This window comes from Hoylesella loescheii DSM 19665 = JCM 12249 = ATCC 15930, from assembly GCF_000378085.1.
GTDB classification, from domain to species: domain Bacteria; phylum Bacteroidota; class Bacteroidia; order Bacteroidales; family Bacteroidaceae; genus Prevotella; species Prevotella loescheii.
Genome location: NZ_KB899213.1, coordinates 115,344 through 327,544, shown reverse-complemented (window position 1 = coordinate 327,544; position 212,201 = coordinate 115,344). Strand labels below are relative to the sequence as shown.

The 212,201-nt window shown below is 48.4% G+C and carries 133 protein-coding genes, 1 tRNA gene and 3 pseudogenes (1 of these 137 only partly in view); 62 read left to right on the top strand and 75 right to left on the bottom strand.

Features of this window, described 5'->3' with window-relative positions; all coding sequences use genetic code 11:
* Positions 1-417: 417 nt before the first annotated feature.
* From F453_RS0106195 to F453_RS0106155, 9 genes are all read right to left on the bottom strand, one after another.
* Positions 418-2,082: a RagB/SusD family nutrient uptake outer membrane protein gene (locus F453_RS0106195; RefSeq protein ID WP_018967245.1), complete on the bottom strand. Its 1,665-nt coding sequence runs from the start codon at positions 2,080-2,082 to the stop codon at positions 418-420.
* A 12-nt stretch (positions 2,083-2,094) separates the two neighbouring features.
* Positions 2,095-5,208: a SusC/RagA family TonB-linked outer membrane protein gene (locus tag F453_RS0106190; protein ID WP_018967244.1), complete on the bottom strand. Its 3,114-nt coding sequence runs from the start codon at positions 5,206-5,208 to the stop codon at positions 2,095-2,097.
* Between the two features lie 20 nt (positions 5,209-5,228).
* A complete protein-coding gene (locus F453_RS0106185) occupies positions 5,229-8,585 on the bottom strand; it encodes a hypothetical protein (protein ID WP_018967243.1) in 3,357 nt (1,118 codons plus the stop codon).
* A gap of 295 nt (positions 8,586-8,880) precedes the next feature.
* Complete coding sequence (locus F453_RS0106180) at positions 8,881-11,334, bottom strand: ATP synthase F0 sector subunit C (RefSeq protein ID WP_018967242.1); 2,454 nt, start codon at positions 11,332-11,334, stop codon at positions 8,881-8,883.
* Positions 11,331-13,640 carry an FAD-dependent oxidoreductase gene (locus tag F453_RS0106175; protein WP_018967241.1) on the bottom strand — a complete coding sequence of 770 codons (2,310 nt, stop codon included), beginning with the start codon at positions 13,638-13,640 and terminating at the stop codon, positions 11,331-11,333. Before F453_RS0106175 ends, F453_RS0106180 begins: the two co-directional genes overlap by 4 nt.
* A gap of 2 nt (positions 13,641-13,642) precedes the next feature.
* A complete protein-coding gene (locus F453_RS0106170) occupies positions 13,643-15,328 on the bottom strand; it encodes a sodium:solute symporter family protein (RefSeq protein ID WP_009236683.1) in 1,686 nt (561 codons plus the stop codon).
* A 356-nt stretch (positions 15,329-15,684) separates the two neighbouring features.
* Complete coding sequence (locus tag F453_RS0106165) at positions 15,685-16,707, bottom strand: LacI family DNA-binding transcriptional regulator (RefSeq protein ID WP_009236684.1); 1,023 nt, start codon at positions 16,705-16,707, stop codon at positions 15,685-15,687.
* Positions 16,708-17,307: 600 nt separating this feature from the next.
* Positions 17,308-17,436 carry a hypothetical protein gene (locus F453_RS16445; RefSeq protein WP_018967240.1) on the bottom strand — a complete coding sequence of 43 codons (129 nt, stop codon included), beginning with the start codon at positions 17,434-17,436 and terminating at the stop codon, positions 17,308-17,310.
* A 209-nt stretch (positions 17,437-17,645) separates the two neighbouring features.
* On the bottom strand, positions 17,646-17,918 hold the full coding sequence (locus tag F453_RS0106155; RefSeq protein ID WP_009236686.1) for an HU family DNA-binding protein: 273 nt from the start codon (positions 17,916-17,918) through the stop codon (positions 17,646-17,648).
* A 213-nt stretch (positions 17,919-18,131) separates the two neighbouring features.
* Between F453_RS0106155 and F453_RS0106150 the strand changes: the two genes are divergently transcribed.
* From F453_RS0106150 to F453_RS0106135, 4 genes are all read left to right on the top strand, one after another.
* On the top strand, positions 18,132-19,052 hold the full coding sequence (locus F453_RS0106150) for a rhomboid family intramembrane serine protease (RefSeq protein ID WP_018967239.1): 921 nt from the start codon (positions 18,132-18,134) through the stop codon (positions 19,050-19,052).
* 11 nt (positions 19,053-19,063) lie between these two features.
* Positions 19,064-20,152, top strand: a complete 1,089-nt coding sequence (locus tag F453_RS0106145; protein WP_018967238.1) for an endonuclease/exonuclease/phosphatase family protein — start codon at positions 19,064-19,066, stop codon at positions 20,150-20,152.
* A gap of 108 nt (positions 20,153-20,260) precedes the next feature.
* On the top strand, positions 20,261-23,272 hold the full coding sequence (gene secDF, locus F453_RS0106140; protein WP_018967237.1) for a protein translocase subunit SecDF: 3,012 nt from the start codon (positions 20,261-20,263) through the stop codon (positions 23,270-23,272).
* Between the two features lie 1,661 nt (positions 23,273-24,933).
* Positions 24,934-25,782, top strand: coding sequence for a CPBP family intramembrane glutamic endopeptidase (locus F453_RS0106135; protein WP_018967236.1), 849 nt, complete (start codon positions 24,934-24,936; stop codon positions 25,780-25,782).
* Positions 25,783-26,188: 406 nt separating this feature from the next.
* Here F453_RS0106135 and F453_RS0106130 read toward each other — a convergent pair whose 3' ends face one another.
* On the bottom strand, positions 26,189-27,079 hold the full coding sequence (locus tag F453_RS0106130; protein ID WP_018967235.1) for a helix-turn-helix domain-containing protein: 891 nt from the start codon (positions 27,077-27,079) through the stop codon (positions 26,189-26,191).
* Positions 27,080-27,313: 234 nt separating this feature from the next.
* Between F453_RS0106130 and F453_RS0106125 the strand changes: the two genes are divergently transcribed.
* The 3 genes from F453_RS0106125 (at position 27,314) to F453_RS0106115 (ending at position 33,213) form a co-directional block, all read left to right on the top strand.
* On the top strand, positions 27,314-28,327 hold the full coding sequence (locus tag F453_RS0106125) for an efflux RND transporter periplasmic adaptor subunit (protein WP_025789881.1): 1,014 nt from the start codon (positions 27,314-27,316) through the stop codon (positions 28,325-28,327).
* A gap of 200 nt (positions 28,328-28,527) precedes the next feature.
* A complete protein-coding gene (locus tag F453_RS0106120; protein ID WP_018967233.1) occupies positions 28,528-31,641 on the top strand; it encodes an efflux RND transporter permease subunit in 3,114 nt (1,037 codons plus the stop codon).
* Positions 31,642-31,863: 222 nt separating this feature from the next.
* On the top strand, positions 31,864-33,213 hold the full coding sequence (locus tag F453_RS0106115) for a TolC family protein (protein ID WP_234398319.1): 1,350 nt from the start codon (positions 31,864-31,866) through the stop codon (positions 33,211-33,213).
* 325 nt (positions 33,214-33,538) lie between these two features.
* On the opposite strand, the gene F453_RS0106110 is transcribed toward F453_RS0106115, so the two are convergent.
* From F453_RS0106110 to F453_RS16145, 3 genes and pseudogenes are all read right to left on the bottom strand, one after another.
* Entirely contained in the window at positions 33,539-35,722 is a 2,184-nt protein-coding gene (locus F453_RS0106110) for an alpha-galactosidase (protein ID WP_026292484.1), read from the bottom strand.
* A gap of 389 nt (positions 35,723-36,111) precedes the next feature.
* A tRNA-Gln gene (locus F453_RS0106105) sits at positions 36,112-36,182 on the bottom strand.
* Between the two features lie 376 nt (positions 36,183-36,558).
* Positions 36,559-36,786 (bottom strand): annotated as a pseudogene (locus F453_RS16145) (hypothetical protein).
* Between the two features lie 714 nt (positions 36,787-37,500).
* Here F453_RS16145 and F453_RS0106100 point away from each other — a divergent pair.
* Positions 37,501-38,082 carry an RNA polymerase sigma factor gene (locus F453_RS0106100; RefSeq protein WP_009236699.1) on the top strand — a complete coding sequence of 194 codons (582 nt, stop codon included), beginning with the start codon at positions 37,501-37,503 and terminating at the stop codon, positions 38,080-38,082.
* Positions 38,066-39,022, top strand: a complete 957-nt coding sequence (locus tag F453_RS0106095) for a FecR family protein (RefSeq protein WP_018967230.1) — start codon at positions 38,066-38,068, stop codon at positions 39,020-39,022. The genes F453_RS0106100 and F453_RS0106095 overlap by 17 nt, the downstream gene beginning before the upstream one ends.
* 353 nt (positions 39,023-39,375) lie before the next feature.
* Here the strand turns inward: F453_RS0106095 and F453_RS0106090 are convergent, their stop codons facing one another.
* Together F453_RS0106090 and F453_RS0106085 are read right to left on the bottom strand one after the other, a co-directional pair.
* Positions 39,376-39,684, bottom strand: coding sequence for a helix-turn-helix domain-containing protein (locus F453_RS0106090; RefSeq protein ID WP_009236701.1), 309 nt, complete (start codon positions 39,682-39,684; stop codon positions 39,376-39,378).
* Positions 39,685-39,686: 2 nt separating this feature from the next.
* On the bottom strand, positions 39,687-40,046 hold the full coding sequence (locus F453_RS0106085) for a type II toxin-antitoxin system RelE/ParE family toxin (RefSeq protein ID WP_018967229.1): 360 nt from the start codon (positions 40,044-40,046) through the stop codon (positions 39,687-39,689).
* Between the two features lie 242 nt (positions 40,047-40,288).
* Here F453_RS0106085 and F453_RS0106080 point away from each other — a divergent pair, with 242 nt between their 5' ends.
* The 9 genes and pseudogenes from F453_RS0106080 to F453_RS0106045 all read left to right on the top strand — a co-directional run bounded on the left by F453_RS0106080 (position 40,289) and on the right by F453_RS0106045 (position 61,091).
* Positions 40,289-43,843 (top strand): SusC/RagA family TonB-linked outer membrane protein, encoded by a 3,555-nt coding sequence (locus tag F453_RS0106080; protein ID WP_018967228.1) that lies wholly within the window; start codon positions 40,289-40,291, stop codon positions 43,841-43,843.
* A gap of 12 nt (positions 43,844-43,855) precedes the next feature.
* Positions 43,856-45,634: a RagB/SusD family nutrient uptake outer membrane protein gene (locus tag F453_RS0106075; RefSeq protein ID WP_018967227.1), complete on the top strand. Its 1,779-nt coding sequence runs from the start codon at positions 43,856-43,858 to the stop codon at positions 45,632-45,634.
* 198 nt (positions 45,635-45,832) lie between these two features.
* The gene (locus F453_RS0106070) at positions 45,833-46,729 is read left to right on the top strand and encodes an endonuclease/exonuclease/phosphatase family protein (protein ID WP_018967226.1); all 897 of its coding nucleotides are present in this window, start codon (positions 45,833-45,835) and stop codon (positions 46,727-46,729) included.
* 569 nt (positions 46,730-47,298) lie between these two features.
* On the top strand, positions 47,299-51,999 hold the full coding sequence (locus F453_RS0106065; protein WP_018967225.1) for an alpha-N-acetylglucosaminidase TIM-barrel domain-containing protein: 4,701 nt from the start codon (positions 47,299-47,301) through the stop codon (positions 51,997-51,999).
* A gap of 1,073 nt (positions 52,000-53,072) precedes the next feature.
* Complete coding sequence (locus F453_RS0106060) at positions 53,073-53,489, top strand: hypothetical protein (protein ID WP_018967223.1); 417 nt, start codon at positions 53,073-53,075, stop codon at positions 53,487-53,489.
* A 122-nt stretch (positions 53,490-53,611) separates the two neighbouring features.
* Complete coding sequence (locus F453_RS0106055) at positions 53,612-58,543, top strand: DUF4132 domain-containing protein (protein ID WP_018967222.1); 4,932 nt, start codon at positions 53,612-53,614, stop codon at positions 58,541-58,543.
* Positions 58,544-59,101: 558 nt separating this feature from the next.
* Positions 59,102-59,329 (top strand): annotated as a pseudogene (locus F453_RS16140) (hypothetical protein).
* Positions 59,330-59,643: 314 nt separating this feature from the next.
* Entirely contained in the window at positions 59,644-60,270 is a 627-nt protein-coding gene (locus F453_RS0106050) for a type IV toxin-antitoxin system AbiEi family antitoxin domain-containing protein (RefSeq protein ID WP_018967221.1), read from the top strand.
* Positions 60,267-61,091, top strand: coding sequence for a nucleotidyl transferase AbiEii/AbiGii toxin family protein (locus F453_RS0106045; protein WP_018967220.1), 825 nt, complete (start codon positions 60,267-60,269; stop codon positions 61,089-61,091). The genes F453_RS0106050 and F453_RS0106045 overlap by 4 nt, the downstream gene beginning before the upstream one ends.
* A 72-nt stretch (positions 61,092-61,163) precedes the next feature.
* On the opposite strand, the gene F453_RS0106040 is transcribed toward F453_RS0106045, so the two are convergent.
* Both F453_RS0106040 and F453_RS0106035 read right to left on the bottom strand, forming a co-directional pair.
* Complete coding sequence (locus F453_RS0106040; protein ID WP_018967219.1) at positions 61,164-61,595, bottom strand: lipocalin family protein; 432 nt, start codon at positions 61,593-61,595, stop codon at positions 61,164-61,166.
* A gap of 345 nt (positions 61,596-61,940) precedes the next feature.
* A complete protein-coding gene (locus tag F453_RS0106035; RefSeq protein ID WP_018967218.1) occupies positions 61,941-62,645 on the bottom strand; it encodes an SIR2 family NAD-dependent protein deacylase in 705 nt (234 codons plus the stop codon).
* A gap of 265 nt (positions 62,646-62,910) precedes the next feature.
* Between F453_RS0106035 and bamJ (F453_RS0106030) the strand changes: the two genes are divergently transcribed.
* The 6 genes from bamJ (F453_RS0106030) to F453_RS0106005 all read left to right on the top strand — a co-directional run bounded on the left by bamJ (F453_RS0106030) (position 62,911) and on the right by F453_RS0106005 (position 69,869).
* On the top strand, positions 62,911-63,516 hold the full coding sequence (gene bamJ / locus F453_RS0106030) for a BamJ family beta-barrel-assembly machinery protein (protein WP_018967217.1): 606 nt from the start codon (positions 62,911-62,913) through the stop codon (positions 63,514-63,516).
* 261 nt (positions 63,517-63,777) lie between these two features.
* On the top strand, positions 63,778-64,653 hold the full coding sequence (gene bamJ / locus F453_RS0106025; RefSeq protein ID WP_018967216.1) for a BamJ family beta-barrel-assembly machinery protein: 876 nt from the start codon (positions 63,778-63,780) through the stop codon (positions 64,651-64,653).
* Complete coding sequence (bamJ, locus tag F453_RS0106020) at positions 64,653-65,630, top strand: BamJ family beta-barrel-assembly machinery protein (protein ID WP_018967215.1); 978 nt, start codon at positions 64,653-64,655, stop codon at positions 65,628-65,630. The genes bamJ (F453_RS0106025) and bamJ (F453_RS0106020) overlap by 1 nt, the downstream gene beginning before the upstream one ends.
* 347 nt (positions 65,631-65,977) lie before the next feature.
* On the top strand, positions 65,978-66,445 hold the full coding sequence (locus tag F453_RS0106015) for an Lrp/AsnC family transcriptional regulator (protein WP_018967214.1): 468 nt from the start codon (positions 65,978-65,980) through the stop codon (positions 66,443-66,445).
* A 338-nt stretch (positions 66,446-66,783) separates the two neighbouring features.
* A complete protein-coding gene (locus tag F453_RS0106010) occupies positions 66,784-68,604 on the top strand; it encodes a fused gamma-glutamyl-gamma-aminobutyrate hydrolase/peptidase (protein ID WP_018967213.1) in 1,821 nt (606 codons plus the stop codon).
* Between the two features lie 236 nt (positions 68,605-68,840).
* Positions 68,841-69,869 (top strand): M28 family peptidase, encoded by a 1,029-nt coding sequence (locus F453_RS0106005; RefSeq protein WP_018967212.1) that lies wholly within the window; start codon positions 68,841-68,843, stop codon positions 69,867-69,869.
* A 232-nt stretch (positions 69,870-70,101) separates the two neighbouring features.
* Here F453_RS0106005 and xerA read toward each other — a convergent pair whose 3' ends face one another.
* Positions 70,102-71,016: a site-specific tyrosine recombinase/integron integrase gene (xerA, locus tag F453_RS0106000; RefSeq protein ID WP_018967211.1), complete on the bottom strand. Its 915-nt coding sequence runs from the start codon at positions 71,014-71,016 to the stop codon at positions 70,102-70,104.
* A gap of 45 nt (positions 71,017-71,061) precedes the next feature.
* Between xerA and aroQ the strand changes: the two genes are divergently transcribed.
* The 3 genes from aroQ to F453_RS0105985 all read left to right on the top strand — a co-directional run bounded on the left by aroQ (position 71,062) and on the right by F453_RS0105985 (position 73,204).
* Complete coding sequence (gene aroQ / locus F453_RS0105995; protein WP_018967210.1) at positions 71,062-71,478, top strand: type II 3-dehydroquinate dehydratase; 417 nt, start codon at positions 71,062-71,064, stop codon at positions 71,476-71,478.
* Between the two features lie 3 nt (positions 71,479-71,481).
* Positions 71,482-72,141 (top strand): O-methyltransferase, encoded by a 660-nt coding sequence (locus F453_RS0105990; protein ID WP_018967209.1) that lies wholly within the window; start codon positions 71,482-71,484, stop codon positions 72,139-72,141.
* A gap of 142 nt (positions 72,142-72,283) precedes the next feature.
* Positions 72,284-73,204 (top strand): ABC transporter ATP-binding protein, encoded by a 921-nt coding sequence (locus tag F453_RS0105985; RefSeq protein WP_018967208.1) that lies wholly within the window; start codon positions 72,284-72,286, stop codon positions 73,202-73,204.
* Between the two features lie 560 nt (positions 73,205-73,764).
* On the opposite strand, the gene F453_RS0105980 is transcribed toward F453_RS0105985, so the two are convergent.
* The 7 genes from F453_RS0105980 to F453_RS0105950 all read right to left on the bottom strand — a co-directional run bounded on the left by F453_RS0105980 (position 73,765) and on the right by F453_RS0105950 (position 80,999).
* Complete coding sequence (locus F453_RS0105980) at positions 73,765-74,490, bottom strand: nitroreductase family protein (RefSeq protein WP_018967207.1); 726 nt, start codon at positions 74,488-74,490, stop codon at positions 73,765-73,767.
* Positions 74,491-75,005: 515 nt separating this feature from the next.
* On the bottom strand, positions 75,006-75,998 hold the full coding sequence (tsf, locus tag F453_RS0105975; RefSeq protein ID WP_018967206.1) for a translation elongation factor Ts: 993 nt from the start codon (positions 75,996-75,998) through the stop codon (positions 75,006-75,008).
* Between the two features lie 88 nt (positions 75,999-76,086).
* The gene (gene rpsB / locus F453_RS0105970) at positions 76,087-76,902 is read right to left on the bottom strand and encodes a 30S ribosomal protein S2 (RefSeq protein WP_026292483.1); all 816 of its coding nucleotides are present in this window, start codon (positions 76,900-76,902) and stop codon (positions 76,087-76,089) included.
* Between the two features lie 299 nt (positions 76,903-77,201).
* Positions 77,202-77,588: a 30S ribosomal protein S9 gene (gene rpsI / locus F453_RS0105965; RefSeq protein ID WP_009236730.1), complete on the bottom strand. Its 387-nt coding sequence runs from the start codon at positions 77,586-77,588 to the stop codon at positions 77,202-77,204.
* A gap of 9 nt (positions 77,589-77,597) precedes the next feature.
* The gene (rplM, locus tag F453_RS0105960) at positions 77,598-78,059 is read right to left on the bottom strand and encodes a 50S ribosomal protein L13 (RefSeq protein WP_009236731.1); all 462 of its coding nucleotides are present in this window, start codon (positions 78,057-78,059) and stop codon (positions 77,598-77,600) included.
* A gap of 482 nt (positions 78,060-78,541) precedes the next feature.
* Positions 78,542-80,554: an outer membrane beta-barrel protein gene (locus F453_RS0105955; RefSeq protein WP_033404176.1), complete on the bottom strand. Its 2,013-nt coding sequence runs from the start codon at positions 80,552-80,554 to the stop codon at positions 78,542-78,544.
* Between the two features lie 244 nt (positions 80,555-80,798).
* Entirely contained in the window at positions 80,799-80,999 is a 201-nt protein-coding gene (locus F453_RS0105950; RefSeq protein ID WP_018967203.1) for a hypothetical protein, read from the bottom strand.
* Positions 81,000-81,065: 66 nt separating this feature from the next.
* Here F453_RS0105950 and F453_RS0105945 point away from each other — a divergent pair, with 66 nt between their 5' ends.
* The 4 genes from F453_RS0105945 to F453_RS0105925 all read left to right on the top strand — a co-directional run bounded on the left by F453_RS0105945 (position 81,066) and on the right by F453_RS0105925 (position 85,664).
* Positions 81,066-82,778, top strand: coding sequence for a sigma-70 family RNA polymerase sigma factor (locus F453_RS0105945; protein ID WP_018967202.1), 1,713 nt, complete (start codon positions 81,066-81,068; stop codon positions 82,776-82,778).
* Between the two features lie 143 nt (positions 82,779-82,921).
* Positions 82,922-83,449: a hypothetical protein gene (locus F453_RS0105940; protein ID WP_018967201.1), complete on the top strand. Its 528-nt coding sequence runs from the start codon at positions 82,922-82,924 to the stop codon at positions 83,447-83,449.
* A gap of 35 nt (positions 83,450-83,484) precedes the next feature.
* On the top strand, positions 83,485-84,018 hold the full coding sequence (locus F453_RS0105935; RefSeq protein ID WP_025789877.1) for a hypothetical protein: 534 nt from the start codon (positions 83,485-83,487) through the stop codon (positions 84,016-84,018).
* Between the two features lie 896 nt (positions 84,019-84,914).
* Positions 84,915-85,664: a class I SAM-dependent methyltransferase gene (locus F453_RS0105925; protein ID WP_018967198.1), complete on the top strand. Its 750-nt coding sequence runs from the start codon at positions 84,915-84,917 to the stop codon at positions 85,662-85,664.
* A gap of 1,201 nt (positions 85,665-86,865) precedes the next feature.
* On the opposite strand, the gene F453_RS0105920 is transcribed toward F453_RS0105925, so the two are convergent.
* The 9 genes from F453_RS0105920 to F453_RS0105870 form a co-directional block, all read right to left on the bottom strand.
* The gene (locus F453_RS0105920) at positions 86,866-89,700 is read right to left on the bottom strand and encodes a M16 family metallopeptidase (protein ID WP_018967197.1); all 2,835 of its coding nucleotides are present in this window, start codon (positions 89,698-89,700) and stop codon (positions 86,866-86,868) included.
* Between the two features lie 7 nt (positions 89,701-89,707).
* Positions 89,708-91,012 carry a thioredoxin fold domain-containing protein gene (locus F453_RS0105915; RefSeq protein WP_026292482.1) on the bottom strand — a complete coding sequence of 435 codons (1,305 nt, stop codon included), beginning with the start codon at positions 91,010-91,012 and terminating at the stop codon, positions 89,708-89,710.
* Between the two features lie 4 nt (positions 91,013-91,016).
* Positions 91,017-91,505 (bottom strand): hypothetical protein, encoded by a 489-nt coding sequence (locus F453_RS0105910; protein ID WP_018967195.1) that lies wholly within the window; start codon positions 91,503-91,505, stop codon positions 91,017-91,019.
* Between the two features lie 3 nt (positions 91,506-91,508).
* Entirely contained in the window at positions 91,509-92,138 is a 630-nt protein-coding gene (locus F453_RS0105905) for a hypothetical protein (RefSeq protein WP_018967194.1), read from the bottom strand.
* Positions 92,139-92,217: 79 nt separating this feature from the next.
* Positions 92,218-93,768 carry a RagB/SusD family nutrient uptake outer membrane protein gene (locus F453_RS0105900; RefSeq protein ID WP_025789876.1) on the bottom strand — a complete coding sequence of 517 codons (1,551 nt, stop codon included), beginning with the start codon at positions 93,766-93,768 and terminating at the stop codon, positions 92,218-92,220.
* A 4-nt stretch (positions 93,769-93,772) separates the two neighbouring features.
* Positions 93,773-97,237, bottom strand: coding sequence for a SusC/RagA family TonB-linked outer membrane protein (locus F453_RS0105895; RefSeq protein WP_018967192.1), 3,465 nt, complete (start codon positions 97,235-97,237; stop codon positions 93,773-93,775).
* Between the two features lie 579 nt (positions 97,238-97,816).
* Positions 97,817-99,187: a hypothetical protein gene (locus F453_RS0105885; RefSeq protein ID WP_025789875.1), complete on the bottom strand. Its 1,371-nt coding sequence runs from the start codon at positions 99,185-99,187 to the stop codon at positions 97,817-97,819.
* 201 nt (positions 99,188-99,388) lie between these two features.
* Complete coding sequence (locus tag F453_RS0105875; protein ID WP_018967189.1) at positions 99,389-99,892, bottom strand: hypothetical protein; 504 nt, start codon at positions 99,890-99,892, stop codon at positions 99,389-99,391.
* The gene (locus F453_RS0105870; protein WP_018967188.1) at positions 99,889-101,109 is read right to left on the bottom strand and encodes an AAA family ATPase; all 1,221 of its coding nucleotides are present in this window, start codon (positions 101,107-101,109) and stop codon (positions 99,889-99,891) included. The genes F453_RS0105875 and F453_RS0105870 overlap by 4 nt, the downstream gene beginning before the upstream one ends.
* 370 nt (positions 101,110-101,479) lie before the next feature.
* Here F453_RS0105870 and F453_RS0105865 point away from each other — a divergent pair, with 370 nt between their 5' ends.
* The gene (locus F453_RS0105865; protein ID WP_018967187.1) at positions 101,480-101,968 is read left to right on the top strand and encodes a Dps family protein; all 489 of its coding nucleotides are present in this window, start codon (positions 101,480-101,482) and stop codon (positions 101,966-101,968) included.
* A gap of 590 nt (positions 101,969-102,558) precedes the next feature.
* On the opposite strand, the gene F453_RS0105860 is transcribed toward F453_RS0105865, so the two are convergent.
* Positions 102,559-104,220 carry a nucleoside kinase gene (locus tag F453_RS0105860; RefSeq protein ID WP_018967186.1) on the bottom strand — a complete coding sequence of 554 codons (1,662 nt, stop codon included), beginning with the start codon at positions 104,218-104,220 and terminating at the stop codon, positions 102,559-102,561.
* An 88-nt stretch (positions 104,221-104,308) separates the two neighbouring features.
* Between F453_RS0105860 and F453_RS0105855 the strand changes: the two genes are divergently transcribed.
* A complete protein-coding gene (locus F453_RS0105855) occupies positions 104,309-106,024 on the top strand; it encodes a Na/Pi cotransporter family protein (RefSeq protein WP_018967185.1) in 1,716 nt (571 codons plus the stop codon).
* A gap of 286 nt (positions 106,025-106,310) precedes the next feature.
* Here F453_RS0105855 and tyrS read toward each other — a convergent pair whose 3' ends face one another.
* The 11 genes from tyrS to F453_RS0105800 all read right to left on the bottom strand — a co-directional run bounded on the left by tyrS (position 106,311) and on the right by F453_RS0105800 (position 116,058).
* Positions 106,311-107,612: a tyrosine--tRNA ligase gene (gene tyrS, locus F453_RS0105850; protein ID WP_018967184.1), complete on the bottom strand. Its 1,302-nt coding sequence runs from the start codon at positions 107,610-107,612 to the stop codon at positions 106,311-106,313.
* A 223-nt stretch (positions 107,613-107,835) separates the two neighbouring features.
* Complete coding sequence (gene yidD, locus F453_RS0105845; RefSeq protein WP_018967183.1) at positions 107,836-108,087, bottom strand: membrane protein insertion efficiency factor YidD; 252 nt, start codon at positions 108,085-108,087, stop codon at positions 107,836-107,838.
* Positions 108,084-108,491 (bottom strand): ribonuclease P protein component, encoded by a 408-nt coding sequence (locus F453_RS0105840; RefSeq protein ID WP_009236753.1) that lies wholly within the window; start codon positions 108,489-108,491, stop codon positions 108,084-108,086. The genes yidD and F453_RS0105840 overlap by 4 nt, the downstream gene beginning before the upstream one ends.
* A gap of 132 nt (positions 108,492-108,623) precedes the next feature.
* Positions 108,624-109,370: a uroporphyrinogen-III synthase gene (locus tag F453_RS0105835; RefSeq protein ID WP_009236754.1), complete on the bottom strand. Its 747-nt coding sequence runs from the start codon at positions 109,368-109,370 to the stop codon at positions 108,624-108,626.
* A gap of 8 nt (positions 109,371-109,378) precedes the next feature.
* Complete coding sequence (locus F453_RS0105830; protein WP_018967182.1) at positions 109,379-110,419, bottom strand: DUF4271 domain-containing protein; 1,041 nt, start codon at positions 110,417-110,419, stop codon at positions 109,379-109,381.
* A 191-nt stretch (positions 110,420-110,610) separates the two neighbouring features.
* The gene (gene metK / locus F453_RS0105825) at positions 110,611-111,870 is read right to left on the bottom strand and encodes a methionine adenosyltransferase (RefSeq protein WP_018967181.1); all 1,260 of its coding nucleotides are present in this window, start codon (positions 111,868-111,870) and stop codon (positions 110,611-110,613) included.
* 170 nt (positions 111,871-112,040) lie between these two features.
* A complete protein-coding gene (locus F453_RS0105820) occupies positions 112,041-112,493 on the bottom strand; it encodes a hypothetical protein (protein ID WP_018967180.1) in 453 nt (150 codons plus the stop codon).
* A gap of 40 nt (positions 112,494-112,533) precedes the next feature.
* Positions 112,534-114,126, bottom strand: a complete 1,593-nt coding sequence (locus F453_RS0105815; protein ID WP_026292481.1) for a Na+/H+ antiporter — start codon at positions 114,124-114,126, stop codon at positions 112,534-112,536.
* A 112-nt stretch (positions 114,127-114,238) separates the two neighbouring features.
* Positions 114,239-114,676, bottom strand: a complete 438-nt coding sequence (locus F453_RS0105810) for a DoxX family protein (protein ID WP_018967178.1) — start codon at positions 114,674-114,676, stop codon at positions 114,239-114,241.
* A 144-nt stretch (positions 114,677-114,820) separates the two neighbouring features.
* Positions 114,821-115,546 (bottom strand): DKNYY domain-containing protein, encoded by a 726-nt coding sequence (locus tag F453_RS0105805; RefSeq protein WP_044121746.1) that lies wholly within the window; start codon positions 115,544-115,546, stop codon positions 114,821-114,823.
* Between the two features lie 11 nt (positions 115,547-115,557).
* The gene (locus F453_RS0105800) at positions 115,558-116,058 is read right to left on the bottom strand and encodes a GNAT family N-acetyltransferase (RefSeq protein WP_018967176.1); all 501 of its coding nucleotides are present in this window, start codon (positions 116,056-116,058) and stop codon (positions 115,558-115,560) included.
* Positions 116,059-116,240: 182 nt separating this feature from the next.
* Between F453_RS0105800 and msrB the strand changes: the two genes are divergently transcribed.
* Entirely contained in the window at positions 116,241-117,314 is a 1,074-nt protein-coding gene (gene msrB, locus F453_RS0105795) for a peptide-methionine (R)-S-oxide reductase MsrB (RefSeq protein ID WP_025789874.1), read from the top strand.
* Between the two features lie 160 nt (positions 117,315-117,474).
* On the opposite strand, the gene F453_RS0105790 is transcribed toward msrB, so the two are convergent.
* The 15 genes from F453_RS0105790 to F453_RS0105715 form a co-directional block, all read right to left on the bottom strand.
* Positions 117,475-118,041 (bottom strand): hypothetical protein, encoded by a 567-nt coding sequence (locus tag F453_RS0105790; RefSeq protein WP_234398309.1) that lies wholly within the window; start codon positions 118,039-118,041, stop codon positions 117,475-117,477.
* Positions 118,042-118,121: 80 nt separating this feature from the next.
* The gene (locus F453_RS0105785; protein WP_018967173.1) at positions 118,122-118,934 is read right to left on the bottom strand and encodes a glycosyltransferase family 2 protein; all 813 of its coding nucleotides are present in this window, start codon (positions 118,932-118,934) and stop codon (positions 118,122-118,124) included.
* Positions 118,931-119,956, bottom strand: a complete 1,026-nt coding sequence (locus F453_RS0105780; RefSeq protein ID WP_018967172.1) for a WaaS/CpsH family glycosyltransferase — start codon at positions 119,954-119,956, stop codon at positions 118,931-118,933. The genes F453_RS0105785 and F453_RS0105780 overlap by 4 nt, the downstream gene beginning before the upstream one ends.
* Before the next feature lie 402 nt (positions 119,957-120,358).
* Complete coding sequence (locus F453_RS0105775; RefSeq protein WP_009236767.1) at positions 120,359-120,751, bottom strand: hypothetical protein; 393 nt, start codon at positions 120,749-120,751, stop codon at positions 120,359-120,361.
* 1,117 nt (positions 120,752-121,868) lie between these two features.
* Positions 121,869-122,411: a lipoprotein gene (locus tag F453_RS0105765; RefSeq protein ID WP_018967170.1), complete on the bottom strand. Its 543-nt coding sequence runs from the start codon at positions 122,409-122,411 to the stop codon at positions 121,869-121,871.
* Between the two features lie 83 nt (positions 122,412-122,494).
* Positions 122,495-123,028, bottom strand: a complete 534-nt coding sequence (locus F453_RS0105760; protein ID WP_033404173.1) for a hypothetical protein — start codon at positions 123,026-123,028, stop codon at positions 122,495-122,497.
* 357 nt (positions 123,029-123,385) lie between these two features.
* Positions 123,386-123,613: a hypothetical protein gene (locus tag F453_RS16135; RefSeq protein WP_018967168.1), complete on the bottom strand. Its 228-nt coding sequence runs from the start codon at positions 123,611-123,613 to the stop codon at positions 123,386-123,388.
* Positions 123,614-124,724: 1,111 nt separating this feature from the next.
* A complete protein-coding gene (locus F453_RS0105750; RefSeq protein WP_018967167.1) occupies positions 124,725-128,474 on the bottom strand; it encodes an endo-beta-N-acetylglucosaminidase in 3,750 nt (1,249 codons plus the stop codon).
* 343 nt (positions 128,475-128,817) lie between these two features.
* On the bottom strand, positions 128,818-130,656 hold the full coding sequence (locus F453_RS0105745; protein ID WP_018967166.1) for a SusD/RagB family nutrient-binding outer membrane lipoprotein: 1,839 nt from the start codon (positions 130,654-130,656) through the stop codon (positions 128,818-128,820).
* Between the two features lie 6 nt (positions 130,657-130,662).
* Positions 130,663-134,034: a SusC/RagA family TonB-linked outer membrane protein gene (locus tag F453_RS0105740; protein ID WP_018967165.1), complete on the bottom strand. Its 3,372-nt coding sequence runs from the start codon at positions 134,032-134,034 to the stop codon at positions 130,663-130,665.
* A gap of 527 nt (positions 134,035-134,561) precedes the next feature.
* Positions 134,562-135,983 (bottom strand): ribonuclease III, encoded by a 1,422-nt coding sequence (gene rnc, locus F453_RS16460; RefSeq protein ID WP_018967164.1) that lies wholly within the window; start codon positions 135,981-135,983, stop codon positions 134,562-134,564.
* A complete protein-coding gene (gene fabF, locus F453_RS0105730) occupies positions 135,973-137,235 on the bottom strand; it encodes a beta-ketoacyl-ACP synthase II (protein ID WP_026292479.1) in 1,263 nt (420 codons plus the stop codon). Before fabF ends, rnc begins: the two co-directional genes overlap by 11 nt.
* A 229-nt stretch (positions 137,236-137,464) precedes the next feature.
* Positions 137,465-137,701 (bottom strand): acyl carrier protein, encoded by a 237-nt coding sequence (locus F453_RS0105725; protein WP_018967162.1) that lies wholly within the window; start codon positions 137,699-137,701, stop codon positions 137,465-137,467.
* 1,094 nt (positions 137,702-138,795) lie between these two features.
* Entirely contained in the window at positions 138,796-139,278 is a 483-nt protein-coding gene (locus tag F453_RS0105720; protein WP_018967161.1) for a DUF4411 family protein, read from the bottom strand.
* Between the two features lie 11 nt (positions 139,279-139,289).
* Entirely contained in the window at positions 139,290-140,417 is a 1,128-nt protein-coding gene (locus tag F453_RS0105715) for an ImmA/IrrE family metallo-endopeptidase (RefSeq protein WP_018967160.1), read from the bottom strand.
* Positions 140,418-141,238: 821 nt separating this feature from the next.
* On the opposite strand from F453_RS0105715, the gene F453_RS0105710 reads away from it, so the two are divergent.
* From F453_RS0105710 to F453_RS0105675, 8 genes are all read left to right on the top strand, one after another.
* Complete coding sequence (locus F453_RS0105710) at positions 141,239-144,343, top strand: SusC/RagA family TonB-linked outer membrane protein (protein WP_018967159.1); 3,105 nt, start codon at positions 141,239-141,241, stop codon at positions 144,341-144,343.
* 13 nt (positions 144,344-144,356) lie between these two features.
* Entirely contained in the window at positions 144,357-146,087 is a 1,731-nt protein-coding gene (locus F453_RS0105705; RefSeq protein ID WP_018967158.1) for a RagB/SusD family nutrient uptake outer membrane protein, read from the top strand.
* Positions 146,081-147,472: a DUF4960 domain-containing protein gene (locus F453_RS0105700; RefSeq protein WP_025789870.1), complete on the top strand. Its 1,392-nt coding sequence runs from the start codon at positions 146,081-146,083 to the stop codon at positions 147,470-147,472. Before F453_RS0105705 ends, F453_RS0105700 begins: the two co-directional genes overlap by 7 nt.
* Before the next feature lie 11 nt (positions 147,473-147,483).
* Positions 147,484-149,088, top strand: a complete 1,605-nt coding sequence (locus F453_RS0105695; RefSeq protein WP_018967156.1) for a glycoside hydrolase family 32 protein — start codon at positions 147,484-147,486, stop codon at positions 149,086-149,088.
* Between the two features lie 216 nt (positions 149,089-149,304).
* Positions 149,305-151,104, top strand: coding sequence for a glycoside hydrolase family 32 protein (locus tag F453_RS0105690; protein WP_026292478.1), 1,800 nt, complete (start codon positions 149,305-149,307; stop codon positions 151,102-151,104).
* Positions 151,105-151,272: 168 nt separating this feature from the next.
* The gene (locus F453_RS0105685) at positions 151,273-152,433 is read left to right on the top strand and encodes an MFS transporter (protein ID WP_018967154.1); all 1,161 of its coding nucleotides are present in this window, start codon (positions 151,273-151,275) and stop codon (positions 152,431-152,433) included.
* A gap of 29 nt (positions 152,434-152,462) precedes the next feature.
* Complete coding sequence (locus F453_RS0105680; protein WP_018967153.1) at positions 152,463-153,344, top strand: carbohydrate kinase family protein; 882 nt, start codon at positions 152,463-152,465, stop codon at positions 153,342-153,344.
* A gap of 640 nt (positions 153,345-153,984) precedes the next feature.
* Positions 153,985-154,386, top strand: coding sequence for a lipocalin family protein (locus F453_RS0105675; RefSeq protein WP_018967152.1), 402 nt, complete (start codon positions 153,985-153,987; stop codon positions 154,384-154,386).
* Positions 154,387-154,962: 576 nt separating this feature from the next.
* On the opposite strand, the gene F453_RS0105670 is transcribed toward F453_RS0105675, so the two are convergent.
* The 6 genes from F453_RS0105670 to gpmA form a co-directional block, all read right to left on the bottom strand.
* Positions 154,963-157,377, bottom strand: coding sequence for an MMPL family transporter (locus F453_RS0105670; protein ID WP_026292477.1), 2,415 nt, complete (start codon positions 157,375-157,377; stop codon positions 154,963-154,965).
* A 2-nt stretch (positions 157,378-157,379) separates the two neighbouring features.
* A complete protein-coding gene (locus F453_RS0105665) occupies positions 157,380-158,513 on the bottom strand; it encodes a 1-acyl-sn-glycerol-3-phosphate acyltransferase (protein WP_026292476.1) in 1,134 nt (377 codons plus the stop codon).
* Positions 158,514-159,736: 1,223 nt separating this feature from the next.
* The gene (locus F453_RS0105660; protein WP_018967149.1) at positions 159,737-162,562 is read right to left on the bottom strand and encodes a M16 family metallopeptidase; all 2,826 of its coding nucleotides are present in this window, start codon (positions 162,560-162,562) and stop codon (positions 159,737-159,739) included.
* Between the two features lie 1,117 nt (positions 162,563-163,679).
* Complete coding sequence (locus F453_RS16125; protein ID WP_234398331.1) at positions 163,680-163,874, bottom strand: thioesterase; 195 nt, start codon at positions 163,872-163,874, stop codon at positions 163,680-163,682.
* A gap of 204 nt (positions 163,875-164,078) precedes the next feature.
* Entirely contained in the window at positions 164,079-167,318 is a 3,240-nt protein-coding gene (locus F453_RS0105655; RefSeq protein ID WP_018967148.1) for a glycoside hydrolase family 2 TIM barrel-domain containing protein, read from the bottom strand.
* A gap of 1,182 nt (positions 167,319-168,500) precedes the next feature.
* Positions 168,501-169,190: a 2,3-diphosphoglycerate-dependent phosphoglycerate mutase gene (gpmA, locus tag F453_RS0105650; RefSeq protein ID WP_018967147.1), complete on the bottom strand. Its 690-nt coding sequence runs from the start codon at positions 169,188-169,190 to the stop codon at positions 168,501-168,503.
* 417 nt (positions 169,191-169,607) lie between these two features.
* Here gpmA and F453_RS0105645 point away from each other — a divergent pair, with 417 nt between their 5' ends.
* Both F453_RS0105645 and F453_RS0105635 read left to right on the top strand, forming a co-directional pair.
* Positions 169,608-170,138 (top strand): RNA polymerase sigma-70 factor, encoded by a 531-nt coding sequence (locus tag F453_RS0105645; RefSeq protein WP_018967146.1) that lies wholly within the window; start codon positions 169,608-169,610, stop codon positions 170,136-170,138.
* Between the two features lie 463 nt (positions 170,139-170,601).
* Complete coding sequence (locus F453_RS0105635) at positions 170,602-174,378, top strand: endo-beta-N-acetylglucosaminidase (RefSeq protein WP_026292475.1); 3,777 nt, start codon at positions 170,602-170,604, stop codon at positions 174,376-174,378.
* 649 nt (positions 174,379-175,027) lie between these two features.
* Here F453_RS0105635 and F453_RS15835 read toward each other — a convergent pair.
* Entirely contained in the window at positions 175,028-175,192 is a 165-nt protein-coding gene (locus F453_RS15835) for a hypothetical protein (RefSeq protein WP_169333981.1), read from the bottom strand.
* 860 nt (positions 175,193-176,052) lie between these two features.
* Here F453_RS15835 and F453_RS0105625 point away from each other — a divergent pair.
* From F453_RS0105625 to F453_RS0105610, 4 genes are all read left to right on the top strand, one after another.
* Complete coding sequence (locus F453_RS0105625) at positions 176,053-179,148, top strand: SusC/RagA family TonB-linked outer membrane protein (RefSeq protein ID WP_018967143.1); 3,096 nt, start codon at positions 176,053-176,055, stop codon at positions 179,146-179,148.
* A gap of 25 nt (positions 179,149-179,173) precedes the next feature.
* Positions 179,174-180,733, top strand: a complete 1,560-nt coding sequence (locus tag F453_RS0105620) for a RagB/SusD family nutrient uptake outer membrane protein (protein WP_018967142.1) — start codon at positions 179,174-179,176, stop codon at positions 180,731-180,733.
* A gap of 138 nt (positions 180,734-180,871) precedes the next feature.
* Positions 180,872-181,918: a glycoside hydrolase family 18 gene (locus F453_RS0105615; protein ID WP_018967141.1), complete on the top strand. Its 1,047-nt coding sequence runs from the start codon at positions 180,872-180,874 to the stop codon at positions 181,916-181,918.
* Between the two features lie 16 nt (positions 181,919-181,934).
* On the top strand, positions 181,935-183,131 hold the full coding sequence (locus tag F453_RS0105610; RefSeq protein WP_018967140.1) for a BT_3987 domain-containing protein: 1,197 nt from the start codon (positions 181,935-181,937) through the stop codon (positions 183,129-183,131).
* A gap of 257 nt (positions 183,132-183,388) precedes the next feature.
* On the opposite strand, the gene F453_RS0105605 is transcribed toward F453_RS0105610, so the two are convergent.
* The 4 genes from F453_RS0105605 to F453_RS0105590 all read right to left on the bottom strand — a co-directional run bounded on the left by F453_RS0105605 (position 183,389) and on the right by F453_RS0105590 (position 187,046).
* The gene (locus F453_RS0105605) at positions 183,389-184,405 is read right to left on the bottom strand and encodes an alpha/beta hydrolase (protein ID WP_018967139.1); all 1,017 of its coding nucleotides are present in this window, start codon (positions 184,403-184,405) and stop codon (positions 183,389-183,391) included.
* Positions 184,405-185,244, bottom strand: coding sequence for a CPBP family glutamic-type intramembrane protease (locus tag F453_RS0105600; RefSeq protein ID WP_025789868.1), 840 nt, complete (start codon positions 185,242-185,244; stop codon positions 184,405-184,407). The genes F453_RS0105605 and F453_RS0105600 overlap by 1 nt, the downstream gene beginning before the upstream one ends.
* Before the next feature lie 141 nt (positions 185,245-185,385).
* On the bottom strand, positions 185,386-186,225 hold the full coding sequence (locus F453_RS0105595; protein WP_018967137.1) for a CPBP family glutamic-type intramembrane protease: 840 nt from the start codon (positions 186,223-186,225) through the stop codon (positions 185,386-185,388).
* Positions 186,226-186,521: 296 nt separating this feature from the next.
* Entirely contained in the window at positions 186,522-187,046 is a 525-nt protein-coding gene (locus F453_RS0105590) for a TetR/AcrR family transcriptional regulator (protein WP_018967136.1), read from the bottom strand.
* 1,527 nt (positions 187,047-188,573) lie between these two features.
* Between F453_RS0105590 and F453_RS0105580 the strand changes: the two genes are divergently transcribed.
* The 7 genes and pseudogenes from F453_RS0105580 to F453_RS16120 all read left to right on the top strand — a co-directional run bounded on the left by F453_RS0105580 (position 188,574) and on the right by F453_RS16120 (position 200,727).
* A complete protein-coding gene (locus F453_RS0105580) occupies positions 188,574-188,810 on the top strand; it encodes a hypothetical protein (RefSeq protein ID WP_018967134.1) in 237 nt (78 codons plus the stop codon).
* Positions 188,811-188,998: 188 nt separating this feature from the next.
* Positions 188,999-190,435 carry a lipopolysaccharide biosynthesis protein gene (locus F453_RS0105575; protein ID WP_018967133.1) on the top strand — a complete coding sequence of 479 codons (1,437 nt, stop codon included), beginning with the start codon at positions 188,999-189,001 and terminating at the stop codon, positions 190,433-190,435.
* A gap of 182 nt (positions 190,436-190,617) precedes the next feature.
* Positions 190,618-193,590, top strand: a complete 2,973-nt coding sequence (locus tag F453_RS0105570) for a TonB-dependent receptor (RefSeq protein ID WP_018967132.1) — start codon at positions 190,618-190,620, stop codon at positions 193,588-193,590.
* A 228-nt stretch (positions 193,591-193,818) separates the two neighbouring features.
* The gene (locus F453_RS0105565; protein WP_018967131.1) at positions 193,819-195,165 is read left to right on the top strand and encodes a DUF4876 domain-containing protein; all 1,347 of its coding nucleotides are present in this window, start codon (positions 193,819-193,821) and stop codon (positions 195,163-195,165) included.
* 196 nt (positions 195,166-195,361) lie between these two features.
* On the top strand, positions 195,362-196,963 hold the full coding sequence (locus F453_RS0105560) for a DUF6850 family outer membrane beta-barrel protein (RefSeq protein ID WP_025789866.1): 1,602 nt from the start codon (positions 195,362-195,364) through the stop codon (positions 196,961-196,963).
* A gap of 21 nt (positions 196,964-196,984) precedes the next feature.
* Entirely contained in the window at positions 196,985-199,804 is a 2,820-nt protein-coding gene (locus tag F453_RS0105555) for a M16 family metallopeptidase (RefSeq protein WP_018967129.1), read from the top strand.
* Between the two features lie 731 nt (positions 199,805-200,535).
* A pseudogene (locus F453_RS16120) lies at positions 200,536-200,727 on the top strand (hypothetical protein).
* Between the two features lie 256 nt (positions 200,728-200,983).
* Here F453_RS16120 and crcB read toward each other — a convergent pair.
* The 3 genes from crcB to greA form a co-directional block, all read right to left on the bottom strand.
* A complete protein-coding gene (crcB, locus tag F453_RS0105550; RefSeq protein WP_018967128.1) occupies positions 200,984-201,361 on the bottom strand; it encodes a fluoride efflux transporter CrcB in 378 nt (125 codons plus the stop codon).
* A 153-nt stretch (positions 201,362-201,514) separates the two neighbouring features.
* The gene (locus F453_RS0105545) at positions 201,515-201,916 is read right to left on the bottom strand and encodes an HIT family protein (RefSeq protein WP_009236829.1); all 402 of its coding nucleotides are present in this window, start codon (positions 201,914-201,916) and stop codon (positions 201,515-201,517) included.
* 56 nt (positions 201,917-201,972) lie between these two features.
* A complete protein-coding gene (gene greA / locus F453_RS0105540; RefSeq protein ID WP_009236830.1) occupies positions 201,973-202,437 on the bottom strand; it encodes a transcription elongation factor GreA in 465 nt (154 codons plus the stop codon).
* Between the two features lie 619 nt (positions 202,438-203,056).
* Here greA and F453_RS0105535 point away from each other — a divergent pair.
* From F453_RS0105535 to F453_RS0105505, 7 genes are all read left to right on the top strand, one after another.
* Positions 203,057-203,542, top strand: coding sequence for a TlpA family protein disulfide reductase (locus tag F453_RS0105535; protein WP_009236831.1), 486 nt, complete (start codon positions 203,057-203,059; stop codon positions 203,540-203,542).
* A 121-nt stretch (positions 203,543-203,663) separates the two neighbouring features.
* A complete protein-coding gene (locus tag F453_RS0105530) occupies positions 203,664-205,463 on the top strand; it encodes a DUF6029 family protein (RefSeq protein ID WP_262502542.1) in 1,800 nt (599 codons plus the stop codon).
* 316 nt (positions 205,464-205,779) lie between these two features.
* On the top strand, positions 205,780-206,568 hold the full coding sequence (locus F453_RS0105525; protein ID WP_018967126.1) for an Omp28 family outer membrane lipoprotein: 789 nt from the start codon (positions 205,780-205,782) through the stop codon (positions 206,566-206,568).
* A 283-nt stretch (positions 206,569-206,851) separates the two neighbouring features.
* Positions 206,852-207,523 carry a hypothetical protein gene (locus F453_RS0105520; protein ID WP_081619121.1) on the top strand — a complete coding sequence of 224 codons (672 nt, stop codon included), beginning with the start codon at positions 206,852-206,854 and terminating at the stop codon, positions 207,521-207,523.
* A gap of 245 nt (positions 207,524-207,768) precedes the next feature.
* Complete coding sequence (locus F453_RS0105515) at positions 207,769-209,085, top strand: Omp28-related outer membrane protein (protein ID WP_018967123.1); 1,317 nt, start codon at positions 207,769-207,771, stop codon at positions 209,083-209,085.
* 546 nt (positions 209,086-209,631) lie between these two features.
* Positions 209,632-210,945, top strand: coding sequence for an Omp28-related outer membrane protein (locus F453_RS0105510; RefSeq protein WP_018967122.1), 1,314 nt, complete (start codon positions 209,632-209,634; stop codon positions 210,943-210,945).
* A 493-nt stretch (positions 210,946-211,438) separates the two neighbouring features.
* Positions 211,439-212,201, top strand: partial view of a DNA alkylation repair protein gene (locus tag F453_RS0105505; protein ID WP_018967121.1) — the 5' portion only. 59 nt of this gene lie beyond the right edge of the window; only the first 763 of its 822 coding nucleotides appear in the window; the start codon lies at positions 211,439-211,441; its stop codon lies off the right edge, out of view.

The window sequence follows — 212,201 nt, the reverse complement described above, 5'->3', positions numbered from 1 at the left end:
GTGTTTTTCATGGCCTTGTTTTCATTCACGCAAAAAAGGCCAGCCCAAACTTGGACAGACAACAAACAATGCTTAACTTTGCAAACGGATGGCTGTTGTAAACCAAATTTGGACTTTGGAAAAGGACATGACAACCTAAATACAACATAAGGATTTTTCTTGTCAACCAAAGGAGTATTTAACAACGAAAAGTGTCAACTAATCTCAGTACACTACACAATGTCGTTTGTAGCGGGGCTACAAAGTATTTGTAGCTGCGCTACAAGTACCTTGTAGTGTCAGTACAAGCATTTTGTAGTGGGACTACAAGCCGCTTGTACTGACGCTTGAAGGCGCGTGGTAAAGTAGATTTCTTACACTTGCCTAATGTTTTCTAACGACAACTCTTTAGCAAGTGCATTTATCTACATACTTATCTTATTCCCATCCGGGGTTTTGCACAAGGTTGGGGTTGGCCTCCCTATCGCGTTTGGGTATGGGATACCATATCTTGTAGCTTTGGAAATTGTCTTTAACTGCTTGTGCATGCTTGGTGTTGTAGTGGAAGATATTGGGCTTTACACCGCTCTCGTTGCTGGTTTTGAGGTTTTGCACCACGTTTTGTAAGCGTCCCCAACGAATAAGGTCCATTCTTCGCCAGCCTTCGGCACACAGTTCACGCGAGCGTTCGTCCTTCAACTCGTCCATGAAGTTTTCCTTGTGATAAGCCTTTGCCAAGTCTTGGGCTACGTCAGCGTTGTTTCCTGCCGCGCGTAGACGAATGGGTTCGAGCAGTTTACGGGCTTCGGCTTCATCACCCGTTTTGTAAGTAGCCTCTGCATACATCAGTATAACGTCGGCATATCGAAGGATGGGGAAGTTTAGTACGCTGGATGCAGCGGGTATGCCCACGGCCAATCGCGCTGCTGGCGAACTCTGACGGAACTTCGTGAGGAAGGTGTTTACACCGCTTTGATAGAGCCCCGAAGGTACATAGTATTCCACGCCCATGATGTTTACCTTGTTTTTGGTGTTTGCTCCGCCTATGTTTTGCTTGTAACGCACATCCGTTTTGTCGTAAAGGCTTATTAGTTCGCCCATAGCAGGGAACCAACCTGCACCTCCTCCGTCTTGCGTTACGTTGCCCACAGTTCCCGTGAGGTGAGCGAAGACAAAATACTTTGGCGCTTCTTTTCCAAAGGTAGCCACCATTACGGCTTCTTTGGCTTGCTCGGCTTTCAGTACGGGGCGGTCGGCAATGAAGTTATAGGCATATTCGGGGTTCAAGATATAGCCACCATGCTCGTAAATATCTGTACAGAGTGTCTTAGCTTCTGCATAAAGTGCATTGCTGTCTACCCAGTCGAAGGAGTTGAGCGCGAAGTTAAGGTCGGCCCCAACATTGTTTTCTTTACAGGCAGCTAAGTAGAGATACACTTTGGCCAGCATGGCAGCGGCTGTGTATTTGTTGGCGCGCGAGTCGTATGTGTTGCGATTGGGCAATCCTTCGTAAGCACTCTTTAAGTCGTCAATGATAAGTTCATACACGTCTTTTAAACTGGAACGGGGTGTCAATTCGCTGTCGTTTACCGACTTTTGCAAGGGAACACCGCCCCAGAACAATGCCAAGTAAGTGTAGTAGAAGCCACGAAGGAAGCGCGCTTCGAGCACAACCTCTTTGCGGCGAGCCTCGGTCATGTCTGCCACTTTGGGTGCATTCTCTATTACGCCGTTGGCTCTGTATATGCCGGCGTAAAGTGCAAACCACGCATCGCCGAGAAAACGCGACTCGGAATTGTAGGTGTAGTTGCAAAAGGGCTTAATGTCTGCAATGCCTATATAGTCGGTTCGGCCAATCATTTCGTCGCACCCAAGTTGTGTAAGCAAGTGGATGTTGCGCGAGAACAAGGCATGTGGTGCTTGACTTTGTATGGCATTGGCGTTTAGGGCATCGTAAGCGCCCGTCAAAGCTTTCTCTGTGTTGCTGGCGTTGGCAAAGAGCGTGTTGCCCTCGGCAAAGGAATAAACCTTCTCGTCAAGGAAATCGCCACAGCTGCAAAAGAGTGTGAGCGATAGGCAGGCTGCCATTATCTTAGTGTTCATAATGCTATGTGTTTAGAAGTTAATGTTAATGCCGAACGAGAACGAACGACTGCGGGGGTAGGTTACGTTATCTAGGCCTGTGATGAGCTTGTTGTGGTAAGACACTTCGGGGTCGAAACCTGTGTACTTGGTAAGCACAAATAGGTTGTCAGCTGAGAGCGAGAATTGGCAAGCTGTTATTTTCAGGGGTTTAAGCACGCTTTGGGGCAAGCTGTAAGTAAAGGTAAGGTTTTGTAAGCGCAGGAAGGAGGCATCCTCCACATAGTAAGACGACACGTCATTCTTTCTGGGCGATTTGATGTCGGGGTAACGATTGGAGGGGTTTGTCTCGGTCCAGCGGTTGTGGTAGTATTCGGCAGCTACGTTGTAGTGGGCCGAATAGCCTTCAAATTTCCAGCGAGAAATGTTGAGAACCTCGTTGCCATAGCTGTAATTGAAGAAGAATGAGAGCGAGAAGTCTTTGTATTCGAAGCTGTTTAGCAAGCCGCCGAAGAACTTTGGCTCGCCTCGTGATATGAAAGTTTTATCGTTTACAGGGTCTACCTCATTGTCGCCGTTAAGACTTCTGTATTTCAAGTCGCCGGGTTTTACCTTAGTGCCCTTGATGCTAACCACACCGGGCTTGAGGTTTCCGTGCTCGTCGAAGTCTGTTTTTTGGTAAATGCCATCCCATACGTAGCCCCACGCGCCACCAATGGGCGAGCCCACCTTCAATCGTGACACTTCGTTGATGGTGCCGTCGTTGATGCTCACGGGTATGGTGGTTACTTTGCCAAGCGAAAGAATCTTGTTGCTGTTGCTGCTAATGTTGAATGTTGTACGCCATTTAAAATTGCGCGCGTTGATGTTGAGCGAATTAATGGATACCTCCACGCCTTTGTTCTCAACCTCGCCAATGTTCTGCCATTGCTTGTACGAACCGCTTTGGCCAGGCACATCGCCTTGCAACAACATGTCGGAGGTGCGCTTGTAATAGACGTCAAACGTCAAACCGAGACGATGTTTCAGCAGACTAACGTCTAGTCCAAGGTCGTATTGGGCGGTAGATTCCCATTTCAGGTTGGGGTTCGACTTTTCTGATGGAGCCAAACCCAAGACGGCTGCATCGTTAAGGTTGAGGTAATAAGTGTTGTCTAATCGTTGAAGCGAGCGATAAGGCGTGATGCGGTCGTTACCAGAAACACCTGCGCTGAGGCGAAGTTTCAGCTCATCAATGGCCTTTATGCCTTTAATGAACTGCTCGTTGTGGGCTTTCCAAGCCAAGGCTACCGATGGAAAGGTGGCGTACTTGTTGTCGGCACCGAACTTTGACGAGCCGTCGCGACGTAAAGTGAGCGTAGTGAGGTAGCGATCCTTAAACGAATAGAATAGTCGGCCAAACTCTGACATGCGCGTTTTGCGGTACTTGTTGGTGGAGGGCTTGCGCATAGCGGCTCCACCCTGCTGCAAGTCGAACACGGGATTGTAGGTTTGCACGGGGAAATTCTCGGCCGTTACGTTCAGGTTGGCCCAAACGTAGCTGCTGGTTTCAAAACCCAGCATGGCCGTTAGGCTGTGGCCGCCAGCAAAACTCTTAACATAGGTGGCCGTGGTGGTGCTTTGCCATTGCTCGGTTGTTGTTTCCAGCACGTTGGCTAGCCCGTTTCGGGCATATCCCCACGATGTACTTGAAGGGTACCACTCTTCTGATTTGGAGAAGGTTAGGCCTGTATTGAGGCTTGTGCGTAGGGTTAGTCCGGGCAACGGCTTGTATTGCAGGAAACCATTAGCAATAATACGCGTGAGTGGCGTTTTCTTGTACGAGTCGAATAGTGATTGGGCAGGGTTCGATACATTGCCGTTATCGGGGTCACCTGGATCTACTTTAAAGTTGAACGGCTTGTAAACGAACATCGCTTCTAGCCAACCATTGTATTGAAGTCCGCCTCCCATGCTCACTGGCCCATAGAGTTCGGTGCGTGCGATGGTGGCGTTACCGCCTATGCGCAGCTTGTCGTTGGGTGCGTATTCCACCTTAAAGCGTCCCGTATAGCGCGTAAAGCTGTTGTTCTTGGCTATGGCGTTCTGCTTAAGATATTCTCCGCTAAGCGAATATAGCAACGAATTAGATTTGCTACTGCCGTTAATGCTGAGGTTGTAGTTCTGTGAAAAGCCTGTACGAAGTAGCTCGCGTTGCCAATCGTGCGAGGTGTTGTCTTCAAATTCTTGGCCAAAGATGCGTGCGCGGTCGGGTTTGCCGTCGCCATCTGTGTCTATTCCCCATTCAAGACTGTTGGGGAAACGCGAGAAACGATAGTCGGCAAACTCTTGTCCTTGCAGCATCTCAACGTGCTTTGTGGCCTTGCTGATGCCGAAACGTGCATCGAAGCTCACCTCGGTCTTGTTGTATTGACCTTTCTTCGTGGTGATAACGATAACTCCGTTTGCTCCTGCCGAGCCATAAATGGCCGTGGCCGAGGCGTCTTTAAGCACCTGTACAGACTCAATGTCGGCTGGGTTGATGCCCGCGAGCGGGTTAAATGTGGCGCGGCCCGATATGGTAGAGGTTGCCACTTCGCCGTTGTTCACGTCAATAAGCGTGCCGTCTATCACATAAAGCGGTTGCGTTCCGGCATTGATGGAGTTGTTTCCGCGGATAACCACGTTGACATCTCCACCCAATTCGCCAGACGAGGCCGTTACGTTTACGCCTGCAACCTTACCCGCCATCGAGTTAAGCAGTGAAGCCGAATTAGATTTGCGCAGGTCTTGCATGTCTATCGACCCCACAGAGCCTGTTAGGTCTTTCTTCAACATTGAGCCATAGCCGATAACCACCACCTGTCCTAGGTCTTTGGCGTCGGGTTCTAGCACGATGTACATGCTTTTGGCCTTGCCCACCTGTTGGTGAACGGCCTTCATTCCAATACTCGAAAACACCAGTACGGACTTCTGTCCTGATACCGAAAGGCTGAAATGGCCATCTTGGTTGGTGACAGTTCCGTTGGATGTGTTCTCTTCCATCACGGTTACACCTAACAAAGGCGTTCGCGTGTCGTCTACCACTGTACCCTCAATCGTGTGTTGGGCCAGTGCATTTAAACTAGTAGTAACGAATACTACCCATGCTAAAAGAAACTTTTTCATATAGATTGCTACTTAGGTAATTACATTGTTATCTGCTTGGTGATGATTGTTTTGCGCTCGTTGCTAACCTTCATCGTGATGTTAAGAGGCATGGCTGCGGGCAAGTGGGCTATGCTCCATTCGTAGGGAAAGGCTATACGCTCGTCCATCTGTGGCTTCGCGCTACCAACTTGGCAGGTTAAACTTGCCGAGTAATCCTTTGCTAACGGCGTGTCTATGTATCCATAGAGCGAATCCCAGCCAAAAGGCGACCGTACACGAAAGAGATATAGCCTGTGGTTTGGATCTAGTTGCACCATCTTAAACCCATTGCTAATGGGCGAAAAGGTGTAAGTTGGCAGAGATTTAACCAAGGGAAACGACACGAATGTTATGCCCTTGGGCGCGATAGTGGTTGTAAGTGCGTTTTGTTTCAGGCCACGTTCTTCGCTCACAACCGAGTTGGTTTGTGCAAAGTAGTGCTCGGTAGCCATCCCGTTAGGCGATACCAGCGGTGTGTTTAACTGCAAGCTTACGTTCAGCTCGCTATCTTTCTCGTTCATCAGAATGAGCCAAAGGTTGTTGGCAGATACTGCGGAAAGCCAGTTTACGTCGGTGGAAGATAGCCTTAACATGTCTTGTGGCATATAAAGTTGCGCGTCGTGGTCGTTCAGGATGTAACCTTTCTCGCCGCCATAGACCCTGTTGTTGAACCACACGAAACCTTCTTGCTTACCATAAGGAAAGCCAATGGCCCCCTTGGAACGTTGTGTAGCCTCGGTAAGTAGGTAATCCAGCACGAAGCTAAGATGTGAGGGGATGTGGTGATAATAGAGAGAAGTGACGTCGGGACCTTTGTAAGGATAAATCGAATCCTGCGGGAGGTCGGTGTAGCCAGCGGCATAATAACCAGGATAAGAAGCGAAACGCCCAATAACGGCGTTGCGCGCATAGGTCTCGAACAAGCTGTTGCCACACAAACCGCTAAGCCGCAAGAGCGAAGGTGCCCATGTTGACATGAAAACATGGTTGATATTGCCCTCGCGGTTGAAGAAGGTCATGGGCTGTTCAAAGCCTAGACCTACGGGCGAAAGCGTGTGTTGTGCCACCTTTTTCTCGCTTACGTCGCCCATTTTGCGCGGGTAGCCCAGCTTATAAGGCTTGTCTTTCTTCCAAAACACATTGGCATTGCCCACATATTTGCCTCCTTGATGGATAAGGATGGTGTCTTTGCAGATAGGCGGATAAGTGCGAATGCCGGCGAGAGTGAAGTGCGCGGCGTAGGCAGAGGCCGCAACTAGGGCCTTGTCTTTGGACACATCATAGAGATCGAGCAGGTCGAACCACTGTGGATAAGCCTGCGCGTGGTAGAACATCCACGGCAAAACGGACTTCGATGGATTGTTGTATAATGCCGTATGCAGCTCGTGGTTGGCCCCGATAGTGGCTTTCACCAACCATTTGTCTGCTTTTGTGAGCCGGAAGGCGGCTAAGTCGTCTGCCCAAGTCTGGTCTACACCATAGCCTTTGCTGTATCTGGGTTTGCCTTCGGGCATGGCAATGTTGGCGAGCCACGGGTTGTTTTGACCCAAAAGTCGGTGTAGTGCCTCGAAGTGAGCCGTGTTGTATTGCGACCCAAACGGCGAGAATGTGTTCGTTGAGGTTTGTGTTTGCGGGTCGCTTGCTTGGGGATAGCCCCATCTGAACCCCTTTCGCGAGAGCATATACTCGATGGCGGGTAGGGCACGTGTTGTGTATAGCTGCTCGTCGTGGGTAATGACAGCAGCCGAAACCAGTGCCAAAGGTGCGGCCTGAACCACTTCCGTGCGTACGTTTGGATTGCTTTCGATATCTAGAAAACCCCTCATGGCGGCATCCCAACCTGCTGCCTCATCGTTCTTTATTAAGTTGATGGTGTGGAAAACGGCATCGGTGAGTGGTGTTGATTGTACTCTGTAATCGCGAACAGCAAACACACTGTCAGACAAATATTGCAGGGTGTTGTGCCATTGCAGAGGCAATAGCCCCAGTTTGAAGTAGGCTGTAAGTTTTTCGTCTTTCTTCTTGTACGAGTCTTTTTCGCCCAATATGGGCGAAAAGGCCACGGGCTGCACCTGGTTGGCTGCATTTTTAAGAGATAACCCCATGTCGTATATGCCCCAATTGCGTTTTAGATGGTGGGGGTTGGGCGCCAAAAAACAGCTTAGGCTGCCAGTTTCTATGATGCTCACGGGCTGTGGCGTGAGGGTTATAGGCAAGAGATTGGGTGTGGCTGGCAGACGTTTGAACTGGTAAAGGGGCGAAAGCAGAACATTCGTTACCGCACTTTCTGTCTGTGGCTGAAACGCTTCGAAAGCTAAACTGTAATATTGAGGCGTGCGTACAACATATTCGAAGTGCACGTCCACCACGTGGCTGTTGGCATGTAAAGTCCAAGTAGAGGCTATTGTGTCGTTATCGTTCGACACATACCATATGCGTAGCGTGTTTTGGTCTGCCTTTTCGTACCGGTATATGTGCATTGGGCAAACCTTGCCTGCTAGAAATGGGTTTTGCAAGTGGGCTTGCTCAAATACGGGATAGGTGTTGTTGCCCATGCGAAGCAATGGTGCTTGTCCGCCAGACCATAGTGGAAAGATGGAGTTGTAGCCCAATTGGGGCTGTGTCGACTTAATAATGTATAAGCGGTTGTGAGGTTGGGGGCTGTCCCAGCTGCGCCATTGCCCCTTTGTGTGTACCGATATGTGTTGCACCAATTGGTTGTTTGCCGTATGAATACGGAGCCTTAACAGGCCGTTTGAGATTTCATCAACCACAGGCGAACTTGTGTTGAGCAACGCAAGACCGTTTTGGATCATTGTTGTTGAGGGCTTTTCCAAGGGCGTGGGGATGGGTTGTATCTCGTATTTCGTAAGTTGTTTGTAGGTCATCTGGTTGGGGTCGAGACGTTCGTCGCGTGTAAACAGCACGGCATCAACACGCGCATAGTTGGCTGCCACATCGCAAGCCCGCAACACATGCAGCCCTTTGCGAAGTTCAATAGTACCTATCTGTTCCCAGTGATAACCCTCCTTGCCGTGTCTGCCTTGCAGGGCTAGCTGTGTGGTGTCTAGCATTAGGCGCGAAATGCGGGTTCGTGGAGCCTTAGTTTGGAAGTCTTTCGTGCGACTCCAAAACACATAACGCCCGCTTTGAGGCACATCCAATACCGTTGTGGCATGCGCAGCACCACTCCCGCCAGCCGTAACCATAAGCACAGCCTTATTGAAAGCTTCGACATCTTTCGCTACTTTCCAGCCGCCCACATACTGAAAGCGTTCTGCTTCCAGCATATAGGTTTGCCCTTTTAGCGACAAGGTCAACCACAAAGTCAACAATAAAGCTACTATTTTTGCCATAACACAACTTATTTCATTTTAAAAGAAATGGTTTTAGGTATTCATCTGCCAACAAGTTATAAGCAACCTGTCTGTACAATGCCCTTTGTAGTGGAGCTACAAGCTGTTTGTAGTCGTGCTACAATTTTTTTGTAGTGCCAGTACAAGCCTTTTGTAGTGTCAGTACAAGCCTTTTGTAGTGGGGCTACAAGCACCTTGTATTGGGGCATGTGCGTGCAGCCGTACGCTGCTTAAAGGAAATTACGATGGATACCTAATACTTTTTTTACTAAACTTCAAAGTCATTTCGTTTGCGCTATATGTTTTTTAGTTTCACAATCTCGATACCAAAGGGGGCCACTAGGCCCGCTTTCAAACACTGCCCACTGACGTTTGTTAGGCGCATTTGTGTGGGGCGGTTGGTGCTGTTCATAACGATGGCATAGCCATGACTGCCTTTTGCGGAACGTGCAACAAGCAATTCGAGGTTGGGATTATGGCACGAAAGGCTCTCGTTGCCAATGGTTAGCTCTACATTTTCGCCGTCGATAGTGCCCGAAGAGAAGCCCAGAACCTTGTGTGGCCCAACTTTTGGCGTTACGAAACCTCGCGGAAATGATATGCGCCCCTTGCTGCGCAGCTCGGCTTCGGCCACAAGGTAATCGGTTAGCCAGCCCAATTGCCACCATGCGTGTTGTGGATAGGGTAAGGCAACCTTGTTGAAATGTGCCCAATAATAGGCTGCAATGCCCGATTCGGGTTCAACAAAGCGGTCGCGGCCATTGGCCGAGGCGCGTGCCATGTCGAGATAAAGCACATCGCCCGTTTGTTGATAAAGCCTTACGAACATGCCCGCAAAGCTTGAAAGGAGGATTGGTCCTTGCGGATTGGCCGACCCAATAACGCCGATATGTTCGCAAGCCAATCCTGCTTGGGTGTATTGTAGGGGGTTGAGGCTGCGTCCTTCCTTATCTTTAAGGGGAGTTACGTCGGCAGGATGGGTGTATATATAGGTGGTGAAATAGCGTGCCGTGACCAATGCTGCGTCTTTATAGCGCACATCGCCCGTTAGTTGGTGCATGTCGAGCAAAGCCTGAACCGACATGGCTGTGGCAAAATCGGGTGCAAAGCGCGTGTCGCCGCATACTCCAACTAAGGCGGTTGGGCGCACGGCATGCTGTACAAACCAGTTGGCACCACGTACGGCGGCTTGCAAGTACTTGTCGTCGCCCAGCATTTTATAGGCCACATACATGCCGTAGAACGTGGGACGAAGGTCTTTTAGGTCGGGCAAGATGTCGGTTTCGTCTTTTAAGCTTACGCCCAAAGGCCAGCTGCCGTCTTGCCTTTGCATAGCCAGCAATAGGTTGGCCGATGTACGCAGACTTGCTTGCAGAGCAGTGTCGTGGGGCTCGAACAGCAGCATGTTTGCCACATCAATGAGCGAATAATAGGTAATGGCGATGGGTTCGATGTGTTCGCCCCATTCTTCCACCCAACGCTTACTCTTCCACAAGAAGTATTGCCCTTGCGGTGCACCTGCGTATTTGCCTGTGGCAAACTGTTGTTTTAGTTTGAAGTTACGCACGTAGGGTAGCAGGTTGTTAGCCAATACCGTGTCGTTGGCCATGCGCACCGTCATCCACATGGCCCCGTAGTCGGCGTTTTTCATGGCATCGTTGTTTGCGCCATGCACGCCTCCACGATAATCTTGTGCGCTGATTGACACGCCTTCGCACTCTGCCTTTCGGAAAAGCTTTGCCGATTGGGTACGCATATAGTGGTAAATCTTGTTTATGCGGGCTGTGAGTGGTTGCTCGTTGGTGGCCTTACGCATAGCATCGAAGCTATACATGCTATAAATCACTTGCTTATAAACGTCGTACCAATTGTTTTTAGAGAGGATGATACGATAGGCAAAATGCAACTTTTGACCTTTCTTTAATGCTGCTTTGGGCGTTCCTAGCACAGGATAATATAACAGGGGACTAAGTTTTCCCTCGACATCCATAGCACCATAGCCCACGTTCCATTGGGCATGCGTATTCTCTCCGTTGAGGTAAGGCTTGCGTGGGAACTGCCTTTCGGGTGCTATGCCGATGGTTAAGCCCTGCGTTTGCATGATAGACACGGGCGTTGTGGCGCACTTGTCTTGGTATACAACGGGCTTGTTGGGCATTCCGTGTTCGTAAACGTAGGCCGAAACGAAATCGGGATTTACCCATTCGGCATGCACGTAGCCAGGAATTACTGCCTTAAACCCCGTTTGGGGTTTGGCGATGGGTAGGCTAGGGGTGGATAACGAGTAGCAGCCATCTTGTTTTGGCACGAGGGTTTGGCTTACGAAGAGGGAGTTACCTTTGCCCGAGATGCGCAGATACACATCGGCCCACTGGCTTTCGGCCTTTAATGTGAGCGGTTGGAGCGATACAACATGATATGTTTGCAGCTTAACGTGCGTGCCAGCCGTAAGCAACGATACGTTGGTGATGTTGTTTAGCCATGCCCGCCGTGGGTAAATAAAGTTGTCTTCAATAAAATGTATGTTGTGCGTAGTTTTGAAAGTGTCGATTACTTGTGGTTTAAAATCCGTGTCGGCAACGAAGAGGTGCTGCCCGCTAAGGGGCAAGCGCACCTGACCGTGCGTGGTAGGCACAACCAATGTGTTGTCGGCAGGGCGATAAACAATTTGCTTAGGCGTGCGTGCATGGAGCAAAGCACATGCAGAAAGCAACAGGCCTAGGGCGAGGGTAATGCTTCTTTGCGTCATAATGATATGAATTGAATGCCCAGCAAGGCCACAGCCGCATTGGGCGAAGCGTTAGAGAGGCGTATTTCCAAATGGTTGGTGGTGATGCCTTGACCATCGAACTGCACCTCTATCATGGCCTGATAGTTATTAGTAATGGTGATATGCGTGTTGGGCGAGGCAATAATCTCGATGCCGTCTACACATTGAGGCATGCGGTTGTCGGCGTGTCCCCATTGAACGGTTTCCATCGGATGGTCGTAATCCACGTCAGTGAATAGTTTTATGCCCTTTATCTGCTGTTCTTTTTCCCACGTAAAGCTTAGTGTGGGTTGCTTATCGTGCAAGGCCGCAACCCATGCGTTGGGTTTGTTTACGGGTCGATAGGGCGGTGCGAGCAGGTTTTCGGGTGCGAAGCAACGCAAACCGGGCGTTATTTTCATGGCGATGTTGTAAGCCTTTTCGCGCCTTTCGGGACACCAGAACTCAAAACTTTCTACGCCGATGTGGGCAGGCGGTTCTTGTTTACCCCAGTTGGATACGGCCGGAAGGCACTTGTTGAAGGTTGCCATTACGCCGCTAACAATGCTGTTGCATGCTTGCAGTGCCACATGTTCGTTCTTTATGAAGCACACAAAGGCGTAGCAGTCTGATGGGATGCGGCATTTAAAGGCTAATATAACCTCTTGTTCGCCCGCATGCAATGGCAGCTCAAAGCTTTCTAACGTTAGGACGGGGGTGTGATTAAAGGGCTTGCTACTGATGCGTAGCTCCACTTGCAGGCTTGTTTCTTCGCCGGCTCGAAGCCAAAGGCTGATGTGGGGCATTGCACCTTTGCTTATCGGGAGCATCTGTGCTGCCGAATGCACCAGCATTTTCCACTCGCCACTGGGTGGTAATTGATCTAAAACCAATGTCGACGATGCCATGATGGTGGCTGTTTGCAGCGCGTGATTGGCTATCTGCACATCGGTTTGAGGCAGGTAAACGCCATTGCGCGTGAGCAAGGTTTGCAATTTGGCCATGTGTTGCTCGTCCATCAGTTCGTCTGGGATGCAATTGTGATGTATGCAATATGCCGCGGCTGTTCCCACTGCTTCGCCACCAGCGGCGCAAGTGGCCATCACTCGCGTTGAGGCGAAGGCCACATGGGTGGCGCTAATGATGCGCCCGGCCAGGAAAAGGTTGTCTAAATGCGGCGTGATGTAGCAGCGGTAGGGAATGGGGTAGATGCCTTTGGCATGCCATTGTGTACAGGCTTTCTTCTCTTTGCTAAACACGCCGTCGGCTGGATGCAGGTCGAGCGACCATCCGCCAAAGGCAACAGCATCGGGCTGCATGCGCTGTTCGATGATGTCTTGTTGGGTAAGCATGTAATAACCCACGAACCTTCTGCTCTCGCGTTTACCCGGAATGGTGCCTGCCCACTCTAATGTAAGGTTGCGCGACTCGGGAAAACGGCCTGAGTTTTTAATGTAATTCCAAATGCCGTACACCACACTGAGCAGCCGATATTTTACTTCTTCTGTGTCTTTGATGGTGTCTAGTCGGCCTCCGTATTCAATCCACCAGTATTTGCAGCCTGCTTCTTTGGTAGAGAAATACTCTTGGTTGTGTATCTTGTTAATGCTACTTTCCACCTCGTTGATGCTAAGTGCAAAATGTGGAGGCACGTATTGCACGGGCTTTCCTGCATCTTTGATGTAGAAGAAGATGGTGTGGCCCAGCTTTTCGCCGTATGTTTTTTTGTTGGGTGCGAACTTTTCGCCAAACTCTTCGGCGTCTTCCGCCCCTTGTCGATAATGTGCTCCTGCCATGTAGGCCAACAGTCCATCGCCCGTTGCGTCACAAAACAGCTTTGCGTTAAAGAGGTAGCGGGTTTCGTTCTGGGAATTGTAGGCCGTTACGCTGGCAATATTGCGCGAACCATTTTTCTCGATGTCGTATACCACAGTGTTGAGAAACAACGATATGTTGTTTTCGGCCAGCACCTTGTCTAGCAATACGGTGTCGAAGATAACGGGGTTTCCTTCCTTGTTGCGGTAGGTGTTCTCAACCAGTAACTCGTTTAGCAGGCCGCCTTCTCTTGCCCAGCGGTTGTTGTTGCCCATGTGTGATGTTGCACCCAGCACCCATAGCCGCACTTCGCTTGATGCGTTTCCGCCCAGCACAGGCCGGTCTTGCACCAGCGCAACCCGAAGTCCTTGTCGGGCGGCAGCTATGGCGGCGCATACGCCAGCCATGCCTCCACCAGCTACAAGCAGGTCGGCGGCCACGTGTTGAGTGCGTTGTGTGCGCTTATTGTTTTCAAATAGTTCTTCAATCATTGCTAGTTCTTGTTTTCATTGTTTTTTTTAATGCTCCATGTTAAGGCCACTCCAATGAGCATAAAGCAAGCCCCAGTGCCTGTAACCAGCATGGTATGCCCCTCGGAGAGTAGTCCTAGCAGGGCGATGGCAAGGCCGATGAAGAATATTCCCAGGCCTATGATGCGCTTGCTGTATGTGTTTTCGCTTTTGGCTTCGGCTTGTGCTTGTGTCGTTAGGGCGTTGCGCTTGGCATTGTTGGCTTGTTCCCATGCGGCATATTCGGCATAGCGGTTACTGGTTTTACCTGTCAGCACAAAATAAATCTCGAAGGCTGCGAGCATGATAATGGGCAAAGCGCAACCGAAAACCATTTCGCCCGTGCGACTAAATGTAAAGCCCGTTAGTACTGGCACCGCGAACTTGAACAACACATTAACCACCAATGTGGTGATGGTGGTGGCCAATATTGTTGTGCCTGTTTGCCGACGTGAGAATAATGTCCATATAACGGGTAGGTAAAGTGGAACGCCCGTGAGGGCTGCAAGGCTGATTACCACATTGACAACGCCGCCCATGTGCTGTATGAGCAGGGCTATGAGTATGCTTATAACGCCAAAGGCCACGGTGGAAAGGCGTGCCACAAGCATAAGCCGCCGCTGCGAGCTGTGCGGATAGAGGCGTTTGTAAAGGTCGTTGGTTACTACGCCCGATGCAATGTTGAGCTTCGAGTTCATCGCACTGGTGGTGGCGAATATCATTCCGCCTATCATCAGCCCTAATATACCCTTTGGCAACACTTCTTTGCACATCATTAGATAAGCGCCCTCGCTCTCCATGATACCCAAAGAGGGATTAAGTAGATAGTAGACCATTGGTGGAAGCATCCACAATATGGGGCTCACGAAGTATAAGGCAGCGAAGAACCACCCCACACGCTTGGCGTCTGTGCTAGTGCGAACGCAAGTGAAGCGTTGCACGTAGGCCCAGTTTCCGCCAAGGAAGATGGCGTTGTAAAGTCCGAATGCGAGGATAAAAAGTAGTGGGTATTCGTTGGCTGTGAGGTGGAAGTATCTCTCGGGCAGTTGCGAGAGGAGTGCGTGTAGCCCGTCAACGCGTTCGAGTGATAGTGGTACAACTATAATAATGGCCGCCATGAGAATGATAAACTGCAAGACATCGGTGGAAACAACGGCCCAAAGTCCGCCTGCCGATACGTAGAGTATGCAGAATGCACCCAAGAGAATGATGCAGAGGTTGAGGTCGAGTGCAGTAGATACCTCCACAATCTTGGCTACTGGATAGAGAAAAGACGCCGTAAGGAAGAGTGAGATGAAGAGAAACAGGAAGGTATAGGTTTTCTGAACATGTACGCCTAGACGCTTGTCAATGTATTCGGCCACGGTGAGCGAGCCTGTTCGGTGCCAACGGGGGGCAACACACGTGCCCACGAGCAGTCCTGCCAAGGCCATTGTCCATTGTATGCTTATCGCAACCCAGCCGTGTAGGTAGGCAACAGAACCCCAAACGACAAAAGTGCCGGCCGAGAAAAAGCTCATGAAGAGCGAAAGACCGCTGGTTTGCCAAGGAACGGCACCGCCTGCGGCAAAGAAAGAGGTCATGTTCTTACCTTGTTTGGCAAAGGCCATGCCTGCCGAAAGTACGCCGATGGTGAGCAAAGTCACCATGATGAAGTCGAGTAGGCTCATGATTGTTAGGATTTATTGTTGCTACTATACCTAATAGGAGATGTTTAACAGGACAAAGATACGGCGAAAAAACAGCAGGTAAAACGGAAAAACTGAATATCTACGTAAACGTTTGCAGTGGTAAAAAGGTGAAAAGGACTTTAAAGGGTGAAAGGGTGAAAAGATGGCTGCGCCTACTAATGAATGCGTGTGGCTAGTATGCCTAGCAAGCCTAAGCATATCTAGCAAGCCTTGCCCAATTAGCCAATTAGCGGTTAGGCGTTTTGTGTGTTATTGTCGTTTGCTTTTGTAAATTGCGCGCTGTGCAGGAAAGCTAGTTCTGCGAGTGGGGATAAGGCAGCGATGTCCGAACCCCTTTATTCCATCTTTCTAGCAGGTAAAGTAGAGCCCCTAACATTTAGTTTCCCATCTAGAACAATGGTTTCGATGGGTGTTGTGGCGTCTGCCATCTGCCTGAGCAGACGTTGTGCTGCCACTCTACCCATCTCGAAGGTGGGTTGCGATACGCTGGTAAGCTCCATAATACGGCCAATGGGCGACTCGGAAAAACCTGCTACAGCCACATCTTGCGGAACGCGTAGGCCTCGTTTGCGCAATTCGAGCATACATCCCACGGCAATAGGGTCGTTAACGGTGAAGATGGCATCTGGGCGTTCTTTAAGGCTAAGCAGATAGTCTATGCCCACTTTGGCGCGATCTTGCTGCACGCCAACGTGCATGATGTATTTGTCTTTGATGGGAATGCCGTGCAGTGAGAGAGCATCGAGATAACCTTGCAAACGCTCTTTGGTTATGGAAAGATGTTCGTTGCCCGCTAGGTGAGCGATGTTGCGGTAACCACAACGCACCAAATGATCCACAACTTTAAATGCCCATTTGCGGTCGTCAATAACCACTTGTGTGGCGTGAAGCTCGGGAAGCACGCGGTTGACAAACACAACAGGGGTCCCTTCGCCAATGATACGATGATAGAGAGCGGTGTTTTGAGCATCTTTGGTTACTGAAACGATGAGCCCTTCCACCATACTGGATTCTAGCATCTCAATGTTACGTCGTTCGAGTGTAGCCGATTCGCTTGACTGGCAAATCAACACCTGATAGCCTTCGGCATTCAATACTTCCTGAATACCAATGATAATCTCGGGAAAAAAGAATGTGGTGAACTCTGGAACCACCACGCCAACCATGTTGTTTCGGCGTTTCAACAAGTTCCGCGCATGGATGTTTGGCTTGTAACTCAATTCGCGAGCCTTGCTCAATACACGCATGCGCGTTTCTTCGCTTACCTCATGACTGCTGTTAAGCGAACGCGAAACGGTGGCAACAGATAGCCCTAAGGCCTTGGCAATGTCTTTAATAGTGGTTTTGGGCGACGTCATTCCTGATATTTCTATGTGGTAGTGTTATTACGTAGCTGGTTATAATGGACAGGGCGAACGCTCTCGCCTGCTTATGCAAAGGTAATGGATATTTTTGAAGCGCAGTTAGTTTAGTGCTAAAAAGTGAGATAGAGCTAATGGCTCGCTAGGCACTCGTCAGGTAGTTGATTTGCCAACTCTTCAACTAGCTAATCCGCCCACTTGTTTACTCATTAGGCAGTTTGTTTGCCTGTCTGCTTGTTTACTTATTCACGCATTCACATGTCCGCTCTTTCGCTTATCAACAGGCAAAATGCGCTTGTAATCTCTTCACTAGTAGACCTCTTTCACTGTTCATAATGCCGCATTTATTGTTCTTAAACTATCTAAATTCTTCTATATTAGATATTTTTGCATCAAAATGTTTGGAACGAAAGAATTAAATTCGTATATTAGCATCGTAAAAAGAAATCGGTTTTGGGTGATAAAAAGGGCGATGTCAAGTTTGCTTACGCGATGCCCACAAACCAGAAACGATATTGTGAAAACGAGCGCTGCTAACCCCAGCATTAACTGACAGTGAGGAATTGCAGGCATGGCGTACTACTTAGGCATGGTGGCCTAGTTGTGGTTGTTGATGTGCGTCAATGCGGCATCCACGTTGGAATAAGGCCTGATGGCTCTCTGCATGGGCTTGCGCTCGTTAATCGCACTTTTTACGATGAACGCCCCACGTGCTGGCTTGTTCATCAGCTATCTCTCTCTATTGTTTAATTAGCCCCGAAAGTTAGAACATTACTTTCGGGGCACTCTTTTGTTAGGCGGTAAGGCGCCAACCTTGCGACAACAAACTGCCCGACAAAACGGTAAGGGATGCATCCCGATAAAACACAAAAAACGCCACCCTCACGTATCGCGGGGGTAGCGTTCTTTATTTTTCTCTTCTTTGGTAGAAGTGATTACTGAATAGATTCCGTCAGTTCAGCGCCTGCCTTGAACTTGGCAACCTTCTTGGCGGCGATAGTGATTTTTTGTTTCGTTGCGGGGTTAACACCTACGTGAGCAGGACGTTCGTTAACGCTGAATGTGCCGAAGCCCACCAACTGAACTTTATCGCCCTTTACAAGAGCACCCTTAATTGCTGCAACTGTTGCGTCTAACGCCTTCTTTGAGTCAGCCTTGCTCAAGCCTGAGCCTGCTGCGATTTTGTCAATCAAATCTGTTTTGTTCATATAACTTTGAATTATAAATAAGTGATAAATGTGTATGTGCTATGCTGAATTGAGGGCAAATATAGACGTTTCGTTTCGAAAATCAAACAAAAAAGAAAAAAAAGTGAAGTTTTTTTTGAAAAATTGTCGTTCCATAGGGCTTTTTATGCGCATTGACAGATATTTTTAGTACTTTTGCCCATGTTATAACATTTCAAACAAACCACATAGTTAATGGGCAACATACCAACAATTACGAAAAATCTGCTAATCATCAATGTACTCGTGTTCTTGGCTACATTGGTGCTGCAAAGCGGTTCTGGCATAGATCTCAACAACATATTTGGACTCCACTTTTTTAGGGCGTCCGACTTCCGCGTTTACCAACTTGTAACCTACATGTTCATGCATGGTGGGTTTACGCACTTATTCTTCAACATGTTTGCTTTGTGGATGTTCGGCGTTGTGGTAGAAGGCGTGTGGGGTCCACGTAAATTTCTCTTTTATTATATAGCTTGTGGCATCGGTGCAGGCATCATGCAAGAGTTGGCGCAGTTTGTGGAGATTTACCTGCAACTTAACGAGCAAGCCCCGTTAGGTGTGGGCGAGGCCTTCGTGGTGATGGGTAAAATAGCCGACCAGCTTAACGCGCTCACCACCGTGGGTGCTTCTGGCGCCATCTACGCCATCCTCTTGGCCTTCGGAATGATATTCCCCGAAAACAAGATCTTTATTTTCCCCATCCCAATACCCATCAAGGCCAAGTGGTTTGTTATGGGCTATGCCGCATTAGAGCTGTTCCAGGCCATGGCGGGCACAGGTGGCAACGTGGCGCACTTAGCTCACTTGGGCGGAATGATATTCGGTTTCTTCATGATACGCTATTGGCAGCGCCATCCTTCGCACGATTTCTCGCAACGAAGAGGTCCTAATGCCTTCGAGAAGATGAAAGATTTCTACGAACGACATAGCCAGTCCACACCCGAAAGTCCGCGTGAAGAAACACGAACGGAAAGCGATTGGGACTATAACACACGCAAGAAGGCCGAACAAGACGAAGTAGACCGCATACTGGACAAGATACGCAAGAGTGGCTACGACAGTCTTACGCGCGAAGAGAAACAACGCCTTTTCGACCAAAGCAAAAGACAATAGGCGAAGAGACGATGCAGGCTAACGTGAAAAAATGGATTGTGCAGCTCGCCAGTGGTGCCAATGTGGCCACCATTCTGGTGATGCTTGCCGTGGGATATAGCGACAGGGTGAACCCCGAGGGTCATCCCCTGCTGGCTACTTTGGGCCTAACCTTCCCCGTCTTCCTTGCCATCAACGCCGCCTTCATGGTGTTTTGGGTATTCTTCAGGCTACGTAGGGTGCTCATTCCAGTGATAGGCTTCGTGGCCTGTTATGGTCCAGTGCGGGCATATATACCATTTAACATGAACCCAACCGTGCCCGACAGCTGCTTCAAAGTTTTATCCTACAACACCTTAATGTGGGGTGGCGGCGAGGCAACAGAGGCTCAACGCTGGGAAATGCTGAACTACGTAAAGGCGAAAGATGCCGACATACTGTGTCTACAAGAAGCAAATCTGGGCGGAAAGTTCCAAACCACCATCGATTCGTTGCTTAACAGCATCTACCCTTATCATGACATAAAGGAGAAAACCACCATCTACGATCGCCTTGCGATATATAGCAAGTACCCCATCTTGCGTTCGCAGCGCGTGATGTATCCGCAAAGCGCAGACTTCAGTCAGGCTTGTTGGATAGCCACGCCCGACGATACGGTGTTGGTTATCAACAACCACTTCGCCACGACCGGACTAACCGAAGCCCAACGGCAGAATTTTAAGAACATGCTTAAAGGCGACCTGCGCACCAAACAAATGCCAGGCTTGGGCAAAAGTCTGATACATAAGCTGGGCGAATATGCCCGAGTGCGTGCTCCGCAGGTAGATGCCGTGGCCCGTTTCGTGCGAAAGCACAAGGGACACAGCGTGATACTTTGCGGCGATTTCAACGACAGCCCCATCTCTTACGCCCGACATCGCATGGCAAAAGAACTCACCGACTGCTACGTAGCCAGCGGAAACGGACCGGGAATAAGCTACCACCGCAACGCCTTTTACGTGCGCATAGACAATATTATGTGTAGCGACGATTGGCAACCGCTTAAATGTGTGGTAGAGAATAAAGTGAAAACATCAGACCACTATCCCATCTTTTGCCAGCTGCAAAAAGTTCGCAAATAGGCAAAAAATGATAATATACAGAGCGAACTGTTTACTAATCTGAGAAAAATAAGTAACTTTGCAGGGTTGTATGGTCACAGAAAAACAATAAAACAAAAATAAAGTAAAATGCAAAACAAAGGTATCGTAATTGTAACTGCCGTCTTGCTGACGCTTGCAAGTATCTTCTACCTCTCTTTTTCAGTAGCAACCCGTTACTATGACGGGAAAGCTGCCGAGCTGAAAGACCCCATTGCCCAACAAGATTACAAGGACTCTGTGAAGTATCTTGGCATCTATAGCTACCAAAGGTGTTTGGAAACACAGATTGGTTTGGGCTTGGACCTCAAGGGAGGTATGAACGTTATTCTTGAAATTAGCGTTCCCGACGTTATCGAGACATTAGCAGACCACAAGACCGACGTGGCTTTCACCAAGTCGCTAGAACAGGCTAAGAAAGAAGAAGAAACAAGCCAGAGCGACTTTATCTCGCTATTCATCAAGTATTATAAGCAGAACGCACCCGGCCATAAGCTCGCCGAGCTCTTCGCCACGCAACAATTGCAAGGCAAGGTGTCGCCCCAGAGCAGCGACTCGGACGTTGAAAAGGCACTGAGAGCTGAAGTGCAAGCCGCCATCGACAACTCGTTCAACGTGGTGCGCACACGTATCGACAAGTTCGGCGTGGTGCAACCCAACATCCAAAAGCTAGAAGGACAAGAAGGCCGCATTATGGTTGAAATGCCTGGCGTACGCGAACCCGAACGTGTTCGTAAGCTACTGCAGGGCTCGGCCAACCTAGAATTCTGGGAAACGTTCAACGCTGCCGAGGTTGTTCCTTATCTCACGCAATTGGATGCACGATTGGCCAACGACCAAAACGGCACAGATACAGCAGCCGTTGACACCACCAACGCCAAGGCGAAAGCCGAACAAGAGGTGGCAAAGGCTAAGAACGAGCAACCCAAATTTAAGCTGAATGCAGGCGAAGATAATAAACCCGAAATGGCAGAACGTGCCAACGATGCCCAAATGGCTGCTGCCATCAAGGCCCATCCGCTGCTGGCACGCCTGCAAACCGTGGGCGGAAACTCCCTAAGCACTGTAGGTTATGCCAGCGTTCGCGATACGGCTGCCATCAACAAGCTTATCTATGGCGCCCTGGCCAAGCAGATTTTGCCCTCCGACCTTAAACTATTGTGGAGTGCTAAGCCATCTAACCAGGTTAGCGTAAAGAACATTTACGAACTGCATGCATTGAAAGTGACCAGCACTAACGGTCGTGCACCGCTCGAAGGAGATGTTGTGACCGACGCTAACGACGAGTTCGACCATAACAATGGTGCTCCCGTGGTGAACATGCGCATGAATTCCGACGGTGCCCGCCGATGGGCAGCACTCACAAAGGCCAACGTTGGCAAGGCGATTGCTATTGTTTTGGACAACGTAGTGTACAGCGCACCTCGCGTGACCAATGAGATTGATGGCGGTTCTTCTGTGATTAGCGGTAACTTCACCATCGAAGAGACCAAAGACCTTGCCAATACGCTGAAGAGTGGACGTATGCCCGCACCCGCACGCATCGTTCAAGAAGAAGTAGTTGGTCCTACACTGGGTGCACAATCCATCCAACAAGGTATCCAATCGTTTGCCATCGCCTTCGTGGTGCTCATGGCTTACATGATATTGATGTATGGCTTTACGCCAGGTATGATGGCTAACATGGCCCTCATCGTCAACCTATTCTTCACGTTAGGTATCCTTACGTCGTTCCAAGCCGCACTAACGTTATCGGGTATCGCAGGTATGGTGCTCTCGCTAGGTACTGCTGTCGATGCCAACGTGCTTATCTACGAACGCACTAAGGAAGAGCTTGCAGCGGGAAAAGGCCTTAAACAGGCTCTGAAAGAGGGTTATGGCAACGCATTCTCTGCCATCTTCGACTCGAACCTTACCTCTATCATCACGGGTATCATCCTCTATTCGTTCGGTACAGGTCCTATCCGCGGCTTCGCCACAACGCTTATCATCGGTATTGTTTGTTCGTTCTTCACCGCCGTGTTCCTCACACGTTTGGTTTACGAATATCAGCTGAACAAAGATCGTTGGATGAAACTCACCTTTACTACGGCCTTCTCGAAGAACTTCATGCAGAACGTGCGCTTCCCCTTCATGAGCGTTTATAAGAACACGTTCGTGCTTGTGGCCGTACTTTTGGCCGTATTCATCGGCAGTTTCGTAACTCGCGGACTGAGTCAAAGCATCGATTTCACTGGTGGACGCAACTACGTGGTTACGTTCGAGAAGCAAGTGCAACCCGAACAGGTGCGCACCATCTTGGCCAATGCCTTCCCTGGCTGCACCACTGGTGCCTTGGCCCTTGGTACCGACCACAAAACCATCCGTATTTCCACCAACTATAAGATAGAAAGCAACAGCCCCACGGTAGACGATGAGGCAGAAACCATACTGTATAACGCCTTGAAGAAGGCGGGACTTGTTTCGCAAAAGAACGTCGAGGCCTTTAAAAACCCCGACATTCGTCAAGGTGGATCCATCATCAGCAGTACCAAGGTTGGTCCTTCGGTGGCAAAAGACATCACCTACGGCGCCATCATCAGCGTGCTGTTGGCCATCTTCGCCATCTTCGTTTACATCCTTATACGTTTCCGCAACGTGGCCTTCTCTGTGGGTTCTACAGTGGCCTTGGCCATCGATACCACGTTCGTTATCGGTCTTTACTCCTTGTTGTGGGGCTTCATGCCTTTCTCTTTGGAAATCGACCAGACGTTTATCGGTGCCATCCTTACGGTTATCGGTTACTCCATTAACGACAAGGTGGTGGTGTTCGACCGTATCCGCGAGAACATGAAGTTGCATCCCAAACAAGATTTCCGTAGCCTATTCAACGACAGTATCAACCAAACGTTGGCTCGAACCATCAACACGTCGTTCTCAACGCTTATTGTGTTGCTCTGTATCTTGTTCTTGGGTGGCGAAAGCATCCAGAGTTTCGCCTTCGCCATGAGCCTTGGTGTTATCTTCGGAACACTCTCGTCTATCTTCATCGCTGCCCCCATCGCCTTCCTTACCTTGGGTAAAACCCACAAGGGACGCGCTTTGGAAGCTGCGACTGCATAACGACAACGCGACAACGCGTACAGAAACAAAGTGCCTCGCTCCTTTATATAATAAGGAGTGAGGCATTTTTTATAAACGATAATGTATGTCCGTTCGGGATAAAAGGTGTTTCGCAATAGCTCGCCTCTTGTTTTATGGCCTTACACCGACATACTTTCTACTGCCATGAACTTAACGTTCAAATAGTCCCCAAATAACTCCTACACTCTATCTTTTTATTCCTTGCCTTGCTATCACAATCTTGTACGCTTGTTACAGCTAAGATAGAACGTTGTTACATATCATCTGGAACATCGTTCCATGTCACATGGAACAGCATTCCACATCATCTAGAACAAACCCATAAGCGGTAAATGCCAACACTAGCGCATAACGTCCTGACGACCAAAGTTCTTCTTTCTGTCCTCATCCAACATTCATTTCTGCTCTAAAAGCAGGTGTTTATGGTCGTTCAAGACAAGCAACGCTGGTGTAAACATGAATAGTTAGTTGGGGATAATGCGCCAACTACCGCGTAGCGGTTGGGCTTTTGGTAAGGCAGGGAAACAAAAGTGAAGGGGTGAAAAGGTGAAAAGATGAGAAGAGCGGGGTGTAAAGCATCGGGCAGCAACTTGTAAGTGTCGTGCCATTCTAAATGGATGCGTGAGTTCGGGATAAACATGATAGGCCTGCCAGGGAAAACATATAACTCGCAACAACCCATATACGCTCAAGTGGCATTGAGTCATCTACCGCGTAGCGGTTGGTCCGTTGGTAGGGCAGCGTTGGGAGCGAGAGCGACCTACCCTGCCTAAGTGGTGCACCTAACCCCACAAGGCCGTAGGTCTTGGTCTTTTTCCAACAGCGAATTTGCATGAAGAAAAGGGATTGTTCATGAGCGAAACTTACCACATTTGACGGGCCAATAGTATCAAAAGGCAGACAAAATAATAGAGTGGTGCGAAAAACATTGCGCCCATTCTTCACCTAGAAACGCATTCAACGAAAACAGACCAAGACCTACGGCCTTGTTTTCGCCCTCCGTAGCTTAGGCAGGGTAGCTCGCTTTGGCTCCCAACCCTACCCTACCAACAGACTAACCGCTACGCGGTAGATAGTGAAACAGAGGTTTCTACGTCTAATCTTGCTTGGATTATACGATGCCTTATTCCTAGCTCGCACTTAAATTATGCGAGGGCAATTATATTTTATATCCGCCAAAAGAGAAAGCTTTTAGAAATTATTTACCATACAGAATAATTTTGTAACTTTGCCTTTGTAACGATGGCAATTGATGTTTTGTAAGCTGTGACACTTTAATACCATACGATTGCAGTAAATTTCATTAGCCACCATTTATGAGAACTTATAATAAGTTAAGCCACTGGCCACACCAGCTTACACGGCCAACACACCCTCATAAGCATGCTATGCACGCACCGTCTTCTCGTACACGCGCGCATATTATATAATAGGTATACGCCTACCCCACCACAAACAGCCATCTGTACCATTGGGGTATCGGTATCATAACCATTTGTAAACAATACGAGTTCAAAGTAAGAAGCAGTCGTTACGCCAACTACCGTGTAGCGGTTGATGGTATAAAGGTTGCTTCTTATCCCAAACTCGTAAGTTGTGGCACCATAAAACAAAAATGTATAACATCATATCAATATGCTATGGCTATCATATCAAAAGACGACAACCTTGCGTGGGGTGCTTATTTACTTATAGGATTTGTGGCCTTCTTTATCCTACCTGGCATCCTTATAATCATTCTGATGTATGACATTTCTGCCTACATAAAGTTACCCTTGTCGTTATTAACGACGGGCGTTACTTTATACGCCTTTAAAAGGTATCTGGGCCTGTATGTAGAGGATAGCGCGCGCCTATCGGTTCTTAGTAAAATGCACAAGATGTGTATTGGTTGGATCGTGTCTGTCCTGTATTTTTCGGCAATTGTGGCTTACTTGTATTTAACAGGCCACTATACGATTGTGGGCGTTAAGTTTAACTTAGACAGTCAATTGGGGTGGTTGGCTGTTTTCTTGTTGGTTGGCGTTGTCGAAGAAATTGTATGCCGAGGTCTTATTTTTCGCCTAATAAGCGACAAGTGGAACATTGTTGTTGGCCTGATAGTTTCCTCTCTACTCTTTGGATTTATGCACATCGTTAACCCAGGAGGAACGGTATGGTCTTCCTTGGCACTAGCCCTTAACTCGGGATGGCTAATGGCCATTGCCTACGCTTACCATCAAACGATATGGGTTCCAATAGGGATGCATTGGGCATGGAACTATATACAAGGTAACATATTTGGTTGCAGCGTGTCTGGGCAAGCAACAGGCCTCACCCCACTTATCACACCGTCAATATCTGGCCCCGACATATTAACAGGCGGAGAGTTTGGGCCAGAGGCATCGATAATAACCATTGTGATAGGAATAGCCATCTCAATCGTTTACACCATGCTGTATATTAAGAAAAAGAAGAGGATTGGCACAAGACCTGAAATCCTGTTTTGATCTCAGCCTTTATGCTAACCTGCGGTGGAACAAGCAAGAAACCGATATGCGCTTTGGCATTGGCTACCCCCCCCGATTTGATTACGTCTGGCAAACTGTTTGTTACCTTGATATAGGCTTTAATAATGCCTATGAGCAGCGTTTTCTCATTAACGGAGCAGTACAAAGGCGTTTGTACGGCGACTACAAGTTGCTTGTAGTGACACTACAAACAAGCGGTAGTGGCACTACAATTTGTTTGTAGCCACACTACAAAAGGCTTGTAGCGTGGCTACAAGGAATGTTGTAGGGTTCGAGAGGCTAGTTATAAAGATGTGTCTAGCCTGATAGGGGCTGGGCAATTACACATGTCGCCTGCCTATCTGATTAGTTCCACGCACCGCATTACCGCCCGTTTGCCCAACCCTTAAGCCTTAGCTCCCCCTCTACCTTCAAACCTGAACCGCTTGGGCGACTTGCCCGTGTGCTGCTTAAAATACTTGCCGAAGAACGATTGGTTGGGGAAACCCAGTGTCGCCACAATCTCCTTGATGCTTTGGTCGCTATAAAGCAACAGTTGGCGAGCATCGCTCATCACGATGTCGTTAATCCATTGCAGGGCCGTTTTACCCGTTTTCTCTTTCACAACCACCGATAGATAGCTGGGCGTAACGCAAAGCAGGTCGGCATAGAAAGCCACATCGCGATGCTTGCGGTAGTTGTTGTACACCTCTACGATGAAGTTTTGCGCCAGCTTATCGGTCACATTCCACGTGCCCACTTGCAAATGGTGGCTCACCATGTAGCAGTTTACAATTTCGTAGGTAAGCGTTCGGCACATCGACGACAACAATTCGGTTATCACCTGCGGGTTGGGCGAGTTGGCATAACTCTCGTTTTCGTGCGCCTCGCGCGCCATCAAGGTTTGCATTTGCGTAAGAATACGGTCGTATTGGCTCACGGAAAGCGACAGAAACGGGTGCTCACTGAAATACAATCCCGTGGTGATGTCCATCGTCTTGTTCACTATCGACATGATGAAATCGTAGTCCACGTAGAATATGATGCCGTGAAGGTCGTTGCTGAAATTATTGATATTGGCGTAGATGGCAGGGGGAATAAAAAGCGTGTCGCCCTTATTAATATGGTATGCGTTATTGTCGATGCTCACGCTGATGCTGCCTTGGGTACACAACACCAAAGCAAAAATGCGATGAATGGATATCAGTCGGCGCTCCATTTCGGTGTCAATGTCGGCCGCGTTAAAGCTTTGAAGCGTGAACGGAAGTTGCAATCGTTGTTCCATGTCTTTGTACATATTTATTGCAAATGTACTAACTTTTTGGCGTTAACTTGGCAAATACACCCCAAAATCTTTGTTAATATATAAAATAGAACATTTTTGAGCGTTTTTCAACCTTGTACGGGGTTAATTATATCCTTAATTTTGCATTGTCAAACATAATCAAGTCGTTTTTAGGGACATAATGGTCGTTTTCGACCAAAAAGTGTTTGGTAATCACCAAGTAAGTATATGGTAAAAGAAAGAAATATGACAAAAATCAATTTTTTGGTTGCATCGGCGCTCGTCGTGATGTTGAGCGGTTGCAACAGTAAGAAAGAAGAGCAAGCCGTTGCACCTATTAAGGTGAAAACGATGACCGTGCAGACTGGCAGCGTTGACGGAAGCCGCACCTACGTGGGCGTTATTCAAGAGAGCTATGGCTCTACTTTGAGTTTCGCCACACTGGGAACAGTGTCGCAGGTGTTGGCCGACGAAGGTCAGGCAGTGCGTAAAGGCCAGCTATTAGCAGTAATTGACAAAACCTCGGCACAAAGTGCGCACGACATGGCGATGAGTACCCTATCGCAAGCACGCGATGCCTTTAAGCGTCTGGAACAACTATATAAGAAAGGTAGTTTGCCCGAAATACGCTTTGTTGACGTGCAAACGAAGTTGGCCGAGGCCGAAGCAGCCGAGCGTATTGCCCGCAAGACGCTGCAAAACTGTGAACTGCGTGCTCCCTTCGACGGGTTTATCTCGCAGCGAATGGTAGACACAGGCAACAATATGGCACCTGGATTGGGATGCTTTAAGTTGGTAAAGCTTGACCGAGTGGAGATGAAAATCGCCGTACCCGAAAACGAAATTTCGGGCATTAGCAAAGGCCAGTCGGTGCCCTTCACGGTGTCGGCCCTAGGCGGAAAGGCTTTTGTGGGCAAGGTTACCGAGAAAGGCATACAAGCCAACTTGCTAAGTCATACGTATGATGTTATCGTTAGTCTTCCCAACGCAGGCCATCAGCTGCTTCCGGGCATGGTTTGCAGCGCACAATTGGCCAGTAAGGGTGGCGTGCAAGGTATCGTTGTGCCACAAGAAGCCGTGCTGATAGACGGGGCCAAACCATACGTTTGGGTGGTGGAAGACGGTACGGCACATCGCCGAGACATCACGCAGGGAGGCGTATGCCAAAGTGGCGTGGTGGTTAACGCCGGACTATCGCAAGGCGATAAGGTTATCATAAACGGACAAAACAAAGTGAGCGAAGGAGTGAAAGTGATTTAAATAGTAGTAAGGAGTAAGGGAATAAGGAGTAAGTTCGAAGTGTAAAGAGCGGGTTAAGCCATGTTCTTGGCCTTAGTAAGCTAGTTGTAGACTAGCCAAACTAGATTAACTATTACCGCTAGACTAACAAGTTTGAAAGACAACCATCCTTATTTTCCCGCTTTTCACCTTTAATAGGCCTCACATAACATTGGCACATTATGTCTAAACGCAAAAGAAATATCATAGAAAGTGTGATGCACTACAACAGCATCATGCTCTTGTTGATGGTGGTGCTCATCGGTTTCGGTGTGTTCGCACTCATCAACATGCCCAAAAACGAATTTCCTTCTTTCACCATCCGCCAAGGCGTGGTGGCCGCCGTTTATCCTGGCGCCACCTCTGCCGAGGTGGAAGAGCAGGTGACGAAGCCCTTAGAGACATTCCTTTGGAGCTTTAAGGAGATAAAGAAGGATAAGACGCGCTCACAAACAAAAGACGGAATAGCCTACATCTTCGTTGAACTGAACGACGACGTAACTAACAAAGACGAGTTTTGGAGCAAGTTCAAGATTAAGCTGCAACAGTTTAAGGTGTCGTTGCCGCAAGGCGTTCTGGCCCTAATAGCCAACGACGACTTTGGCGACACATCGGCCATGCTCATCACATTGGAGAGTAAAACCAAGACTTATCGCGAGTTGCACGAGTATATGAACACGCTGAAAGACCGCCTGCGTACTATTCCCGAACTGGCTAACCTACGTGTTAGCGGCGAGCAGGGCGAAGAAATTGGCGTGTATGTAGACCGTGACAAGCTGTCGGATTACGGCATCAACTCGGCCACACTCTTGGCTAACCTCTCCGCACAAGGCATGACGCTGGTGAGCGGAAAGGTTGATGACGGACAAACGACACGTCCCATACACCTTCGTTCACAAATGAACACCGAGAACGATGTGGCCAACCGCATCGTGTACAGCGACCCGCGCGGCAACGTTATCCGTCTGCGCGACATCGCCACCATCAAGCGCGAGTACCCCCAAGCCAACAAATACGTTAAAAACAACGGGCAAAAGTGCCTCGTGCTCTCGGTAGAGATGAACGAGGGAAGCAACATCGTGCAATTTGGAGATAAGGTAAAGGACATCTTGGGTCAGTTCCAAGAAGCGTTGCCACAAGACGTGAGCATCTATACCATCACCGATCAGAGCGAGGTTGTTAACTCCTCGGTTGTCGATTTCCTCAAAGAATTGCTCATTGCCATTGCCTCGGTGGTGGTGGTTATCATGCTTTTGCTGCCCATGCGCGTGGCAAGCGTGGCCGCTAGCACCATCCCTATCACCATATTTATAACCCTCGGACTGTTCTACGCTTTCGGAATAGAGCTTAACACCGTAACTCTTGCCGCGCTCATAGTGGCCTTGGGTATGATTGTAGACAACTCCATCGTTATCATCGACTCGTATGTGGAGAAGATAGACGAAGGTATGAGCCGCTGGCATGCCGCCACCTACTCAGCCAAAGAGTTCTTCTCGTCTATCTTCAGCGCCACATTGGCCATCTCCATCACCTTCTTCCCCTTGTTGCTCACAATGAAAGGCATCATGAAAGACTTCGTGAAGTGGTTCCCCTTAGGCATCAGTGTGGTGCTGGGCGCATCGCTTTTGGTGGCCGTGCTGGTGGTGCCTTGGATGCAATTCACCTTTATACGTAAGGGTTTGAAGAAAGAAAACAAGGGCGAGGGCAAACAGCGGCGCACCTTTCTCGACATCATGCAGGGTTATTACGATCGTCTAATCGAGCGTTGTTTCGCCCATCCGTTCATCACTTTGGGTGTTGGTGCGCTCTCGGTGGTGCTTGGTGCCACGCTCTTTGCGAAGATGCCGCAGAAGCTTTTGCCACGTGCCGAACGCAACCAGTTTGCCGTAGAGATTTACCTGCCACAGGGAACGAGCATCGAACGCACGGCTGCCGTGGCCGACAGTCTGCGCAACATGATGCAAGCCGACAAGCGCATACGCAACATTTCCACCTTCTACGGCATGTCGTCGCCCCGCTTCCAAAATACATACGCACCCCAACTGGGTGGCACCAACTATGCTCAGTTTATCGTAAACACCGACAACGACGCTGCCACCGTGGCACTCGTAGACAGCTTCACCACGCGATATACCGACCATTTTGCCGAAGCACAGGTGCGCATCAAGCAGCTTGATTATAGCGATGCCAGTTCGCCCGTAGAGATAAGGTTCAGTGGCGACGACCTCAACACCATCCGTCAGGCAGTAGACAGCGCCACGCGTCGCATGCGTGCCATGCCCGAATTGCTGTTGGTTCGCAACAATTTCGACGGCACTACCTCGGGTCTCGACGTGCAGATTGACGATTATGAGGCATCGCGATTGGGTATGAGCAAGAGTCTTTTGGCCTTAAACTTGGCCACGCGCTTTGGCGATGGCGTTCCACTCACCACGGTTTGGGAGGGCGACTACCCTGTAAAGGTTACGCTAAAAGACAGTCATGCGGGTCATCAAACACCTGAAGACCTCGAAAACGCTACTGTTAGCGGACTTCTCCCCGGTGTAAACGTGCCGCTAAGACAGGTGGCCAAGGTGACGCCCGACTGGACATACACTTCCATTCACCATCGCAACGGTGTTCGTTCGATGTCGGTTATGGCCGATACCAAACGCGGACTGAACCTCAACGACGTAACGGATAAGGTGATAGAAGAGGTGAATAAGATTGAACTTCCACAAGGAGTGACCATGACTATTGGAGGTCAAAGGGAGAAAGACCTAGAAACCGAGCCACAGATATATAGCGGTTTGGCCATCTCTGTGATGATTATCTTCGCCATCTTGCTATTCCATTTCAAAGACATTCGTATGTCGTTGGTCATCATGGTATCGTTATTGTTCTCGCTGTTGGGTGCTGCCACGGGCGTGCTCATCATGGGACAAGAGGTGGGTATTACTGGCATACTGGGCATTATCTCGCTGATGGGTATCATCGTGCGTAACGGTATCATCATGATAGACTATGCCGAAGAGCTCCGCGTGCATCATCGCCTATCGGCAAAGCGTGCTGCCCTGCAAGCTGCCCAACGTCGTATGCGCCCTATCTTCCTTACAAGTGCGGCCGCATCAATGGGCGTTATCCCCATGGTTATTGCCAATACGCCGCTGTGGGGTCCTATGGGCGTGGTGGTTTGTTTCGGTACAATCATCTCGCTACTCTTCATCGTCACCATGATACCTATCGGTTATTGGATGATTTTCAGGTGGGAAGACAGAAAGAGAACGCTAAAGATGGAAGCCACTTCTAGGAGTTAGGGAGTTATGGAGTTAAGGAGTTAAGTCATTAGCTTAGTCGTTATGCTTACGGATTAACTCCTTAACACCATCATTTCCTAAACTCCACTGCATACGGTTTAGCTTCTTAGCCCCATAACTTCTTAAACTCCACAGCATACGGCTTAACTCCTTAACTCCATAACTTCTTAACTCCTCATAAACTCATGAACTCAAAAACTCATGAACTTAAATAAAAAACTCATGAACTTAAAAAGATTTTTCCTGCTCTTAATTCCCTGTTTGACAATGGGATTACACGCGCAGACAACATATTCCCTAGACCAATGCAAGGCGTTGGCTAAGGAAAACAACGTGAAACTGAAACGGGCACGACTGGAAATAACCGCTGCCAAGGAACAACAAAAAGAGGCGCGAGCCAAATATTTGCCAATGGTTACGGCCAACGCAACCTATTTTCACTCGCCCGATTACCTCGTGCAAGAAGAGTTTTCACTCTCCGCTGCCGACCAACAAAAGCTAGCTGCCATCGTAAAGGGTGCTGGATTGAACCCCGCCATACTGGCTGCGCTGCCCACCAGCTACACTTTGCAGGCCATTAAGCATGGTACGTTGGCGTCGCTCGTGGCTATGCAACCCGTATTTGTTGGTGGGCGCATCATCAATGCCAATAAGCTAGCCACCGTGCAAACGCAGGTGAAGGAGCTGATGCTTGAACAAAGCGCTGACGAAGTGGCACAAACCACCGAGGTTTATTACAACCAATTGTTGGCGCTCTACGAACAAGAAAAGACACTGGACGCAGCCGACAAGCAGCTGGAAAACATCCTTAACGATGCCAACAACGCCTACGAAGCGGGCGTGGCTAACAAAAACGATGTGCTGAGCGTAAAGTTGAAGCAAAACGAGATGGCCGTTAACCGCCTGAAACTTAACAACGGAATCTCGCTGTGCAAAATGGTACTGGCGCAATATATCGGCAAACAGGGTGAAGACATCGACATCGACCGAACCCTTACCACCGAGTTGCCTGACCCACGACAGCTCTCCGTAAACCACACAACGGCTTTGGAACAGCGCACCGAAATGCGTTTGCTCGACAAGAAGGTAGAGGCCAACCACCTGCTAACGCGTGTAAAGCGGGGCGAACTGATGCCCACACTGGCCGTTGGCGTTGCTGGCATGTATCACGACCTCACCAACAAAGGGCGCACCAACGTGGTGGGATTGGCTACTCTCAGTGTGCCCATCAGCAACTGGTGGGGTAATCGCGGACTGAAACGTCAGAAAATAGCCGAGCAGATAGCCGTAGAAGAGAAGGAAGACAGCAGGCAACTGCTGCTCATACAAATGCAAAGCGCATACGACAATTTGGAAACGGCCTACAAACAGATACAACTGGCCAAGCTAAGCATTGAGCAAGCTTCCGAGAATCTACGCCTGAACCAAGACTTTTACGAGGCTGGCACGGGTACGATGAGTAATCTACTCGATGCCCAAACGCAAGACCAAAAGGCACGCAACCAATACAGCGAAGCCGTTGTGGCCTATCTCAACGCCCGCACCGCCTATCTTAAAGCCACGGCTAGATAGGCATGGCGCAAGCCATTAAATGGTTATGCGCCATCGTGTTGGCCATTTCACGCCCTGCATAAACCTCCTTTCGTATATTTGACCTTACATGCAAAAGTCCCGAACAGGTTCTTCCTGTTCGGGACTTGTTGTGTATCAACCCCCATCTGGTTCGTTGTCTCCATTTCCCTTCATGTCTTTTTCATATTCAGCTAATTCGGGATTAAGCACCATATACTTTGAACCAGGCCAGATACAACAGACATCTATGATGCCAACTAACGCGTACATGGGCTATTATGATTTGTTTCTTATCCCAAACTAACCCAAAAATAGCGATGTCTCCCTACTCTTTCACCAATTCGATAATTCGACTGTCGAGTTGATTTCCACCTAAAACCTTGAGGCCAACCTTATGCAGATAGTCGCCTGTAAAGGTTTGGTTGTGGAAGGGTAGCCTGCTTTCATGCCCTGGCATCAGGCAAATCTCGCGCACACGATAAGTGGCGGTGGGGTCTAACCCTTGCAAATGGGTGTTGATGATGGTTTCGCCGTACCGCGGATGCAGGTCGTAGGCGAAGAGCAAGGCATGCGTTTGGTGGTCGTTAACACGCATCAGGGCGCAATGATTGGTTTCGTAGGGCGACACCAAACGATAGAGATTGGGAGAGAAAATAACGGGTTTAAGTCGGTTATACTCTTTGATGGCGGCTTGGCAATAGGTCAAATCGTCGGCCGAAAGGTGCTTGAGGTCGAGGTCGAAACCCAACTTGCAAGAGAAGTCGACATCTAAACGGAACTTCACCGATGCCTTCTTGTTCCAGTCGGTTACGTGCGAGCACAAGGCCTTTGCAGGCATAAAGTGCGAGAAAGCCCACTGGATGTAGATGCGTTCAACAGGGTCGGTATTGTCTGAACACCAAAACTCGGTGAAATACTTTAACGCTTCGAAATCACAACGGCCACCTCCGCCCGAACACAACATCATGTATAGCTTGGGATACTTGGCCTGCACGCGGTTGAGAACGGCATAAAGTCCGCGCACATAGTCAACGTATAGGTTGCCTTGTCGCGCTTTTAGATGGGGCGAAAAGATGTTGGTTATCGGACTGTTGCAATCCCATTTCATGAACTTAATGTTGGGATTTTCCTTCATTAGCCCGTCTATCACACCGAAAACAAAGTCTTGCACCTCAGGGTTTGTTAGGTCTAGCACCAGCTGATGGCGAAAAAGGTAGGGCTCGCGGTCGGGCAAACGCAATATCCAATGTGGCTTTTTGCGTGCCAGTTCGCTTTCGGGGTTCACCATTTCGGGCTCAATCCAGATGCCAAAGTCCACTCCTTGTTCGTTGGCCCCTTTCACCAAGGCGGGTATTCCACCAGGAAGTTTGGCACGATTAGCCTGCCAGTCGCCCAGCCCAGCCTTATCATTGTTGCGCGGATAGCGGTTGCCAAACCAGCCATCGTCTAGCAAAAAGAGGTCTACACCTAGGTTTTTGGCCTGTCCAAAGAGGTTGTTCAGCTTCTGTTCGTCGAAGTCGAAGTAAGTGTTTTCCCAGTTATTGAGCAGTGTCATGCGGTCTTCTTGCGCCATGTATAGCCTGTGATTTAAGGCCCAACGCTGAAAATTTCGGCTGCCCTGCCCTGTTCCTTGGGTGCTTAGGGTGAAGATAAATTCGGGCGTTTTAAAGGTTTTGCCGCGCTCGAGCATGTAGGTCGAGGCGTCGGGATTGATGCCAGCCAACACCCGCAGTTGGTTGTCGTGGTCTACTTCGAAGGTAAAACGGAAGTTGCCCGTCCATCCGATGGTGCCCATGAGCACCTTGCCATGGTTTTCGGAAACAGGCGAACCGAGCCCAACTTCGAAGAAAGGAAAGGCCAACATGGCGGCTCGCGTGCCCAAACGGGTGTCTATCGTCTTGCGCCCGAAGTTGAGTTGGGTTTGGCTCATCTGCATTTCGCGCGCCCAATCGCCACTAAACTCGGTTAGATAATACGTGGGTTCTTCGAAATAGAGCATGCCTGATGCATATCGCCCGAGGCTTATTGGCTTGGCCTCGCCATGACTAATCTCCGCCCATTGGCAAATAACGTCTTCCTTGGTGTATGCCAAATAGTGCAGGTTTACACTTATCGGATACTTCTCATCGCGCAGTTTCACAATGGTTTCGGTTATCCCATTGCGCGCAGTTTGCGTGTGCGACACGTATTTAAGCACCGAAGTGGGGTTGCCGTTGTTGTGGGTTAGTTGCAGCGCGGGTTCGAAATAGTCTTCCGTTCCCATAACAGGATATACCTCGTTGCCTGCTGGCATGGGCCAAGTTTGGTTGGCCTGTGGCATAAAAAGCAGGGAGAGGGGTGTGCCCTCGCTGAGTCTTTCGCCCAGATAAGCTTGGTAAATCCGCCCGTTAGACTTCACTCCCAGCACCAGTTGCACGTTATCGGTGTGTATCGAAATCATGTTCTTGGCATTGGCAGCCATGCCTACGAGCATCGATATGCCCACTACGAGGAGTTTAGATATTTTCATTCGTTGATACATTAAGTTTATTTGTTCTTGAGTTTTTGAGCTTCTAAGTTTCTTGTTTGAGCGACATGGCTTATAAACTGATAATCTCATGAACCCAAAGGTTCATTGTTAGTTATGGCGATATGCGGTAAGTCTTTGCTTCGGTATTTTGCCAACTGCCCACCTTAGCCCAAACACGGGTCTGCCTGTCTTTACTTTTTTCAAGGCAGAACCTTTCTACAAAGGTAGGTTTTGTTTGTGATAGGGCATGTCATGTTTTGTACATTTTATCACCAACGGTAAAAAACAAAACGTTTCTGACGAACATTTCTGACTATTCAAACAAACGACCTAAGACGTGTTAGAATAAAAAAAGAGGCTCTTTCACGAAGAAAGAGCCTCCTTTAATGTTGTCCCAGATGGACTCGAACCACCGCTGACAGAACCAAAAACTGTAGTGCTACCATTACACCATAGGACATTAACGGGTGCAAAGGTACTTGTTTTCGGGGATGCGACCAAATTTTAGCCCAACTTTTTTATGTTTTCTAGGCAAAAAGATATAAGTACGCGGGTTGTGAACGCAGTATAATCACTTGATTATATTGTTAGTTAAGCAGGCCAAAAGGCATATTGACAATTCTCAAACAGCAAGGCCTTGTGACTTGGAAGATAGCTGATAAACTTGCGAAAAGGTGAAAATGTCAACTCAAGAACTTATCCATAACACAAAAACACACACATCCAAAGGTGGCCACTGCTACATGATAGTTAGCACATCTAGTTTCTCTTATCCCAAATTCTCGTAACGTTTAATACCTGCTTGGCATTATCTAGGCGGTTCATTATACAGTCTATCATCGCCAACAACTCACCTTTCCGCCCTCCAAACACCACCTTTCACGCCTCACCCGATAAGCCCTTGTAGTGAGCTTTTTCAACTCTCGCTTTGTTACAGCTAAGTTGGACTCCTGTTCCAGCTAAGTTGGAACAGGGTTCCAGTTCAACTGGAACAGCATTCCAGATAAGCTGGAACAGCCGTCCAAAACATGTTTAACACGACGGTTAATGTAATCATGCATCATCAGGGCTTAACAAGCGCATTTTCGGAACTATGAAAATGCGAACGAGGGAGAGGTTAATTGGCGCGTTCGGAATAAGATAACATGCCCCTTGAACAAGACAGGGCAAGTAAACGAATGACTATCTCGCCAACTAGTGCTACGCGCCAGTTGGCATAACGATTGTGTTTTATCCCGAACTCGCGCATGGATTTTTATTTCATGACAAACACTTTTCACGCTTATTTTTATTGTGCGACGAATTGTTTTAACATCTTAAAGGCAAATGTAAATCAAATTTATGTTCCAAATCGCTAATTTATTGTTACCTTTGCGTTGTAAATAAAGGTCTTACTCAGCCCCCTTCTGCCTAAAAGAGAGGGAACGAGAGAGGCCTCAACACAACCCTTTTCGAAGGGAAGAGAGGAGCAATATGCCTTGTGCGACTATGTGTTTTTAGGCATATAGAATCTTGATAATAGGGTGCAGAGCGGCAAAAGCATTGTCAGCTTTTCAACTCGTCATCATGCTAACTTGACAACCAACCCTGCAAACTCGTCAAATTGTCTTCGCATTAACTTGCCGACCAACCTTGTTAATTCGTCGACTTACCCAATCGCCAACCAACATTCCTTCGTTAAAATACGTTTATTTAGAAATGTCGACCTATAATATTATCGTCGTTTTACGTCTTATTCATTAAACGGGCAAGCGCAGCATGCGCCCCACACGCCACCTATGAACGAACTCTATCATGAACTGGTGCTTATCTCGCAAGGAAGCCAAGTGGCCTTCAACGGGTTCATCAGCCGTTTCTCTAACACCCTCTATTGCCATGCCTACGGCATTCTAGGATGTAGGGAGATGGCCGAAGAGGTGGTGAGCGATGCATTTTTAGAGGCGTGGCGCATGCGCAAGAAGCTTACGCAGCTGCAAAACGTGCGCGCATGGCTAACACGCATTGTGTATAACAAGAGCGTTGACTACCTGCGACGTGAGCGCAACCGCGTGAAACAGATTAGCGTTGAGCACTTCGGCATGGGCGATTTCGCCTTCCCCGACATGCAAACGCCCGCCGACACGCTTATCTCGGCCGAAGAACTGGCTAGCATCAATGCTGCCATCGACACCTTACCACCCAAGTGCAAGTATGTTTTCTTCTTGGCTAAGGTAGAAAAGATGCCCTATCAAGACATCGCCAACATGCTGGGCATTGCCCTCGCCACGGTGAACTATCATGTGGGGCTGGCCGTACAGACGCTTAGGCAGATGCTCAGGGGCTGTGCCAAGCGGTCTGTAAGCAATGCAAAAAACGAATAAGACACAAACGCCCATGAACAGGGATATATACGACATGCGGTTCGATGGTTCGGAAGAAGACTTGATATTGCAAGACTTCATCACACGAGCAGAACCCGCCAACGCCGTAAATGAACGCCTTATGGCGCGCATCTACGAGAAGATACAGGCCGACAAGGCGCAAAAGCGTCGCAGATGGTGGCGTGTGGCGGCTGCCGTTGCTGTGCCTTTGGTGGCGTGTAGCTTGTGGTTGGGACTGAATATGCAACATGGTCAACAAGCGACCAAACAGCAAGCGGAACGCCCCAAGCAAGTCGTTGCCAGCGTGATGCAAGAATTGGCGGTGCCCACGGGTCATACATTGACATTCACCTTGCCCGACGGCACCCGCATGACGGCCAACTCGCGCACCCGCATTCGCTATCCGAAACCCTTCCGCGCACGTACGCGCGATATATATATAATAGGTGAAGCCTACTTTGAAGTGGCGCACGAGGCTCGACGTCCCTTTGTGGTGCATGCCCAAGGGTTTGACGTGAAGGTGCTAGGAACCCACTTCTGCGTTAACAGTTATGCTGCGGATAAGGCCAACGTGGTGTTGGCCGAGGGACGTGTAGAGGTAAACACCGCCACAAACGATAAGGTGAACATGTTGCCCAACGAACGGTTGAACATCGCCCAAGGGCAGTTTGCATCGAAAACAAAGGTAGACGCAACGGCATACGTAGACCGCTTGAAAGGCGTTTTGCCCATGCGTGGCATGCGCTTGGCCGATGTGGCCGAATATTTAGAGAACTATTACGGTGTACGTTTTAAGGTGCAAGACAGCCTGCGCAACGAGCAGCTATACGGCAAGTTGGTTACGGCCGCACCCTTAGCCGATGTTTTAACAAGCCTCTGCAACATATCGAGGGCAGAAGCTACGGTGAAAAACGGCGTGGTAACGATCGTACGCAGATAAATTTGTTTTAGGAATTCAAGGAGTTATGTAGTTAAGGAGTTAGGCCAATAGCTTTAAATGTCAAAAGGAAACTATTCATGTGACTAAGATGTTAAGTTAAAGGCCTTTGAACAGAACTGTAAGTTATACTGAGAAAGCCGTAAACTGGCAAGCCTGTAATCTTCTTAATGGCCTGCAAAGCCATTAGCTTAACTCCTTAACAACATAACTCCTTAACTCCTAGAACAACAACTCACAAGAAATGGAGCATTATGCTCCACAGACCCGCACTTGGCTGGCAATGGCGTGAACGCTGGCCTCTGTGCGGGTCGCTTTTTTATTTATGGGGTGATGAAAGTGGCAAAGAAACGCCCTTAAAATACGGATAGGGACACCCGTTTACCTAGTCCTGCAAAGATACGGAACAGCGTAGACAGTTGCACATCTGCATGGCCATTCTCAATTCGTGAGATATAGCTCTTTTTCGTACCAATCTTTGCTGCCAACTGTGCCTGTGTAAGCCCTGATTTTTTACGTTCTTCTTTCAGGCGCTCACCAAGAATGAAAGCATCTACACCTGTTTCAAAAGCAGTTCGTTCTACTGTTCCTTCTGCTCCAAAATCTTCTGCAATAAACTCTTCAATGGGCGTAAGTTGCACCTTTTCTTTCTTTTCCTTGTTCATTTTTATAATCCTCCCCTTGTTTTATAATAATCATTCATTATCCGTTTAGCGCGTTCTATCTCTTGTTGCGGTGTCTTTTGCGTTTTCTTTTGAAAGGCATTGAAAAGAATAACAAGGTTTCCCTTATCCATACAACAAAATATTCGATATATATTCCCATTCTCTTCTACGCGAATTTCAAACAATCCAGGCACTCCTTCAATACTTTTCAAGAAGGTTTTAGGTATAACCTGCAATGTCATGATGTACAAAAACACCTGATATATCTTATTCAAAGCTGTTTTAGGCAGCTTTTTCTTAAAGTCTTTGAAATAATCTCCAAAGGCGACAATCTGTCTGACATACTTTCTTTTAGACATCATTATAACTTTACGACAAAGGTAACGAATAAGTGAACCATAACCAAATAAATTGTCTTTAAAATTACAACAATGCAATAATGAGCCAAAGAACACCCCCTTTCTTTCACTTTTTTCCCATTATTACCTATACATTTTCCCTTTCCTTACGACATAATTATAGGAGCACACCTTATATATAAGGTGGTGTTCGCCTAAACTTTCTATTTAAAGGACTTATAAAAACGACATTAATACAACACCCCATGAGAGAAAACGTTTACTTACAGACCTGGCGTTGGCGCAGCGTCCGACGCTACGTTTCGGCCCTCTTACTGCTCGTTCCCACAGTATGTATGGGTTCAACCACGCCTGCACTGGCGACAACACTGCATGAACAACACACCGCCAACACTGCTAGCAACAGCATGTCTACGGTTAAAAACGTGCTCAACTACATCGAAAGAAACAGCAACTACGTGTTCGTTTACAATGCAGAGGTGCAAAAGATGATGCCCAACAAGGTGAGAGTGAACCTTGACGGACGATCAGCACTGCAAATTCTAGACGACTTGTGCACCGCCACAGGACTGGCCTATAAGGCGCAAGGCAACCAAATTAGCTTGGCGCAAGCAAAAAACGGACTGTCCGGCCAACCCGACAAGGGACAGAAACGCCGGATAAAAGGAAACGTGAGCGATGCAAAGGGCGAGCCTATCGTGGGTGCAACCATTAGTGAAAAAGGTGGAACAGGAGGGACTATTACCGACATCAACGGCGACTTTTCCCTCGATCTTTCTTCTGGAAGCCTCATCACCGTATCGTATGTGGGGTTTAAACCACAGACGGTAAAGGCTACCGACGGCCTGCACGTAACGTTAGACGAGCAAACCAGAGGACTTGACGAAGTTGTGGTGATAGGGTATGGCACAAAAAAGAAGGCTAACCTCATCGGCGCAGTAAGTACCGTGGGGGCAGAAGAACTGAAAGACCGCCCCGTTAGCAACCTGGGGCAGATGCTACAAGGGCAAGTGCCCAACCTAAACATCAGCTTCGGCACAGGCACGCCTGGTGAAGCGGCCACATTAAACATACGCGGAAAGACCTCAATCACCAACTCTGGTTCGCCATTAGTGCTTATCGACGGTGTAGAAGGCAGCATCGACCGCATCAATCCCAACGATATCGAGAGCGTTTCGGTGCTTAAAGATGCCGCCTCGGCAGCCATCTACGGTGCGCGTGCAGGCTTCGGCGTGGTGCTTATCACCACCAAAAGCAACAAAGACGGGCAAGCGCACATCAGCTATAACGGTCGTTTCAGCGTCTCGGCACCAACAACAAAGACCAAATTCATGACCACAGGTTACGACGTAGCACGATTGGTAGACGAGTTTAACACAGCTACAGCGGGCAGTGGATACTCTGGATTGGACGCCGATGACTACAAAATGTTGGAAGAACGCCGATACGACGTGACAGAAAATCCTGCAAGACCATGGGTTGTTGTCGACCCACAGGATGGCCGCTACCATTATTATGGCAACTTCGATTGGTTCAATTACATCTTCGACTTTTCGCAACCCACGTGGAATCACAACCTCAACGTAAGTGGCGGAACAGATAAGATGAACTATATGATTAGCGGTGGCATGAACGATCACGACGGATTGTATGCCCTTAACACAGACAAATACTCCACGCGTACGCTTATGGCCAAGTTCAATGCCGAAGTTACGCCATGGCTGAGGGTGTTCAGCACCGCCTCGCTTTTCAAATCCAAGTACAAACAACCAGGCTACGACTATGAAGATGGCGGCAATGTGGGCAACCTAACCTTCCATGCCATGCCATGGGTAGTACCTGTTAACCCCGACGGAACAAATGTCTACCTCCTTCCTAAGAGCAAAGACAAACCCGCAGACGGCTTTGCTGCGATGCTACGAACAGGCAATGGCTTTACGCAAGTTGGCAAAACCGAACAAACTTACGCCATTGGCGCTGTGCTCAAAGTAATGGAAGGCCTAGAGATAACGGGTAAGTTTACCTATCGTAACTATGCGAAAGAAAAGCTAGCACGTTCTGCCAGCTTCCAATATGCCATACGCCCTAACGAGGTGTTGACCGCCAATGGATGGCCATTTAACAACAGGTTGAAAGACGGACGCGACACTTACGAGAACTACGTGTACGACCTTTACGCCAACTTTCACCGTACATTTGCCGACGTTCACAACGTGAGTGCAGTGGTGGGAACAAACTACGAAACAGGACATTATAAGTTTGTGGAACCCTCGGGGCGCGATCTCACATCCGAAGTTCTGAACGACCTATCGCTCTCAACTGGCGAAAAGTCGGTTAAGTCTTCGCAAAACGAGTTTGCATTGATGGGCTACTTCGCCCGTCTTAGCTACGATTATAACGGACGTTATCTTGTTGAAGCCAACATGCGTTACGACGGAACATCGCGTTTTCCACGTAACCATCGCTGGGGTTTCTTCCCTTCTTTGGCCTTGGGATGGCGTATTAGCGAAGAAGCTTTCTTTGCTCCTGTTCGCCCTGTGGTTAGCAACTTGAAGCTACGCGCATCGCTTGGCTCGCTCGGAAACCAAATAACCGACAACGCCAAAAAGTTCAACAAGAACACGTTCTATCCTTACATGCGCCTGATAACATTGGCCAACACCACAACGCTCAACTATATCTTCGACAATGCACAGGCTACTTACGCTTCGTTAGGCGATCCAACATCGGGCTCGTTAACGTGGGAGACCATCGTTACGCAAAACGTTGGACTCGACGTTGGGCTTTTTAACAACCGCCTTTCACTTGCACTCGACGTTTATAGCCGTACAACCAAAGACATGTTGGCCGCTTCGAGAGCCCTACCTGCCGTATATGGCTACGCCGCACCATTAGAAAACAATGGCGAACTACGTACCAATGGCTTCGAACTAGTGGTAGGATGGAACGATAAGTTTAACCTTGCAGGCAAGCCTTTCTATTATGGCGTGAACCTGACATTGGCCGACAGCAAGACGAAAATAACCAAATTCAAGGGCAACGAGTCGAAAGTGCTTGGCCAAGACTACGAAGGAATGGAATGGGGAGAGATATGGGGATATCGCATTAAGGGCATTTACCAAAGCGATCAAGAAGCTATCGACCGTGGCGTAGACCAATCTTTCCTTGGCACGAGGTTCACAGACAAAGCCGGCGACTTAATTTTCGACGACGTTGACGATAGCAAGAAGATAGACCAAGGTAAGGGAACGCTTGACGATCACGGAGACTTGGTACGCATAGGCAATTCAACTCCGCGCTATCACTATGGCTTCACGGTTAACCTAGCATGGATGGGCTTCGACTTTTCGATGTTCTGGCAAGGTATTGGCAAGCAAAACGTCTACCCTGGTGGCAACAACATGATGTTCTGGGGACCGTATGCACGCGCTTATAGTTCATTTATTCCCGAGGATTTTCCTGCTAAGGCATGGTCGGAAAACAATCGCGACGCATATTTCCCACGTCCCGTTGCCGATCTTGCACGCAACTTCGCCATGAGCAAACCTAACGACAGGTACTTGCAAGACCTTGCTTACTGTCGGTTGAAGAACCTAACCTTTGGCTATACGTTGCCAAAATCGCTCACCAAGAAAGCCTACTTGGAGAAGGTTCGCCTATATTTCAGCGGCGAAAACATCTTCATCGCCAGCAAATTAAAGAGCGATTATCTGGACCCCGAACAAATGATGCACGACTCAAACGGGCGTGTTTACCCCTTCTCGAAGACTTTCTCCTTCGGACTTGACGTTTCATTCTAAGCGCAAACAATCATGAAAAAGATATTATTAGCACAGTGCCTGGCCACAGCCGCATTGCTTACAAGCTGCAACTTAGACCTAGAACCACTAGACAAGCTCGCAGATCAGAATTATTACAACAACCGCAAGGAGCTCGAAGTGTTTACCAACGGCTTCTATGCCGACTTCCCTACGGCCGAAAACCTATACTCGGAAACGGCCGACATCATCGTACCAACTACCCTGATACCCGAAGTATTGGGCACAAGAGCCGTGCCGCAGAGCGGTGGCGGATGGAGTTGGGGACAATTGGCCAACATCAACAGCTTCCTGAAAGACTGCTCGCGGTGCAGCGACGAGGCTGCTCGCAAAGAGTACGAGGGCGTTGCAAGGTTCTTCAGAGCTTACTTCTATTATAATAAGGTAAAGCGATTTGGCGAAGTGCCATGGTTTAACGAAGCGCTATCGTCTACCGACGACCGCCTATATTCACCCCGCACGCCACGCGACGAACTGATGAACCATATCATCTCCGACCTAGATTACGCCATCGACAACCTGCCGACGGCAAAAAATCTCTATCGCGTTACAAAGTGGGCAGCATTGGCGTTGAAGTCTAGAGTTTGTCTTTACGAAGGCACTTGGCGCAAATATCATGGCATATCTGGCCACGAAAGCTATCTCACCGCTGCTGCAACGGCCGCCGAAAACTTCATCGACAACAGCCAATACACCATCTATTCGGCTGGAGATCAGCCCTATCGCGACCTCTTTGCCGCTGATAAAGCCAAGGCTGAAGAGGTTGTTCTTGCCCGCAACTACTTCGCCGGACTAAGCATTGTGCATTCAGCCAACCTGTATTTCCTCGGTGGCGGCTCTGCTCCTGGCCTCAATAAGAAAGTGGTTGATAGCTATCTGCTGAAAGACGGGTCGCGTTTTACCGACCAAACAGACTACGATAAGATGCAATATTACGAAGAAATGCAGAACCGCGACCCGCGATTGGCACAAACGATCGTAGCTCCTGGCTACAAACGAATAGGCGCAACCGACGTCACACCCGTTAGCTTTGCTGCCGCAACAACAGGTTATCAAATCATTAAGTGGGTTTCCACCCCCGCATCTGATGGCTATAACAAGTCGCAAAACGATATTCCGCTGTTTCGTGCGGCCGAAGTGATGCTTAATTTTGCCGAAGCCAAGGCCGAATTGGGTACGCTTACGCAAGCCGATCTAGATAAATCGGTGAAGAAAATCAGAGAAAGGGTGGGCATGCCCAATATCGATTTGGCCACGGCCAACGCTAACCCCGACCCTTATCTCGAAGCAGCCGAAACGGGTTATCCCAACGTTTCGGGTGCAAACAAGGGCATAATACTTGAGATTAGGCGCGAACGCACCATCGAATTGTTGGCAGAGGGATTCCGCTACGACGACCTTATGCGATGGAAAGAAGGCAAAACCTTCGAACGGCAGTTTAAAGGCATGGTCATTCCGAAGCTTGATGACACCAAACATTTCGTTGTTTGCGACCTCAATGGCAATGGTAAAGCCGATGCGGAAGACGTGTGTATATACGAAGGAAACATCGAAGACATCAAGGCAAATACCGAAGTGGCCGACATCAAACAGTTCTTAAAGCTTGGTGTGAACCTGCATCTGGCCAACGGAGCCAATGGCGGTAACATCATTGTACACGACCTTGCCAACACCCAACGCAAGTGGAACGAAGACCGCGACTACCTCTATCCCATTCCACAAGACCAAATAACGCTATACGGAGGCGTAATAAAACAAAATCCAGGATGGTAATTCGGTTAACAAATTGACGAACTGATAAATTGATAAGTTGACGAGCTGACAAGTTAACGGGTTGATAAGTTGGTGGGCGTTAGCCATCTTTTCACCTTTCCGCCCTTTCATCTTTTCACCCTTTTCACCCTCTTCACCCTTCCACCTCTCCTCTTGGAGAGGGGTTTGGGGTGAGGTTCTTAAATACATTCATTGCTTATGAAACCCCTATTCAGCACCCTCATCGCCGCCGCTTCACTCTTTATCGCCTCGCTTCCCATCATGGGTTGTGGCGGAAAAGACACGCCGGGGCATATCCCCGACTACAAACCGAAGCCCGGAAAAGAAGATTATAAGTATGTCAAGGCAGAAGGCAACGTGCGCATAATGACCTACAACTGCTTCTATTGCAAGAGCAACACCGCCAGCAAGACATTCTCTGCAGAACACACTGCGGCCTTTGCCCAAGTGATTAAGGCACTGAATCCCGACGTGGTGGTGATTCAAGAGTTGGACAGCGGCACAACCGAACGCGCCAAACGATACCTCCTCGACGACATTCGCCGTGCCACAGGCCTAGACTACGACCTTTTCTTCGCCTCGGCTGCCCCTTATTCGGAGGGCAAAATAGGACCGGGCGTGCTGTTCAAACGCACCATGCAACCCACATCCATTAAGAAGATAGGGCTGCCTGGCAAAGAGACCCGTGCGCTAGCGGTGCTCACCTTCCCGCAATTTACGCTGCTAGGCACACATCTCGACCTAGACGTCACGGCCCGAAAAACCAGTGCCGAAATCGTAAACCACGAGCTAACCACACTCGCCACACAGCCCGTGTTCTTCGCTGGCGACCTTAACGACTCGCCTTCGTGGAATCCCGAGAAGTCGGCTTTTCCCATCATAAACAAGGCTTTCGACATCATCACCCCACAATCTGGCACTTCTGTCGACCAGCCCAACGAAACCATCGACCACGTTCTCATTGACAAGGCGCACAAGAACGCGGTGAAAGTGGTTCAAACGGCCGTGGTAAAGCAACTCGAAATAAACGGGAAAGTAACCGAAACGCAAACGATAAGCGACCATTATCCCGTGTTTGTAGATGTTCGTTTTTAGTTTGTGAGGGGCACGCTTATCAGCCATTAAGGCATGTTCTAAAAGTTCTCCGCAAAGGTTCAATTGTTGTTCCTTGTATTGCTCTTCACTGTCTTTTCGGCTACCAGTTGCTTGTAGTCACACTACAAAAGGCTTGTAGCCCCACTACAAAAGGTTTGTAGTCACACTACAGATGGTTTGTAGCCACACTACAAAAGGCTTGTAGTCGCAGTACAAAAGCCCTTGTACGGTATCATCTAAGGGAAAAAGGAAATTATTGGCAGACAAAATCAGAACCAATCCCTTTCGACCGCTACCCCAACTCAATAACTTATAAGTTCAAAAACTCAAAGACTTACAACCGCAAGGCATGTTCTAAAAATTCCCCGCAAATGTTCAATTGTTGTTCTATGTATTGCTCTTCGCTGTCTTTCTGCTTTTATTTGGCATCTTTCGCTTACGCTTTCAGTCGCATAGTTCACTATGCTCCTTCAAGCCGTAAACAAGACCTGCTCAGCTAAAAGCTAGAAATACAGCAAAGGTAATTTTTAGAACCTGCCTCAAAAACCTGCAACCCCAAAGCCCAACTCATGAACGTACAACCTCATAAACTTCTCACCTCCCTCCTTCTTATACTGGTTGCCTACTCATTCAGCATACATATAGAGGCAGCCACGTACGACGGCGTGCACCAACTGGTGGCTCGCCGCTTTCCGTTTATGGTTGGCAAGGTGGCGTTTCAGCCCCTCGTTGGCACTAACGAAGAAACGTTCGAACTGCAAACGCAGGGCAAACGCCTCGTGATAAAGGCCACTTCGCCCTCGGCTGCAGCTGTGGGCCTCAACCATTACCTCAACCACTACTGCCACATCAGCATCTCCCGATGTGGCAACAACCTACCCACCCACTTTCGCCTAGTGCCCATTCAAGGCACCGTTAGGCGCACCACACCTTTTAAATACCGATACGCCCTTAACTACTGCACCTATAATTACAGCTACGCCTTCTATCGTTGGTCCGACTTCGAGTGGGAATTGGATTGGATGGCACTTAACGGCGTGAACCTCATGTTAGCCCCTTTGGGCATGGAAGCCGTATGGGCCGAGACGCTTAAGACACTGGGGTTCGGGCAGAAAGACGTTCAATGCTTCATCCCCGGACCAGCCTACACGGCGTGGTGGCTAATGGGAAACCTCGAAGGATGGGGTGGACCAATGAGCGAAAGCCTTATTACCCTGCGACTACAACAGCAACGACAAATGCTGCAACGTATGCGCCAACTGGGCATACAACCCGTGGTGCAGGGTTTTCCAGGCATCGTCCCCACCTTCTTTAAAGAGCGTTTCCCACAAGCGCGCATCATCGAGCAAGGCAAATGGGGTAGCTTTCAGCGGCCCGCCGTTCTGTTGCCCAACAACGATGGTGTGTTCGAAAAGGTGGCCGAGGCCTATTATCAAAGTCTAACGAAGCTTTTCGGGACCGACTTCGAGTTTCTTGGTGGCGACCTTTTTCACGAAGGGGGCATAACCACTGGCGTAGATGTGGGCAGCGTTGCCGCACAAGTTCAACGCCAGATGCTACGTTTCTTTCCTCGTGCCAAATGGGTGTTACAGGGCTGGAACAAAAATCCCTCGCCCCAATTGCTACGCGCCCTCGACAAGCGACACACCCTCTTGGTTAACCTCAGCGGTGAAATTGCCGCCTCGTGGGAAAGTTCCGATGAGTTTGGAGGCACGCCTTGGCTTTGGGGAAGCGTCAATCACTTCGGCGGAAAGACAGATATGGGCGGACAATTGCCCGTTGTCGTAACCGAACCACATCGTGCCTTGGCCCTCACAGTTGACAGTGTGATGCAAGGAATAGGTATTTTGCCCGAGGGAATAGGTACAAATCCCGTGGTGTACGACTTGGCTTTAAAAACCGCTTGGCATACTACGACACCCGATGTAGACAGTATGCTGGTGCAATACCTTAGCTATCGCTACGGAGAAGTTCATCCCGACCTACTCGCGGCATGGCGTATCATGCTCAAATCTGTGTATGGCGAGTTTGCCATTAAAGGTGAAGGCACGTTCGAGTCGGTGTTCTGCGCACGCCCATCGCTACGCGTCACCAGCGTATCTACATGGGGACCCAAGCAAATGCAATATCAACCGGCCGACCTCTACCGTGCTCTGGGACTCTTCTTAAAGGCTGCCCCAAAGCTACGAGATAGCGAAACATACCAATACGACCTTGTAGACTTGGCCCGACAGTCGTTAGCCAATTACGCCCGCACAGCATACGCCGACGTGGTGAAGGCCTACGAGGCCAAAAACGCCGAACAACTGCAACAGGCCACACAGCGTTTCGAACGCCTCATCGTGCTTCAAGACAGTCTGTTGCTAACCAATCGCCACTTCTTGCTAGGCAACTGGCTGCAACAAGCCACGCAATATGCCCCCAACGAGGCCGATAGGCAATTGTGCCTGCATAACGCACAAACCCTGATTAGCTACTGGGGGCCCGACGAACCCACAACAAAGGTGCACGATTATGCCAACAAAGAGTGGGCGGGCATGCTCTCCACCTATTATCTTCCGCGTTGGCAAGCCTTCTTCCGAACGCTGCAAGCCTCCATCAACACGGGCAATCCACCCGCCATCGACTTTTTCGAGATGGAGAAACGTTGGGCCAACACGCCCCAACCCATCAACACCAAGCCCCAAGGTGATGCCGTACAGATGGCCAAACGCGTGTTGCAAACCATCGTTCCGCCATATCTTAACGCAAGCCTAGACGTCGAGACGCGACTAAACGACCTGCTTTCGCGAATGACACTTGATGAGAAGCTGGCCCAAACACGGCATATACACGCCAAGCACTATAACGACAACGGTGCGGTTAACCTGCAAAAGCTGCGCTCCAACTACACCGGCGGACTTAGTTTCGGCTGTTTCGAGGCCTTCCCATACTCGTCGGCGCAATATCTAGCGGCCGTTTCCACCATCCAACGCCATGTCATGGACAGCACCCGATTAGGTATTCCGCTCATTCCCGTGCTCGAAGGCATACACGGAGCTGTGCAAGACGGCTGCACTATCTTCCCCCAAGCCATCGCGCAAGGGGCTACCTTCAACCCTGCACTTATCCAACGCATGGCCCAACATGTGGGCAGAGAGATGCGCGCCATAGGTGCAAGGCAGGTTTTAGCACCCGACCTCGATCTCGCACGCGAACTTCGGTGGGGTCGTGTTGAAGAAACCTTCGGCGAAGACCGCGTACTTGTGGCGCAAATGGGCTTGGCCTACGCCACGGGCATTCAGCAAGAGGGATGCATTCCTACGCTGAAACACTTCGTGGCACATGGCACACCGCAAGGCGGACTAAACCTCGCGTCGGTGAAAGGCGGACGTCGCGAGTTGTTCGATGTCTTCGTTCGTCCCTTCGCACACGTCATCTCGCGCACCCGTCCTGGCTCGGTGATGAACTGTTACAGCGCTTACGACAACGAGGCTATCACCTCCTCGCCCTTCTTCATGCGCCAGTTGCTGCGCGATAGCCTGCATTTTCGCGGTTATGTGTACAGCGATTGGGGTTCCATTCCTATGCTGCGCTACTTCCATCACACGGCCGAAACCGAACGCGAAGCCGCTAAGCAGGCCATCGAGGCAGGCATAGACCTCGAAGCTGGTAGTGATTACTATCGCACGGTCAAACAGTTGGTGGCCGAAGGGGAACTCAACGCCGCACTGATAGATAGTGCTGCGGCTAACGTTTTGCGCACAAAGCTAGCCGCAGGACTATTTGAAGACGCTCGCCCCGACACCCTTAACTGGCGCAAGAGCATACACACCGCAGCTGCCGTGACCACCGCTAGGCAATTGGCCGACGAGAGTTTGGTGTTGCTCGAAAACCCCAATGCCCTGCTGCCACTTAACGCCCAGTCGCTGAAACGTATCGCCGTGGTGGGTCCGAACGCCAATCAAGTGCAGTTTGGCGACTACTCTTGGACGGCCGACAATCGTCACGGCATCACGCCTTTGGCAGGTATTCGTCAGTATTTGCAGGGCAAAGGCGTGCAAGTAGACTATGTTCGCGGTTGCGACTACTACTCGCCCAATGCCGATTCCATCCCTCACGCCCTTCGTTTGGCAGCCAAAGCCGACCTCGCCATCGTGGTTGTGGGCACGCAAAGCATGCTGTTGGCGCGTGCCTCGCAACCATCTACCAGTGGCGAAGGCTACGACTTGTCCGAGCTAACCCTGCCCGGTGCGCAACAACAACTTGTTGATAGCCTCGTGGCTTTGGGCAAACCGCTGGTGGTTGTATTGGTAACGGGTCGGCCTTTGATAACGGAGAGTTTCCGACATCGCGTTGGCGCATTGGTGGTGCAATGGTATGGCGGCGAACAAGCAGGCCTTTCGTTGGCCAGAATGCTTTTCGGCGAGTTCTCGCCATCAGGTCGTTTGCCCGTGTCGTTCCCAAAAAGCGTGGGGCAACTGCCCGTATATTACAACGCGCTACCTACCGATAAGGGCTATTACAACAAGAAAGGCACGCCCGAAAAGCCTGGTCGCGACTACGTTTTTTCCGACCCTTACCCCGCCTACACCTTCGGTCATGGCCTTAGCTACACCTCTTTCGACTATCGCACGTTGCAACTTTCCAGTCGCACGGCCGTGGAAACCGACACCGTGGAGGTGCGTTTCGTGGTGCGCAACACTGGTAAGCGCGCTGCTATGGAGGTGGCACAGCTCTACGTTCGCGACCTTAAGAGTTCGGTTGCCACACCCGTAAAGCAACTTTATGCTTTCCACAAGGCCGCCATCGATCCCGCTAAAGAACAACGTTTCATCCTTCGTCTGCCCATCGCCGAATTGTATTTGCACGATAGGGACATGCGTCGTGTGGTAGAACCAGGCAAATTCGAGTTGCTCATTGGTGCCTCATCAACCGACATTCGCCTTCGCGACACGCTCACCGTGGTGTCCATCGCCCAACAGAAGTCTGGCAACAACGCGCCCACGAGGCTTAAAACAAACGCCCAACGCACATCGCAAACCACGCCCGCCACAAATAAAACCATTCGTATCGCAGGCATTGTGCGCAACGTTCAGGCTTTTCCGTTGGCAGGCGTAAAGGTAATGGCCGATGGAAAAACGATTCAAACCAACGCCCGCGGCGAGTACTCACTCTCCGTTCGCATTGGCTCCACCCTCCGTTTCGCCCTCGCTGGCTACCGCACCGAAATGCTCGTGGTGCAAGAAAACGGATTGTTTGATGTGGAGTTGACGCCCGAGACGCCGTGACGAATTGAGAAATTAGGAGATGAAAGAGTGAAGGAGCTAAGCCAAATGCCTTTTTATAAGGCGCTGTTCCTTTTCTCTTCTTCTCGCTTCGACAGAAGTACAGAATCTTTTTAGCATACTATCCTAAACAGCCGTAAGTATGTTATGGAGGTCGTTTTACATGAAAACGAAACGCGAACACAAAGCCTTGATAATCAATAAACAAAACTCGTGGGGTGTTACATGCATTTGGGACTGCTGTTACATATAGCATGGAACAAGGTTACAGATAAGATGGAACGATGTTACAGATGATATGGAACATGGTTACAGCTTACATATAACACGGCGGGAGTTATAAAGGCTTTGTTGAAAAACTTATCTGTCACTTCGCATTGGTTATATCGTGGCGCGACATGCAGCGTGATAGGGCTTGGAGAAAATATAGCCAATGCATCGTTTGTTATTGTCACACCCCACTTCAAAGCCATAAAAACCCATGCAAAAACTTGACATAACCGCACGAAAAGCACTGCGACGACACCCTAAACGCCCCCTACTTACATGACAACAAAACTAATAACAATACCGAAATAAGGAAAAGAGGGATTATTCAGGTTGTCTTAAATATTGCTAACAACCATAAAATTGTAAAATAAAAATGTATCTTTGTGCTACAAAAGCGAGAGAAGAGCCTCATCCTCTACTCCTCTCGGCCTCATCCCCAACCCCCATCCAAGGGGAGAGGAGAGTAATATGTCTTGTGAATTCAGTTTGAGAGAAATAAGGAAAACAAAAATAGTTTGAGGATTTAAGAAGTAAAGAAGTAAGGAGATAAAAAGTAAGGAAAGAATAAAAAGTAGGTAATAAGGAGAGTAAGAAGTAAGGAGTAAGGGAGTAAGGAATAAGTAGCTTAGGCGCATGTCCTGACGACTTTAGCCATCTTTTCACTTTTCCACCCTTTCACCTTTACAGGGCGTTAGCCATCTTTTCACCTTTTCAACCTTTCACCTTTTCACTTTTCCCCTTTCACCCTTTTCACTTTTTCACCCTTCTACCTTTTCACTCTTTCACCTTTTACAAACACCATAACAATGCGAATAACCGTAATTGCCAAAAACGCAGGCAGAAGAAAGGAGCTGGGAAAACGCCCAATAGAGTTGACGAAGTCACCCCAGACGCTGCAACAACTGCTAGAAGAACTTACATTGATGGGCTTGGCCGATGCACAAGCCGAACGTACAAACCTCCCCCTATCGCAAAGCGACATCGATGCGCAGGCCGAAGAGGGGCGTGTACGATTTGCCGAGAGCTACGCCACCAACAACGACACACCCGAAAAATCGCTCGAACGTATGCGACAAGCATTCGATGATGGCTTGTTTCGCGTGTTTGCCGACGGTGAAGAACTTACCCAATGGCAGGCACCATTGGCCTTGCCCGAAGACAGCGAGCTGGTTTTCATTCGCTTCACCATGCTTACGGGCCTCTGCTGGCGAATGATTTTCTAGAAGATTTTTTGTGCACCAGCATACAAACGCCCAAAACAAACGCCTACGGAAGAAACTAAAAAGGCCATCGGCCACACATGACGGCAATTTAACAAACGCCTAAACCACACCTTATATATAATATGCAAACCTTCAAAGAACTGGTGGCGCAATGCCACGACTATCTGAAAGCCCTCGACAAGGGTAAGCTCAACAAGTATGAAAAGCAATTTGTTGAACGACTGCTTAACGACAAAGACGACATCTGCGAGTATTCTTTCAATCGCGAAATCATTTCCACGATGCCCCTACAAAGTGCCGATGCGCTGGTAAAGGCTGGTGGCGCGCTACCCAACCTCTTACCCGCCGAACTGTCGGAGATGTTGGCAAGCTACCTACACGCTCTCGGCGACTTCTCGCCTACACGTGGCATCTACCGCATTAGCTTACGCCAAAGAAAAGACGGACTTGAAAACCGACTAGAAGACATCAAGGAAGCTTACTTCGCCTTCTTCATGTTCGCACGACTGGGTGGCGACATCTCACTTCTTACCCGCGACCAATACCAGGTGAAAGACTGGGATTATGGTCGTCCGCGTTACGAACATGTGATAACGGCCTACCTGCTGGCACACGACAAACGCACCATTGAAGCGGCACGCGAGGTGCTTACCAGCGAAAACAACGTGGGCGTTTTGACGGGTGGTTTGATACGAAGCATCGAACGAACGGATAACGAAGAGCTGCACACGCTGCTGTTACAAACGCTAAAAGCTGCACAACTGCAAGAGGGTTTAAGGCAAAGCATCGTTGAAACGGGCGACGAATATAACCTAAACTTTTACCAACGACTGCTGCAAACCATAGACGAAGAGAACATGTTACGCTTCGCTTCGGTGAGGCGAGCTGTGCAAACGTGGGCTGGCGTGGGATATGAAGACATCGACGACAAGGACATCAAGACCATCTTTAACGCCATCCGCACCTTCCTTTGCAACCCCGATATGCGCGAAGAGGCCTATCGTGGCGACAACCCTTTACTCACTTACGTGGCCCTTTACTCGGCTGGGCTCGACGATTACGCACAAAGCGAAACGGCCGCCCTTAACCTCATCGACAGTCAATGCCCGCAACAAGTACGCGTGGCAGCCATATATTACCTGCACCGCGCCGACAGTTTCGAGGGCGAAAAGTATATCGAACTGCTGTGCCGACATCTCGACGACAAGTATGTGCTTGGCCTTATAACATGCGAACTCAATGATACGAAACTATTTAAAAAGGTAGATATGGGCGAGTTGGGGCGCTATACGGGCAACGAACACACGCTGCACATGCAACTGTTCGAGACCGTTTACCAATGGCACAAACAACTGAAATCCAACGAAACTTTGCGTTATGGTGGCTTCGAATGGTTTTCCATGAACATCGGAACATCTACCACCATCGACGTTTTGTGGTATTTGGCAGCCCGACTAGGCGACCAAAGCTGCATCGACCGTTTCCTCATGTTGAAGCAACCGTCGTCTTACGTGCACTGTATGCGCGACTATATCTGGGGCGAAGAAAAGAAAAAGCGCGTGCCGGTAGATGCTTTCATCGAAGATTTCTTCTCGAAAGGCAGTGCCGAATGTCGTGCCCAGTTTGTGGTTAACAACCTCGTGGGCATGGAAAGCGGTAAGTTCGAACGCTTTGCAAAGGTTGCCGCCAAGCAAACTTACAACGAAGAGCAGGTGAAGACGCTAGAAAACAAGTTGAAGTCGAAGGTTTCTACCACTCGCCAACGTGTCGTAGCGATGCTCTTGTGGTTGCCCGACGAACAGCTTATTGAAAGCTATACACGCCTACAAAAACTAAAAGCACCCGACATCGAGGGAACGCTGAGCGAGCTGCGTGAGGGTTCGACCGCCCTGACTAAGGCTTTCGGTGCCCCCACAACACAAGGCAAAGGGCAGCCCATGAAGGTTTATCCTGGCGAAGAAGGTGGCTACGGCCTGTACAAACCCGCAGAGATTGCCGAACCCGAAGTGGCTTATCCCTTTACCGAGGCACCACAAAGCGCGCTGAAAAACGCCCTTTCGAAAATCACGGGCAAAAATGGCGCACCCGACTTGAGCAGTGTTTTCGCCTATACCTACGAGCAACTGCACGGCATCTACCAGAAACTGGAAGACATTGTAAATGCCAATGCCGACAAGCAATATAAGGACAGGTGGAACGATGACCAGCTATTGGGTGACACTTACCTGCGCCGAACCAACCACGACAACAACTTCAATAGTCTGCCTTTCCCCGAACTGTGGCGACAATTCTTACAAGAAAGCGGCATAAAGGATGAAGAGTTGTATGGCATTTATCTGATGCTCGATTGGCGAGGCAACAATAACGACGACAAGCTGTTTATCGACTTGCCCAACTATCCTTTGACAAAAGAACGTCCGCAGCTGGAAATGAAGTATCTTTCGCACTTCCGACAGGTGATTGAAGCACATTATGAGGAGGTAAAGGAGCAACGTCCCGAACTGTTTTTCGAACCCGCTTACCAGATCGCCGCCCTCTTCTACTTCTTCTTTAACGAGAAAAAAATCGTAAGGAAAACAACATACAGCACCTACGTTTATCCCATACCAACCTGCAAACCGCTGTGCGAGGCGGTGCATACCATTGCAAGGACGTGGCAAACCGATGAGCAATTTACCCGTGCGGCTAAGCTTTTGCTGGCCATTAGTCGTAAATTCTACCTCGAAGGGGGTGGCACTTACAGGAGCAACTACCAACTGCCGTCGCTCATGGCTGCACGAATGAACCTAGAAGGCATGCTAACCGACGACCAGCTGATGCAGATGTTAATGTCTGAAAAAGGCAGTATGCTCGAGAATGCCACGTTCAACCTATACTACGATGGCGATTATCGCCGCAAGCCCATTTGGGATATTGCGCCCAAGAAGCCACGTTACGATAAGGCCGTGTACGAACATCTGCGCTCGGTGGTTAACCGCATAGCCAACCACCTGCTAGAAATAGAACTGACACGGCGCAACGCACCCACGCCGGCAACCAACCTTTTGGCTGGCAGCTATCGCAGCAATGTGGTGCTATGGGGCACTGCCACGCTGAAAAAGGCCATGTCGGCACTGGGCAAAGAACACTTGGTGCGCGATTGTAGCGGCAAAGAAAAGCGCGCTGTGCTTACCGCATGCATCGTGCATTGTTATCCGCTAGACACCGATACACCCAACATGCTGAAGGGTATAGACCCCGAACGACTGGTGGAACTGGCCTTCTTCGCCCCACAATGGATGCCATTGGTGCGCCAACACTTAGATTGGAAGGGTTTCGACGAGGCTTATTATTACTTCGTGGCACACACCAAAGAGAGCGACAGCGAAGAGAAGCGCGCACAAATAGCCCTCTACACCGACCTTGCTCCCGAAGACCTGGCCGATGGTGCCTTTGATGCACGCCTCTTTAACGAGGCATTTAAGAAGGTGGGGAAAAAGCGTTTCGCCCTTTTCTACGATGCAGCCAAGTACATGGGTAGCAGCAACTACCATGGTCGTGCACGCCGATTCGCCGACGTTACGCAAGGCCTGATAAAAGAAAAGCAACTGATGGAGCAGATAGACAAGACGCGCAACAAAGACGCATTGTGCGCCTTGGGCCTTGTGCCACTGCCAAAGAAAAACATAGACACGGCCTTACTGAAACGCTACAAACGCATTCAAGCCTTCTTGAAAGAAAGCAAGGAGTTTGGCGCACAGCGTCAGGCGTCGGAAAAACGCACCGTGGAAATTGCCTTGATTAACCTTGCGCGCTCGGCAGGATACGACGACGTGATACAGTTGGTGTGGCGTATGGAAGGCCATTTGGTGGCCGACAACAAGGCCATGCTCGATGGCATGAAGGCCGAAGGCTACCTTATCCGCGTTGAGATTGCACCCGATGGCACAAACAAGGTGGTGATAGAGAAAGACGACAAACCGCTGAAGACGGTGCCAACGAAACTGAAGAAGAACGCCACTTACCTGCAAGTGACCCAAACGCACAAGGAGTGGACACTGCAACATCGTCGTGCACGCGAGATATTCGAAGACATGATGCGCCAGCAAACAACCATCATGCCTGCCGATGCAGCCGTTATCGAGAGCAATCCCATTGTGGCCCCGCTCTTCGCGAAACTGTTGGTGCAACAGCACGAACACATCGGACTATATGCCGAAGGTAAGCTGCAGACGCTGGATGGCGCACAAAACATTGACCCCGAAACGCCTCTAACCATCGCACATCCTTATCACCTGCACGCCTCGGGCAAGTGGGCGGTATGGCAGAGTAGGCTGTTCGAGATGCAACTGGTACAACCTTTCAAACAAGTTTTCCGCGAATTGTACGTGCCCATTCAAGAAGAAGCCGACAAAGACGAGAGCCGTCGTTACAGCGGTTACCAAATACAGGTGCGCCAAACGTTGGCAACACTGCGCTCGCGAGGTTGGGTGGCCGACTACGAAGCGGGTCTGCGGAAGGTGTTTCATAAGCAAGGGGTGGTGGTTACGCTATATGCGCGAGCCGATTGGTTCAGTCCGTCGGACGCTGAAGCGCCCGCCATCGAATACGTTCGCTTCGATCGCACGCGCGGTATAGAGCCTTTACACATTGCCGATGTAGACCCCGTGCTTTACAGCGAGGTGATGCGCGACGTTGATTTGGCCGTAAGCATCGCCTTCGTAGGTGGCGTTGATCCCGAGACGGGTCAGTCTACGCGCGAGCTTCGTGCAGCAATCGTTCGCTGTACGGCCGAAATGCTCAAGCTTAACAACGTGCGCGTGGATGGCAACTTCGCCTTTATCGAGGGCAGCTTGGCCGCTTACACCGTGCATTTAGGTTCTGCCAACGTGCGCCAACAGGGTGGAAAGGAAATCCCCATCGTGCCCGTGCATGGCGCACAACGTGGTAAGCTCTACCTGCCCTTTGTCGACGAAGATCCCAAGACGGTGGAAATCGTGTCGAAAGTGGTGCTGTTGGCCGAAGACCATAAGCTGAAAGACCCCACCATTTTGCAGTGGATTGAAAGGAGATAAGGGGTAAGAGAACAAGGAGTAAGGAGGTTAAGAAGTAAGCAGTAAGAGAAGAAGGCGTAAGAAGTTAAGCCGTATGCCTTGCTACTGAGAAGCAAAGTCCCTTTGTAAACTCGTCAACTGAGTAAGCTCCTCTACTTACATTCTCGGCAACCCATCAACTTATCAACCCAATAACTTATAAACTCGCCATATAATCACTTCGTTAGCTTAACAAGGAGTTAAGCCGAAAGACGTTACTAGGTAAACTCAAACCGCCGCACTTCACGCCTTTATAGGATGTAGTGCGGCGGTTTTTAATGGGAGATTTTCACCCAAATCGTTGGCAAGGAGGCAATGGAACAAGTAGATTGGCAAGCTAGAGCCTTATCAAATACTTGCACGAGTTCGGGATAAAACTCAATCGTTATCCAACTGCCGCGTAGCACTAGTTGGCGAGATAGCCATTCGTTTACCTCTTCTGTCTTGTTCAAAAGGCATGTTATCTTATCCCGAACGCGCCAATCAACCCCTCCCTCGTTTGCATTTTCATAGTTCCGAAAATGCGCTTGATAAGCCCTGATGATGCATGATTACATTAATCGTCGTGTTAAAGATGTTTTGGACGCCTGTTCCAGTTGAATTGGAATGTTGTTCCAGTTGAATTGGAACACTGTTCCAACTTATCTGGAACAGTAGTCCAACTTAGCTGTAACAAGGCGGAAGCTGAAAAAGCTCACTACAAGGGCTTATAGGGTGAGGCGTGAAAGATGGCGTTTGGAGGGTGGAAAGGTGAGTTGTTGGCGATGATAGACTGTAGAATGAACCGCCTAGATGGTGCCAAGCTAACATCAAACGTTACGAAACTTCGGGATAAGGGCAACTCGTTATGCCAACTACCGCATAATACTAGTTGGAGAGATAGCCATTTGTTTTTTATCTAATCTTGCTCTAAAAGCATCGTATGCTTATCCCAAAATCACGTAAATGCTTAATTCTTGCTGTCTTTAAATGCATTGTATGCGGCTTAATCGCCCTGTTTTTCACTCCCTAAACAGTAAGATTTGGTACAGAAAAACAAGAAAAAGTTAGTTTGGTGTTCAAAATTTGACTATCTTTGCATTATGACTAACGAATTGGCCAGTATAGGGAATCTTCCCATTAGCACAACAACTATCGCCTCGCTTTTCCCCGAAATAAAGGCTGGCAACCAAAAGGTGCGCAATCTTGAGTTGAGCGGAAAGCTCGTTCGACTTAAGAAAGGGCTTTATGTGGTATCCCCATACGTGTTGCGTTCGCCCTTATCTACCGAACTCATCGCCAACCATCTTTACGCCCCCTCGTATGTGTCGATGTCTTCGGCTCTACGATATTATGGGCTGATACCCGAGGCGGTGTACACCATGCAATCAATGACCGTAAAGCATAGTCGTAGCTTCGACACGCCCCTTGGTCATTTCCAGTTTACACGTATCAGTCGCGAGGCGTTTCCCATAGGCATTACCAGCATCAACAAGCAAAGCTACAGCTTCCTGATGGCAACGCCCGAGAAAGCCCTTTGCGACCTTATCGCCAATTCGCCAAAGCTAAACCTACGCTATCGCAGAGATGTTGATGTGTATCTCGAAGAAGACATACGTATGGATATCGACGACTTTCGGAATATGGATGTGGGCATATTTGAACAGTATGTAGCGGTTGGCAAAAAGGCGAACTCTATACAAACGCTTGTTAATTACTTACGCAGATGAATGAACTATACAACAAAATGCTTGCAGCTTACCCGCTAGATACAGAGCAGCAACGGCAAAATGCAACACTTGAAGTAAACCAGCAAATCATTCTTGCTGGGTTGTATCATGGCGGGTTCTTCGATATTGCTGCGTTTTACGGAGGAACTTGCCTTCGAATTTTCCATGGATTGCAGCGCTTTTCCGAAGATATGGACTTTTCGTTGCTTATCCCCGACCCCGACTTTGACTTCACCCAATACTTCCAACCCATCGTAGATGAATTTGCATTGGTGGGTAGAACAGTTGAGATAAGGAAGAAAGAGAAACGATTAATGAGCAAAGTTGAGTCGGCGTTTCTTAAAGATAATACCGACGTTTACAACGTAATGTTTCAGTCGGAGAAGTCTATCAAAATCAAGATAGAGGTAGACACGCAACCACCCTTGAAGTTCGCCACAGAACAACGCATACTATTACTCCCCAAATCTTTTATGGTTCGTTGTTTTACATTACCCTCTCTGTTCGCCGGTAAGATGCATGCCTTGGTTTATCGTGAATGGAAAAACCGCGTAAAGGGCAGAGATTGGTATGACTTTGAATGGTATGTGCGTCACAAAACACCATTAGATTTCGTCCATTTTCGGGAACGTGCCCTCCAATTTAATCAGGAAGAAATCGCCAAAGACAACTTCATCGCAAGACTTAAAGAGCGGCTTGCCACCACAGACATTAAGATGGTGAAAGCCGATGTGTTGCCATTTATACAAAACGAAAAGGATTTGGATATCTGGACCAACGACTATTTCGTGCGGTTAGCCGAAATGATTAGGTTTGAATAAGTGTGCTTTTCACAAAAAACAAATCGCCATACCATGTCCATAAAGACGGTATGGCGATTACGTAATGGTGTTTTAGGGCTGAACGTGCGTTACGCGCTTGGCTGCTGAAGACGGGGTGTAGCGTATGAATTCCTTTACACCCTCATTGCCAGAGGAGGGAGTCAGCCTCATGCGGGAGCCCGTAATAACGCAGTTGTACACCTTTTGCGACTTTCCCTTAGGGTTGCATGTCAGCTTATTGTTTGCGAAACTATAGCTTCCGATTTCGCTGTTCTTGTTTGGGTCCTTAAGATCGGTGGTAACGAAGTACTGCTTATACTCGGTAAAAACCATGTAGTAAATGCCAGTGCTACTACCTTGCGACATCCAAGTATCTACTATTGGGCTTGCCTCTTGATCTTCGCCACTTTCGCTAGCACAAGAAACAAACGACAAACCAGCAATCAATACCACGAACATTGCAGCAAAATGCAAGATGTGGTTCTTTAAAATGGTACTTTTCATGAGCTTATTCCTTTCTTTTTGATGAATTAATATGGCGCAAAGGTACTACAATTGGCTTTAACAAGAAAAGTAAAAAGGACTTTTTTTGTTTTTTTAGCCTCAACAACATGATGTAGTTAAGGATATAAAATCCTCATTCACAGCCCCTCTCCAAAGGGAGAAGTGAGCTGCATGTCTTATGAATTTTTTGCCAACTAAGCTTGGTTTTGACGTATAACACCATCCCTTTTTCTGTTTCAAAACAGCCAAACAAGTAGCAAACGATGTCATTATGCTTTGTAACAGCAAAGCAAATCACTCCCCCTCTCGGCTTGGAGAGGGGTTGGGGGATGAAGCTATTTGGTCTTATAAAATAGCCATCAGCTCCTCCATCCCTTGCGAAGCACCCATGCGCAGCTGCTTAACCCGCGGATAAGACTGAGTTTCTACAGGCTCGGGGTCGATCAGATAGATGGGCGTTGCAGGTGGAGCGTAGGCCAAAAGACCTGCTGCGGGATAGACGTTAAGCGACGTTCCGATGACGACCAACACGTCGGCCTGTCGCACGGTGCGTGCTGCCACCTCGATAAGTGGCACCGCCTCGCCGAAGAAAACGATGAAAGGACGGAGCCGCGAACCATCGGTGGCTTTCTCGTCGGGCGCAACGGTGGCATCGTTGGGTGTTAGCGTGCGGATGTAACGCGGATTATTGGGGTCGGCCGAAGAGCAAACCTTCAACAATTCGCCATGCAAATGAATAACATACGACGAACCTGCACGTTCGTGCAAATCGTCTACGTTTTGCGTGATAACGGTTACTTGGCATCGCTTTTCCAATTCGGCTATTAGCTGATGCCCCTTGTTGGGCTGCGCGGCGAACAGCTGCTGACGCCTTTCGTTATAAAATTGGTTTACCAAATTGGGGTCGGCTAGCCATCCCTCGTGCGATGCCACCTGCATCACAGGATAGTTCTCCCACAGTCCATCGTTACCTCTGAAAGTCTTAATGCCGCTTTCTGCCGACATCCCTGCGCCTGTAAGAAAGACGACGTGCTTGTTTTTTGTGTTCATGACGTTTTTGGTTTAAATGGTAATATGCCCCTTTTTCGCATCGCCGGTGCATGTTCCGTTGTTGCGCGGGATAGGTCTGCCTGCGGCAAAAACCATCGCTCCGAGGCTGATGTACTTTCAGAACGAGTCTGAAAAACAAGCGGGCAGGTTAGCTTGCAAACCCCAAATTTAGTGTTTTTTTTGCAAATAAGCGTATCGGATAAGATAATTAATTGTAACTTTGTGCCATTGTACGAAAAATAAAGAGATAAAAGACAATATTGTTATGGATAAACTTAGTTATGCTTTGGGCCTAGGCATTGGCCGCCAATTGTCGCAAATGGGTGCAGCCGACTTGAACATCGACGACTTTGCACAAGCTGTTAAGGACATGATTGACGGCAAAGAACCCCAAGTAGCCACAGCCGAAGCACAGCAAATTGTGGAAGATTTCTTCCGCAAACAAGAAGAGAAACAACGCGCCGAGGCAGCCGAGAAGTACAAAGGAGCCAAGAGCGAGGGTGAGAAATACCTCAGCGAGAACGCCAAAAAAGAAGGCGTGGTGACGCTGCCCAGCGGTTTGCAATATCAGGTACTTAAAGAAGGCAACGGCAAAAGCCCTAAAGCTACCGACAAGGTGGTGTGCCATTACGAGGGTATGCTGATAGATGGAACGATGTTCGACAGCTCTGTTCAGCGTGGCGAACCAGCAACGTTCCCCCTAAATGGCGTTATCGCCGGATGGACCGAAGGTTTGCAGCTCATGAAAGAAGGTGCAAAATATCGCTTCTTCATCCCCTATCAACTGGGTTATGGCGAGCGTGGAGCTGGTGCTTCAATTCCTCCTTTCGCCACATTGGTGTTCGATGTGGAACTGATTGAGGTGAAATAAGCCCTCAAAGAAGTTCAAGGCGTAATGGAGTTAAGAAGTTAAGCCAATAGCGATGTTGCAGATGGCAGTTGAACTTGTTGAACCTGTCCGACTTACAAGATTAGTCTGATTGGTCTTACTAGTTTGATTAGCCAAACGCCCATTCAACTTGCCCGACTTCTCATCTTAACAAATTAACAACAAGGCACATCACTTCTCCCTGCTCTTGGAGAAGGATTGGAGGTGAAGCTTTTAGAAACTTAAAATACAACTTATATATCAATGAAGAAATTAACTATTCTCGCAGCAACTGCTATTGCTGCCGTTACATTCACGGCTTGCGGCAACTCTACGCCCAAAGCCGACCTAAAGAACGACATCGACACGTTGAGCTATGCCTTGGGTTATAGCCAAACGCAGGGTCTAAGGGATTATCTAACCCGTGGTCTTAATGTAGACACGGCCTATATTGATGATTTCATCAAGGGACTTAACGACGGAGCCAACGCTGGCGACGACAAAAAGAAGGCCGCCTACTATGCAGGCGTACAGATTGGACAGCAAATCTCTAACCAAATGGTGAAGGGTATCAACCACGAACTGTTTGGAGAAGACTCGACCAAGACCATCTCGATGAAGAATTTCCTATCTGGATTTATCACCGGAGCTAAGAACAAGAAGGGCCTGATGACACAAGAAGAGGCCGTTAAGTATGTTCAAGAAAAGGCAGAAGTGATAAAATCGAAGTCGGCCGAAGCCACCTATGGCGCCAATAAGGAAGCCGGCAAAAAGTTCTTGGCAGAAAACGCAAAGCAACCAGGTGTAAAACAACTACCCAGCGGTGTTCAATACAAGGTGATTAAAGAAGGAAACGGAGAAATTCCGAAAGATACCTCTGCCGTAAAGGTAAACTATGAGGGTAAGACTATTGATGGTAAGGTGTTCGATAGCACTTATCAGCGTGGCGAACCCGTAACGATGCGTGCCAACCAAGTGATTAAAGGCTGGACGGAAGTTCTTACCCGCATGCCTGCTGGTAGTGTTTGGGAAGTGTATATTCCCGAAGATCAAGCATACGGCGCTCGTGAACAACCAAACATTAAGCCCTTCTCTACACTAGTGTTTAAAATCGAATTGATTTCTGTAGGCGAAAAATAATGAAGAATACAACCTATATGGCACTCGCGCTTTTAGCGAGTGCCACATTTAATACCGCCCTTGCGGGCAAAAAGAAAGACGTAGTTCAGGTGGCCACCGTTGCCCCTGTAGAGTTAAAAACATCTTCCGACTCGGTTAGTTATGCTGCCGGAATGGCCGCAACGAAAGGCTTAATACCCTTCGTGCAACAGCAATATAAGGTGGATACCACCTATATGGCCGACTTTGTACGCGGTTTTCGCAAGGCGCTAGAGAGCAAAGGCGATGGCGCTTTCTCGGCTTATGCTGCCGGAATGCAGATTGCACAGATGGCCCAACAGCGCATTTTGCCCTCGGTTCAGCAAGAACTGGTAGGCACGAAAGACTCGGTTGCTGCCCAAAACTTCTACAACGGCTTTATTGATGCCCTGCAAAAGAACTTCACGAAATATACCGAAGAAGAGGCACAACAGTTTTACGAGCAACGTGTGGAAGCTGCAAAGAAGGCTAAAACCGAAGCCGCTATCAGCGTAGGAAAGAACTGGTTGGCCGACAATGCTAAGAAAGCAGGCGTGGTTACACTGCCTAGCGGACTGCAATATAAGGTTATTTCCAATGGCTCGGGCGAGAAACCAACCGCTACCGATGAAGTGGTTGTGAAGTACGAAGGCAAACTTATCGACGGAACAGTGTTCGATAGCAGCTACAAACGCACACCCGACACATCCTCTTTCCGCTGCGATCAGGTTATTGCAGGTTGGACAGAAGCCCTTCAATTGATGACTCCTGGCAGCAAGTGGGAGCTTTATATCCCCCAAGATTTGGCCTACGGAGCAAGAGAAATGGGCTCTATTCCCGCCTATTCTACACTGATCTTTACCGTAGAATTGCTGAAGGTGAACAAGTCTAAGCCCGAAGTGAGCAATGTTAAGACCGAAACACCTGCGGTAAAACCTGCCAAGAAAGGCGCAAAACCTGCTGCAAAGAAAAGAAGATAAAGCTTTAACAGCTAGCACATAAAAAAGAGGTTAGAAGCTAAGCGTAATGGCTAGGCAAAACAGATGACTGCCTCGTGGCAGCGTTGGGCTAGTTCCTAATGAGGTTAACTTCTTGTTCGTTGGATATCCATACCCACAAGAACACCTAAAACCACTAGCTAATTGCCCCATCACCCTTATCTTCTGACCCCTTAATTTATCTTTAATGACGTTAACCAATTGTCAAAAGTAGCCATTAAAACCTTTTTGTCTAACTTTTTGTTGTTTGTTTCATTTAATTTGTTTACATTTGCTGCGGTTTCCGAACGCATTAAAACGACTAAATACATAAAACACGATAACAACACATGGAGAAAATAGACAGCCTAGACAAGAAAATTCTGAACATCTTGTCGCAAAACGCCCGTATTCCATTTAAGGACGTGGCAGCAGAGTGCGGTGTATCGCGTGCAGCCATACACCAACGCGTTCAGCACCTAATTGAAAATGGTGTGATAACCGGTAGCGGGTTTGATGTAAATCCAAAGAGTCTCGGATACTCTACATGCACCTATATCGGGCTCAATCTCGAACGTGGAAGCATGTACAAAAACGTGGTTGCCAGACTAGCCAGCATTCCCGAAATCGTTGAATGCCACTTTACTACGGGCTCGTACACCATGCTCATCAAGCTTTACGCAAAAGACAATGAACAGCTGATGGACTTGCTGAACAACAAGCTGCAAACCATACCAGGCGTTGTGTCTACTGAAACGCTCATATCTTTAGAACAAAGTATTAAACGCGAGATATTAGTAGATCCCGAGGAAAAGTAATTCTTTCAGGAGTTAAGAAGTAAGGGAGTAAAATAGTAAAGGCAGTAAGTTGACAATCTTGCTGCTTTGTTTGGCCTGCCGTGTGGGCTTATCTGCTCCTGCAACAAATTAATAGCTCTGCCTATAACCTCGCTGTTTGATATGTGGCTATTCACTTCGCCTTGTCAGCTTATTAGCTCCCAATTCCATTAACTCGCACTCGCGTAAAACCGTCAATATAATTAAGGAGTAAAGGTTGACAGCAAACAGTGATTTAGCCAAATATTTTGTCACATGGTGTAGACCTGCTTTGTTTACTCATTTATTCGTTAGCCAGTTAACTCCAACAAACCTCGCTCATGAACAACTTTGATTTTCAAGCGCATCTAAAAAATATATACGACAGCTTTCCACAGGCAAAACGCCAGCCCGTAATTGGACTAACAGCCAACTTTAAGGATGGTTGTGCCATGCTTATGGACCAATATTACCGCCAAGTGGTTAATGCTGGTGGAACGCCTGTGCTTATCCCGCCCGTCGATAGCATAGACGTTATCGTCAATACGCTCGACCATATCGACGCACTTATACTCACGGGTGGAGCCGATTTCAATCCCCTTTGGGCCGGCGAAGAGCCTTCGCCCCTGCTCCACTCTGTTAATCCCGAGCGCGATTTGCCCGAACTTCTCATCACCCAACTGGCCTACAACCGCCAAATACCCATCCTTGGTATCTGTCGCGGCATGCAAACCATGGCCATGGCCCTAGGCGGAAAGGTGGCGCAAGACATCGAAGAGCATTTCACCCACGATGTACGCCGAGCCTTGGCAGAGGGTGAATTTAAGCATTTCCTTCCCCTTTTCGCCGACAAACTGATACAGCATTCGCAAGATGCGCCACGCAATCTGGCCACGCAAACGGTGTTTTTCGATCCCGATTCGATACCCGCGCAAATCTTCCACGCCACCAGCCTGCACGTCAATTCGTTCCATCATCAGGCCGTTTGCAGTGCAGGCAGTAAGTTTCGCTTCGTTGCGGCCACCGTCGATGGCATCCCAGAGGCCATGGAGAGCATCGAACACAAGCCCTTACTTGGTGTGCAATGGCATCCCGAATGGATGGAAGAGCAGGGCTTACCACTATTTCAGTGGATCGTTCAGCAGGCCGAAACCTTCGCCGAAGCCAAGCGCGTGCACGCCAAAGTGCTTACGCTCGACACCCATTGCGATACGCCGATGTTCTTCCCGCTTAACGTTCGGTTCGACCAACGTGACCCACGCATACTCGTAGACTTGCATAAGATGACCGAAGGGCGCCAAGATGCCACCACCATGGTGGCTTATCTGCCACAGCCTAAACCAGGTGAAACCTTCCGCGAGAAGGTCGCTTTCGATGTGAAAGGGCCGCGAGACTATGCCGACCTCATCTTTAACAAGATTGAAAACATCGTTGCCGAAAACAACCAATATGTGGCTTTGGCCCGCACGCCCCAACAACTTTATGCCAACAAGGCTGCTGGAAAGAAGAGCATCGTTTTGGGAATAGAAAACGGTTTGGCGATAGAGAACGACCTTGCAAACGTTGCACACTTCGCCAAACGTGGCGTAACCTACATCACGCTCTGCCACAACGGAGACAACGACATCTGCGACAGCGCGCGCGGAACGGCTACTCATGGCGGTGTGAGCGACTTTGGACGACGCGTTATCGAAGAGATGAACCGCACGGGCATCATGGTAGACCTAAGTCATGGTGCTGAATCGAGCTTTTACGATGCCTTGGAGATTAGTAAATATCCCATTGTATGCAGTCACAGCAACTGCAAAGCCCTCTGCGATGTACCGCGAAACCTCACCGACGATCAGATGCGTGCGCTCGCCGCAAAGGGTGGAGTGGCGCACATCACCTTATATCACGGTTTCCTTCGTGCACAAGGCGAGGCCAGCATCCTTGATGCCATGGCACATTTGGAACATGCCATCAAGGTGATGGGTATAGACCATGTGGGACTTGGAACCGACTTCGACGGCGACGGCGGTGTATGTGGCATCGCCAATTCGTCCGAAATCATCAACTTCACCATCCAACTATTGCGCCGCCGCTTCTCAGAGCAAGACATCGAAAAGATATGGGGCGGCAATTGGTTGAGAGTGATGGAGGAAGCGCAAATGAAAAGGTGAAGAGGTGAGAAAGTGAAAAGATAGGCTAACGCCTTTTAGCAATGAAAAGGCGAAAAGGTGAAAGGATGAAGATATCGCTAAGGCCATCAAGGCTTAGGGCTTAACCCTTTAACTCCACGTTTCCTTAGCTTCTCGAACAGCCTCCTCTACTCCTTAAACTCCTTAAGTTCTCTGCATTTGGCTTAACTCCTTAACTCCACAACTCTCTAACTCCCATTTTCAATATTCACCATCCAATGAAGAAAATCATCATAGCAGTTATCATGATTGCCATCATAGCCATAATAGCCTATTCTTTGGGCTTATTCTCACCATCGCATAGTGCGGCGGAAGATGCGGAAGCCGCTGAAATGGCAGCTGCCGAAAGGCTTAATCCCGTCGGACCGGTCTTTAATGCCGACTCGGCCTATGCCTTCATAGCCGCCCAATGCGCATTCGGACCACGCGCGATGAACACTAAGAGCCACGACGATTGCGGCGAATGGATCGCTAAGAAATTTGAAAGCTACGGCTGTAAAATAACCAATCAGCGTGCCGACCTTCGCGGATACGATGGCACCATACTACGAAGTCGCAACATTATAGCTAGCTATAAGCCCGAAGCCACTACCCGAATATTGCTCTGTGCACACTGGGACACGCGCCCATGGGCCGATAACGATCCCGATAGTGCCAACTGGCGTAAGCCCATCGATGGTGCAAACGATGGCGCTAGCGGTGTAGCCGTGATGCTGGAGATAGCCCGACTGCTGAATCAAAACAAAGATTTAGCTATCGGTGTAGACTTCGTGTGTTTCGATGCCGAAGATTGGGGCACGCCAAAGTGGAGCGGTCAGGCCGACAGTGAAGAAACTTGGGCACTTGGCGCACAATATTTCGCCACCAACCTACCCGCTGGTTACGAGGCACGCTACGGCATTTTGCTCGACTTGGTGGGTGGTATTGGGGCCAAGTTTTATCGCGAAGGCATGTCGATGGCCTTTGCCCCCAACATCGTAAAGAAGGTTTGGCGAGCCGCACGAGCTGCAGGTTTTGGCAGTTTCTTCCCCAAAACCGATGGCGGAACGATTACCGACGACCACGTGCCGCTTAACCAAAAGGCCAACATTCCCACGATAGACATCATCGGTTTATACCCCGATTGCGTGCAAAGCTCATTTGGTCCAACATGGCATACGTTAAACGATAACCTGCAAAACATCGACCGCAATACGCTTAAAGCTGCGGGACAAACGGTTATACAAACGCTATATACAGAGAAATAGAAGCGTCCCTGCTTCCCTGTACTTTATAAAGGCTTCGAGGCCTCTTGGCATTCTAGGGTTTCTAGATATACCAAGAGGCCTAGTCGTTTTATAGTGGACGAGTGAACAAGTTAACAGCCAAAGCCATCTTTTCAACCTTTCGCCCCTCCATTTTTTCATCTTTTCCCCTTTACTGGGCGTCAGCCATCTTTTCACTTTTTCACCCTTTCACTTTTTCACCCTTCCATCCTTCTCACCTTTTCTTATTTCTCGGGTGGTGTTTCGTTATCTCCTCCCTTAGCGACGACGTGTCGATGTGCGTATAAATCTCTGTGGTGGCGGTGTCTTCGTGACCCATCATGGCCTGAATGGCGATAAGGTCGGCGCCACCTTCCAGCAAAGCCGTGGCAAACGAATGGCGTAACGTGTGCGGACTGATGGTCTTAGTGATACCCGCAGCCACCGCTTGGCGCTTTATCATGATCAAAATCATGGTGCGAGTAAGATGTGCCCCGCGCCTATTAAGGAAAACATAATCCTCCTCGCCAGGCTTAATGCGCATCGCATTACGGTCGGCAAACCATGCATTTAGTTCGTCTAGCGCTCGGCTCGATATAGGCACTAGCCGCTCTTTGTCGCCCTTTCCCGTTACGCGCACAAACTTCTCTTCCACGTAAAGGTTAGAAAGCTTCAGGTTAACAAGCTCCGACACGCGCAAGCCACAACTGAACAGCACCTCGATAATGGCCCTATTGCGTTGCCCTTCCCATTTAGAAAGGTCGATGGAAGCCTCCAAACGGTCCACCTCCGCCGTGCTCAACACGTCGGGTAAGGCGTTACGAACATGTGGCGACACCAACAACTCCGTTGGGTCGGCATCGATAAAGCCATCAAGAAGCAAAAACTTGAAGAACGAACGCACACCACTCAGTATCCGCGCTTGCGACCGTGGCGTGATGCGTTGGTCGTGAAGCGAGGCCGAAAAGTTATCCAAGTCTTCCAGTTTCACCGTCTCCACCTTTAGCCCATGATAGTTAACGTAGGCCAAAAGCCAACGCAAGTCGTTGCGGTAAGCCTCAATGGTGTTCTGACTAAGGTTGCGTTCCAATTTCAAGTAACGCATATAAGCCTTCACCATATTGTCGACGGTTTTATTTTCTCTTTCCATCGTTTATTCGTAATTTTGTGAACAAAAGTACAAAATAAAGCTGACATGACGATACAAATTATCAACGGGCCCAACCTCAACCTACTTGGCGTGCGCGAACCAAGCGTTTATGGTTCCACGTCGTTCGACGATTTCCTGCCCTGTCTGCGTGCTTGCTTCCCCGATGTACAGATAGATTACTTTCAAAGCAACATCGAGGGCGAACTCATCGACAAGTTGCAAGACGTAGGATTTCAGTGCGGTGGCATCGTGCTTAACGCCGGAGCCTACACACATACCAGCATTGCGCTCGCCGATTGCATACGTGCCATCAGCGCGCCTGTGGTTGAAGTGCACATTTCCAACGTTCACCAACGCGAAGCTTTCAGGCACCAGAGCATGATCGCAGCTGCCTGCCGTGGCGTGATATGCGGCTTCGGACTTGACAGTTACCGCTTGGCGATAGAGAGTTTCAAACCCTAAGGCATGGACCTAACCACTTACATCGCCAACCACATCGACCCCGAAGGCGACTATCTATACCGCCTTTACCGTGCCACAAACCTGCATACGCTGCACGGACGCATGGCCAGCGGACACCTACAAGGGCGTTTGCTGAAGATGCTTGTGCAGATGACGCAGGCCAAACGCGTGCTCGAAGTGGGCACTTTCAGCGGATATAGCGCCATCTGCTTGGCCGAAGGACTGCCAGATGACGGCCTTTTGTACACCTTCGAGATTAACGACGAGCAAGAAGACTTCACCCGCCCGTGGATAGAAGGCAGTGCCGTGGCCAACAAAATACGCTTCACCATCGGCGACGCCATCACCGAGGCCCCACGCTTGGGCATCACTTTCGACCTCGTTTTCATTGATGGCGACAAGCGAACGTATGTCGAAACCTACGAAATGGCCCTCTCGGTGCTTCGGCAAGGTGGTTTTATCGTGGCCGACAACACGCTATGGGACGGCCATGTGTTCGACTCTGCCTACGATAAAGACCAACAAACCCTTGGCATACGTCGCTTTAACGACCTCGTGGCCACCGACTCACGCGTTGAGAAAGTTATCCTGCCCTTGCGCGATGGATTAACGCTGATACGGAAGTTAGAAGGAAGCTGTAAGGGTGAAAAGGTGAAAGAGTGATAAGGTGAAAAAGTGAAAGGGTGAAAAGGTGAAAGAATGAAAATGGCTAATACCCTTTTAACAGCTTTCCTAAAAAGCCTAGTGCCTCCTAGAAAACCTAGAAAACCAAAATCCCCTAGCAACCCAACCCCCTCAGAAAAATATGCCCTCGATAACCCTCCGCAACCTCTCCGTAGGCTACCAGCAAGCCCGCCGCACACCAACCACTGTGCTCGCAGGTCTCAACGCCACCCTTCGTTCGGGGCGGTTAACCTGTCTTGTGGGTGCCAACGGCATTGGTAAGAGCACGCTGCTGCGCACCTTGGCCGCCTTCCAGCCACCACTCGCGGGCCAAATGCTCTATTTGGCCGATGCTAAACCTACGCCTCTCGACATCGCCACCTTATCGCAAGCACAACTGGCACAACTGGTGAGCGTGGTACTAACGGCCAAACCCAGTGTTGAAAACCTCTCCGTAGAGCAAATTGTGGGCCTAGGTCGCTCGCCCTATACCAACATCTGGGGCACGCTTAGGGCCGAAGACCACCGCATGGTTGAGTGGGCGATGGATGTTGTGGGCATAACCAACCTGCGCCAACGTATGGTACAGACGCTAAGCGATGGCGAACGGCAGAAAATGATGATTGCCAAAGCCTTGGCACAAGATACGCCCGTGATGTTGCTCGACGAGCCTACGGCCTTTCTCGACTACAAAAGTAAGGTGGAAATGCTGGCGTTGTTAAGTCGTCTGGCTCACGAAACCAACAAGATGGTGTTGCTTTCCACCCACGACTTAGAACAAGCCGTGCACACGGCCGATGCCCTTTGGGTGGTAACCAAAGCCCAACAAGCCACCAACACGCCACAAGAGAACACTTCCTGCACAGCCCCTCAGCACCTCGCCACACTACTGCGCGTACTTGAAAAACACATCCGTACCGACGAGCAGGGCCTCCAACAGATTGTTTTCGAACCCAAAGATAAAGCCGAAAACACCGCATCGCAAGGCCTGACGCTTACCGCCACCGCTGATTTCGACCAGCGCACACACGCCTTGTTACGCCTATTGGGCGAAGGTAAATAGGGCGGAACAAGTGGGGAAAAGGCTCTAAAAACCAGCTTATACACATTCGCCTTGGTACGCCTACCCCGCCCCTGCGTCGCATCTTTCACCCTTCTATCGTCTTATATTCACAATCAGGCAACACGTTTTCATAGCATTGGCAATGCGCCCAACAAGTTTTTCCGGAGCGCGTTTTAAGCACTAGAAAGGCTTAAAATAAACGATGCCCGTGTTACATGTGAAGTGTACCCCCATTCCATCTTATCCGGAACACGGTTCCATATCAATTGGAACACTGTTCCATGTCAACTGGAACAGTAGTCCAGCATAGTGGGAACAAAACGACTAGCAAACTTACGTATGAAATGGGCTGTGCTAATGCACCGCAAGAGCATTAAAAGCTTAAAACGTTCACTTACAACTGCGCTTCGAACTAACGCGCGAGAAAGCCACAAAATGCCTCTATAACAGATGAGTTTACGCCTCAATTGTGGCGTAAACTCATATATCTATAACCTGAAAAGCCCAGAAACCACAGGCTTAGCTTCTTAACTTCACAACCCCATCACTGCTCTAATGGGCTATACTTGATGGTAAACCTCATCGAACGGAAGGCGGAAACGGTCGCCCCAAACTCCATCGGGGAGGCGAATGCCACATGCTACCACCATATTAATGCCAACCGTATAGGGAAGATGGAGCAAGCGTTTAACGCGCCAACTGTCGAACCCTTCGAACGGACAAGTGTCGTATCCCGCCTCGCTCATGGCCAACATGAACGTCTGCACAGCCAAACCGCAACTCTTATGCACAACAACGCGCATGTCGGCTTCGGTTACCTGACGCGGTACAGGACGGAAAAGGCCTATCAATTGCACCAAAGCCTTGCGGAAAAGTCCTAACAAACCAAAGCAACGGCCGTACCAAAGGGGCATAGCTTTTCGATAATAGAGTTCCCACTGACGTATGCGCTTCTCCTGTTTCTCGGCAGGACTATTGCGACGTACGTTGCCTTGCTCGAACGCCAGAGCTGCTTGGGCACGGCGCTTAACCATGTCAGGGCGTGTTACGAACACCACCAGCTGTTGCGCCGAACTAACGGCAAGCTGTCCAAGGCAGGCAGGTACCATCTTCTCTATCATGCTTTTGTCGGTGATGTGGTAACATTCCCACAGCTGCATGTTAGAACTTGTAGGGGCAAGTGTGGCCTGCTTGAGGCACGCTTTCACCTGCTCGGGGTCGATTGGCTTTTCTGAATCGAAGTGGCGCACAGAGCGTCGGCGGTTCAAAATCTCTTCTAAACTCATGTGGTTACTTATTTTGGGGCACACAGTCAACAAATACCAGAATAGCGTTCGGTTGCGAAATGCGTGCAATTATTTAACTACAAAGATACGATGTTTTGGCTATCTTGCAAACTACAAGAACGTAGAAAAGGTTAAAAAGGTGAAAGGATGGGAAAGGGGAAAAGGGGAAAGGGTGAAAGGGTGAAAAGATGAAGGGATGAGAAAGGTGAAAAGGTGAAAGAGTGAAAAGGTGAAAAGATGAAGGATGAGAGAATGGGAAAGGATGGGAAAGGTAAAAAGGTGAAAAAGTGAAAGGGTGAAAAGATGGCTAACGCCGTCAAAGCATTTGGCTTAACTACTTAACTCCATAACTCCTTTACTCCTAGAACTTACTCCTTTACTCCTTACCTCCTCTTAACTCCTTAAAAATAAAATCCCCACAGCACAAGGCTGTGGGGACAAACCATAAATTATGAAAAATACCACACGAACAAGTCTGAAACCTAGCGGTAACAGACTAGTCGTAGATTTTGATCTTATTCAGCACGAAGCGTAAAGCGCTTGAAGGCCACAACGGTGAGGTCTTTATCAGCAGCTTTAAGGTATTGGCTTACGCTGAGTTTAGAGTCTTGGATGAACTCTTGTTCAAGCAAGCAGTTCTCTTTAAAGAACTTAGCCATACGACCCTTAGCGATATTGTTCACCATTTCAGCAGGAAGTGCAGCAGCCTTTTCCTCTGCCACCTCTTTCTTAATACGGCGAATTTCGTCGGCTTGAGCTTCGGTGATATTACCTTTGGCAATACCTTCAGCGATGTGCTCTTCGTTTTCGCAGATGTAGAGGTTGAAACCAGCCTTCTTCAAAGCAGCTTGCACAGCCTTCTCTACCTGCTCTTCCTTGGTCTTTTCGATGGCAACCTTCAACTCTTCGTCCTTAACCGATTGGGGAACGCTAGCCTCATCAAGTGCGATAGGCTTCATCGCGGCAATCTGCATGGTAACGGCGTGACCCTCTTCGGCAGCAGGCTTATTGGTTTGAACCATGGTGCAGAGCAGGTTTTTGCTCATGTGGTTGTAGGTGTAGATGTTCTCGCCTTCGATAAAGCTATATCCGTCAAGTTCCATCTTTTCGCCAGTGATACCCGAACGAGCAATAACGGCGTCTTCAACCTTCGTGCCATCGCCCAGCGTCAGGGCCTTCACCTCGTCGAGGTTCTTAGCCTTAGCGGCTACGGCAGCGTCGAGAATGTCTTGCGTAAGTTGAACATAATCCTTGCCATTGGCCACGAAGTCGGTCTCACACTTCAAGGCGATGATAGCCCCGAAGCCGTTTTCAACCTTCACGAGCACACATCCGTTAGAGGTTTCGCGGTCTGAACGCTTGGCAGCAATTGCTTGACCCTTAGCACGGATAATCTCTATTGCCTTCTCGATGTCACCACCGGTTTCGTCGAGAGCTTTCTTGCAGTCTGCCAAACCAGCACCGGTGAGTTTGCGCAGTTTCTGTACGTCTGCTATTGAAACAGCCATAATCTTTTCCTTTTCTTTTTTGTTGGGTTGAGAAAAGAAGCGGCTCGGGCGGCCATATTAGTGCCCCTTTGCCGCTTCATATTGTTTGTTAGGCCTCTTCTTTGGCTTCTTCTGCTACTTCGGTTTCAGCCTTAGCCTCTTCCTTACGAGCCTTCTTGGGGGCGCGTGGAGCTTCTTCGGCTTGTTCGGCAGCGGCCTTTTCGTCGGCCTTCTCTACCTTACGCTCTTCCAAACCTTCGGCGATGGCAGCGCAGCAAGCGGTGAGAACCACCTCGATGCTGTCTTTTGCGTCGTCGTTAGCAGGGATGATGAAGTCGATGTCGCGAGGATCCGAGTTGGTATCAACCATGGCAAACACGGGGATACCAAGGCGCTTAGCCTCTTTAACGGCAATAGCCTCTTTCATAACATCAACCACGAAGAGTGCGCTGGGCAAGCGGGTGAGGTCGGCGATAGAGCCAAGGTTCTTCTCCAGTTTAGCGCGTTGGCGCGTTACTTGTAGCAACTCGCGCTTAGAGAGGTTGGCAAAGGTACCGTCGTTCATCAGCTTATCGATGTTCGCCATTTTCTTAACAGCCTTACGGATGGTAGGAAAGTTGGTGAGCATACCGCCCGGCCAACGTTCGATAACGTAGGGCATGTTTACGCTTGAAGCCTTTTCGGCTACAACGTCCTTAGCTTGTTTTTTAGTAGCGACGAACAAAATGCGCTTTCCCGACTTAGCAATTTGCTTGAGCGCTTCGGCAGCTTCGTCTACCTTAGCCACAGTTTTGTGGAGGTCGATGATATGGATGCCGTTGCGTTCCATGAAGATATAGGGAGCCATTGCAGGGTTCCACTTGCGGCGGAGGTGTCCGAAATGGCAACCTGCCTGTAACAGTTGGTCAAAATTTGTTCTTGACATGTCTTTGTTTTGTTTGGATGTTTACTTTCTTTTTAATTCTTGCGGCGAGTCATGAAAGGGCTTTGCGATGGAACAGTTCCACCAAAGAATACTTTCAGAGCTTACCTTTTGATTTAGAACCAGCGGGCAGGTAATCGCGACTGAAGCCGTTATCGAGTCGTGCCCGTTTAGATACTAAACGTTGCTCAGCTTGTGTTTGCCCTCCGTTAAGCCACATTGCGAGGCGCGGTTTGGCTTAGGCTGCCCATCGGGCGAGCTTCAAGCGCAGGCCTGCAAACGGCAGGTGGGCCAGAGACACATTAACGCTTGCTGAACTGGAAGCGACGACGGGCTTTGGGTTGACCCGGTTTCTTACGCTCAACAGCGCGCGAATCGCGGGTAAGGAAGCCTTGGTCTTTCAGTGCTTTCTTGTCTTCCTCGTTTACTTTAACCAGTGCGCGTGCGATGGCTAGACGCAGAGCTTGGCTTTGTCCGGTGTAACCACCACCGTCGAGGTTAGCCTTGATGTCGTATTTCTCGGCTGCTTCGAGCAGCTGCAGCGGTTGTCTAACCACGTACTGCAAGATGGCAGAGGGGAAATATTGGTTAATGTCTTTCTTGTTGATCGTTATCTTGCCAGTACCTTCAGAGAGGTAAACACGAGCTACAGCGCTCTTGCGGCGACCAATTGCATTTACTACTTCCATTTCTTTTCCTTATTTATACTGGTTAATGTCTATGGTCTTGGGCTTTTGTGCAGCCTTATCGTGCTCGGTTCCTTCGAAAACGTAGAGGTTGCCTAGCAAATGACGACCCAAAATACCTTTGGGCAGCATGCCCTTAACGGCGTGACGGATGATGCGATCTACGCCACCTTTGCGCTTGCGCAATTCGGCGGGCGTGTTAAAGCGCTGTCCACCGGGGTAGCCAGTATAGCGTGTATAAACCTTATCAGTTTCTTTCTTGCCAGTGAAAACCACTTTGGCGGCGTTGATGATGATTACATTGTCGCCACAATCAACGTGAGGCGTGAAGTTGGGTTTGTATTTGCCGCGGATAAGCTTAGCTACCTTCGAGCAAAGACGGCCCACTACCTGGTCGGTAGCATCGATAACCACCCACTCTTTCTTAGCCGTTTCCTTGTTGGCGGAAATAGTCTTGTAACTTAAAGTGTCCATTCTAATTTTTAATTGTAATACTACTAAAAAACGTTTGTTTGGTTTTCGCAACCGATTCACTAACCGCCAAGCTCGGCCAAAAGCGTGACTATTAACACGATTGCGGTGGAGGCTCTAAGGTTTACCCCCGTAATAATCGGACTGCAAAGGTACGCATTAATATGCTTTAACTAATAAACGCATCGCATATTTAACCTTAGCGTTATATATTATTAACAATGTTTAGCAACTCGAACTGCCTTATCGCCTACCGACATGCATGCAAACGCCATACCAGCACTTGGAATTGCCCCCCAATTAACAACCCAACAACACACCATATAACTACCCAACAACACACCATTATATATCGCGCGCGCGTACGCGTGAAAGTAAAGGATTGAGATATTCAACCTTATTGCCATCTACATGCTAATCGGGCCAGACAAACTAGCTGAACTAGCCTGCCTGGCCCGACTGTTGGAAGTCACGCAGAAACCAACTTATCGCGTGCCACCTAACCTCATTGTGAGCGATACGCCCACATGTCTACGAGGCACATTCCTTAAGTCAAACCCTTTGTCATAGACCATATAGCGATACTTGGGGGTGCCATTTGCCAAAACATCATTGCAAAACAGGCGCAAAGTGGCCATGTCTTTGCAGAGCATCCAGCGCAAACTCATGTCTAATTGGGCATGAGCCGGCAATTCCCAAACCCCTTGTTGCGTTTTGGTTTGCCCGAAAGCGTCTACCGACAAAGTGATATTGGGCTTGCTGCAGAGTGTGGCAACACCCGTGAATTTAGCCTCGCCATGAATGATACGACTGTTCACCGGCACTTCCCACAGCGTAGGTTCGTACTTATCTCGCGTCCACGCGCCGCCCAAAGTGAGGCAAGTGTAGAGCCACGAGCCAAACTGATGTGGCATAACGGCTTGCAACCCCACTTGCTGATGGCGGTCGATATTCTTGTTGCTCAAGATAACACACCTTAGAAAAACATCGGGATAAAGCTGTTGCATGACATGTCCCGAGGCACGATTGTACCATGCCCTAAACTGGAAACCACCCTTCGTGACATACGAAAGCTGCGCCTGATAATGCAGCGAAGGCATTAACGACATAGTGCGAAGCGTGTACAAGTATCCACCATTGTCGGGTTGCGAGATGCCGTTCATGTCTGAATAGTGAGGATAAGCGCGACTTCCACTCACGGCCAACGACAAAACGTTGCCTTCGCAGGGTGTGTAGCTGATGCTGAAAGTGGGTAGCACGCGCCATTGCGTAATGATTATGCGGTGATAGTAATCGGCAGACACAGACATTTCTGCCGATAGTTTCTCGCCAAATCGTTTGCTCACGCCTACATAAGCCGTAGTGAAATGCTCCTCAGGATAATTCCATTCCACGTTGTATCCCAGCACATGACGTCGCTGATGGTGCACCGAGTTATGTTTCACCTTCTTAAACCATGCACCATAGTTGATGGTCCAGCCATTGTTCAATTCGTGTTCACCTGCTATATAGGCACGCCATAGGTCTGTTCGAAGGCTATCTGTCACCAAGAAATCTTCACGCGATAGCGTGGGAAGCCAAGGATTGTAATCAGGATATCGTGAAAAGGGATTAACATAATCCATCAATACGTGCCTTTCGGGTGCACGATAGAAGGCTGCCTCTACACCAAGTCTGACGCCAAAAGGCATCGAATAGTCTATCCTCGCGTTGTGCAGCCACGCCTTTACTTTACCATCGGCAGACCCAAAGTGCGAATCCGTGTTGCTAACGCTTAGGTCGTTGTTGGTGTTAAAGCCCTGATAAGTGGCCGTCAACGTATGGCGCTCGCCAAGGGTATAGGTGCCGACAAGTCGGTAGCTATGCTTGCTGGTTGCGGCTAGGCGCTCTTGCGTGTTGGTAATCGGTCCGCCACTAGGCGAAAGCACTTCAGGTATATCCGTTCGTAAGGCATCGAGAACCCTGCCGTGCGTGTGCAGATAGCTCAGGTCGAGCGAAAAAGGCCCTTTGCGATAAGTGCCCGAAACCCTTTCGCCAAACAATGTGCGATGCCTTAACGACATGTCGCCACCCACTTCGGCCGTAAAGGGTGCGCTTTCGGCATCTCCGCGCTTAAAGGTTAGGGCGATTAGCGGTGCATTGGCTTGCATGCGCGCAGCAGGGTTGTACACAATTTCCACCCGTTCGATGCCACTTGCGGGCATGGCACGTAGCAATTCTTGCAGCTGATCGTAGGCCACGTTCTGCGTTTTGCCGTTTATGGCCACGGCAATGGTTCGTCCGCCGAGCATGTAAACGCCATTTTGCACGGTTATTCCTGGCAATGCACCAATGGCATCGTAAACGTTTTCCACGCCTTTTTGTGCCACGAGTCGTGGTAAGTCGTAGCTAACAGCGTTGCCCAAGCGCTGTTCTTCAGGTTGCTCTTGCGACATTGGCGCAGCCAAAGCGGTGCTTAGCACAAGGGCGAAAAGTGCTGTAAATGTTTTTCTTCTCATATCTGTCTATATCAGGTGTTGGTTTGTTGGGACGTATCTGCGTAAGCATAAGGCGCCTCGACATTTTTTTCGTTTCGTGTTTAACTCCTGCAAATTTATCAAAAAATCGGTTTCGAACCAAGGTTTTATAAGAGAAAGTTGGCGACTAACTACCTAGTTTTTCCACACATACGCGTTACGCCGATCCTTTCAAGCATATTTTCTGCCTTTAAGTTTATTGACATTCAACCGTGTTTTCGTCCTATCATTGTCGGAAATTAGCCTGAAACAGAAACTCTCCGTTGCAAAATCGCATCAAGAATAAAATAACATCAAAAACATTTGGCTTTCTCTTTTTAATATCGTAGTTTTGTGTTATTCTCACCATTTCACGTTCATCTTCGCTCAAAAGTTCAGTCTGCGGAGCTTTTGAAATGCCAAATAATGGAAAAATAGCATTTGTCATGCAGTCTTTTGACCTTGGTTCACTCCTCTTTTAATAAGGAATAGACATTTTCTTGTTAAGAAATATATGATAGATATAGACGCTTGCAAAAAGGGAGACAAAGAAGCCCTTGGTGAACTATATTCGGCGTATGCTCCCAAACTACAGAGCGTATGCCGCAGCTATGTTAAGGACCAAAGCGTGGCAGAAGACATTCTACACGACGCATTCATCATCATCTTCACATCCATTGGCGAACTGAAAGAGAACCGTAAATTGGAAGGATGGATGGTAACCATTGTGAAAAACCTCTCGTTAAAGCACCTCCGGCACATGCAGAAACACAACTCTTCGCTGTCGAACCTAAACAGAGAAGTGGCGGACGAAACGTTGGAAAACATACAAGGTGTGGAATTAGACGTGCTATTAGCCACTATCGACGCCCTCCCAAAAGGCAACCGAGAGGTGTTTAAGCTGTCGGTCTTGGATGGGCTTTCTCATAAGGAGATAGGCCAGATGCTTGGAATTAACCCGCACAGCTCGTCTTCACAACTCTTCAGGGCAAAGAAGATGCTACGGGCAATGCTGGCTAATTATTGGGGTTTGCTGCTGTTACCACTTCTCATTCCTATATATATATATATGGTGACAAGGCAAAAGGCAGGCCGATTGACCACATTAAAGCCAAGAGCAACGAAACAACGGCAAGCCACCCCACAAAAAACAAAAGCCGAAAACATGAAGCTCAAGGCCAACCAACCTGCATATTCCACCCCATCGACAACTGCGCACAACGTTGGTGAGGCCCAATTGACACAAGCGGCTGCTCACAACGGCAGGTATCACCTTCAAAACAGAACTAATAGCACAAAGCCTGCAAAAATCACCTTACCGCTCGACGCAGATACGATACAAAGCCAACTGGCCGTAACAGGCAACCCAAAAGACACGCTACCACCTTCACTTCCAACAACTGTAATAAACAAGGAAATTGCCTTGAACGAGCAAATAGCCCACGCCACCAAGCCCAAGAAGAAATACCCTTGGACTTTCAGCCTTGGGTACTCGTCTAATGCAGGTGCAAATGGCGCATTATCAAGCCAGAACTACCTCTCTATGATCGACTATGCCAATGGTGGAGCCACTGCAAAACTCTACACTTGGGAAGACTATGAGAATTATCTCACAAGGAACAAGGCACTTATGGACTCTGTTGAAAGTGCAAAACTTGCTTGGATTGTAAACAATAATATCGACGCACCCACGGGAAAAGACGGTACAGGCTTAGGCGAAAAGGCCAATCACCATCGCCCCATTACATTGGGCATCTCACTCAACAAGCAACTAAGTCCACGCTGGGCGTTTGGCACAGGGCTAACCTACACACGCCTAAAATCGGAGTTTGAAAGCAAATATCTTGGTGCCACACTGAATAAGACGCAAAAGGTAGACTACCTTGGCATACCCTTACGCCTTACCTACCGCCTTTGGGCTAATGGCCGTTTCAATGCCTACACAACCGGTGGCGTAACGTTCGAGTTGCCCGTTTATAGCTCGCTCGCTAAGAAATACACCGTAACAGCGGACTCATCGTACACCCTACACGAGAGCATTAAGGTGCATAGCCAATGGTCGGTTAATCTTGGCGTAGGCGTGCAGTATCGCCTGTTCAAGCCATTCAGTATCTATTTAGAGCCCAACATGTTCTATTACTTCGGCAATGGAAGCGGTATCGAGACCTATCGCACCGAACATCCGTTCATCATAACCGTACCATTCGGTTTGCGCCTAACGTGGTAGACCATAGAAAAAGCAGATAACAAAAATCTCCATCAAGCGTGCAGTATTTTCAAGTATCCTCACTCTTTATGGTAGATGCGGCCTAAAAACCGCCTCTTTACATCGTGTATATCTTATCAATATAATTCTAAACCGCATTCATTATGAAAAAATTATTATCTATCTTATCTATTCTCGCTCTTTCGTTTGCGAGCATAAGTTGCAGTAGTGACGAGAAAACACAGTCTGAAGAAACAGACATCAAGCCCGAACTGTATGCAATTGGTACAACTCCCGTCAACCGTTCTGTCATTTCCAAACAGTATCTGTTCACACTCGACAACATCAAAAACTTCAATTCGAAAACAAGAGAGATGGTGTTCGTTAACTTTGAGCCGAACAGCTCCTTGTTCCCCATTTACCAAAGAATAGAAATATGTACGCCCAACAAAGTATTGCTTCATATCACTACGTTTGTATCCGAAGTCAACAGCCAACTGTTTACCGACCTGTCTTTGGTCTCTGAGAACGGCAAATTTTATCTGAGCGACTGTTATCCGCGACATATAGAAAACAATAGCGACTATGCGAGAGAAAACGAAGCGATAAAAGAGGCTAAACAAAAGCGTGCCGCCGAATGGGAAGAGTTTCTCTCTGTACTTAAAAAGCATGGTAAACTAATTGAAGAGTAAACATTAGGACCAGTTAATGGAAAGGAAAAGTATATATGAAAAAAGTGTTTTTTAGCCTGATATGCCTTGTAGGGCTATCGGCATGTTCCACAGAAAACGCGGTAGTTGGCTCGTTAAAGACTTACGATGTTACAAATTCGTCATGCAAAAGAGAGGTTACTATGACCGATTTGCAAAGCAATCCGCGCGAGGATGATAGGAATAAGCTAACGAAACTCAGTATTGAGCTAGGTAAAGACGGCGTTGCCCAATGCAAAGTAGAAGACGTAAGAGACAATTGCGCAATACGAGAACGAGTGGTGAATGTTAGTAACGAAGGCAATCAAATTACTCTAGTTGTTCATCACAAGCAACCTTTTGAGCTGTTGGCCGACTGCGAATGCTGGTATGATGTTGACTTCAAGATGGGCAAAATTTCCCAAGGAAATTATCACCTGAAAGTGTATTATGCAGGAAGCGTTGTTAAATGCGATAACAAACTCCTCGTATACGATGGGGAAATAAATCTTGCACAGGGTAAGGTAACACAAGTTACACTAAAGAGGGGCATTCTGTTGCCTGTAGATTAAGTATCTTATTCAAGACTCCCCCTATGTCTTTTGCAAAGACTATTATCTTAGGCGGGTTCTATCATTTACTTTTAATGGATCATTAATTCTATACCCATTGACTCTTTTTGAAAACGTATAGTGAACTATGCGATTAAGAAACCAATCAACGAAACAACATAGAACAAAGCCATAAAAGGACCTGATAGGACTCACCTACTTACATTCGTCTGTCTTCTTCACATCCTTCAATTCATGTTTATTGTCCGTACCTGTGCTGGCAATAAACAAAATCTACGATAATGGCTTGTCCAACGTGTTGAACACATATTTGCATTAACTGCCTTTATCACAAAGAACGATTAGCACCAAAACAACTATTGAAAGACGACAGATAAGGTTTAGAGTTACGTTCTTTCATCTCCTAACTTGTTTCCACTAAGCTGGAACCCTGTTCCATCTTATCTGGAACAATGTTCCATATCAACTGGAACAGGAGTCCAACTTACATGGAACACGAGTCCCGATGATGCGAACCACGCCAAGAAGAATTATATATCATTACAAGGGCTAAAGCCTTGCTTGTTGTTATTTTTATTTTTACCTTTGTATTGTTGTGATGATGTTTCCCTAAACCACATCATATCACGCTTATACGTCCGGCATTGCCTACGGGAAAACAGCTTACTGAACCCTATGACTGGCCTTTTTCACAAGGGCCAACGAAAAGAATGCGTGTGCCATAAAATGGCAACCGAAGTTCCTGAGGCTGTGGGTTTCCTTGTTTGCGAACCGTTTAGCCTTCGCGTTCTCTCGCAAGCTATAAGTTCGTTGGCCTTTAACGTGCGACGACGTAGATAAAATTCATAAAATCTAGAACTTAACATCTCATAGATTTAATATAACAAATTATCATTATGGCAACAGATATTTCAACATGGCTGATGCCCGAAATAAAGGCAGAAGGTTTGCAGCAAGAGAATGGTATTTTCTTGTATATGAATAATGACTTTGTGGGTGGAGATAACCATAAGTACATGAAGATGTACGATTGGATGTCGTATGTGTACGATTTTGGAGAGAAATGGATAGGACGGCTTAAATTTGGCAGGGGACTTGAGCAGATGCGCACCGAACTAATGAGTCGTTTGGAGTGGCGAAACAATATCTCCGTGCTATACGTATCTATTGGTACAGGGGCCGACTTGCGTTGTCTGCCACAGGGTATCGACCTTAAAACGTTAGAGATGGTTGGTGCAGACATCTCGATGGGCATGCTCAAGAGGTGCAAAAAGAAATGGGAGAAGAAAACAAACTTAACGCTTGTGCAATGTCCTGCCGAAGAACTGCCGTTTGCGGATAACTCTTTCGACATCGTTTTTCATAATGGGGCCATCAACTTCTTTAACGATAAGGCTCGCGCAATGAACGAGATGCTGAGGGTTGCGAAACCTGGAAGCAAGATTCTTGTTGCCGACGAGACTGCCGACTTTGTGGAATCGCAGTATAAGAAAAGCGTCTTTTCAAAGTCGTATTTCAAGGGTAAGACGGTAGACCTTCACGAGATTGAGCAGTGTATTCCGCCTGCGGCCGAAGAAAAGCAAACAGAGCTATTTTGGAATAATCAGTTTTATGGCATCACGTTTAGGAAGGCTCATGCGGGTTAACACATAAACAGCTTCGTAATGATTACGGGTTAGGGATAACAAACAACTCATAAGGGCCTGTGTACATGTTAGTGGCGTTGAGCCAATCACCGCGTAGCGGTTGATCATTTGGGGACGAAAAACCATTCAACAACTTTATTTAAACATAACTATTAGCGGCTAGCATCGCATTATCTACCGCGTAGCTGTTGGCCATTTGGGGACGAATGCCATGCCACAGCTTGATTTAAACATGTCTATTAGCAACTAGTATCGCATTATCTACCGCGTAGCGGTTGGTCATTTATGGAAGAACGCCATGCCACAGCTTGTTTTAAACATGGCTATTAGCGGCTAGTTTTGCGCTAACTACCGCGTAGCGGTTGACCTTTTAGTGTCTTCTTGCATCTTGATTTTACGTAAAACATATCGTGTTCCATCCCAATCTCACTTTATTATATATGGGTTTGGGAGAACAATAAACTTACAACAATCCATGCACATGTTAGCGGCGTTGCGCTAACTACCGCGTAGCGGTTGGTCTTTTGGTAGGGCAGGGTTGGGAGAGAAGCGACCTACCCTGTCTAAATGGCGCATATAACCACACAAGGCCGTAGGTCTTGGTCTTTTTTCTCATTGGTTAGTTTGTATGGGAGTGCTGGCTATTGTGGGTGTAATCAGGCATATTTTAAGAGGGAATGGCATCAATAAAGAGGCATAATAATAGGGCGACGAGGAGAGCGTTGTGTGCATTCTTCACCAAAACAAGCGTGATAAACGGAAACAGACCAATACCTACGGCATTGTTTACTCTCGCCGCAGCCTAGGCAGGGTAGGTCGCTTTGGCTCCCAACCCTGCCCTACCAAAAGGCCAACCGCTACGCGGTAGATGGTATAACAGTATCTCCTTGCTTCTTTCTCTTGCGTAAAATGAATGGTATCTCGTTTAAATTTTGCTTATTATATAGGAGTTTGGGAGCACAAAAAACTTACAACAATCCATGCACATGTTAGTGATGGTGCGCCATCCTACCGCATAGCGATTGGTGAAATAGCCATTCGCTTTTGATCTAATCTTACTCAAAAAGCATCGCATGCTTATCCCGGATGCACGTAAAACTTGTAAAAAATCGGCATCCACACCTCTTATTACGAGATGCGAACGCCGATTTTAGGATGTTTTCTATTAAAATTCTACTGTCTTGAAGATGTTTTTTGCACCTTAGCTTAGCTTACCCTCGTGTACAATGGCTTGTACAACGATTTCGCGTTTAACAGCGTTGTTGAGCACCTTAGTGGCAACGGCCGAAACATCGGCAGGTGTTAGGGTGCTGAAAACGGGGTCGACAGCTGCACTTTCTTCGGGCGTTATGGTCTCGCCCGTTTGTGCATATACGCCCAATGTGGCCATCCACAGCATGGGATTGGTACCCATGTCGGGCGAGGCAGGTGTCTGTTCGTCTACGGCCAGAGGCACAATGGCTGCCTTAAACTCGTCGGCCGAGAACTTGCCAAGGCGTACATCGTCGAGCAAAGCATTGACTTTGTCTAACGCCGTGGCAACAGATGCGCGCGCGGTAGAAAGGTGTATGCTGAGCGTCTCGGTGGTTTCGGGTTCAGAAACATAGTCGGCCTTCACACCAACGGTGTAAGTAAGGTGTTGTTTCTCGCGTAACTCGTCGAAATACTTGGCCTCCAAGATGGCTCGCATTACCTGAAACGCAGCCCGTTCTTTGTCGGTTAGGCGCAAGTTGTTGGCAAACGACAGTTCTATCTCGGCCAAATCGCCCTGCATTTCGACGTTGAACGTGCGCTTGATGAGCGGTTCTTTCGATGCAAAGTTCATGGCCGTAGGTGCTGGCAACGTTTGTTTGGGATCGCCTTTAATCGATGCCAGATAAGTTGTTACCAACTTTTTAGCCTGCGGTTCGGCCAAATCGCCAACGATGAAGTAGGTGTAGCGCGCTGCATTGCCAAAGTGGGCGAAGAACTGTTTGGGAAGTTCTTCAAACTGCATACGGTCGAAGAAGGCCTCATCTTGTTCGGGGTTGGCCTCCGATGGCGGGAAGAGCAGTCGGCGAATAGAGTCTTGCGCGGCTTCCATTCCTTCGAGCGAGCGGTTGGCGTAGAGATACTTGCTGCGCTGAACGTACTTAGAGAAGACGTTGGGCGAGAAGTCGTGGCGCGACAAGATGAGATTGAGGTAACCGAAGAAGTTATCGGCTTGCGCAACGGGCATACTGCCCGAGAGGTCGTCGGAGTAGTCGCCTGGCGACATGCTAAGGTCTATATCCTTGCCTTGCAGCCACGAAGCCAACTGGTTGCGGTTATATCCACCCACACCCGTTTGCATCAGCTGATTGCGCATGGCCGTGTAGTTAGCCAGCTGTTGGGGCGTAACGGCAGCGCGTCCACCAGGAGCCGTAGCCGAGAAGAATAGCATACCCTTGGCTTGCGGCAGGTACTTGTAGATTACGCGTGCGCCATTAGATAGTTTCCATTCTTTAGCGGCAAGCTTAGATATGGGCTTCTCGCTTACAATCTTTCCTGCAACGATGTGCTTGAGGTCAAGACTGGTCAGCGTATTGTCTGGTCTAGCCTCCAAGACTGGGTTCTCATTACGTTTTAACGATGCGAGGAAGGCGTCTTGCGATAGGCCTAACTCGTTGGGTTTACGTTCGTAGGTGATGAAAGCCAAGTTGTTTTGGTCGAGCAATTTGGCTACCCAGCTGTTAAAATCTTCCACGTCTTGCTCTACCAGCACTTCAATATTGCGCTGAATTTGCTCACGGAAGTCGTTGATAGGTGTTCCATAAAGGAAGTTTTGCTTCATCAAATTGAACACGTTATCGGGTGTTCCCAGCCCCTTAGCTTCCAATGCGTCTTTCATTCCTTGGTACATCTCGCTCTTCTGGGCTTCGAATTCTTCTTTCGAAAAGCCGCTATGAGCGATTGCCCCTCTTATGGCAAGCAGCTGTTCCATGGCCTGTTGGGCATTATTGGCATAGGGAACAACGTCCCATGCCATTTGCGCAAAGCCGCGCACAAGAGGCGAAAGGCTTACCGAAGCAGCAATGAAGGTTTCTGCATCGGCGTTTTTCAGACGAGCAAAACTGCGCGGTGCCAAGGTGTTGAATATGCGCGTGAAAAGGAAATTACGCGTTGCCTCGTCAGAATTGGGATTGTTAGGCAGGCGCACACGTTGGTAAAGACCAAACGAGAGGCTCTTGTTCTCCTTGTCTACAAACTGCATGAACAGCGGTTGAGCATTGTCGCCGATTTTACGGAGTTCGATATCGCTGGGCGTTGCTTTTTTGGGGAGCGACGAGAGGGTGGCTTTGAGGGTGCGTTCAGCTTGATCTAGGTTTACATCACCTATGACGGCCACGAACTGCAAGTGCGGTCTGTACCACGTATCATAGAACGCGCGCACATCTTTGGGCGTGAAGGAGCGTAGGCGAGCTTCGTTGCCAATGACGTTGCGTTGTGCGTATCGCGAGTTGGGATACATCACACGCGCCGTGCTATCGGTGATACGGCGGTCTATACCTTCACGTCTGCGCCACTCTTCGAGGATAATTCCACGTTCTTTCTCAACGTCGGCGGGCTGTATCTTGATGCCATGACACCAGTCTTTGAGCAACAAGTACATCTTCGCCATCAGTTGCGTGTTGGCCGTGGGCACATTGTGCACGGCATAGCGCGTTTCATCCACACCCGTAAAAGCCTCGAAATCGGTAAGGCCATTGGCTTTAAGAAAAGCCATAACGCCACCAGGGAAGTTATCGGTGGCATTAAACGCCAAGTGCTCTAAGGCGTGGGCCAAACCCGTTTGGTTGTCGGCTTCGTTCACTGCCCCCACGTTTTGGAAGAGGTAGAACTGTGCTTCACCTGGCGTTGAGCCATCGTTATATATATAATAGGTAAGACCGTTGGGCAGCTTACCCGTTCTTAGCACCTCGTTTTGTGCATAAGCCTGCTGCGCAAAAACGAAGGCGACGAGGCACAACATGGCCGTACGCATACGTTGCGCTAGGTTGAAGAGCGTTGTGTTCATACGGGATTTACTTTTCTAGCAGTTCCAATGTGGCCAGCTTATGCTTGATGGCGTTCTGCACCATAGCCTGCGGCATCTCCATGTTTTGCATTCTGAGCGACTCGGCATAGCCTTGGTTGTAGCATTCGCGTGCCTTAGCGTAGTTCTTCAGCTCACGATACGAGTCGCCAATCATCACGAGATAGTTTACGCGTTCCATCACAGCCTCTTCGGCTTTCAATGCTTGTTCCACCCATTCGATGGCTTGCTTGTGGTCGTCGGCCGTTAGCTTTTTGCCCGCAGCATTGTAAAGGTCTTGTGCGGCCTTACCGTAATCGGCAGGCGCAACCTTATCGCCCATCTTTTGCAAGAGGGTTTTCATGTCGCGAATGTAGCCTTTCACGTCCTTATTCTTATAAAGATTGTAGAGCGCATCGTAGTAAAGCTTTGCCCTTTCGTAGGCGGGCAGCGTGGGCAGAGCAGCAACTTCGTATGCCTTAGCATACTCGTTCTTTATCTTCTCTACGTATTGCTTGTACTTGTCACTACCTTCTTTCACCAGTTCTTCAGCCCAAGCGTCGTTAGACATCACCACATAGTAGGCTGCGGGAGCACCAATGGCCGCCTTCCACGCATCTAGGTTCTGGTTGATAAAGTCTACCATCTCTTGCTTATGTGCCTTGTCGTCGTTGCCTTCAAGGTTGTAGATGATGGCATAGTCGTCTTTGTTGATGAGTTTCGGACCTTTCTTGGCGGCGATATAGCCCTTATAGAGCTTTTGTATGCGCACAACCCACTTGTCGGCTTCCATTCCTTCTTGCGCAGCAAGGAAGTTCGGGGCCTTCATCAGCATCTGTTGTTGCACCTCAAGGTCGTTGGGGTTCTTCTTATAAGCCTCGTATAGCTGTTCGAAACTTACGCCTTCGCCTGCCACAATCTTGGCAGCTTCAAGCAAATCTTCTTTTCCGAGGGCGCCAACGTTCACTCCGATGGTTTTCCCATCAGGTGCAATAAAAGCCACTGTGGGGTAAGCCTCCACCTTATATTGCTTAGCAATCTCCTTGTTTTCGGGTTTCTCGGCATCAATTTGCAAGCTGATGAAGCGCGAGTTGAAGTATTCGCCCACCTCGGGGAGCGTGAAAACCTCCTTCGCCATACGCTTACATGGCACGCACCATGTGGCATAGAAGTCCACAAAGAGCGGTTTATTTTGCTTTTTGGCCTCAGCCAAGGCTTCGTTAAACGAACCCTTGAAGAACGTTATTCCTTGTTCGCCCTGTGCCTTGCATAGCAGGGCAAACAGCAGGAGCGGCAATAATATCAATCGTTTCATATCTTTATGGGTTTTGTTGTTCTGGTTCGGGTTCATCTTGTCCTACAATGATGGTGTATGCATCATTAATAATTTGCGAATGTCCCTCGTTATATACTCTTAGCGAAAGTGTGTAGCGCCCACTGGTTGGCAGTTCGGCCACACCTTCTTGCATCAATACAATCATGCCTCCATCTACTTTCAGCAATCCCTTTTGGGCTAAAGCCTTGAACTTTTCGGCATCTCCGCCTTCGGTGGCTTTAACATCCGATAGTTCGAAGTTAATGGGATTGGTACCTGCTACGCCCTGAATGCGATACGACACCCATGGCAGATGGTCTGCATAGCGCGGGGTGCTAGCATGTGGATTGTGGTACACGTTGAGCGTGTCGGGGCTGAACGATGCACCCTCAGTTCGTAGAAATCCAACGGGCATGGTGTTGCACGCAGCCACTGCCATTGTGATAAGCGCAACAACAAAGAGCGTGCTGCCCAAGTTATATATCTTCTTCATGTGTTAAAAGTCTCTTAATCTGAAATCATAATCCATTGAATGCACCACGCCAGTGAGCGTTTGTATGTTGCTCGATGCCACGGCACTCTCTTTACTTGTGTCTAACGAGGTGACGTAAATCCGCTTAGGACCTGCACCTGGCACACCGCTGTATGTGTCGCGGAAGGTGTACACCCAGAATTGCTTACCAGATGCCATCTCGAAAGTTTCTCCACCTGTGCCAATCGTTACATTGGGGTCGCTGCTTTTTCGTCCTTCCTTAAAGTCGTCGAGCAGTTTTCGCTTGGTAAGTAGGCCGTTAAGCACGAATGCCTTACAGTCGTCAACAGGTATCTCGTCAACGGTTTTCATACCGTTTTCGAAGAGATAGGCGCGTATGGAGTTGCTGGTAGCGCCAAAATAGGTAATGTCTTTACCGTAAGAGCTGGTTCCTTTGAACACATCTTCTAGTCCGGCGCGCGTTATCATCTCTTGTAACAGCTTCCAATTGTAGGGGGCTTTGCTGAAATACTCCCACATCGTGCAGTTGTGGTTGCCGTTTGCTTCGCCCGAATCTTCGAAGTTATATTGCGTGCAACTCACCGATATAAGTGTCAGCAAGCATGCCGCAGCGAAAAATTTAATGCGTTTCATTTTCTTTCTTTCTGTTTGGACCGCCCTTTAACTTGTTGTCATGGCGGTCGCGGTTAGGAAATGTTGCTTGTTACATCGCTTATTCGTATCGTTGCCAATACGTTTTTTGCCTGATAAGCTTGTTAATGGGGTTTCCGTTCTTATCCGTCTTGGCGTCGGTAGGCAGTGGTAGCCCCAAAGCTCCTCCACGTATGTCGCTCAAAGTAAGGGTGGTGAACTTGCCTGTTAGCTCTTCCTTAATATAGTTGTTGCGAATGATGTCGGCGTAACGCGCATCGTTCTCGGCGATAAACTCGCGTTCGCGTTCGCGGAAGATAGCTTTACGCAATCCCTTGGTATCGTTAGCCGAGGGGTAAGTGGCGGCTGCTGCACGATTACGGATAACGTTAAGGTCGGCAATAGCTTGCGCATCATTACCCAACTTGGCCGCACATTCAGCGCGAAGTAGGTAGAAGTCAGCCAATCGCCAGTACACATAGTCGGCATTTATCGAACGATATAGCTTACCCGTTGACGTATTCTTATCGGGGTCCAGAACCGCCGTGCGGAACTTATAAGGTATTGCGTAGTTTCGGCCAGCAACTGTGTGATTCGTATCAAACTTGTAGAAGAAAGCCTTGCGGCGCAAGTCGCCTGCGTCAGGGTACAACTTGCTGATGGTTTCCTTGTAGAGTTTGAACTTCGGACGGTCAGCGATGTCGGGCAGTGTTTGGGTCTCGTCTACCGGCCAACTTACAAACGCCTCTGCCACTCTGTTTGGTGAGAAAGTCTGAGCCGAGCGTGCTTTGTCGTAGAACAAACTGAATATCGTCTCGGGATTTGTCTTTTCGGGCGCGGAGAGATATTGGCAAAGCTCCTCAGGCGTGCTACAAAGGCTGTAATCGCCCACCTTCTTGTCTATCAACATAGTGGAATACTCCATCGACTTGGTGTAAGCGGCTTGTGCGTCGCCCTCCAATTTCATCAGTTCGATGATACTCCCTTTCCATGCATAGAGATGTGCCAGCAATGCAGCGCATGTTCCTTTCGATGCCGTTTGCCTGTTGGTAATGGGCGTTCCATCCATCTTACGCAATTTGTCGTAGGTGGGCAGCATGTTGAAAGCCTTCGTTGCGTGATCGATGGCCGTTTCTATCACGTCCATTCGCGACGAAGTGGCGTATTCCTTAATCACTTGAGAGTTCTCGGTGATAACCGCGTCGTCGAAACGTTGCGCCAAAAGGAAGTAAGCAAAGCCCAATCCAAACTCCGCTTGCCCCACATAGTGGTTGCGACGGTCGTCTGCAAGGTTCTTTGTTCGGTGAATATTATCCAGTATGACGTTAGACGCAAACACAATGTCGTAGAGTTCTTTCCACGATTCGTTTTGCGCAATAACCTGTCTGGGGTTCCATCGGCGTATCTCCATCCCATATTGTAGCGTGTCGGCAAACATACCAACGGTGGTAAACGTGGTATTGTTGGGTACGTAGATATTGATAAAGTATTCTATAGAGGTAGTGGCAGCGTTCACTCCGGCCTCGTTATCAAACGAACTGCCATAAGTTTGCGCATTCTCTGGCATAATGTCTAGGTTGCAAGACGTTAGAGTGCATGCCAAGAGCAGTGTTGCTATGCTTATTTTTCTCATCTTTCTAGAATTTCACGTTGATACCAAGTGTCAGTTTACGATTTAGCGGATATTGCGATCCGTCGTCCTTACCCGTATATGGGTCGATAACTTCGGGATCCAATCCAGAGTAGTTGGTGAGCATGAAGAGGTTCTCACCAGAGAGATAAACATTAACGCTCTTGATGAACTTGCTCTTAAACCACGTTGCGGGAAGTGTGTAGCCCAACACCAGCTGCTTCAATCTAAGGAAGCTAATGTTCTCGATGTTCGAGTCTACATTGCCGTCAAAGTGTCCCAGATAGCCAGGATCAGCAAACTCTAAGGCTGGTTTAGTGGCGTTGGGGTTATCTTTACTCCAATACTCGTTGGCTCTGAAATGACCCATCAGGGGGTTAACGGTCTTATTAAAGGAGAATGCACTGTTTTGAACCATGTTCATTACCTTGCGTCCAAGCACGTAGCTGAAAAGAACGTCTACGTTAAAGCCTTTCCAATCCAAGTGTCCATTGATACCGCCGTAGGCAGTTGGTAAGGTGCTTCCTGCATAGTACAGGTCGCTGTTGTCTATCTTACCATCCATATTTTGGTCCTTAATCTTTCTTCCGCCAACGCGCAAGGGATAGTTAGGATTGCCAAAGTAGAGCGGCAAGCGTGCGCCAGTCTGACTGTAATGGTAAGGTATTTCGCTTTCGTCTTTCACTATTCCCTCGTCTTGGAAGGTGTAGATACCGTATACGGGTCTGCCCAACACTTTGTCGTTGAGGTCTTCGCCGTTGTGTGTCTTGCGGAAAAGGTTGCGGTTGTGCGACACATTGAGGCCAACGCTCAGGTTAAGGTCCTTGCTACGGATAAGATCGGCTTGCATCTCGAACTCAATACCTTCATTTGATATAGCCGAAATGTTGTCCCAAACCTTGTCTGTATAGAAGAAGTTACCCGGCAAGTATTTTTGCATAAGCAAGTTGCTTGAATACTTATAATAGTAGTCGAGCTTGAATTTCAGTCTATAATCCAACACTTGCAGGTCCAGACCCAAATCGTATTGGTCGCTCTTTTCCCACGTCAGGTGCGGGTTACTCATTTGCGCGGGAATCAATCCTGCATTACCATCAAACACGTCGGTTTCTGACAATACGCCCAACGCCAAGTAAGGCTCTTGGAACTTCTGACCAGAACGTCCCCACGAAGCACGCAGCTTGGCAAAGCTAAGCCACCAAAGCTTCTTCATGAAACGTTCTTCGCTGAACGCCCAACCCAAACCCACTGAGGGGAAAGTACCCCAACGAACGTTGCTACCGAATACGGAAGAACCGTCGCGGCGAACAGAAAACTCGCCCAAATACTTCTTTTTGTAGCCATAAGCGGTACGTCCAAGGAAACTGAGCATGGCCTGATCTTCCTTATTCGAGTCGAAACTTCTCGCAGGTTTAGCCTCTCCGCTAATGTCTTTGAGCAGTGAAGGCCATCCCTCACCAACGTATTTCACTTGGTTGGTGGGTCCACCCTTAGCCCATCCGCCGATGGTTTGCATCAAATCGTAGTTATAAGTAACACCTGCCATCAACTCCAACTTATGCTCTTGAGGCAACGGCACATTGTATGTGGCAATGTTTTCGGTTTGGAGATTGGTCATCGCTGCGTTCGAACCACGCGCCTCAGACAGGTTGTCGTACATCAGGTAGCTGGGGCGGAAGATATAAATGCGTGTAAAGTAGTGGTCAATCGACGCAGTAGAGGTTATTCTCAAACCCTTTATGGGCGAATAGTTAAAGCCTCCGTTCAGTCGTAAGTTATAATTCGAATTTGTTTGGTCAACATCGCGCAGTTGTTTCACCGCCTCGCGCTCAGCCGTACTACCCTTACCAGGTAGAACACTGGGCGTTTGCTTGGGATCAAACGTAAGACCCTGCACACGGCCACCCGAACCTGCACTTTGGTTGGTATATGCCATGTTCAAACGAACAAAGACATCGAGTTTGGTAGAAAGCTTGAAGTCGAGATTTGTGAGCAAGCTGTATCGACGGAAGTTCGAGTTAATCATAATACCCGTTTCGTCGTACACGCCTGCATTGGCCATATAGCGCATGTTTTCAGTTCCACCAGCCAGTTGAACGTCGGCTTTGGTTACGCGTCCTAGTCTAAATCCGTACTTCCACCAGTTGGTTCGGTTGTTGTAGAAGGTGTTCAGCGAGTCTTGCATGATGGGACTAATCTTCCTGTCGCCAGTCATCACGTTTCCGTTTCGCCACAAGTAGTCCATACCACCATCAAGGTCGTCGCCCCATCCCCAAGTGTCGCCATAATCATTAGGCAGCACAATGCGGTCGGTTGCTGCGTCGTAGTGTGCCGTGCGGTATTTTTTCGCCAGCATCAGGGCGATATCTCGTTCGGCCTTACCAATGGTTTGTTTGGGCGTTGCGGGTAACCACGACATCGATTGCGATACGTTCACCTGTATTTCGTTGCGTCCAGCCTTACCTTTCTTTGTTGTAATAAGGATAACGCCATTACCTGCACGCGAGCCATAAAGCGATGCCGAGGCTGCGTCTTTCAGTACTTGCACACTCTCGATACTAGATGGGTCAAGACCAGCAAGGGCATTAATACCACCCATGTTTTGGGGATCGTTGGCCACGGGCACACCGTCTACCACGTAAAGTGGTGTTCCGTCGTTTACGCCCTGTTGGTTCAACGAGTTAAATCCACGTATGGTCACTTTCGAACCGCCACCACCTGGCGAACCAGATAGGTTGGTTACGTCTACACCGGCAATGCGTCCTTGCAGCAAGTTTTCAAGACTAGGCGAGGGAACCTTTTGCAAATCCTCTGCATTTACAGAGCCGATGGCTCCCACCTGTTCGCGAGTGTTACGCTTACCATAGGCAATAACAGATACTTCGCCCAGCATCTTTTCAGCCGAAGGCAGCAGTACGCTCAACTCACGACGTGCATCATACTTCACGGTCTTCGTGTCGAAGCCCACGCTCGATATGGTTACGTTGCCCTCTTGGTTGTCTACCTTCATGGTAAAGCGACCATCAAGGTCGGTGGTAGTCCCTTGGGTAGTACCCTTAATCTGAACGGTGGCAAACGAAACACCCTGTCCGTCCTTGTCTTTCACAAGTCCTTTAAGTGTAAATGCCGTTTCTTTGTGTTGTTCCATGCGGTAGACGTTGATCTTCTTCCCGTCTACATTGTAGGCGAAAGCAGTTTTAGCCAGCAAGCTTTGCACGGCTTGCAGGGCGTCTACGTTTTCAAAAGAGATAGTTACCGTCAAGGTGTCGTTACGCACATCGTCGGTGTAAGTTACTTCGTAGTCGCCTTGCCGCCCCACGAAATCGAGGATGCTGGCCAGCGGCTTGTCTTTAAACGATACCGAGATACGCTTACCCGTGGTCTGGGCAACGGCCTCGGCGGGCTGGAACACGGCCAAAGCCATTGTTCCTAAAAGCACTGCGAGTAGATAGCGTTTCAGATATACTGCCATACTATAAGTTTAAAAGAGTATTGATATTATGTGATACAGGTAAGATTTTACTTCAGATTACCGTTTTTGTGAATTGCAATGGCCATACAAACGGCCACATTGCACTGTTTCGTTTTTAACGGGGCAAATATAGTAAAAAAACTGCATAAAAATTATTTCAAGCTGATTTTCTTTTCGATTTTACTTTTTTTTCACTTCAAAAAGTGGGTCCTAGGTGAAGGATTAGGGGGTAAAGGCTGTCTGTTTAACACTAAGAACGATGGAAACATGCCGTAAAACAGGGTCGTGAAATGACATTATGACATTTCCCCATTCAACCGACATCACCTCAGAGAAATGTGTACGCCACGCCATAGACAAACCCTTCCAATAAGTTTTGGGGTTAAACGCCTGCAGCCACAATGTAGCAGTGCACAGAAAGCCAAAGCGTCGTATAACACCTTTTTTATAAACGCATCGCAATAGGCGAACAACACCTCCTAGACAGTAGGCTAAACGCCCCCTCGTACGTGCTGTGCAAGGGGGCGTTTGATATAGTGCTTAGACCGCTTTGGGTCTTTACTATTACTCCTTTACAGGTTATGGCAAAATCAGGTGAATCTGCACCTCTTTCTCTTTACCGTCTACGGCTGTTTCGTTAACTTGCGTGAGCCTGTACTTTATGTAAAGGAAGTTATCTTCTTTCCTAGCCGATATCACCTCAATCTGAGGTTCTTCCAGGTAAATGTCACGATACTCAGTCTTGCCGTTCGATGGAACCCAAGCCGTTACGGTGTAGTTCCCGTTCTCGCTTTTCACTTTTTCGGGGGACAAGTCTACATAATTGCCACCTCGTTTAACAGACATTTGCACAAGATTTATCCACGACTTCGTAGATATTGCCTTCACTTCTGCCGTTTTATCGCCATCGGGCTTACCCCTAAACTTCTTTCCAAAGAATTGGTTTACCTCTGTTTTACCAGCTATGGCCCACTCTTCATTCAGGTCGGATAGTGGTTTGAAGCCAGTAAGCGTCATCGTAAACTGGGCCAATTCGGTATCAGAACCATCTTTGGGCGTAAGTTTAATCGTCAGGTCGATGGTGTTATTGCCATCGCTCTTCTGCTTACCTGCGAAAAGCGGAGCAAACTTATCATCGTCATAATCAATCAAAGAACCATAGAATACGTCAAGATGCCTGTACACGCCACGCATATATAGCTTGCTCACATCATCGGCATCTACGGTAAATTGCTTGGCATAATAGGCATTCTTATCAATGGCAAGGCTCGGTGCGCCATTGTTGCCGTTACCCGTTTTGCCCTTAATGCCGTTGTAGGTGATGGTAAATGAGATGCGACCCGAATGGCTATTGTCGGCGATATACTTTACGTCACTAACGGTGGTCTTGGCCCAATCGTCGGCCGTAAAGGTGTAGCGACTGTTGCCATCGGGTGCTGACGACGTGAGATCGACATACTTGGCGAGATAAGCTGCGGTAAACTTGTCGGTCTTTTTCAAGCGATAGAGCGTGTCGAAGTCGAACTCCGCCAGGTAGTCTACGCCCTCTTTCCATTTTGCAACGGCACGCATAGCCATATCTTGGTCGCTTGGCTTCTGTGCGAATCCAGCGAAATCAACCTCCATTCCGAAAGGTTTCTTACCTACGTAGCCCGCAACTTTAAGCGTGAACGTACCCTTTGCCTCGTCGCGTTTCACCTCGGTCACACTCGTAACGTTTATCTCCTTGCCGTCGATGGTTTTCTTTCCAAGGTCGGCCTTTGCCTTTTCCAAGGCTTGCGATACGTTAAGCTGATTATTGAGGGCAAAATATTTCACGATGTCCGCGGCCTTCACCTCGGGCGTTTCTTCTTGTGTTGGCGGCTTTTGTGGTGTGGGGGTTAGTCCATCATCGCCTCCACAGGCAGCGAAAAACATGATTATGACTGCCGAAAAAAGAATTCTCTTCATTTGTTAATCCTGTATCTAATCCAAAACTGGTGTGCCTTTCTCCCTTCGTTTGACCCTTTGCGACAATGGCGCAGAGGTATCAAGCAAGCTTGGCACACAATAACTATGGCGCAAAGATAGTGAAAATAATCGAAATAAAGGCGCTTAGATAGTAGCTTTAACATAATGGGTGATGAATTTGAGTAGCATCACACCTACCATTTATAAGTCCTTAATATGGCTCTCAATACGTAAAACATAACCTGTCTCGTTGGAGAACCGTTCCATTCTTCCTGCTTGTGCACTCCTGAATAATGGGCGCATACTATTGGCGATGTAGGCTTTCTTATTTCGAAACGCCTTTGCCTCGTTTTCTTTCTCAAAGTGTTTGATAGTAGCGCGCAGCTGTTCTACGCCTTCTATAATCCATCTGGTGTCTCTTCCACTCCGTTTTTTCAGCTCAACAAAGGCAATAGTGTCATGATGAAAGAGACAACAATCGCATCGATTATCCATCTTCCCATCGGGCTTTCTTAGATCGATGCAATGGTCAATAGGTACAAAGCTAACCGCTTCTTGGCTTTCATTATGCACCACTGCAACCCATTTCTCACCATTGTCTTCGTCTAAGTACGCCTTACCTCCTGGTGGCGTAGGCGCGTCACACAGTCCAAATATCTTTCGTTTCGTGGTACAGATCTCCTCGGAAGGGAAAAAGTTGGTCATATTCTTTGTTCAATTTCAAGTAGAGAGGCGAATTTTTCATTACTTTCATCTAGATGCACGTTCAACAGGTTATCATCAGAGGGGATGCCTTTATATTGTTCTAGTGCATAGAAATAGTTGTCGTTTGCATCGTGTTGGTATATGGCAAGGTCGTTGGGGGCAACAGCTGCGTCCAAAGGATAGATTTCCTCTATTCGTTCAGCTATGTCCTCGTGAGCATTGTTCAACGTATGTGCCTTTACAGCCACGGCCAAATGATTAACCAAATAGGGGCTATGCGTGGTTATAATGAGTTTGTTTGCATCAAGCGCGTTATTAAACTGCAACAAGCTTTGTAGCAACAATACTTGCGAAGAAGGGTATAGGTTTTGTTCGGGCTCTTCAACAATGTTTACGAATGCCGCCTTATTAAACTTTGCCGCTAAAGTAGAGAGGGCTATTCGGCGTTGTTCGTCGGTGAGATCAACACCGTTCCAAATGCTAGCCACACTTTCTTGGAAACGCCTCACCTCCTCACCGCTCATACTATTGGACTGTTTCGCTTGCTTCGAAACAATGTCGGAAAGATGTTTCGACACAAGAAACAACGGCACAACAGATTGAAAACCGCTTGCCGACTCTTGTAGGCGCAGTTTATAGTCATCGCCTTTTATAGACAAAATATCACTCTGTTGGTCATAATCTAGCAAAGCACCATTTATGGGGAGTTCCAGTTCGTTGACCAAAATCCCCTTAGCCCTTTCGTATTCAGTTAAGAATTCAGATAACGAACCTGGCAAACCTTTTATCAAGCTGGGTTTGTTAATGGTGGATATAAGGCTTCTTTCAGCAGGGATATAGGCTATTTGAGGTAAAGGGTATTGCGTGGCATCAGCCATCTTTTCTATCACCAAATCACCTTCCTTCGTGTACTTCAAGCTATAAGCATCGCCTTCGTATTCTATTTCGGTTCTACCCGGCTTGAAATAGTTGGTCATTCGATGATAGCCACAATAGTCGTCCCTAAACTTCGAAGCCGTGAACACCTCTTTATTGAAGTCTCCACGGGCAAGCACTTTTTCCATCCAACAGCATAAGCTGATAAGTTTTGCGATAGTGCTTTTGCCACATCCCTGGTCACCGATAAACACCGTGACTTTCTTAACGTCGATCCACGCTTCGTTTTCGTTAGCTGGTGTGTGGATAGGGCCAAAGTTAGAGATTTTTATTCTGCTCATGCGCTTATATCGTTTTCTTTGTGTAGCAAGTCTGCGGCATTGTTGCTGGGCATAGCAGACCACTACATAATCATTTTGCAAAGATAGTTTTTTTATTTCAGTTACAACACATACCCACCCCATTTTATATCCTCGCCCACTCCTTATTATATATAGGGGCGTAGCAATGGGCCATTACGTGGGTGTGGCATACATGGATGATGTAGGGCATGGGGTTGGTTTCCTGCTAGCCCTTACTCGTGGGTTATAGAAATATTCTATATTAATATAGGCAAAAAAGTTTGTGCGTGATATGCAATATACCTATCTTTGCAATCGTAAGGATATAAGGATTTATACTCATTATTTAAATATAGAAAGGATTAAAGAAATGAACACATTGATGTATTTAGGACTAGACGAGAACAAAGTTCAACCCGTTGTTAAAGGATTGGCCCAACTGCTGGCCGACTTCCAAGTGTTTTATGCCAACCTGCGCGGTTTGCATTGGAACGTGAAAGGTAAGCGTTTCTTCTCTTTGCACGCCAAGTACGAAGAGCTTTACAACGACGCAGCCGAGAAGGTTGATGAGATTGCCGAACGCCTTTTGCAACTGGGCGCAACACCCGAGAATCGTTTTAGCGAGTATCTTAAAGTGGCAACGATAAAAGAAAGTGGCAACGAGCCCGAGGGAAAAGAGGGTCTTGAGACGGTGCTCGACAACCTTAGCAACCTCATCAAGCAAGAACGCGCCATCGCTAAGCTTGCAGCCGAGGCCGACGACGATGCTACGGTAGGACTGATGGACGGTTTCCTCGAAGGACAAGAGAAAAACGTATGGATGATTGTGGCCTTCTTAGACAAGAGCTACAAGAAGTAAGAACACGGCTAGAAATAGCCAGCCGCATACGCTTAGGCGTGGTTTTCCACCCTTACGTATAATCAGGTTAAAAACGACTGGCGGCGATTTCATCATGGGGTCGCCGCCTTTTTTTGGCCGATTGCCATGCGCTTGCATCCAGGGGCAAGGGCAAATATAAAACGGCAAACACCTTGGGAGACTATAGAGAGTTTACAACAAGACCCGCATATATGGGTTTCATTTAGCGAAAAGATTAAGTGTTGGCGTGGTGGTGTAGTGTTACACCGCCACGTTTTTGTTTATATGTTCTCGTTTAAGGGGGAAAAATAGCAAGTGTAATATTGTTGCCTACATGCTTACTCGTATCTGGATACAATGCATAAGCTAGCCTGTTGCCAACCAACGAACATGCCCTAAACATGGTAAAGTTGTGCAAGCGGAACGTCACAGCTATGCTGGAACCCGATTCCAGATAAGCTGGAACCTTGTTCCAGTTGATATGGAATCCTGTTCCAACTTATCTGGAACAGGGTTACATCTAAACGATAACGAAGCAGGAGTTAAAAGATGATGCTACCAGCGCTTAACAAACCGCCAGCAACCAGCCTTTAATAGCTGAACGAACTGCCACCAAGAAATTCGCGAAGCAATGATGTTGGGGGCAGCTGATGAAAGGGCATGGGGGCGAAATAGCGAAGGAACTTGCGCAAGCGATAAGCTTCGGAATACTCGGCGCTATTTTCGGGCACTTGTTCGAGCAAGGGCTCGGCCTGCGTCTTGATAATGGCCAACTCGAAAAGCATGGCCGTATTGAACATGGCATCTGCATGTTCCTGATAGGGGAATATCCATTTGGTTTCGCCCGCACGAACACTGGGCCAACGCTTGATGGTTTCGGCGGCCGAAACACCACGATACTTATGGTCGCGAACAATGCGCCGAAGCAGTCGGTTATCGGTGGTGGGTATGTAATTATGGTCGTCTAGCAAGATAGTTGTTAGGGCCGAGGCATACACCTTGTACTTCTGCGTATCGGGTATAAGGGCTGTGAGTTCGGGATTAAGGGCATGTATGCCTTCAACCACTAAGATGCTGTCTTCGGGTAGATGCAAACGCTTGCCGTTGGGCTCGCTTCTCCCCTCCACAAAGTTATATTTTGGCATCTGTACCTCTTCACCACGAAACAGCGCGGCAAGGTGTTTGTTAAGTAAGGGGATGTCTAGTGAATAGAGGCTTTCATAGTCGTATTCTCCACTTTCGTCTTTGGGCGTTTGTTCGCGGTTCACGAAATAGTCGTCTAACGATATTTGCACGGGCTTTATTCCGTTGGCTAGGAGCTGCACCGAGAGGCGTTTGCAGGTGGTGGTTTTACCCGACGACGAAGGGCCTGCTAAGAGAACCATGCGCACTTCGGGGCGTGCGGCAATCTCGTCGGCAATGCGCGCAATCTTCTTCTCTTGCAAAGCCTCGGACACATGCACAAGGTCGGCACTGAACCCATTGGTCACAGCCTTATTGAAATCGCCCACGGTGCGTATGCCCAATATGTGTTGCCAGCGGTGGTGCTCCTTAAATATGTCGAACATTTTATCTTGAGGCACCAGTTCGCCTAGCTTTGAGGGGTCGCTAGCTGAAGGAACACGTAGCAATAAGCCGTCGTAATAGGGTTCAAGACCAAAAAGGCGCAGTTCGCGCGTGTTGGTGAGCAACGACCCGTAGTAATAATCTACGTAACGATCGAGTTGATAATAAGTAGTGTAGAGCGTTCCCACGGTTTCGAGCAGACGCACTTTCGACTCGTCGCCCACCTTCTTAAACATGGCGATAGCAGCCTCGGTGGTTGTTTCGTGGCGCGAGATGGGCATGCGGGCAGCGATAATCTGTTGCATACGCTGGCGAATGTCGTCGGCGTCTTGTGGCGTTACGGGTCGCTGAATATCAAGATCCACGTAATAGCCATTGCTCACGGGAATGTCTATCACTACGCGGCTGTGGGGGTAAAGGTCGTGAACGGCCTTGCACAGCACGAAGAAAAGCGTGCGCGTATAGGCTCGGTGGGCCGAGGGCGAATGTAAGTCGAGAAACTCCACGTCTTTGTTGTGATACAGGCGATAGTGCATTCCCTCAATCTTATTGTTCACTTTGGCATTCACTGGCCCGTAAGGCATATCGAGTTTTAATTCGTGAAAAACATCATAAAGTGTGCTTCCGATTGCTACCTTTGCGGTTTTTTTATTATTTTTGCATCGGATTTGTATGAATTGTTTCATGCGTAGCGACGTTAAGAATTTAGTGAGCGTAAAGTTAAAGAATATATTTCAAAGTCACAACAAAAAGAGACCACATTATAGTTAATTTATGGATACAAGCAATTATCTAGTTTTTATTTTTAAGATTGCAGGATCGTTGGCATTGCTCATCTATGGTATGAAGATTATGAGCGAGGCATTGCAGAAGATGGCTGGTCCGCAATTGCGACATGTGCTTGCAGCGATGACCACCAACCGCTTCACGGGCATGCTTACGGGAACACTGATTACCAGTGCCGTCCAGTCGTCTACCGCCACCACGGTGATGACCGTCTCGTTTGTCAACGCTGGTCTTCTAACCTTAGCTCAGGCCATATCGGTGATTATGGGTGCCAACATCGGCACCACGCTCACAGCCTGGATCATGTCGCTGGGTTTCTCGGTAGACCTCACAAGCTTTGTGTTCCCCGCGTTCATGGTGGGCATTATCCTTATTTACTCACGTCGACACCGCTATAAGGGCGACTTTCTCTTCGGTATCGCATTCCTCTTTTATAGTCTTGTTTTACTTAGCGATACAGGTAAGTCACTTGACTTACAGCATAACAAGGCCGTTATCGACTTCTTTGGCTCATTCGATGTAAATAGCTATTTCTCTATTCTTATTTTCTTGTGCATAGGCACAGTAATCACATTGATTGTGCAATCGTCGGCCGCGGTGATGGCTATCACCATCCTATTGTGTACCACCGGCGTGCTGCCTATCTACTTGGGCATTGCCCTAGTGATGGGCGAGAACATCGGAACAACGGGTACGGCTAACCTCGTTGCATTGGGTTCGAACGTTCAGGCACGTAGAACGGCTATGGCCCACTTGGTTTTCAACGTCTTTGGCGTGATTTGGGTGCTCATCGTTTTCTACCCCTTCGTTAACATGATTTGCCATCTAGTGGGCTACGACCCCAATGGCCCAACGCTGAGTGCAACGCAATTGGCCAAGACATTGCCCATTATATTAGCTACCTTCCACTCTTTTTTCAACCTCTTTAATACCGGAATACTTATCTGGTTCATACCGCAGATAGAGAAGATTGTATGTTGGATTATCAAGTCGGGTAAGAAAGACGAGGAAGAAGACTTCCGTTTGCGCTTCATTCAAGCTGGCATCATGAAGACACCCGAACTCTCGGTGCTCGAAGCACACAAAGAGATTGCGAGTTTTGCAGAACGCATTCAGCGTATGTTTGGTATGGTACGCGAGCTGATTGGCATACGCGACGACTCGAAGTTTGTGAAGCTTTACACGCGGATAGAGAAATATGAGACCATATCCGACAACATGGAGCAAGAGATTGCCAAGTATCTGAGCGCCGTGAGCGATGCTCACTTGAGCGACGAAACTAAGGCGAAGATACGCGACATGATGCGCGAGATAACCGAACTGGAAAGTATCGGCGACAGCTGTTATAACCTGGCACGAACCATTAGCCGACTGGTGAACTCGAAGGAAGACTTTACCGAGCAGCAATATGAACGCATTCACCAGATGTTTGAACTTACCGACGATAGTCTTTCGCAGATGAACGTTATCATACGTGGCCGTAAGGAGTATCTGGACGTTAACCGTTCGTTTAACATCGAAACAGAGATAAACAACTATCGCACACAGCTTCGCACCCAAAACATTTACGACATCAACAACCACGAGTACACCTACAACGTGGGTACGATGTATATGGACATCATCAACGAATGCGAAAAGCTGGCCGACTATGTGGTGAACGTGGTTGAGGCACGTATGGGCACACGCCGAGTTGAGGCATAAAGAAAAGGTGCTAAGGCTAGTTTAAGAGCAAAGATAGGGTTACTTGGAAGCCTTAAAAAGCTTAGGACAACCTAAGATGCTTAAGGCAACGCCCATGCTTAGGATAACAAGAGACCCTAAAACACCTGCCTCAATCAATTAGCCCAATCGTTATCCCCAAACCCTTAAACAAAGTTTCGCCCCTTTATCCCTTTGGGAACTCGCAAAGCTAAAAAGCCAATTGCGATACCCGAAACAGATAAAGGGGCGAATTTTTATAGTATGGTATGTGCTAAAGCGCTGTGAGTTACTTCACGATAAGCAAGTAATAGTTTTTCTTTCCACGCTGAACGAGCAGGTATTTGCCGTCGATAAGGTCGTCGGCAGTAACGGGGCGGTCGGCAGCGGCAAGCTTTTCCTTGTTGAGCGACACTCCCCCACCTTGCACCAGCTTACGCATTTCGCCCTTGCTGGGGAACACTGGCACGTCTTCGCGAGTGAAAAGGTCGATGGCGGGCTGGCCAAGCAAAGCCTTATCCAATTCGTAATGGGGCACGCCTTCAAACACGTCGAGCAGCGTTTGTTCGTCTAGCTTAAGCAGACTTTCCTTTGTGGCCTTGCCGAAAAGGATGTTGCTGGCCTCCATAGCTTGGTCGAGCGCAGCCTGCGAGTGTACCATGACCGTAACCTCTTCTGCCAATCGTTTTTGCAAAGGACGACGTCCGGGGTCTTCGTTTTGCTCGGCCACCAGTGCATCTATCGTTTCTTTATCTAGCGAAGTGAATATCTTGATATAGCGTTCAGCATCTGCATCGCTCACGTTCAGCCAGAATTGGTAGAACATGTAGGGCGAAGTGCGCTTGGCATCGAGCCAAATATTGCCGCTCTCGGTTTTGCCAAACTTGGTTCCGTCGGCCTTGGTGATAAGCGGACAGGTAAGTGCGTAGGCTTCGGTTTCTACGCCCAAGGTACGACGAATTAGCTCGGCGCCCGTCGTCATGTTACCCCACTGGTCGTTACCACCCAGTTGCAGCTTACAACCTTTGGTTTCATAGAGGTGCAAGAAATCGTAGCCCTGCAACAATTGGTAAGTAAACTCGGTGAAAGAAAGTCCGTCGCGAGCATCGCCATTTAGGCGCTTCTTCACGCTATCCTTAGCCATCATATAGTTAACGGTGATGTGTTTGCCCACCGTTCGTGCGAAATCGAGGAAGGTGAAGTCCTTCATCCAATCGTAATTGTTCACCATCTCGGCAGCGTTATCGCCCTTGGCTTCGAAGTCGAGGAACTTAGCCACCTGCGCCTTGATGCACTCTTGGTTGTGGTATAGCGTTTGTGCGTCGAGCAGATTGCGCTCCATGCTCTTGCCCGAGGGGTCGCCAATCATGCCCGTTGCGCCTCCTACGAGGATGATGGGCTTGTGACCGCACATCTGCAAGTGACGTAACATCATGATGCCGGCAAGGTGCCCGATGTGCAAAGAGTCGGCCGTGGGGTCGGTTCCCAGGTAAGCCGTCACCGTTTCTTTTTGCAACAGCTCTTCAGTTCCTGGCATTATTTGCGCCAACATGCCGCGCCATCTTAGTTCTTCTACAAAATTTTTCTTCATCGGGATATATATGGGATGTTTATTAGTTTATGAGTGGACGAGTTAACGAGTGCACAAGTTAACGAGCTGAAAAGCTTGTTAGTTGATAAGTTGACGAGTTTACAAGTTGATGAATTGACAAGCTAACCAATTGACAAGCAGAGTGATTGACCACTAGTAAGTGGTAAATTCGCAAGTCATATCACTCCCCTCTCCCCTTGGAGAGGGGCTGGGGGTGAGGCTTTCACGGCACGGGGTCGTACCCACTACCACCCCAGGGGTTGCATCTCAACAGACGCCACACGGCCAAGGCCAAGCCTTTGAACGGACCATGCTTTATGATGGCCTGACGAGCATACTCGGAACAGCTAGGCGTAAAACGGCACGAGGGGGGAGTATAGGGAGAGATGGCCAGCTGATAGAAGCGGATGGGCAGTAGCAAAAGCCACACCGCGATGCGCCGAAGCAAAGCTAAAAGGGAGCGAAGAACTTTCATAGGCTTTCTCCTATACGACGTAGCAGGTTTTGCATCTTGGCCTCTACCTCTGCCGAAGCATGGTGTTTGGGGTCGAGCCAAAGGAAACCCAGCGTTATTTGCATATCGTTTGGCAGCTTGGCGTAGAGCAATTGCTTGTTTTTGCGATAGGCTTCGCGCACCTGCCGCTTAACCCTATTACGGTCGATGGCGTGCTTAAACTTGCGTTTTGGTACGCTCACCATCATCTGCACAGGTGCTTTGGCCTGCTGTTCGGTGGCCGAAAAAGACTGCGTTAGATAAACCACCCGTAGCGGGAAAGCTGCTAGCGAACGACTTTGGGTGCCGCAAAAAAGCGCTTCGGTGAGCTTCTTCCCACAGGCGCGCTCTTGTTTTCTTAGCTTTTGTGAAACCGTTGCTGGCATTGTTGCAGGGATTTGAGGGTGGTTTGGCCGTAAGCCTGTACCTTAAAGGCGGGTTTTGGGTTTGCCAATAAGGTGGCGGAAACGGCCTGCTGGCATACGCCCCGTAAAGCGACCAGGCCTATACAGCAAGCCTTACTTTTGCTTGTCGAGGTAGGCTTTTAGCGCACCCGACATCGAAGGATATTCTTTCGAGGGGGCTTGGAAGTCTAATCGCAAGCCTTCATCGGTGATAGCCTTCGACGTTGCGGGGCCAAACGTACCGATACGAACGTCGCCTTGCTTGAAATCGGGGAAGTCTTTAACGAACGATTTCACACCCGTGGGACTCACGAAGATGAGCATATCGTAGTCGAAGTTCTTTATCTCGTCGGCTGTGAAGTCGTTGGTGATGGTGCGATACATCACGCATTCGGTATGGTTCAGTTTCTTCGAGTCGAGCAATTTGGCGATGTCATCGTTGTGGTTGTCGCTCATCGGCACGAGATATTTCTCTTGTTTGTGCTTGGCCATTGTGGGCAATAGGTCTTCCATCTTGCCCGTTGTACCAAAGAACACCTTGCGTTTGCGATATTGCACGTATTTTTGGATGTAGAGCGCAATGGTCTCGGTTACGCAAAAATACTTCAACGTCTCGGGAATGGTTACGCGCAGCTCTTTGGCCAGCTTGAAAAAGTGGTCGATGGCGTGGCGCGATGTAAACACGATAGCCGTGTAATTGGGAATACTTACCTTTTGTTGGCGAAACTCTTTGGACGTGATGCCTTCCACCTGAACAAAGGGGCGGAACACCAAATCAACGCCATACTCTCTCTCTATATCGAAGTAGGGCGACTTATCACTCGTCGGTTTGGGTTGAGATATTAAAATCTTTTTTACCATCTACTTACTTAAAAATTGATTTTCAAATAATTGGCAACTATTGTCAATACGCCCCAAAGGGCAAACAAAGGCACAATTTCGAGAGCGCAAAAGTACAAAAAAATCTGCAGAAACGGGCTTTTTTTGCGGAAAAAGATAAGGTAGGTCTTGTAAAACGATAGTATTTTGCTTGCCCCTAACACACTGATCACATATATTACGCTACTCTTTACACTTAGCTCGAAGTAGGTTTGCAACATCACTAATGGTAAAAGGAATACGCCTTGCGAAGATAAAAGGAAGAGAAAAGACTTAAGCCACTGTTTATTTTTTCGTTTGCCGAAGAACACCCAACCCACAAACCAGTGGGAAAAGGCCTTGAGTAGGAAGTAGGCGGCTACAAGACCGGTGAGGATTCCGATAACCACAAACTGCTCGGCGATGAATGTTTCGACACGCAGATGACGCAGGTAAAGGAAGAAAAGAATGGCGTAGAGCAGACTGGTTTGCAACGCGAGGAATAGCTGGAAGCGTATTTCGCCCGTTGTTTCGGCTATTTCGGATGTGCCCTCGTTGCGCACACGGAAGAAGTGCTTTACCTGCCTGAAGATAAAATCGCGCGATTGGGCAAAAGCAACACAACCCAAGATGAAGCAAGCCAACAACAGTGAGGTGAGCAAATTGTCGCTGGCAATGGTATAAGGCACGGGGTCGCCAGCCACGCCTGGTCTGCCTGCGGGTAGCTCGGGGTGGTAAAAATGACTCTTCGAGAAAAACGATTCGCGATAATACAGTGGCAAATTAACGATGCGCACATCCTTTCCCACGGTATGCCCAGGTAGGTGTAGCGTGTCGGGGCGATTGCTCCATTTGATGGGAGCAGGCTTAAAATGCGCCTGAATAGCCGAGTCTTGTTGCTCGGGTGTAGCGTCATAGGGCAGCCAACTAAGCACCTCCTTGGGCGTTAGCACCTTGGGTTTAGCCGCTTTTGCACTGTCGGCGAAGGCGGTATGGGCTGCCGTGGTGTCGGCAGGGGTTTTGTAATGATGTACTTTAACGGGATCTAGCACGCTTTGGAATGGGCTTGGTGGAGGGTGTTAGGGCTATGCCGAAAGCGGTTTTACCTTGCAACGGCCCTAGTGAGAGCCGGCTTTCGATGCACAACACAAAATGAAGAGAGGAACGAAAAGGGAGTGGCATGCCCCGAGAAGTGCTGCTACGATTGCACAGACACTGAATTCAGAGCATGCCGCTTATGGATTTAAAGGCCGAAAGCCTTCTTGATATCGTCTACGCGGTCGAGCTTTTCCCAAGTAAATAGCTCTACCTCCATCACCTTCTTTTCGTGATAACGACTGGTAAAGGTTTTCTTCACCACCTCGTTTTTACGACCCATGTGCCCGTAGGCAGCGGTTTCGGTGTAGATGGGTTGGCGCAGTTTGAGTGTGCGCTCGATGGCTTTGGGGCGCAGGTCGAACATCTGAGCCACCTTTTGGGCTATCTCGCCATCGGTCAGTTGCACCTTGCTACGTCCGTAAGTGTTCACGTAAATGTTAACAGGTTCGGCCACACCGATGGCGTAACTCACCTGAACCAGCATCTCGTCGGCCACACCAGCCGCCACCATATTTTTGGCAATGTGGCGTGCTGCGTATGCTGCAGAGCGGTCTACCTTGCTTGGGTCCTTTCCCGAGAATGCTCCACCGCCATGCGCGCCTTTACCTCCGTAGGTGTCTACGATGATTTTACGGCCTGTAAGACCTGTATCGCCGTGGGGTCCGCCAATAACGAACTTACCCGTGGGGTTAACGAAATACTTAATGTCGTCGTTGAAAAGGGCTAGCACCTTAGGGCTCTTTATCTGCGCTTTAACGCGTGGCATCAGCACGTTGAGCACGTCGGCCTTAATTCGAGCTAACATCTGGTCGTCGTCGGGACCAAAATCGTCGTGCTGGGTACTAACAACGATGGTGTCGATGCGCTGTGGCTGTCCGTCGTCGGCATACTCCACCGTCACCTGACTTTTGGAGTCGGGGCGCAAATAGGTCATTTCCTTACCCTCTTTGCGTATCTCGGCCAACGTGCTCATTAGCAAATGGGCCAAGTCTAGCGAGAGCGGCATGTAGTTTTCGGTTTCGTTTGTCGCGTAACCGAACATCATTCCCTGGTCGCCCGCACCTTGTTCGTCGGCCTCTTCGCGACTAACGCCACGGTTGATGTCCTCGCTTTGCTCGTGAATGGCAGTAAGCACGCCACACGAGTCGCCGTCGAACTGATACTCCGACTTGGTGTAGCCAATGCGCTTGATGGTGTTTCGGGCAATGGTTTGCAGGTCGATGTACGAGTTAGAACGCACCTCACCCATGATAACTACCTGTCCTGTGGTAACGAAAGTTTCGATTGCACAGTGTGCGTCGTCGTCGTAGGCCAAGAATTGGTCTACCAATGCGTCGGATATTTGGTCTGACACCTTGTCGGGATGACCTTCTGATACCGACTCGGAAGAAAAAAGATATGCCATAATGCTACTATTTTGTGTATCTATAAATATTGTGTATGCCCATACGCCATGCACCGCCCATATTTATTGTTATGGGCGAAACATAGCTTTTAGCGACTGCAAAGTTACGCAAAAATGTGCAACTGGCTCTAAACCATGCTGCAAAATAACGTGAAATGGGTATGCTGGCGTCAGACGGTATCGTTGTCGCGCATCACCTGAGAGTGAAAACGGTATGACTGAAAGCCCATGTAAAGCGCAAAAAACGTTATGGCAATGGGTGTGAAGGGAAACAAACCCGCAAAGCCGATCGTAATGTAAAGCATAAGCCCCGTTAAAGCGAGCAACATACTATCCTTGTAATGGCTTATCAATTCCATGTTACGCTCTGTTTGAGGTATGGCATGTTTGCGATGGTTCACCCTGTAAGACGTGAAGGAAACCTTGGTGAAGACCAAATAGGCGATAACCGCCGCCACAGGCACAACAAGGAGGAAGTAGGGCGGGGCATGCATTTCTAAGTCGAGAGGCAATACCCAATGCACGGTTACTGCATCCTTAGTTAGCACGGTGATGACGACAATGCCCACAGTGGCAGCCACAAAAAGCTGCGACAATTGTTTCTTAAAACTAGTCTTTTCCATGTTATTATGTCTTTATTATTCTCTTTCACGCACCCCCTACTCATTCCTTCAGCAGCCGTTCTTCTTCCAAATCGATGCGGTGAATGAAGTGTCGGATGGTCTCTTCGTCCACCCGCTCGTTCTCGTTATTCAATTTGTTGAGCCACAATCGCTGTTCGATAAGTATTTTGCGATAGGTTTTTCGCAACTCGGCATCATAGAGTGTAGCCGATCCTTCGGTCTCCAATTGCTCGTCCCAATGGTTCACAAGGTTGGCCAGCGTGGCCGAACGGGTAACGTCTTCACACTTATTGTTCTGCCGAAGAAAGTCGAGACTGGTCTGCGCCATGCCTATACGGATAATGCGTTCGGTTTCTTCATGGGGTAGATGGTCGTCGTAGTTAGGTAGCTTAACCAACTTCAACAACACGGGGAGCGTTAATCCTTGCAAGATAAGGGTAAGCGTTATCACCACGAAGGTGATATACAACACCAAACTTCTTTCTGGGAAGGGTGTCTGCGTACCTGGTATGTACAGCGGAATAGACAATGCCGCGGCCAGAGAAACAACTCCGCGCATGCCTGTCCATCCCAAAATAAAGGGTCCGGAAATACCTTGAGAGCGTGCATCGGCCACGGTTATGAACTTGCTCATAAAGCGCGTGATGAACACGGCACTAAAAGCAGCACCCATACGTATAACCACCAGCGCGGCAGTGATAAGCAAACCGTAGCCCGTTGCCACCCAAAGGTTAACGCCATCGTCATTCAGACCGGTCATTATCTCGGGCAAGTCGAGCCCGATAAGGAAAAAGGCCATGCCATTGAGCAAGAAAATAAGGAAGTCCCATACGTTTTCTGCACGCAACCTAGACGACGAACCGATGATAAGTATGCGTCGATAGCTGAAATAAAGTCCACCACTAACCACTGCCAACACGCCCGAAGCCTCAACGGTTTCAGCGCAAACGTACATCAGGTAAGGACTGATAACGGTGAATATGGTGTCGATATTCTCGTCCATAGGCAACCATTTGTGCAGTTTGATAAGCACATAAGATAGCAACACGCCCACACCTGCACCGCCAATGACCATCCAAACAAACGACGCTGCGGCTTGATGCACCACAAATTGGCCTGTACCGATGGCGATAAGTGCAAACTTAACGATGATAAGCGAGCTGGCATCGTTGAACAGACTCTCGCCTTCGAGAATGGCCGAAATACGTCGTGGCACCTTTACAAACTTCATAATGGCTGCCGCCGACACGGCATCGGGTGGCGATACGATACCACCCAACAAGAAGCCCAACGCCACAGAGAAGCCTGGAATGAAGGTGTTGGCGATGTAACCCACCACTAAGGCCGTGATAAAAACCACAATAAAGGCGAACGAACCAATGACTCGACGCCATCTCCACAACTCTTTCCACGAGTTGGATACAGCTGCATCGTAGAGAATTGGAGGCAAGAATACGAGAAATATCACATCGGGATTGATGCGCAAGCTGGGTATGCCGGGTATGAAACTCAACATAATGCCGCCCAATACGAGCATGATGGGGTAGGCCACCTTGATGCGCTGGCTAACCATGACCAGCAAACAAATGGCTACGATAAGTAGAATGGATACGATGAGTTGGTGTTCAATCATCTATTTAATGTGGTTGACGGGTTGACGAGTTGACAAGCTAACGAGTTGACGAGTAAACAAGTTAACGGGAAACAGGATAAAGGCGAAGCCATATCTTCGCCTTTTCGCCTTTTTATATTTTCACTCTCTCTATCTTTTTGGCTATCCATCCGTCTACCGAGAAGCGTCCCGGGCCTGTTAGGAACAGCAAAACGAACACCACGAGATAGACAAAAGCCAACTCGCCTTCGGCAATCGATCCACCATGAGCCATGAAAAAGGCCACGCACATGGTAAATATCATGGGCAACAAGACCAGTCTACTAGCTAGACCTATCACCAAAGCCAACGAGCAAGCCAACTCGCCAAAGATGGCTAAGGTGAGCGAAAGGCTGCTGCCCAGCCCTAGTGGGTCGGGGAAATGAGCCGACATCTGCTCGAATCCTTGCAGCTTTTGCCAGCCATGCATGGCCAACAAGAGGCCGAATACCACACGTGCCACTAGCAAATATAGGGCCGTTCTGCAACTTTGCTGCGCATTGGGCAGCAGTATTCTCAATACTTTTTCCATCTTTTTCCTAACTTTCCTGATTGGTAAACTGACTATTTCACAAGGCACTTTGCCAAATTGAAGCAGCCGGCAAAGCTGTCAATCAATCTACAAAGCATACCTCTCCCCTCTTTCTTTTGGAGAGGAAGTTGGAGGTGAGGCCGTTCACCACACCACCTTTTGCCCCAAATAATACTTATTCTCATCGTCGCGTGCCACGCCTCTGCCCATACATTCAAAGTTTCGAACATTGCAGTTGGGTATCTCTCGCCCACGATAGTAGGCGTTAAAGGCGTCTTTGGCATAACCATCGATAAGTACGCGGAACGAACCGTTTGACGCTCCCTTCACCTCCACGCCTTCAAAATAGATGCTAAACGCGTCTTTGGCATAACCAAAACTCAGCACTTGGAAACTGCTAGACGATGCGCCAATCTTCTTACCGAGGTAATACACGTCGAAATTGGTCTTCGAATAGCCGAAACCCAAACTGTTACCAGGCAACAACTCTTCGGGGAAACGCTCCCAGTCGGCACTCCCTCGCCTGTCGTAGTCGGGTGTGCGTTCGTCGGGGAACACGATTGTGGGCTGTTCTTCAACATCGCCCACCACACGAAACGTACGTGGATTGGCGCCGCGTATCACCTCGCCACGATAATAAACCACGTTGCGATCGCGGGCATAACCATGCCCCAAATACTCGAAAGTACGTGCATCGGCACCTGCCATCATGCGTCCTTCATAATAAACGGCGTTTCTATCCACCCCATAACCATAGCTCTTGCGCTTTGCGCCGAACTCATGTTGTGCCCGAATGGGCTGTGCAACCATCACCAATGCTAACAGCATGAGGGTTGCAACCATATTGGCTTGATTTAAAACTCTCTTCATATAGTCTTTATTTAGTATGTTTCTGTTCGTAACCATTGAAACGCCAGGCGTTCGCTTCCATTGTCGGTGTGTATCACGCCACAATATTCGAAGCCGTGCTTCCTAGTATTATGCAACATGGGGGCGTTGTCTCTGTGCGTGTCGATACGCAGGTTTGTTGCCCGCTCCTTGCAAAAGGCCATCACTTCGGCAAACACGCCGTGCTGGGTTTCGTCGGCCGCCATGCGATGTATCACGCAATAAGGCCTTTCGTTATCCAGCCATTCGCCTTGCCAGATGTGTGCGTATGTGCGGTCGGGACCTTGTGCCAGCACAAAGGTAGCCACCACTCGGCCTTCTTGCTCACCCACATAGCATTGCGCACGCCGCAGATCTTCTTCCACGGTGGTGTACGATGGATAGCCCCTTTCCCACTGTTGGGTGTTCCCTGTGGCTTCCATCCGCTGGCGACCGATGTCTAAAAGCCGCATCACGGCATCAAGGTCGGCCGGGGTTGCCAGTCGTATATGCATGCTGTTTACAAGTAAATGAATTTCCAAAACATGGGCGACAAAACCAACCTAAGCGTCTGCCGCACAACATAGACTTAGTGCAAAAGTAATGTTTTTTCTTTAAATAACCTTCAAAATGCCATTCTTCTTTGGCTATTTGCGTAAAAATGTATAGCTTTGTTCTAACTCAAAACAAAACAAAAATGAACAGACTGACATTAAAGATGGCCATAACCGCATTATGTGCGGTCGTGGCATGCTGCACTGGAAACAGCAAAAATCAAGAAAAGAAAGGACGTACAATGAACACGAAAGCAGAAATATATCTGGCAGGCGGATGCTTCTGGGGAACGGAACATTACCTGAAACAAATAGAAGGCGTAACAGAGACACAAACTGGATATGCCAACGGGCATGGGAAAAAACCCTCATACCAGGAGGTTTGCACCGATAAGACGGGCTTTGCCGAGGCTGTACGCGTGGCCTACGACCCCGAACGGCTACCGTTATCGATGCTGTTGCAACTTTATTTCAAGTCGATTAACCCCACGTCGCTAAACCGTCAGGGCAACGACATTGGTACGCAGTATCGCACGGGCATCTATTACACCAACGCCGACGACCTTCCCATCATCCAAGCAGAGATGGCTAAGGTGGCCAAACGCTATAACCGACCGCTGCAAGTGGAGGTGCTACCCTTGAGAAACTTCTACGATGCGGAGGATTATCACCAAGATTACCTGGACAAAAACCCTACGGGCTACTGCCATTTACCACAAGCCTTGTTCGACATGGCCAGCAAAGCCAACAAGAAAACAGGTGAAAAGAAAGTCTATGCTAAGCCTTCTGATGAAGAATTGAAAAGCAAACTAACGCCCTTGCAATACGAGGTGACGCAGAATGCAGCCACCGAGCGACCTTTCGAAAACGAATACGACCACGAGTTTCGTGAGGGAATATATGTGGATGTCACCACGGGTGAACCGCTTTTCCTTTCTACCGACAAGTTCGACTCGGGTTGCGGATGGCCCGCTTTTTCTAAACCCATCGACAACCGACTGCTGAACAACCTCGAAGATCGCTCGCATGGCATGACACGAATTGAGGTGCGCTCGGCCAAAGGCAATGCACATCTAGGTCACGTGTTTAACGATGGGCCAAAAGAAACGGGTGGATTGCGCTATTGCATCAACAGCGCATCCCTGCGTTTCGTGCCCAAAGACCAGATGGAAAAGCAGGGATATGGCAAGTATCTGCCGATGCTGGAAGAGAAATAAAGCCTCTTTTGGGCACCGTACAACTATCATCAACTTTGGTTAGCTGGGTTAGTTTTACTCGTTAAGTTGTTACTGCTTGAAGCTCTAGTAAACCTAGGATTTCTAAAATGCTTGAGACAGCGAGTAAAACTAGGCCAGCTAACTGTTTTATTATGCCACTTTAAAAGGCATAACCCACACTCACGTATGGATAGAAAAACGAGCGACGTAGCCCATATTCGTCGCCAAATACAAACGACGGACAAATACCCACACGGGCTATAACACCTTTGACCGGTTGAAAACGATAGCCTACGTCCACATAACAATAATAGCCATATTCCCAATCTTCAGACGTACCCCACGAGCTAGACGAACTCCAGAGGTTACCGTCATAGAACATTTCGTCCTTATCAAAAAGCGGTTTGAAGAAACCATGCATCATCCCTAAACCCAGTTCAAGAAAATGTCGCCCCTTACCAATCAGATAATTGCCTTCGACTAGAAGCGATGGGCCTTGATAGTCCTTGTCAGAAGAGATAAATGTTTCGCTTTCTCCACCCGCGTTAAACGACAACCCAAAGCGGTATCCCCAATGTTCGCTTGTTTTAAAACGCGAGTCGTAGCTCACGCCAATTATGCCCGATGCACCCAGGAACTCTGCAAACACGGCTTGGCGAGGCCTCTCTTGTGCCATTAACGTTGAAGAAAACAACGCTAAAATCATGATAAACAATGTACGCTTCATAATGATTAAGATTTTATTATGTACCATCCCTTGCCGCTTGACAAAGAGGAGTGACGGGGGAATGAAGCCACCTTACCGCCCTACTCCTTACCCGTGATGTCGTAAAACACCTTCTTATACCACGGCCGCGACAATATTCTATTAAGCTTATTCTTGTATGGCTTCACCATCTTTTGGTAAAACTCCTCAAAATAAGTGTCTTCGTTCTTTAATATATAAATTGAGGCTGCCTCTGTATATTGTTCCATCAAGGGTGTGTTGCGGGTAACGCTACCACCATGTATTCTGTACATCACCAACGGTTGATTTATGAAACACACCTTGGGATTTCGTTTAAATACCTCCAGCCACATCACCCAGTCTTCTTGCGCACGAAGAAACTCCTTGAAGGTGAGACCTGCCAATATCTCTCTTGTAAAACAAAAGCAATGGGCTGGCACGTTAAAGTCGATATCCCATTGCAACAACAGATTCTTATAGGTAAAATCGTACTTCGTAAGATCGCAAAAAGGCGGACGCGGTTCGCCATGGTGTTCTTCCGAAAAATTGGTGACAACGACATCACATTTCTCTCGCGAAAAGGCCTTTACACTCTCTTCCAATTTTGTGGGAAGCAAGATGTCGTCGCCGTCTAAGAACTGAATCAGGTCGCCTTCAACCTTACTCAGCCCTGCATTTCGTGCTCCACTAACCTTCTTGTTCTCTTGATAAAAGTATCTAAAGCGTGCATCTTTCTCCTGCCAACTTTTGGCAATCTGTGCCGAAGTGTCGGTAGAGCCATCGTCTATGATGATGCATTCCCAATCGCGATAAGTCTGTCTGGCCACGCTTCCTAAACTTTCGTTCAAAAAGGCCTCTTGATTGTAGCAGGTCACGATAACTGAAACTTTCATATTTTACTGTCTGTTGCCTGATATGGAGGTATGTCTAAGGCATACCTCAACCAGTTGGTGAAACTATACTTTTGTATTATCTCTTCGCGAAGTGGCGTGTTTGGCGTGGTGAGAAACTCGCTAAGGCCGTCGAAACACCCATTCTCAACCACAAAGATGTTCTCTGGGCGATAGAAGTCGTAACGCTTAACACTGGCATTATCGGTAATGAGTTTCTTACTATATTTAATCGCCTCGAACACCCTAAACGACAAACCGTCGTGTTCGCATGCCTTAATATCAATCAAAAGACCAGCTTTTTGCACGCTTTCCAAGTACTTCAGAAAGCTTGTTCCTCTTGTAGAGAAGGTGATGTGGGGTAGTTCGGGTGGCGTATTTCGTCTTCCCCAAAAGAGCCGGACATTAAAATCGAAGCCATATTTCTCCAATTCGTTTATCAGGTTCATGAGCGAATCTACGCGATTATCGAAATATACGCCAGCATACATCACTTCTTTGGCATTCACTTCTATCCCAGGAATGGGGAAATCAAAGTAAAAATTGGTACAAGAAAGCAAGTTGGGGAACTGCGCCTTATACTTTGGAACGTCGTTGGGGTCGAAAACAAAGAAACGCTCAAACAAGGGAATCACCTCAAAAACTTTGGGAAAACGGTCCAGGCCATCCCATTGATAGCCCACAACCTTACATGCAACCTCGTTTAGTCGCCTTATTGTGTCTATCCTTATTTTGTCAGGACGTATCACGATGGCATAATCCACGCTCTTTTCAGGCATATTCCTCACGGCCTTATCAATTGCTGCAGCGTAAAATGCAGCAACAAGTCGTTTCTTATACTTTTTATTTCCAAGTATCCGTTTCTGAACAAAGTTCAGCAACTTGACCTTAAACGTGCACTTGAATCTCGGCGCCAAGACCACAACTTGCCTAAAACCTACGTATTGAAGGTTTCTCTCTACAGCCATGTAGACATCAAAGTCGGGTGGCATAATGAGCATTATTTTCTTGTCGCGGTTCGTCATTAAAATCAAAACTTTAAATAGATTACGTCTTGGCTACCTAAAACGGAGGTTCTTCTGGCATGTTCGCGATAAATCGCCGGACAACCTCGAGCCTACGCTTTATGTGGTTAAGCGATTAACTTTTCCACACATCAACCTCCCAACATAGGCACAGACCTGTTGGGTAGTCAACTTGCCGTAAGCTGAAGGCATACCCTGCGCTCGTTCTCATAGACAAGAAAACCCGAAAAGAGAACAGAAATGCACACTGCAAAAGTAGTCATAAACTCCGAAAAATCCATAACATTTACACTAAATTAATTACTGACAAGCACGCACACCACACTTTACATAGCGAAAAGGGCACGTCCAAGGTCACCGCAGACCATGCACAAACCCAACCGCTTATAATTATCCGTGGTGTTATTTGCTGAGTTTCTTTACCAATTCTGCCATTTTTTCTCGCCTTTCCAACGAATACACGCTGGTGTTTCGCTCAATATAGTCGAAAAGGTTAAATGCTTTTTGCAGCATCGTTTCCCTATCTTCCACCGATGCTTCGGTATCTGCCTCGGCATAATACAGTTCTGCCAGCATCGCCAATCGGTCCAAACGCTCCTCTTCGGGATAAGATTGCATGCCCATCATCACCTCGTCGATGGTGGCAAAATGGTAGAGATTATATGGCCCAAGATACTGCTCGTATAGCCGTCGGATGGTTTCGCGCCTTACGGTTATCTCATCTTTTTCGAGCGTTCGGCGCAAAGCTTCCATAAATTCACGGATAAGCCGCTGAATGTAATCGCGTTGAAGCATCTGTCAATATTGGTTTATGGTCTGTAATTTAAGTTTTCGTTGGCTTGCTAGAATACAGCCTTATTCAGCCTGCCCTATGCAAAGGTAGTACATTATTTTGTAAGAAGAACAGAAACGGAGCAAATTTTATCCACAACCGAACAATATCGCCTGTCACATACGATTGGAGACACGCCCAGAAACTTCACCCTTATCATCGTCCCAACTCGCCAATATATGCAGGGTATTTGCGTAAATCGTGCACCTTAACACAAGTCTGTTTTTACCTTTCTTTATTTGGCCGCGATATCCTTTGACTTCTCCCAAACTTCCGTTTATTGTATTGCGCATTGACCCTATAATTCTTTCCTTGACGTCCATGATATGTCTTAAAAGACAAAAAGTGTTGACAAAAATCAATTTCGTGGAATATTTGCAGAAAATTTCGGTGCAAATATTGCAGGAAATAAAAAAACATCGTACCTTTGCATCGTATTCGAGAGAATGCTTTTCATAATAAGTTTTCATTAGGTTAGTAGTTTGATAGATTTTAAGGTTAAAGATTATGTTATTAGATTTTGAAACAATCGCGATGTTGGTTGGCGTTACAATCGTAACTGCTCTTAGCATTATCGCTTTGCAACACACCAACGTCCGTTAACATTATTCTTTGGGATGACGGGATGAGTGATCATGCCGTCATCTTTTTCTTTATATACAACCCACCATTTTCAAACACCCACCCCCATCAACTTATTATTATTATTTATCCACTCCACATTTTTAAATTCCCACACAACACTTGTTATCCCAAGCCAATGTAACATGGTTTCGGAATAAAACTCTATACGTTTTGAGCAAGGCTGAATAGGTAAAGAAATGTCAGCTTCGCCAACTACCGCATTGTGCTTAGTTTATTTCTTGCCAACAACTTCTTCATTTCAGGCCTGGGAGAATAAGTAACGATCCAAGGCATTCGTTCCAAATCGTCGTGTGTAAACGCATAGCGATCTAGAACAGGCACGTACTTGCGAATGGTATCGAGAGGTGCTGGCCAGTATTTTAATCGTTTATGTTAGTCGGCACATGCTTCCTGAATGCTCTACACACGACTCTACCATGCCGTACAAGCCTCATCTCATTTGATGAAACTTGTGGTACTATCGGGTTTGTGGGTAAAGGGCACGAAGTGGAAGATGTCGTAAGCGAACTGTGGCGTGTTGGAATCAAACTCGGTTATGGTGTTGACACGCAGCGTTGTATCGTTGATTACCTCGCCAATGTAGTCTACAACAATGGTAGAATGTTTGTTTTTGTATTTCCATGCCTGCAAGGCAATGGTACGTTTTGTTATCATGAATGTGCCAATACCCGTGGGTTTTTCGAACAGGCTACGCATATAAGGCTTGTTTTGCAGCACATCGTTTTCAATGTATTGCTTGGTATCGCTCCCCCCTTTCATGATGTAGGTGCATAGGCACACGCCATTTCGGTAGAGAACAATCAAGCCCAGTCGATTTTCGCGGGTAGATTTTGCCAGGTAATATCCGTCTGTTCGGAGTTCCTTACCTGTGTATTGACGTCGCTGGAGGCCCAAATCCTCCCTTGGTTCGTCTAAGCGAAAGAGGTTGCAGCTGGCGAGCAAGGCCGCGACAACGAGTGCTATAATAATCTTTTTCATGATGATGCGATGGATAAATGTTATATATGGCGTGTGGCGCAGTGTTGGGATGCAAAGCCCCGACACATGTCTTACACACGCTGTTACTTAATGAAGCTCGACGTACTGTCGGGTTTATGACTGAATGGCTTAAAATAATACAGCTCGTCTATATCTTCAACAGTCCCGTCTAGATTGTAACACCACCGTTTAAGTCGTAGTGTTGTGTCGTTCAGAATTTCACCCATACAGCTTCTGGTTGCTGTTCCTCCACCCTGCCAGAACACTTGAAATTCAAGCACATGTCCTGAAACGGAGAACACGCCAATATTGTCTGGAGTATTTCGCATCTTGTCCACATAAGCGCTGCTTCCCCAAATATGGTTCTCTACATAAAGGTTTAGCTCATCATACCTGTTGCTGAAATAAGTAAACATGCAAACGCCATTTCGAAAAAGCATAAGTGTGCCTATCTTGTTTCTGTGAACATAGCCCGAATAATAATAGCCGTCGGTGCGCAATTCCTTACCCGTATATGGTTGGCGAGACATATCTAGGTTTTGATACACCTCATCTTGGTTACAGCAGCTCATAAGGGCGAGCAGGGCGATTGTCAATATAAATAGCTTCTTTACCATAAATATATTAGTCTTTGGTATTGTTCTTAGGTTCTTATCCAATAATAGATTGTCTATGCTTTGCAAAGATAGAAAATTTATTTTTATTGCCTATCCATTTGTGAAAAAAATGTTTGGCGCGCCACTTTTGGCTGGATGCAGGGCAAATGGTTGTGTAAAACGTGTGAATGGTTGATGTGACGAACCTGCTTGAACTACGAGTTCGGAATCGGAAGTGGCCTTAAATGGCCAGCGTACAGGTGAAGCACATCGACCAACTACCGCCTAGCGGTTGGTCTAACAAGTTTCTCTTATCCCGAACTCACGTAACGTTTGATACTAGCTTGGCACTATCTAGGCGACTCATTCCACAGCCTATCACCACAGCCATCTCACCCTCGCTACCTCCAAACGCCATCTTTCGTTGCCCACTCGATAAGCGCTTGTAGTGAGCTTTTTCAGCTCCCGCCTTGTTCCAGCTAAGATGGAGCCCTGTTCCAACTTAGCTGGAACAGGCTTCCAAATCAACTGGAACAGCATTCCGGATAACATGGAACAGGCGTCCAAAACATATTTAACACCGTGGTTAATGTAATAATGCATCATCAGGGCTTAGAAAGCGCCCATTCGGAACTATGGAAATGCGAACAGGGGAATGGATAAGAGCAATTCTTCATGTCAACTACCGCGTAACGGTTGGTCTTTTGGTAGGGCAGGGTTGTTGGTGAGATGGACATTGGTTTTTCAGCTAATCGCGCTCAATAGGCATCTTATCCCATGCCGAATTCGTATAGAAATAGGGACGAGTTCGGGATAAGAGAAATTCATTATGTTAACTACCGCGTAGCGGTTGGTCCGTTGGTAGGGCAGGGTTGCGAACGAAGTGAGCTACCCTGCCTAAGCGGTGCATATTATCCTTCAAGGCCGTAGGTCTTGGTCTTTTTACGTTCGAGCTATCTGTTTGGGGAAACCAATGGCCAAAGACAATATCATTCGCCAATGGCATTTGCCCGCATATCTGCCTATCGAGTAGACAACAGGTGTGATACATGTAAAAAGACCAAGACCTACGGCCTTGTTTTGTTATTCCATTCGCTAGGCAGGGTAGCTCACTTCGTTCGCAACCCTGCCCTACCAAAAGGCCAACCGCTACGCGGTAGTTAATGAGATGGACATTGGTTTGTCAGCTAACCGTGTTCAACAGGCATCTTATCTTATGCCGAGCTCTTATAAAAGAAGCGGTGAGTTCGGAATAAGAGAAATTCGTCATGTCAATTACCGCTACGCGGTAGTAGGTGATATTATTATTCGTTTTTTATCTAATCTTGCTCAAAAAGCATCGTCTTGTATCCCGAACTCGCGTAGGTTATGATGCATTATGGGCTATCCCGAACGTGTGCGTTATTATTTGTGTGTACCATGCTCCTATATATAAGTACGCGAGTTCGAGTTAAGAGCAATTCGTTATGTCAGTTACCGCGTAGCGGTAGTTGGTGAGATGGACATTGGTTTTTCATATAATCGTGTTCAAAGGGCATCGTATCTTATGCCGCATTCGCATAAAAGTAGGGGCATTAGGTTGTTGGCAAGCAATGGCTAGTTGTCCCCTTGCTTCGCAATGTACACAAAAAAACGCCGACAAGAACATACACTCTTGTCGGCGTAATGGATATATCATTATTTGCTAACGTGCCTAACGCTTAGGCGCGTTGTAGCCTTATTGACGCAGCAGCTTAACGCTGGGCAGCGACTTGCCATCCTTGCGTATCTTCAAGATAAAGATACCCTTATTGGCAATGTGCAAACGTACGTTGTTGCCAGCGGCAATCTTCACGGCTTGAGCCAAGAGGCGGGTTCCGTCGATGGTATATACCTCGAACTGATAGTTACCAGCCTGCGGACAATCTACGATGATGTCTTCGCCAACGGTGTAAGCCTTGGGTTGAGCATCATTGTTTTCAACGCCATCGATACCCGTAGAGTTGCCCACCTTGATCACGCTGAACGTGCGCTCGGCCTTACCATACGAGTTCTGCAAGGTAAGCGTTACCTTGTAGTTTCCGGGTTGTGCGTAGCTAACTTTTGCCGTTCCAGCCTCACCGTTGCCATTGGCATCGGTGATGTTACCCTTTGCAGCGGTCCATTGAGCAGTGGTTTTCACGTCAAAACCAGTACCCTTGCAGAAGGGGCTACCAGCAGTAAACTCGGGTTCGATGGCCTGAATTCTAGCCTGACCTTCATTTTGACCCTTCACGGCATCAACAGCGCCGATGGTGGCAGCGGTTGTTTTGGTGTTAGCAAATTCGTGATTAGCAGCAGGTGCAGCTTCAAAGTTCCAGAAAGCAACGGGATTATCGGTGCCTTCAACATTGTTCATGCTTGTAGCTACATCGCTAGCACTGAGTGCGCGATCGAAGAACTTCACATCGTCAACGGCTCCATCGATAGCGGCACATTGGTGACGACCCTTACCGATGAGGAACCAGCTGTCGTTGTAGTCACTTCCCCAGTGGTATCCAGGAGATTGATAAACGGTGGGCAAGCCAGTACCTGTGCTACCACCAAACTCCCAATTAGCCACTTCGGCTTGCTTGCCGTTAACGTAAATGATTTCGCGTACACCTTTTCCTTGTACATGTTCCATCACGAAGGTTAGGTGCGTCCAAGTGTTGGGCACAAAGTTTACGTTCCAGTGAGTCTTATGTTCGTCGCCACCGCTTTGGTCTTTACGGATAACAAACGATAGCCTTTGCGTCTTAGGATTATAGGTAGACCAGAACGAACCCCAGTTGTTTTGAGGCCATGTAGTGGTTTGGTCGCGAAGGTCTAGAACCTGCATCTCACCTTGGGGTATGGTGTTGAACTTCACCCAGAAGGATAGCGTCCATGCCTTTTGCATGGTTGTGCTGTTGAAACCGAGAGGAACAGAGCGCATACCTACACCCTTCTCGTTAACCATAACACCGCGTGAAAGCTGTCCGTCGCTCTTGCGTCCGGTATATGCTAGGTTAATTTGGCTGTTGGCTTCAACCGAAATGTTTTCGGTTTTACCATTGGCCGTTAGTGAGTTGATGCGAGGAAGTGCTCCGACACGCTCGTCAGTAACTTGCACAAATCCATCGAAAGTGCGGGTAGTGCTTTGACCTTCAACTTCGCCAGTAAGTTCCAGCTTATATGTTCCAACGCTATTGATACCCGATACTTCAACCGAATTACCACTGCCAGTGAACACGGGATTGCCGCTAATGTCGAGAAGACGCCATTGGCCAGCCGTGTGACGAGGGTCAACATAGCTCATCTTGAATGGCTCGTTGGGCTTAATCATGGTTTGCGAAAGCGTAACGCCATCGTTGTAAACATACTGGGGCATAGTAAGATTGCTGGTCCATGTGATGGGCGACTCGTGTTTCATATCGAGCGATACAGCCGATACACCCAACTTAACTTGCGGATTGGCGTTCGAAGGATCAACAGGAATGCGATACATTAGTGCACCCCACGATGTGGTTACACCCATACAAACGGCAGGTTTGCCTTCTTCTTGTGCGTAAAGTTTGAAGAGCGAGGTCTTAACATCTTGGTTATAGCAGGGTTCGCCCTTAGCCTTTTGGTTAGTCATTTCAAAGGTTAGCTTAGCGTCCAGTCCGCTTGCGTTGAACGAAAGCAGTCTACCTTTTAGGTTGACGGGTTGTGCGGGCGTTGCATAGTTACCACGCGTGATGGCCATCTCACCCATATAGAGGTTCATGTTGGTAGCGTCTTCAAACTTCAAGGCAACAAGAGCCAGCTTCTTACCATCGAAATCGTTATCAACCGTAAAGGTCTTGGTTACCCATTCCTCAGCATCGGCCAGTTCGGTCTTAGCACGCAGCGCGTAAGTGTGTTCGGTTGTTTCGCTACCTTCGGCAGTTAGCACGAGGTTAAGGTTGGCTGCGCCTTCCTTCATCTTATACTTCAAGGTGATTACATCACCCTTCTTCAAGTCGAAACGGGTTTTGAACAATTGCAGATAGCCTTTGTTTGTTGAGCCATATACGCGCATCGTAGAACCACCCATATAGGCATCGTCCCATACAAACTCGGCATCCATGCCCGCAACGGGCACTTGAGACCTTTCACGGCCCATCAACTCGGTTGAGAACCACCAGCGCCATGTGGGCAGATAGTCTTGTACACCCACGTTAGCCCATTCTCCGTTGTGCTGACGAGCACCGTTCCAGTTGAAGAACTTACCGTTACCCAAGTTAAAACGGGTTACGAATGGTTCTTCGGCTAGATCCCAAGAGAGCGTACTGCGTGCCGACATGAAGGGCGACATGCCTTGGAACTCTACGTTGTCGGCATGATATTGCAAGCTATTACCTACTGCTGGGCAGTTGGCGGGGTTACGTGTTCCACCGGTAAACCAGCGTTCGGTGCGCAGCATATACGTGCGTTGCATGGTTTCGGGGTCGCTACCCTTCTCGTTGCGGCTCTCCCAGAACATGTTGCGCGAGTGTGCGCCCCACAATCCGATTGAGATATTGTAGTCTTTGAGCACAGTCCATACACGGCCGTTTCTAGGTTCACCACCCTGCATGTTTATACCTGCATAGAGATAAAGCGGGTTGCGCTTCAGGCTGTTAGCATACGAAACCGATTGTGAAAGCCTCGAAGGAACGCTCCAGTTATAGTTGAAGAACAACGAAGCAGCCTCTTCGCCTTCCTTACCAAAGTTCTTTTGGTTATGGCTAGCCAATCCATGGTCGAAAAGACGACCACCGTAGTCGGTAGTACCATCATACCATATATTCTCGAAGACGGGATTCTTCGTTTTCATTTCCTTGTTCAAGGCAATGTGGAAATTACGCACATTGGCAATGTCGTTAGGTCCAGAGGTGAACTCGGAGTTGTAACCAAGTCCGTCGATACCATAATAAGACAGGTAGCTAGCTGCTTTCTTATGCATATCTTGACCAGCCAATGCCGTAAACATTCTGCGATATGCGTTTGACAGACTACCTTCGGGGATACCTGCTACAGACGAAACGCCTACGCCATTCTTGTGTGCCACGTCGAGCAAAGAAGCTGGAACACGGCCAAGTGGCATCGACCAGTCTCCCCAATGGTCTACATAGCTCCAAAGTGAGAATACTTCTGAGTTGAAATTACCATCGGGCAAAGCGTTCTTGTGTGGGTCGTCGTAAGGCAACCAAGCAATTAGACGCTTGTCGTTGGTCTCATCCAAGCTTTTGTTTACCTGAGTGGCCTTGTTGCGGAAGCGAACTTTGGGCTTCACGCGAGAAATGAAGAAGGGGTCGTCATCACTCAACTTGTGATTCCTTTCCCAATTTTGCACCATGGTATGGAACCTTGATGACTCTGCGTCTTTGGTGTTTACATATCCTTCTTTAAACGCTTGTGCGTGTGCGCCAAGCGAAAAAAGGGTAAGACCAGCAAAGAGCATGTTCTTGTTAAAATTGTTCATAATGGGTTTAGTTGTTATTAGTTATACCTTCTTGGACACAAGTTCACAACAAAATTTGTATCCATCCTTACAATAATCTACAAAAAAAGCATCCTGCTAAGGCCATAATCCACGATGCACAAGCCCTGCAACGGCTATTTTGAAGCCGTCGAAACGATGGGCGATATGTGGATTTTACGCTGGCGCATATTGCAGAATGCGGATTTACACCTATGAAATACTGTTGTGGTGCGTTAGCTTTTGAGTTATTAAGTTGTTGAGTTTGTGAGCTGATGAATTAACGAATGCCATAAGCCAATTCCCTAACTCATCAGCCCATAAACTCAAAAACACATTACTTGAATTAGAAATTTGATTCGGTATTCACGTCCCACCACAGGCGAGTGCCTTGTTGGTCGGGTCCTCCAAGCGCATCAAGACCTGTCGCTTGAATATCGTTTATCGAAGCCTGGTCGTCGTTGGGGAATATCATTCGCCTAACAAGGTCGCCTGGTTTCAAGCTTCCGTCGTTGTATCGCGTAAGAACGGGGAAGAGTTTGGGATAACCCGTACGGCGCATTTCGCCCCAAGCCTCAAAGCCGTTGGGGAAGAGTGCGATGTACTTTTGCGTGATGATCTTCTCGAGTTTCAGTTCATTTGAGTCACCTTCGTTCCACTTCACACCTATCTTAGTGCGGGTCGTCTCTTTAGGAGTTTTACCAGTGGGGTCTACATATACAACTTCCACGGGTGCTTCAAGCTCTAGATACTCCGCAAGTTTGGTTTTCAAGGTCTCCGCAAGAGGATCCGTCGATTCGAGCAATGCAGATTCTTCAACGCCTTTGTTGTAGAACGACTCTGCAGTTCCTTGCCCCATGTTCCATCCGCGCAAAGCGCCTTCAGCGCGAAGGAAGTAAACCTCGGACAACTTAAAGAGATAGATCGGCGCATTGTTCAACATCTTGTCGTTATAGCGACTAAATGAGATGTAAGGATTATCCGTTCCCTTGAATGCACCTACTTTCGAACCCGAACGTATGCCCACAATGGCCTTGCCCATTTCGGTTACAGTACCATCTGTTGAACGTATATCACCGCTGTTGGGACTAAAGAGAATAATCTCATTACCATTAGGTGCATCCACGTAAGGATGCTTCAAGCTCTTAAGCAAGGTAACAAAGCTGGCACTAGGAGCAAAGTCTTTCCAAGCGTCGCCACCAATTACGGCGAGGGGATGCTTTCCTGTATGCATACTAGTAGCAGGGAGGTAGAATTCATGAGCATGTTCTTCAATCACCCCATCTTTAACTGCTTCTTCAGCCCATTGCTTGGCCAAATCCTTATCGCGCTTCACGATATGCATGGCCATACGTAGCTTCAACGAGTTAGCCAAACGTATCAACTTGTCTACTTCTGTTGTTAAGTTAGACGTAAACTGCGTATTAAGCGTACGCGTGTAGCTACCGAGTAAATCTGAGATACGATCTTTATAGGCGTCGGATTTGTTGTTGAGATGCTTGAAACAAGCAACGAACGTGTTGATGTTCTCAACTACACGCTTATAGATAAACTCTTGCGAATCGTACTTAAAGGGTGCGTGTTGCTTGTTAACCTTAAATTCTTGATAAGGCATAGGACCGTAAAGGTCGGTGTTGCGCACAGCAGCGAAGTTGTAGAAAAGCAACGCAAGGGCCTTCAACTCGGGAATCGTGTCGATAGACGGGTGGTTCATCACTGGCGTGAGATTGTTCTTGGTCATCACGAAAGTGCCGTTAGCACCAGCGTTCCATCCACGAGCCACATGATAAGAGGCGCGTATTTCATCGCCGAAATCAAACTTAGAGTGGGGAATTACCGAGTATTGCGCATAGACATCAGCCATCGTTGCGTGGGCCTGATATGAGTGTTCGCTGGGCGATTCTATGCCACCTTGACCATTAACCTTTCCGCCTAAAATCAGTTGTTGTGCGCCAATGAAAGCGCCTAACTCATGCTCCATGCGGTCGTGAGCAGCGTTGATCTGCTCCACAGTGTACTCCTTTTTGTAGTCGATGGAGTCTACATTGCCGTGAAACACGTTGTCATCGAGCTTCACTTCATTGGATTGGAAAGTGTCTTCGGGGTCGTCATAGTCAAGACACGACGAGAAAGTCACCACTCCGGCCATAGCCATAGCCATGGCAAAATATCTTGTTAGCTTCATTGTTCGTTACAGATTAAGTTTAAGTGAGAAACCGTATGAACGCGACGAGGGCATATTAAAGGCCTCGAAAGCACCCATGCCGTTGCCAGTAGATAGCGAAACGTCGGGATCTACGGGTGCATCCTTATATATAAAGAAGAGGTTACGCCCGATGAACGACAAGTTCAGGTTGCGTCCTTGTCCGAGAAGATTGCGGAAAGTGTAACCCAAAGACAACTCGCGCATGCGGAAGTTGGTGGCGTTGTAAATGTACTCAGAAGGGTTCTTGTTGTCGCCAATACTGCGATAATACTCTTCTACGCCGATAAGACGGTTGCTACCATCTGGCAAATACATAGCCAAACGGCCATCAGAGGTGCGCAAGTTGTTGCGTTCGGCATTTAGTCGAGCCTGTTCGGTACGCTTTGACAAGCCAAGGTTATCAAGATAAGCCTCGGTTAGCGAAATAACCTTACCACCGACACGGCCATTGATGAGGAAGAACAATTGGAAATCTTTATAGTTAATGGTGTTGCTCCATCCCAGCTGTATCTTGCTGTTCATGTTGCCCACGTATTTCTTATAAAGCTTGTTCACCTGCGTTTCGCGCAACAGTCCGTCACCATCATCCTCCATTTCGAAGGTTCCATCGGCCTTACGACGGAAGTCTGTAACGTACATGTCACCAATGCGACCACCTTTAAGATAGTTCACGCGCACGCCAGCGATGTCGTTATACACCAGCGCATCTGAGCCATCGGGATTGGTTGCCACGTTCAAGATGGTGTTATCGTTGAACGAGAAGTTGGCCTGAGTACGCCAAGTGAAGTCTTTGGCAAACTTAAAGTTGTAGGCCAATGTGGTTTCAAATCCTCTATTACGAACCTTACCAGAGTTTACGGGTACACGTTTGCCAGCAGCATTAGAGGCAATCATGTAAAGGTTATCCGATATCGTGTTGTAGAAAGTGAAGTCGAAATCGAGCTTGCTTCCGAAGAACGACGACTCGATACCCATTTCAAACGACTTGGTTTTCTCAGGTACGGGGTTCTCGAATTTACCAAAGGGGCTTACCGACGTTGAACCTTTCTCCAAGTCGCGCACACCTGTTGCGAATACAATATTGGGAATAGAGTTACCCACTTCCGAATAAGAAGCGCGGTATTTTAGGTACGATACCCACTCGGGCATCTTAACCAGCTGGCTAACGATGGCGTTAGCACCCAGCGAGAAATAACCATAATGGTCGGCAGTACCACGGTTTCTGAATTGGCGGAAAGCGCGATACCAGTCCACACGATAAGAACCATCTACGTAAACCATGTCTTTCCAGCCCACTTGAGCGGTAACAAGGGCAGCGCGGTCCCAGTTAGACGAGAGTGTACGGTTGAGCGAACCCGAGCCACCAGCACGCGAATCGAAGAAGTTAACCTCTGTAGAGGGTTTCTCTTGCATGCCATGCACGTAAGTGGCAGCTGTGTATTTGCTTTGGTTTTCACCACGAACCGTATGACCAACATAACCTGCCGTAGCCGACAAACTCCAATCGGGTGTCAGCTCCTTATTATAAGAAAGGAGGTAGTCGGTATAGAATTCTTGTGTTTTTTCCCAACCCAACGAATATATACCAAAGGGATCTACGCCTTGAGGAGTAAAGTTGGTGGCGTAGCGTTTACCTTCGCTGTTAAAGTTGGTAAGTATGTAGTTGAAACGTGCTTGGAAGTCCAAGCCCTTTATTATTTCATACTTGGCGGTCATCATTCCCGTGAACCTATTTTCACGTTGCACGCTCGAGTGCATGTTGATAAGCCAATAGGGGTTGTTCTGGCTGTGCTCCATGTAAGCCCAACTTTGCATCGGACCTTCGAGGCGCACATCGTGCGTTTCGCGTTTGTACACGCCACCCGAGTTCTTATCAGCCTCGTAATAAGCCTGCTTCGAAATCCAGCTACCACGTTCGTGCACATAATTGTTGCGATACCAGTCCATATCAACGTTGCGCGGGGTAACGTAAGTGTGGTAAATGGGATTAAACACCGTTCCACCACCAGGTCTGTTGGTGGTCTTGGTGCTAACGAAGTTGGCCGAAACCTCCACGTTTAGCTTGTCGAAAAGTTTATAATTCTGACGGAAAGCCATCGTGTTACGGTTGTAGGCGTTGTTGCGAATCATACCATTGGCATGCGAATTACCTATTGAGAAGTAAGTTTGTATCTTCTCCGTACCACCCGATACCGACACCGAATTATTGGTTGTCACACCCGTGCGGAAGAATTCTGCCACATCGTCCTTGGCATAATTGCGCAAGTGAGCCACGTTTTCGTAGCCGGGGAATATCTTGCTGTCGGGCTTATACTTCAACAGGCGGTCGGCTTCGGGTATGTCGGCAATCTTTCCGCCCCATCCATCGGCAGCCAATCCACTACCTTGCGTGTAGTTTGCACCGTATGTATTTTGTATTTCGGGCGTAAGCAATGGGGTGTCGAAGGTAATGTTCGACGATACGCTTACGGCCATTTTGCCTTCTTTACCTTTCTTCGTGGTAATCATCACCACACCATTGGCGGCCACCGAGCCATAAAGTGCCGAGGCGTTAGCACCCTTAAGCACGTTGATACTCTCGATGTCGTCGGGGTTAATCAGCGAAAGTGGGTCGGCACCTTCACCTACACCCGAGTAGGTAACGTTGCTTCCGCTGCCAATTTGGCCACGGGTGTTGTTCAACATGGGCACACCGTCTACCACGATTAGTATCGCGCTGTTACCAAGAATCGACTTGTTACCGCGCAAAATAATCTTAGACGAACCGCCCGCACCACCTGCACTGGGGGTGATGGTTACGCCCGAAACCTTACCTTCGAGGGTATTGGCCACGTTAGGGTCTTGTACCTTCACAAGATCTTCGGCCTTTACCTTCTGTGTAGAATAAGTAAGCGACTTTTCTTTACGCATGATACCCATGGCCGTAACCACCACTTCGCCCAGCACCTTGCTGTCGTCTTGCATCGTTACGTCCACCACGCGCCTGTTGCCAACAGCCACTTCTTGCGACTGGTAGCCTACGTAGCTGAACACTAGCGTAGGATTAGCACCATCGGCTGCTACGGTATATTCGCCGTCGATATTGGTAACGGAACCTTTTCCCGTACCTTTCACCAACACACTAACACCGATAAGCGGTTCTCCATGCGCATCTTTCACCACACCCTTAATGGTGTTTGTCGTGGCTTGAGCTCTCTGAGCCGTTGTAGCCACGGCGTTAACCTTCGGCGTTGCCGCTGTAAGAGATGCCTCAGCAGGCTTTGAACCTGCCCATGTAAGCATTGGCGTTGCCGAAATAGACAAAGCCAACAGCCCCTTCAACAGCAATCCGTCTGTCTTAAACTTGGGTTCTTTCATAAGTTTAGCAATATTATGTATAAAGCAGTTGTAAATCTATAGATATAGGGCCTTTATTTTAACCCTTTACAATACATATACAACTAACCTACTAATATTACTTAGACGGATATAGAAAATAAATAAATTTATTTTGGATGCATTACATAAAAACAACCAATGACACAATTATCGCACCTCATCCTAACAACCCTTCCTGTCCCATCATCCCAACTTATATCCCTCAAAATCCTCGCGCGCGCGTACGCGCGTGTATATATTATGGTGTGTGCATGAGTACTAACGCATTACGCCATACGATAGGACGCAAACGACAAGATATGCCAACGAACAATTTCTCGGAGTTCCTGCAATGCAAATATAGCATTGCTGCAGCTGGGAAGGTAAGCTAGCGAGAGAATACGATATGGCTCACTCGCACTCCCGCCCTAGCTTCCCGCCTACAAAAAAAACTGCACCCCAACTTTGTCTGTGCAAAATTGGGGTGCAGTTTTAATAAGGCTTACTCACGCCTATCAACGCGTTCGTCATTGGTTTTGATTATCGGTGTGCTCTTCGCTGAAAGCGGCAGCTTCGGCCGCAGCGATAATCTCTTCACGCGACTGTTGGCGAGCCGTGATATGGCTAAGGTCGAATTCAGGATCGTCGTCGAAGTCCAACGTCTCGGTTGCGGCTTCTTCAATCTCCCGCTGCGGATAAAGGTGCTGTTGTTTTTCCGTTGGTTCGTCTTTGGGAGCATCGTCCCTATACACCACCACTTCGGTTTCTTCCGCCTTCTCGTTAACTCGTCTTTCTTGTTTCTTGGGTTTTTCCTTGGCCTGACCGTTTGTTTCGGCGTTGTCTGCCGCTTTTGTGCGGTGCGCTTCGTTACGCGCTTTACGTTCGTTGGCACGCTCCGACTTTCTTTCGGCGGCGCGTTCCGAAGAACGTTCGTCTGTGCATTCAGTGGCAGGTTTCTCCGTGTGCGCGTTGGCAGACTTGTTTGTGCGTTCGACTATTTGCTCGTCGGCTTTGGCCTTGTCCGTTTCGCTCGTTGCGCCAGTTGGTGGCGTCTGAGGTTCGGTCTTTCGTTGGGCATTGCCATCGACAACAGGCTGTGCACCATTGGCCAAGACTTCGGGCTGTTGCTGTTCGTTAGCAGCATTTTCTTCGGCATCTGCCGTGCCCTCCTTCTTCGTCCTACTGGCCTTAGCTGCAAACACCTGGTCGATGAATTGCGGCTCTTTCTTCAGCCTTTCGAGCGTTAGCTTAGAGGCCAACTGCTGACTTTCCTTCTTGCTATACCCACGGCCTTTGCATCCTTCGATGCCTTCCAGCTCTACGCAGAATAGAAAGAAGGGACTGCCATTTTTGTCTTTGCCCTGCTCTTTGACGATAAAGTCGAGCTTCACGCGGTTTTTCTGGCTCCATTCGATAAGCTTACTCTTAAAGTTCACCTCCTTATAAGCCACCTTGTCGATGTTAATCATCTTGGCCAAGATGCGCTTTTCCATAAATCGCATACAGCTGGCATAACCGCGGTCAAGGTAGATGGCCCCCACAAGGGCCTCGAAAGCGTTGCCGCCCATGTAGCTATTATGCGAAGAAGAGTGTCCCGACGAGAGTATCAGCCTGCTTATACCCATCTCTTGTGCCAGTCGGTTAAGTGTTTCGCGCTGCACAAGCTTGCTTCGGGTATTAGTAAGGAATCCCTCCCTTTTTCCGGGGAAGTGTCGGTAAACAATGTCGCCCACGATGGCGTCGAGTATGGCGTCGCCCAGGAATTCAAGTCTTTCGTTATTCACAGGTTTGCCATTTGCACCTCGTCGCATCACACTCTTGTGCATCAGGGCAAGCTTATAGTAGCCAATGTTTCGCGGATAGAACCCAAGAATCTCAAATAAAGACGAGTAAAGCTCCTTTTCTTTACGGAAAGGAAGCCTTACTCTGTCGATAAGATTACTCAGCATACTTCTTGAAAATAACACAAGCGTTATGTCCTCCAAAGCCAAATGTGTTGCTTAGTGCAGCTCGCACCACGCGCTTTTGTGCCTTGTTGAACGTGAAGTTGAGGTTATAATCGATGTTCTCGTCCACGTCGTCTTCGTCGTGGTTTATTGTTGGGGGGATGATGTCGTTATGAACGGCGAGCACCGAGGCCATTGCCTCAACGGCGCCAGCTGCTCCGAGCAAGTGTCCCGTCATCGATTTGGTTGAACTGATGTTGAGTTTATAGGCTGCTTCACCAAAAAGCTCCTTAATGGCTTTTGCCTCCGAAACGTCGCCCACAGGTGTCGACGTGCCGTGCACGTTAATGTAGTCGATGTCTTCGGGTTTCAATCCGGCATCTTCCAATGCGTTTTGCATCACCAGTCGTGCGCCCAAGCCTTCGGGATGACTAGCCGTGATGTGGTGTGCGTCGGCACTTGCGCCCTCGCCTACCATCTCGGCATAGATCTTAGCACCGCGAGCCTTAGCGTGTTCCAGTTCTTCCAGAATCAGACAGCCAGCTCCCTCGCCCATAACGAATCCGTCGCGGCTCTTGCTAAATGGACGCGAAGCGCGCTCGGGGTCGTCGTTTCGGGTAGAAAGGGCGTGCATAGCGTTAAATCCACCTACGCCACAGCCACAGATGGCAGCCTCGGCACCACCGCTAACAATAACGTTGGCCTTACCCAAACGAATGAGGTTGAAGGCATCGGCCAAAGCATTGGTCGACGATGCGCAAGCCGAAGTGGTGGCATAGTTGGGCCCGTGCAGGCCATACATAATCGAGATGTGTCCGGCAGCGATGTCGGCAATCATCTTAGGGATGAAGAAGGGGTTGAACTTAGGCTCTTCACCAAGGTGCTGGCCATAGTAAGTAACTTCCTCTTCAAAGGTTTTGATACCGCCGATACCCACACCGTAAACCACGCCAATGCGGTTGCGGTCTTCCTTTTCCATGTCCAGACCACTATCTTTAATACCCTGCATAGCCGAGATAATGGCCAATTGGGTATAGCGGTCCATCTTGCGAGCCTCCTTACGGTCGATATAGTCGGTCACGTTGAGGTTTTTCACCTCGCAGGCGAACTTGCTTTTGAAATTGGTGGTGTCGAAATGTGTGATGGGTGCTGCGCCACTCTTACCGGCCAACAGGTTAGCCCACGTCTCTTCGGGCGTGTTGCCAACGGGGGTAACGGCTCCAAGACCCGTCACTACTACTCTTTTTAACTCCATTGAAATGAAAAATATTGCTTTAAGGGGCGTTTCAAACAAACGCGCGGGTGGAATAGAAAAGGTCGTAAATAAGCAAATACACGTGTGTATCTTTCGCTCTTCCACCGCCTGATGCGAAAGTCGAAATCGGCCTTGTTGTTAATTTCCCTAGGGGTAAAATAAGGGTGATCAAGAGTTTTTGGTTATGGCTCCGGCAGATGCAGGAGGCCATAACCAAAAGCTTGTCACTTTACTTTGCGTTTTCAGCGATATAGGCGATAGCGTCGCCAACAGTGCCAATCTTCTCAGCTTTGTCGTCGGGGATGGAGATGCCAAATTCCTTTTCGAACTCCATAATCAGTTCTACAGTGTCGAGCGAGTCTGCACCAAGGTCGTTGGTGAAGCTTGCTTCGGGTTTTACCTCTGCTTCGTCTACACCGAGTTTGTCAACGATGATAGCTTTTACTTTCGATTCAATTTCTGACATAATTGTAAAATTTAATAGTGTTTGTAAATAAATTTCATCCGAAAATTCGGGTGCAAAGGAAATCATTTTTATTCATATCCACAAACATTTCGCCCAAAAAAGCACTCTTCATTGCACACATACCCCCTCATTGTGCATTGATTTTAGGTATTTTAACTACTTTTTAGAAATAAATAAGGCACCTTGGCGCATTAACGAGAAAGGCAAACCGAGACTCATTTTTTACGACTTTTCACGCTTGACTGCATCCAATTCGCTGATTTTCATTAACAGACGGTTTTGCGAACCATGGTTTTTGGGTGCTGCCTAGACGATTATTCATCTTATATATACACGCGTACGCGCGCGAAAAGGCCAAACCTAATGAGTGGACAAGTACCATAAGCCAGCAACACGAATACCATTAACAACGAACCAACTCGAAAAATTAGAATTGCTTTTGGTCAACCAAGATACCACCACTACGCTCCCCTTGGGCTCTCTCTTTTAAGTCCCTTATAAGCCATTTACGGCCCTATGATTGCACATAAATTACCTTTCGCCCTGTTGGAGCTAAGATGGAACAGGATTCCAGATAAGTTGGAACGATGTTCCAGATAAGTTGGAATGACGTTCCAGATGACATGGAACAGGGTTCCAGCTTAGCGATACCAAGGCGAAAAATGATCCACTGGTTACCAGCCACACATTTTCTAGTCTGCAAAAGCAATCTACCTCAACCCTTTTCTATCTGCTCACGCCTGATTGGCAGCCCGTTTCTACCCCTCCCTTTCGGCATCATAACAAGGCCACATTTATAGAAATGCTTGGGGATAAATACATGCCTGCTTCGGAACAAAGCCACATACGCATGAGTAACAATAAAGCGTAAGAAGCGTTTATTACGCGTTAGAATTAAGACGCCACGCGTTTTGAGGAAGACTGAGGCGTAAGAAATAGCTACCAGGTAAAACAACCGCTTAATGGGAATTAGCTCAACGCACCACAACCTGTACACAAGTTGCGACAAGTTATTCGTTTTCCCATACTGGCGTAAGGATATTAAAGGGTGAACTTAAAATTAATGGAGCGTAGTTTGGGCGTCTATTCCATCATTATATCACAACGTTCATTTCTCGCAAGGCCGTGTTCAAGTCGCAATATCTAACCCCGATAGCGCTGCAAGCATCGGGTATCATCACACGTCTTTTGCTTAGCGGGTTTGATTTCTCGAAGGTAACAAGCGTCATCCCTTTAGCTGCGGCTGTGGCAACGAGGTAAGAATCGGCTACATTAGCGTACTCGTCAAGGGCCGTAGAAGAGAAAACGGCATTGCCCTTAGCCCAGTTTAGGGTTTCAGCATATTGGGCTAAGATTTCACGATCTAGTTCAATATAAAAGCCTGGAACGTGGTTTTGTGTCATCCAAAGCGTCAGTTCGTCGTTTCCGCGCTCAATTTCTTCCCGCACTTTCGTACTGGTGAAAACTTTTCCATCCAATATAAGCTCGCTCATACGTAGCCAAAATGTCGGCCAAACATCGGCAGGCAGTTGGTTTTTCGCGGTAATAAATATATTGGTATCAAATAAATAGCCCATACATGCACCTTTTAGACATTGTTGTTCATAAAGTTATCATAGGTTTTGCCGTAAAGTCCCGTTAGCCGATAAGCCTCTGTATACGAGAGTTGTCTAGTGTCCACAGCATTTCTTACATGTATGGCGAAAAGTCGGCCCACACGTTTAAGGCTTGTTCGATAGAAACTTCCACCGCCTCCTTGCTTCTTTTCGGTTTTAGGGCGCTGGGTATATTCGTGCCAAAAACGGCGATAAGCTTCATTACTTAGTAAGCCTATATCGTGTGCCCTACGGGCAATAACAAGTTCGCTCACTTTAAATTTCTTAGCTATGCGTTTGATATCACCATCCCAAGTACCAGTTAAAACCTGGTGCGGAACTAAAAACTCTGCAGCAACACGGTCACAATAATGCTCCAAGGCATCATTACTCAAAGTGTCGGTGGCAGCATGGCCAGCACTAACGCCTAACATCAGGTGGGCCGCTTCGTGTATGAGCGTAAACAATTGTGCGACTGGTGCATCGGCGCTGTTTATGAAGATATAGGGCGCAACCTCATTGACAAGGGCGAAACCTCTGCATTCCGACACATCTAATGGGCGATGGGTATTATTTCCCACTACGCCATTGAAGGCCACAAATACGCCTGCGCCCTCTAAACACTCAGTGACAATCTTCACAGCCACTTCGGTAGAGGGTTGTTCGAAAGCCCATTTGGGTTCAAGTCCCAATTCCTTTCGCAAGCTATCCACTGCATTAGCAATTGGCGTCTGCAGGCTTACCGCACCTACCAATCGGCAAGTATCCAGTTCGTTATCCCTAAGGTAATCTTCCAACCACTCTTGCCGCCTTTTCACTGCATTAACTGTGTCGTACACGTTCAGGTCGAAACCGTTGTGCTGTCCAGCTTCACCGCGAAACACAGGAAATGGGACCGCCTCTGTTGGAACAGTCTCTAACAAAAGGAAACCAAAGGGAACGTTTACACGTTTGGCAAAATCTTCAAGTTGCTTTATCGTAGGCTGTTTCGTTCCATCCATCCATTGGGGCAATGCAGTTTTGGGATGACTTTTTATGTAGCCATCCACCGTTAGCCCTGCCCTTTGTATGGCCCAGCCATATCGACTTGCGGGGATACTTATTCTGTCTTGCGTTGCCATCTGATTTTGGTTTCTACTGCAAAAATACACATTATTCTTCTAATTCAAAATTTTTGTCGTTATATTGTGCAACTACACTTCCTACATCTTGCTTTCTACCCACCCAAAATCTAATCTATATCAAGGAATGACGCCATAAAATATATTTTTTGGAACATTTATTGTGCGTTTTGAAGCAAATTATTACTTTTGCATCGCATTTCAGAGATTGGAAGTCGTATGATTTAAACCAAAACGCGGCTCGAGTGATTGTTAATTGCTTGCCCGCATTCCGACCATTTACACCCGCACAACATCAATTAGACAATCGATCTCTTAGAAAACACCCCGACTATCCCCCGAGGACAATGACTGAACGCTTCGTTCAACGTTGACTTTTGGGGGATAGTCATTTTTTAGTAGATAAGTTCACGAGTTAATAAGTTAACCAGATGGCAAGATGGGGAGGTAACAAATTAACGAGTAGACAAGTGAACCTGTTGACGAGTAAAGCAGTCAATCAGTAGACAAGAGGACAAGTCAACTTGTTCACTTTCCCCTTGCCTACTCGCCTACTTGTTAGCTCGTCAACTGCCCAAATTATTCTTTCTTTCTCTTACAAAAATGTTTCATGAACGATTTTTGCATGCATACGAACGATTATTGCAAGCCCCTTACGCGCGTTCGTACTAAATTTGCCTCCGCAGAAGATGGGGAGAAAGCGCACCCGAATTGACATAAATCAATTTTAGGAATTACGCGACCCGATGAGAAAGGCTACTTTCCCCTCTCTACAAAGCTACAATCTTACATATTTATAAAACCTAATTACGCAACAAGAAATGAAGCAGCTACGAACTCTTCTTATCATCGCGATGGCCATTTTCGTATGCGCCCTTACCCATGCGCAAGGCGTAAACGTGAGCGGTAAGGTTACTTCGGCCACCGACGGCGAACCCATCACGGGCGCATCCGTCGTGGAAAAAGGAACCACACGCGGAACCGTCACCGACATTGACGGCAATTTTAAACTCGAAGTGAACAGCGGGGCAACGCTGGTTATATCTTACTTGGGGTTTAAAACCATTGAAGTGAAGGCCACGCCAACCATGAACATCGCATTGGAAGAAAATGCCAAGAGCCTGAACGAAGTGGTGGTGACAGGCTATACCACCCAACGCAAGGCCGATTTAACGGGCGCCGTGTCGGTGGTTAACGTCGACGACCTGGCCAAACAAAACGAAAACAACCCCATCAAAGCCTTGCAAGGACGTGTGCCGGGCATGAACATCGCCGCAGATGGTGCACCTTCGGGACAAGCCACGGTGCGTATTCGCGGTGTGGGAACGCTCAACGACAACGACCCGCTATATATTATAGATGGTGTTCCCACGAAGGCGGGCATGCACGAACTGAACGGAAACGACATCGAAAGCATACAAGTGCTTAAAGATGCCGCATCGGCCAGCATCTACGGAAGCCGTGCAGCTAATGGCGTAATCATCATTACCACCAAGCGAGGCAAGAGTGGGCGCATCCGCGTAGACCTAGACGCATCCATATCGGCCGCCACTTACGTGCACAAGCTTGATGTGCTTAACGCCAAGGAGTATGGTCAGGTGATGTGGCAAGCCTACGTTAACGATGGCATGGACCCCAACACCAATGGCTTGGGCTATCATTTCGATTGGGGATACGATGCGCAAGGCCTGCCCACATTGCAGGGAATGAGCATGAAGAAGTATCTAGACGTAGCCGGAAAAACACCTGCGGCAGACACCGACTGGTTTAACGAAACCACGCGCACGGGTCTTGTGCAGCAATATAACGTAGCAGTTAGCAGCGGTTCGGAGAAAGGCAGTTCGTATTTCTCACTGGGTTATTACAACAATCAGGGCATTATCAGGCAGAGCGACTTCAATCGCTTCTCGGCCCGAATGAACACCGAATATAAGCTTATTGGTAATTTGCTCACCGTTGGCGAACATTTCACACTCAACCGTACATCCGAAGTGCAGGCCCCTGGCGGTTTCCTATCTAACGTTTTGCAGTTCAACCCCTCGCTGCCTGTGCATACAACGGATGGCAATTGGGGTGGACCTGTGGGCGGTTATCCCGATCGTTACAACCCCGTAGCCGTGTTAGAGCGCAACAAAGACAACCGTTACACCTACTGGCGCATGTTCGGCGACGCTTACATCAACCTAAACCCCCTCAAAAACTTCAACCTGCGCTCCACGTTCGGCTTGGATTATAGTCAGAAAATGCAGCGTTTCTTCACCTATCCCGTTACCGAAGGCAACGTGGCTAAGAGCACCAACGCCGTTGAACCTAAGCAAGAGCATTGGACGAAATGGATGTGGAACGCCGTGGCTACCTACAACCTGGAGATGGGTAAGCACCGCACCGACGCCATGGCAGGTATGGAGCTTAACCGCCAAGACGATGTTTACTTCTCGGCTTATAAGGAAGGCTTCCTCATTCTCTCGCCCGATTACATGTGGCCAAGCGCTGGCGTGGGCACGGCACAAAGCCATGGCGGCGGTTCGGGTTACTCGCTGGTGTCGTTCTTTGGTAAACTCAACTATAATTACGATGATCGCTATATGGCATCGCTCACTCTTCGCCACGACGGTTCATCGCGTTTCGGCAAGAACAACCGCTATGCCACCTTCCCCGCACTATCGCTTGGCTGGCGTATCAATCGCGAACGCTTTCTCAATCGTGTATCGTGGATAGACGATCTCAAGCTGCGTGCATCTTGGGGACAAACGGGTAACCAAGAAATATCGAACATCGCACGCTACACAGTGTATGTTAGCAACTACGGCGTAAACGAAAACGGCGGTCAAAGCTATGGAACGTCATACGACATAGCAGGCACCAACGGCGGTCGCACACTTGATTCGGGCTTTAAACGCGACCAAATTGGCAACGACAACATTAAGTGGGAAACCACCACACAAACCAACTTGGGTGCCGATTTCTCGTTCTTTAACGCCACACTCTATGGAAGCGTAGACTGGTATTATAAAAAGACGCGCGACATACTTGTGCAAATGGCTGGCATTGCAGCCATGGGCGAAGGCAGCACACAATGGATTAACGCCGGAGAGATGGAAAATCGGGGCGTGGAACTGAACTTAGGCTATCGCAACACCACTGTTTTCGGCCTTAAATACGACCTAGCCGCCAACCTATCGACCTATCGCAACAAGATAACTAAGCTTCCCGAGACCGTGGCAGCTAACGGAACGTTCGGTGGAAACGGTGTGAAGAGCGTCATTGGGCATCCTATGGGCGCGCAAGTAGGCTATGTGGCCGACGGCATCTTTAAGAGTCAGGCCGAGGTAGACAACCATGCGCAACAGCAAGGAGCGGCTCCTGGTCGCATTAGATATCGCGACTTAGACGGCGACAACAAAATTACCGAGGCCGACCAAACGTGGATTTACTCGCCTGTGCCCAAGTTCAGCTATGGTCTTAACGTCTACTTAGAGTACAAGGGCCTAGACCTTACCATGTTTTGGCAGGGCGTTCAGGGTGTAGACATCATCTCCGACTTGAAGAAAGAAACCGACCTTTGGGCTGGCCTTAACATTGGTTTCCTAAACAAAGGTCGTCGTTTGCTGGGCGCATGGAGCGCATCCAACCCCTCAAGCGACATCCCCGCCCTGTCGTTATCCGACAACGCCAACGAGAAACGTGTGTCGAGCTATTGGGTTGAGAATGGTTCGTACCTCAAATTGCGCACCATACAACTAGGCTATAACCTACCTCAGGCCATGGTTAAGAAACTCATGATGGAACGTCTGCGCCTCTACGTGAGCGCACAAAACCTGCTCACCATCAAGAGTAGCAGCTTTACGGGCGTTGATCCGGAGAACCCCAACTTTGGTTATCCCATCCCCTTGAACCTTACTTTCGGCCTAAACGTCACTTTCTAAACGTTCAATCACAATGAAAAAAGCAACCATCATATTAGCCCTTTGCGCCATACTGGCATCCAGTTGCAGCGACTTTTTGGGCGAACAGAAACCACAGGGCACACTAAACAACGACCAAGTGAAAGACGCCCGCTATGTGGACAAGCTGGTTATATCGGCCTATGCCATCTGGATTTCGGCCGAAGACATCAACTCTTCGTTCTCAATGTGGAACTTCGACGTACGTTCCGACGACGCTTATAAGGGCGGAAACGGCACGAGCGATGGCGATGTGTTCCACCAACTGGAAGTGTCGCAAGGCATACTTACCACTAACTGGAACATCAGCGACATGTGGCAGCGTCTGTACAACGGCATTTCGCGCGTGAATACCGCAATCGAGCTGCTGCAACAAACCGATGCAGCCAACTATCCGCTGAAAGAACAGCGCCTGGCCGAAATGAAATTCTTACGCGCCTACGGTCATTTCTTACTCAAAAGACTGTACAAATACATCCCCTTTGTAGTAGACCCCAGCCTGACGAGCGAACAATACAACAACCTTTCGAACCGCCAATACAGCAACGACGAAGGTTGGGCGCTCATAGCCAAAGACCTTGAAGAGGCCTACAACGTGCTACCTGCACGCCAATCAGAAGTGGGACGACCCTCGAAAGCCGCTGCCGCCGCTTTCTTGGCTAAGGTTTACCTGTACAAGGCTTATCGTCAAGACAACGAAAACAGCAACGAAGTGACCTCTATCTCGACAGAAGACCTGCAAAAGGTGGTGCAATACACCGCGCCCGACATCTATGCAGCTGGCGGATTTGCATTAGAAACCGACTTCCATAATAACTTCCGACCCGAACCGCAGTACGAAAACGGGGCCGAAAGCATTTGGGCTATGCAGTACTCGATGAACGACGGGACAACATACGGCAACCTCAATTGGAGCTACGGACTGATTGTGCCCAACATTCCAGGCGTTACCGATGGCGGATGTGACTTCTACAAGCCCAGCCAAAACCTCGTGAACGCCTATCGTACAGACAACGCCGGGCTGCCCCGAATAGACGACTTTAACAAGGCCGACTACGACAAGAGCCGCGATTATGCCGACCCGCGCCTTTTCCTCACCGTAGGAATGCCCGGCCTGCCCTACGAGTTTAACCGCGATTTCATGATGGACCGCTCTGCAACATGGAGTCGTTCAAACGGTCTTTACGGCTATTACGTAACCTTAAAGCAAAACGTCGACCCCAAAAGCGGATACCTTATTAAAGGTTCGTGGTGGGGAACGCCTATGAATCGCATCGTGTTCCGCTACGCCGACGTGCTGCTCGAACGTGCAGAGGCTTTGGCCCAACTAGGCGGAAGTCATCTGCAAGAGGCACTGGCACTGGTTAATCAGCTACGCAGAAGAGCCAAACAAAGCACCGCAGCCATATCCAACTACGAGTCGCAATATGGCGTTAGGCTCAATGTAGGTCAATACACAGGCACCTACGACCAAGCCCAAACACTCAAAATCGTGAAGATGGAACGCCGATTGGAAATGGGAATGGAGAGCGAACGCTTCTTCGACCTCGTGCGTTGGGGCGAAGCTGCCAGCGTGATAAACAAGTATTACGCCGAAGAAGCTAACGATTGCGCCATATATAACGGTGCTCACTTCACCGCCAACAAGAACGAATACCTGCCTATCCCACATGCACAGGTGGCCGCTTCGAAAGGTAATTACAAACAAAACATAGGAGACTGGTAACGATGAAAACCCTGATAACCCAAATCATGATGGCCTTTGCCACGCTCGTTGCCATCACGGCGTGCAGCGAAAGCAACGTTAGCGACCTGCAACTAGGTGGCGACTGCAACGTGCAAGCCATTGCATTAGACAAATACGAAGGCACAACCGACCTGCCAACACGAAGCATTACCGTGCGTGTTCCACAAGGTTATGACGTTAGGAACATGGAACTTACCACCCTGCAACTTAGTGCAGGCGCAACGGCCAACATCAAGCAGGGCGACCATCTGGACTTTACCACGCCCCGAACGATGCGTGTTCGTAACGCCGACGTGTACGAAGACTGGACCATCAGCGTGCGTCGCGACGAGGCAAAGATAACTAGCTTTAAGATTAACGACCTGTATACGGGCATCATAGACGAAGGGGCGAAAACCATTTCGGTTTATGTTCCCGAGGCACTCAACCTCTCTTCGCTCGTGCCCACATTCACTTTGAGCGACAACGCCACAGCATCTATCGTCAGCGGAGTGGCTACCAGCTTTGCCAAACCTGTGCAAATAACCGTTACCAACAACACCGCTACCGCCACCTACACCGTAACCGTTACGAAGATAGGTAAGCCCGAAGTGGTGTTCGTGGGCTTAGCGTCGAGCATGGACCAACTAAACATCGAAGAGCTAACGGCTTGTCGCTGGATGTTGGCCAACGTGCCCAACTCGCTCTACGCCTCGTTCGCCGACATTAAGAACGGAAGCATCGACCTAAGTGCTTGTAAGGTGATATGGTGGCACTACCATAAGGATGGCGGAGTGGATGGAAAAGAGGCCTTCGAGAAGGCTGCACCTGCCGCAGTAGAGGCTTCGGTAGCCCTGCGCGACTACTACAACGCAGGCGGTTCGTTCCTCTTTACGCGCTATGCCACCAACATGCCAGCCTTCATCGGTGCGATGAAGAACGACGGCGTGCCAAATAACTGCTGGGGACAGAATGAAGCCGAGGCCGAAACAGTGGGTTCGCCGTGGAGCTTCTCTATGCGCGGACATGCCGATAACGCACTTTATCGCAACCTCGTGATGAAGAGCGACGCCCCCAACGACGTGTTTACCTGCGACGCTGGCTATCGCATCACCAACTCAACAGCCCAATGGCACATCGGTGCAGACTGGGGTGGGTATGCCGATTACGACACTTGGCGCAACGAAACTGGTGCGCGCGACCTTGGATATGGTGGCGATGGCGCCATCGTGGCATGGGAAATACCGGCCAATGGCACCAAAGGCGGCATCGTCTGCATTGGTTCGGGCTGCTACGACTGGTTCAGCATCGACCCCGTAACGCCGCATTATCACCAGAATGTAGCCACATTAACGCGCAACGCCATCAACCTTCTTAAACGATAAACTCTGTAACAATGAATAAAACAGCATATCTCATCGCTTCGCTTGCCTTGCTAGCCACACCGCTAGCAAGCTGCGAAAGCGACGCGCCCGCAGTTGAAGAGCGCGACTGGCAGGGAACAACCACCTTCTTCCAAACAGCCGACGACAAGAAACAAGACACCTATTACAAGCCATTTGCTGGTTTCGTGGGCGACCCCATGCCCTTCTTCGACCCCGTGGCAAAAGATTTTAAGGTACTTTACCTACAAGATTATCGTCCCAACCCTGCTGCTACCTATCATCCCATTTGGGCTGTCAGCACCAAAGACGCAGCTCACTACACCTCATTAGGCGAGCTAATACCATGCGGAGGGGCTGCCGAACAAGATGCGGCATTGGGCACTGGCTCTACCATCTACGACGAAACGCAGCACACTTACTACACCTTCTACACCGGCAACAAGCATCAGCCACGCCAAGGCGATAATGCACAGGTGGTGATGGTGGCCACTTCGCCCGACTTTAAGACATGGACCAAGAGCCAAACGTTCGTCATTCGTGGCAACGACTATGGTTATAGCGCCAACGATTTCCGCGACCCTTACGTCTATAAGGCCGAAGATGGCAGCGGTTATCGCATGCTCGTGGCCACCTATAAGGATGGTAAGGGCGTGCTGGCAGAGTTCTCTTCTACCGATTTAAAGACGTGGAAGCACGTCGGAGTGTTTATGACCATGATGTGGGACCGCTTTTACGAGTGCCCCGACCTCTTCAAAATGGGCGATTGGTGGTACTTGGTGTACAGTGAAAAGCATGCTGCCGTGCGTCGCGTGCAATACTTCAAGGGTCGTACCATCAACGAATTGAAGGCCACTACAGCCAACGATGCAGGCAAATGGCCCGACGACCACGAGGGATTTCTCGACAGTCGCGGTTTCTATGCAGGCAAAACGGCTAGCGACGGCACTAACCGCTACATCTGGGGATGGTGTCCTACGCGTCCTGGAAACAACAATACGGATGTTGGGGCCTATCCCCACGAACCCGAATGGGCAGGCAATTTGGTGGCGCATCGCCTGATACAGCATGCCGACGGCACACTAACGCTCGGCGAAGTGCCTGCCATCAACACGCAGTTTGGCCAAAACGCCGCCCCCAAAGTGATGGCGCAAAGCGCACAAGGGGTAACGCAAGACGGCGCCAACCTTAAACTGCAAGGTGAGGCTTGGGCGCTATTCCCCCGACTAGGACAGGTAAACCGCATCAGCTTCACCGTGAAAACGACCGCCAACACCGATAAATTCGGCATCTCGTTTGTACGTGGCAGCGACTCAGAAAAGTGGTACACCCTAGTGATTAACCCCGAAGGAGGCGACAAGCGCAAGGTGAACTTCGAAGAAGAAGGACCGAAGGGCAAGGGTTTTGTTGAGGGAATAGACGGCTACGTCTTTGCTCGGCCATCCGACAACACCTATAACGTAACCATCTACACCGACAACAGCGTGCTGGTAATGTACGTCAACGACGTGTGTTGCTACACCAACCGCATCTATAACATGGCCAAAAACTGTTGGAGTATCAACAGCTATGGTGGCGAAGTGAGCGTAAGTAACCTCAGCGTGAGCACAACCAAATAGCTCACAGGTGAGTCAACGGGTTGTCTTCGACCAAGTGTCGCGGGCAACCCGTTGTTCGCACACAAAGCCAGCCTCGGTTAATAAACATTAATCCAGCCAACATCCGATGCGCGAAAGCTTGTCGTTTAGCCCACTTAGTTTTATCTTTGGAACAGAGAATTACAGTTATTCAGGACCTAACGCGCATCACCTAAACCGCAACAACCATTCAAGATTATGGCACAGAGACTAACCAGACCCATATTTCGGCTTGCAACAACCCTCTTGTTGCTATTTGTGGCGCATGCCATTGCCTATGCCGACAACCCCCAAAAGATGAATATGCTCAGCAAAAACCATTGTATGCTGGCTTTCGATACACCCACAACGCGCTACTTGCTGTTGCCCGTTGAAGAGAAAGCAGAACTTTGCAACCTGCGACTTATCGTAGACAACAACGCCATCCAAACGCTTAACGTGCGCTTGGCAGCCGACCACGTAGACTATTTCGTGCCACTTGCACTCGATGCCGTTAAGGGGAAGCCCTTTGTTCTCGATGTGCACGCGCAGGGCGACGTTCGTAAGAACGGCAACCTAAACGACTATGTGTGCTGGAAAAACATGACAATGACCGACAACTTCGACACGGCCAACCGCGAAAAGTGGCGTCCGTTGTACCATCACACGCCACCTTATGGATGGATGAACGACCCCAACGGTCTCTTCTACAAAGACGGATTGTACCACCTTTACTATCAATGGAACCCATACGGTTCGCAATGGGAGAACATGACATGGGGTCACAGCGTTAGTAAAGACCTTGTGCATTGGGAAGATCGAGGCACTGCCATAGCTCCCGACGCTCTGGGAACGATATTCAGCGGCTGCTGTGTTGTAGACCATAACAACACGGCTGGCTTTGGCGCTGGTGCGGTGGTGGCCTTCTATACCTCGGCTGGCGAGAACCAAACGCAAAGCATGGCGTACAGCACTGACAACGGACAGACCTTCACGAAATATGATCGTAACCCCGTAATAACGGCTCCGATACCCGATTTTCGCGACCCGCACGTGTTTTGGCATCAACCCACCGAACGCTGGATAATGGTGCTTGCCGCCGGACAAGAAATGCAATTCTACTCCTCGAAGAACCTCAAAGAGTGGACGTTCGAGAACCGTTTTGGCGAAGGATACGGCAACCACGATGGCGTTTGGGAATGTCCCGACCTCATGCAACTGCCCGTTCGCGGCATCGACAAGCAGAAGTGGATGCTTATTTGCAACATTAATCCAGGCGGACCCTTTGGTGGAAACGCCACGCAATACTTCATCGGCGAGTTCGACGGCCATCAGTTTACCTGCGAGGACAAGCCCGAAACAACCAAGTGGATGGACTACGGCAAAGACCATTACGCTGCCATCACCTTTGATAACGCACCGCAAGGTCGCCGCATACTGATGACTTGGATGAGCAACTGGCAGTATGGCAACCAAGTTCCCACACAGCAATTCCGCTCGGCAAACACCATTGCATGCGACCTCGACCTGTTTGAACACGACGGTCAGACATTCGTTGGGCGCACGCCATCCAAAGAACTATTGGCCGCTCGTGGCAAACCGCTATTTAAAAACAGCACTTCGGCACGCCGAACCTTCAACCCTGCGCAAGGCGCTTACGAATTGGTGATGGTTATCAAGCCCCAAACCAAGGGCAAAACGAGCCTTACCTTGCAAAATGCAGCAGGCGAAAAGGTTGTTGTTAGCTATGATGTGGCCGCACAAACGCTATCGGTAGACCGCACCCAAAGTGGCAAATCCGATTTCAGCGACGGCTTCAAGGCTGTTACCGTTGCCCCAACACGCGGTCTTATAACCACGCTCCGCATCTTCGTTGATAAAAGTAGCGTTGAGGTTATAGACGCGCAAGGCAAGGCTTCGCTCACCAATCTGGTGTTCCCTACAACGCCCTACAACACCTTGTTGCTCGAAAACTCGGGTGGAAACAAGGCCAACGTGTCGGCGTTTGAAATGAAATAAGTTTCTAAGGAGTTAAGGAGTTATGAAGTTAAGGAGTTAAGCCAAATGTCTTAATGACATTAATATCTTCTCACCCTTTCATTCTTTCACTTTAAACCCACAAAGCATATCACTCCCCCTCTCCCCCTTAGAGAGGGATTGGGAGTGAGGCTTTAAATACAAACAATTATGCGTAAATCAACCCAACTCACACTCATTCCCGTGATGTTTTGTTTCTTCGCCATGGGATTTGTTGACCTTGTAGGCATCGCCTCAAACTATGTCAAGGCCGACCTCAACCTCTCCGACTCGGCCGCAAACGTCTTCCCGTCGCTCGTTTTCTTTTGGTTCCTCATCTTTGCCGTGCCAACGGGCATGCTCATGAACAAGATTGGACGTAAGAAAACGGTGCTCGTGTCGCTCGTTATCACCGTGGCGAGTTTGCTTTTGCCCCTCTTTGGCAACAGCTACGAACTGATGTTAATCTCGTTTTCGCTGCTAGGCATCGGCAATGCCTTTATGCAAACGTCGCTCAACCCCCTTATCTCGAACATCATTAGTGGCGATCGCTTTGCCGCCACCCTCACTTTCGGCCAGTTTGTAAAGGCCATCGCCTCGTTCATGGCACCCATTATCGCCGCTTGGGGCGCAGCAGCCAGCATCCCCCACTTTGGTTTGGGCTGGCGCGTACTCTTCCCCATCTACATGGTTATTGGTATTTTGGCCACCCTGATGCTGTCGGCCACGCCCATCGAAGAAGAACCCATAAAGGATAAGCCCTCTAGCTTCATGGAAACCATCAAGCTCTTGGGCACGCCCATCGTACTGTTGTCGTTCATCGGCATCATGTGTCACGTGGGAATAGACGTGGGAACAAACACCCATGCACCAAAAATTCTGCAAGAACGCTTGCACATGGGGCTCGACGAAGCAGGCTTCGCCACCAGCCTTTACTTCATTTTCCGTACCCTTGGTTGTCTTAGTGGCTCGTTCATACTGGCCAAATTCAACAACCGCGCCTTCTTCTACGTGTCGGTTTGCATGATGGCCCTTTCCATGTTGGGCTTAGCCGTGGGCGAAAGCAAGGCCGTTCTCTACACCGCCATTGCGCTTGTAGGCTTCGGCAACTCTAACATCTTCTCGCTCGTGTTCTCTCAAGCCGTGCTATCCATGCCCGACAAGAAGAACGAAGTGTCGGGCCTGATGATCATGGGACTGTTCGGTGGTACCATCTTCCCCCTACTTATGGGACCTGCCAGCGACGCCGTTGGTCAATGGGGAGCCGCTGTCGTGATGGCGATTGGCGTAATCTACCTATTTACTTACGGGCAAAAGATTGGCGCAAAGTAAGCATACTTAACTAAAAACAACAAGAAGATATGAAACGACTTATCGTTGGATTGGGCGAGGCACTATGGGATATGCTGCCCGAAGGAAAGAAAATAGGCGGTGCACCTGCAAATTTTGCCTACCATGCCGCACAGTTTGGAATGGATACAATGGCCGTTAGCGCTTTGGGCGATGATAACTTGGGCAACGAAATAGCCCAGAAGTTCGCCGAGAAAAAGCTAAACGTGCTGATGCCACGCGTACCTTTCCCCACAGGAACGGTGCAGGTGTCGCTCGATGCACAAGGTGTGCCCACCTACGACATTAAGGAAGGTGTGGCTTGGGACAACATCCCCTTCACCCCCGAACTTGAAGAAGTGGCCCGAAACTGCCGTGCCGTGTGCTGGGGATCATTGGCCCAACGCAACGAAGTGAGCCGAAACACCATTCACCGCTTCCTCGATGCCACCCCAAAAGACTGTCTTAAAATCTTCGATATCAACCTTCGTCAAAACTTCTATAACGAAGAACTGCTGCTCGAATCGTTCAAACGATGCGACATCTTGAAGATAAACGACGAAGAACTGGTTACCATTGGCCGCCTGTTTGGTTATCCTGGGCTCGACATGACCAACAAATGCTGGCTCATCTTGGGCAAATACAATCTCGATGCCCTTGTGCTAACCTGTGGCGTAAACGGCAGTTACGTGTTCACACCTGGTGCTATGTCGTTCTTGGAAACACCAAAAGTGGAGGTTGCCGACACCGTTGGCGCAGGCGATTCGTTCACTGGCAGCTTCTGTGCAGCCTATCTTAGTGGCGTTCCTGTTAGCGAAGCGCATCGCCTAGCCGTTGAAACCAGCGCCTTCGTTTGCACCCAAAACGGCGCAATGCCCACGCTTCCCAAAAACTTTATCGACAGAATTAAGTAAGAAACGAGGAGTTAAGGAGTTATGGAGTTAAGGAGTTAAGCCAATAGCTTTGTAGCTACAAGCTTATTATTCCCTTAACTCCATAGTTCTTTAACTGACAGCACACCCACCACATCTCCTTCGGGTACGGGCTAATTCCTTAACTCCATAACCCGTAAACAAGTTAAAAAAATGACGGGGTGACAAGAAATCTTCCCATTATACAACTGAGCATACGGCTTAAATCCTTAACTCCATAACCCGTAAACAAGTTAAAAAAATGACGGGGTGACAAGAAATCTTCCCACTATACAACTGAGCATACGGCTTAAATCCTTAACTCCATAACTCCTTAACTCCTAAAAATATTCTCTTTTTCTTTTTTGTTAATCAAAATAGTTGTATCTTTGCGAAATGAAAAGGTAAAGTTGTTAAACTATGCCATCATGAAAAGTACAATTGGTTAAAAGACAGCCTATGACTTGGGCGCATTGAAAACCACCCATCGTAAAAACGCCATTAGCTGCCTCAACATCATTACTACCCTACTTACAGATTGGCCATCACATGCGCAGTGAAGCCTACCTAAGCCACTGAACCAACGTGGGAAACAACAATCTAAACGCTTATATTTATACCATAATTTTAAAAACCAAACATCATGTTACACACCATCAAAAAATTATCGTTATTTGCCATGTTCGCAGTTGTTGCCATGGCATTCGCAGCTTGCAGTTCTGATGACGACCAACCCGCCATATTACAGCAGCTACTTGGCTCGTGGAGACCAATAAGTAATTGCAGTTCTTGTGGACAATCAAGAGTCTACGAAACTTGGTACAAAGACCTTACATGGGACAAACACGAAACTATTGACGGGAAAGATCAGCGTATACGTAAGGGTGCATTTAGCATCACCGAAGATCGCATACATCTGCGCAACACTTGTCCCAAAGGGCACGATGTAATTGAAATCGATTACAAGTTCGAGATAAAGGACAACGTGCTCACCCTAACCAACCTGAAGACCAAGGTTACGACGAGATACAAACGTCGCAACTAGGCTTCACAATCCCTATCATACATGGCTATGGCCATGCAAACTATCTCCCTCGGCCCTTTGAAAAGAGACTGAGGATGGGGCTTATTGCATGTTAACGAACTGCATTAACACAGCTCTTATTTAGAACTTTACCATCGTTGGCTTTGTTCCAACTATTTGGTACTCCTGTTCCACATCATCTGGAAGCCTGTTCCAGTTGATGTGGAACCTCATTCCAGACCAATTGGAACCGGGTTACAACTTATGTATAACAAGTCGTCTTTTCGTAAAGCTCAATTCGCTTTACCATTAAGCGCGTAACATTTTATGAGCGTTCGGGATAAGATACCATGCTTTTTGAGCAAGATGAACTAAAAAACGAATGACAATCTCACCAACTACCGCGCAACGGTTGCCCTGTTGGTTCACCCCTTCATCTTTTCACCCTTTCACTCTTCCCATCTTTTCACCCTTTCACTCTTTCACCTTTCCTATCTTTTCACTTTTTCACCCTTTCACCTTTTCACTTTTCCTATCTTTTCACCTCTTCACCTTTTCACCCTTCCTATCTTTTCACCTCTTCACCTTTTCACTTTTTCACCCTTTCACCCACCATTTAAACAACAGGGGCGGAACAACATAGGTAAGGGCCACAACTGCGCCCATGCCTACGATGGTGATGGCTCCAAGCGAATGTAAAGCGGGATGACGGGCCACCACCAACGAACCCATGCCGATAAACATGATAGCTGCCGAGAGCAAGATGCCCTTGCGATAAGCGGCCAACATGGGGCGACCGTGACGTCGTTCGTATATCAAGCCCTCGGTAACGAAGATACTATAATCGTCGCCTTGACCAAAAATAAAGGTGGCCAAGATGATGTTCACCAAGTTGAAGCGCATATCCAAGAGGTGCATCGTGCCCAAAATCCATAGCCACGACACCACCATGGGCATGAAAGCAATAAGCGCAAGCTTGAACTTACGGAACGAAAGCCAAAGGAAAACGAAAACGATGGCACCACAAACCCAACCAATATAGTTGAAATGCTGTGATAGCGAGTTGGCTATTGTGGCGTTAAGACTGGGTAGGGTGAAGGCCCAACGCTGGGCATTGGCCGTGGGCGCGAAGGTCGATACCACACTGTCGGCCTTCTGCGAGGGCACGTTAACGATGTTTACCACCGTGTTGCCGATGATGCGGTTTCCAACAGAAGCCTGCAAAAGCAGCGCGAAATGGTCAGGCGATTGTGGTTCGAACGGTGTAGAAAGTATTTTCTGGAATGGCGCGAAGGCATCGGGTGCGAACCCCTCTTTTGCTGCCAATATTCGTAAGCTATCTAATTGCGGCGCACGTTCGTTCAAAATACTGCGCCATTGGGCCAAACGTCGCCCCTGTTCGGCCTTACTAGCCACCAAAAGGGGGTATTGCGGTTGTTCGGCAGCTTGCAAAGCCTGCTCTGCATTACGCCCTTCGGCCACGAAATATACCTGCGTTGTGCCCCGTTCTTCGCCACGCATCTGCGCCAATTGAGTCAAAAGCGCTTGCTGTTGGGGCGTAAGATAGTTGATATTTCGCAAGTCGGTATCAAACTGTGTACCAAGACTGAAATAGCCCAAAACAAGGGTTACCGCCACCAAAGCCATGCCAACGATGGCCGATTGCCTGCGCTGACGGGGCGTGAGGGTGGCTGCAGGAGCGTTGACGGTGGCGGATAAGGGGGTGTTATCAGGCGTTTCGCACTGCTCGCATGCTGTTTGTGCCTTCCCCGAAGTATCCTTTTTGCCCACATAATGAGGCAAGAACACCACTACAAACAAGATGGTGCTAACCAACATCATGGCTGCGAAGATGCCCAAATGGCTCAACGCGGTGGCATCGAGAGGTATTAGGGCCGAAAAGGCACCAACGGTGGTGATGTTGCCCACCACTAGGGGCGAGGCTATCTCTTCGAGCGTCTGCCGTGGCGAAGCGCAATGGGCCAGATGGGTGACGAAATGTAGGGGATAGTTTACGGCAATACCGATGATTACCGAAGCAATGCCCAGTACGATGATAGACACTTCGTGGCTTACCAAAGCCATACCGCCCATAGCCATGAGCCAACCAAAGCCCAAGGAAACGACGATGAGCAACAGGTGGCGAGCACGCCGCAAGGCCCAAACCAGCAAGCCAACGATGAGCGTTGCGGCAATGGAGATGGCCCAAATGCTGTCTGTCTTTATCTGCGAGGCATTGTCTACGGCTATCACGGGTGCTCCCGTAGCGGCGAAATGCACACCAGGCACGCGCGCCTCGATGCTTCGCGCCACGCTGTCAATCTGCTTAACAAGCAGCGCATTGCCGTTGGTTTCGCTCGCTCCGTATGGCGAAGTGAGCATGGCCACAGCGTGGCGGTCGTCGGGCGTAAAGATATAGCCATCGTGCAGTTCGTAACGCAGGGCGTTGCCACTGGCTTGAAGTCTACTAAGCAAGGGCGCAAAAAGACCCAAGGGGTCGCGTTCGATGTTTTGCGTAACCATCCCACCCGTGGGGAATAGCAACATTTCACGATTCCGTTGCAGCACAGCTGTCATGCTGTCGGTGCTTGTTATACGGCGTATGCGGGCAAAATCGGCATCGCCCAACAACAAGGGGGCGTTTTGGTAGGCGAAATCGGGAATGCGCATCACGCTTTCGAAGTCGATCTGAGCCATTAGTTGCCATCCGCGCGCTTTGCCCTCGCGTTCCAACAGCTGCATGGCGCGCACCAAAAGAGCTGTGTTTAGCTGCGTGGTATCGGTGGGCGAGGCCACGATGAAGATGCGGTCGGCAGCGTTTGTTTGCCTATAAATCTCCATCGAACGGCGATAATTATGGTCGTTGGGTAAAAAGTCGGTGATGTCTTCTTTGAAATGCAACTGCGATGCGCTTGCCAACGCGGCCAAAACCATAGCAAAGGGAAGCGCAAAACGCAAGAGGCGATGCCGCGCGAACCAATCGTACAGCCGAAGAAGCAATTGAGTGGTCATGTTCAGCTTTGCTTTGTTTGTTGTTTGGCGATAACAGGATTGGCGTAGATATGCAGCAGATGGCGACGCTCTTCCGCTGTGGTGAGCAGGCTCATACGCTGGTTTAGCCAAGCTTTCGCCTCGTCTAGCTCGGCGTTTTGGGGTTCTTCGGGATGTAGCATCTCGTAGGCCGCCATGTTGGTGGGCATCAATTGATAGGCGTTAGCTATGGCGCGGTCTATCATTTGTGCCATTTGGCGCACGGCATCGTTAAGTGGGAGGTGCTCAAGTGGGGCTAGCTGCGCCTCATCGATGGGCTTTGTAACGCAGAAATGCACCTTGCCTTTGGGCTCGAGAATACCTGTGAGAATGCTGTTAAGGTCTTCGCCGGGGCGTTTAACGTATGGCTGGCGTGCCGTTTGCGCCATTTCGTGCGCTTTCAGCAGGTCGCACGACTCGTATTCGTAGCTAACGGCCACGGGTACGATGTTCAGTTGGGCCAGCGAAGCCAACTTGTTGCCCTGCCCCGATAGTGCAAACATCTTAACAAGTGCAGGTTCGGTGCGGTCGTATCCATCCTTGGTGCGCCCGTTTCGTTGTGCAATCCACACCGACGAGCCACGTTCTACGATGGCATTCCTGATGTATCGCGACAGGTGCAGTTCGCTTTCGTAGAACTGTCGCTTGTTTCCAGTGCGCTCAACGCGAAACATCTTGTTGCTTTTACCGATGTCTACGACGGTGGGATGGGTCATCAGGTTGGCGCCGAAAGTGATCTCGCAGGTTTCGTGACCTGCATCTACCAATACATATTGTAGCAACGACGCATCAAGAACAATGTCGCGGTGGTTGCTCACAAAGAGATAGGGTTGCCCTGGCTGTAAATGTTCTATCCCTTCGCAGGAAAATTGGGTGACGCTTCTTCGTATCACTTCGCGGTTGAAACGATACATCACACGGTGTTGAAACTCGCGCGTGGTGTTTGTTTCTGCCAACATGCGTGCCACGTCTTGCACCGTTAGCTCGGGGAAAACGAACTCGGCCAGCTGGGGTAACCACTGGCTCTGGGCTATTCGCCGCATGGCCTGTGCCACTTCAGCATCGTTATAGGGGCGTATATCGTCGAATTCTCCGCTCATTGTGCAAAACTTCTCCATATATATAGGTGTAATGTGGATTACGCTAGATTATAAAATAACTTGGCAAAGGTAGTAAATAATCGTGAAAAAGCAGTGCTATTGAGCTTTTCTTATATAAAAGAAGCGCATTAAACGGGAAAAGACCAAGACCTACGGGCTCGTTTCCTCTCCATACAGCCTAGGCAGGGTAGGTCGCTCTCGCTCCCAACCCTGCCCTACCAAAGGACCAACCGCTACGCGGTAGATGGCGTATTGTCTGTGTTTCATTTACTCCACCCCCGCATCGGTTGGTCTTTAGCAAGGTGAAATTCATGTCAAAGCATTTATAGTCACGGGGCGATAACTGCTTGTTTTGCGCTAACTACCGCCTAACCTTTGCCATTTTGGGGGATGAACTCCATGTCAAAACATTTATAGTCACGGGGCGATTACGGCTTGTTTTACGCTAACTACCGCGTAGCCTTTGGTCTTTTAGGTGGCGAACTCTCCATGCCAAGCATTTTAGCCACAGGTCTATTGCGGCTTGTTTTGCGCTAACTACCGCGTAGCGGTTGGTCTGTTGGAAGGGCAGGGTTGGGAGCGAGAGCGACCTACCCTGTCTAAATGGTGCACCTAATCCCACAAGGCCGTAGGTCTTGGTCTTTTTCTATTGGTTAGTTTACGTAAAAGAAACGGGGTATTAGTAAATTCTACCCTCGCAGCTGTCTCATCAACCGCTACGCAGTAGTTGACATAATAGACGTTTGTTGTCAAAGTATATTGTACTTTATTCCGAACTAGCCAAGGCCTTGTTCTTACTGTTTATTGGCGTATTGGCAGAACAGTTAGCGTGTAGGTTTCTTGTGCTTACAGGGCGCTTTATGAGCGACTGAAGCGCTACAAGCCTTTTGTAGTGGGGCTACAAATGAGTTGTAGTGTGGCTACAAACGAGTTGTAGTGGCACTACAGACGGCTTGTAGCGGCAGTACAAATGGGCTTGTAGTGACAGTACAGATGAGCTTGTAGTGGCCATACAAGTGGCTTGTACGCTATCGGTTGATAGCTTAACAGGTCAGCAAGTTAATAAATTGGTTGGCAAAAGCTGGTTTTTCAACTTCCCATCTTTCCTTCTTTGCGCATCTAAACGCCAACAGGTAGGGAACGCCCACTAGTCGGACGCATCCCTACCTGTTGTTTATTGGATACCGCTGGCAAAGTTTCGTGTGTGTTGCCACACCTTTACCAGCACGTTTTTCGCTTGTTTACTTCTTCTCTTCAGCCGGCATCATCGTCACTTGGATGTGGTTTCCAGCCTTCAGGATATCTTTAACGAAGTTGCTAATGCTCTCGGGCGTTTGCTTTGCCACAAGTGCCTTATAGTTGGTATGCAAGTCGATGCCGTAGCGATACCATGTTCCGATAACGCTGGCCCAATAGCCATTGCTCTTCATTGCATCGTCGGCCTCCTTAGCCATGTACTCTTTTACCTTAGCCAACATTGAGGCATCGCATTGCTTGGAGAGGTTAACCACCTCTTCGCGCATGATTTTCAATGCTACGTCGGCTTTCTCGGGCTTCATGGGGCAGTAAGCAAAGAGCATCACGTTGTGATACTTATCTTCCATGCTTGCAGAACCTGTTGCGCCACAAGAGTAAGCTGCGCTGGCGTCTTCGCGTATCTTCTTGATGTACACCATGCTGAGAATCTGACCTGCGATGCTGGCTTTGATGGCGTTCTCAGTGGTATAGGGGATGTCTTCGCTAAACCAAACCATGTTGGCATTGGCCTTTGGCGTTTCCATCTTACGCGTAAAGTCGTTCTTGATTACGCCCTTCTTGAAGAATACTACTTGCTTGCTGTTGGGGTTGGGACCCTTTGAAGGCAACGAACCTAGATAGCGTTCGATGAGTGGACGGATTTTAGCTTCGTCGTAGTTACCAATGATGATGAAGCGCCAACCATTGGCATTGGCCGTGCGCTCTGCTGCAATGCGCAAGATGCGATCGTAATTAACCTTCGAAAGGTCGGACAATTCAAGTGGCTTCACACGTGGATTGTGTCCGTAGATAGTAGCGTTGAGCGAGTCGCTGAAGGCTTGATCGGGTGAGGTTGCACGGTTTTGCAGGCTCACTTTAAGGCCTTCCATCATGTTGTTGAATGCTTCTTGGTCCTTACTTATCTTCGTAAAGTTGAGATAAGCTAACTGGAACATGGTCTCGATGTCCTTCGGCGTAGAGCTACCGCTAAGGTGCATGCGCTGTTCGCTCATCGAAAGGCCCGCCGAAGCATTCTTACCAGCAAGTGCTTTGCTAAGTTCGGTGTTGGTGAAGTTGGCCAATCCACTTACATCGATAGCGTTATCGAAGACGCCGAGGTTAACGTAGTCGGCTGGTCCGTATGCAGAACTACCCGAACCACCACTACCGTTGAGTCGTACTTCGTCTTTCTTATAGTCGGTTTTCTTCAACAGCACGGTTACGCCGTTAGAGAGTTTCAGCTCGGTGTAACCAAACTTCGGACTGCGTTTTTGACTTACAATCTTGCCGGGTTTAGGCATTTTGGTGATGATGGGTTCGTTCTTCACGTTGTCTACGTAAGCCGTGAGGTTGGTGGTGCGTGCTTGTCTAACGGCAGACAACAAACCTTCCTCGGTGGGATAAGTAAGTCCGTCTTTCTCGGGGTTGAAGTTCACGATAACCAAGTTGGTGTCCGACTTCGACACGAGTTCGGCAAACACCTTGTTAACATACTCCAATGGAATGTTGGGAACCACCTGCTTCATCGTCTCGTAGTAGTATTCGATGGGCGGGATGGGTTCGTTATTGAGGAAGTGCTCTTTGTAGCTCTCGGCAAATTGCGAAGTGAAACGCTTTTCGCGGTTGCTGAACATGCGGTCGAGCGAGCTGAGCGTAGATGTCTTAGAACGGTCGTATTCGGTCTGTGTAAAGCCAAACTTGGCAGCTCTCAACGCCTCGATATAGGCCGCTTTCAGTGCTTCGGCCGTTAGTTCGGTGGTCTTTGGCGACACGGCAAGCGAGAAAGCCCCTTTGGTTTTTGCGAAAATATAGTCGTCGTCGCTAGCGCTGGCTCCCACGAAAGGGCAATCAGGCTTCAATGCAGCCTCTTCCAAGCGGTTGTTTAGCAAGCTAATGCCCACGTCTTTTATGTATTCGTACACCATGTAGTCAACATCGCCCTTCATCGAGTCGGGTGTAACGTCGTGTTTCATCATCATCTGCACGATGGTGCTGGTCTGTTCCTTATCCTTATCGATGATAACGATAGGCGTATTGTTGTCGGGCACGTTTTCGTCTACCACTGGAGCCGGGTTGGCGGGGTTCTTCATGGGTCCGAAAAGCTTTTTGATTTGAGCCTCAACATGGTCTACATCCACGTCGCCCACCACGATAATGCCTTGGTTTGTGGGGTGATACCACTTCTCGTAGTAGTCGCGTAGCTCGTTATATTTAAAGTTATCTACCACGCTCATCAATCCTATGGGGTAGCGCGCTCCGTATTTCGAACCTGGATAAAGCTTAGTGAGGTTGCGTTCGAACATTCGGCTGCTGGCGCTAGTGCGCAAACGCCACTCTTCGTGTATCACTCCGCGCTCTTGATCAATCTCTTTGGGGTCGAGCGTAAGGCTTCCTGCCCAGTCGCGTAGTATGAGCAAGCACGAGTCTAGTGCGCTTTGGCGGGTCGTTGGCACGTTGTCGATGTTGTACACCGTTTCGTCGATGGCGGTGTAAGCATTAAGATCGGCGCCGAATTTCACGCCCAAGCTTTCGCAATAACGTAGCAGCGCATCACCAGGGAAGTTCTTCGTACCATTGAAACACATGTGTTCCAAGAAGTGGGCAAGTCCGCGTTGGCTTTCTTCTTCTTGCAAAGAGCCCACCTTTTGGGCAATGTAGAAGTTGGCACGCTTCTCTGGCCAGTTGTTGTAACGAATGTAGTAGGTGAGCCCGTTGTCTAGTTTACCGATACGCACAGCGGGATCGCGGGGAATCGGGGGCATTTGCGATTGGGCCTGTAAACTGCCGCTTAGGGCGAGAAAGGCTAGCGCAAGCAAGTTTCTAAAATGCATAGGATAGTTTATTTTGTTTGTAAAAATGGTAAGACCTCTAAAGAGGTGGCATTTAATATGGCAGCAAAGATAAAGCTTTTTTACCGACTTCCGCATAATTTTTGCATTAAATTAAAGAAAAGTTGATGAACTGTGGCTTTTCGTTTTATTTTTTCTTGCATTGTTTTTGATATTTCAGTGGTAAACGCTTCTTTATTTGTCGTTATTTACGTAATTATACTTAGCACAGCGTTTAACATTCTTTGGTGGACCATAGAACCAAAATAGACGAAGCGGAAATTACATTTTATAAATAAAGAATTGCATAACAGAAAGTTCGCTTTCCTACCAATGTGATATGCTTGTATGTCATTAGCATTGCTTTATGGAAGCCATTTGCAGACATTTTACATCAAAACGATGTCGATTTATTTCTCCATTTCGTAACTTCACAAACAAACCAGCACACTTACTATTTTCATCAACCTTCAAAAAAATTAGCTTAAACACTTTGATGATAGTAAAATAAAACGTAACTTTGCAATATCTAACAATGATAATAATTATATACCATAGATAATACAAAAGCCTACGCCGCCCCCGGTACAATACGCAATGGTCAGGGCTTACCTTTACGGACCGGGGGCGGGCTGTCAATTTAAGGGCGACAGACGATGAAGCGCACCGGGCAAGGCTTACTTGCGATGGGCTAAAACTCATCAACAAAATTGCCCACTACTATATAACACGCGGGTGTGCCAAGCTTGGCACACCCGCGTTTCTTTTTTAGGGCTTTCTGTTTCTAAGGAAACAGGTTGGGGTTAACAGGGCTAGGGGCTAAGAGAAGGTTGCCTTTTGAAAGCTTTACAGCTTTTGCAGACGTTCTTACCACCCTATAAATTTCTGCCCAGAACGAACCTTTACCACCCTATTTTCACCTGAATTACACGACTTCGGGATAAAACACAATCATGATGACAATTGCCGTGTAGCACTAGTTGGCGAGATGCCCATTCGCTTTTTATCTAATCTTGCTCAAAAAAGCATCGTGTGTTACACCGAATTCACGTAACTCTTGATACCGGCTTGGCACCATCTAAGCGCCTCATTCCACAGCCTATCGCCCCCAACAATTCACCTATCCTACTTCCAAACGCCATCTTTCATTCCCCACCCGATAAGCTCTTGAAGTGAGCTTTTTAAGCTCCCGCCTAGTTATAGCTAAGATGGAACCCTGTTCCAGATAAGTTGGAACAGTGTTCCAGTTCAACTGGAACAGCATTCCAGATGATATGGAACGCCCCTCCAAAATACATTTAACACGGCGATTAATCTAATAATGCATCATCAGGGCTTAGAAAGCGCATTCTCGGAGCTATGAAAATGCGAACGACAGAAGGGTTGATTGGCGAGTTCAGGATAAGAAATGATGCCTTTTGAACAAAGCTGGCTAAGCTGAGAAATGGTTATCTCGCCAACTTGTGCTACATGGGGTAGCCGGCATAACAAATTGCTCTTATCCCGAACTCGCGCTTAATTACTTCTGCGGAACAAGCATAAACGTAAACGTGTACTGCTTATAAGGCAGGCGATAAGATGGAAGCGCGATGGCTTCTTTGCTCCAACTGTTGACACCACCTACACCCGTCTGACCCAAATCGATGCAAAGTTCGGTGTATTTTGATTTCGGAACCTGTGGCGAATGGCGTTGCGCCTTCTCCAATCCCTCGTCTAAGTCGGCGATGGAATAGTGCAATGCGCTAGCCGAGAACAGTTCGGGCGACACGATACGGAAGCCAAAGCCGTTGTCGTTGGTTTGCTTCCACCAGCGTATGTCGCTCTTCGTACCCGTCTCTTGCGGACGAATGTATGGATAAAATTGCTCGTCGGCCGTTTGTTTGTAGATGCCCACGTTTTGCGACAGCTTGCGGTCGGCGTAGTTTTCGATAGGACCGCGACCGTAAAATTCGCTCACTTGCATGTCGTAAGGCAACTGCATCACCATGCCGTAACGAAGCAGGAATGGCTGTTCGTTGGCTGTTTTAGGCGTCATCTGCTGGGTAATGCGCATCGAACCATCGGCCATAATGCTGTAAGTGAGCGTCAGTTGCGCACCCACTTCAGGCATATCATACTCTGCATGCACATCCGCCTTGTTGTTTTTCTTATCGAACATGGTGTTGATCGTCACAAGTTGCAACTTGGGCTCGCGCCAAATGCGATTGCTTTTTTGCACGCCTGCACCCATGTCGTTATCCGTTACGGCGCGCCAGAAGTTGGGTTTGAGCGTTCCGCCCTGACCCAACAGCGCCTTACCATCTACATCGTACGTGGCAAGAAGACCCGAAGCGCGGTCGAAAGCCACCGTGAAGCGCTTGTTAGACACCACGATTTGGCTCTCGCTCGACTTATCACGAAGGCTCAGACGTGTGTCTTTGTCAACCGCGGGTGCCTTAGGCGCCTTGCGGAAACAAGCACCTTGCTGCATCTCAAACTGATTGTAAGCCACGCGCGAGCCAGCATCGAGCAGCGGTTCGGCCGTTTTCAGCACGAAGTCTACATTCAGCATCAATTCGGCATGCGGGCAAAGGTCCTCCATCTTGATAGGTAATGTTAGCTCTCGGCGTTGTTGTGGCTCAACGTCTAGCTGCTCCACCTCGCCCGTTTGTACGGCCTTACCGTTTTTAAGCACCGTCCAAACCAACTTGTAGTTATCCAAGTTGCGGAAGAAATTCTCGTTATACACGCTTATCTTTCCTGCTTTCAGGTCAACGGGTTCGGCCCAAATGTTCTGATGCCAGTAAGCAATCTCGTAGGCATGAGGGTTAGGCACGCGGTCGGGACTGATAATACCGTTACAGTTAAAGTTGTTGTCGGATGGGTCGTAGTCGTTGTAGTCGCCACCATATTTATATATCTCCACACCATTTTTATCCTTTGCGCGAAGTCCTTGGTCAACAAAGTCCCAGATAAAGCCACCTTGAAACTTGGGATATTTGCGCACCAAGTCCCAGTATTCTTTAAATCCGCCAGAGCTGTTACCCATCGTGTGGTTGTATTCGCATTGTATCAGCGGGCGCGGATTGCTGTTATTGCGAGCATATTCTTCGCACCATTGGTGGGTGCGATACATGGGACAGGCGATGTCGGTGCTAGGACTATCTTCGCCACCACGTTCCCATTGCACGGGCCTACTTGGGTCGTAGCCCTTAATCCACTTGTATGCAGCGGCGAAGTTAGGCCCATCGGCCGTTTCGTTACCCAAGCTCCAAGTGATGATAGAGGGGTGGTTGAAGTAGGTTTGCACGTTGTTTTGGTTGCGTTGCAATATCTGCAAGGCAAACATAGGTTTCTTCGCGGGAGCCTCGTCGCCATAATGGAAGCCGTGCGACTCTTGGTTTGCCTCGGCCACAACATAAATTCCGTATTCGTCGCACAGGTCGTACCACATCGGATCGTCGGGATAATGGCAGGTGCGCACAGCGTTGATGTTCAGCTGTTTCATGATGCGGATATCCTGAATCATGCGTTCGCGGCTCACCACATATCCGCCATCGGGGTCTATCTCGTGGCGGTTGGCACCCTTGATAAGCACCGGCTGCCCGTTAACCAGCAGCTGCGCGTTGCGTATCTCAACCTTTCTGAAGCCCACTTTTTGGTTGGTTACGGCCACGTATGCATCCGTATCCATCTTCTTAGGTGCATTAGTCTTTCTCACGCGCATGTCTACAACGGTTGTTCTCAACGTATAAAGGTAGGGTGTTTCGGCTGTCCACTTCTTCACATTGGGCACTTTCAACTGCACTTTGCCGTTGGTCGCCTTCATACTGGTTACAAGGTTGCCCTCGGCATCCAGTAGTTCGTGATTTAGCACAACACCCTTTTGCGTCTTCGCATCAATAGTTAATGTGCCATTGGCGTAGTTGTCGGTGAGGTCGGGCGTGATGCGGAGGTCTTCTAGATAAGCTTTCTTATCGCGCGCATATAGATATGTGTCGCGTGCCACACCCGAAAGGCGCCAGAAATCTTGGTCTTCGCAGTACGACCCATCGCACCAACGGAAACATTGGAAGGCGATAAGGTTCTCCCCTTTCTTTAAATATGGCGTGAGATCGAACTCTGGCGCCACCTTACTATCTTCGGAATAGCCCACGAAATGACCGTTAACCCAAAGGTAGATGTTAGACGTTACCGAGCCGAAATGGGCGATAACCTGCTTGCCCTGCCATGCGTCGGGCAGCGTGATGGTGCGTCGATAGCTTCCCACATGGTTGTCTTTCACCGGCACTTGAGGTGGATTGTCCTTGAAATGTCCACGCCAAGCGAAGCCCACATTTAGGTAAACGGGGTCGCCATAGCCGTTCAATTCCCAGATACCAGGCACAGGCATGGTGCCCCAAGCAGCATCGTTGAAGTTCGTTTCGTAAAAGCGGGTGGGACGTTGGTCGGCATTTTCCACCCAATTAAATTTCCAATCGCCATGCAGCGACAGGTAGTTTTCCGAGCGTTTAGGGTCGCCCATCTTCGCCTCTTCATAGTTTTTAAAGGGGAAGAAGTTGGTATGCATGGGCATACGGTTAAGGGTGTTCACCTGCAAGTCGTGCCATTCGGTAAACGTTGGCCCAGTCATCATGTTTCCAGGACCTTCTGGAGACTTCATTATGGGTTTTATCTTGCCCTTTGTTACAGAACGTTTCGGCTTACTTTGCACCCCTGCGTGGGCTTGTGTTTGCAAGCCAAGGGCAGCCAATGCCACCCAAAATAATATTTTCTTCATGTTGTGAAGGGTTGTTGTTAGGTTGTTTTGTTTTGCAAAGATACAATATTTTTAGGGATAAAAGGGGAAAAGGCGGGAAGGGGAAGCTGAAAGGGCGGAAAAGGGGAAAGGTGAAAAGATTGTGCGAAACAAGAAAACACGCATGCGTAAAGCCAACAAAGCGCGACATATTGGATGGGGCAATGCCATCGGATGACATATATAATACGCGAGTTCGGGATAAGACACAACTCGTAAGAACCCATACACACACAAGGCGCAACGTGCTAACCAGCCGCTAGGATGTAATTGGCGCTACCTTATCTTGTACATGCAAGGTTGTGAACAATGCGCCTTACACACATTATAAATATATAGGCGTGGGCGGTGGGACGACATAATGGCCTCAAGGACTTTAATTATGGCATCAGACTTACGGGCATAAAAAAAGGGATTCCGCTGAATCCCAACCTTTTGTTAACCTTAAATCTAATACCATGAAAAACACATTGCAAAGTTATTAATTTATATCTTAATTTGCAAACATTACAGATATTATTTTTCGAAAACCGCGAACAATTAACTTATATCAACACTTTTGGCCCCTTAAAACTTATAAAATGAAATTTGTAAAGCCAACATCACGATGCCCGATAATGCAAGGGCGGGATAAGGTGTTATACGTTTGAACTATCTGTTTGGCGAAACCAATGGATAAAACAATGCCCTCCATCAATAGCCTTTTCCTCCATATGTCCGTCAATCGAGTAGACAACAGGTGCGGCACATGTAAAAAGACCAAGACCTACGGCCTTGTTTTGTTATTCCATCCGCTAGGCAGGGTAGCTCACTTCGTTCGCAACCCTGCCCTACCAACGGACCAACCGCTACGCGGTAGTTAATGAGATGGACATTGGTTTGTCCGCTAACCGTGTTCAACAGGCATCGTATCTTATGCCGAGCTCTTATGAAAGAAGCGGTAAGTTCGGGATAAGAGAAATTCGTTATGTCAGTTACCCCTACGCGGTAGGCGGTGATATAGCCATTCGTTTTTTTATCTAATCTTGCTCAAAACGCATGGTCTTTTATCCCGAACTCCTATATATAAATAGGTGTAAGGCAAAAAAGCAAGGGGGATCGGCAGTCTGCGAAAGACTTGCCAATCCCCCTTAAGCATAATATATACCTTATACCGAAATGCGATTATTTCAGGTAATACTTGTTGATTACCTTGAAATCATCGTCAAATTCGTAAACCAAGGGTGTACCTGTGGGAATCTCCACGTTGATGATTTCTTCGTCGGAGATGTTCTCGAAATACTTGATGAGCGAACGCAGTGAGTTGCCGTGGGCAGCGATAAACACGCGCTTACCTTCCATCACAAGGGGTTTGATCTCGTTTTCGAAGTAAGGCACGGTACGTGCGATGGTGTCTTTAAGGCTTTCGCACATGGGAACGTCTTCTACGGGCACATCGCGATAAGCGGGATTTTTGCGTGCCGAGTAGGGATTATTGTCTTCCATCATGGGCGGACGCACGTCGAAGCTTCTGCGCCAGATGTGCACCTGCTCGTCGCCATACTTCTCGGCGGTCTCTTTCTTGTTAAGTCCCGAGAGGGCGCCATAGTGGCGTTCGTTCAGCCTCCACGACTTAATAACGGGCAACCACTCGCGTTCCATCTCCTTCAAAGCAATCTGCTGCGTGTTGATGGCACGTTTAAGATACGAGGTATAGCAAACGTCGAAGTCAAGTCCAGCCTCTTTCATCAGCTGGCCAGCACGTTTAGCTTCTGCCTTTCCCTTGTCGGAAAGTTCCACGTCTACCCAACCCGTGAACAGGTTCTTTTGGTTCCACTCGCTTTCGCCATGGCGAATAATCACTAGTTTTTTCATACGAAGTGTTGTGTATTATATATATAAATAATGTGTAAGCTTACCAACTGCAAAATTATATATTATCGCCCGCTTAGGCAATACTTATAAATGGGGGTGAAGTGAAAAATAGTTAAAACGGCTAATAATGTGAAATGGGTGGCAAGCAAATATTACGCTGCCCATTGGAAAAATGGTGTTTGATGCCCTTTCGTTGTGCTACAACCACAGATATAAAATTGATACACAACCCCATCATAAATCTTGCATATTTAAAAAATTCTTCTCGAAAAAGGCCTTTGTTAGTTAAAAAATGCGTATATTTGCACAAAACTAATCGCACGACGCCAAAAAGCTCGTGCCGTTACACAAACGGCGGCACAAACGATGGGCGAAAAGCGTCGAGAATAATGTAGTTCAACCGCATCCATCTAAAGCATGACTGAGAAAGAGTTCCGTGCCTATTTTCGCGAATTATACCCACAACTGGGGCGCTATGCCACAAGGTTGCTGGGCGATGCCGACGTGGATGACGTGCTGCAAGTGGCGTTTTTGGAACTGTGGAACAGGCGAACGGACATCAATACCGCTGCTCACGTGCGCGCTTTTATGTTCCGCAGCGTCTACACGCAGGCCCTCAACGTGCTCAAACATCGTGGTGTGGTGCGCAAGTATTCCACTGCCGCCACCGAGATGGAGAACCAACGAACGGCACTACTTTCGCCCGATGCATGCGATGTGGCCTTTAACATGGCCTGCAAAGAACTTAGACACAAGCTGGAAACGGCCATCGAGCAGCTTCCGCCCAAAGGTCGCGAGGCGTTTACCCTTAGCTATCTTCACGACATGAAGAACAAGGAGATTGCCCAGACCATGAACATTTCGGTGCGAACGGTAGACGCACACATCTACAACGCCCTGAAACAACTGCGCGCAAAACTGCAATTGGCCGATATTAACAGCGACTGAAAGGTCGCAACAACATGCCACGATAACATCAGCGGGTAGGCTTCGCCTCCCGAGCTACATATAACTTAAAAACCCGATTACAAAAACATTTAACCTCATGACAGCCTTCGTCGACAGCGACCGCTATACGACATGAGAAATAAAACCCAAACAATGAGAACCAGAAACACTTTTGTGGTCGTAGCATCTGCTATAAAGCCGTGGCAAAACAGTCATGGCCAAACGCTCGTTGCCATGTCTGGAGCCGATATCAAAAGGCTTGTAAACGGGTGAAAAGCGCTTATGCGCCTGATGCAACATCAGGGGACGAAGGGCTTGTGCATGGGCTTCGAATTGCATTCAGGCCTAAATGGCAAGCGCAGCAAAGCCCACAAGACGAACGTACGACCATAAACGTGAAACCTAAAGCAACCATATTAACTTGGGCACAGCCCCAAACATAACACTTATAAAACTATAAACAATGAAAAGGAGATCTACATTGATGGCCTTAGCGCTCTCGGCAGTAGCCCTGACAGCGCAAGCACAGCGAACGCCTACGCATCCGTTGGACATTGCAACGACCGATGAAACAGGCTGGATTAACTCGTTCATGAGTTGGGAACCAGGAAAAACCATCGCCAATGCATCACGTATCGACGACGAATTCTTCATCTCGCGCGTTAAGCCTAAAAAGCGTATCGGCGAGGGTGAGGGAGATTACATCGTGGATGCAAATGTTGACCGCAACCGCAAAATGTGTCTTTGGACTCCGCTCGACGATCCAACGAGCAAGTGGAAAGCACTTCCCCGCTACTGTTTCGAGGGAGATAACTTCAGCCTTTGGAGCTATTTGGACATCCATGGCAACTGGACCGCACCTTGGATTAGGTGTTCTGCGGGTCTGGCAGACGTGGCTGCGAAGAACGGCGTTAAGGTAGGAACACTTATGTCCATACCTTGGTCGGCACGTATCAACTTGATGTGGGGTACGGGAACTCACGAAATGACATTGAAGAGACTTACCGAAGCCAATAGCCAAGGTAAGTATAAGCACGCCGCCAAGTTGGTTCAGTACATGAAATACTATGGTGTGAACGGCATTGGCATTAACTCTGAATTCGTTTCAGACCCCACTTCGATGAACCGCCTCATCAATTTCTTCGCCGAATGTCATGAAGAAGGCAAGAAGCAAGGCTGGGATTTCCAAGTGTATTGGTATGATTTCATGAGCTCTTCAGGTTCTATGGTGCACGATGCAGGTCTTGGTGACCACAACATCAAGATATTCGGCACGGGCGATAGACCTGTAACCGATATGCTCTTCTTTAACTACGGATGGAGCAAAGGCCTGCTTGAAAGCTCTGTTCGCAGAGCCGAAAGAGAGAAAAGAAGCAGTTACGACCTCTATGCAGGCTTTGATATCCAAGGCCGTGCATTGAGATTGGCAGGCGGACAACAAACTTGGCGTGGCCTTTCTCAAACAAAAACGTCGGTTGGTTTTTGGGGAGCGCACAGCCAAAACTTGCTGCACCAGAGCGCAACAGATGACGGAACGTCGGACATCGCTATCCAGAAGGCTTACCTTTTGAAGCAAGAGCTATGCTTTAGCGGTGGATATCGCAACCCCGCCTATCGTCCTCAATTCAACGATAACTGTAACCTGTCGAACGCTTCTCTGCAAAGTTTCCATGGTTTAGCATCGTTGCTAACGGCCAAGAGTACCATTACTACGGTGCCTTTTGTGTCGCGTTTCAACCTCGGTAACGGTTTGAAGTTCCGCAATGCAGGTGAAGTTACCTTCGATCACAAGTGGCACAACATCAACACACAAGACATTATGCCCACTTGGCGTTGGTGGATTACCAACGAAGAAGATAGGGTAGACGCATCATCGTATGCTTCGTTGATTAAGGCCGAACTAACTTTCGACGACGCTTACTTTGGTGGCTCATGCCTTAGCCTACAAGGAAAGACGACCTCTTCGCGCGTTAAGCTCTTCAAAACCATGCTCGACGTAAAGGCCGACTATACCTTGAGCATCACCTATAAGATGCCCGAAGCTGCCGAAACGCACGCTAAGCTTTTCGTTGCGCTGAAAGGCGAAACCGGTAAATACAAGGAAGTGAACATTCCAAATGCAGGTAAGGCTGGCCAATGGGTTACCTATACGGCCAAGATGTCTGAACTTGGACTGACCAAAGACGCTACCGTGGCCATGATTGGCTTGAAATTCGAGAACACGCCAGCCAACTATAAGATGCTGGTAGGCGAAATGGCGCTGCGCAATCCTAACCAAACCTTCAACACCAAGACGCCTAACGTGGCCGAAGTAGAAATACTTAGGGGACGTTATAACGCCTTCGACGTTAAGATGCGCTATTACAGCGACGACGGAACAGGCAAAAACAAGACCTACAACGACGATGTTGACACTTGGTATTACGAAATATACGTACAACCGAAAAACGGAAAAGAGCAACTGCTTACGGCTACCACATCGTGGGCTGCATACGTGGTAGATGCTCCTGTATCGTCGGATATGAACAATCGCACGATTAGAATGGGTGTAAGGGCTGTGTCGCCTGATGGCGTTCACCACTCGGACATCGCATGGGGTGAATGGATCGACGTGCCTTATAACCAACCTTTGCACACCGCTAAACTGAATAAGAGCGTTATTAAGCCAGGTGAAGACTTCGTGCTAAGCCTCGAAGACCTTATTGAACAGCCTGCACAGAAGTGGGAAATTATTCGTCCTAGTGACAACCGCACAGTGTTTAGCGCTGAAAACACCACTAGCTGCAACGTGAAGATCGACGAAATCGGTGTGTACGACCTTAAAATGGTAGACAGCGACGGTAAAGAGCACATCAATAGAGGCTTTATCCAGATCTCACCGGTAAGCACTGGCGCCGTGCCTCACATCGAAACCGTAACGGCTAGCAAGCAACAGGTGCAGATGGGCGAAGAAGTGAAGTACAGCTACACAGGAAGAAATGGCAATGGAAAGGTTTCAAGAGGTTTGATTATTACCGACCCCAATATGTTCCGCATGCCCGCCGAATTGCAAGAAGGTACAACCTACTCGTACGCACTTTGGTTTAAGGCCGACGGTTTCAGACACGACAAGCAGGGAACCAACCTCATTAACAAGAACACCATTAAGGATAGCTGGCCTCATAACAACTGGGGCGACCTCTGGGTTACTATCCGTCCTGAGTGGAAAAACCATCAAGCCAACGAGATTTCGTTCAATACCATGGGATGGACTGAACACGATAGCCCCAAAGAAAACATGATGTCTAAGGGTTATCAGGTTGTTCCTGGCGTATGGACTCACGTTGTTATTACCCAAGAAGGTGGTACACAGCGCATGTACTTCAATGGTAAAGAAGTGGCTAATGCCTTCTTCCCCAACTCTAAGCGTCGTGAAGACATGACAGACGATGGTCGCGTGAAGCGCTTCGACAAAGCCGACATCTTCATCGGAGGTGGTAACGTGTACAAGGCAGGCTTTAATGGCGTTATCGACGAAGTGCAAGTTTGGAACAAAGTCTTGTCGGCCGACGAGGTGAAGCAATGTATGAACGGTTACGAAAAGGGTAAAGCACCTCAAGGCTTACGTGGATACTACACCTTTGAAGAGAAAACTGCCGATGGCAAATACGCCAACTGGGGTAATGCCGGCGAACAATACAAGGGCGACGTAGTGGCTATCGCACAGAGCGGTGGCGAGAAAACCGACAACGCTTACTATGATACGCGCGAAGACAACAATAACGTATTGGGTTATCCTGGTATCCCTGGAACGCTCGAAGTGAAGGCCGAAGCCGCTTGGAAACTTGATGGCGCAAAGGTTATTGATAAGGGCGACATGGCAACCGTTACTTACGCAGCTGCCGGAAAGTATGGTGCTACGCTCAAACTAACCAACCTTTGGGGTGAAGACACTAAGACCGTGGCCGAGATTGTTGAGGTTACGAACGTAACGAACAGCATCAATGGCGTTAAGGAAGCAGCCGATTTCGCTGTATATCCTAACCCATTCGTTGAGAGTGTTAACCTACGCTTTGCCGAGGGTGGTGTGTATGCCATACAGGTAACCACCGTTAATGGTGCCGTGATGCAAAACACCAAGGCTACTGTTAATGCAGGCGACGTTGTTAACGTGGCTATCACTGGCGCAAAGGGTCTTTATATCGTTCGCGTTCTTAAGAACGGAAAACAATATAAGGCTGTGAAAGTGGTGAAAGAATAACAACTTTCGGGGGTTACCCCATAAGCTTTGCATCCGCCCGATGCCGTAGCACAATGCTCGGCATCGGGCTTTTTGCGTTATCATGGTAAAGCGTTCGCTCGTCAAGTACCCATCTCTTAGCCTTTGTTTGGCCATCCAATAACTAGGGTTTTATTACCTTTTCGCCCACCTCATTTTGTCTCCTGTCGAACTACATTTTTGTGGTAGTTCTGTTCCAGATAAGCTGGAACGTTGTTCCATATCATCCGGAACATCATTCCAACTTATCCGGAACCTCCTTCCAACTTATCCGGAACAATGCAGAAGTTGATAAAGCATAATAGAATAGATTAACCACCTGATTGCCAAATTAAATAAACAGCTTGACGTTTTGCCATCAACCGCATAGCGGTTGGCCTTTTAACTAGAGGTGAAAAGTGAAAGGATGAAAAGGTGAAAGAGGGAAAAAATGAAAAGACGGCTCCGCCTTTAAGGGTGAAAGAGGGAAAAGGCGAAAGTAACATTGCACTAACTACCGCGTAACACTTTGGCCTTTAAGGGGTGAAGTCTATGTCAAAGCATTCATAGCCACATGGTTATTGCGGCTTGTTTTGCACTAACTACCACATAACACTTTGGCCTTTAAGGGATGAAATCCATGTCAAAGCATTTATAGCCACAGGATTATTGTGGCTTGTTTTGCACTAACTACCGCGTAGCGGTTGGTCTGTTGGTAGGGCAGGGTTGGGAGCGAGAGCGACCTACCCTGTCTAAACGGTTCATCTAATCCCACAAGGCCGTAGGTCTTGGTGTTGTTCTTCTTGTTTGCTTGCATAAAGGAGGCGGGGTGTTCGTGAACAAAGCTGAGCACATTAGAGGGACTTATGGTATCAAATGACATATATAATAATAGGACGACGAGGAAAACATTGCGCACAATCTTCACCTACAGGCGCATTAAACGGAAAAAGACCAAGACCTACGGCCTTGTTTCCTCTCCACGCAACCTAGGCAGGGTAGGTCGCTCTAGCTCCCAACCCTGCCCTTCCAAAAGATCAACCGCTACGCGGTAGTTGGCGTAATGCCAGTGCTTGTTTTACTCTGCACTCGCATCAGTCACACCAACCACTACACGGTAGATGGCGTAATGTCAGTGTATTTTTACTCCAACTCTACAGCTGTTACACCAACCGCTACGCGGTAGTTTGTGCAACGCAAGCCGCAATAGACCTGTGGCAATAAACGCTTTGGCATGGACTTCACCCCTTAAAGGCCAAAGTGTTATGCGGTAGGTGACGCAACGAAAGCCACGAATAAAGCTGCTGCAATAAAGCTATTGGCATGGAGCTACACCCAAAAGACTAGCAACAATGATGTGTTTTACTCTCCCAAAGTGTCGCACGAATTGGCCTGTCACCAACCCACATCACACCATCCCTACCCCAACAATATCAAATTAGTCTTTTTTCTTATCGTTTTACGCCTTCCTCGTCCTCTTGTCTGTATTTCCTCAAAAGCCATTTCAGATTGCAAGCGATATGTGAAATACGGGCAACAAGTTGTCAATTGGTCTGTTTTCCTGCATTTTCCTTTTGTTTGTTGGTATCATATTATTGTTATATCTTTGCAGCCGAAATCTGCTAAAAGACAATACAAAACAACTATCTACATAAAAATACAATAATTACTAGAAAGATGCTAAAACACAGTTACACATTGCTGCCCATGGCAAACAGGGTGGCACTGGTGGCTTGTTTGGCCCTTTCGCCCGCAGTTAGGGCAATGGCCACAACAAGCAACACGCATCCCAACGCAACATCTTTGCAACAAACAACCCGTAAAACCATTACGGGAACAGTGACCGATGCCAATGGCGAACCGCTCGTTGGCGTTAGCGTAAGAAGCAAAGACAGCAAGGGAGGTACAATCACCAACATCGACGGACAATTCTCGATGCAAGCTAGCGATGGCGAAACCATCGAAGTGTCGTATGTGGGCTATGCCACACAAACGTTAAAGGCCAACACCGTTGCCCCCATGACTATCGTTATGGAAGAAGACAAGAAGCTATTGAACGAGGTGGTGGTTACGGCTTTGGGTATAAAACGCGAAGCTAAGGCCCTTACCTACAACGTGCAAGACCTGAAAGGAAGCGAAGTGACGCGCGTTAGAGATGCCAACTTCGTGAACGCCTTGGCTGGTAAGGTGGCGGGCGTTACCATCAATCAGAACGCATCGGGCGTGGGAGGCTCCTCGCGCGTGGTGATGCGTGGTACCAAATCGCTGTTTGGCGAGAACAACGCACTTTATGTTCTCGACGGCATTCCTATGCAAGGCCTGCGCACCAAGCAAAGCGACAACTTCTACGAGTCGGTTGAAGTGGCCGACGGCGACGGCATTTCGAACATCAACCCCGATGATATCGAAAGCATGTCGGTGCTAACGGGTGCATCGGCCGCAGCCCTTTACGGTAATCGCGGAGCCAACGGTGTTATCCTTATCACCACCAAGAAGGGCACGGTGGGTCGTCCTCGGGTGTCGTTCTCTAACAGCACCACCTTCTCTCGTCCCTTTGTTACACCGCAGTTCCAAAACACCTACGGTCGCAAAGAAGGCGAATTTGCCAGCTGGGGTGAAAAGCTGGAGCGCCCGTCGAACTACAATCCGCTCGACTTCTTTAACACTGGCTTCAACGTTTCCAACTCGGTGGCATTGTCTACGGGTAGCGAAGCCAGCCAAACCCATATTTCGGTGGGTGCGGTTAACGCAGGCGGCATCATCCCCAACAACCGTTACAACCGCTACAACTTCACTTTCCGCAACTCGTGGGACGTGATTAAGGATGTGTTGCAGCTAGATTTCAGTCTGCTTTACGTAAAGCAAGGCACGAAAAACGGCATTGGACAAGGTATGTATTACAACCCCTTGGTGCCTACCTACCTTTTCCCGCCCAGCGACGACATCAACCGCTATGCCGTGTACGAAATGTACAACAGCGTGCGCAGGTTCAAAACGCAGAACTGGCCCTATGGAAACTTGGGCTTGGGCATGCAAAACCCCTTCTGGATTGTTAACCGAAACAAGTTCGAAACCAAGCGCGAACGTTACATCGCCAGCTTCTCGGCCCGTTGGAACATCAACTCTTGGCTCAACATATTGGGTAGGGCGCGCATGGATAACGCTTATACCGACTTCGAACGCAAACTCTATGCCTCTACCGACGGACTTTTCTCAAAGCCTGCAGGTAACTGGATGACGCAAGACGACAAGAACTCGTCTGCCTATCTCGACTTCCTGGTGAACATCGACAAGCAATTTGCCAACGACGAGATACGCCTTTTGGCCAACATCGGCGGTAGCTATTTCGACGAACGATATACAAGCAAAACCTTCGAAGGCAACTTGGCACGCGTGCCAAACTTCTTCCACCCCTCTAACATGTCGCCCACCGAGAGCTCTACGGCACATGCCAACCTGCATACGCAAACCCAATCGTTCTATGCAAAGGTTGAAGTGGGTTATCGCAACTTCCTCTTTGCCGACGCGACGGGTCGTATCGACTTCTTCTCGACATTGCTAGGCACCGACAACAACCACGTGTTCTACCCCTCGGTAGGTGCTTCGGTGCTGCTCACCGAGGTGTTGCCCTTGCCCAAGAACATTTTCTCGCTATGGAAAATACGCGGTAGTTACGCACAAGTGGGTAACCCCCCGTCGCCCTATCTCACACGCGACGCCGTGGCACTATCTAACGGTACGCCCAAGAGTGAAGCCCATACGCCTGCTAAACACTTGAAGCCCGAGATGACAAAGGCCTTCGAATTGGGTATGGACATGCGTCTGTTCGACAACAAACTGAACATCGCCGCCACCTATTATAACAGTAACACCTACAACCAGCTATTCCGTTACAAGCTGCCACCTAGCTCTGGATACGAATATGCTTACGAAAACGCGGGTAAGGTGAACAACTGGGGTGTGGAGCTTAGCGCCACTTACAACCAGAAATTGGGACCTGTTGACTGGACGGCAAACCTTATCTACTCGCTCAACCGCAACGAAATAAAGGAGCTGTTGCCCGAATATGTAACCGACCATACCACCAACACCACGGTGAAAGCACCAACAGAGTTTGAGGTATCTTCGGCCGAGTCGTACAAAATGATACTGCGTAAGGGTGGAACGATGTCTGACATCTACGCTTCGCACCTGAAACAAGACTACCAAGGCAACATCTTGGCTAGCGGAGGTGTGCAGAAAGACGAGAACGATTACGTGAAAGTGGGTTCTGCCGCACCACGATACAACATCTCGTTGCGCAACAGTTTCGCATGGAAAGGCATCGAAATGGGCTTTATGCTTGACGCTCGCGTAGGCGGAGTGGTGGTTTCGGCCACACAGGCACTGATGGACCAATTCGGCGTTTCTAAGCAAACGGCCGACGCTCGCGATGCCGGTGGCGTGCGTGTGAACAATGGCCTGATCAATGCAGAACAATATTACGGTGTAGCAGCTGGCGGACGAACGGGCCTCTTGGCACATTACGCATACAGCGCAACCAACGTTAGGCTTCGCGAAATGTCTATTTCGTACGACCTACCCACAGCTTGGTTTGCCAATAAGCTGAAAGTAAATCTCTCGCTAACAGGCCACAACCTGCTGATGATTTACAACCGCGCACCCTTCGACCCTGAACTAACCGCCAACACAGGTACCTATTACCAAGGGTTCGACTATTTTATGCCTCCCAGCCAACGAAGCATGGGCTTCGGCGTGAAGGTTAATTTCTAACCCACACAATATAATATAAGCAACAATGAAAAAGAACATCATAAAGCTTTTGACCCTTGTCGCACTATGCACGCCCGTATATGGCTGCCTAGACTCGAGTCTTAACGACGACCCCGATAAGGTTAAAGCATCCGAGTTGGGAAAAGACAACCTACACGGAACTTACCTTACCTCCTTGCAACGCAACGTGGTGCCCGAAGACCAAAACGACTTTCAGCTAACGGAAGACCTCGTGGGCAACATGTTTGCTGGCTATTACGCTGGCACGCAGAGCTGGGAAGGCGGATATAACAGTACTACCTACGCCTTTCCCGACCATTGGAAGAACCGCCCCTTCTCGGTGGCTTTCACCAAGCTGATGAGCAACTGGCATCAACTTCGCCTCAAAACCGACTCGGCTAGCGTGCTTTTTGCCATGGGCGAAGTGGTGAAGGTGGAGGCCATGCACAAAACAACCGATATCTATGGGCCTATTCCTTACACCCGTTTCGGTTTGCAAACGCCCGTGCCCTACGACTCGCAAGAAGCCGTTTACATGCGTTTCTTCACAGAGTTGAACCATGCCATCGGCGTTTTGACAAACTTCGACAAGCTTAATCCTGGTGCCAAGCCTCTCGATAAGTTTGACCTTATATATGGAAGCGACATCAAAAAGTGGATTCGTTTTGCCAATTCGCTTAAGCTGCGTTTGGCTATGCGATGCCGCGCGGTGTATTCTGGCGCACAAAAGTTGGCCGAAGAGGCTGTGAACAACTCCTACGGCGTGTTGGAAGACTATGCCGACAATGCTGTGATGCAAACGGTTGGTGCGCTTTCGTTCACCTATAACAACCCCTTCTACAACATTTACAGTCCAGAAGGCTATAACGAAGACCGCATGGGCGCCTCAATGGACGCTTATCTGAATGGCTTTGCCGACCCACGTTTGCCCAAGTTCTTTGCCAAAGCTAAAGGAGATGTGTATCGCGGACTGCGCAACGGACTACGTAACGGTAAGAATTTTCAAGGCAACGAAAACCTATCGATGCCTACAATAACCCGCTCTACGCCCTACGTATGGATGACGGCTGCCGAAGTTTGGTTGCTCAGAGCCGAAGGTGCATTGTTTGGTTGGAACATGGGTGGTACGCCACAGGAGCTTTACGAGAAAGGCGTGAGTTCGTCGTTAGAACAATATGGTCTTGCAGGGGATGTTGAAGCCTACCTATCTAGCAACGCCAAGCCCAGCGCTTACGCAGGTTTGAGAGGCAGTCCTGCGGCTGAAGCTCCATCAGACATCACACCCGCATGGGACGATAACGCTACGCAGGAGAAGAAACTCGAACGTATCATCACCCAAAAGTGGATTGCTATCTATCCCTTGGGTCAAGAAGCGTGGAGCGAATTCCGCAGAACGGGTTATCCCAAACTGTTCCCCGTGGTAGACAACCTTAGCAATGGCAAGGTGAACACCAACGAACAAGTGCGCCGTTTGCCCTTCCCCGCCAGCGAATATGATGGCAACAAGGCGGAAGTGGAAAAGGCCGTGCAACTGCTTGGTGGTGAAGATACGGGCGGTACACGCCTATGGTGGGACAAGAAATAATGCTGAACACCATATAGCCTGCTATCATTTACGCATTAAAAAAGACGTTTTCGTTAAGACAATGTTAATATAAAGACAAGAGAAACGGGCTTGCAAAATGGTCAACCCGTTAACTTGTCAACTGAAATAAGAACAAAAATGAACGTAACAAACATATTCCGGGGGATTTTATCCCTAGCTCTGGCTGCTGTGGCACTAACCTCGTGCAACACCAGCATCGAGGCTTTGGACATCATCAAGCCCGAAGAGAAGAGCGAGCAATATTATGCCGACCTGCGTGCGTATAAGCAACGAACAGACCACGAAGTGTTCTTCGGGTGGTTCGGCGGTTGGAACACCAAGTCGCCCAACATGATTGGTTCGCTTAAAAGCGTGCCCGACAGCGTTGACATCATCTCCATTTGGAGCGGAACATACGACCGCGAAGACATGGAATACGTACAAAACGTGAAGGGAACACGCGTAACCTTCACCATCTTCGCTCACAAAATTCCCGCACAATTCTTGGAAGGAGAAAACCACGACCAAGTAACGCGCGAAGGAATTGAGCGTTATGCCATGGCATTGGTTGACACTATGAAGACCTACGGTTATCAAGGTATCGACCTAGACTATGAACCCGGCTACCAAGATCCTGCTGGAGGACCTTTCACTGGTCCGCTTGTGGGTCCTGCAAGCGTGTATCCCAACTATCGCGACAACATGGAGATATTCGTAAAGAAGCTTGGCGAGTTCGTAGGACCTAAGAGTGGTACGTCTAACTTGTTGATCATCGACGGCGTTCCCTATGACGTGAAACCCGAATTGGCCGAGTATTTCAACTACGGAGTTGTGCAAGCCTACAACAGTGGCAGCTATGCCAACCTGCAAAGTCGTTTCAACAGGGCTGCCGCACGTGGTTGGAAGCCCGAACAATACATCTTCGCCGAAACCTTCGAAGGCGGAAATGCAGCCAAGGGAGGTGTTCCTCACACGTTGGAAAACGGCAAGACACGTGTTCCTTCGCTCGTGGGTATGGCCCATTTCTTGCCCGAATATAATGGCAAGAAGGCCACGCGAAAGGGTGGATGCGGAACTTACCACATGGAGAACGACTACGACAACTGGCCCAACTACAAGTACACGCGTCAGGCCATACAGATTATGCAAACCCATCGCGATACCGTAGCGACCACAAAACCCTAAGAAAGGAATCACAACAATGAAAAAAATAATGAGAAACTTGCCCGCGCTGCTGGCTATTTTGCTGCTGGGCGCATGCGCAGATGGCATAAAGAGCTACGACGGACTTTATATCATGGGCACGCAAGGTAAGGAAGTGACTACCACACTCACCGTAGACGATGTGCCTTCGGGTATGGGCGTGAACGTGGCAGCTAGCGAACTAGCCACGGAAAACATTACCGTGACACTGAAGAGCTCACCCGAACTGGTGGAAAGCTTTAACAAGGAGCATCACAAAAACTATGTATTGCTGCCACAAGAAGCTTATAAACTGGAGAATACCACGCAGACCATAGCGGCAGGCAAGCATATTTCGGATAAGGGAACACAGCTCACCATCGTTAGCCTAGAGGCAATGAAACCCGGAACTACCTACCTTTTGCCCCTAAGCATTAGTAACGTAGAGGGTACAGACATGCCCGTTATCGAGGCTTCACGTACCATCTACGTGGTGGTAAACCAAGTTATCGTTACAAAAGCTGCCGATTTGGATGCGCCATGGCGATTCTACTATGCTGATTTCAGCAACAATACGGGCCGTTTTGATACCCATGCCATGAAGAGCGTTACTTTCGAGGCTCGCGTTAGGTTCAGAAAGATGAACGCCAACAGTAGCAAGTGGTGCTATTCGGTTATGGGATTGGAAGAGAATCTTTGCCTGCGAACCGCTGGAGGACCAGCTGACGGATGGAAATTGCAGCTTGGCGACCCCAACCACATGGACTCGCGCGACGTTCTTCCCAATGATAAGTGGGTGCATTTGGCTTGCGTTTACAACGGCGAAACAGGCAAGAAGTACATCTATATCAATGGCGAGCTGCAAGCCGAAACAACTGATAGTCGCAAAACGATCAGTCTTGCCAAGGCATACGGTCAGAACGACTTGTTCTACATTGGTCAATCGGCTAGCGATGACAGATGTATGGAAGGTTGGGTAAGTGAAGCACGCGTGTGGGCAACGGCTAGAACGGCTGCCGAATTGAAGAATAACGTGTGCTGGGTAGACCCCACTTCGAAAGATCTTGTGGCCTACTGGCGCTTTAACGAGGCACAAAAGCAGGGCGACAAGTGGATTATTACCGACCTTACGGGCAACGGCTTCAATGCCCATTACTTCTCTTGGCCCTCTGGACAAGAACCAAGTTTTGTTGATGCAGTGCGTTGTCCCGAATAACGAGACGGCAAACTGGCCTGCTTAAGATGAAGAAAAAGGACTCGCTTGGCCATTCTAACGATCGGCTAAGATTAAGTCGGGTTCTAGATCAAGCACAATAATGATGAGGGGTGCGCTATCTCAGCGCATCCCTCACACTTTTTTGTAGGCCCATCGGTATGTATAATTAACGTTGGTCAATTATACCACAGAGCACGAAACGCCTACAACACATATTAGGAATGGGGTTTAAACTTGTGCCTTCTTATGGCTTAGTTTTATTGAAGATTCATCTTAAAAAAGTCCTCTAGCTTATCAAACGGAACAACTCCATTCTGGTTATCGTAGAAGTCGACATGCTTAGCATTGGGTACAATGAATAGCTCCTTGTTGTCAGTCCCTATGCATTTGTAGGCGTCTTCACTCATATATCGCGAATGGGCGTTTTCCCCAGCAACGATGAGTGTTGGTACATTGATTTCATTGGCGTACGTCAGAATCGGGAAATTAAGGAATGAAAGCAGCGTGGTAGCTGTCCAAACCTGATTGGAAATCGACCGTTCGTGGAAGCCTCGTGGTGTTTTATAGAACTCAATATAATCATTTAAGAACTGAGGAACCTTATCGGAAGGGGTATCTGGCATCGCATAACCTGGCGTAGGGGTTCCTGTTTCTGCATCCGTCCAACGAATAGCATTAAGCGAACGCTTCATTTCCAGCCGCATCTCGGGTGTGTTGGCATCAAAATATCCTTTGCTAAATACACGCGTCATATCATACATTACCATCGTAACAACAGCCTTTATACGCGTGTCTATAGCCGTAGCGTTAAGCGCAAAACCACCCCAACCGCAGATTCCGATAACGCCTATCCTCTCTCTATCCACAAAAGGTTGAAGCCCTAAGCAATCCACAGCAGCCGAAAAGTCTTCGGTATTGATGTCGGGTGATGCTACATTACGGGGTTCGCCACCGCTTTCGCCCGTATAAGAGGGATCAAAAGCCAAAGTAACGAAACCTCTTTCGGCCATCGTTTGTGCGTAAAAGCCCGAAGCTTGTTCCTTTACAGCTCCAAACCCACCGCAAACGGCAAGGGCGGCGAGCTTCTTATCTTCGCTGTTTTTCGGGAAATACAAATCCCCAACAAGGCTGATGCCATAGCGATTTTTGAACGATACCTTTTTATATTCAACTTTATTGCTTTGTGGGAAGATCTTATCCCAGCAGCCAGCATTTACTGGCATTTCATTGTTTTTATTCATATTGCTAATATTTGGTTTATTAAATTTATTCATTATGCATAAATACACCCTTTACTTTTGCGTATTCTTCTTAAATATAAGCCTATTGCCAAGTATATCAATGTTGGAATAATGCCAAAAAGGGGAGAAACTAAAAGAGTTTTATCGACTGAAATAACAGTGTATCCTTCTGAAATGAGCGGATTAAGAGCGTCTTTCATCGAATGCATCAACACTACTAATAAGAGTGAACGCGAAAGGAAGAAAATCTCCGTGTACATGATTGTCCAAACACCAATAACCACAAAGCTCACCAAAACAAACAACTCTTTGCTATAAGGGAAGAACATTGTTTGGTAAGCATCGTCTAAGAATACGAGGTTGTATGGTAAGTGCCATACTTGACAGACGAATGCCACCACTAAGTAAATCACCCATTCGTTTTTGGTGAGTTGTTCCATTTTCACAGTGAGATAGCCTCGAAAAGCAGTTTCTTCAAAGATGTTTTTGATAAAACCGGGTAAGAAAGCAGCAACGAAAACAGGGAGAAAGGCAGCTACATTAAACTTGCTCGCATTTACCCAACCTAATAGTTTGCCAACAAACAGCGTTATGCCAACAACCACGGGATAGACTACAATCGCAAAGATATACCAGCGAGCGTTTTGCATGAAACGAGGTTTTAAAGGTAAATCTTTCCAACCATCGCCACCCAAAAGACGAAGCAAAAGCATACAAACGATTGGAGTAGCAATAAAAATCAACGATCCAAGTGACTCTAAATTAGAAGGCTCGCCAAGTAATTGGTTTAACCCAACGCCTATCCATCCGCAAGAAATGGCTGCCAAACTAAATATGGCTACATTTCTGAAAGTATTTGATTTTGTATTCATGTCGTTGATTCTCTTAGGGTTTTATTTCACCACCACATGTGGCGAGAATGTTATCTTTGTGCCATGTACAAGGCAAGTATATTCTTAAATCTCATTGTTCTTGTTCATGTCGCTAACATTTTGGCTTATACAATTTATTTGTTAGGCATGAATACGCCCTTTACTTTTGCGTATTTTTCTTAAATACAAGCCTATTCCGAGATAGAGCAGTAGCGGGATGAGTCCAAAACTAGGCGACACAAGCAGAGTCTTATCGGGCGAAATAACGGCAAATCCTTCTGAAATTAGTGGGTTGAGGGCGTCTTCCATCGAGTGCATCAACACCACTAACAAAAGCGAACGCGAAAGGAAGAATATCTCCGTGTACATAATTGTCCAAACACAGATGACGAGCGTACTTACTAGAACAAACATCGCTTCACCATAAGGGAAGAATGTAGCCAAGAAAGCGTCATCCAAGAGCACCAGATAGTAGGGCAGATGCCATACTTGCCACACCAGCGCCACCACTAAATAAACCACCCACTCATTTTTAGTGAGTTGCTCCATCTTAACTGTGAGATAGCCTCGCCAAACCGATTCTTCAAAGATGTTTTTGAAAAACTCGGGTAAAAAGGCTGCACCAAGAACGGGAAGATATGCTGCAAAGCTAAACTTACTTACATCCACCCAGCCACATAGCCTGCCAATAAGCAGCGTTATGCCGATAACCACCGGATAAACAGCAATGGCAAACAAGTACCAACGGCTATTTTGCTTGAAGTTTGGTTTCAAAGGAAGGTCTTTCCAGCCGTCGCCAGCAAAAAGGCGAAGCAAAATCATGCACACGATAGGTGTGCTGATAAAAATCAATGCGCCAAGTGATTGCAAGTTAGAGGGCTGCCCGAGCAACTTATCTAGCCCAATGCCAACCCATCCGCAAACGATAACCACCAAGCTAAATATGGCTACATTCCGAAGCGTTCTTTTATTGGTTCTCATATTTTTGAAGTCATTAATTTATACTGATACGAATATTTCACTGTTTGCCGGGCCTTTATTGATACCCTTTTAAGTACTCCAAGCAGGGCATTTGCCTTTTCCGTAGTCAAAACATCATTACCCCAACCCCTACGTTTAGGGGGACATTTCCCATTTGGTCCTGATACATTTATATTAAATTACTTATTTGAAACAGGTCGGAATGATGGCAATACACCATCTATATTCAACGGATTGAGGATCTGAATTGTTTTCTAACCAACACTTCTGCCAAATTCCTTCTTATTAAGGTGGGTTTATTTTAATCTCTCTAAAATTTTATCTTCGTCGTAAACAAGCATACCTACTGCAACCAATGAAGCAATACCATGTGCCAACATCCAACCTTTAGCAATGCTATTCTTCAGCTCTTCATCAGATAGGTTTCGGCATTCCTCACTCTTTCTCATTATTTCTACCACTCGCTCACTTTCTGGGAAAATGTCAGTTAGCTTCACATTTATAATGTTATCCATGTAAAACGCTTTGAATAGGGCAGGTTCGGTGTACGCCATACGCACATATCCCAATCCTAAATCCATGAATGGATCACCTGTTTTCGAGTAACCGAGCATGACGTTTTGAAGATACGGGAGGGCCTTTTTACAAATTTCGGCTTTTAGGTCGTCCATATTTTTATAACACCAGTAGATAGGTTGGGTTGAACAACCTATCTGTTTGGCAATGTTTCGGGCAGATAGCACCGAGAAGCCTTCTTGTCTTACCATCTCGAAAGCGGTTTCTATAATCACTTCCTGAGATATCATTGTTGATTTCGGCATAAGCTTTATTATATAACTATTGTAATATAACACGTGTTATAGATGCAAAAGTACTACTTATTTTCTAACCAACAAAGTTTTAAACATAAAATAACTTATGCCCATCCATACACGTGCCATGCATGCGATTCTTTACGCCGAACTTGCATGGGTTATACCAACCGCTACACGATGCTTGTAACAAAAAGCGTTGTTTACACCTTTACCTTGCTCAAAATGATGGTATTTTATTTTGCATCCTTCTATTAATGGCTGTGTTAAATAACACTTTTATGTTGCGTTTTACAACTACCCCTAGTCTATTAAACAACCATCTCCAATCCATTTAACAACTAACCTAAACACGTTATACCGCTAGCTACAATGAACTTTATGGCAAACCGCTTTGTTATCACTAAGATGGAATCCTATTCCATATCATCTGGAACGATGTTCCAGTTTAGCTGGAACAGCATTCCAGACAACATGGAACAGCCGTCCAAAACATATATAACACGGCGATTAATTTAATAATGCATAACCAAGACTTAGAAAGCGCATTTTAGAAACAATGAAAATGCGAACGAGGCAACGGTTAAGAGCAATCCGTTATGTCAGTTACCCCTACGCGGTAGTTGGTGAGATAGCCATTGATTTTTCACCTAATCGTGTTCAACAGGCATCATATCCCATGCCGAATTCGTATAGAAGTAGGGGTGAGTTCGGGTTAAGAGCAATCCGTTATGTTAACTACCGCGTAGCGGTTGGCCTTTTGGTAGGGCAGGGTTGGGAGTGAAACGACCTACCCTGTCTAAATGGTGCACCTAATCCCACAAGGCCGTAGGTCTTGGTCTTTTTACGTTTAAACTATCAGTTTGATGTGAACCAATGACCAAAAACAATGTCATTCGCCAATAGCATTTGCCCGCATATCCGCCTATTGACTGGACAACAGCTGCGGTAAATATAAAAAGACCAAGACCTACGGCCTTGTTTTGTTATTCCATCCGCTAGGCAGGGTAGCTCACTTCGTTCGCAACCCTGCCCTACCAACGGACCAACCGCTACGCGGTAGTGGGTGAGATAGCCATTTGTTTTTTATCTAATCGTGTTCAAAGGGCATCTTATCCCATGCCGAATTCACATAAAAGTAGGGGTGAGTTCGAGATAAGAGCAATTCGTTATGTCAATTACCGCTACGCGGAAGTTGGCGAGAGCGCCATTCGCTTTTTATCTAATAGTGTTCAAAAAAAACATCGTTTCTTATCCCAAGTTCACGTAAAAACATGTATTCTTCATCCCCAAGACGCCTGAAAAGACGAGTAACTAACACATCCTGACGTTCCTTCTTACCACCCTCAAATCCCCTATCAGCCCACTTCTTTTTAGCTTATTTTTGTATTTTTTGGTTTGTTAATAGGTTATTTCTCATTTTGAATTGTAATGATAATAGAGTGGCCTAAAAACCCAAGCTTACTTATGCTGCGTTAGTAGCGCAAAGAAGCATTGGTCAGATTACCACTTTTTACAACTCTCTCTTTAAGAAATATGATGCCTGTTAAGAACAAAACCATAGAAGACTACGTGTTTGGGCGATGCAATGCCCAACAGATGGAAGAGCTATTGGCGTGGGCCAAGGGGGCTAACAAACGCATGCACTGGCTCTTCGCTCTTCGCGAAGCCTTCCTTAACATGAAGTATCAACACGCCTTCGACGACAAAATCATTGTCGATATCGCCGAAGAACGCCTCTTCAAGGCCATTGCCGAGGGGCAGGGCACATAAGCTTAAACGCCCGCCCAAGTGTTTTCTGGCGCAAGGCTTTTGCCTTACTGGCGCTTTTCCTTTCACCTTTTCTTTGTCATTTTCCCAACAAGTCGTAATTTTGCAAGTGTCTAAACTAAGTTAAACGGATTGTGTATGAAGTGCCCAACACCTCGTTCGGCCATCAACCCGTTTGCTTGTCAACGAGTATGGAATCATTAAAAGAGAAAACAGCAAAGGGCTTATTCTGGGGTGCATTAAACAATGTGTTGATGCAACTCATAGGTGTGACCGTGGGCATAGCGCTGGGACGACTGCTCGATAAAACCGACTACGGCATGATTGCCATGATAAGCGTCTTCGCGCTAGTGGCAAACGAATTGCAAAACAGTGGTTTTAAGGCTGCACTAAACAACATCAAGCAACCGCAACACCGCGATTACAATTCGGTGTTTTGGTTTAACATCTGCATGGGCGTTACCCTTTACACCCTACTCTTTTTCCTTACGCCACTCATCGCCAACTATTATCACACGCCCGAACTAATTCCCCTGTGTCGCTATGCGTTCCTCTCACTGATTTTTTCTAGCTTCGGAACGGCCCAATCGGCCTATCTCGCCAAAAACATCATGGCCAAACAGGTGGCCAAAGCCAACCTTACCAGCACGATTATATCTAGTTTGGTGGGTGTGGGCATGGCTTGGCAGGGCTACGCCTATTGGTCTTTGGCAACGCAAACCAACCTCTACGTGTTGCTCAACACCCTACTTTATTGGCATTATTCGCACTGGCGACCCACATTCAGCTTCGATTGGCAACCCGTTAGGCGAATGTTCAAGTTCAGCAGCAAACTGTTGTTCTCGGCTATTCTCACCGATATCAACAACAACATTATGAACTTGCTGCTCGGCCACTATTATTCGGCAGCCAGCACGGGTGCTTACAACCAAGCCTACCAATGGCATTCCAAGGCCTTTTTCTTGATTCAGGGCATGCTCACGCAGGTGGCACAGCCCGTATTGGTTGACGTTGGCGACGAACGCGAACGACAATTGCGGGTGCTTCGAAAGATGATGCGACTCGCAGCCTTCCTGTCTTTCCCCTTGCTTTTCGGGCTGGGCATGGTGGCTCACGAGTTTATCCTCATCGCCATCACCGAGAAATGGGCGCAAAGTGCCGAGTTCATGAGACTGCTTTGTATCAGTGGCGCATTCATCCCGCTCACGTTCTTGCTCTCCAACTTGGTGATAAGCAAGGGCTGCTCTTCGGTTTACCTCTACGTAAACCTTGGCTTAGGCGTGGCCCAGGTTGTGGCCATGCTGTCGCTCTACCCTTTTGGCATCAAGTGGATGATATGCGCCTTGGTGATGCTCAACATTATCTGCTTCGGCGTTTGGGCACTGTTTGCGCGTCGTTTGGCCGATTATAAGCTGCGCCTACTTGCTCGTGACACACTTCCTTTCGCTCTCTGTGCCCTCGGCGTGATGGCCCTCACGTGGTTTTTAACCCAACAAATCACCTTGCTCCCGCTACTTCTTGGCGTGCGCGTTGTTGTGGCTGCCCTTCTGTATCTAGGCATCATGAAGTTGGCCAACGTAGATGTATTCAACGAGATGCTGGCATTTGCTAGACGCAAAAAGGTGTAAGTACAATTCTAACAAAACCCGCCAACTATTTTTTAGGTTCTATTTGTGCAGGCTTCTCCTACTTCTTGAAGCCCGCATTCACCCCTATTATCACCTTTTTTAGGTATTGTCCGCTTTCTATATAATGCCTAACTTTGCAAAGCCTGTGCTTCACATCGGCATCAAAATACCTTTAAAAGCGAATGTTCAAGATTTGTTTTGCCGTCCTTTTGCTTGTCGTGGGAGCAACCTCAACAGCCAAAGCGCAAGGCGTTTTGCTCAACGGCACCATCAAAGCCAAAAGCGATGGAACCCCAGTAGAGTATGCCACCGTTACGCTAAAAGAGTGCGAGCTGTGGGCTATCACTGACAATAAGGGCCGTTTCGCCATCAAGAACGTGCCATCGGGCAACGTAACGCTCACCGTGCGTTGCCTAGGCTTCGCCACGTTTACCACCAAGGTGAACGTAAAGACAGGTATGCCACATATCGGCATCAGCCTTAACGACGACAACCTGAAACTGAACGAGGTGGAAGTGGTGGCCAAACGCAAGGGCGACGCTGTCACAACAAGCTACACTATCGACCGTTTGGCCCTTGATAACCGACAAGCCCTGAACCTTGGCGACATCATGAGCCTTCTTCCTGGTGGCAAAACGTGGAACAGTTCGTTGCTGCGCGACACCCGCATTGCCCTTCGCAGCAGCGGTGGAGAGATGGGTAACGCCTCGTTTGGTACGGCCATTGAGGTGGATGGCGTGCGATTGGATAACAATGCAACACCTGGCGAGACGCTCGGAGCAGGTACACGCACCCTTAGCACAGCCAATATCGAGAGCGTTGAAGTGCTTACAGGCGTGCCGTCGGTAGAGTATGGCGACCTAAGCAACGGCGTTGTGAAGGTAAACACGCGTCGCGGGAAGTCGCCCTTCATTGTAGAAGCCAAGCTAAACCAAAATACACGCCAGCTGGCACTAAGCAAAGGCGTTGACCTTGGTCGGAAAATGGGGCTCTTTAACTTCTCCATGGAACACGCGCGCACGTTCGGCGACATCACATCGCCCTTCACTGCCTACCAGCGCAACGTGCTTTCGGCCCATTATATGAACGTGCTGATGCGCCACAGCATGCCCCTAACGCTCAATCTGGGTATTACGGGCAATGTGGGCGGATATAATTCGAAGGCCGATCCCGATGGCGAACTAGACAGTTATAGGAAAGAACGCGACAACAGACTTACCGCAAACTTCTCGGCCGAGTGGTTACTCAACCGCAAATGGCTCACCAACTTGGTGCTGAAATCGTCGTTATCGTATGCCGATCAGCTATACGAGAATTACGGGCATACCAGTTCGGCCACTACGCTGCCTTACATCCACACCATGAAAGAGGGCTACTTCGTGGCCTACGACTATGACAAACGTCCCTCGGCAGACATCATTCTGGGGCCAACAGGTTATTGGTATGTACGCAGTTTCAACGATAGTCGACCCCTAAGTTACGCCTTCAAGTTGAAGGCCGATTGGGTTAGGCGCTTCGCGCGCGTGTATAATAAGGTGTCGGTTGGGGCCGATTACACAGGCAGTCGTAACCTCGGCCGCGGCACCTACTACGAGGAGGCGCGCCTAACGCCCACATGGCGTCCCTATCGTTACCACGAATTGCCCACGCTGAACAACCTTGCCATCTATGCCGAAGAACGCCTAAACGTGCCAACGGGAAAGCTTTCGAACATGGAACTAACTGTGGGCGTTCGCAACGACATCAGTAACATCGCAGGCTCGGCCTACGGAACGGCCTCAACCCTCTCGCCACGCGCCAACCTTCGTTACGTGTTTTGGCATGGCAGGGATGTCTTGGTGCGAAACCTTTCGGCACATGTGGGCTGGGGAAAGTCGGTTAAGTTGCCCTCGTTCCAAGTGCTTTACCCCCGCACCAGCTATATCGACCGACTGGCATTCACCCCTGGAAGCACCGCCGACAACAAGGCCTACTATGCCTATCACACCTTTCCGTCGCAGGCGGTGTACAATCCGCAGCTGCAATGGCAATACACCAACCAGCTTGATCTTGGTTTGCAAGCGAACATTGGACACACGCGCGTAAACCTCTCTGCCTTCTATCACAAAACGTTTAACCCTTATACGGCTGTGGTGGTGTACAAACCATACACCTATAAATATACTTCGCAAGCGGCATTAGAGCATTGTCCCATCCCATCGGCTAATCGCGAGTACCACATCGACCAACAAACGGGCATCGTAACCGTGAACGACATCACGGGCGCCAATGCCCCCATACAGTTGCCTTACAAAGAAAGGGAAGGCTATCTAAGCAACCGCAAGTACGTGAATGGGTCGCCCACCGAACGTTTCGGCATAGAGTGGATTGTGGATTTTGCACAAATCAAGGCTTTACGCACTTCGCTTCGACTAGATGGCAACTACTACTTTTACAAGGGATTAGATAACTTGCTCTTTGCCGCTTTACCCTCGGAGGCTGGCACGCTCAATGCCCAAGGCAAGCCATACACCTATATTGGGCATTATCGTGGTAGCGGAACAACCTCTACCGACAATGCGGCGTCGCCCTCGGTGAGTAACGGTTCGCTCACGCGAGAGGCCAATCTCAACGTCACCCTCACAACCCACGTGCCGCGCATACGTATCATCATGTCGCTACGTGTTGAGTGTTCGCTCTATCAATACAGTCGTCCGCTGAGCGAATTGCCAAACGGAACGCGCGGCTACGTTTTGGAAAAGGGCAACGATTTCTTTGGAACGCCTTACACGCGGGATGTTCGCGACAAGCACATGGTGGTTTATCCCGAGTATTACAGCACGTGGGAAGAGCCCGATAAACTTATTCCCTTCGCCGAAAAGTTTGCTTGGGCCAAAGACAACGACCCCACTTTGTTCAACGATTTGGCTAAACTGGTGCAACGAACCAACTATGCCTTCGTGATGAATCCCGAACGTTTGTCGGCCTATTACTCGGCCAATTTCAGCGTAACGAAGGAGATTGGCGACCGCATACAGGTGATGTTCTATGCCAATAACTTTTGGAACACCATGAGTAAGGTGCGTTCTACGCGCACAGGACAAGAGACTTCGCTCTATGGTAGCTCGTATGTGCCCGCCTTTTACTATGGGTTGGGACTGAAAGTGAAGATATGATGGGGGTTGCTAAGAAGTAAAGAAGTAAGGAGTTAAGGAGTTAAGCCAAATGTATTGTTGCTGCGTGGCAAACGTTCTTGTAAACTTATAAACCCATAAGCTAAAAACTTATAGACTAAAGAACCCATAAACTAAAAAACTTATGCCCTCATAAACTCACAATCTCATACACTCACGACCCCATAACCCCATAAACTAAAAAACTCATTAACTAATAAATAAGCAATTATGTATCGCAAAACAATTCTTATCAATTCGTTCTTAGCAGCGTTTTTTGCGTTGCTTGTTTTGTCGTGCAGCAGCGACGACAAAGTAGACACAGTGCAAACCTGCAAGGTTAACGTAACTTTGCAGTATCCCGAAAACAGCATTCAGCCCTACGAAGGTGCAAAAGTAGAGCTTGTTGACGCACGTGCATCGGTGTTCGTAGCCACAACTAACGCTAAGGGAGTGGCCGAATTCACTGTACCAGCAGGTATTTATGACGTTCGTAGTAGTGCAACGCGCGGCGATGGAACATGGAAATTCCACCTTAATGGCAACAAAAGCAAGGTTGTTGTGTCGCCACCAACTACGGAAATAGCGCTTGAAATGAAACTGTCAAAGGCTAAGGCCGCCCAGATTATCATTAAAGAGCTTTATTGCGGAGGATGTCCTGCCGATCAAGGTACTGGCTATTTCCACCAAGATAAGGGCTTTATCCTCTACAATAATAGTGCAGAAGTGGCCACAATTGAGAACTTAGCCGTTGGAATGGTCGACCCATTTAGCGCTCATTCACCCAAAAACGATTGGATGAAAGATGGCAAATTGGAATACGAAGGGAAAGGTTTCATCCCTGCCATACATGGTATTTGGTATTTCCAAAAGCCCATAACGATACAACCTTACTCACAAATTGTGGTGAATGTTAATGGTGCGATCGACAATACCAAGACCTATTCTAAGTCGGTTAACTATGCAAACAAGGACTATTATGCCATGTACGACCCCGAATCGGGTTACAACCATGAGTATTATTACCCCTCTCCATCAGGGCTTATCCCCACTTCTCAATATCTGAGAGCCGTTGAATATGGGCAAGGTACTGGCTGGCCGCTTAGCACTTTCTCGCCTGCAATGTTCATTTTCCAAACCAAAGGCGTTACGCCACGCGACTATGCCACTAACGTTTCGAACATTATCTATGCCCCAGGAGCTGCACAAAATAAGGTGAATGCAAACTTGAGAATGCCCAACGAATGGGTGCTTGATGCCATAGAGGTGTTTAACACAGCCTTTATAGCAAAGAGCAACAAACGTTTCCCTGCTGAATTAGACGGTGGAAGTGTGCAGATGACAAACAAGATGGGCTACACGCTGTACCGCAACGTTGACAAGGAAGAGACCGAAAAGCTACCCGAGAACAAGGGAAAGCTGGTGTATGGATATAGCATGGGTGTCTCTACGGGCGACCCCAGCGGCATTGATGCTGAGGCTTCGATAAAAAATGGTGCACATATTATATATATGGACACCAATAACTCTACCAACGACTTCCACGAAAGGAAGGCTTTCTCGATTAAAGGAAAGTAAAATAACCTCGCCCTAAACCTACATACCTAGAATTACTAGCAAGCTTAGATAACATCAAAAGGCCTAAACTAGCTAGTAATTCTAGGGCTAGGAGGGGGGCTAAAAAGGCTTAGAAGTTCTAGGGCAGCTATAAGTTCTGGGATAATAAGCCACTGCTAGCCTCCTCAATTCCCTAACCTTTAACCCCATTCGTTCTGTGTTCTCACTCCTTTTACTCGTCCTTCCCTTCGCGTCGACAGCTCTCCCAGCCGACACCACTCCTGATTTTCGCGACTTCAACCTCGTGAAACAGGCCAATCCTTGGCTCATTTCGCCCAACGCTGCTGCACTAACACGCTACAATCAGCGCAATATATCGGTGGCCGAAGTAAGGGGTAGCGTGGCCAAAGGCGACTTCGTGGACTACTCCCAGTCGTCCAATGTGGTGCAAGCAGGCGCTATGGTCGAGTCGTTTTTCCGAATTAACCCACGCAGTGTTGTTTACGGGCGAATAGATTACGACAACTTCGCGGGCAAAAACATGCTGGGTTCGGTATTCATTAACCCCGAACGCAAGCCATTCGACCTATCCGAAGACTCGCTAACCAATCCCGGTAACAAGCATCGCGACACCTATAACCTCGTAGGAGCTGTGGGTATAGACCTCTGGCGAGGCTTAGCCGTGGGGGCAAAGGTAGATTATACGGCCGCCAACTATGCCAAGTATAAAGACCTTCGCCACCGAAACAGTCTGATGCAACTTAATTTTTCGCTGGGCATTGCAGCCCCAATAGGTGCTCATTGGATGTTAGGCGCCAACTATATTTACGGCCGGAGCACCGAAAGCCTACGCTTTGTAACCTACGGAAAGACCGAAAAGGTGTATAAAACGCTTGTAGACTATGGCGCATTTACGGGCGAAGTGGAGCAGTTTGGCAACAAAGGCTACACCGACGACTCGCGCGAACAGCCCCTACTTGACGAACAAAACGGACTTGCTTTGCAAGTGGAGGGGCGATTAAACCACGCCTTCTCGCTCTTCGTTGGTGGCCAATTCGCCCACCGAAGTGGTTTCTACGGTCGCAATTCACCCTATTCCATCGTGCATTTCAAGCATCATGGCGACATCTTTGAGTTGCAAGCCGTGGCCACTTTGCGACAAGCACGCAACCTACACCAACTGGCTGCCACATTATATAATGAGCGATTGGAGAACAACAAGACCACCTACCGCGAGAATCGAACCGAAACGGGCAGCACATATTACGACTATTTCGACCCCATAAAGACGTCCAACAAACGTTGGAACAACCTTGTTGTAAGATATACGGCATGGTTTGGCCTGGCAAACGACATCTCCACGTGGACCATCTCTGCCTCGTTGCAAGCCGACAGCCGCCAAATATCGGCCTATCTTTACCCCTACGTTCAGCGACAACAGCTGCATACCAACCTGCTTTCGCTGCTCGTCACTCGCAATCTCACGCTTAGTCGCCGCACCATGCTCTCTCTTACAGGCGGACTTTCTCGCCAATGGGGCAGCGGCGAGCCAGAACAAACGGCCACATTGGCAACGCCTAGCGACAAGCAGAAACCCCCAACGGTGATGCAAGCCTATCTTTATCGCAACCATCACCTGCTAACCGCACCGCAATGGGGTGTGCATCTAGCCGTCAAATACGCCTTCTGCCTACCCCGTTTGCACCTACCGCTCTACGTTCGCACCCAAACCACGTGGCGCCGAACCACCGAGCCTTCACCCTGGATTGACAACCAACACCGCACCGAGGCCACTTTGGCCATAGGATGCACGTTTTAATATTGCAAAAACATTATCCCTATGCAAACAAGATTTTTAAGGCGAGCAAGCCTATTCTTGCTCTTTCTGCCAACACTTCTATCGGCACAGCCCCTCAAAAACGATGCTACCTATCGTACGGGTAAGCTTAAAAATGGCCTAACCTACTTCATTCGGCACAACGCCAAAGAACCTGGCGTGGCCGATTTCTACATCGCACAGCGTGTGGGAAGCATCCTTGAAGAGCCACGCCAACGCGGATTGGCCCACTTCTTGGAACACATGGCCTTCAACGGAACCAAACATTTCCGCAACGATGGCACCTCTCCGGGCATCGTTCCATGGTGCGAAACCATCGGCGTGAAGTTCGGAACCAACCTCAATGCCTACACCAGCATCGACGAAACGGTGTATAACATCTCGCAAGTGCCACTAAAACGCTCATCCGTAGTCGACTCGGTGCTGCTCATCCTACACGATTGGAGCCACTACTTGCTGCTGCAAGATAAGGAGATAGACAAGGAACGTGGCGTGATACACGAGGAATGGCGCACGCGCAGGGCGAAAATGGCCTCGCAACGCATGTACGAAAAGCTGCAACCCACCATCTTTAAGGGTTCGAAATACGAAGACTGCATGCCCATAGGCTCGATGGACATCGTTGACAACTTTCCCTACCAAGATCTCAAGGATTATTATCACAAGTGGTATCGTCCCGACTTGCAAGCCATCGTAGTGGTGGGCGACATCGACGTAAATGCCATCGAGGCCAAGATTAAGCAGCTGTTCTCTTCCATTCCCACACCCAAGAACCCTGCGAAGCGCATCTATTACCCCGTGCCCGACAACAAACGCATGATTGTGGCCGTAGAAAAGGATAGCGAACAGCCAATAGTTCTGGCTGGTCTTCACATGAAACACCCCGCCACACCTTTTGCGCAGAAAGGCCAAACCAGCTATGTGCGCGACGGATACATAGAAAACCTCATAACAGCCATGCTCAGCGAGCGGCTTACCAACCTCAAACGGCTTAATCCCTCGCCTGTACTCAGTGCCTCGGCACGTACGGGTAGCTTCCTCGTTACCCAAACCAAAGAGGCTTTCAGCCTGTCGTTTGGCTGCAAGGAAGACAATATACGTGGTTCGTTTCGTGCCGTTATCGGCGAAACCGAACGTGCACGCCGCTTTGGTTTTACCGATACCGAACTGCAACGAGCCAAAGCCGACGCGCTGCAACGTGCCCAAACGCGCTTTGCCGAACGCAACGAGCGTCGCAATCGCACGCTGGCGATGCAGGCCGTGCGCCATTTTCTGTCATCGGAACCTATGCTAACGCCCGATGAAAAGTTTGCCCTTACCAAGCGTTTCGATGCCGAGGTGTCGCTTAAAGAGGTGAACGAGGCCGCCCGAAAGCTTATTTCTAACGAAAATCAAGTGCTAACGGTGCTCGCTCCACAAAAGGCTGGCTTCACATTGCCCAGCAACCAGGAACTGGAACAATACGTTTTGCAAGCCCAAGCCGATAATAGCTATCAGCCATACAAGGAAGAGGCCCTGCCCGCAACCCTCATCGAGCACGCCCCCAAGGCCGGAACGATTGTGAGCGAGCAACCTTACGGACACTTCGGAGTTACCAAAATCGTGCTCAGCAACGGCATTGAGGTGTATGTTAAGCCTACCAACTTCGCCAACGACGAAATAACCATGCGCCTTTGGGGCGAAGGTGGACTCTCGCTTTGTCCCGAAACCGACGCCCCCAACTTCTCTTTCCTGCCCAATGCCATTGTTGATGGCGGTGTGGGCGCATTCTCGGCCGACCGCTTAGACAAGATGCTTGCAGGCAAACAAGTACGCGTTTCGCCCTTTGTTGGTCAAGAAACGCAGGGCATCAGCGGACAATCTAACCGCAAAGACCTAGCCACGATGTTCCAATTGGCTTATCTTTACTTCACCGCTCCGCGAACTGATACCACCGCTTTTGCCACCGACATCGACCGAAGACGTGCCATGATGAAAAACAGAAACGCCAATCCGCAGGTAGAATACAACGACTCGGTGTCGCTCATCGTATATGGGCGCAACGAGCGCACCGCCCCAACGACCCTCGAAAGAGTAAATAAGGCCAACTACCAGCGCATTATGCAGCTCTACCGCGAACGCTTTGCCGATGCCACGGGCTTTAAGATGCTACTTGTGGGCAATGTAAATATCGACTCACTTCGCCCACTTCTCTGTCAATATGTGGCCTCGTTGCCGGCAGCAGGACGCAAAGAGAGCTTTGTGAACAACTTTCCACAGGTGCGCAACGTAAACGAAACGCACGTCTTCACCAAAAAGATGAACACGCCATCGGCGCTTGTCACCATCATCTACACCTTCGACTTACCCTTCACACCCAAGTCTAACTTGGCTCTCGATGCCCTTCGTCGCGTGCTATCCATTGCTTTCACAGATAGCATTCGCGAAGAGAAAGGCGGCGCCTATGGCGTAGGTGTGCAAGGAGAACTCGACTGCAACAGTCGCCCCAACTCGTTGTTGAAGATTGGTTTCCGAACTGGCCCCGAGAAGTACGCCGCACTAATGCCCATCGTGTATCGTCAGTTGGCGCACGTGGCACAAGGTCGCATCAATCCCGAAAGTATCCGTAAGATTAAGGCTTACTTAAAGAAAGCTCACCAGCAAGAAACGCTTGTCAACGACTATTGGAACAGTATTGTGTACCAACAACTGCGATATGGCATCGATCTACACTCGGATTACGATGCATTGGTAGACCAACTTTCGGCCACCGACATACAGCAGGTGGCGCAAGCCATTATCAAGAGCAACCGAAGAATTGAGATAACAATGAAGTCAGAGTAAAAAAGCAGGGACATTACGCTAACTGCTACGTAGGGGTTGGTTTGACTGATGCGAGGGCTGAGTAAAACAAACGCTGGTATTGCACTAACAACTGCGTAGCTGTTGGTATAGCAGATGCGAGGGTGGAGTAAAACAAACGCAGGCATTACACTAGCTATCATGTAGCGGTTGGTATTACCGATGCGGGGGTAGAATAAAACAAACGCTGGCATTACGCCATCTACCGCGTAGCGGTTGGTCCTTTGGTAGGGCAGGGTTGGGAGCGAGAGCGACCTACCCTGCCTAAGCTGTATGGAGAGGAAACAAGGCCGTAGGTCTTGGTCTTTTTACGTTTAATGCGCTTCTAGGTGAAGATTACGCGTAATATTCTCCTACCCTTCCTATTATTATATGCCTACCATTTGATACCATCAACCCCGCTAATGCGGTAAGTTTCATTCGCGAACACCCCGTTTGTTTTACGCAAACTAACCAATAGAAAAAAACCAACCACTACGCGGTAGTTGGCATAAAGCATTTCCCTTATACCAAAATCAAGTAAAATATATATGCGAGTTCGGGATAGAACACAATCGTTATGCCCTCTGTTGCGTAGCACTAGTTGGCGAGATAGCTATTTCTTTACCTCTCCAATATTGTTCAGAAGGTATGGTTATTTATCCCAAACTCGCCAACTAGCCATTCCGTCGTTCGCATTTTCATCGTTCCGGAAATGCGCTTGCTAAGTCCTGATGATGCATTATTACATTAACCGCCCTGTTATATATGTTTTGGACGGCTGTTCCATGTTAGCTGGAATGCTGTTCCAGTTGAATTGGACCCCTGTTCCAACTTAGCTGGAACAGGGGTCCAACTTAGCTGTAACAAAGCGGGAGCTGAAAAAGCTCACTACAAGGGCTTATCGAATGAGGCGTGAGAGGTAGCGTTTGGAGGTAGGAAGGGTGAGTTGGTGGCGGTGATAGGCGGTGTAATGAACCGCCTAGATCGTGCCAAGCTAGTATCAAACGTTACGTGAATTCGGGGTAAGATGCGATGCTTTCTTGGGCAAGATTAGATAAAAAACGAATAGCGATCTCGCCAACTAGCGCTACGCGGTAGTTGACGTAGTGAACATATCTTATCCCAAACCCACGTAAAATATATGGTATCCTATCTTGGACGAACATATAACACGACCGTTTAAACTCTGCTTGCCAACCATGTTCCGCAATGTAACGCCACGAAACCAAACGCTATACTGACGCCCAAATATGCGGCACCCAATAACAATTGATTGGCATGAGCCATCCCCGAGGTTTCGTTTACCAGTGTGCTAAGCGTTGTTAGTCCGCCGCAGAAGCCCACACAAACCAGCAGCCGAAGCTGTTCGTTCATGCCGAAAGAACGTTGGAGAAGTTCGCCAACAAAGCCAATGACCAGGCAACCCAGAACGTTTGCGGTTAATGTGCCAAGTGGCAGTCCGCCATTGTTGGTTGCAGGCCATAGCCAACCTAATAAATAACGCAGCGCACTGCCAAATGCGCCACCCAATGCCACCAATATAATATTGTGTATCATAAATGTTACCGTTTTGTTTGTTGTGCATCTTGCCAAGCCTCAATTGGATATGCTAGGCGCATAAACAAAAAAGAGTGCCGCAAAAGGTGGCACCCTTTTTTTCACTTAATCCGAAATCGAGCAGATGAGTGGCCCATATAGCGCCACCTCATGCTATTGTTGCGACTTAAATGCCGCATATATCTTATCGGCGATGCTTTGCATTTGCTCGGCCGAGAGTTTCAGTTTTTCTTTCTTAAAGTCTGCGTCCGCCTCCGAATTGAGGGGCAACAGGTGGATGTGAGCGTGTGGAACTTCTAATCCTAGCACCACTTGCGCCACCTTGATGCACGGACAAGCCACCTTAACGGCTTGTGCCACGCGCTTGGTGAACAGCTGGAAAGCCGCCAGTTCGTCGTCGTTCATGTCGAAGATATAGTCCACTTCGCGGCGAGGAATCACCAGCGTGTGTCCCTCCATCAAAGGGTTAATGTCGAGGAAGGCATAAAACTGCTCGTTTTCTGCGCACTTATAGCTGGGAATTTCGCCAGCGGCTATTTTACTGAATATGTCCATGACGTTAATCGTTTTTAGGTTGGCGGTGCAGGCAAGAAGCGCTTTCGCTCTCGTCTTTAAATGGTAATCTTGTCAATTCTCAATTTAATGGTGCCGCGGGGGATGGTTATTTCCACCTCGTCGCCTTCTTTTTTATTGAGCAATCCCTGTGCGATAGGGGTTGTGATGGCTATCTTTCCTTCTTTCAGGTTGGCCTCACTCTCGCTCACGATGGTGTACGACATCTTGGCTTTCGTGGTGAGATTGGTCATATCTACCTTCGAAAGAATTTGCACGGCATCAGTGCTAAGGCGCGAAGTGTCGACAATTTTCGCCTCGTTAATGGCCACCTTGAGCTTGTTTATCTTGTCTTCAAGGTGAGCCTGAGCCTCCTTAGCCGCGTCGTACTCCGAATTTTCACTCAAGTCGCCCTTGTCTCTGGCATCGGCAATAGCAGCCGACGCCTTGGGGCGTTCAATGGATTCGAGCCGTCTAAGCTCTGCCACGAGTTTCTCGTAGCCTTCTTGTGACATGTAAGCCATATTTCTTTTAACCTTAAATTATGTTGGTGTTAGTTTTCCGATGACAAATAACGATAAATTCCGACACGCTCTTGTTGTCGGAATTTTTTATGTTCGTGTTCAACGTACTTTTCCTGCCACGACAACGTTCAAGCAAGCTTGACGATGCGCATGCGACTTATCGAAAAAGTTTCCAATATTTCTTTGTGTGGATATAGATGCTGCAAAGTTAGCGTTTTTTATGATAACAAGCAAGTTAAGCTTGTAAAAAATGGTTAATTATACGTTTTCGTAAGGGAGGAGAGGTGGCGTATAAAAGGTGGAAGGTTGAAAAAATGAAGAGGTGAAAAATGCTTCGTTTGGTGAACGGGTTAACTTCTCTACTGGCGAATTTGACCATTTGTTAACTCGTCAACCTGTTAACTTGTCAACTTGTCGGCTTGTCGGCTCGTCCATTTTTCAGTAGATTGAAATTTATGTTTATAAAGTTGACACTCTAAGTGTGAGCCGTGATTCCCCGCAATTGTTTTAACGGCTTCTCACCCGTGAGTAATAAGGGAATCTTTAAAAATATTTGAGTTTTTCTTTACACTTTCATCCTTTTTTCGTAACTTTGTAAACGTAATTCAGAATACCATCAATGAAAAAATTTTATCTACTACTTGCCGCCTCAATGGTGGCCCTGTTCTCGTACGCACAATCACGATTGCCCAACGTAACCCTCAAAGACATCACGGGGAAAAGTGTGCGGGTAGATACGCTGAGCAATAACGGTAAACCGCTCGTTGTGGCCTTCTTCGCCACTTGGTGTAAACCATGCAACCGCGAATTGAAAGCTATCGACGAGGTGTACGACGACTGGAAACGAGAAACAGGTGTGAAAATTGTGGCCGTGAGCATCGACCAAGCACAGAATATCAACAAGGTAAAACCCCTTGTAGATGAAAACGGGTGGACGTACGATGTGCTACTCGATCCCAATGGGGAACTGAAACGCGCCTTGGGCGTGCAGATGATACCCTACACCTTGCTGCTCGACGGCAAGGGGCACATTGTGTATAAACACAACGGATACACCGACGGGGCAGAAAATGAACTGCTGGAAAAGGTGAAGGCCTGCATGTAATAGTGGCGGGAATATGCCTATAAGATGGTGAAAAACCTGCCAACAAAATGGCAAAGGCTTGCCAATGGGCATGGCCTAAGCCTGCCCATAACATAACAACAACAAGTACAAGCATAGAGATATGTACCTGAACGATACGCTGAAAAATAATGCACGTAAACCGCAACTAGTGCTGCAACCCCGCCATACGTGTTGGACGAGGTTGCCGTTGCGCCGATTGTTTGCCGCAAACATTAGTTGTGCGTCTGCAAATAGTGCTCCACACAACTGCGCCCATTGGAAACCATGGGGCGTAGCATTTGTCGTGGCTGCATTTTGCGCATTGCCACACACTGTAATGGGGCAAGACGAACCGGAAAACAAGGGCTTAACCCTGCGCGGATCGATACAAACGGATATGCTGGTGCCCGAAAACGACAAGCAAACGGGGGCTACGAAGGCCAATGGCGACTTCCTTAACAACACTTATGTAGAGCTTGGCGCCTCGCTCAAGAATATCGATGTGGGTCTGCGTCTAGAGTATTTGCAATATCCCTTGCCAGGGTTCGAACCCGATTTCAAGGGTTGGGGCGTGCCTCATTATTATATAAAGTGGCAAACGAAACGCATGGAGCTCACGGCAGGAACATTTTACGAACAGTTCGGGTCCGGCTTCGTGCTGCGCACTTACGAAGAACGAAGCCTTGGAATAGACAACTCGTTGCTTGGCGGACGACTGAAAGTGAACCCGTTGCCGGGTGTTTTCGTCAAGGCCTTGGCAGGAAAACAACGACGATATTGGGAGCACAACGATGACTGGGTTGCAGGTGGCGACCTGGAATTGAACATCGAACAATGGCTGCCGGGCATGCAAGAGCACGACCACTATTTGATGTTGGGTGCGTCGGTGGTGAATAAGAACGAACCCGACGAGGTGATTATGACCGATGCCAGCCATCGTTTGCGACTGCCTCGCAACGTGATGGCTTACGATGTTCGTGCTAGATGGCAACACGGTGCATACAACGTGCTGGCCGAATATGCCCAAAAAGGACAAGACCCAACGGCCGACAACGGCTATATCTATCGTCATGGCTACGTGGCAATGCTGTCGGGGTCGTACTCAAAGCAAGGGCTTAGTCTGCTGTTGCAGGCCAAACGCAGCGTGAACATGGGTTTCCGCTCGCGCCGAAGCATGATGGGCACATCATCGTTCATAAACCATCTGCCCGCATTCACACTCGAACACACCTACGCCTTGCCTGCCATGCGTCCCTATGCCACGCAACCATTGGGCGAGTGGGCTTATCAAGCGTCTTTGGGTTACAAACTGAAAAAAGGCACGGCGCTGGGTGGACGATATGGCACCGCACTGAAACTGAACTTCTCGCACGTGCATGGCATCGACCAAAACGTACATGGCACGAAGGGGACAGACGGTTATGGGTCGGCGTTTTGGGCCTGGGGCGACGCCACTTACTACCAAGACCTGAACCTGCAAATGGAAAAACAATGGAGTCATGCATTGAAAACCACGCTGATGTACTCGAACCAACGATACAATAAGACCGTGGTTGAGGGTGAGGGCGGTATGATTCACGCCAACATATTCGTGGCCGACGTGAAGTGGAAGATGTCTCCACGCACCACATTACGCACCGAAGCGCAATACCTGCAATCGAAAGACGACGACGGCGACTGGCTTTTCGGCCTGCTAGAACTATCGTTGGCACCCTCGTGGATGTTCACCGTGAGCGACCAATACAATTCTGGTAGCACCCGCACGCACTATTATCAGGCGCTGGTAACGTTTAGCCATGGCGCACATAGGTTGCAAGTGGGTTACGGACGCACAAAGGACGGATACAATTGCAGTGGTGGCGTGTGTCGATACATCCCTGCAACCAAGGGCGCAACACTGTCTTACAGCTATAATTTCTAGGTGAAGGGGTGATGTTTTAGGGCTTTAAGTTGTTGGGGTCGTGAGTTTTTGAGGTTATAGAGTCATGAGTTTAAGCTCATAATCCACAAACATAACAGCTCACAAACTTATAAACTCACGGGCTAAAGAACTTATAACCTCATAAATTTAACAGCTCACAAACTTATAAACTCAGTAACTTAAGAGCTCACGAACTCATAAACTGAACAGCTCACAAGTTCAAAAACTCAGAAACTTAAGAGCTTACGAGCTCAGCAACTCAAGAGCTTACGACCTCATAAACTCATAAACAAAAGAACTCATACACTCACATACAATGCACATTAAACCATTACACATACTGCTTGCCACCCTTTTCTTGGGTTCGTGCAACGACATCGCGCCGAACGACAGGCTAATAGAAGTGCCTGCCACTGCGGCCAAACGCAAGGTGCTTGTAGAAGAATTTACGGGCCAGCGTTGCTCTAACTGCCCTGCTGCAGCCGCAGAACTGGCGCGGTTGCAGGCACAATATGGGGCCGATTCACTCATCGTGGTGGCCATTCACGGAGGAAAGCTAGCCCTTATGCCAGCAACCAACCCCAAAGGTTTAGCCACAACGCTGGGCAATAGCTATGCCGAACATTGGGGATATGCCACTTCCGCGCCTAACGCCTTAGTGAATAGGCAGCGCGCGGGTTCGCAAAAAGACGGATGGGCGGCCAAGATTCGCACGGCGTTTGAGGGCGAATCGGCCATGAATTTGAAGCTCGCCACCACTTATAACACCGCAACCCGAGAGCTACAAGTAAGTGCCACGGCGCAGGCTTTGACCAAAGGCATTGCCGGAAAACTGCAATTGTGGCTCGTTGAGGATGGTATTGTTGCCTTGCAGCAGTATCCCGATGACGTTCTGAAGCAAGACCATGTACACAACCACGTGTTCCGCGCCTCGCTTAATGGCGATTGGGGCGAGTCTATAAGTCTGGATGCCAATGGCGAAAAAACATTTATCCACAAGCTAAAATTACCTCAAGGCGTTAAAGCAGATAAGGCCGTGGTTGTCGCTTTCGTGTATAACGATAGCGGAGTGTTGCAAGTGGAAAGCAGGAAAGTTGGCATTTAAGCTTGTATTAAAGAATTGAAGGAGATAAGAAATAAAGGAGTAAAGAGGTAAGGAGTAAGTTCGAGACGTTAAGAACGTAAGGCGTTGAGCCGTATCCTTGGACATAATAAGCTGCGCTAGCTAATTAAACTAAGTAGACTAGGACAATTAGCTAGATGATAGCAACAAGATTGGCTAAGGCAAGTTAGCATAAACAGACCGGCCTCCAACCTTTTCGCCCTTTCCCTTTCTTCACCTTTTCACTTTAAAATAATTCATAAATTCATACATAGATCTATTTAACATGAAGAGATTTTTACTATTTAGCGTATTATTTTGCCTTGTATCGGCCATGGCGATGCAAGCTGCAAATCGCGAATTTGTATTGGTAGACACCAAAGGAAGTATAGTGGCAGATAAGGCCACACTGTCGTTTTCCAAGGTTGAAAATGTTGGCTTCGGTCCACAAATAAGGTCGGGCTTGTCTGTTCGCAACACTTCGGGTAAGGAACTGAACATTATGCTCGTCGTTGAAATTGTTGAAATCGCTGGTAGCGAAGCTGCTTTGGAAGTATGTTTCCCCGCTGAGTGCAATGCGTGGAGCAAGAAAGGCGCGTACAGAACAGGTTCAGGTAAGTTCGCAGCAAAGGCAAAAGATAAATCCATTGCAACTGATTTTAACCTTAAAGGCAAAGATCATTGCACCGCCGTATTGAAGTTTTACACCACAAACAGCCCCGAAAGTGACGAGATGGCAGAGCCCGAACGCCTGCTAACCACGGTTACATTGAAGTTTAAAGGTGATGCAACGGGGATTGAAAGCGTGAAAGTCACGGAGCGAAATACCAGTAACGAGGTGTGGACGGTTCAAGGCACGTTCGTAGGACGCAACATTACCAACCTCAATAGCTTACCAAAAGGGCTGTACTTGGTTCGTCAAAACGGTAAGACTACAAAGGTTGTTGTAGGAAAATAAACAAAAGTAAACCTCATCACAGCCCCTGTCTGTGGAGATAAAGCCTTACTTCAAACCCCTCTCCTTTTGGAGAGGGGGCGTAATTGGTTTAGTTGCTTCATCTCTATTTAGACGAAAATAGCTTGTCGTAGCTGGGCACACCCTTTCTTTTTTATTTTGGAAAGCGGTTTGAGGTGAGGTTTCTACCTCTCTGATAAAGGCCTGACATTGGCCTTATGATTTTTAAATTCACGAACAAACAAAAAATGAAAAAACAACTACTTTTGCGCCTTTGCGCGCTTATAACAATGTTCTACGTCTCCATAACGGCCTTTGCAGCCTTTGGGGAAAACAACTTAGCGCCTATTGCTGCACCGCGACTGTTCGTTGCCAAAGGTGCTACGAACGCCAAAGGCACGTTCTCGTGCGTTAACTATGGCAGCAACTCCGTCACTTCTTTCCGCTATAAGACTACCATGAACGGTAAGGTGGTGGAAGAAAAAGACGTGAAATTGGCTGAACCAATCAAAGCTGGCGACAACGGACAAGTACAGGTAAAGGTGCCGGCACTAAACCAAACGGGCGACTATCAACTGGTTTGCGAGATCACGCTCGTTAATGGTAAGCCCAACACAACGACCTTTTCGTCTTCCACGCTCGATATAACGATGGTCACCAAAGTGCCAACTTGTCGCGTGGTATTCGAAGATTATACTGCCACTTGGTGCCAATATTGCCCCCGTGCAACAGCCATCATGGAGTATTTGACTAAGAAACACCCCGACGACTTTATCGGAATAGCCGTTCATCAGGGTGACCCAATGTCTATTGGGGGTTATAAGCGCCCTGTCGTTGGTAAGATAGGCCTTCCTTACGTATGGTCTTCACGCACTGAAAAGGTAGGTGGGAATACTGGTGAAGAGGCTTATCAGAAGGTCAAGGCACGTGGAGCGGTGATGGATATCGATGTGAAAGCGCAATGGGACGCAAGCGGTAAGGCGATCAAAGTTCAGTCTACCACTACTTTCCGCACCAATCTGCCCAACGCCAATTATGCACTGGCCTACGTGGTAATAGAAGATGGTGTGCACAACGCAAGCTGGGGTCAAGCAAATGATTTTAATGGAGAAACCGGATTGTTAGCAGAAAACCAGGAATTTGGGCCATTTGTCAAAGAAGACAGAGTTGTATACGGTCTTAAATATAACCATGTGGCTCGCACGTTCTTAGGTATTGATAACGGTTTACAAGGTTCGTTGCCCAACAAAGTTGTGGCCGACCAAGCCATCAAGCACGAGGCTACGTTCAATGGAATAGGCAGAAGCTGGACTGCACAGAATAAAAACAACCTGCGCGTAGTGGTTATGGTTATCGACAACACCACGCACAACACCGCTAATGCTGCCCGTTGCCAGATAACACCCTATGGCACCACCGCCATTTCGGCCGCTAATGCTACGGCAGAACGCGTAGAAGTGGCCCGTTTTAACCTCAACGGCCAACGCCTCTCAGCACCCGAAAAGGGAATAAACATCGTGAAATATAGCGATGGAACTGTTGAGAAAGTGCGCGTTAGGCAGTAAAGCGTTAGGTCAAGAATAAGAGAGCGGAGAGTAGAGATAAGAAACAAGAGATTTAGAGATAGGAAATCGGAAATAAGAAGTTGACATCAAGATAGTCAAACTTTAATCTATATGTGTCCTTTACCGATTTGTCCGACCTGTCGGACCGGTCTGACCAACACGCCAGATCAGACCGATCGGTAGAAAGGCACAACTAAAAGAGGGAAGATTGAAAGAGTGAAAAAGATGGATGAAAGGTGAAAGGAAGAAAAGGCGAAAGAGTGAAAAGATGGCAAACGCCATGTAGGCAAACCGCTCTTCCCTGCCTTACAAACTTTTATCTTTTAGTCTAAGGAGATATGAAGTGAAGTAGTTATGAGATTAAGTCAAATGCCTTTGTCATAACGCTTAGGCAATTTATGCAAGTTCTCCTATTTATTTTCCAGTTCATATAGGTTTACTGGCTTCCCCAGGAACCTAGACCGACCATTCCAAAGGCCGTTAGCCGTCTTTTCACCTTTTCACCCTTTTACCTTTAAACGTATTCATTCATAAACTAAACGAAACATGAAAAGACAAACCTTTTTGCGCTTTTGCGCGCTCACGGCATTGCTTTGTATGCAGGCCTACACCCTTGTCGCAGAAGACATATATAGTCTATCTGTGGCCAAACAACCCCGAATGACGATAAAAACTGGTGCATCGGGGCATAAGAACACGTTCGTCATTTACAATTACGGCACCATCGTTCAAAACAACTGTCACTACAAGGCAACCATGAACGGTAAGGTGGTGGACGAAAGAACGGTTACATTCTCCACACCCCTACATCCGAACAGAGACGCAACCCTAACCCTGAACATCCCTGCACAGAGTAGGGCGGGCGATTACGAACTGACCTTAGAAATCACGCAGATAAATGGTAAGCCCAACGGAAGTCCTGGAAGGATTGCAAAACTACCCATCACCGCCGTCAACAAGTTGCCAACCTGCCGCGTAGTATTCGAAGACTACACCGCCAACTGGTGCTCATGGTGTCCTTCCGGCATTGCCATCATGCGGCAAATGACCAAGAAACACCCCAACGACTTTATCGGAATTGTGGCACATCATCAAGATGTGATGGTCGCAACAGGCTATGATGTTCCCGCTACACCCCACAGCGGTGTGCCTATTGTATGGGCTTCGCGCACCAACAAGGTAGAAGGCTTCACGGGCGAGCCATATTATCAGATGGCCAAACAGCGTGGCGCGATGATGGATATCGATGTGCAAGCGCAATGGAATGCAAATGGTAAGTCCATCAACGTACAGTCTACCACCACATTCCGTGGCTCAAGCAGAAACGTCCGCTATGCGCTGGCCTATGTGTTACTAGAAGATCGGATACAAAGAAGCGACTGGGCGCAGAGAAATGGTTATAGCGGTAGTAATAAATACTTAGGACTAAACTCGGAATTGGATTACTTTATCAAGTCGCCTAATCCTATTAAGAACTTCGTTTTCGAAGATGTGGTTCGCTCCCACATGGGTATTGCCAATGGATTAGACGCTTCTTTACCCCAGAGTGTTGTGGCCGACAAGCCGATTATACATAAGTCGGCGTTCAACGGTATTGGCGATTGGGTGACGGTATTTAATAAAAACAACCTGCGTGTGGTGGTTATGGTTATCGATAGAGAAACCGCTTGCATCGTCAACGCTGCCCGTTGCGTTGTCAAAGCTAAACCTTCAACCGACATTACACCCGTCACCACCACGAAAGAGCGGGTAGAAGTGGCACGCTTTAACCTCAAGGGCCAACGCATCTCTACACCCGAACCGGGCATAAACATCGTGAAGTATAGCGATGGAAGCGTTGAGAAGGTTAGTGTTAGGTGATCATTTGCGGGCCCTAGGCCTATGATTGCTTCGCTACTGATGGCAATAGGGAAGATTATTGATGGCTATCAGGTCAGCAAAACCTTGCTTCCCTAGGTTTATTGGCGTAACGAGTTTGTCTCGTTTCCACTATCGCCAAGCGACTTAACAACCTCAAAACAAGATAGGGGCAACCGCATGGTTGCCCCTTTTTCATGATGGTTTGCGATTAAAGGGGCTAGAAGAAACGACAGGTAAAAATGTCACTTTGCCGAGTTTACACCTTGTTGTTAGTAGTGAACAGTGACCACCTATATCTTGATAAAACCTCATCAATGTTTGCGGCGAATAATCAATGTAATGTGTGCGATTATTACCGAAAAGGCAGTAACTTTACCGCAGCGTTTTATATCAGGCCATTGGCTGCAACCATATATAGGCAGATACCACGTGGCAAGTAAGCCGAAGGCCAATCACCCCTATTCTTTTTCAATGTCGCCCCATTATCAACAACATGAACAATCAAGAAATATTAGCAAGAAAAGGAGCACAAAAGGTTACCGAAATACCCCATGATGTGCTCGCCCTACTTAATGCAGGCACGATACCAACCGTAAATCTCACCGAATGGTTGGCAGTAGACCATTCGCAACTAGTAAAGCGTGTCTTCCCCTCAATGGGTATTGATGCCGCAATGATAAGCCAAGTGGTTGAAGAAATCAATCGCCAAAAGAAGCCTTCAACGATGAATGTGATTAAAGTCGTTGGCTCGTTTTTGCATGAAAAGTATGCGAATACACCCCAATACACAACGCTCTTCCAACAATTAAGTATGCACCTATCCGACTCGGTGCGTTGCTATGCTTGCTATTTTGTGGTTTCTAATGCCGCTATACCCTTGGTTGATAAGCTAAATTTGCTGAAACCATTGGTGGCCGACAATCATTTTGGGGTTCGTGAAGTGGTTTGGATGGCATTACGACCAGAGTTGAGCGATAGCTTGAACATCTCTATTCCACTGATGACACAATGGGCAGAGAGCGATAACCCCAATATACGTCGTTTCAGTTGTGAAGCATTGCGCCCGCGTGGTGTTTGGTGTATGCATATAGAAGCATTGAAAGAGACTCCTGAGATATACTTACCCGTGTTAGAGAAGTTAAGGGCCGACCCTTCTAGATATGTGCAGGATAGTGTAGGAAATTGGCTAAACGATGCTAGCAAGAGCCGTCCCGACTTTGTTGCGGCTGTGTGTGAGCGTTGGGAAAAGGAAAGTC

Bases quoted from the DNA above. Each gene is read 5' to 3' on its own strand.
- F453_RS0105625 (WP_018967143.1), top strand. From the start codon at position 176,053: ATGCTAAAACACAGTTACACATTGCTGCCCATGGCAAACAGGGTGGCA.
- F453_RS0105655 (WP_018967148.1), bottom strand. From the start codon at position 167,318: ATGAAGAAAATATTATTTTGGGTGGCATTGGCTGCCCTTGGCTTGCAA.
- F453_RS0105675 (WP_018967152.1), top strand. From the start codon at position 153,985: ATGTTACACACCATCAAAAAATTATCGTTATTTGCCATGTTCGCAGTT.
- xerA (WP_018967211.1), bottom strand. From the start codon at position 71,016: ATGGAAAGAGAAAATAAAACCGTCGACAATATGGTGAAGGCTTATATG.
- F453_RS0106080 (WP_018967228.1), top strand. From the start codon at position 40,289: ATGAGAGAAAACGTTTACTTACAGACCTGGCGTTGGCGCAGCGTCCGA.
- F453_RS0106120 (WP_018967233.1), top strand. From the start codon at position 28,528: ATGTCTAAACGCAAAAGAAATATCATAGAAAGTGTGATGCACTACAAC.
- F453_RS0105670 (WP_026292477.1), bottom strand. From the start codon at position 157,377: ATGACCACTCAATTGCTTCTTCGGCTGTACGATTGGTTCGCGCGGCAT.
- bamJ (WP_018967216.1), top strand. From the start codon at position 63,778: ATGAAGAAATTAACTATTCTCGCAGCAACTGCTATTGCTGCCGTTACA.
- F453_RS0105610 (WP_018967140.1), top strand. From the start codon at position 181,935: ATGAAAAAAATAATGAGAAACTTGCCCGCGCTGCTGGCTATTTTGCTG.
- F453_RS0106175 (WP_018967241.1), bottom strand. From the start codon at position 13,640: ATGATTGAAGAACTATTTGAAAACAATAAGCGCACACAACGCACTCAA.
- F453_RS16445 (WP_018967240.1), bottom strand. From the start codon at position 17,436: ATGAACAAGCCAGCACGTGGGGCGTTCATCGTAAAAAGTGCGATTAAC.
- F453_RS0106180 (WP_018967242.1), bottom strand. From the start codon at position 11,334: ATGACGCAAAGAAGCATTACCCTCGCCCTAGGCCTGTTGCTTTCTGCA.
- F453_RS0105525 (WP_018967126.1), top strand. From the start codon at position 205,780: ATGCACATTAAACCATTACACATACTGCTTGCCACCCTTTTCTTGGGT.
- F453_RS0105740 (WP_018967165.1), bottom strand. From the start codon at position 134,034: ATGAAAGAACCCAAGTTTAAGACAGACGGATTGCTGTTGAAGGGGCTG.
- F453_RS0105765 (WP_018967170.1), bottom strand. From the start codon at position 122,411: ATGAAAAAGATTATTATAGCACTCGTTGTCGCGGCCTTGCTCGCCAGC.
- F453_RS0105725 (WP_018967162.1), bottom strand. From the start codon at position 137,701: ATGTCAGAAATTGAATCGAAAGTAAAAGCTATCATCGTTGACAAACTC.
- F453_RS0105760 (WP_033404173.1), bottom strand. From the start codon at position 123,028: ATGGTAAAGAAGCTATTTATATTGACAATCGCCCTGCTCGCCCTTATG.
- F453_RS0105955 (WP_033404176.1), bottom strand. From the start codon at position 80,554: ATGAGAAGAAAAACATTTACAGCACTTTTCGCCCTTGTGCTAAGCACC.
- F453_RS0105510 (WP_018967122.1), top strand. From the start codon at position 209,632: ATGAAAAGACAAACCTTTTTGCGCTTTTGCGCGCTCACGGCATTGCTT.
- F453_RS0105820 (WP_018967180.1), bottom strand. From the start codon at position 112,493: ATGGAAAAGACTAGTTTTAAGAAACAATTGTCGCAGCTTTTTGTGGCT.
- F453_RS0105535 (WP_009236831.1), top strand. From the start codon at position 203,057: ATGAAAAAATTTTATCTACTACTTGCCGCCTCAATGGTGGCCCTGTTC.
- F453_RS0105530 (WP_262502542.1), top strand. From the start codon at position 203,664: ATGTACCTGAACGATACGCTGAAAAATAATGCACGTAAACCGCAACTA.
- tyrS (WP_018967184.1), bottom strand. From the start codon at position 107,612: ATGAAGAAAAATTTTGTAGAAGAACTAAGATGGCGCGGCATGTTGGCG.
- F453_RS0106035 (WP_018967218.1), bottom strand. From the start codon at position 62,645: ATGAACACAAAAAACAAGCACGTCGTCTTTCTTACAGGCGCAGGGATG.
- F453_RS0105695 (WP_018967156.1), top strand. From the start codon at position 147,484: ATGAATAAAACAGCATATCTCATCGCTTCGCTTGCCTTGCTAGCCACA.
- F453_RS0105615 (WP_018967141.1), top strand. From the start codon at position 180,872: ATGAACGTAACAAACATATTCCGGGGGATTTTATCCCTAGCTCTGGCT.
- F453_RS0106185 (WP_018967243.1), bottom strand. From the start codon at position 8,585: ATGGCAAAAATAGTAGCTTTATTGTTGACTTTGTGGTTGACCTTGTCG.
- yidD (WP_018967183.1), bottom strand. From the start codon at position 108,087: ATGAAAGTTCTTCGCTCCCTTTTAGCTTTGCTTCGGCGCATCGCGGTG.
- gpmA (WP_018967147.1), bottom strand. From the start codon at position 169,190: ATGAAAAAACTAGTGATTATTCGCCATGGCGAAAGCGAGTGGAACCAA.
- F453_RS0105925 (WP_018967198.1), top strand. From the start codon at position 84,915: ATGGCAACAGATATTTCAACATGGCTGATGCCCGAAATAAAGGCAGAA.
- F453_RS0106190 (WP_018967244.1), bottom strand. From the start codon at position 5,208: ATGAAAAAGTTTCTTTTAGCATGGGTAGTATTCGTTACTACTAGTTTA.
- rpsB (WP_026292483.1), bottom strand. From the start codon at position 76,902: ATGTCAAGAACAAATTTTGACCAACTGTTACAGGCAGGTTGCCATTTC.
- rplM (WP_009236731.1), bottom strand. From the start codon at position 78,059: ATGGACACTTTAAGTTACAAGACTATTTCCGCCAACAAGGAAACGGCT.
- F453_RS0106090 (WP_009236701.1), bottom strand. From the start codon at position 39,684: ATGAACAAGGAAAAGAAAGAAAAGGTGCAACTTACGCCCATTGAAGAG.
- F453_RS0106050 (WP_018967221.1), top strand. From the start codon at position 59,644: ATGACTAACGAATTGGCCAGTATAGGGAATCTTCCCATTAGCACAACA.
- F453_RS0105835 (WP_009236754.1), bottom strand. From the start codon at position 109,370: ATGGTAAAAAAGATTTTAATATCTCAACCCAAACCGACGAGTGATAAG.
- F453_RS0105905 (WP_018967194.1), bottom strand. From the start codon at position 92,138: ATGAAACGCATTAAATTTTTCGCTGCGGCATGCTTGCTGACACTTATA.
- F453_RS0106195 (WP_018967245.1), bottom strand. From the start codon at position 2,082: ATGAACACTAAGATAATGGCAGCCTGCCTATCGCTCACACTCTTTTGC.
- F453_RS0105570 (WP_018967132.1), top strand. From the start codon at position 190,618: ATGTTCAAGATTTGTTTTGCCGTCCTTTTGCTTGTCGTGGGAGCAACC.
- F453_RS0105685 (WP_018967154.1), top strand. From the start codon at position 151,273: ATGCGTAAATCAACCCAACTCACACTCATTCCCGTGATGTTTTGTTTC.
- F453_RS0105980 (WP_018967207.1), bottom strand. From the start codon at position 74,490: ATGAGTTTAGAAGAGATTTTGAACCGCCGACGCTCTGTGCGCCACTTC.
- F453_RS0105945 (WP_018967202.1), top strand. From the start codon at position 81,066: ATGATAGATATAGACGCTTGCAAAAAGGGAGACAAAGAAGCCCTTGGT.
- F453_RS0106155 (WP_009236686.1), bottom strand. From the start codon at position 17,918: ATGAACAAAACAGATTTGATTGACAAAATCGCAGCAGGCTCAGGCTTG.
- F453_RS0106130 (WP_018967235.1), bottom strand. From the start codon at position 27,079: ATGTACAAAGACATGGAACAACGATTGCAACTTCCGTTCACGCTTCAA.
- F453_RS0105575 (WP_018967133.1), top strand. From the start codon at position 188,999: ATGGAATCATTAAAAGAGAAAACAGCAAAGGGCTTATTCTGGGGTGCA.
- metK (WP_018967181.1), bottom strand. From the start codon at position 111,870: ATGGCATATCTTTTTTCTTCCGAGTCGGTATCAGAAGGTCATCCCGAC.
- F453_RS0106060 (WP_018967223.1), top strand. From the start codon at position 53,073: ATGCGAATAACCGTAATTGCCAAAAACGCAGGCAGAAGAAAGGAGCTG.
- F453_RS0105715 (WP_018967160.1), bottom strand. From the start codon at position 140,417: ATGGCAACGCAAGACAGAATAAGTATCCCCGCAAGTCGATATGGCTGG.
- F453_RS0105910 (WP_018967195.1), bottom strand. From the start codon at position 91,505: ATGAAGAAGATATATAACTTGGGCAGCACGCTCTTTGTTGTTGCGCTT.
- F453_RS0105520 (WP_081619121.1), top strand. From the start codon at position 206,852: ATGAAGAGATTTTTACTATTTAGCGTATTATTTTGCCTTGTATCGGCC.
- F453_RS0105705 (WP_018967158.1), top strand. From the start codon at position 144,357: ATGAAAAAAGCAACCATCATATTAGCCCTTTGCGCCATACTGGCATCC.
- F453_RS0105990 (WP_018967209.1), top strand. From the start codon at position 71,482: ATGGACCTAACCACTTACATCGCCAACCACATCGACCCCGAAGGCGAC.
- F453_RS0105600 (WP_025789868.1), bottom strand. From the start codon at position 185,244: ATGAATACAAAATCAAATACTTTCAGAAATGTAGCCATATTTAGTTTG.
- F453_RS0106085 (WP_018967229.1), bottom strand. From the start codon at position 40,046: ATGATGTCTAAAAGAAAGTATGTCAGACAGATTGTCGCCTTTGGAGAT.
- bamJ (WP_018967217.1), top strand. From the start codon at position 62,911: ATGGATAAACTTAGTTATGCTTTGGGCCTAGGCATTGGCCGCCAATTG.
- F453_RS0105900 (WP_025789876.1), bottom strand. From the start codon at position 93,768: ATGAGAAAAATAAGCATAGCAACACTGCTCTTGGCATGCACTCTAACG.
- F453_RS0106165 (WP_009236684.1), bottom strand. From the start codon at position 16,707: ATGACGTCGCCCAAAACCACTATTAAAGACATTGCCAAGGCCTTAGGG.
- F453_RS0105985 (WP_018967208.1), top strand. From the start codon at position 72,284: ATGCCCTCGATAACCCTCCGCAACCTCTCCGTAGGCTACCAGCAAGCC.
- fabF (WP_026292479.1), bottom strand. From the start codon at position 137,235: ATGGAGTTAAAAAGAGTAGTAGTGACGGGTCTTGGAGCCGTTACCCCC.
- F453_RS0105775 (WP_009236767.1), bottom strand. From the start codon at position 120,751: ATGCTTCAACGCGATTACATTCAGCGGCTTATCCGTGAATTTATGGAA.
- F453_RS0105605 (WP_018967139.1), bottom strand. From the start codon at position 184,405: ATGAATAAATTTAATAAACCAAATATTAGCAATATGAATAAAAACAAT.
- F453_RS0105935 (WP_025789877.1), top strand. From the start codon at position 83,485: ATGAAAAAAGTGTTTTTTAGCCTGATATGCCTTGTAGGGCTATCGGCA.
- msrB (WP_025789874.1), top strand. From the start codon at position 116,241: ATGAACAGACTGACATTAAAGATGGCCATAACCGCATTATGTGCGGTC.
- F453_RS0105895 (WP_018967192.1), bottom strand. From the start codon at position 97,237: ATGGCAGTATATCTGAAACGCTATCTACTCGCAGTGCTTTTAGGAACA.
- bamJ (WP_018967215.1), top strand. From the start codon at position 64,653: ATGAAGAATACAACCTATATGGCACTCGCGCTTTTAGCGAGTGCCACA.
- F453_RS0105855 (WP_018967185.1), top strand. From the start codon at position 104,309: ATGGATACAAGCAATTATCTAGTTTTTATTTTTAAGATTGCAGGATCG.
- secDF (WP_018967237.1), top strand. From the start codon at position 20,261: ATGCAAAACAAAGGTATCGTAATTGTAACTGCCGTCTTGCTGACGCTT.
- F453_RS15835 (WP_169333981.1), bottom strand. From the start codon at position 175,192: ATGCAAGCAAACAAGAAGAACAACACCAAGACCTACGGCCTTGTGGGA.
- F453_RS0105690 (WP_026292478.1), top strand. From the start codon at position 149,305: ATGGCACAGAGACTAACCAGACCCATATTTCGGCTTGCAACAACCCTC.
- F453_RS0105595 (WP_018967137.1), bottom strand. From the start codon at position 186,225: ATGAGAACCAATAAAAGAACGCTTCGGAATGTAGCCATATTTAGCTTG.
- F453_RS0105545 (WP_009236829.1), bottom strand. From the start codon at position 201,916: ATGGACATATTCAGTAAAATAGCCGCTGGCGAAATTCCCAGCTATAAG.
- F453_RS0105875 (WP_018967189.1), bottom strand. From the start codon at position 99,892: ATGACCAACTTTTTCCCTTCCGAGGAGATCTGTACCACGAAACGAAAG.
- rpsI (WP_009236730.1), bottom strand. From the start codon at position 77,588: ATGGAAGTAGTAAATGCAATTGGTCGCCGCAAGAGCGCTGTAGCTCGT.
- F453_RS0106045 (WP_018967220.1), top strand. From the start codon at position 60,267: ATGAATGAACTATACAACAAAATGCTTGCAGCTTACCCGCTAGATACA.
- F453_RS0105555 (WP_018967129.1), top strand. From the start codon at position 196,985: ATGCAAACAAGATTTTTAAGGCGAGCAAGCCTATTCTTGCTCTTTCTG.
- tsf (WP_018967206.1), bottom strand. From the start codon at position 75,998: ATGGCTGTTTCAATAGCAGACGTACAGAAACTGCGCAAACTCACCGGT.
- F453_RS0105720 (WP_018967161.1), bottom strand. From the start codon at position 139,278: ATGGGCTATTTATTTGATACCAATATATTTATTACCGCGAAAAACCAA.
- F453_RS0106115 (WP_234398319.1), top strand. From the start codon at position 31,864: ATGAACTTAAAAAGATTTTTCCTGCTCTTAATTCCCTGTTTGACAATG.
- F453_RS0105790 (WP_234398309.1), bottom strand. From the start codon at position 118,041: ATGAAGCGTACATTGTTTATCATGATTTTAGCGTTGTTTTCTTCAACG.
- F453_RS0105515 (WP_018967123.1), top strand. From the start codon at position 207,769: ATGAAAAAACAACTACTTTTGCGCCTTTGCGCGCTTATAACAATGTTC.
- F453_RS0105885 (WP_025789875.1), bottom strand. From the start codon at position 99,187: ATGAAGAGAATTCTTTTTTCGGCAGTCATAATCATGTTTTTCGCTGCC.
- F453_RS0105660 (WP_018967149.1), bottom strand. From the start codon at position 162,562: ATGCATTTTAGAAACTTGCTTGCGCTAGCCTTTCTCGCCCTAAGCGGC.
- F453_RS0105915 (WP_026292482.1), bottom strand. From the start codon at position 91,012: ATGAAACGATTGATATTATTGCCGCTCCTGCTGTTTGCCCTGCTATGC.
- F453_RS0106110 (WP_026292484.1), bottom strand. From the start codon at position 35,722: ATGAAAATATCTAAACTCCTCGTAGTGGGCATATCGATGCTCGTAGGC.
- F453_RS0105800 (WP_018967176.1), bottom strand. From the start codon at position 116,058: ATGCATATACGACTGGCAACCCCGGCCGACCTTGATGCCGTGATGCGG.
- F453_RS0106065 (WP_018967225.1), top strand. From the start codon at position 47,299: ATGAACGTACAACCTCATAAACTTCTCACCTCCCTCCTTCTTATACTG.
- F453_RS0105620 (WP_018967142.1), top strand. From the start codon at position 179,174: ATGAAAAAGAACATCATAAAGCTTTTGACCCTTGTCGCACTATGCACG.
- F453_RS0105580 (WP_018967134.1), top strand. From the start codon at position 188,574: ATGATGCCTGTTAAGAACAAAACCATAGAAGACTACGTGTTTGGGCGA.
- F453_RS0105710 (WP_018967159.1), top strand. From the start codon at position 141,239: ATGAAGCAGCTACGAACTCTTCTTATCATCGCGATGGCCATTTTCGTA.
- F453_RS0105680 (WP_018967153.1), top strand. From the start codon at position 152,463: ATGAAACGACTTATCGTTGGATTGGGCGAGGCACTATGGGATATGCTG.
- F453_RS0105785 (WP_018967173.1), bottom strand. From the start codon at position 118,934: ATGAAAGTTTCAGTTATCGTGACCTGCTACAATCAAGAGGCCTTTTTG.
- F453_RS0105665 (WP_026292476.1), bottom strand. From the start codon at position 158,513: ATGGAGAAGTTTTGCACAATGAGCGGAGAATTCGACGATATACGCCCC.
- F453_RS0105860 (WP_018967186.1), bottom strand. From the start codon at position 104,220: ATGAAACAATTCATACAAATCCGATGCAAAAATAATAAAAAAACCGCA.
- F453_RS0105810 (WP_018967178.1), bottom strand. From the start codon at position 114,676: ATGGAAAAAGTATTGAGAATACTGCTGCCCAATGCGCAGCAAAGTTGC.
- F453_RS0106170 (WP_009236683.1), bottom strand. From the start codon at position 15,328: ATGAGCCTACTCGACTTCATCATGGTGACTTTGCTCACCATCGGCGTA.
- F453_RS0105815 (WP_026292481.1), bottom strand. From the start codon at position 114,126: ATGATTGAACACCAACTCATCGTATCCATTCTACTTATCGTAGCCATT.
- F453_RS0105805 (WP_044121746.1), bottom strand. From the start codon at position 115,546: ATGAAGAGAGTTTTAAATCAAGCCAATATGGTTGCAACCCTCATGCTG.
- F453_RS0106055 (WP_018967222.1), top strand. From the start codon at position 53,612: ATGCAAACCTTCAAAGAACTGGTGGCGCAATGCCACGACTATCTGAAA.
- F453_RS0105940 (WP_018967201.1), top strand. From the start codon at position 82,922: ATGAAAAAATTATTATCTATCTTATCTATTCTCGCTCTTTCGTTTGCG.
- F453_RS0106010 (WP_018967213.1), top strand. From the start codon at position 66,784: ATGAACAACTTTGATTTTCAAGCGCATCTAAAAAATATATACGACAGC.
- F453_RS0106005 (WP_018967212.1), top strand. From the start codon at position 68,841: ATGAAGAAAATCATCATAGCAGTTATCATGATTGCCATCATAGCCATA.
- F453_RS0105635 (WP_026292475.1), top strand. From the start codon at position 170,602: ATGAAAAGGAGATCTACATTGATGGCCTTAGCGCTCTCGGCAGTAGCC.
- F453_RS0105590 (WP_018967136.1), bottom strand. From the start codon at position 187,046: ATGCCGAAATCAACAATGATATCTCAGGAAGTGATTATAGAAACCGCT.
- F453_RS0105840 (WP_009236753.1), bottom strand. From the start codon at position 108,491: ATGCCAGCAACGGTTTCACAAAAGCTAAGAAAACAAGAGCGCGCCTGT.
- F453_RS0106075 (WP_018967227.1), top strand. From the start codon at position 43,856: ATGAAAAAGATATTATTAGCACAGTGCCTGGCCACAGCCGCATTGCTT.
- F453_RS0105565 (WP_018967131.1), top strand. From the start codon at position 193,819: ATGTATCGCAAAACAATTCTTATCAATTCGTTCTTAGCAGCGTTTTTT.
- F453_RS0106095 (WP_018967230.1), top strand. From the start codon at position 38,066: ATGCAAAAAACGAATAAGACACAAACGCCCATGAACAGGGATATATAC.
- F453_RS0105920 (WP_018967197.1), bottom strand. From the start codon at position 89,700: ATGAACACAACGCTCTTCAACCTAGCGCAACGTATGCGTACGGCCATG.
- rnc (WP_018967164.1), bottom strand. From the start codon at position 135,983: ATGCTGAGTAATCTTATCGACAGAGTAAGGCTTCCTTTCCGTAAAGAA.
- F453_RS0105870 (WP_018967188.1), bottom strand. From the start codon at position 101,109: ATGAGCAGAATAAAAATCTCTAACTTTGGCCCTATCCACACACCAGCT.
- F453_RS0106100 (WP_009236699.1), top strand. From the start codon at position 37,501: ATGAACGAACTCTATCATGAACTGGTGCTTATCTCGCAAGGAAGCCAA.
- F453_RS0105865 (WP_018967187.1), top strand. From the start codon at position 101,480: ATGAACACATTGATGTATTTAGGACTAGACGAGAACAAAGTTCAACCC.
- aroQ (WP_018967210.1), top strand. From the start codon at position 71,062: ATGACGATACAAATTATCAACGGGCCCAACCTCAACCTACTTGGCGTG.
- F453_RS0105645 (WP_018967146.1), top strand. From the start codon at position 169,608: ATGACTGAGAAAGAGTTCCGTGCCTATTTTCGCGAATTATACCCACAA.
- F453_RS0106070 (WP_018967226.1), top strand. From the start codon at position 45,833: ATGAAACCCCTATTCAGCACCCTCATCGCCGCCGCTTCACTCTTTATC.
- F453_RS0106135 (WP_018967236.1), top strand. From the start codon at position 24,934: ATGGCTATCATATCAAAAGACGACAACCTTGCGTGGGGTGCTTATTTA.
- F453_RS0106150 (WP_018967239.1), top strand. From the start codon at position 18,132: ATGGGCAACATACCAACAATTACGAAAAATCTGCTAATCATCAATGTA.
- F453_RS0105745 (WP_018967166.1), bottom strand. From the start codon at position 130,656: ATGAAGCTAACAAGATATTTTGCCATGGCTATGGCTATGGCCGGAGTG.
- F453_RS0105750 (WP_018967167.1), bottom strand. From the start codon at position 128,474: ATGAACAATTTTAACAAGAACATGCTCTTTGCTGGTCTTACCCTTTTT.
- F453_RS0106015 (WP_018967214.1), top strand. From the start codon at position 65,978: ATGGAGAAAATAGACAGCCTAGACAAGAAAATTCTGAACATCTTGTCG.
- F453_RS0105950 (WP_018967203.1), bottom strand. From the start codon at position 80,999: ATGACAAATGCTATTTTTCCATTATTTGGCATTTCAAAAGCTCCGCAG.
- crcB (WP_018967128.1), bottom strand. From the start codon at position 201,361: ATGATACACAATATTATATTGGTGGCATTGGGTGGCGCATTTGGCAGT.
- F453_RS16135 (WP_018967168.1), bottom strand. From the start codon at position 123,613: ATGATGCATTATTACATTAACCACGGTGTTAAATATGTTTTGGACGCC.
- F453_RS0106145 (WP_018967238.1), top strand. From the start codon at position 19,064: ATGCAGGCTAACGTGAAAAAATGGATTGTGCAGCTCGCCAGTGGTGCC.
- F453_RS0105780 (WP_018967172.1), bottom strand. From the start codon at position 119,956: ATGACGAACCGCGACAAGAAAATAATGCTCATTATGCCACCCGACTTT.
- greA (WP_009236830.1), bottom strand. From the start codon at position 202,437: ATGGCTTACATGTCACAAGAAGGCTACGAGAAACTCGTGGCAGAGCTT.
- F453_RS0106040 (WP_018967219.1), bottom strand. From the start codon at position 61,595: ATGAAAAGTACCATTTTAAAGAACCACATCTTGCATTTTGCTGCAATG.
- F453_RS0106125 (WP_025789881.1), top strand. From the start codon at position 27,314: ATGACAAAAATCAATTTTTTGGTTGCATCGGCGCTCGTCGTGATGTTG.